Source organism: Glutamicibacter sp. NPDC087344, from assembly GCF_044744225.1.
Taxonomy (GTDB): domain Bacteria; phylum Actinomycetota; class Actinomycetes; order Actinomycetales; family Micrococcaceae; genus Glutamicibacter.
This window is the reverse complement of record NZ_JBIUXY010000006.1, coordinates 114,361-315,117: the sequence shown is the minus strand read 5'-3', so window position 1 is coordinate 315,117 and position 200,757 is coordinate 114,361. Positions and strand designations below refer to the sequence as shown.

The 200,757-nt window shown below is 60.8% G+C and carries 179 protein-coding genes and 1 pseudogene (1 of these 180 only partly in view); 59 read left to right on the top strand and 121 right to left on the bottom strand.

Annotated elements, in window-relative coordinates:
* Positions 1-216: 216 nt before the first annotated feature.
* The 6 genes from ACIOWL_RS13315 to zapE all read right to left on the bottom strand — a co-directional run bounded on the left by ACIOWL_RS13315 (position 217) and on the right by zapE (position 4,857).
* Positions 217-564 (bottom strand): RNA polymerase-binding protein RbpA, encoded by a 348-nt coding sequence (locus ACIOWL_RS13315; protein WP_400385834.1) that lies wholly within the window; start codon positions 562-564, stop codon positions 217-219.
* A gap of 189 nt (positions 565-753) precedes the next feature.
* Positions 754-1,680, bottom strand: coding sequence for an SPFH domain-containing protein (locus ACIOWL_RS13310; RefSeq protein WP_400385832.1), 927 nt, complete (start codon positions 1,678-1,680; stop codon positions 754-756).
* Positions 1,681-1,743: 63 nt separating this feature from the next.
* Positions 1,744-2,217, bottom strand: coding sequence for an NfeD family protein (locus ACIOWL_RS13305; protein ID WP_400385831.1), 474 nt, complete (start codon positions 2,215-2,217; stop codon positions 1,744-1,746).
* Between the two features lie 104 nt (positions 2,218-2,321).
* A complete protein-coding gene (locus tag ACIOWL_RS13300; protein ID WP_400385829.1) occupies positions 2,322-3,170 on the bottom strand; it encodes a putative RNA methyltransferase in 849 nt (282 codons plus the stop codon).
* On the bottom strand, positions 3,170-3,808 hold the full coding sequence (locus ACIOWL_RS13295) for a peptide deformylase (protein WP_400385826.1): 639 nt from the start codon (positions 3,806-3,808) through the stop codon (positions 3,170-3,172). Before ACIOWL_RS13295 ends, ACIOWL_RS13300 begins: the two co-directional genes overlap by 1 nt.
* A 2-nt stretch (positions 3,809-3,810) precedes the next feature.
* Positions 3,811-4,857, bottom strand: coding sequence for a cell division protein ZapE (gene zapE / locus ACIOWL_RS13290; RefSeq protein WP_400385823.1), 1,047 nt, complete (start codon positions 4,855-4,857; stop codon positions 3,811-3,813).
* A gap of 267 nt (positions 4,858-5,124) precedes the next feature.
* Between zapE and ACIOWL_RS13285 the strand changes: the two genes are divergently transcribed.
* Complete coding sequence (locus tag ACIOWL_RS13285) at positions 5,125-5,481, top strand: ArsR/SmtB family transcription factor (RefSeq protein WP_400385820.1); 357 nt, start codon at positions 5,125-5,127, stop codon at positions 5,479-5,481.
* Between the two features lie 587 nt (positions 5,482-6,068).
* Here ACIOWL_RS13285 and ACIOWL_RS13280 read toward each other — a convergent pair.
* On the bottom strand, positions 6,069-7,085 hold the full coding sequence (locus ACIOWL_RS13280) for an arsenic resistance protein (protein ID WP_400385817.1): 1,017 nt from the start codon (positions 7,083-7,085) through the stop codon (positions 6,069-6,071).
* 108 nt (positions 7,086-7,193) lie between these two features.
* On the opposite strand from ACIOWL_RS13280, the gene ACIOWL_RS13275 reads away from it, so the two are divergent.
* Positions 7,194-7,571 carry a DUF3054 domain-containing protein gene (locus ACIOWL_RS13275; RefSeq protein WP_400385814.1) on the top strand — a complete coding sequence of 126 codons (378 nt, stop codon included), beginning with the start codon at positions 7,194-7,196 and terminating at the stop codon, positions 7,569-7,571.
* Here ACIOWL_RS13275 and ACIOWL_RS13270 read toward each other — a convergent pair.
* The gene (locus ACIOWL_RS13270) at positions 7,557-8,099 is read right to left on the bottom strand and encodes a hypothetical protein (protein WP_400385811.1); all 543 of its coding nucleotides are present in this window, start codon (positions 8,097-8,099) and stop codon (positions 7,557-7,559) included. The genes ACIOWL_RS13275 and ACIOWL_RS13270 overlap by 15 nt on opposite strands.
* Before the next feature lie 5 nt (positions 8,100-8,104).
* On the bottom strand, positions 8,105-8,698 hold the full coding sequence (locus tag ACIOWL_RS13265) for a sigma factor-like helix-turn-helix DNA-binding protein (protein ID WP_400385809.1): 594 nt from the start codon (positions 8,696-8,698) through the stop codon (positions 8,105-8,107).
* Positions 8,699-8,859: 161 nt separating this feature from the next.
* Between ACIOWL_RS13265 and ACIOWL_RS13260 the strand changes: the two genes are divergently transcribed.
* On the top strand, positions 8,860-9,141 hold the full coding sequence (locus ACIOWL_RS13260; protein ID WP_400385806.1) for an Lrp/AsnC family transcriptional regulator: 282 nt from the start codon (positions 8,860-8,862) through the stop codon (positions 9,139-9,141).
* 81 nt (positions 9,142-9,222) lie between these two features.
* On the opposite strand, the gene trpD is transcribed toward ACIOWL_RS13260, so the two are convergent.
* A complete protein-coding gene (gene trpD, locus ACIOWL_RS13255; RefSeq protein WP_400385804.1) occupies positions 9,223-10,290 on the bottom strand; it encodes an anthranilate phosphoribosyltransferase in 1,068 nt (355 codons plus the stop codon).
* 287 nt (positions 10,291-10,577) lie between these two features.
* Between trpD and ACIOWL_RS13250 the strand changes: the two genes are divergently transcribed.
* The 4 genes from ACIOWL_RS13250 (at position 10,578) to ACIOWL_RS13235 (ending at position 14,883) form a co-directional block, all read left to right on the top strand.
* Entirely contained in the window at positions 10,578-11,216 is a 639-nt protein-coding gene (locus ACIOWL_RS13250; RefSeq protein WP_400385801.1) for a heme-copper oxidase subunit III, read from the top strand.
* A 75-nt stretch (positions 11,217-11,291) separates the two neighbouring features.
* On the top strand, positions 11,292-12,086 hold the full coding sequence (locus ACIOWL_RS13245) for a c-type cytochrome (protein WP_400385799.1): 795 nt from the start codon (positions 11,292-11,294) through the stop codon (positions 12,084-12,086).
* Positions 12,087-12,157: 71 nt separating this feature from the next.
* Positions 12,158-13,216: a Rieske 2Fe-2S domain-containing protein gene (locus ACIOWL_RS13240; RefSeq protein ID WP_400385796.1), complete on the top strand. Its 1,059-nt coding sequence runs from the start codon at positions 12,158-12,160 to the stop codon at positions 13,214-13,216.
* Entirely contained in the window at positions 13,213-14,883 is a 1,671-nt protein-coding gene (locus ACIOWL_RS13235; RefSeq protein ID WP_400385794.1) for a cytochrome bc complex cytochrome b subunit, read from the top strand. The genes ACIOWL_RS13240 and ACIOWL_RS13235 overlap by 4 nt, the downstream gene beginning before the upstream one ends.
* Before the next feature lie 1,042 nt (positions 14,884-15,925).
* Here the strand turns inward: ACIOWL_RS13235 and ACIOWL_RS13230 are convergent.
* From ACIOWL_RS13230 to ACIOWL_RS13205, 6 genes are all read right to left on the bottom strand, one after another.
* Positions 15,926-16,708 (bottom strand): GntR family transcriptional regulator, encoded by a 783-nt coding sequence (locus ACIOWL_RS13230; RefSeq protein WP_400385791.1) that lies wholly within the window; start codon positions 16,706-16,708, stop codon positions 15,926-15,928.
* A gap of 109 nt (positions 16,709-16,817) precedes the next feature.
* On the bottom strand, positions 16,818-17,219 hold the full coding sequence (locus ACIOWL_RS13225; RefSeq protein WP_400385788.1) for a cytochrome c oxidase subunit 4: 402 nt from the start codon (positions 17,217-17,219) through the stop codon (positions 16,818-16,820).
* Between the two features lie 2 nt (positions 17,220-17,221).
* The gene (gene ctaD / locus ACIOWL_RS13220; protein WP_400385785.1) at positions 17,222-18,940 is read right to left on the bottom strand and encodes a cytochrome c oxidase subunit I; all 1,719 of its coding nucleotides are present in this window, start codon (positions 18,938-18,940) and stop codon (positions 17,222-17,224) included.
* Positions 18,941-18,945: 5 nt separating this feature from the next.
* Positions 18,946-19,875, bottom strand: coding sequence for a cytochrome c oxidase subunit II (gene coxB / locus ACIOWL_RS13215; RefSeq protein WP_400385782.1), 930 nt, complete (start codon positions 19,873-19,875; stop codon positions 18,946-18,948).
* Positions 19,876-20,046: 171 nt separating this feature from the next.
* Positions 20,047-20,421, bottom strand: coding sequence for a HesB/IscA family protein (locus ACIOWL_RS13210; RefSeq protein WP_400385847.1), 375 nt, complete (start codon positions 20,419-20,421; stop codon positions 20,047-20,049).
* Between the two features lie 134 nt (positions 20,422-20,555).
* Entirely contained in the window at positions 20,556-21,965 is a 1,410-nt protein-coding gene (locus ACIOWL_RS13205; RefSeq protein WP_400385779.1) for a dipeptidase, read from the bottom strand.
* Between the two features lie 69 nt (positions 21,966-22,034).
* On the opposite strand from ACIOWL_RS13205, the gene ACIOWL_RS13200 reads away from it, so the two are divergent.
* Positions 22,035-22,628 (top strand): DUF3043 domain-containing protein, encoded by a 594-nt coding sequence (locus ACIOWL_RS13200; protein ID WP_400385776.1) that lies wholly within the window; start codon positions 22,035-22,037, stop codon positions 22,626-22,628.
* A gap of 479 nt (positions 22,629-23,107) precedes the next feature.
* Here ACIOWL_RS13200 and ACIOWL_RS13195 read toward each other — a convergent pair whose 3' ends face one another.
* A complete protein-coding gene (locus tag ACIOWL_RS13195; protein WP_400385773.1) occupies positions 23,108-24,172 on the bottom strand; it encodes a quinone-dependent dihydroorotate dehydrogenase in 1,065 nt (354 codons plus the stop codon).
* A 60-nt stretch (positions 24,173-24,232) separates the two neighbouring features.
* Between ACIOWL_RS13195 and ACIOWL_RS13190 the strand changes: the two genes are divergently transcribed.
* Entirely contained in the window at positions 24,233-25,264 is a 1,032-nt protein-coding gene (locus ACIOWL_RS13190) for an alpha/beta hydrolase (RefSeq protein WP_400385770.1), read from the top strand.
* Here ACIOWL_RS13190 and ACIOWL_RS13185 read toward each other — a convergent pair.
* From ACIOWL_RS13185 to ACIOWL_RS13155, 7 genes are all read right to left on the bottom strand, one after another.
* The gene (locus tag ACIOWL_RS13185) at positions 25,261-26,067 is read right to left on the bottom strand and encodes an isoprenyl transferase (RefSeq protein ID WP_400385767.1); all 807 of its coding nucleotides are present in this window, start codon (positions 26,065-26,067) and stop codon (positions 25,261-25,263) included. The two genes, ACIOWL_RS13190 and ACIOWL_RS13185, sit on opposite strands and share 4 nt — an antisense overlap.
* Positions 26,064-26,813 carry a DNA repair protein RecO gene (gene recO / locus ACIOWL_RS13180; RefSeq protein WP_400385764.1) on the bottom strand — a complete coding sequence of 250 codons (750 nt, stop codon included), beginning with the start codon at positions 26,811-26,813 and terminating at the stop codon, positions 26,064-26,066. The genes ACIOWL_RS13185 and recO overlap by 4 nt, the downstream gene beginning before the upstream one ends.
* 97 nt (positions 26,814-26,910) lie before the next feature.
* On the bottom strand, positions 26,911-28,653 hold the full coding sequence (gene leuA / locus ACIOWL_RS13175; protein ID WP_400385762.1) for a 2-isopropylmalate synthase: 1,743 nt from the start codon (positions 28,651-28,653) through the stop codon (positions 26,911-26,913).
* A 310-nt stretch (positions 28,654-28,963) separates the two neighbouring features.
* Complete coding sequence (gene era, locus ACIOWL_RS13170; protein ID WP_400385759.1) at positions 28,964-29,926, bottom strand: GTPase Era; 963 nt, start codon at positions 29,924-29,926, stop codon at positions 28,964-28,966.
* Positions 29,919-31,205 (bottom strand): hemolysin family protein, encoded by a 1,287-nt coding sequence (locus ACIOWL_RS13165; protein ID WP_400385756.1) that lies wholly within the window; start codon positions 31,203-31,205, stop codon positions 29,919-29,921. Before ACIOWL_RS13165 ends, era begins: the two co-directional genes overlap by 8 nt.
* A 5-nt stretch (positions 31,206-31,210) precedes the next feature.
* Entirely contained in the window at positions 31,211-31,684 is a 474-nt protein-coding gene (gene ybeY, locus ACIOWL_RS13160) for an rRNA maturation RNase YbeY (RefSeq protein ID WP_400385753.1), read from the bottom strand.
* 9 nt (positions 31,685-31,693) lie between these two features.
* On the bottom strand, positions 31,694-32,722 hold the full coding sequence (locus ACIOWL_RS13155) for a PhoH family protein (protein WP_400385750.1): 1,029 nt from the start codon (positions 32,720-32,722) through the stop codon (positions 31,694-31,696).
* 230 nt (positions 32,723-32,952) lie between these two features.
* On the opposite strand from ACIOWL_RS13155, the gene ACIOWL_RS13150 reads away from it, so the two are divergent.
* A complete protein-coding gene (locus tag ACIOWL_RS13150; protein WP_400385747.1) occupies positions 32,953-33,951 on the top strand; it encodes a GerMN domain-containing protein in 999 nt (332 codons plus the stop codon).
* 76 nt (positions 33,952-34,027) lie between these two features.
* Here the strand turns inward: ACIOWL_RS13150 and ACIOWL_RS13145 are convergent, their stop codons facing one another.
* The 3 genes from ACIOWL_RS13145 to hrcA form a co-directional block, all read right to left on the bottom strand.
* Positions 34,028-34,801, bottom strand: coding sequence for a 16S rRNA (uracil(1498)-N(3))-methyltransferase (locus ACIOWL_RS13145; protein WP_400385744.1), 774 nt, complete (start codon positions 34,799-34,801; stop codon positions 34,028-34,030).
* Positions 34,802-34,804: 3 nt separating this feature from the next.
* Positions 34,805-35,926 (bottom strand): molecular chaperone DnaJ, encoded by a 1,122-nt coding sequence (gene dnaJ, locus ACIOWL_RS13140; RefSeq protein ID WP_400385738.1) that lies wholly within the window; start codon positions 35,924-35,926, stop codon positions 34,805-34,807.
* A 66-nt stretch (positions 35,927-35,992) separates the two neighbouring features.
* A complete protein-coding gene (gene hrcA / locus ACIOWL_RS13135) occupies positions 35,993-37,006 on the bottom strand; it encodes a heat-inducible transcriptional repressor HrcA (RefSeq protein WP_400385735.1) in 1,014 nt (337 codons plus the stop codon).
* A gap of 127 nt (positions 37,007-37,133) precedes the next feature.
* Between hrcA and ACIOWL_RS13130 the strand changes: the two genes are divergently transcribed.
* Entirely contained in the window at positions 37,134-38,006 is an 873-nt protein-coding gene (locus ACIOWL_RS13130; protein WP_400385734.1) for a DUF3097 domain-containing protein, read from the top strand.
* Between the two features lie 141 nt (positions 38,007-38,147).
* A complete protein-coding gene (locus ACIOWL_RS13125) occupies positions 38,148-38,495 on the top strand; it encodes a DUF4870 domain-containing protein (RefSeq protein ID WP_400385732.1) in 348 nt (115 codons plus the stop codon).
* Positions 38,496-38,523: 28 nt separating this feature from the next.
* On the opposite strand, the gene hemW is transcribed toward ACIOWL_RS13125, so the two are convergent.
* Both hemW and lepA read right to left on the bottom strand, forming a co-directional pair.
* Positions 38,524-39,753: a radical SAM family heme chaperone HemW gene (hemW, locus tag ACIOWL_RS13120; RefSeq protein ID WP_400385729.1), complete on the bottom strand. Its 1,230-nt coding sequence runs from the start codon at positions 39,751-39,753 to the stop codon at positions 38,524-38,526.
* A gap of 6 nt (positions 39,754-39,759) precedes the next feature.
* Positions 39,760-41,604: a translation elongation factor 4 gene (gene lepA / locus ACIOWL_RS13115; RefSeq protein ID WP_400385726.1), complete on the bottom strand. Its 1,845-nt coding sequence runs from the start codon at positions 41,602-41,604 to the stop codon at positions 39,760-39,762.
* Between the two features lie 109 nt (positions 41,605-41,713).
* Between lepA and ACIOWL_RS13110 the strand changes: the two genes are divergently transcribed.
* Positions 41,714-42,247, top strand: coding sequence for a type II toxin-antitoxin system PemK/MazF family toxin (locus ACIOWL_RS13110; RefSeq protein ID WP_400385723.1), 534 nt, complete (start codon positions 41,714-41,716; stop codon positions 42,245-42,247).
* A 170-nt stretch (positions 42,248-42,417) separates the two neighbouring features.
* Complete coding sequence (gene rpsT, locus ACIOWL_RS13105; protein WP_400385721.1) at positions 42,418-42,678, top strand: 30S ribosomal protein S20; 261 nt, start codon at positions 42,418-42,420, stop codon at positions 42,676-42,678.
* A gap of 159 nt (positions 42,679-42,837) precedes the next feature.
* On the opposite strand, the gene holA is transcribed toward rpsT, so the two are convergent.
* The 5 genes from holA to leuS are packed head-to-tail and all read right to left on the bottom strand — an operon-like array spanning position 42,838 to position 50,303.
* Positions 42,838-43,830: a DNA polymerase III subunit delta gene (gene holA, locus ACIOWL_RS13100; protein WP_400385719.1), complete on the bottom strand. Its 993-nt coding sequence runs from the start codon at positions 43,828-43,830 to the stop codon at positions 42,838-42,840.
* Between the two features lie 34 nt (positions 43,831-43,864).
* Positions 43,865-46,132 carry a ComEC/Rec2 family competence protein gene (locus ACIOWL_RS13095; RefSeq protein WP_400385716.1) on the bottom strand — a complete coding sequence of 756 codons (2,268 nt, stop codon included), beginning with the start codon at positions 46,130-46,132 and terminating at the stop codon, positions 43,865-43,867.
* A gap of 10 nt (positions 46,133-46,142) precedes the next feature.
* Entirely contained in the window at positions 46,143-46,829 is a 687-nt protein-coding gene (locus tag ACIOWL_RS13090; protein WP_400385713.1) for a helix-hairpin-helix domain-containing protein, read from the bottom strand.
* A gap of 15 nt (positions 46,830-46,844) precedes the next feature.
* The gene (locus ACIOWL_RS13085; protein ID WP_400385710.1) at positions 46,845-47,783 is read right to left on the bottom strand and encodes a DegV family protein; all 939 of its coding nucleotides are present in this window, start codon (positions 47,781-47,783) and stop codon (positions 46,845-46,847) included.
* Positions 47,784-47,813: 30 nt separating this feature from the next.
* Complete coding sequence (leuS, locus tag ACIOWL_RS13080; protein ID WP_400385707.1) at positions 47,814-50,303, bottom strand: leucine--tRNA ligase; 2,490 nt, start codon at positions 50,301-50,303, stop codon at positions 47,814-47,816.
* Positions 50,304-50,574: 271 nt separating this feature from the next.
* Between leuS and ACIOWL_RS13075 the strand changes: the two genes are divergently transcribed.
* Positions 50,575-52,311 carry a hypothetical protein gene (locus ACIOWL_RS13075; RefSeq protein WP_400385704.1) on the top strand — a complete coding sequence of 579 codons (1,737 nt, stop codon included), beginning with the start codon at positions 50,575-50,577 and terminating at the stop codon, positions 52,309-52,311.
* Between the two features lie 90 nt (positions 52,312-52,401).
* On the opposite strand, the gene glpK is transcribed toward ACIOWL_RS13075, so the two are convergent.
* The 3 genes from glpK to ACIOWL_RS13060 are packed head-to-tail and all read right to left on the bottom strand — an operon-like array spanning position 52,402 to position 56,427.
* Positions 52,402-53,922 (bottom strand): glycerol kinase GlpK, encoded by a 1,521-nt coding sequence (gene glpK / locus ACIOWL_RS13070; protein WP_400385701.1) that lies wholly within the window; start codon positions 53,920-53,922, stop codon positions 52,402-52,404.
* 34 nt (positions 53,923-53,956) lie between these two features.
* The gene (locus tag ACIOWL_RS13065; RefSeq protein WP_400385698.1) at positions 53,957-54,688 is read right to left on the bottom strand and encodes an MIP/aquaporin family protein; all 732 of its coding nucleotides are present in this window, start codon (positions 54,686-54,688) and stop codon (positions 53,957-53,959) included.
* Positions 54,689-54,747: 59 nt separating this feature from the next.
* Positions 54,748-56,427 carry an FAD-dependent oxidoreductase gene (locus tag ACIOWL_RS13060; protein ID WP_400385696.1) on the bottom strand — a complete coding sequence of 560 codons (1,680 nt, stop codon included), beginning with the start codon at positions 56,425-56,427 and terminating at the stop codon, positions 54,748-54,750.
* A 161-nt stretch (positions 56,428-56,588) separates the two neighbouring features.
* Between ACIOWL_RS13060 and ACIOWL_RS13055 the strand changes: the two genes are divergently transcribed.
* Positions 56,589-57,542 (top strand): sugar-binding transcriptional regulator, encoded by a 954-nt coding sequence (locus ACIOWL_RS13055; protein ID WP_400385693.1) that lies wholly within the window; start codon positions 56,589-56,591, stop codon positions 57,540-57,542.
* 10 nt (positions 57,543-57,552) lie between these two features.
* Positions 57,553-58,416: an alpha/beta fold hydrolase gene (locus ACIOWL_RS13050; protein ID WP_400385690.1), complete on the top strand. Its 864-nt coding sequence runs from the start codon at positions 57,553-57,555 to the stop codon at positions 58,414-58,416.
* A 14-nt stretch (positions 58,417-58,430) separates the two neighbouring features.
* Here the strand turns inward: ACIOWL_RS13050 and ACIOWL_RS13045 are convergent, their stop codons facing one another.
* The 13 genes from ACIOWL_RS13045 to pyrR all read right to left on the bottom strand — a co-directional run bounded on the left by ACIOWL_RS13045 (position 58,431) and on the right by pyrR (position 73,029).
* Positions 58,431-60,440 (bottom strand): primosomal protein PriA, encoded by a 2,010-nt coding sequence (locus tag ACIOWL_RS13045; protein WP_400385688.1) that lies wholly within the window; start codon positions 60,438-60,440, stop codon positions 58,431-58,433.
* A 5-nt stretch (positions 60,441-60,445) separates the two neighbouring features.
* Complete coding sequence (gene metK / locus ACIOWL_RS13040; protein ID WP_400385685.1) at positions 60,446-61,651, bottom strand: methionine adenosyltransferase; 1,206 nt, start codon at positions 61,649-61,651, stop codon at positions 60,446-60,448.
* An 82-nt stretch (positions 61,652-61,733) separates the two neighbouring features.
* Positions 61,734-62,954 (bottom strand): bifunctional phosphopantothenoylcysteine decarboxylase/phosphopantothenate--cysteine ligase CoaBC, encoded by a 1,221-nt coding sequence (gene coaBC / locus ACIOWL_RS13035; RefSeq protein WP_400385682.1) that lies wholly within the window; start codon positions 62,952-62,954, stop codon positions 61,734-61,736.
* Positions 62,955-63,084: 130 nt separating this feature from the next.
* Positions 63,085-63,363, bottom strand: a complete 279-nt coding sequence (rpoZ, locus tag ACIOWL_RS13030) for a DNA-directed RNA polymerase subunit omega (RefSeq protein WP_400385679.1) — start codon at positions 63,361-63,363, stop codon at positions 63,085-63,087.
* Positions 63,356-63,919 (bottom strand): guanylate kinase, encoded by a 564-nt coding sequence (gmk, locus tag ACIOWL_RS13025; RefSeq protein ID WP_400385678.1) that lies wholly within the window; start codon positions 63,917-63,919, stop codon positions 63,356-63,358. Before gmk ends, rpoZ begins: the two co-directional genes overlap by 8 nt.
* Positions 63,920-63,922: 3 nt before the next feature.
* On the bottom strand, positions 63,923-64,258 hold the full coding sequence (gene mihF, locus ACIOWL_RS13020; protein WP_047119171.1) for an integration host factor, actinobacterial type: 336 nt from the start codon (positions 64,256-64,258) through the stop codon (positions 63,923-63,925).
* 143 nt (positions 64,259-64,401) lie between these two features.
* Entirely contained in the window at positions 64,402-65,244 is an 843-nt protein-coding gene (gene pyrF, locus ACIOWL_RS13015; RefSeq protein WP_400385676.1) for an orotidine-5'-phosphate decarboxylase, read from the bottom strand.
* Entirely contained in the window at positions 65,237-68,515 is a 3,279-nt protein-coding gene (carB, locus tag ACIOWL_RS13010; RefSeq protein WP_400385674.1) for a carbamoyl-phosphate synthase large subunit, read from the bottom strand. The genes pyrF and carB overlap by 8 nt, the downstream gene beginning before the upstream one ends.
* Positions 68,515-69,684, bottom strand: coding sequence for a glutamine-hydrolyzing carbamoyl-phosphate synthase small subunit (carA, locus tag ACIOWL_RS13005; RefSeq protein WP_400385672.1), 1,170 nt, complete (start codon positions 69,682-69,684; stop codon positions 68,515-68,517). The genes carB and carA overlap by 1 nt, the downstream gene beginning before the upstream one ends.
* The gene (locus tag ACIOWL_RS13000) at positions 69,681-70,193 is read right to left on the bottom strand and encodes a hypothetical protein (protein WP_400385670.1); all 513 of its coding nucleotides are present in this window, start codon (positions 70,191-70,193) and stop codon (positions 69,681-69,683) included. The genes carA and ACIOWL_RS13000 overlap by 4 nt, the downstream gene beginning before the upstream one ends.
* Positions 70,186-71,490 (bottom strand): dihydroorotase, encoded by a 1,305-nt coding sequence (locus tag ACIOWL_RS12995; protein ID WP_400385667.1) that lies wholly within the window; start codon positions 71,488-71,490, stop codon positions 70,186-70,188. Before ACIOWL_RS12995 ends, ACIOWL_RS13000 begins: the two co-directional genes overlap by 8 nt.
* Before the next feature lie 10 nt (positions 71,491-71,500).
* Positions 71,501-72,463 carry an aspartate carbamoyltransferase catalytic subunit gene (locus ACIOWL_RS12990; protein WP_400385664.1) on the bottom strand — a complete coding sequence of 321 codons (963 nt, stop codon included), beginning with the start codon at positions 72,461-72,463 and terminating at the stop codon, positions 71,501-71,503.
* Positions 72,460-73,029 (bottom strand): bifunctional pyr operon transcriptional regulator/uracil phosphoribosyltransferase PyrR, encoded by a 570-nt coding sequence (gene pyrR, locus ACIOWL_RS12985; RefSeq protein ID WP_400385661.1) that lies wholly within the window; start codon positions 73,027-73,029, stop codon positions 72,460-72,462. Before pyrR ends, ACIOWL_RS12990 begins: the two co-directional genes overlap by 4 nt.
* A gap of 342 nt (positions 73,030-73,371) precedes the next feature.
* Between pyrR and ACIOWL_RS12980 the strand changes: the two genes are divergently transcribed.
* Positions 73,372-74,199, top strand: a complete 828-nt coding sequence (locus ACIOWL_RS12980) for an endo alpha-1,4 polygalactosaminidase (protein WP_400385659.1) — start codon at positions 73,372-73,374, stop codon at positions 74,197-74,199.
* 91 nt (positions 74,200-74,290) lie between these two features.
* Here ACIOWL_RS12980 and nusB read toward each other — a convergent pair whose 3' ends face one another.
* The 14 genes from nusB to ACIOWL_RS12910 all read right to left on the bottom strand — a co-directional run bounded on the left by nusB (position 74,291) and on the right by ACIOWL_RS12910 (position 87,371).
* Complete coding sequence (nusB, locus tag ACIOWL_RS12975) at positions 74,291-74,701, bottom strand: transcription antitermination factor NusB (protein WP_400385656.1); 411 nt, start codon at positions 74,699-74,701, stop codon at positions 74,291-74,293.
* Entirely contained in the window at positions 74,701-75,261 is a 561-nt protein-coding gene (efp, locus tag ACIOWL_RS12970) for an elongation factor P (RefSeq protein WP_400385654.1), read from the bottom strand. The genes nusB and efp overlap by 1 nt, the downstream gene beginning before the upstream one ends.
* Positions 75,262-75,411: 150 nt before the next feature.
* A complete protein-coding gene (locus ACIOWL_RS12965) occupies positions 75,412-75,942 on the bottom strand; it encodes a tol-pal system YbgF family protein (protein WP_400385651.1) in 531 nt (176 codons plus the stop codon).
* Positions 75,943-75,944: 2 nt separating this feature from the next.
* Entirely contained in the window at positions 75,945-77,036 is a 1,092-nt protein-coding gene (gene aroB / locus ACIOWL_RS12960; RefSeq protein ID WP_400385648.1) for a 3-dehydroquinate synthase, read from the bottom strand.
* Positions 77,037-77,115: 79 nt separating this feature from the next.
* On the bottom strand, positions 77,116-77,604 hold the full coding sequence (locus tag ACIOWL_RS12955) for a shikimate kinase (protein ID WP_400385645.1): 489 nt from the start codon (positions 77,602-77,604) through the stop codon (positions 77,116-77,118).
* A gap of 25 nt (positions 77,605-77,629) precedes the next feature.
* A complete protein-coding gene (gene aroC, locus ACIOWL_RS12950) occupies positions 77,630-78,829 on the bottom strand; it encodes a chorismate synthase (RefSeq protein WP_400385642.1) in 1,200 nt (399 codons plus the stop codon).
* A gap of 29 nt (positions 78,830-78,858) precedes the next feature.
* The gene (locus ACIOWL_RS12945; RefSeq protein WP_400385640.1) at positions 78,859-79,707 is read right to left on the bottom strand and encodes a shikimate dehydrogenase family protein; all 849 of its coding nucleotides are present in this window, start codon (positions 79,705-79,707) and stop codon (positions 78,859-78,861) included.
* A gap of 63 nt (positions 79,708-79,770) precedes the next feature.
* Complete coding sequence (gene mltG / locus ACIOWL_RS12940; RefSeq protein ID WP_400385637.1) at positions 79,771-81,210, bottom strand: endolytic transglycosylase MltG; 1,440 nt, start codon at positions 81,208-81,210, stop codon at positions 79,771-79,773.
* A gap of 47 nt (positions 81,211-81,257) precedes the next feature.
* Positions 81,258-81,731: a Holliday junction resolvase RuvX gene (gene ruvX / locus ACIOWL_RS12935; protein WP_400385636.1), complete on the bottom strand. Its 474-nt coding sequence runs from the start codon at positions 81,729-81,731 to the stop codon at positions 81,258-81,260.
* Positions 81,724-84,414, bottom strand: a complete 2,691-nt coding sequence (alaS, locus tag ACIOWL_RS12930; protein WP_400385844.1) for an alanine--tRNA ligase — start codon at positions 84,412-84,414, stop codon at positions 81,724-81,726. Before alaS ends, ruvX begins: the two co-directional genes overlap by 8 nt.
* A gap of 19 nt (positions 84,415-84,433) precedes the next feature.
* The gene (locus ACIOWL_RS12925) at positions 84,434-84,643 is read right to left on the bottom strand and encodes a hypothetical protein (RefSeq protein WP_400385633.1); all 210 of its coding nucleotides are present in this window, start codon (positions 84,641-84,643) and stop codon (positions 84,434-84,436) included.
* A 39-nt stretch (positions 84,644-84,682) separates the two neighbouring features.
* The gene (locus ACIOWL_RS12920) at positions 84,683-85,054 is read right to left on the bottom strand and encodes a DUF948 domain-containing protein (protein WP_400385630.1); all 372 of its coding nucleotides are present in this window, start codon (positions 85,052-85,054) and stop codon (positions 84,683-84,685) included.
* A gap of 123 nt (positions 85,055-85,177) precedes the next feature.
* Positions 85,178-85,801: a 30S ribosomal protein S4 gene (gene rpsD / locus ACIOWL_RS12915; RefSeq protein WP_400385629.1), complete on the bottom strand. Its 624-nt coding sequence runs from the start codon at positions 85,799-85,801 to the stop codon at positions 85,178-85,180.
* 172 nt (positions 85,802-85,973) lie between these two features.
* Positions 85,974-87,371, bottom strand: coding sequence for a replication-associated recombination protein A (locus tag ACIOWL_RS12910; RefSeq protein WP_400385626.1), 1,398 nt, complete (start codon positions 87,369-87,371; stop codon positions 85,974-85,976).
* 78 nt (positions 87,372-87,449) lie between these two features.
* Between ACIOWL_RS12910 and dtd the strand changes: the two genes are divergently transcribed.
* Positions 87,450-87,887, top strand: coding sequence for a D-aminoacyl-tRNA deacylase (gene dtd / locus ACIOWL_RS12905; protein ID WP_400385623.1), 438 nt, complete (start codon positions 87,450-87,452; stop codon positions 87,885-87,887).
* A 95-nt stretch (positions 87,888-87,982) separates the two neighbouring features.
* Here the strand turns inward: dtd and aspS are convergent, their stop codons facing one another.
* Both aspS and hisS read right to left on the bottom strand, forming a co-directional pair.
* A complete protein-coding gene (gene aspS / locus ACIOWL_RS12900; RefSeq protein WP_400385620.1) occupies positions 87,983-89,785 on the bottom strand; it encodes an aspartate--tRNA ligase in 1,803 nt (600 codons plus the stop codon).
* Between the two features lie 89 nt (positions 89,786-89,874).
* A complete protein-coding gene (gene hisS, locus ACIOWL_RS12895) occupies positions 89,875-91,197 on the bottom strand; it encodes a histidine--tRNA ligase (protein ID WP_400385618.1) in 1,323 nt (440 codons plus the stop codon).
* A 183-nt stretch (positions 91,198-91,380) separates the two neighbouring features.
* Between hisS and ACIOWL_RS12890 the strand changes: the two genes are divergently transcribed.
* On the top strand, positions 91,381-92,739 hold the full coding sequence (locus ACIOWL_RS12890) for a DUF349 domain-containing protein (RefSeq protein ID WP_400385615.1): 1,359 nt from the start codon (positions 91,381-91,383) through the stop codon (positions 92,737-92,739).
* A 56-nt stretch (positions 92,740-92,795) separates the two neighbouring features.
* On the top strand, positions 92,796-93,440 hold the full coding sequence (locus ACIOWL_RS12885) for a hypothetical protein (RefSeq protein WP_400385613.1): 645 nt from the start codon (positions 92,796-92,798) through the stop codon (positions 93,438-93,440).
* Here the strand turns inward: ACIOWL_RS12885 and ACIOWL_RS12880 are convergent.
* The 9 genes from ACIOWL_RS12880 to pdxT all read right to left on the bottom strand — a co-directional run bounded on the left by ACIOWL_RS12880 (position 93,437) and on the right by pdxT (position 103,093).
* On the bottom strand, positions 93,437-95,704 hold the full coding sequence (locus ACIOWL_RS12880) for a RelA/SpoT family protein (RefSeq protein ID WP_400385610.1): 2,268 nt from the start codon (positions 95,702-95,704) through the stop codon (positions 93,437-93,439). The genes ACIOWL_RS12885 and ACIOWL_RS12880 overlap by 4 nt on opposite strands.
* 276 nt (positions 95,705-95,980) lie before the next feature.
* Positions 95,981-96,952, bottom strand: coding sequence for a protein translocase subunit SecF (gene secF / locus ACIOWL_RS12875; protein WP_400385608.1), 972 nt, complete (start codon positions 96,950-96,952; stop codon positions 95,981-95,983).
* Positions 96,945-98,684, bottom strand: a complete 1,740-nt coding sequence (gene secD / locus ACIOWL_RS12870) for a protein translocase subunit SecD (RefSeq protein ID WP_400385605.1) — start codon at positions 98,682-98,684, stop codon at positions 96,945-96,947. Before secD ends, secF begins: the two co-directional genes overlap by 8 nt.
* A 57-nt stretch (positions 98,685-98,741) precedes the next feature.
* Complete coding sequence (gene yajC / locus ACIOWL_RS12865) at positions 98,742-99,167, bottom strand: preprotein translocase subunit YajC (protein WP_400385602.1); 426 nt, start codon at positions 99,165-99,167, stop codon at positions 98,742-98,744.
* Positions 99,168-99,351: 184 nt separating this feature from the next.
* Positions 99,352-100,401: a Holliday junction branch migration DNA helicase RuvB gene (gene ruvB, locus ACIOWL_RS12860; RefSeq protein ID WP_400385600.1), complete on the bottom strand. Its 1,050-nt coding sequence runs from the start codon at positions 100,399-100,401 to the stop codon at positions 99,352-99,354.
* 9 nt (positions 100,402-100,410) lie between these two features.
* Positions 100,411-101,031, bottom strand: coding sequence for a Holliday junction branch migration protein RuvA (ruvA, locus tag ACIOWL_RS12855; RefSeq protein WP_400385598.1), 621 nt, complete (start codon positions 101,029-101,031; stop codon positions 100,411-100,413).
* A gap of 85 nt (positions 101,032-101,116) precedes the next feature.
* Positions 101,117-101,716 carry a crossover junction endodeoxyribonuclease RuvC gene (ruvC, locus tag ACIOWL_RS12850; protein ID WP_400385596.1) on the bottom strand — a complete coding sequence of 200 codons (600 nt, stop codon included), beginning with the start codon at positions 101,714-101,716 and terminating at the stop codon, positions 101,117-101,119.
* Positions 101,717-101,719: 3 nt separating this feature from the next.
* Positions 101,720-102,478 (bottom strand): YebC/PmpR family DNA-binding transcriptional regulator, encoded by a 759-nt coding sequence (locus ACIOWL_RS12845; RefSeq protein WP_400385593.1) that lies wholly within the window; start codon positions 102,476-102,478, stop codon positions 101,720-101,722.
* 3 nt (positions 102,479-102,481) lie between these two features.
* Positions 102,482-103,093, bottom strand: coding sequence for a pyridoxal 5'-phosphate synthase glutaminase subunit PdxT (pdxT, locus tag ACIOWL_RS12840; RefSeq protein WP_400385591.1), 612 nt, complete (start codon positions 103,091-103,093; stop codon positions 102,482-102,484).
* Between the two features lie 408 nt (positions 103,094-103,501).
* On the opposite strand from pdxT, the gene ACIOWL_RS12835 reads away from it, so the two are divergent.
* Together ACIOWL_RS12835 and ACIOWL_RS12830 are read left to right on the top strand one after the other, a co-directional pair.
* Positions 103,502-104,149: a DUF6318 family protein gene (locus ACIOWL_RS12835; protein WP_400385589.1), complete on the top strand. Its 648-nt coding sequence runs from the start codon at positions 103,502-103,504 to the stop codon at positions 104,147-104,149.
* Positions 104,146-105,054, top strand: a complete 909-nt coding sequence (locus ACIOWL_RS12830) for a hypothetical protein (RefSeq protein ID WP_400385586.1) — start codon at positions 104,146-104,148, stop codon at positions 105,052-105,054. Before ACIOWL_RS12835 ends, ACIOWL_RS12830 begins: the two co-directional genes overlap by 4 nt.
* Before the next feature lie 15 nt (positions 105,055-105,069).
* Here the strand turns inward: ACIOWL_RS12830 and ACIOWL_RS12825 are convergent, their stop codons facing one another.
* Positions 105,070-106,269: a CapA family protein gene (locus tag ACIOWL_RS12825; protein ID WP_400385584.1), complete on the bottom strand. Its 1,200-nt coding sequence runs from the start codon at positions 106,267-106,269 to the stop codon at positions 105,070-105,072.
* A gap of 93 nt (positions 106,270-106,362) precedes the next feature.
* On the opposite strand from ACIOWL_RS12825, the gene ACIOWL_RS12820 reads away from it, so the two are divergent.
* A complete protein-coding gene (locus tag ACIOWL_RS12820; RefSeq protein WP_400385581.1) occupies positions 106,363-108,369 on the top strand; it encodes a M3 family metallopeptidase in 2,007 nt (668 codons plus the stop codon).
* Positions 108,369-109,133 carry a GNAT family N-acetyltransferase gene (locus ACIOWL_RS12815; RefSeq protein WP_400385578.1) on the top strand — a complete coding sequence of 255 codons (765 nt, stop codon included), beginning with the start codon at positions 108,369-108,371 and terminating at the stop codon, positions 109,131-109,133. The genes ACIOWL_RS12820 and ACIOWL_RS12815 overlap by 1 nt, the downstream gene beginning before the upstream one ends.
* An 84-nt stretch (positions 109,134-109,217) precedes the next feature.
* Here the strand turns inward: ACIOWL_RS12815 and ACIOWL_RS12810 are convergent, their stop codons facing one another.
* The 4 genes from ACIOWL_RS12810 to ACIOWL_RS12795 form a co-directional block, all read right to left on the bottom strand.
* The gene (locus ACIOWL_RS12810; RefSeq protein ID WP_400385576.1) at positions 109,218-109,778 is read right to left on the bottom strand and encodes a dihydrofolate reductase family protein; all 561 of its coding nucleotides are present in this window, start codon (positions 109,776-109,778) and stop codon (positions 109,218-109,220) included.
* 818 nt (positions 109,779-110,596) lie between these two features.
* Positions 110,597-111,634, bottom strand: coding sequence for a flavin monoamine oxidase family protein (locus ACIOWL_RS12805; protein WP_400385575.1), 1,038 nt, complete (start codon positions 111,632-111,634; stop codon positions 110,597-110,599).
* The gene (locus tag ACIOWL_RS12800; RefSeq protein ID WP_400385573.1) at positions 111,631-112,893 is read right to left on the bottom strand and encodes an MFS transporter; all 1,263 of its coding nucleotides are present in this window, start codon (positions 112,891-112,893) and stop codon (positions 111,631-111,633) included. Before ACIOWL_RS12800 ends, ACIOWL_RS12805 begins: the two co-directional genes overlap by 4 nt.
* The gene (locus tag ACIOWL_RS12795) at positions 112,890-113,834 is read right to left on the bottom strand and encodes a zinc-binding dehydrogenase (RefSeq protein ID WP_400385570.1); all 945 of its coding nucleotides are present in this window, start codon (positions 113,832-113,834) and stop codon (positions 112,890-112,892) included. The genes ACIOWL_RS12800 and ACIOWL_RS12795 overlap by 4 nt, the downstream gene beginning before the upstream one ends.
* A 194-nt stretch (positions 113,835-114,028) precedes the next feature.
* On the opposite strand from ACIOWL_RS12795, the gene ACIOWL_RS12790 reads away from it, so the two are divergent.
* From ACIOWL_RS12790 to ACIOWL_RS12775, 4 genes are all read left to right on the top strand, one after another.
* Positions 114,029-114,922: a LysR family transcriptional regulator gene (locus ACIOWL_RS12790; RefSeq protein WP_400385567.1), complete on the top strand. Its 894-nt coding sequence runs from the start codon at positions 114,029-114,031 to the stop codon at positions 114,920-114,922.
* A gap of 245 nt (positions 114,923-115,167) precedes the next feature.
* Positions 115,168-115,659 carry an SDR family NAD(P)-dependent oxidoreductase gene (locus ACIOWL_RS12785; protein WP_400385564.1) on the top strand — a complete coding sequence of 164 codons (492 nt, stop codon included), beginning with the start codon at positions 115,168-115,170 and terminating at the stop codon, positions 115,657-115,659.
* Positions 115,660-115,963: 304 nt separating this feature from the next.
* Positions 115,964-116,548 carry a TetR/AcrR family transcriptional regulator gene (locus ACIOWL_RS12780; protein WP_400385561.1) on the top strand — a complete coding sequence of 195 codons (585 nt, stop codon included), beginning with the start codon at positions 115,964-115,966 and terminating at the stop codon, positions 116,546-116,548.
* A complete protein-coding gene (locus ACIOWL_RS12775; protein ID WP_400385558.1) occupies positions 116,545-116,904 on the top strand; it encodes a DoxX family protein in 360 nt (119 codons plus the stop codon). The genes ACIOWL_RS12780 and ACIOWL_RS12775 overlap by 4 nt, the downstream gene beginning before the upstream one ends.
* 39 nt (positions 116,905-116,943) lie before the next feature.
* On the opposite strand, the gene ACIOWL_RS12770 is transcribed toward ACIOWL_RS12775, so the two are convergent.
* Complete coding sequence (locus ACIOWL_RS12770) at positions 116,944-117,123, bottom strand: zinc finger domain-containing protein (RefSeq protein WP_400385555.1); 180 nt, start codon at positions 117,121-117,123, stop codon at positions 116,944-116,946.
* 417 nt (positions 117,124-117,540) lie between these two features.
* On the opposite strand from ACIOWL_RS12770, the gene ACIOWL_RS12765 reads away from it, so the two are divergent.
* The 3 genes from ACIOWL_RS12765 (at position 117,541) to ACIOWL_RS12755 (ending at position 119,198) form a co-directional block, all read left to right on the top strand.
* On the top strand, positions 117,541-118,002 hold the full coding sequence (locus tag ACIOWL_RS12765) for a prevent-host-death protein (RefSeq protein WP_400385553.1): 462 nt from the start codon (positions 117,541-117,543) through the stop codon (positions 118,000-118,002).
* Between the two features lie 119 nt (positions 118,003-118,121).
* Positions 118,122-118,346, top strand: a complete 225-nt coding sequence (locus ACIOWL_RS12760; RefSeq protein ID WP_400385551.1) for a hypothetical protein — start codon at positions 118,122-118,124, stop codon at positions 118,344-118,346.
* Between the two features lie 6 nt (positions 118,347-118,352).
* Positions 118,353-119,198, top strand: coding sequence for an abortive infection family protein (locus ACIOWL_RS12755; protein ID WP_400385549.1), 846 nt, complete (start codon positions 118,353-118,355; stop codon positions 119,196-119,198).
* A 160-nt stretch (positions 119,199-119,358) separates the two neighbouring features.
* Here ACIOWL_RS12755 and mutM read toward each other — a convergent pair.
* From mutM to ACIOWL_RS12710, 9 genes and pseudogenes are all read right to left on the bottom strand, one after another.
* Positions 119,359-120,211, bottom strand: a pseudogene (gene mutM / locus ACIOWL_RS12750) (bifunctional DNA-formamidopyrimidine glycosylase/DNA-(apurinic or apyrimidinic site) lyase).
* Positions 120,212-120,925: 714 nt separating this feature from the next.
* Positions 120,926-121,828 carry a pyridoxal 5'-phosphate synthase lyase subunit PdxS gene (gene pdxS / locus ACIOWL_RS12745; protein WP_400385547.1) on the bottom strand — a complete coding sequence of 301 codons (903 nt, stop codon included), beginning with the start codon at positions 121,826-121,828 and terminating at the stop codon, positions 120,926-120,928.
* Between the two features lie 352 nt (positions 121,829-122,180).
* Entirely contained in the window at positions 122,181-123,845 is a 1,665-nt protein-coding gene (locus ACIOWL_RS12740; RefSeq protein ID WP_400385544.1) for an ABC transporter permease, read from the bottom strand.
* Entirely contained in the window at positions 123,842-124,774 is a 933-nt protein-coding gene (locus ACIOWL_RS12735; protein WP_400385541.1) for an ATP-binding cassette domain-containing protein, read from the bottom strand. Before ACIOWL_RS12735 ends, ACIOWL_RS12740 begins: the two co-directional genes overlap by 4 nt.
* A 10-nt stretch (positions 124,775-124,784) precedes the next feature.
* Positions 124,785-125,456 (bottom strand): TetR family transcriptional regulator, encoded by a 672-nt coding sequence (locus ACIOWL_RS12730; RefSeq protein ID WP_400385538.1) that lies wholly within the window; start codon positions 125,454-125,456, stop codon positions 124,785-124,787.
* A gap of 90 nt (positions 125,457-125,546) precedes the next feature.
* The gene (gene bioB, locus ACIOWL_RS12725; RefSeq protein WP_400385536.1) at positions 125,547-126,734 is read right to left on the bottom strand and encodes a biotin synthase BioB; all 1,188 of its coding nucleotides are present in this window, start codon (positions 126,732-126,734) and stop codon (positions 125,547-125,549) included.
* A gap of 263 nt (positions 126,735-126,997) precedes the next feature.
* Entirely contained in the window at positions 126,998-127,558 is a 561-nt protein-coding gene (locus ACIOWL_RS12720) for an HIT family protein (protein ID WP_400385533.1), read from the bottom strand.
* A 27-nt stretch (positions 127,559-127,585) separates the two neighbouring features.
* Positions 127,586-129,601: a threonine--tRNA ligase gene (gene thrS, locus ACIOWL_RS12715; protein ID WP_400385530.1), complete on the bottom strand. Its 2,016-nt coding sequence runs from the start codon at positions 129,599-129,601 to the stop codon at positions 127,586-127,588.
* Between the two features lie 107 nt (positions 129,602-129,708).
* A complete protein-coding gene (locus tag ACIOWL_RS12710; RefSeq protein ID WP_400385528.1) occupies positions 129,709-130,356 on the bottom strand; it encodes a helix-turn-helix domain-containing protein in 648 nt (215 codons plus the stop codon).
* Between the two features lie 79 nt (positions 130,357-130,435).
* Here ACIOWL_RS12710 and ACIOWL_RS12705 point away from each other — a divergent pair, with 79 nt between their 5' ends.
* Positions 130,436-132,010 carry an MFS transporter gene (locus ACIOWL_RS12705; protein ID WP_400385525.1) on the top strand — a complete coding sequence of 525 codons (1,575 nt, stop codon included), beginning with the start codon at positions 130,436-130,438 and terminating at the stop codon, positions 132,008-132,010.
* Here the strand turns inward: ACIOWL_RS12705 and ACIOWL_RS12700 are convergent.
* Positions 132,001-132,516 (bottom strand): DUF1648 domain-containing protein, encoded by a 516-nt coding sequence (locus tag ACIOWL_RS12700; RefSeq protein WP_400385523.1) that lies wholly within the window; start codon positions 132,514-132,516, stop codon positions 132,001-132,003. The genes ACIOWL_RS12705 and ACIOWL_RS12700 overlap by 10 nt on opposite strands.
* Positions 132,517-132,762: 246 nt before the next feature.
* Here ACIOWL_RS12700 and ACIOWL_RS12695 point away from each other — a divergent pair, with 246 nt between their 5' ends.
* A complete protein-coding gene (locus ACIOWL_RS12695; protein ID WP_400385521.1) occupies positions 132,763-133,338 on the top strand; it encodes a GNAT family N-acetyltransferase in 576 nt (191 codons plus the stop codon).
* A 127-nt stretch (positions 133,339-133,465) separates the two neighbouring features.
* Here ACIOWL_RS12695 and ACIOWL_RS12690 read toward each other — a convergent pair whose 3' ends face one another.
* Complete coding sequence (locus ACIOWL_RS12690; RefSeq protein ID WP_400385520.1) at positions 133,466-133,915, bottom strand: AAA family ATPase; 450 nt, start codon at positions 133,913-133,915, stop codon at positions 133,466-133,468.
* A 474-nt stretch (positions 133,916-134,389) separates the two neighbouring features.
* Between ACIOWL_RS12690 and ACIOWL_RS12685 the strand changes: the two genes are divergently transcribed.
* The gene (locus ACIOWL_RS12685) at positions 134,390-134,872 is read left to right on the top strand and encodes a glutathione peroxidase (RefSeq protein WP_400385518.1); all 483 of its coding nucleotides are present in this window, start codon (positions 134,390-134,392) and stop codon (positions 134,870-134,872) included.
* A gap of 202 nt (positions 134,873-135,074) precedes the next feature.
* Positions 135,075-135,515, top strand: a complete 441-nt coding sequence (locus ACIOWL_RS12680) for a VOC family protein (protein ID WP_400385516.1) — start codon at positions 135,075-135,077, stop codon at positions 135,513-135,515.
* Here the strand turns inward: ACIOWL_RS12680 and ACIOWL_RS12675 are convergent, their stop codons facing one another.
* On the bottom strand, positions 135,516-138,971 hold the full coding sequence (locus ACIOWL_RS12675) for a DNA polymerase III subunit alpha (protein WP_400385513.1): 3,456 nt from the start codon (positions 138,969-138,971) through the stop codon (positions 135,516-135,518).
* A 71-nt stretch (positions 138,972-139,042) separates the two neighbouring features.
* Positions 139,043-139,351 carry a hypothetical protein gene (locus tag ACIOWL_RS12670; protein WP_400385510.1) on the bottom strand — a complete coding sequence of 103 codons (309 nt, stop codon included), beginning with the start codon at positions 139,349-139,351 and terminating at the stop codon, positions 139,043-139,045.
* A 1,352-nt stretch (positions 139,352-140,703) separates the two neighbouring features.
* On the opposite strand from ACIOWL_RS12670, the gene ACIOWL_RS12665 reads away from it, so the two are divergent.
* The 4 genes from ACIOWL_RS12665 (at position 140,704) to ACIOWL_RS12650 (ending at position 151,673) form a co-directional block, all read left to right on the top strand.
* Positions 140,704-141,330 carry a recombinase family protein gene (locus tag ACIOWL_RS12665; RefSeq protein WP_400385508.1) on the top strand — a complete coding sequence of 209 codons (627 nt, stop codon included), beginning with the start codon at positions 140,704-140,706 and terminating at the stop codon, positions 141,328-141,330.
* Positions 141,327-145,769 carry an AAA family ATPase gene (locus ACIOWL_RS12660; protein WP_400385507.1) on the top strand — a complete coding sequence of 1,481 codons (4,443 nt, stop codon included), beginning with the start codon at positions 141,327-141,329 and terminating at the stop codon, positions 145,767-145,769. The genes ACIOWL_RS12665 and ACIOWL_RS12660 overlap by 4 nt, the downstream gene beginning before the upstream one ends.
* 326 nt (positions 145,770-146,095) lie before the next feature.
* Complete coding sequence (locus ACIOWL_RS12655) at positions 146,096-150,049, top strand: helix-turn-helix domain-containing protein (protein WP_400385504.1); 3,954 nt, start codon at positions 146,096-146,098, stop codon at positions 150,047-150,049.
* 199 nt (positions 150,050-150,248) lie between these two features.
* Entirely contained in the window at positions 150,249-151,673 is a 1,425-nt protein-coding gene (locus ACIOWL_RS12650; RefSeq protein WP_400385503.1) for a hypothetical protein, read from the top strand.
* A 250-nt stretch (positions 151,674-151,923) separates the two neighbouring features.
* On the opposite strand, the gene ACIOWL_RS12645 is transcribed toward ACIOWL_RS12650, so the two are convergent.
* The gene (locus ACIOWL_RS12645; RefSeq protein WP_400385500.1) at positions 151,924-152,085 is read right to left on the bottom strand and encodes an LLM class flavin-dependent oxidoreductase; all 162 of its coding nucleotides are present in this window, start codon (positions 152,083-152,085) and stop codon (positions 151,924-151,926) included.
* 509 nt (positions 152,086-152,594) lie between these two features.
* Positions 152,595-152,741, bottom strand: coding sequence for a hypothetical protein (locus ACIOWL_RS12640; RefSeq protein ID WP_400385499.1), 147 nt, complete (start codon positions 152,739-152,741; stop codon positions 152,595-152,597).
* Positions 152,742-152,952: 211 nt separating this feature from the next.
* On the opposite strand from ACIOWL_RS12640, the gene ACIOWL_RS12635 reads away from it, so the two are divergent.
* From ACIOWL_RS12635 to ACIOWL_RS12620, 4 genes are all read left to right on the top strand, one after another.
* The gene (locus ACIOWL_RS12635; RefSeq protein ID WP_400385497.1) at positions 152,953-153,105 is read left to right on the top strand and encodes a hypothetical protein; all 153 of its coding nucleotides are present in this window, start codon (positions 152,953-152,955) and stop codon (positions 153,103-153,105) included.
* 599 nt (positions 153,106-153,704) lie between these two features.
* On the top strand, positions 153,705-155,438 hold the full coding sequence (locus tag ACIOWL_RS12630; protein WP_400385495.1) for an SIR2 family protein: 1,734 nt from the start codon (positions 153,705-153,707) through the stop codon (positions 155,436-155,438).
* Entirely contained in the window at positions 155,438-156,010 is a 573-nt protein-coding gene (locus tag ACIOWL_RS12625) for a hypothetical protein (protein WP_400385492.1), read from the top strand. The genes ACIOWL_RS12630 and ACIOWL_RS12625 overlap by 1 nt, the downstream gene beginning before the upstream one ends.
* Entirely contained in the window at positions 156,003-158,417 is a 2,415-nt protein-coding gene (locus tag ACIOWL_RS12620) for an AAA family ATPase (RefSeq protein ID WP_400385489.1), read from the top strand. The genes ACIOWL_RS12625 and ACIOWL_RS12620 overlap by 8 nt, the downstream gene beginning before the upstream one ends.
* A 363-nt stretch (positions 158,418-158,780) precedes the next feature.
* On the opposite strand, the gene ACIOWL_RS12615 is transcribed toward ACIOWL_RS12620, so the two are convergent.
* Positions 158,781-159,227: a transposase family protein gene (locus ACIOWL_RS12615; protein ID WP_400385841.1), complete on the bottom strand. Its 447-nt coding sequence runs from the start codon at positions 159,225-159,227 to the stop codon at positions 158,781-158,783.
* A gap of 76 nt (positions 159,228-159,303) precedes the next feature.
* A protein-coding gene (locus tag ACIOWL_RS12610) for an IS3 family transposase (RefSeq protein WP_400385486.1) occupies positions 159,304-160,526 on the bottom strand; the annotation gives its coding sequence in 2 pieces (ribosomal slippage) (positions 159,304-160,259 and positions 160,259-160,526; 1,224 coding nt in all).
* Positions 160,527-160,693: 167 nt separating this feature from the next.
* Here ACIOWL_RS12610 and ACIOWL_RS12605 point away from each other — a divergent pair.
* Positions 160,694-161,095: a hypothetical protein gene (locus ACIOWL_RS12605; RefSeq protein ID WP_400385484.1), complete on the top strand. Its 402-nt coding sequence runs from the start codon at positions 160,694-160,696 to the stop codon at positions 161,093-161,095.
* A gap of 963 nt (positions 161,096-162,058) precedes the next feature.
* Here ACIOWL_RS12605 and ACIOWL_RS12600 read toward each other — a convergent pair.
* Together ACIOWL_RS12600 and ACIOWL_RS12595 are read right to left on the bottom strand one after the other, a co-directional pair.
* On the bottom strand, positions 162,059-163,414 hold the full coding sequence (locus ACIOWL_RS12600) for an MFS transporter (protein ID WP_400385482.1): 1,356 nt from the start codon (positions 163,412-163,414) through the stop codon (positions 162,059-162,061).
* A gap of 287 nt (positions 163,415-163,701) precedes the next feature.
* Positions 163,702-164,529, bottom strand: coding sequence for an aldo/keto reductase (locus tag ACIOWL_RS12595; RefSeq protein WP_400385479.1), 828 nt, complete (start codon positions 164,527-164,529; stop codon positions 163,702-163,704).
* Positions 164,530-164,772: 243 nt separating this feature from the next.
* Here ACIOWL_RS12595 and ACIOWL_RS12590 point away from each other — a divergent pair, with 243 nt between their 5' ends.
* The 3 genes from ACIOWL_RS12590 to ACIOWL_RS12580 all read left to right on the top strand — a co-directional run bounded on the left by ACIOWL_RS12590 (position 164,773) and on the right by ACIOWL_RS12580 (position 167,109).
* Positions 164,773-165,858, top strand: a complete 1,086-nt coding sequence (locus ACIOWL_RS12590) for an S-(hydroxymethyl)mycothiol dehydrogenase (protein ID WP_400385476.1) — start codon at positions 164,773-164,775, stop codon at positions 165,856-165,858.
* Positions 165,858-166,487, top strand: a complete 630-nt coding sequence (locus tag ACIOWL_RS12585; protein ID WP_400385474.1) for an MBL fold metallo-hydrolase — start codon at positions 165,858-165,860, stop codon at positions 166,485-166,487. Before ACIOWL_RS12590 ends, ACIOWL_RS12585 begins: the two co-directional genes overlap by 1 nt.
* Positions 166,488-166,572: 85 nt before the next feature.
* Complete coding sequence (locus ACIOWL_RS12580; protein WP_400385850.1) at positions 166,573-167,109, top strand: hypothetical protein; 537 nt, start codon at positions 166,573-166,575, stop codon at positions 167,107-167,109.
* 191 nt (positions 167,110-167,300) lie between these two features.
* On the opposite strand, the gene ACIOWL_RS12575 is transcribed toward ACIOWL_RS12580, so the two are convergent.
* Together ACIOWL_RS12575 and ACIOWL_RS12570 are read right to left on the bottom strand one after the other, a co-directional pair.
* The gene (locus ACIOWL_RS12575) at positions 167,301-168,026 is read right to left on the bottom strand and encodes an SOS response-associated peptidase (protein WP_400385472.1); all 726 of its coding nucleotides are present in this window, start codon (positions 168,024-168,026) and stop codon (positions 167,301-167,303) included.
* Between the two features lie 89 nt (positions 168,027-168,115).
* Positions 168,116-169,417: a trypsin-like peptidase domain-containing protein gene (locus ACIOWL_RS12570; RefSeq protein WP_400385469.1), complete on the bottom strand. Its 1,302-nt coding sequence runs from the start codon at positions 169,415-169,417 to the stop codon at positions 168,116-168,118.
* 176 nt (positions 169,418-169,593) lie between these two features.
* On the opposite strand from ACIOWL_RS12570, the gene ACIOWL_RS12565 reads away from it, so the two are divergent.
* On the top strand, positions 169,594-169,872 hold the full coding sequence (locus ACIOWL_RS12565) for a mycoredoxin (RefSeq protein ID WP_400385467.1): 279 nt from the start codon (positions 169,594-169,596) through the stop codon (positions 169,870-169,872).
* Positions 169,873-169,943: 71 nt separating this feature from the next.
* Here ACIOWL_RS12565 and ACIOWL_RS12560 read toward each other — a convergent pair whose 3' ends face one another.
* Complete coding sequence (locus ACIOWL_RS12560; protein WP_400385465.1) at positions 169,944-170,678, bottom strand: biotin/lipoate A/B protein ligase family protein; 735 nt, start codon at positions 170,676-170,678, stop codon at positions 169,944-169,946.
* 119 nt (positions 170,679-170,797) lie between these two features.
* Here ACIOWL_RS12560 and ACIOWL_RS12555 point away from each other — a divergent pair, with 119 nt between their 5' ends.
* Positions 170,798-171,406: a uridine kinase gene (locus tag ACIOWL_RS12555; RefSeq protein ID WP_400385463.1), complete on the top strand. Its 609-nt coding sequence runs from the start codon at positions 170,798-170,800 to the stop codon at positions 171,404-171,406.
* On the opposite strand, the gene ACIOWL_RS12550 is transcribed toward ACIOWL_RS12555, so the two are convergent.
* Complete coding sequence (locus ACIOWL_RS12550) at positions 171,403-172,221, bottom strand: thioesterase family protein (protein ID WP_400385460.1); 819 nt, start codon at positions 172,219-172,221, stop codon at positions 171,403-171,405. The two genes, ACIOWL_RS12555 and ACIOWL_RS12550, sit on opposite strands and share 4 nt — an antisense overlap.
* A 90-nt stretch (positions 172,222-172,311) precedes the next feature.
* Positions 172,312-172,887, bottom strand: coding sequence for a helix-turn-helix domain-containing protein (locus tag ACIOWL_RS12545; RefSeq protein ID WP_400385458.1), 576 nt, complete (start codon positions 172,885-172,887; stop codon positions 172,312-172,314).
* A gap of 72 nt (positions 172,888-172,959) precedes the next feature.
* On the opposite strand from ACIOWL_RS12545, the gene ACIOWL_RS12540 reads away from it, so the two are divergent.
* Both ACIOWL_RS12540 and ACIOWL_RS12535 read left to right on the top strand, forming a co-directional pair.
* Positions 172,960-173,895, top strand: coding sequence for an NAD(P)/FAD-dependent oxidoreductase (locus ACIOWL_RS12540; protein ID WP_400385455.1), 936 nt, complete (start codon positions 172,960-172,962; stop codon positions 173,893-173,895).
* An 841-nt stretch (positions 173,896-174,736) separates the two neighbouring features.
* Entirely contained in the window at positions 174,737-174,940 is a 204-nt protein-coding gene (locus ACIOWL_RS12535) for a cold-shock protein (RefSeq protein WP_013349123.1), read from the top strand.
* Between the two features lie 113 nt (positions 174,941-175,053).
* Here ACIOWL_RS12535 and ACIOWL_RS12530 read toward each other — a convergent pair whose 3' ends face one another.
* The 3 genes from ACIOWL_RS12530 to ACIOWL_RS12520 all read right to left on the bottom strand — a co-directional run bounded on the left by ACIOWL_RS12530 (position 175,054) and on the right by ACIOWL_RS12520 (position 177,110).
* A complete protein-coding gene (locus ACIOWL_RS12530) occupies positions 175,054-176,223 on the bottom strand; it encodes an MFS transporter (RefSeq protein WP_400385452.1) in 1,170 nt (389 codons plus the stop codon).
* 217 nt (positions 176,224-176,440) lie between these two features.
* A complete protein-coding gene (locus tag ACIOWL_RS12525; RefSeq protein ID WP_400385450.1) occupies positions 176,441-176,650 on the bottom strand; it encodes a hypothetical protein in 210 nt (69 codons plus the stop codon).
* 106 nt (positions 176,651-176,756) lie between these two features.
* Positions 176,757-177,110 carry a DUF2127 domain-containing protein gene (locus tag ACIOWL_RS12520; protein WP_400385448.1) on the bottom strand — a complete coding sequence of 118 codons (354 nt, stop codon included), beginning with the start codon at positions 177,108-177,110 and terminating at the stop codon, positions 176,757-176,759.
* A gap of 649 nt (positions 177,111-177,759) precedes the next feature.
* On the opposite strand from ACIOWL_RS12520, the gene ACIOWL_RS12515 reads away from it, so the two are divergent.
* Positions 177,760-178,296 carry a VOC family protein gene (locus tag ACIOWL_RS12515; RefSeq protein WP_400385445.1) on the top strand — a complete coding sequence of 179 codons (537 nt, stop codon included), beginning with the start codon at positions 177,760-177,762 and terminating at the stop codon, positions 178,294-178,296.
* Positions 178,297-178,617: 321 nt separating this feature from the next.
* On the opposite strand, the gene ACIOWL_RS12510 is transcribed toward ACIOWL_RS12515, so the two are convergent.
* From ACIOWL_RS12510 to ACIOWL_RS12475, 8 genes are all read right to left on the bottom strand, one after another.
* Positions 178,618-179,601 carry a helix-turn-helix transcriptional regulator gene (locus ACIOWL_RS12510; RefSeq protein WP_400385442.1) on the bottom strand — a complete coding sequence of 328 codons (984 nt, stop codon included), beginning with the start codon at positions 179,599-179,601 and terminating at the stop codon, positions 178,618-178,620.
* 592 nt (positions 179,602-180,193) lie between these two features.
* Positions 180,194-181,168, bottom strand: a complete 975-nt coding sequence (gene nrdF, locus ACIOWL_RS12505) for a class 1b ribonucleoside-diphosphate reductase subunit beta (protein ID WP_400385439.1) — start codon at positions 181,166-181,168, stop codon at positions 180,194-180,196.
* A gap of 211 nt (positions 181,169-181,379) precedes the next feature.
* Complete coding sequence (gene nrdE, locus ACIOWL_RS12500; RefSeq protein ID WP_400385436.1) at positions 181,380-183,518, bottom strand: class 1b ribonucleoside-diphosphate reductase subunit alpha; 2,139 nt, start codon at positions 183,516-183,518, stop codon at positions 181,380-181,382.
* The gene (gene nrdI / locus ACIOWL_RS12495) at positions 183,515-184,000 is read right to left on the bottom strand and encodes a class Ib ribonucleoside-diphosphate reductase assembly flavoprotein NrdI (RefSeq protein WP_400385434.1); all 486 of its coding nucleotides are present in this window, start codon (positions 183,998-184,000) and stop codon (positions 183,515-183,517) included. The genes nrdE and nrdI overlap by 4 nt, the downstream gene beginning before the upstream one ends.
* Positions 184,001-184,059: 59 nt before the next feature.
* Positions 184,060-184,290 (bottom strand): glutaredoxin-like protein NrdH, encoded by a 231-nt coding sequence (gene nrdH, locus ACIOWL_RS12490; protein WP_047119244.1) that lies wholly within the window; start codon positions 184,288-184,290, stop codon positions 184,060-184,062.
* Between the two features lie 488 nt (positions 184,291-184,778).
* On the bottom strand, positions 184,779-185,525 hold the full coding sequence (locus ACIOWL_RS12485) for a YggS family pyridoxal phosphate-dependent enzyme (RefSeq protein ID WP_400385431.1): 747 nt from the start codon (positions 185,523-185,525) through the stop codon (positions 184,779-184,781).
* 85 nt (positions 185,526-185,610) lie between these two features.
* Complete coding sequence (poxB, locus tag ACIOWL_RS12480; RefSeq protein WP_400385428.1) at positions 185,611-187,335, bottom strand: ubiquinone-dependent pyruvate dehydrogenase; 1,725 nt, start codon at positions 187,333-187,335, stop codon at positions 185,611-185,613.
* Between the two features lie 120 nt (positions 187,336-187,455).
* Positions 187,456-188,217, bottom strand: coding sequence for a YggS family pyridoxal phosphate-dependent enzyme (locus tag ACIOWL_RS12475; protein WP_400385425.1), 762 nt, complete (start codon positions 188,215-188,217; stop codon positions 187,456-187,458).
* A gap of 35 nt (positions 188,218-188,252) precedes the next feature.
* Here ACIOWL_RS12475 and ACIOWL_RS12470 point away from each other — a divergent pair, with 35 nt between their 5' ends.
* Positions 188,253-188,702 carry a cupin domain-containing protein gene (locus ACIOWL_RS12470; protein WP_400385423.1) on the top strand — a complete coding sequence of 150 codons (450 nt, stop codon included), beginning with the start codon at positions 188,253-188,255 and terminating at the stop codon, positions 188,700-188,702.
* Here the strand turns inward: ACIOWL_RS12470 and ACIOWL_RS12465 are convergent.
* On the bottom strand, positions 188,699-189,769 hold the full coding sequence (locus ACIOWL_RS12465; protein WP_400385420.1) for a PLP-dependent cysteine synthase family protein: 1,071 nt from the start codon (positions 189,767-189,769) through the stop codon (positions 188,699-188,701). The genes ACIOWL_RS12470 and ACIOWL_RS12465 overlap by 4 nt on opposite strands.
* Before the next feature lie 129 nt (positions 189,770-189,898).
* Here ACIOWL_RS12465 and ACIOWL_RS12460 point away from each other — a divergent pair, with 129 nt between their 5' ends.
* From ACIOWL_RS12460 to ACIOWL_RS12450, 3 genes are all read left to right on the top strand, one after another.
* Complete coding sequence (locus tag ACIOWL_RS12460) at positions 189,899-190,687, top strand: hypothetical protein (RefSeq protein WP_400385418.1); 789 nt, start codon at positions 189,899-189,901, stop codon at positions 190,685-190,687.
* Positions 190,688-190,835: 148 nt separating this feature from the next.
* A complete protein-coding gene (locus ACIOWL_RS12455; protein ID WP_400385415.1) occupies positions 190,836-191,177 on the top strand; it encodes a hypothetical protein in 342 nt (113 codons plus the stop codon).
* A 226-nt stretch (positions 191,178-191,403) separates the two neighbouring features.
* Complete coding sequence (locus ACIOWL_RS12450; RefSeq protein WP_400385412.1) at positions 191,404-192,255, top strand: 3-hydroxyacyl-CoA dehydrogenase; 852 nt, start codon at positions 191,404-191,406, stop codon at positions 192,253-192,255.
* Between the two features lie 32 nt (positions 192,256-192,287).
* Here ACIOWL_RS12450 and ACIOWL_RS12445 read toward each other — a convergent pair whose 3' ends face one another.
* Complete coding sequence (locus ACIOWL_RS12445) at positions 192,288-192,659, bottom strand: DUF6578 domain-containing protein (protein ID WP_400385409.1); 372 nt, start codon at positions 192,657-192,659, stop codon at positions 192,288-192,290.
* Between the two features lie 128 nt (positions 192,660-192,787).
* Positions 192,788-195,379, bottom strand: coding sequence for an esterase-like activity of phytase family protein (locus ACIOWL_RS12440; protein WP_400385406.1), 2,592 nt, complete (start codon positions 195,377-195,379; stop codon positions 192,788-192,790).
* Between the two features lie 399 nt (positions 195,380-195,778).
* Between ACIOWL_RS12440 and ACIOWL_RS12435 the strand changes: the two genes are divergently transcribed.
* The gene (locus ACIOWL_RS12435) at positions 195,779-197,461 is read left to right on the top strand and encodes an ABC-F family ATP-binding cassette domain-containing protein (RefSeq protein ID WP_400385403.1); all 1,683 of its coding nucleotides are present in this window, start codon (positions 195,779-195,781) and stop codon (positions 197,459-197,461) included.
* Positions 197,462-197,494: 33 nt separating this feature from the next.
* Here the strand turns inward: ACIOWL_RS12435 and ACIOWL_RS12430 are convergent, their stop codons facing one another.
* Entirely contained in the window at positions 197,495-198,127 is a 633-nt protein-coding gene (locus tag ACIOWL_RS12430; RefSeq protein WP_400385401.1) for an AmiS/UreI family transporter, read from the bottom strand.
* Positions 198,128-198,243: 116 nt separating this feature from the next.
* A complete protein-coding gene (locus ACIOWL_RS12425; protein ID WP_400385398.1) occupies positions 198,244-199,971 on the bottom strand; it encodes an L-aspartate oxidase in 1,728 nt (575 codons plus the stop codon).
* Between the two features lie 78 nt (positions 199,972-200,049).
* On the opposite strand from ACIOWL_RS12425, the gene ACIOWL_RS12420 reads away from it, so the two are divergent.
* Positions 200,050-200,757 carry the 5' portion of a LysR family transcriptional regulator gene (locus tag ACIOWL_RS12420; RefSeq protein ID WP_400385395.1) on the top strand. 246 nt of this gene lie beyond the right edge of the window, so the window shows 708 of its 954 coding nt (coding positions 1-708); its start codon is at positions 200,050-200,052; its stop codon lies beyond the right edge, outside the window.

The following is a 200,757-nucleotide window of genomic DNA, read 5'->3' as shown; positions in this document are numbered from 1 at the left end:
CCCGCCGGGCCGGGTCTGTGGGGCGGGGGCCGTGGGCCGGGGGGGGGGGGGGGCCCCCTGGTTATTTCGTTCCCCGCGCTGCTGTTTTTTTCTGGTCTTGGGCCCGCGGGGGGGCCCCCACCGCTCGGGGTGGGCGCCCGCCGCGTTTAACAGACGAAAGGGGCCGTGTCCCACCTGGATCCAGGTGGAACACGGCCCCTCTTGCGCCGATGAAGCTTAGACCGCTTCGCCGCGCGAGGTGCGCAGCTGCGTCAGGCGATCGGAGAGGATCTTCTCAAGCTCTTCTTCGGTGCGGCGTTCCAGGAGCATGTCCCAGTGGGTACGCACCGGCTTCTCGGTGCTGACTTCCTCGGCCTTGGCTTCGCCGTGGACCAGCTTGGCTTCCTTGCCGGTCTTGGTGGTCCAAGTGGCTGGAATCTCTGCCTCGGCGGCAAAAACGATGAAGACGGTTTCACCCTCTTCGGTACGGTATTCGACGCGCTGACGGGCAGCCGGCTCCACACCTGCCTCAGATTCCATGCTCTGTGCACCCAGGCGCATGCCTCGTAGGCTGCGATCGCTCATGTTTTTTCCTCCGCGATGTCTAAAAAATTCGCTACACGTACCAACGGTTGGCGCGCTGAAATAATTCCGCCAGCGGACGGCTGGAACTAAATTTTTGCACCAAAACATCCATTATACGCGCCTGCGGCGAGGTGCATGGTTCGCACCTCGCCGCAGCGTGATTATTGACCTAATCGGGTTTCCCCGGAATCAGATTCCGTCGTTGGCACCCGGTGTGGTTGGGTTCTTGGGGGTTCCCGATCCACCCAGTGCGCCGCCGATGCCCTTCAGCGCCTCGGTCAGCTCGCTGGGGATCACCCAGAGCGTGTTCGAGGTGCCTTCGGCCAGTTTCGGCAGGGTCTGCAGGTACTGGTAAGCCAGCAGTTCCTGGTCCGGACGACCCGAGTGGATCGCATCGAACACCTTCTGGATTGCCTGTGCTTCACCATCAGCTCGCAGGATCGATGCCTGGGCATCACCTTCGGCCTTGAGGATGGAGGCCTGACGCTCGCCTTCGGCGGTGAGGATGTCGGACTGCTTGGTACCCTCAGCGGTCAGGATCGCGGCACGACGGTCACGTTCGGCACGCATCTGCTTCTCCATCGAGTCCTGGATGGACAGGGGAGGATCGATGGCCTTCAGCTCGACACGCGAGACACGAATGCCCCACTTGCCGGTAGCTTCATCCAACACGCCTCGCAGCTGGCCGTTGATCTGGTCGCGGCTGGTCAGAGCCTCTTCCAGGTTCAAACCACCGACGACGTTACGCAGCGTGGTCGTGGTCAGCTGTTCCACGGCCTGAATGTAGTTGGCAATCTCGTAGGTTGCCGCACGTGGTTCGGTGATCTGGAAGTACACCACGGTGTCGATGGAGACCACGAGGTTGTCTTCGGTGATCACCGGCTGTGGCGGGAAGGACACAACCTGTTCACGCAGATCCAGCAGCGGAAGCAGTCGGTCCACAAATGGAATCAGAATGGTCAGACCCGGATTCAGGGTGCGGTTGTACTTGCCGAGGCGTTCCACAATGCCCGCACGTGCCTGGGGCACGATACGCACACTGCGTAATAGCACGACGATCACGAAGATCGCCAGAACGACAAGGACGATGGTCAAGCCAAAGCCATTACCTGACATGGTTTGTACTCTCTTTCCTTGTGCTTGAGTGATAAATTAATGGGTCGGAACAAGCCAGGCGGCCTAGATTTCCGAGGTTTGGGGTGCCGGCTCAAGATAGGCGGTGGCACCTTCCACCCGGCGAACTTTAGCGTAGCTGCCGGGCATCATGGTGGGCATATTTGGCTCAGCCCGCGCGGTCCAGATTTCTCCCTGGATCTTCGCCGAACCGGACAGGCGCGAGGTGGGTTCCAGGATCAATGCGTCTTCGCCGATCAGGCGTTCGATGTTGGTTCTAAACCCCTCGGGAGATTTTTTCAGATGCCTGACCGCGATCGGTCTGACCAGCAAGATCATCAGCAGGGAAACAATGCAGAAAACGACTACCTGCAACCAGACCGGCCCGTCCAATAGGGCAACTGTCACGCCTCCGAGGGCGCCGACGCCGAGCATGATGAAGTACAAATCGAGCGAGAGCATTTCGACGATTGCCAGCAGCAGAAACACCGCGAGCCAAATGACCCACGCGTTGCTGACGATCCATTCCGCCGTTGTCATGGCTTCCACCTTTGCTCAAATCGTTCAAGGGCCCTTAGCGAGTGGCCTTTCCTACATTCTGCCGTAACCGATGAACAAAAGGTGTAGTCATTTTGGGGTATTTTCTAGGCCTGCGGGATGAACAAATGTACGTCAAAGGATGCGTTGACTGTGCGCCGGCCGAGGTTTTCGGCCTTGGAACGGAGGGTATCGCCGGAGAGATGGTGCCCCGCCGGCCCCATGAACACCAGATTATAGAGGTCTGCCGGTTCCAGGTTCATGCTGTAACGCAGGTTCTGCGATTGCACGTGCCGAAGGCCTTCGGCAGCGAACTTCTCGATCAAGACCTGCTGCTTGCCCCCGGCGACGGAGAGCATATCCAAGGGTTCGCGGACTTCCTCCAGATGATCCTCGGCGCCGGTGACCACCAGACACAGCCCATCAGGGCGTAGTACCCGGCGAAATTCGGCGGGATTATGCGGGGCGAAGCAGTTCAGCACCACATCTCGCGACTGATCCGCGCTGGGAATAGTTCGCCAGACATCCCACACGATCGCTAGGGTGTCCGGCAGCTTGGCCGCGCGACGCATGGCGAAGCGGGAGATGTCCATTGCCACCGCGTCCTGGTTCGCAGCCGGGTGCTGCTTCAGAATTTCACCAAGATAGTAGCCGGTTCCGGCTCCGGCGTCGAGGATCTCCAAGCTGTCGGCGCGATGACGCTCGGCGACCAGCGTAGCCAGTTCGGAAGCCAAGGCGGCGTAATGTCCACGGCCCTGGAATTCTTCCCTGGCCAGAACCATCGGGGAAGTGTCTTCGAGAAAGTTTGTCCCCTTGCCCGTGAGGAAATTGAAGTATCCTTGTTTGGCCGCGTCAAACCGGTGGCCGGCTGCGCAGCCCAGGGAACGCCGCGGCTCGGTGGTGAGCTTCAGTGCTGCCGCGCAAATAGGGCACAAAACCGAGGTGGGTTCGTTCACTAGAATCCCAACACTTTTTTGGCCGTGCTGACCGAGAGGCCCTGATGGCGCCACAGCTCGGTTTCATTGATTAGTGAGCGGGTGACGGCCTTGTCGATATAAACGGTTCCGGACAGATGATCGGTTTCGTGTTGCACGATGCGGGCCTGCCAACCGGAGAAGTCTCGGATGATCGTGGCTCCGGACCGGTCCTCGTAGCTTGCCCTGATATCGGCGGGGCGTGAGACTACCGCCTGGAATCCGTCGAATGAGAGGCATCCCTCGTAAAATTCGGCCAACCGGTCTCCGCGAGCTTCGTAGCGGGGGTTGAAGGTCTCAAAGTATTCCAGGGGCTCGCGCTCGCGTTCAGCGGCCATCTCCTCTGGCAGGTTATAAAGATCCTCAAGGACAGCGATCTGCAGGGGGATCCCGATCTGCGGGGCCGCCAACCCTACACCGGGGGCGTCGTACATGCTCTGGCGCATGACATTGAGCAGCTCGTCCAAAAGCTCGGCTGGTAACTGTCCGGTGTATGGGACGGCGGGTTGGCGAAGCACCGGATGGCCCAATTGCACGATGGGCACCACCTGATTTTCGGCCTTGCTGAGAACCTCAGCGACCAACTCTTCGAGTTCTGCGGGGGAGTACGTCGGGTGCATGGTCAATTGCCTGTCCGTTCAAGTTCAATGAGTTTAAGCTGGGCCAAACGTGAGGCCAATCGCTCGCGTTCAGTATCGTGCAACATGGAGCCCAAATGCTCTAGGTGATCCGTGGTGTAAAGATGCAGCTCAATGTCGCGGTCGTAAAAGATGTCCAAGACATTGGCCAGCCGGCGTTCCTCGTCCATGGGCAAACTTTGGCTTGAAGGAATGTCGGTGAGATGCCAGCGTGTGTAACGCTGCGCTAGTTGCAGGTAATCGGCGGTGTTCCGCCGGGTGCCGCACAGCTGCGAAAAACTGACCCAGATGGTTTTCCCATCGATAGTTGCCGGGCCGATGGTGTCGTAACCGATGGGAATCATTGTTTGTGCTGCTGAGGCAGGTGCCGCGTCGATTCCCACGCTGAGCGATCCGGCCCGGTACCCAGTGGCGAATGTCTGCTCCAGGACGGCGACGGTGCGATAGTCCAGGTTGCCGTTGAGTTCAAAAACCGTAAATTGTTCGCGTATGCAGTGGATAGTTGATTGGACCAGGTGATGGAATGCGTCGTCATCCAGCAGACGTTCCGGCTCGTAGTTGGAGGTGGCCACCAAGAAGATCGAGTTCTCCGAGCAGTACTTCACCAGCTTGACCATCAGCATCGCGTCGCCCGGCTCGGTACAGTGAAACTCATCAAATACCAAGATTTTTAATCCCTTGAGCTCCCGTTCGAGACCTTGGCTGAATATCGCGCCAATCCGCTGCTCAGGGACACGATTTTTGGGGGAGTTCAGGAGCTGGAAGAATTCGTGAAAGTGGAATCGGGCAGTACTTTTGGTTGGCAGTGCCGCGACCAGGGCGTTGATCATCATTGTTTTGCCTCGCCCTGGAGGGCCAAAGATGTATAGACCACGGGATTTGGCAGCATATCTCGCCGTGGTGGCAGAACTCAGGAGTTCGATAAGTTGAAGCTGCTGAGCATCGGGGACAACCTGTTGCTCAGCGATATTTTGGAGGATCTGAGCTTCAAGTTCTCTGGCCGACGAGGTTTTCGGAGGCAAAGAGGGCATAGATAAATCTTCGCATCTGCTGGCATCTGGGCCAATTTAGGTGATGTAGGGTGCCGAACGAGTCCATTCAGGCGTCATCGCCAGCTCAATAATCGTGAAACCACAGGTCAACTAGGCGAATGTTATATATCTAATTTGATGATTTATTCAGGGGAGTGGGTTATCGCTGACGGAGGATCAATAATTCCTGAGATCTCGGCCGGCAACCTATCGCTTTATTGGCTCGCGTGACCATAATGGATTCACTTACGGACAGGAGCGTGTGTCATGAACGGTGAATATCTGGCCGAGCCGATGAGCGGCCAAATTATCGACAGTGACCTGCTGGACATGTCCGTCTTGGTGCTCAAGACATTGTCCGATCCGGCGCGGCTGCAGTTGCTGTGGGCTTTGTGCCAAGATGATCGAACGTTGTCCGAGTTGGCGCAGCAGGTTGGCGTCACGCCGACAACCGCGAGCCAGTTATTGACTAGGCTTCGAGGTGCCGGCGTTCTGCAGACTCGCAAGTCTGATGGGCACACGATTTATGCGATTCCTGACGAGCGCACGCGAGAATTCATTCGACAGACGCTGGAGTTCGCTCAGTATCGTTTGGCTCGGCAGGCTGACGGAGAAGCTTCGTGATGCGGGAATGAGTTGCACGGGAACCTCGGTAAGCACCTAAATCTTGCAACTTCTGGGACTTCGCCAAAAAGCCGATAATCTACATTATGTAAAGTAGAGGAAATCTGACAGTCCCCGACCGCTTGATTTACAGTGTTCTTTCGAGCCAAAGATCAACCGATTGCGCTGCGAGAATGGTGGCACAACCTGAGCCGTAGACTACGAATCTCGCTTCACGGTGATGACTTGCAACGAAGATCTTCAGCGGGCTGCCAACTATGCATCAGACCGATTCGCTAACACCCAGATGCAGAAGATCAGTTGCAAGACCGATTACCTGGGGTCCACGCAGTGGCATTTGAGATCTACCCACTGTCATTTTGCGATCCGTACCGCTGGGTGGAAAACGACACTGAGTTATGGATTATGCTCGTGTAGCGCAGGAGCTCAACCACTTTGGAGATGAGTCAGGATTCAGCTCGTTGTGATACGCCGCCACTCATGAACTTGCCCAAAGGGCTTAGGTGCCTCGAGATCACTGACCGTTGATCAGGTCATTTAGGCCCTTGCATCCTTCTAACAGCAGGCTGTTCGCAAGGAAACTGGGGTTACTCCCCCGCCGTTTGCGGCGATTTTGTTGGAGCATTCGACTCTTGATTCGCGATGAATCGTGGAACCAGTTTTACGTAGGCGAGCATACCGATCAGCTCGATAATGGTTTGCGCCACAACGACTGCAGGGACTAAAGCCAGGGTGCTCGGCATGGCCAGCGCCAGGGGAAGAACGACCAGGGAATTTCTCGTGGCACCCGAGACCACCAGCGCTCGTGTGGAAGATCCTTCGAGTTTGAAAATTCGCGCTGTTGTCCGGCCCACTGGAAACATGATGATCAAGAAAAACAGGTAGAGCGGAACAACACTCATAATTCGATTCAGATCCGCGCTTACTGCACTGACCTGTGAGGCAATGACCAGAAACAGCACGATCATCATTAATGGCACCATGAGGAAGTCCATCAGTGTCTGTGCAGCTGAGATGACCGGCCAACGCCGTGCGCAAACTTGAATCGCCAGAGCGGCCGCAAATGGAATGAGAATCAGCCAGATGAATGCTCGAACGAACGGTTCCGGGTCAAGAATTTCGTTCAGCGCCCCGTCGGCGAACCAGGTCAGATAGACCGGCAGGAGCAGCATTTGAAGCAGCATGAGCACTGGTGTTGCCGCAAGCAACTGGTGGTGCGCTCCCCCGGCGACGCGTGTAAAAACAATGACGTAGTCAACACATGGCGCAAGCAGGACCAGCAGCAACCCAACCTGTAGTTCTTGATCCTGGGCTACTGCTTGGGCCAGTACCCATACAACTGCCGGAACAATGGCGAAATTCAGGACCATGACGGCGAGGAGGAAACGCGTACTTCGCAGGGCCTCGACGAGTTTGGTTAGTGGAATTGCCAAAAAGGTGGCGAAAAGGAGCAATCCCAAAGCTGGATCAATTCCAGAGTCCAGGGACTGGGAGAACTGGGGCTGTAGCAGCCCAAGCAACCCGGCAAGAACCACAACACCCAAGTACAACGAGACTTGCCGCTTCTGCAGTGATTCGTTGATTTGTTGGATCGCGTTCAGCATTGCTTCTCCCCTCCCTTCTGTTTCAGGAATCACTGTGGCCGAGACTAATTGGTGGTGAGCGAAATCAAGTGATTCGTGGTCACCTGCTCAAGAACCTAGGATTGATGCATGGTTCAAAAAATCCGACAGTGGCCCGCGTGGGTTGCTATTGATCTGGTTCTAATCGTAATTTTCGCACTGCTTGGCCGCCGCGAACATGAACACGGGCTGTCGATCGGAGGCATCCTATGGACAGCGCTGCCGTTCATCATCGGATACCTCATCCTGACCTTGGTGACGCGTCCTTGGAAGACCATCAATAATGTGTGGCCCATCGGCCTGTTGGTCTGGCTTGGGACTGTGGTGTTGGGCATTGCTGTACGCCTGGCACTGGGCTCAACAGCGGCGATCGCATTCATTATCGTTGCGGCCATTGTTCTTGGGCTGTTTTTGCTGGGACGCCGGCTTATCACTGGGCTTGTCGCCAAGCGTCTAGCTAAACAGTAAGCCGAGACCGTAGGCTCCTGCCGCGACCAGACCGCTAGCGAAGGTTCCAAGGATGAACTGTTCTGCGGCCTGATGGTTTTTTAGTTCGGAGAATCTGCCAAGGCCCTTCACGGCGAGAACCACTGCTGTTCCTTCAGGCCATCCTGCCCAGAGGGTTCCAACGATGGCTGCCCGTTCCAAAAGTCCGATCCACAATCCGCCTCGAAGCGGCGATGGGTCGGACTTTTCTTTCGCCGGCAATTTCGGATCGCGTGAGGCCAAGCCGAACACCAACTCGGTGAATGGCCCGCCAAATGCGAGTGCGAAAACAACGCTCAGAGAGATTGACAGGACCGCCGGAACGAGGTGCGGGTCCTGTATCGAGCGAGCTATGAGCCCGAAGACGAGACTTACGAGTGTGAGCGAGCCAGCAGCCAGGGTGAGCCACGTTCGTACCCTCGCGCGGCGTCCCTTCGCATAGCTGAGGAAACTGGCCGCACCTGATAGGCCTGTCGCGGCGAAGAGGACAAGCCAGGCAGTCCAGAACACGGGTGCTACTCCCCTATCAACTTCAGTTGGCGAGCCAGTGACTTCGCGGCTTCGTCCATCATTCGGTTCGCTTCGAACCACAGTGCTGCCGAGAGCCGCGAAGATACCGCTTGCTGGGTGATGCCCAAGCGAGCGGCGATTTGTTGCTGGGTCATGCCTTCATCTGCCAACGTTCCGGCCTCCCAGGCTGTGGCGCGGCGTTTTGAAACAACGGACGCGGTGAGCTGCAGTTCAGCTTCAAGCCGGGTGGCTTCGGTGGTTGGCCCGTGCACAGCCAGGTGCGCATTGGTGTTTTTGGCTCGCTCTACGGCAACCCGGGCAAACTCAAAGGCCGGGCCTCGGCCAGCTCTCGTTTCTGCAGGCAACGGGGTTTCCACCTGGCCAAAACCGATACCCACACTCCAGTCCCCCGAGGCCGCCATCATGACCGCTAAGCGAATCGCTTCGGAAGCATCATCTAGCACTGCCTGGATTTCGTCGCCGGCCGTGCGCTGGAAGGGACGCACCACTGGTACGGTGGCGTTCGCCTGCATGACTAACGCTTCAACCTTGTCATCAGAGGAACGAGAACGCCTCTGATCAATCGTCAACACAATCATGTGACAATGTTAAAACATTGTCTTTTATTTCACAAATTTTAAAACTTGTTGATCCCGCGCCACGAAGGTTCTCAAACATTCGAGTCTGGTCTATCGTCGACTAAGGTTAAGCCAAGAGAACGGCCCTATATTAAGCGGGCCACGAGCGTTGAGAGGCATCAATGGTTACCGCATTTGTCATGATTCAGACTGCTACTGACAGCATCCCGGAGTGTGCACAGCAGATTTCTGAAATTGAAGGCATTCGTGAAGTCTACTCCGTGGCCGGGGACTGGGATCTGATCGCGATTGCCCATGTCCACAAGCATGAAGATCTTGCTGAGGTTATCGCCAACAAGCTTTCAAAGATTCCAGGAATTCGCGGAACTCAGACCCATATTGCCTTCCGCGCATACTCCACTCACGATTTGGATGCCGCATTCTCCTTGGATTTGGGTGAGTAGCAGGATCTTGTACACCTAAGGCCTTGGTTCAGTGCTTGTAGAGCACCGAACCAAGGCCTTGGTTTGTGGGTGAACGTAAAACTATTGACCGACGATAGCAGTGGTCGTTTCAGACCAGGTTGCTAGAACCGCGGCAGCTGAGCCCGAATCAATCGATTTTTTCGCCAGCTCCAAGGCGGCGGCCATCCGGTCCTTGAAACTGCCTTCGGCCTGCGGATTGAAAGCCACAATTCCGGCAGCCGCGTTGACAAGGACTGCATCGCGTACCGGGCCCGTGGCGCCGTTGACGATATCGCGGACAACTTGCGCGTTGTGCTGCGCATCCCCACCACGTAAATCTTCGAGTGTCGCCCTGGGGACTCCGATCTCTTGGACATCGAAGGTGAACTCCTCAACCGCTCCGTCGCGTACTTCCCAGACGCGGTTCAGCGCCGTTGTGGTGAGCTCGTCGAGGCCGTCTTCGCCGCGGAATACCAGGCCTCGCACGCCGCGGCTGGCGAGAACTCCGGCCATGATCGGCGCCATCAAAAGATCGGAACACCCAATGGCCGAAGCGCTGGGCAGGGCTGGATTGGTCAGTGGCCCCATGAAGTTGAAGGCTGTCGGAATCCGAAGCTGACGCCGGGCGTTTGCCACATGGCGCATCGAGGGGTGGAAGATGTTGGCGAAGCAGAACGCAATTCCAACCTTGTCATACACCTCTACAAGGCGCTCGATTGGTACATCGAGACGCACGTCCAATGCCTCAAGCACGTCGGCTGAACCGGAGGAAGACGATGATGCGCGGTTGCCGTGCTTAACGATGCTCACGCCGGCACCTGCGCAGACCAAGGTCGCCATCGTTGAAATGTTGACGGTGTTCTGCCGGTCTCCGCCGGTTCCCACAATGTCCAGGGTTGGTGCTTTGACGCTCAAGGGGCGCGCGTTGGCCACCATCGAGTCGACCAAACCGGTCAACTCTGCGACGGTTTCGCCCTTGGCGCGCAGCGCGACTAAAAAGCCAGCGATTTGTACATCGCTCGCTTCACCATTCATGATTTCGTTCATCGCCCAACCGGCTTCATCGCGGCTGAGGTCTCCTCCGGAAATCAGCGTTGCCAGCAGATTTGGCCACGTGGGGAACTTTTCGTTTACAGGGCTCGTTGACACGTATGTAAGCCTATCGAGAAGCTTCGAAATCGTTCCAGTTCATGTCTTAAGAAGTTGTGTCGCAGACCTCCAAAAACCGTGCTTTTTCGGGCGAAATTACGCAACATCCGTGTTGCATAAATGATTGTTTCGCGTGACGCGCCGAATCAAGCTCTACGAATTGTAGAAAGAGTTTGATTCGAACTTCCGCGTGTTTCCGCGGTTGTTGCGCTGATGTGGCGGAAGAAACCTCTGTCAGCCCCCATTTGCATTGGTATCTGAGGGCCGTTTAGAGACATAATGACAGTGTGACAACTGCGACTCATGCCCCAAATACGACGGCGCCTCATGCGCCGAACCGCCCAAACATGGTGTCGGTGGGAACGATGGTGTGGCTCTCCAGCGAGCTCATGTTCTTCGCCGCCCTCTTCGCCATGTACTTCAGCCTCCGTGCTGCCGCGCCCGAACTCTGGGCGAACGAAACTGCCAAGCTGAACGTTCCGTTCGCGCTGGTAAACACCTTGATTCTGGTGTCCAGCTCGTTCACCTGCCAGCTTGGTGTTTTCAAGGCCGAGGCATTTAAGCCTCGCCGTACTGGCGGAGTGTTCAACCTCAAGGAATGGGGAATGATCGAATGGTTCATTCTTACCTTTGTCCTTGGGGCTATCTTCGTTTCGGTCCAGGCCTACGAATACGTCGTCCTCGTTCATGAGGGCGTTGCCCTGAACTCGAACGGCTATGCTTCGGCGTTCTACATGACTACCGGCTTCCACGGCATTCACGTCGCCGGTGGCCTGATTGCATTCCTGCTGATCATTGGTCGTGCGATGCTCGCGAAGAAGTTTGGCCACTTCGAAGCAACCGGCGCCATCGTCGTGTCCTACTACTGGCACTTCGTTGACGTTGTCTGGATTGCTTTGTTCGCGATCATCTACTTCCTGAAGTAGGCAACTAAAATTCACAAGTTGCCTCCACAGAAGTACGGCAACACCACACCAAGAAATTAAGTGAGGAATCAGCAAGTGAAGGCTCTTTCGAAAAAGCGCCGCCACCCGCTCGCCGCTGTGGCCCTGCTGTTATTCGGATTGCTGATTACCGGCAGTCTCTACACTGCAGCGGGAACCATCAGCGAAGCGAAGGCTGCGGAGACCACCACTGCCTCGCAGTCGGATGTCGATGAAGGCGGAAAGCTTTTCGTCGCCAACTGTGCGACCTGCCACGGCTTGAAGGCTGAAGGATCCGACTCGGGCCCATCGCTGATCGGCGTTGGCGCCGCAGCGGTTGACTTCCAGGTTGGAACCGGCCGTATGCCAATGCAGCTGCAGGGCCCGCAGGCTCAGGCTAAACCAGTGCAGTTTACCGATGAGCAGATCTCCCAGCTGGCAGCATACGTCGCCAGCCTCGGCGCAGGACCGGCAATCCCGGATGAGGAAAACCTGGATACCACCAAGGGCGACGCCGCTCATGGTGGAACCGTGTTCCGCGTCAACTGCGCGATGTGCCACAACGCCGCCGCTGCCGGTGGTGCGTTGACCCGCGGTAAGTTTGCTCCGACCCTGGCCGGTGTCAGCGAGAAGCACATTTACGAAGCAATGATGACCGGCCCGCAGAACATGCCTGTGTTCAACGATTCGAACATCACCCCGGATGAGAAGCGTGACGTTGTCACCTTCCTGAAGACCATTGAAGCCAATGGCACCGCCGGCGGTCTTGCTCTCGGTTCGCTGGGTCCAGTGGCTGAAGGCCTGTTCATCTGGACCGCTGGTCTGGGTATCATCATCGCCTTCACGATTTGGTTGACCTCGCGTCCTTCCTAAGGCACTCGCGGCCTCTTGGCCGCAAACATCACTACGTACAAAAATTCCTAACAGAAGGATGAGAGAGAAACATGGGCGACCATAGTCACGGCAGTCCCGAAGACTCGGGCACCGTTGCTAAGGCTGACGATGTGGCTCAGGACCGTTTCCCGGATCCAGGACTACCTCCGCACCGTCCGCGTCTCGCAGATCGCGATCCGCGCGCAGCCAAGCGACACGAGCGCCAAGTAGCGCTCCTATTTACCATCTCCATCATCGGCACGCTGTTCTTCTTCGTGGCCTACTTCGTCCTGGGCCACCTGGGCGACATGACTTTCGCTGAACTTCGTGTTCAGAACGCAGCTCTGGGCCTCGGCACCACATTCGCGATGCTGGGCATCGGCGTCGGCATCGTTCACTGGGCCAAGACCCTGATGCCGGACCATGAATTGGTCGAGAGCCGCCACGAGATTCGCACCGAAGCAGATCGCCAGGATGCAGTCGAAATCGTTGACACCATCATCGAAGAGTCTGGCATCAAGCGCCGTCCGCTGATCCGCAACACCCTGATTGGTGCCATCGCCTTGGCACCGGTTCCCGCGATCTTCATGTTCCGCGACCTTGAGCGCTCTGGAAAGACCGCTGGCGAAATGGTTGAACAGCTACGTCACACCTTGTGGGACACCGGCGTTCGCCTGACCCGCGACCCTTCGGGCACCCCGATCAAGGCTTCGGATGTTCAGATCGGCTCGGTTTTCCACGTCATTCCCGAGGGTCTGAACGAAGCCGAAAACATGCTGAACGAAAAGGCCAAGGCCGTTGTTCTGTTGATGCGTATGGATCCGCAGGAGATGAACATCTCCGAGGGTCGCGAAGACTGGAACGTAGACGGCATCGTCGCCTACTCCAAGATTTGCACCCACGTGGGTTGCCCGATTGCTCTGTACGAGCAGCACACCCACCACCTGCTGTGCCCTTGCCACCAGTCGACCTTCGACCTTGCCAATGAGTGCAAGGTTGTCTTCGGCCCGGCGGGTCACGCACTTCCGCAGTTGCCAATCACCGTGGATGCCGACGGCTATCTGGTAGCCCAGAGCGACTTCCACGAACCTGTTGGCCCGGCCTACTGGGAGCGTGGTCAGAACTCATGACGACTACTAACGAGTACACCGCCTCGACCAAGACCGGCCGTTTGGCCGACTTCGTCGACACCCGCGTTGGCGCGTCGAGCATTGTCAAGGAATTCGGTCGCAAGATCTTCCCTGACCACTGGTCCTTCATGTTCGGTGAAGTGGCAATGTACTGCTTCGTACTGTTGCTGCTTTCCGGAACCTTCCTGACCTTCTTCTTCGATCCTTCCATGGCACACGTTGTCTATGAGGGTTCGTATGTGCCTCTGAAGGGTATCGGCATGTCGACGGCTATGGCCTCGACCCTCGATATCTCCTTCGATGTGCGTGGCGGTCTGTTCATGCGCCAGGTGCACCACTGGTCGGCGCTGCTGTTTGTTGCTTCGCTCTCCGTGCACATGCTGCGCGTGTTCTTCACCGGTGCGTTCCGTCGCCCGCGTGAACTGAACTGGGTTGTCGGCGGCGTGCTGCTGATCATGGGTCTGGCTGCCGGCTTCACCGGCTACTCGCTGCCAGATGATCTGCTTTCCGGCAACGGTCTGCGAATCATTGACGGTGTGATGAAGGCCCTGCCAGTTGTAGGTACCTACCTGTCGATGTTCTTCTTCGGCGGAGAGTTCCCGGGCGAGGATGTTATTCCGCGCCTGTACTCGCTGCACATCATGATTGTTCCTGCAGTGATCATCCTGCTGCTGGTCATTCACCTGTTCATGGTTGTCACCCACAAGCACACCCAGTACCCCGGCCCGGGTCGCACCAACGACAATGTTGTTGGCTTCCCAGTGGGTCCGGTTTACGCGGCAAAGGCTGGCGGCTTCTTCTTCATCGTCTTCGGCGTGATTGCATTGATCTCCGGTCTGGTGCAGATCAACCCGGTGTGGAACTATGGTCCATACGACCCGTCCCCGGTTTCGGCTGGTACCCAGCCTGACTGGTACATCGGGTTCGTTGACGGCGCGTTGCGTCTGATGCCAGGTGTCTTGGGCAACTTCAGCTTTGTATGGAACATCCCGTTCCCATGGGGCGATAACAGCTTGGTCCTTTCGGTTCTCTTGCCGGCACTGGTACCAGCGGGCGCACTGTTCACCGTCATGTTCGCATGGCCGTGGATTGAACGCTGGGTCACCAAGGACAAGCGCGAGCACCACTTGCTCGACCGTCCGCGTAACGCCCCGTTCCGTACCGCAATGGGCGCCGCTGGTGTTGTCTTCTACTGCGTGATGTGGGCAGCTGCATCTTCGGACTTGATCGCAACCCACTTCCACGTGGCATTGAATGACGTGACGTACTGGCTGCGTACACTGTTCTTCATCGGCCCACTGATTGCCTTCTGGCTGACTCGCCGCATCTGCCTGTCGCTGCAGCGCAAGGATCGCGAGATCGTGTTGCACGGCCGCGAGGCCGGCATCATCCAGATGTCCCCAGAGGGTGGCTTCAGCGAGAAGCACGAGGAAGTAGACGTCTACAAGCGCTACCTGCTGACCAGCTTCAACGACAACCAGTACATCCCGGCTCAGCCGGATGCTGCCGGTCACGTCTCCCGCAAGGAGAAGCGTCGTGCGAAGATCTCGAAGTTCTTCTTCGAAGATCGTGTCGCCCCAGTTACCCCGTCGGAGCTAGCAGCTGCCAAGGCAGCTCACGGCCACCACGAGGTTGAAGGCGAAGCGCACGACTCGATCGAGAAGTAAACTCAACTCGCGTTAGTCACAAAACGAGGGACATACCGAAAGGTATGTCCCTCGTTTAGTTAACCCGTGTGGCTGATACGGCGTAGAAGTGACATTGAGGGGCTTCGCGTCGCACAAATGGCCTCCTGCGTGCCCGGGGCAGTGCAAAGCGTTTAGGGGGCTTTCTACGGACTTCGGGTGTTTCCGGTTCCACACCTCGGTGGAACTTTGTTGCGACAAGTGCGCCGGTGTTCAGGCACAAGCTGACGAACTCCCCCGCAAACTCGTATCAGATGGGTTGAAGCGCCAGTGCCGTCTTCCAGCTGTCACGGCCGCTTCGCGTGCACGCTGGGCGATCCGCAGTGCTTGGCCAGCGTTGGATGAGTGCACAGCGTCGCCCGCTCATGGGCGTGGAACACTGCCGTTGGTGGTCGGTGGGTACAACGATGTGTCCGTCGTATCAGGCTCAAACGCTGTGCACGAATTTTGTTTGTTGGAGCGGTAATTGCCGCTCACGCTGGGAAGTGCCTCGACGATGAGGGTCAGTATCCGGGCAAACTGGCCTTCGGAGGTTCGTGAGTCCCCCACTATTCTCGATAATCCCCACACCTTCAGCTTCGCTGCCTCGGCGCTGAGGTTCCTGGTTGATGCCGCCTTAGCTTGTGTGGTGTCTTGGCCAGCCATCCACAGATCGTACGGTGCCTGAGCAGGCAGGATCCCGCCCGGGCCAACGAAATCAGTTGCCTAGTGCCTACCGGCTCCTGCTGGACTGCCCCGGGAGTAAAAACTTTTGAATCACGGCACCTGATGTCCCAACCGCCGTCCTAATGGACTTGAAGTCTTCCGCGCTGGCTGGAGACGCCCAGCCGTGTCCCCCTCGGCCAGCAAAGACACAGCGGCTGTCACAGTCGCACTGTTGCCCGCGTATCCATTTCCTCTGCTGGTTTTTGGACGGTGGGATCGGTGGCTTGCCGGAGCGGCTCTCGAAGAATCGAATTTTCAAAACAAACAAGGAAATTCGTCGCAGTAAAGCCCCGGGGAACTTCCCTAGCGCCACCCAGGACTACATGGTGTCCGTATAACGGGGAGTTCCAGTTCCCAAGCGTTGAAGGGGTACAAACAATTTGTATCGGTCCGAACGGTACAAGGAGATCGAATAGTCGGCCAGCCTCTCGCCAATGTAGGCGTAACGCGTGATTTGCAGCAACGGGAAACCTGGCTCCACACCCAGCAAATGCGCCTGTCGTTTGCTGGCGGCGGTGCTTTCCACCTGATCCTCACCCCACTCCAGCAAGATGCCGTAGCGCTCGTGGAGCGCCTGATAGAGCTTAGACGGTGGTTCGCCATCAACAAATCCCGGTACGAGGTCTGCGGGCATGTAGTTCTCGTCCAGGCTCATCGGTGTTCCATCGGCCAGCAACAGGCGTTTGAACTGCACTACCCCGGTACCCTCATCAACCATCAGCTGAGAGGCTAGATTGGGGTTGGCCTTGATCTCGGAGAATTCCAGTACATGGGCATCGGGAACCATGCCGCGCCGCATCATGTCCTCGGAGTAAGAATGCAGGCGTACACGCAGATCCAGTTTTTCTGGAACGACGAATGTTCCAATGCCGACCACACGTTTGAGCACTTGCTCATCAACCAGGGCGTCGATGGCCTGGCGGATGGTTTTGCGGGCTACCCCAAAGTGTTCGGCTAAAACACGTTCGGGAGGGAGGCGATATCCGGGTTTGCAGTCTTCTCGAGCGTGGGTTTTGAGAATCTCCCGGATCTGCCGGTATTTGCTGATTTTGCTGTCCGGATCAAGCAGGGCCTGCACGATCGGCTGTGGCGCATGGCGCACGGGAACTCTCCTTCGTCCAGACACCTGGGGCAGGCGGCTAAGAATAATGTCATTAAAAGACTAACGGGGTGACAAGCAAATTTGCTTGTCACCCCGTCAGGGTTAGTGCTTAGTGCGCGTGGTCACCGCGGCTGTATTCATAAACCCAGCCAACCAGTGCGATCACTGCCAGGCCAGCGCCGATGAAGAACACCCACCAGCCGATTGCAATACCCAGGAAGGAGATTGCGGCAGCGCCTGCAAGCACCAGCGGCCACCAGCTCCATGGGGAGAAGTGTCCGATGTCGCCTGCGTTCTCGTGGATTTCACCATCGAGACGGTCCTCCGGACGAGGGCCAACACGGCGGGCGGTGAAGTACAGGTACCAGCCGACCATGCCACACAGGCCACCGGTCAACAGCAGCGCAGGGAACCCGACAAGTTCCTGCCAGTTGGTCATGTAACCGTAAACGAAAGCCACTGGGATGAAGAAGAAAATTCCTCCCAGGAACATCCATGCTTCAACTTTCATCTTTACAGGTCCTTCTGATCAGCGGGGCCAAAGATCTTCGCTACGGGAGACTCTGGAGTAACACGGCCGCTCAATTCCGGGTGATGCAGATCCAGCGCCGGGCGCTCGGAACGAATACGTGGAATCGAGTGGAAGTTGTGACGCGGTGGAGGGCAAGAGGTTGCCCATTCCAGCGAAGCGCCGAAGCCCCAAGGATCGTCAACTTCAACCTTCTTGGCGGTGCGGTGAGTGACCCATACGTTCCAGAAGAACGGGATCATCGATGCACCCAAGATGAATGCGAAGACGGTAGAGACCTGGTTCATCGCGGTGAACCCGTCCTCCGGCATGTAGTCCGCGTAACGACGCGGCATACCCATGACACCCAACCAGTGCTGGATGAGGAAAGTTCCGTGGAAGCCGATGAACAGCAACCAGAAGTGGATCTTACCCAAACGCTCGTTGAGCATGTGCCCGGTCCACTTTGGCCACCAGAAGTAGAATCCAGCGAACATTGCGAACACGACGGTACCGAAGACCACGTAGTGGAAGTGAGCCACAACGAAGTAGGTATCGGACACGTGGAAGTCCAAGGCTGGAGCCGAAAGGATGATACCGGTCAGACCACCGAAGAGGAAGGTGATCATGAAGCCGATGCTCCACAGCATAGGAGTTTCGAACGTGATCGAACCGCGCCACAGCGTGCCGATCCAGTTGAAGAACTTCACACCAGTTGGAACGGCGATCAGCATGGTCATGAAGCCGAAGAACGGCAGTGCAACCGAGCCGGTGACGTACATGTGGTGTGCCCACACGGAAATCGACAACGCGGCAATCGAAATGGTCGCGAAGACCAGGCCCTTGTAGCCGAAGATCGGCTTGCGAGAGAAGACCGGGAAGATTTCCGAAACGATACCGAAGAACGGCAGCGCGATGATGTAAACCTCTGGGTGGCCGAAGAACCAGAACAGGTGCTGCCAGAGAACTGCGCCACCGGTGTCCGGATCAAAGATATGTGCACCGAAGCGGCGGTCTGCACCAAGTGCAAACAGCGCTGCTGCCAGCGGTGGGAACGCCATCAGCACCAACAGCGAGGTGATCAGGGTGTTCCACGAGAAGATCGACATACGCCACATGGTCATGCCAGGTGCACGCAGGCAGATGATGGTGGTGATGAAGTTCACCGCACCAAGGATGGTACCGAAGCCCGACAGGCCCAGGCCGAAGACCCAGAGGTCCCCGCCGATACCTGGTGAGAACGTGGTGTTCGACAGCGGAGCGTAAGCGAACCAACCGAAGCTAGCTGCACCCTGCGGGGTCAGGTAGCCGGCCAGTGCAATGCTCGAACCGAAGGCGAAGAACCAGAAGGCCAGTGCGTTCAGACGTGGGAAGGCCACATCCGGCGAGCCAATCTGCAGCGGCATCATGACGTTGGCGAAACCAGCGAACAGCGGAGTTGCAAACATCAGGAGCATGACAGTGCCATGCATTGTGAACAGCTGGTTGTACTGTTCCTTGGTCTGCAGGATCTGCATACCTGGTTCGAACAGCTCTGCACGAATCAGCAGCGCCATGACGCCACCCACGCAGAAGAAGACGAACGAGACGATCAGGTACATGTACCCGATCTTCTTGTGGTCGGTCGAAGTAATGAAGTCGACGAAGAGGCGACCCTTGGACTTCGGCACAACGGCTGGGGCAATCGACTTTACGTCGTCAGTTGCGTATTCAAACGTAGTCATAACGATTACTCTCCTTCCCCTTCGTGCTCAACGATGACGCTGTTCACGGTGTCCGGACTGCGATCGTATTCTTCGCCAATGTGTCCATCTTCCAGCTTCGCCATCTGAGCCTTGAACTCGGCCTCGCTGACAACCTTCAAGTTGAAGAGCATCTCCGAGTGGTACTCGCCGCAAAGTTCGGCGCACTTACCATCGTAGGTACCTTCAACCTGAGGGGTGAGGTAGATGTGATTGGTTTTGCCTGGGATCATGTCTAGCTTCTGAAGGAAGGCAGGTACCCAGAACGAGTGGATTACATCTCGGCTGTTGAGCTGGAACTCTACCGACTTGCCAACTGGCAGGTACAGGGTCGGCAGGGTTTCCTGAACGCCTTCTGATCCATCGGTGTTCAGGTGGGCCTGTACACCGGCGTAGTACTTCTCCTGGCCACCATCAAAGGTGTAGTTGAAGTCCCAAGCCCACTGCTTGGCACGCACATCGACGACGATCTCAGATTCAACAGGCTTGTTGATGCTGTTGACCAAGTTGTTATTGAAGCTAAAGAAGACCAAAACAAGGACCAAAGGAATGGCCGTGTAGAAGATCTCCAATGGCAGGTTGTAGCTCAGCTGACGTGGGTAGCCAGTATCGGTTTTGCGGCGACGGTAGGCAATGATGCACCACAGCATCAGACCCCAGGTCAAAACACCGATGACAACCACGGCAATCCACGAGTTAACCCAGAAATCCTGGATAGCTGCAGTGTGGTTGGTGGTGTCGCGGTCCACGTTCGGAAGCCAACCACGTTGAACTTCCGCTGAACATCCCGTCAACAGCAATGCGCTGGTGCCGACTAAAGCCAACACTTTGGCCTTAGTCTTACCGCGACTGCCGGTTCGGTCTTGCGAACTCACAGACGGCCCTTCCTCTTTGTTGGTGCAGAATGTGGTCTCCATAAGTCACCTCGCGAATTATGACTTGCACAGTGAGGTGGCTTACGAAGCGAAACATAGTTTTACTACTTAACGTAGAGCTTACCCTCTCAGGGCCCAGAATGCCGAAAAACGCCGCTGTTCAAACGAGAAATTTCTTCAACGTTTGAACAGCGGCGTTAGTTCCCGACGGGCTTAGTGGAAGGAATCTCCACAGGCGCACGAGCCGGATGCCGTTGGGTTGTCGATCGTGAAACCCTGCTTGGAGATGGTGTCTTCAAAGTCGATGGAAGCACCAGCGAGGTACGGGACGCTCATCTTGTCGACGATGACCTCAACACCCTCGAAATCACGAACGGCGTCGCCGTCCAGCATACGTTCGTCGAAGTAGAGCTGGTAGATGAGGCCTGAGCAGCCGCCAGGCTGAACGGCGATGCGCAGGCGCAGGTCATCACGGCCTTCCTGCTCCAAAAGCGAGCGAACCTTGGCTGCTGCGACATCCGAAATATTGACGTCATGGCTTGGGATCTCGGTTGGATCACCCTTGGTCTGATCTACGGCTGCAGTCATCATTTCCTCCCGAACTGCTTGGTTAGGCACCAAGTTTTATCCTTGTGAAGGGCACTTGGTGCCTTTGTTCTTAGTTCTATCCTACGACGGGGACCTGAATAAATCTTCCCCCTGAACATCGTCTATGACGCGGTTCATAGCCCTTCGGCGTTGATGCGAGCCAGAAGCAACGCCTCGGCCTCGATCGCATGCTGGAAGTCCTCGAGGTGCAAAGACTCATTTGCCGAGTGCGCCCGCGAGTCGGGATCCTCAACTCCGGTGACAAGAATCTGCGCCTGCGGGAAAACTTCCGAAAGATCAGCGATGAAAGGAATGGAACCGCCAAGCCCCATATTCACCGGTACAACACCCCAGGCTTGTTCCAGTGCCCAAGATGCGGTGTCATTCGCGCTGGCCGCCAGATCTGCCAGGTAGGCATTGCCGGCTTCCACCGCCTTGAACTCCACTTCCGCTCCCCTAAGGTCAACGTTCTTAACATGCTCCTCAAAGGCCTTGAGGGCCTTTGCTGGTTCTTGCCCCGGCGCTAGCCGCATCGAAACCTTGAACCGCGCCTGCGGGATCAGGGTATTCGACGAGTGATCAACACTAGGGATATCCATTCCAATCACGCTGAGCGCTGGTTTATTCCATAAACGATCGGTGATTTTTCCGGTACCTGCCAAAACGTAGTCATCAAGTGCGCCGGAGTCGCGACGGAACTCTGCTTCATCGAAGTCAACGTCCGCAACATCGTTGGAGACGAGTCCGGGGATGGCCACCGAACCCTCGTCGTCGTGGAAGGTGGAGATGAGTTTTGCGGCCAGAATCGGGGCGTCCAGAATCGGACCGCCGAACATCCCGGAGTGCACCGCGTGGCGCAGCGAGCGCACCGTGATTTCGGCGGCGCACATACCACGCAGGGAGCTTGTCAGGGCTGGTGTGCCTACGGCCCAGTTGCTTGAGTCTGCGACGATGATGACATCGGCGGCCAGCTTGTCCTGATGCGCTTCGAGGAAGTTGCGGAAGGACGGCGAGCCGGCTTCTTCTTCGCCTTCGAAGAAGTAGGTGACACCAACACCGAAGTCGGCCACGGATTCCAAAACAGCGCGCAATGCGGCGATATGCACCATGATGCCTGCCTTGTCGTCGGCCGCGCCTCGACCGTACAGCCGATCCCCTACCCGGGTGGCTTCGAAGACCGGGGTGTTCCAGTCGGCTTCATCGCCAGGCGGCTGCACATCGTGGTGGGCATACAGCAATACCGTGGGTTTTCCCGGAGCTGCTGGGCGTCGGGCAACCACCGCAGGGGCGCCCATGGCCCCCGAATCTGTCGCTTCGCGAAGTATTTCTACACTCGGCATACCGGCGTCCTTGGCCAGTGCGGCAACGGCTTCGGCCGACTTTTCCAGGTTCGCTGGATCAAAGGATTCCCAGGCAATACTTGGGATGGCGACCAGTGAGGTCAACTCTTCGAGGATCTGCTCGAAGTTCGACTGAATATGGTTTTTGAGGCGATTGACATCCACACCGTGTGCGGAAGTCTCAAACGTTGAATTTGATGACATGCTTTCAGCGTAGCAATTCTTATGGTTGTGAATGTCACCTGACGATTCAATCCCCGCTAGGATAGAGGGGTGTTTGGACGTAAGAAGGATGAATCTCAATCCCAAGTAAATGTGGAGCCTGTTGACGAGGCTTCTGAATCGACCGACGGTCGGAAGTCTGGCCCGACGCCCAAGCGCAGCGCGCAGCAGGCGAACCGGCAGCGTCCGTTGGTCCCGACTGACCGTAAGGCCGCCAAGGAAGCTGAGCGCCAACAGCGTATTGAAGCCCAGAACCGCTTGCGTATCGCCAATGAAACTGGTGATGAACGTTATCTGATGGCCCGTGACAAGGGTCCTCAGAAGCGCTACGCGCGCGACTTTATTGACTCACGCTGGATGGTGGGTGAGTTCATGATGTTCTTCATCCTTGCATTCCTTGTTGTCTCGCTGACGTTCAGCGGCAACCTGGCGATTCAGATGTATGTGCAGACGGCTTTGTGGGCCTTGATTGCAATCATCATCGTCGAGGCAATTATTACGACGATGATCCTCAAGCGGCGACTTGTTGCTAAATATGGCTCGTTGGATCGCGGTGTTCGTATGTACGCCACCATGCGTGGAATGCAGTTCCGCAAGCTTCGCTTACCTAAGCCGCAGGTCAAGCGTGGGGCTTCGATCGACTGATCGATCTTTTCATAATTCGAAGGCGGGTTCCGGATGGGATCCGCCTTTACTTTTAACCTTGCTAATGTGCCAGTTTCATTTGCGGTGGCCTCACGTGTCCACAGGCTGGTCTCTCACCAAAACTAAAGCTTGTCCAATCACCGCTTGATGATTCGCTTCGTTGTGAGTCACAAGGTTCTAACCTTGAGTTAAGTCCAGAAATAGTGGTTTCGAAATCAAACCCTGCGCCCGAAACCCTCGGCTCATCTCAGACCGCGGCGAAGCTTGCTCGCGAAAGTTGCCAACCGTTTTTCCTTGTAGGCGGTTTTACAAGTTCGACCCGAGCGTTCAAGAGTCTGCGGTGAAGACAAAATGCGAGTTTTGTTCACAGGGTCTTGGCCGCAGACTACTGAAAAAGATCATGACGGTGGACCTTCGGGTTTAAGCAACTGAAGCCCCAAACCCATAGCGGGATGGAGCTTCAATGTTGCAAACGTCTACTAGATCATTTGTGCCAAGTGTTTATTGATTGAACGAGCCCAAAACGGTCCTTCGTAGAGGAACGCGGTATAACCTTGGACCAGATCTGCACCGGCATCCAAGCGTTCCTTGACGTCCTGTGCGTCGGTCACACCACCCACGGCAATAATGGCCATTTCGGCAGGAACCAAGGCACGCAACTGCCGTAATACCTGCAGTGACCGTTCCTTCAACGGCGCGCCGGATAGTCCGCCGGCACCGATCTCTTCAACCTTTGCCGTTGGGCTGAGCAATCCCTCGCGACCGATCGTCGTGTTGGTCGCGATGATTCCATCCAGTTTCAGCTCGGTCGCGAGTTTCGCGACATCTGCGAGGTCCTCGTCGCTCAAATCCGGAGCGATCTTCACCAAGAGGGGAACGTGGCGACCGGCCACATGATCTGCGAGCTCGCCCACCTCGGTGAGCAGCGGACGCAACGATTCCACACTCTGAAGCAGGCGAAGCCCAGGTGTATTCGGGCTGGAAACGTTGACCACCAGGTAATCAGCGTGGATTGCCAGCTGTCGCGTGGAGGTCAGGTAGTCCCCCACGGCGTCCTCAAGCTCCACAACCTTGGTTTTGCCGATGTTGACACCAACCACCGGACGATCGGTGGTGTAGTCGGTCTTCAGCTGCTGACGAGCCTGTGCCACCCGGGCGGCCACAACTTCTGCGCCTTCGTTGTTGAACCCCATGCGGTTGATGACCGCGCGGTCTTCAACGAGGCGAAACAAACGCGGCTGCGGGTTCCCAGGTTGGGCGGCACCCGTGACCGTACCGATCTCAACGTGTCCGAAACCGATATCGCTCAGCGCCAGGATTCCGGTGGCTCCCTTGTCGAAGCCCGCGGCTAAGCCGAAGGGCGAGGGGAAATCAATACCCATCACGGTGCGCTTGAGTTTAGGAGCCGGGGCGAAGAACTTGCGGGTGGCCTTGGTCAATCCAATACGCTGCGCGATCTTGATCGCGTCAAAGGCGAAATGATGGGCCTTTTCAGGATCCATCTTGGTGAAAACGTGCTTAAAGACCAAAGGATATATGCGCATGGTTTCAATCTTCCCGTGAAATATGCGTTCTAGACAACTTGAGGTCGCTAAGCTGATTTTATGAAGGTCCCAGAAATGCTTCCATCGGCGCAGTGGCCGGAGTTTATGCCGTCGACGCCACCGGGTGTTTGGCTTCCCGACCCGCTGGGACCGGGCTATGACTACCAGACCCTTGACTTTGGGCACGACGACGATGGGCCGTTGGTTGCCACCCTGGTCCGTTATGCACCGCCGAGACGGCTCACAAATTTCGGTCGCAGGGCTAAGGGTGTCATCCTGTCGGTTCACGGCTGGAGCGACTATTTTTACAACCGTGAACTGGCGGAGTTCTGGCATCGGAGCGGTTACCATTTTTATGCGCTTGACCTACGTCACCACGGACGCAGCCTGAGAGTTGAGCATGAGCTGCCGGGATTCATCTCAAACTTAGAAGACCTGGATCTTGAACTGAATGCCAGCCTGCAGATTATCCAGCGCGAGCATCCCCGCTTGCCCGTCGTTGCCCAGGGGCATTCCATGGGCGGATTGATCTTGAGCCTGTGGATCGCACGCACGAATGCCAAGGTCAAGGCCCTTGTGCTCAATGCACCCTGGCTTGAATTTCAAGGAACAGCCTTCTTGCGAGTGCCTATCAACGGACTGATGGAAGCGATGTCGCGCAGCAACCCCCGGCGCAAGATCCTGCCCAATCAGTTCGACCACTACTGGCAGTCCCTGAGCGATCAAGCCAATGGGCAGTGGGACATCCACCACCGCTGGCGTCCGACGTTCGCTTTTCCGAGCACCGCCGGTTGGCTCCATACCATCCTCGAAGGACACGCGCAGGTCGCCCGCGGGCTGGATCTGAATCTTCCAATCCTGGTGATGACCTCAAAACATTCGCACTTCAGCACCGCCTACTCGCAACAGATGCAGCAAACGGATTCGGTGATCGACGTCGTTCAAACGCGCCTGAGGGCGCTGAAACTTGGCAGCTTTGTGACGCTGTCGGAGATCGAGGGGGCCATGCACGATGTGTTCACCTCGCAGGAATCCGCCCGCGCCACCGCATTCAGGGATCTGAACTTGTGGCTGAGAATGTTGAACCGCTAGGCACCTGGTTTGTCGACGGCCCCACCGTAGCGGCGGTCGCGTTTGGCGTATTCTTCTACCGCGGTGAAAAGGGTGCGGCGGTCCACGTCCGGCCACAGCTGATCCAAGAACACCATTTCGGCGTAGGCCGATTGCCACAGCAGGAAGTTGCTGGTGCGCTGCTCTCCACTGGTGCGCAGGAACAGGTCGACATCAGGGAGTTCTGGAGCATGAAGATATTTGCCGATGGTTTTCTCCCCCACCGACGAAGCCCGCAATGTGCCCGCGGCAACATCCCTGGCGATCGCCGCCACAGCGTCGCCAAGCTCTGCGCGGCCTCCGTAATTAACGCACATGGTCAATTGGCAGCCAAGATTTTCACGAGTCAGTTCCTCGGCCTCGCGCAGTTCATTGACCACCGATTTCCACAGTTTGGGTTCACGTCCGGACCAGCGGATACGCACCCCCCAGGAATTCAGGGTGTCTCGTTGCCGGCGGAGAACATCGCGGGAAAAACCCATCAGGAAACGTACTTCCTCGGGGCTGCGTTTCCAGTTTTCCGTAGAGAACGCATAAACCGAAACGTACTTGATTCCCATTTCCACGGCACCGGCCATGACGTCGAGCAATGCGGCTTCACCGGCACGGTGGCCCTCCGTACGGGGAAGCCCTCGTTGGTTGGCCCAGCGTCCGTTGCCATCCATCACGATCGCGACGTGTTCCGGAATCAGTTCCTTGGGGATCGTGGGCATCACCGGATTGGCGGGGTGCGCGAAGGGTGCCACCGGGCCTGGGCGACCGGTGATCTTGTTCAGCTTCTTCATGATCTCTCCACATGGCGTAGGGACTTGACTGCACGCTCTAGGTGCCATTGCAAATAATTGGTGACGATCTCAGCGGCCTGCTGGTGGGCCCGTGGACCGGTTTGGGCTACCGCGTCCCAATCGCCTTCCAGCAGTGCTTGCAGGTAGTGAACCGTCATTGGGTGCGGTGACAGCGAGCCGGCGGGGCGGCAGTCGGCACAGACCATGCCGCCAAGCTGCACCGACAGGGCCTCGTGCGGGCCGGGTTTTCCGCAACGGACGCAGTTGGTGAAGGAAGGGGCCCACCCGGCGATGGCCAACGCCCGCAAAATATACGAATCGAGCACGGCGCCCGGTGGCACCACCTGCTTGGAGAGCAGGGCTATCGCCCCGTGCAGCAACCGGTATTGTTTCAGGGTCGAGTCGGATTCGGTTTCCAGCAGCTTTTCGGCGATCTCCACCATGGCATTGGCCACGGTGTAGCTTGGGTAGTCGGCGACCAGCAGCTGCCCGTAGGCGTGGCGCAACTGCGCCTGGGAAACAATGTCCAGGTTGCGCCCCATCACCAGCTGGGCCTCGACCTCCATAAAAGGTTCAAGGGTTGCCCCCAGCCGCGAGGAGGTGCGGCGCACCCCCTTGGCCACGGCCCGCACAATGCCGTTCGGGGTGAGCAGGGTGATGATGCGGTCGGCCTCCCCCAGCTTGTGGGTACGCAGAACAATCCCGCGGGTGCGGTAGCTCTTGGACGCGAAACCTGATCTTGACACGAGGTTAATTCTCCCACCCTGCCGCCGGCAGAAAGCACAACGCCACGGCCTGCGCGGGTGGGCAGGCCGTGGCGTTGGCGACGTGTGGAGCTTGTGGCTACTTGGCGTCGCGGATGGCGCGGTTGACCGCGGAGACCACGGCCTTCAGCGCCGCAATGTTGGTGTTGGTGTCCAGCCCGACACCCCACAGGATGCGGTCGCCCACGGCGCACTCGACAAACGCGGCGGCTCGGGCGTTTCCGCCTTCGCTCATCGCATGCTCGGAGTAGTCCAGGACCCGCAGGTCCACGCCGTCCTCGTTGAGCAGGTGCACCAGTGCGGAGACCGGGCCGTTGCCGCCGGCCGAACGCTCATGCGGGGTGCCGTCGATGATCAGCTTGGTGTCCAGCTGGAAGCTGCCGTCCTCGGCCGAGGTCGCGGTGGCCGACGCAATCCGGTAGTGGCCCCAAATTTCCTGCTCGGAGCCTTCTTCTGCCGGCAGGTACTCGTCCTGGAAAACGTTCCAGATGGTCGAGGAGGAAACTTCTCCGCCCTCGGCGTCGGTCTTCTTCTGGATGACCCCGGAGAACTCGATCTGCGCGCGACGCGGCAGATCCAGGTTGTAGTCGTTTTTCAGCAGGTAGGCGACCCCGCCCTTGCCGGACTGCGAGTTCACCCGGATCACCGCTTCGTAGGAGCGGCCGATGTCCTTCGGGTCGATCGGCAGGTATGGCACGGCCCAGACCAGTTCGTTCAGGTCCTTGCCCTGCGCTTGGGCCTTGGCCTCCATGGCTTCCAGGCCCTTTTTGATGGCATCCTGGTGCGAACCGGAGAACGCGGTGAAAACCAGGTCGCCGCCGTACGGGCTGCGCTCGGGAACCGGCAGCTGGTTGCAGTATTCCACGGTGCGGCGGATGTGGTCCATGTCGGAGAAGTCGATCTGCGGATCCACTCCCTGGCCGAACAGGTTCATTCCCAGGGTCACCAAATCGACGTTGCCGGTACGCTCGCCGTTGCCGAACAGGCAGCCTTCAATACGGTCGGCGCCGGCCAGGTAACCGAGCTCGGCGGCCGCCACCCCGGTGCCGCGGTCGTTGTGCGGGTGCAGCGAGAGGATGATCGAATCACGGTTGGCCAGGTTGCGGTGCATCCACTCGATCGAGTCGGCATACACATTCGGGGTGGCCATTTCCACGGTCGCCGGCAGGTTCAGGATCATCTTGTTCTCCGGGCTGGCTTCCAGCACGTCGGCGACCGCTTCACTGATGCGTTTGGCGAAGGCCAGCTCGGTGCCGGTGTAGGACTCCGGGGAGTACTCGTAGGTGATCTTGGTGCCGGACAGCTGCTCTTCGTACTTTTTGCACATCCGCGCACCGGACACCGCGATATCAACAATCCCGTCCTCGTCCTGGCGGAAAACGACTTCGCGCTGCAGGATCGAGGTGGAGTTGTACAGGTGCACGATCGCCTGCTTGGCGCCTTCCAGCGCCTGGTAGGTGCGTTCGATCAGGTGTTCGCGGGACTGCGTGAGCACCTGGATGGTCACGTCCTCGGGAATGCGGTTGCCCTCGATGAGCTGACGTACGAAATCAAAGTCGGTTTGCGAGGCGGACGGGAAACCCACCTCGATCTCCTTGAAGCCCATCTGCACCAGCAGGTCGAACATCTTGTGTTTGCGCTCGGGGCTCATCGGGTCGATCAGCGCCTGGTTGCCATCGCGCAGGTCGACCGCGCACCAGCGTGGGGCTTGGGTGATGTATTTATCGGGCCAGGTGCGATCGGGAAGGTTGACTTCGATCTGGTCCTGGAACGGAACATACTTGTGGATTGGCATGTTCGAGGTTTTTTGCATGTTCTGCATTTCGGTTGTCCCCTAGGCAAAAAATTGGTGCGTCATTGTGTGGGGCCAGACAAGAGCTACTCCGCGACGAGGGGTCGGCCGAGGGACCACTAGCGGTCCGTTGGATCCTCGCAGCGGCTAAGTAGTAGTAGAAGCTCGAAATGCACGTTTTGAGCATAACACCAGCACCCGCCGCGTGCTGAAACTGTTGCGTGGTTGTGTCACATTGTGGACATATGGCGCACTAACCACGGGCCCTTAACCCAAACGACCCGCCCGCCACGGCAAAAATCTGGGGCGAACGGATCGGATGATTCCGGGCTGAACGGGCCTAGAAGCCCAGGCGTCCAAGCTGCTTCGGGTCGCGCTGCCAATCCTTGGCGACCTTCACGTGCAGGTCGAGGTAGACCTTGGTGCCAAGCAGCTTCTCGATCCCCTGCCTGGCGTTGGTTCCGACCTCGCGCAGGCGCGAGCCTCCGCGGCCGATCACGATGGCCTTTTGGCTCGAGCGTTCAACGTAGAGCGAGACGTGGATATCCACCAGCGGGTTGTTTTCGCTGCGTCCCTCGCGGGGCACCATTTCCTCGACTACCACCGCCAGCGAGTGCGGCAGCTCGTCGCGCACCCCTTCCAGGGCGGCTTCGCGGACCAGCTCGGCAACCATCTTGGCTTCGGGCTCATCGGTCAGTTCGCCGTCCGGGTACAGCGGCGGGCCGGCGGGCATCTGCTCCACCAGCACGTTGGCGACCTCTTGGACCTGGAATTCTTTCACCGCGGAGACCGGGACGATGGCCGCAAAACCATTCGGTCCGAAGTTCTGGTTGCCCAGTTCGGTCACCGCGATCAGCTGGGCTGCCAGTGCCTCGCGGTCCACCAGGTCGGCCTTGGTCACGATCGCGACAATTGGTTTGCGCTGCAGCTGGGCCAGCTGTGTGGCGATGAAACGGTCGCCGGGGCCGATTTTCTCATTGGCCGGAAGGCAGAAGCCGATGGCGTCGACCTCGGAGAGGGTTTCGGCCACCAGGTCGTTCAGCCGCTGGCCCAGCAGGGTGCGCGGCCGGTGCAACCCCGGGGTGTCCACCAGGACCAGCTGGGCGTCGTCGCGGTGCACAATGCCGCGGATTGTGTGGCGGGTGGTTTGCGGTTTGGCGGAGGTGATCGCCACCTTCTGCCCCACCAGGGCGTTGGTCAGGGTGGATTTTCCGGCGTTCGGGCGGCCCACGAAGGAGGTGAAGCCGGAGCGGAAGCCCTCGGGCCATTCGCCCAGGGTGTGCGGGGTGTGGTTTTCACTCATCAGAGGAATCCTCGTCGTTCTCTATCTGGTCTAAAGCGCTCTTGGCAAGGCGCTCTACATGGATTTTGCCGATGCGGTTGCGTCGCCCAGCCAGGGCGATGACGGTCAGGCGCAGACCGAACACATCAGCGGTGGAGCCGAGCACCGGCACGGACTCCAACGCCTTGGATAACAGGCCCCCCACGGTGTCCACATCCTCCTCGTCGATCTGCAGGTCGAAATGATCTGCGATGTCGTCGATGGAGGCGCTGGCCAGCGCGATGAGCGAACCGTCCGGGGCATGGACCAATTCGGTGCGGCTGCGATCGTATTCGTCGTCGATTTCCCCCACGATTTCTTCGATGAGGTCCTCCAGGGTCAACAGCCCGGCGGTTCCGCCGTACTCGTCGACCACGATCGCAAAATGGATCGATTCCTGCTGCAGCTCTTGCAAGAGCTCCGCGGCGGACTTGGATTCGGGCACAAAACGCACCGGGCGGGCAAGCTCGGCCAGGTCCTTGGCCTGCTGCAGGCCGTGGATTTCCCCGATCAGGTCCTTGAGGTAGATGATGCCGCGGATGTCATCCGAATCCTCGCCGATCAGCGGGATCCGTGAATAGCCCGAGGCCATGAACAAATCCAGCGCGCTGTGGAAGGTGTGGGTGGAATCCAGCACCACCATGTCGGTGCGCGGCACCATGACCGCGCGCACGTTGGTTTCTTCCAGGTCGATCACCCCGGAGATCAGCTCGGCGGATTCCTCATCCAGGGCTTCGCCCTCGCTGGCCCGATCCACCAGGTCGCGCAGGCGTTCCTTGCCCAGGTAGCCGTCCTCATCGCTGCCCCCGGGGCTCAATGCCTTGGCGATGCTCGCCAGCCAATTGGCCAGCGGGCCCAGCGCCCGGCGCAGCAAACGCACCAGCGGGGCGGTGGATTGCACTACCCGCTGGGCGTTGGAGCGTCCGTAGCGCCGCGGGGAGACGCTGACCAGCACAAAACCAAGCCCGGCCATGACAATGGTGGCGATCAATCCGGCCACCCAAATATTCTCTACCCGGCTGGAAATCAGCAGGGCCACGGCGACCGCGGAGGCGGTTTCAAACCAGATGCGCCAGAACTTGATGGCCTGGGCATGGGATTCGGTGTCGTCTAGGATGGCGCTGAGCGCGCGCGAATCCGACTCCGCGCGCAGCCGCTCGGCGGCGTGGCGGGATAATGCGTAGAAGGCTGAGTCTGCGGCCGTGAGCACCGCCGCGCAGGCGATGAAAACGATGGCGAGAATCAGCAAAAGTATACCCACGGCGGTTATTCCACCGTTTCCTTGGGTGCCGGGCGCCCGGTGTAGGACTCCAAGAGGCGACGCTGCAGTGAGAACATCTCTTCCTTCTCCGCCGGCTCCATATGGTCGAATCCCATCAGGTGCAGCAGCCCATGGGTGGTCAGCAACAGGATTTCATCGTGGGTGCTGTGTCCGCCGGCCTCGGCTTGCGCCTGGGCGACGGTCGGGCAGATCACGATGTCTCCCAGGATGCCTGCCTCGGCAGGGCTGTGCTCCTTGCCCGGGCGCAACTCGTCCATCGGGAAACTCATCACGTCGGTGGGGCCTTCGAGCTCCATCCACTCAACGTGCAGTGCGCTCATCGCGTCCTCGTCGAGGAACACGATCGACACCTCGGTTTCGGGGTGCAGGTACATGGCCCGCATCACCGAGTTCGCCAAGGCATTCACGTCGGCGAGGTCGACCTCGAATTCGGTCTCGTTGTTAACTTCAATGCTCATTGTTTCGCTTTACTTTGTATGTCGTGGCCGTCGATGATCGGTGCGGCGGGCATCGTCCCAGCGGTCGTAGGCGGAGACGATGTCCGCGATCAACCGGTGGCGGACCACGTCGCTGGCGTCCAGCCGGCGGACCGAGATATCGTCAATTCCCTCAAGCACCTCGCTGGCCATCCGCAGACCGGAGACCGCGTTGCCCGGCAGGTCGACCTGGGTGATATCCCCGGTGATCACCATCTTGGAACCGAAACCCAAACGGGTCAGGAACATCTTCATCTGTTCGCTGGTGGTGTTCTGCGCCTCGTCGAGGATCACAAACGCGTCATTCAAGGTGCGCCCGCGCATATAGGCAAGCGGTGCAACCTCGATGGTTCCGGCTTCCAGCAGGCGCGGGATCGAATCCGGGTCCACCATGTCATGCAGCGCGTCGTAGAGGGGGCGCAGGTAGGGATCGATTTTCTCGCTCAGGGTTCCGGGCAGGAATCCGAGCTTCTCCCCCGCTTCAACCGCCGGACGGGTCAGGATGATGCGGTTCACCTGTTTGTCCTGCAAGGCCGCCACGGCCATGGCCATGGCCAAAAAGGTTTTGCCGGTGCCGGCCGGGCCGATCCCGAAGGTCACGGTTGAGTCTTCGATGGCGTCCACGTAGGACTTCTGATTCACGGTTTTAGGCCGGATGGAGCGCCCGCGGCCGGAGAGGATCTTCAGCCCCAGCACGTCGGTTGGCGCGTCAGGGTTCCCGGCGCTGAGCATCTTGATGATCTGCTCGATGGTTTCCGCGCTCATCCGCGATCCGCGTTGCGCCAACGCACGCGCTTCCTCGGTCACCCGCTGGGCCTTGCGCACCTGCACGGGTTCCCCCACCAAGCTCAGGGAAGCACCGTTGGGGCGGAACTGCACATTCGGGTAGGCGCCGGTGAGGATGCGCAACAGCTCATCGTTCGGTCCCAGGGTCGCGATCATCAGCTCGGGCGACTCGAAAGAAATGGTCAGCGTCGCTTCCCCGGTCTGTGATGGCTTCTGGTTTTGTTCAACCTGCATGCAGTGTTTCGTGCCCCTTTTGAGCTCGGAAAAATAAGAACTTGTGTCTTTCCAGTCTAACGAGTCCCGGCGCTCCGGCGCGATACTTCCAGCTCCGCCGAGCGCTGAAAAATCTGAAATCAGTATGAAATGAATCTAATCCGGGCAGGTGGTAAAGGTATAGATTTGGTTACGGATTGGTAGGTTTGGCCATTTTTGCGCTCCGCACACATGTTGATGTGTCACGCTATATGAGCGCCCGGAACGATGTTCTCGTTTCAGGCACCGAAAAGATTCCCGCAAAACAGATTGATTGGTCCAACGTGCAGCAGTGGTACAAGCGCCGAATCCCGCGACGTGTCGCGGCAACCGGTGCCGTCGCGGTCCTCGCCTTCGCGGCGGGCTGCGGATTCGCCGCACGTGATGACAGTTTTGAGATGCCCGCCAATTCGACGGTTGCATCCCAGGGGATGCCGGTTGCCACCGATTCGCTGGAGCAGGCGTTCCCCGGGCAGAAGATGCCGGTGTACTGGTTGGAAAACACCGGCGCCGGGGTCTACCTCTATCGCGAATACGCCACGGATAGCCGCCATCAAGAACCTATCGGCGATGCGGTGGCCTACCTGCTTTCCGGTAAGCCCGCGGACCCGGACTGGTATACGCATTTGAAGTCTACGGACGACGTGGGAGTGTCCATCGACAATCAGAACCTGATCACCCTTGACCTGCCGGCCAAGGTCTTCAGCGCCAGCTTGGACCAGGGGCTCTCCGAACGCTCGATCCAGCAACTGGTGTTCACCGCCACCGCCGCGGCTTCCAACGCGGGCATCCTGGTGGGACAGACCCCCGCCACGGTGCGGATCCTGGTTGACGGGACCGCAAATGCCACGGTGTTCGGCAGTTACCAGCTGCACGATGTGTATGAGCGCGATGCCGAGTTCATGGCACCGATCTGGATCATCGATCCGCAATTCGGCAGCACCACCAAGGCCGGAGCAGTCAAGATCAACGGCCGGACCTCGGGCTTCGATGAAGGAACCTTCTACTCGCTGGAGTCAACAACCTCCGACGGGGAACACACACCCATCACCAGTGCGAGCCGGATCAGCGCCCAGAGCGTGGAATCCGACGGCTCCTTCACCCTCACCACCAGGCTTCCGGCCGGCTCCTACACGCTGAGCGTGTGGGGCCAGGAAAACGGCAGCGATGCCAGGGTCGCAGAAGTCAGCTCCGAATTCACCGTCGGCTGAGCGGTCCGCAGCACGATTAAACCACGGGTGCCGTGAACCTTCTTAGGTTCACGGCACCCGTGGTTTAAGCAGCGTTTTAGAGCTCGCCCAGCAGGTGGCGCACCAGCACCAGGGCCGCCGGGCCCGCGGTCGAGGCGCGCAAGACGTGCTCCCCGAGCAGCGCCGCGTGGGCGCCGGCCTGGAGGAACAGCTCAAGTTCCGCATCGCTGATGCCGCCCTCCGGGCCGACGATCAGCACCACCTTGGTGTTTTCCGCCGCGGCGGGAAGCCATTGGGTGAGGGCCTGGGCCACCGAACCGGTTGCCTGTTCGTGCAGCACCAGCACCAGATCCCCGGCGGCGCTGTGCTCGCGGATCGCCGCGGCCAGCGATTTGCTGGTTGCCAGCGGCAAGACCTCGGGTTCGAAGGCGCGCCGGGACTGCTTTTGCGCCGAACGCACCTGGGCCTGCCACTTGGCCAGCGCTTTGGGCGCCTTCGCGGCATTCCAGCGGACGATCGAGCGCTCGGCCTGCCACGGCCGCACCCCGAAGATCCCCAGCTCCACCGCGGATTCCACGGCCTGCAGATCACGATCGCCCTTGGACAGCGCCTGGACTAAGGTGACCGGGTGCTGCGGGGCCTGTTCCTGCACCCGCTGGCGGACGGTCAGGGTCAGCAGCCGGTCGGCCACGGCGGCGACCTCAACCACCAGGCGTAAACCGGTGCCGTCCAGCAGGTCCAGCACCTCGCCGACCTGGGTGCGCTTGACCGTGATCGCATGGTGCGCCTCGGCCCCGGTCAGTTCGAGGACCTCACCCACCTGGGCCGCGGCCGCCTGGGCCGGATCGATCACAAAACTGTGATTGCTCATGGCTTAACGCGGATTCAGCTTGTCTCGCAGGCGTGAGAACATCCCACCCGAATGCTCGACCCGACCGGCATCCAGTTCTTCGCCGCGCAGCTTGGCCAGCTGCTCGAGCAGCTCACGCTGGGCCGCATCCAGCTTGGTGGGGGTTTCCACCTGCAGGTGGACCACGATGTCGCCGCGTTTGCCGCCGCGCAGGCGCGGGACACCCAGCCCGGGAAGGGTGATGGTGTCCCCATCTTGGGCGCCGGACTCGACGTTCAGGCTCTGCTCGCCGTCGAAGGTCTCCAGCCGCAACTCGCAGCCCAGGGCGGCGGCGGTCATCGGGATGGTCATCTTGGCGTGCAGGTCATTGCCCGAGCGCTCAAAAACCTTGTGGCGGCGAACGTCCACCTCGACAAAGAGGTTGCCGTTAGGGCCGCCTCCCGGGCCGGCCTCGCCCTGGCCGCGCAACTGGATGCGCGTGCCCGAATCCACGCCGGCAGGCACGTTCAAGGACTTGGAGACATGTTCGCGCACCCGGCCCTCGCCGTTGCACTCCAGGCAGGGATCCGGGATGGTGGTGCCGAAACCGCGGCAGGCGGCACAGGTTTCCACGGTCATCATCTGGCCCAGGAAGGAGCGAACCGGACGCTGGACCTGGCCCGCGCCGTGGCAGATGGTGCAGGTGACCGGGCTGGTGCCCTCACGGGTGCCGTCGCCGTGGCAGGTTTTGCACGTTACCGCGGTTTCCATCTCCAACGGGTAGACGGTGCCCTTGACCGCGTCTTCGAGGTCGATGGTGATGGTGATCAGCGCATCGCGGCCCGGCTGGGTACGAGAGGCAGGCCCCTGGGCCGCACCGCCGCCGAAGAACTGCTCGAAGATGTCGCCGAATCCGCCGAACCCGGCCCCGCCGCCGAAGCCTGGCTGGCCGTTGCCGTTCTCATCGCCGGTCGCGTCGTAGTTAGCGCGCTTCTTCTCGTCGGAAAGAACCTCGTAGGCGCGGGTGACCAGCTTAAACTGCTCGGCGGCATCGTCACTGGGGTTGACGTCCGGGTGGAGTTTGCGGGCCAATTTGCGATAGGCGCTTTTAATTTCCTGCGGGGTCGCGTCCTTGGCGACACCCAGTGTCTCGTAGTGAGAGCTCACGATCTTCGCCGTGTCCTTTCCTTTAAAATTTCATTTCACAACATGTTCCGCAGCGTGCCGCGGAGGCTAATTCGCCAAAATCTTCGACAGGTACCGGGCTACCGCGCGGACCGAGGCCATGGACGAGGAGTAATTCATCCGGGTCGGGCCGAGCACCCCCAGCTTGCTGCGCTGATCGGTGCTGTAGGTGGTGGCAATGACCGCGGCATCGGTCAGTTGCCCGTAGTGGTTTTCGGTGCCGATGGCCACCGCGAGACCCCGCGAATCCGCCTCGAGCTCGGAAAACAGCTTCAGCAGCACCACCTGCTCCTCCAGCGCTTCGAGCACCGGGGTGATGCTCAGGGGGAAATCCCCCTCCACCCGGGCCAGATTCGCGGTGCCGGCCATCACGATGCGCTGCACATTCGCGGCCTGCGCCATTTCCTCCAACGAGCGCAAGACGCTGTCCAGCAAAGGGGATTCGTGTTGCGCCGGGACCAAACCCTCGGCGCGCAGCGGTCCGACAAGTTGATCCAGTCGGTGGCCGCCGAAGGAGTTCAGCAACCACGTTTTGAGGTTGTTCAACTCCTGGTCGGAGTACAACCGGGTCACCGCGATCATGCGCTGGTCCACGGTTCCATTGGAGGCGATCATGACCATCAAAACCTGCTGCGGTCCAAGACCTACCAGGTCGAGGTTGCGCAGCTCCGCGGTGTCATAGTGCGGCACCTGGATCATCGCGACCTGATTGGTCAGCCGCGCCAGCAACCGCACGGTGCTATGCAGCATCTCATCAAGGTCCTGCGAGGCGTCCAGGATCTTGTTGATCGCTTCCCGCTCGGCGCGCGAGAGCGGTTTGAGTTCGCCGATCTCGTCCACAAAACGGCGGTAGCCCTTTTCGGTGGGGATTCGCCCCGAGGAAGTGTGCGGCGCGGCAATCAGGCCCTCCTCTTCGAGGAGAGCCATGTCATTGCGGATGGTGGCGGCACTGACGCCGAGGTTGTGGCGCTCGCGCAGTGCCTTGGAGCCGACCGGCTCACGCGATTGGACATAGTCCTCCACGATGGCGCGCAATACGTCCAGACGTCGCACTTCGCTCACTGACACACCTCCCGGGCAACCATGCCAACACACTTGGCACTCTAACCTGTCAAGTGCCAAGTCTAATACGTTCAGCAGTTGCTAGCATTGGATTTCGAGCGTATTCGATCACAGCGAAAGGCAGTACGTGTCCGATTTCTCCTGGGGACCGCAAGATCTGAGTGCTCCGGCACCTAAAAAACTCCGTCAGGTACCGGTTCAACGCGGCATGATCCTTGAAGATGCCGTCTCCGGTTGGGTAGGGGAAGTGATACGAACCGAGAAGTCCGGTGGGATGCGGGTGATCGTGTTGGAAGACCGCCACCGCAAAACACGATCTTTTCAATCCGGGTTCGGATTCCTGCTCGAGGGCGAGCCGGTTGAGATCGTTGATCCCGTCAAAAAGACCAAGGAAACCACATCGCTGGTTTCCGCCTCCGGTTCGCGGGCGGTGAAGGACCTCAAGGCCCGGACCGCGCGCGCCAGCCGCATCTGGGTCGAGGGTAAGCACGATGCCGAACTGGTTGAAAAGGTCTGGGGCCACGACCTTCGGGTTGAAGGTATTGTGGTCGAGCCGCTGCACGGGGTCGACGACCTTTCCGCAGCGATCCGCGAGTTCGCCCCCTCCCCGACCCGCCGCCTCGGAATCCTGGTTGACCACTTGATCTCGGGCACCAAGGAGTCACGGATCGTCGCCGAAGCCATGAAAACACCGGGTGCCGCCGGCAACGTGCTGATCCTCGGGCACCCCTACGTGGATGTGTGGCAGGCGATCAAACCCGAAACGCTGGGGATCGCCGCGTGGCCGGTAATCCCACGCGGGACCGACTGGAAAACCGGGGTGTTGCGCGCCTTCGGTTGGCCGCATGCAAGCGCCGAGGACCTGGGGATCGGCTGGCAGCGGATCCTCTCCACGGTGACCCATTACGGCCAGCTGGAGCCGACGTTGCTGGGAAAAGTTGAGGAACTAATCGATTTCCTCACCACGGAAGATTACGGTTTCCTAACGATTGACCAATAATTGGAGTTTCCGGGTGCCGTTGGTCAAAGCGCTGGCAGAAGCTCGATATTATGGTCTTAATCCACACCGCAAGACAAGGACAGCCACGTGACATCTCGCCAGGTACCACCATCTGAGAACTCGCGCTTCGAGGGATCGAACGTGTCCGCATTGCCGCTGTCCCCCTCGGAAGACCGGCAGTGGGCGATGCTCGCGCACTTTGGCGCGATCCTGGGTTGCATTCCGTCGGCGATCATCTTCGCGGTCTACCGGGATCGCGGCCCATTCACCGCCCAGGAGTCCAAGGAAGCGTTTAATTTCACGTTCCCGCTGACCATTGTGGCCATCGCGCTGAACCTGTTGAACCTGCTGCCGGGCATCGGCTGGATATTTGCCGTGGTCGCCGTCTGCCTGTGGGTATTCATGACCCTCGCCGGCGCCTACGCCGCCATTCAAGCCAACAAGGGACGCCCCTACCGCTACCCGCTGAACTTGCGGTTGATGAAGTAGCTGCAGGGGCGTCGTTTCAGGCAGCGGCCTAGAAATCCAGCAGTTCGCGAACCACGAGGTCGGCCAGGAGCCGGCCTCTTTGCGTTAACACGATCCGCCCGGCGAACGCTGCACGCGGGTCGATCAGCTCGTCGGCGATCAACCCGGCCACCTTGGTGCGCCCGGCGGAATCGAGCTCGCTGATCGGCATGCCGCTGCTCAACCGGGTCAGCAGCATGGTCTGCTCCAGCTGGACCGCCTGGGCATCGGGGAACTCGCGTCCGTGGCCCGGGGAAATCCCGCCGTCGATCCGTTGCTGGTAGGCCGCTGGATGCTTGACGTTCCACCAACGCAGCCCGCCGATGTGGGAGTGCGCACCGGGCCCGGCGCCCCACCAATCCCCGCCCTGCCAATAGGCAACGTTGTGGCGGCAGGCATGCTCGGCGCTGCGCGCCCAGTTGCTGACCTCGTACCAGGAAAGCCCGGCCGCGGCGAACAGCTCATCGGCCAACTGGTATTTTTCGGCGTGATCATCGTCGTCGATCGGCGCCACCTCGCCGCGGCGGATCTGTGCGGCGAGTTTGGTGCCGTCCTCGATGATCAGCGCGTAAGCGGAGATATGGTCGGGCTGGTAGCTCAACGCGGCTTCGATGCTGGTGCGCCAATCCTGAAGCGACTCCCCCGGGGTGCCGTAGATCAGGTCAACACTGACATCCAAACCGGCCTCCCGGGCCCAGGCGACCGCCTGCGGCACCCGTGCCGGGTTGTGGGTGCGTTCAAGCACCTTCAACACGTGCGGGACCGCCGACTGCATGCCGAAGGAAACCCGGGTGAATCCGCCATCGGCCAGCTCGCGCAGGCTTTCACGGGTCACCGAGTCCGGGTTGGCTTCGGTGGTGACCTCGGCGCCGGGCTTCAGCCCGAATTCGGAACTGATCCGATGCAACACGCTGACCAGGTCGGCGGCCGGCAACAGGGTCGGTGTTCCCCCGCCAAAAAAGACCGTTTCAATCTCTCGGTGCGGCACACCGGAGCGTTGAAGCACGGTTTTGGCGAAGCTGATCTCTTGGCTCACGGTGGCGGCGTAGGTCGCTTGGCTGGATCCGCTGCCGAGCTCCGTGGCGGTGTAGGTGTTGAAGTCGCAATACCCGCAACGCACCGTGCAGAACGGAATATGGACATAAAAGGACATGGTCCGCTCCGTCGCACCGTGCGCACACGCTGCGGGGAGCAGACCATCGGCCGGAGCCGGATCGCCGTCAGGCAATACTGAGGGCATGCAGCTCTACTTCTTTTTCGGTTCGTCGGTGGACAGCGCGGCGATAAATGCTTCCTGTGGAACCTCCACACGGCCAACCATCTTCATCCGCTTCTTGCCTTCCTTCTGCTTTTCAAGCAGCTTGCGCTTGCGGCTGATGTCGCCGCCGTAGCACTTGGCAAGCACATCCTTGCGGATGGCGCGAATGTTTTCGCGGGCGATGATCCGCGAGCCGATGGCGGCCTGGATGGGAACCTCGAATTGCTGGCGTGGAATCAACTCGCGCAGCTTGGAGGTCATCATGGTGCCGTAGCTGTATGCCTTGTCGCGGTGGGTGATGGCGGAGAATGCGTCCACCTGGTCGCCCTGCAGCAAGATGTCGACCTTGACCAGGTCCGCGACCTGCTCTCCGTCGGCCTTCCAGTCCAGCGAGGCATACCCGCGGGTGCGCGACTTGAGCTGGTCGAAGAAATCGAAAACGATTTCGGCCAGCGGCAGGTGGTAACGCATCTCCACCCGGTCCTCGGAGAGGTAGTCCATGCCGCGCATGGTTCCGCGCCGGGTCTGGCACAGTTCCATGACCGCGCCGATGAACTCGCTCGGGGCCAAGATGGTGGCCGCGACCATCGGTTCGTGAACCTCCAGGATCTTCCCGTCGGGGAATTCCGAGGGGTTGGTGACCGTGATCATCCGCTTGTCCTCGCCCATCACCTCGTACACCACGTTTGGCGCGGTGGAGATCAGATCCAGGTTGAATTCGGTTTCCAGACGCTGGCGGGTGATTTCCAGGTGCAGCAGGCCCAAGAAGCCTACGCGGAAACCGAAGCCCAGGGCCACGGAAGTTTCCGGCTCGTAGATCAGCGCCGCGTCGTTGAGCTGCAGCTTATCCAGCGCGTCGCGCAGGGCCGGGTAGTCGGTGCCATCCAGCGGGTACAGGCCGGAGAAGACCATGGGTTTGGGCTCTTCGTAACCGCCCAGGTTTTCCGTGGCCGGGCGCAGGAAATTGGTGACGGTGTCGCCGACCTTCGACTGGCGCACATCTTTCACACCGGTGATCAGGTAACCGACTTCGCCCACGCTGAGCCCCTTGGTGGGGATCGGATTGGGGGAAGACACACCGATTTCCAGCAGTTCGTGGGTGGTGCCGGTGGACATCATCTGGATTTTTTCACGGGGCTCGAGCTTGCCGTCGACCACTCGCACATAGGTCACCACACCGCGGTAGGTGTCGTAGACCGAGTCGAAAATCATCGCCCGGGCCGGAGCATCGGCAACACCCACAGGTGCTGGAAGCTGCTTGATAACCTCGTCCAGCAGCGCTTCAACACCTTCGCCGGTTTTGCCCGAAACCTTCAGCACGTCATCCGGGTCGCAGCCGATCAGGTTCGCCAACTCCGCGGCGTACTTCTCCGGCTGGGCGTTGGGCAGGTCGATCTTGTTCAGGACCGGGATGATGGTCAGGTCGCCCTCGATCGCCAGATACAGGTTGGCCAGCGTCTGGGCTTCGATTCCCTGCGCCGCGTCAACCAGCAAAATCGCCCCTTCGCAGGCGGCCAGCGAACGAGATACCTCGTAGGTGAAGTCCACGTGCCCGGGGGTGTCGATCATGTTCAGCGCGTAGGAAGTGCCCTCCACTTCCCAGGGCATCCTCACGGCCTGCGACTTGATGGTGATGCCGCGTTCGCGTTCGATATCCATGCGGTCCAGGTACTGGGCCTTCATGTCGCGGGCCGCGACCACGCCGGTGAGTTGCAGCATGCGGTCGGCCAGCGTGGACTTGCCATGGTCGATGTGCGCGATGATGCAGAAGTTACGGATAAGCGACGGATCGGTCGCGGCAGGCACCGGAGCGGTGCGGGCCAAGGGAGACACCTAAACAGACCTCACTAGCAATGAGCAGACATGATTGAATTACGCCTATTCTGTCATGTTTTGCGGGTGAGAACACATTTCGGGCTCGGGCGCTGATAGTTTGTGGTGCATGGCTTTGAATGCACAGAAGATCTTCGAGTTCATCCGCCGCACGTTGAAGGACCTGGCTGCGCCGAGCGCCAAGGACTCGCGCGGCACAGGTTCGGCTACCGGTGGCGGCGCGGCGACTCGCACGCCTCCCACCGCCTCGGCCGGCTACCCCGGGGATTATCGAGGTGCGATCCATTATGAGTACAGCCCCAAGCTCGACGGGGACGCGGATCCGGGGGAAATCGTGTGGGGCTGGGTCCCCTACGAGGAGGATTACTCCCAGGGCAAGGACCGCCCGGTGCTCATCATCGGGCGAGACGGCAACTGGTTGCTGGGTTTGATGCTGACCAGCAAGGACAAAAACAACTCTCAGCACCACAACCCCGACTACCTGGATATCGGCACCGGATCCTGGGATCGGGAACGGCGCCCCAGCGAAGTGAAACTCAACCGCATCATTCGGCTCTCGCAACGCTCGGTGCGTCGCGAGGGCGCCATTCTGGACGAAGGCCGGTTCCGCAATGTGGTGAAGGTCCTAAACGGGCGGCGCTGAACGGTCGCTGCGGCCGGGGCATTCTGCTAGAGTTAACTCTTGTGTGTCGCGCAGGTTGGGCGGCACGCCCCCTTCGGGTCGCCATAGGTGCCCCACACCGCTCAGTCGATGGCCTGAAGGATGAACCCTCTACCGACCGTATAAAACGATAAACGAGAGAGTTTATTAAAGTGGCAAACATCAAGTCCCAGAAGAAGCGCATCCTCACCAACGAGAAGGCACGCCTGCGTAACGTAGCTGTCCGCTCCGAGGTAAAGACCGTCATCCGCAACGTCAACGACGCTGTAGTTGCCGGCGACAAGGACAAGGCAACTGACGCACTGCGCTTGGCTGGCAAGAAGCTGGACAAGGCTGTTAGCAAGGGTGTTCTGCACAAGAACAACGCTGCTAACCGCAAGTCGGCCCTCGCCAAGAAGGTTAACGCCCTCTAAGCAACGCTAGACTTCGATAACTCCCCTGGAACTTCGGTTCCGGGGGTTTTATTTTTCCCGTCTCATTTTCCCGCGAGCCGCGAAAATGCAGCGGGAAGACAGCGCAGGCGCCAGGCGGATAATCGGCGGCGCCTGCGCTGTTTGGAGCTTGGCGCCCGGCTAGTGCCGCGGGGCCTTGCCGGCGATAAAGAGGATTGCGTGCTCAAGCGCGTACCCCGGGGACCGGCCGCCGCCCTTGACCATGCGGTCGGTGAGCGCGATGGTTTCAACACACGCGGCAAGATCCGCGCGTTTCCACCCGCGCGCCTGCTGCTGGGCCTGCTGGACCTGCCAGGGAGCCATGCCCAACTGCGAGGCGAGTGCGGCGGCCGGCTCGTTGACACCGAGCACCTTGGCCAGCTGGCGCACCTTCATGGCCAGCGTCGCCACGATGGGGATCGGATCGGTTCCAGTGCTCAGCGCATGACGCAGCGTGCGCAGGGCAACCTGGGCATTGCCGGCAATGGCGGCGTCGGCGACTTTAAAGGCCGTGGCCTCGACGCGCCCGCCGTAATACTTGTCCACCACGTCCTGGTCGATGGTGCCGGTGGTGTCTTGGACCAGCTGAGCGCAGCTGGAGCCAAGCTCGGCCAACGAGTTGCCGACGGCCGCAACCAGCGCCTTGATGGCGTCGTTGGTGATACGGCGTTTGGCCGCCTTGAACTCGGCGGTGACGAACTCGATCTTCTCCGCGTCCTTTTTGACCGGCTGGCAGTTCACGATCACCGCGCCGGCGGCCTTGAGCGCGTCAAGCAATTTTTTCCCGCGGACGCCCCCGGAGTGATGCAGGATTACCACGTTCTCCGGCGCGGGAGATTTCAGGTAGGCCAGGGCATCCTTGAGGAAGTACTCGTTCATGCTGGCCAGATCGTGAACTTCAACAAGGTTGGCGGTGGTGAACAGCGAGGCGCTGGTGGCCAGCAGCAGTTCGCCGGGCTCATAGGTTTGCGCGTTCAACCTGGTGGTGGCGATATCCTCGCGGGTGGCGGCCTGGGCGCGCAGCAGTTCGAAGGCCCGGGACGCGAGGTACTGTTCCGACCCGGAGAGCAAGAGCAGCGGTTGCGGGGTGATCTCTCGCCAAGAGATCCCGGGATTGGCCTGGGCGCGTGCCATCAAACTCCTTAGTGCGTCGTGCAATATATCGATCCTACCGAACCGGGGAGCCCAGCGATGCCGCCTGCACCCCCTCAGGGGTGAATGTGAGCAGAATAGTTCCCTGCTCATCGGTGCGCAGCACCTGCGCGCCAACACCCTTCGCGGTGTCCACGATCGCCTGGTTGGGGTGCCCGTAGGTGTTCTTCGCACCCACCGAAATCAAAAACACCTGCGGTTTCACCGCCTTGATCAGCTCTTCTCCCCCGTTGCGGGCGCCGTGGTGCGAGGCCTTGAGGATGGTTGCGGGGCCCTGCGGGTGCGCGGCCAGCAGCCGGCGCATTGCCTGCTCCTCCATGTCCCCGGCGGTTACAAAATCAACGTGCCCGGATCCCACGGCGAACGTGAAACGCAGCACCAGGGAGATGTCATTGGGCTCGGCCCCGCGAACCTGGGACGGATCGGGGCCGATCACGGTGAAGGCGACCGCCTCTCCGTGCCCGGTGTCACCGGGGTTGAGCACCTCGTGCGGCTGCCAGAGCTGCTCGGGAAAACCTGCCGAGACCAGTTTTTGCCCCAGCGTGATCCCCGAGGCTTCCAGCTCCGAAAGCCCGCCAAAGTGGTCGTTGTCCTGATGGGTCATGAACACCTTGGACAGCGAGGTGATCCCCAGCTGGTGCAGGCAGTCCACCACACCGCCCTGCGGCGGCCCGGTATCGATCAGCCAGCCGTTGGCGGGGCCGTCGCGGATCACCAGCGCGTCCCCCTGGCCGACATCGCACATCGCCAGCGACCACGTCCGCTCGATCGGCGCTTTCCAGAACAAGGTGGCCGGGAGCACCAGGGCGGCGACAAAAAGCGCCAGGGCGCCGAGCAGGCCCCAGCAGATCCGCTGCACCCGCTGGTGCTCGCTCTGGCTCGCAGAAATCAGCAGCACGCAAAAAACCACCGCAATCCCGGCGGCGATCACCACCCCCGGCAGACCCTGCGGCCAGGGCCGGCTGGCCCCGGGAAGTTCGACTACCAGCCGCGCGATCTGGCCGATGGCTTCGGCCGGCCAGGCAATCAGCCAGAGCAGCGTGTGCGCCAGGGAGGGAAGCACGGTGCACACCAGCAGTGCGAGCACCCCGAGGATGGTGATCACCGGCAGCAACGGAGCCACCAGCAGGTTCGCTGGCAGGGAGTAGAGGCTGAAGTTCTCATTCAGCGCGATCACCACCGGCAGGCAGGTGAACTGCGCGGCGCAGCAGATCGCGGTCAGTTCCGCCAGCCCCGCCGGAAGGATGCGTCCGGCCAGCTCGCCCAGGCTCGGGGCGAGCATGATGATTCCGGCGGTGGCCAGCACCGATAACGCGAACGCCGGTTCGCTGCCCAGCGAACGGTCGATCAGCAGCAGCACCGTGGCGCTGACCCCCAGGATGCCCAGGGAGCCCTGGCCGCGCCCGGATAACAGGGAAAAGACCGCGATCGCCCCCATGAGCCCGGCGCGCAACACGCTGGGATCGGGCCCGACGAACATCACAAACAGACCCAGGCACCCGGCCATCAGCACCCCGGCCAGCAGCCGCGGCACCGCGAACAACCGCAGCAGAAGCATCACCATCGATCCCAGCAACGCGATGTTCGACCCGCTGACCGCGGTCAGGTGGCTCAACCCGCTGGCCTTCATGGCCTCGTCCAGCTGCTCATCCTGCCCGGAACGGTCCCCGTACAGCATGCCCGGCAGCAGCGCCCGGGCGTGAGGCGGCAGGTTTTCAAGCTGCGCGGCAAATCGTTCCTTGAGGTTGCTTGCCGGGGTGGGCAACGACCAGCTTCTGACCTTGGGCTCGCTGTCCGCGCGGGCCCACCAGCTGAAACTACCCGAGCCCTCGGCCGGTTGCAGGGTTGCGATGACGCTGAACTCGCGGGTGTTGCCCGGCAACGGGCCGGGCAGGCTCAGGTAGATCGGGATGCGGCAGGAGACCCAGTTTCCCTGGCTCTGGTAGGCGGTCAGCTCGGCGGCCCCGGCGATGCGGCCCTCGCGGCTGGGCGGGGGCTGTTCAAAGTGCACGGCGATGCGGCGTTGTTGCTCCCCTGGTTCGGGCAGGGTGCAGTCGCGGGTGTGAAGCGCGGCCCCGAAAACCGCCAGCGCGCCAAGCAGCAACAGCAGCGGGCCGGTGAACCACGGGGCGGCCGACGGGGTGTTGTGCCGCGGGCGCAGCAGCAGGGCGATCCCGCCGGCCAGCGCACCTAGCAGCAGCAAGATCACCCACCCCGGAGGGTGCAGCAGCGCCGCGAGCCACGCCCCGCCCAACAGCCAGAGCCCGCGGAAATCGGTGCGCATTACCGGCGCCTCACGGTTCGACCAGGTCGCGCAGGTTGCCCAGGACAGCCGGCCCGATGCCGGAGACCGCATCCAGCTCGTCCACCGAGGTGAACGGCCCGTTGGCCTCGCGGAAATCGATGATCCTCCCGGCCAGTGCCGGGCCGATGCCCGGAAGCTCTTGCAGGGTCTGCGCATCGGCGGTGTTCAGCGAAACTTTTGGGTTCTCCGCTTCCGCCGGTGCTGATGCCGAGCCGGCCGTGGCCTCGGCCCCGGGCAGCACTACCTGCTGGCCGTCGCTGAGCGGCGCGGCCAGGTTCAGCAGTTCGGGACGCGCGTTTTTGCCCATGCCACCGGCGGCTTCCAGCGCGTCGACGATCCGCGAGCCGGCGGCCAGGGAATAAACCCCCGGCTTTTTCACTGCGCCTACCACATGCACCGTCACCCCGCCGGCCGCCGGTGTCTGACCCGTTGCGGATTGGGGTGCGGACTGCGAGCCGGAAGGACCCGCATCCCCGGGCACCGGCAGGGGCGAGGGTGAGGAGACCAGCGGCACGGTCTGCAGCTGGGTGGTGGTTGGCGGCGGGGCCAGCAGGATGGACAGGCCGATCCAGGCGAGCACCACCAGCACAAGGACCAGCACCGCCGCACGGCTCACGGCAAAACGCAGCCGCGAGGCCTGCGGTGTGTACCGGCTGAAAAAGTCATGGCGCCCCATGCGCCCCAGTGTGGGCTAGGGCTGGCCTGAGGCGGCCGCATCGGGTCCGGACTGTGGATACAGCGGGGCGACGGCCACCCCGAGGACCCCCATTCCGGTGTGGGCGGCCAACACCGCCGGCAGCGAGCAGACAAGCACCTCCGGAGCGCTATAGGGTTTCAGCTCGGTGGCGATCTCGCTGGCCAGCTCGGCCGCCCCGAAATGCATCACACCCAAACGCACCGGCCCGGTGGCCGCGGCGGAATCCCGCTGGGCCAGGGCGACCAGCCGGGCCTGGGCCCGGGCGAAGGAGCGCGGTTTTTCCAGCGGGGTGATCGCCCCGTCCACGATGCCCAGGATCGGTTTGACGTTCAACAGGTTGCCGAACACCGAGGAGACGGTGCTGATGCGCCCGCCGCGGCGCAGCTGCTCCAGGCTGGGCACCGCGAAATACACCGAGTTGGTTTTCGCCGCGGAGGCCAGCTGCTCGAGCATTGCCAACCCGGCACCGGCCTGCCGGGCGGCGAGCACGTCGGCCACCGCATAGCCCTGGGCCAGGGCCACGGTCCCCGAATCGATCACGCTGACCGGGATGGCGGCCTGGGAGGCCGCCAATCGGGCCGCCTCCAGGGTTCCGGAGAGCGCCGCGGAGAGGTGGATGGAGATGACCACCTGGCAGCCGGCATCGGCCAGCTGCTGGTAGGCGCGCGCAAACTCCCCGGGGGCCGGGCGCGAGGTTTTCACCGACTGGCCCATGGCCAAACCCATCATCAGCGCGTTGATGTCCTCGCCGTGCACGTGGTTGTCCACGATGATCGGGATGCCCAGGATGATCAAGTCCTCGCTGTGCCGCAGCTGCGGCGGCAGGCAGCAGGCCGAATCGGTCACCACCCCGATGCGGGGACCAGTTGGCCCACGCGGGGCCAGCAGCTTATGCAGCCAGCCCGTGCGTGGGCTCTTGGATCGCTCAGTCATATCTTGAGCTTACGGTACGAGCGGCCGCAGCTACGGCGCCGGAACCACGTTCACCAGCTTGGGGGCGCGCACAATCACCTTCAGCGGCGCCTTGCCGTCGAGCATCCGCACCACGGCCTCGTGGGCCAGCGCCTGCTCGCGCAGCTCGTCCTCGGTGATGTCCACCGAGACCTCAAGGCGCGCGCGCACCTTGCCCTTGATCTGCACCACGGCGGTGATGGTCTCATCCACCAGCAGGGACTGGTCAACCTCTGGCCAGGCGCTGTTCACGACGCTCGGCGCGTAGCCCAGCGCCTGCCACATGTCCTCGGCGGTGTACGGGGCGAACAGGCTCAGCAGCTGGGCGACGACGGTGGCCGCCTCGCGCACCGCTGGATCCGCCGCGCCGGCACCGGAGTCGATGGTTTTGCGGGTGGCGTTGACCAGCTCCATGGTTTTTGCGATCACCACGTTGAACTTGCCCGATTCAAGCAGCTGGGCCGACTCGTGCACGGTGCGGTGGGTGACCTGGCGCAGCGCCTGTTCGCCTTGGGTGTAGTCCGCACCCGGCTCGCTGGCAGTGTCCTGGGCCAGGCGCCAGGCGCGGGCCAGGAACTTCTGCGAACCGCCCGGGGACACATCGGCCCAGTCGACGTCGTCCTCCGGCGGGGAGGCGAAGACCATGGTCAGGCGGATCGCGTCCACGCCGAACTTGTCCAGCTGCTGTCCCAGGTCCACGCCGTTGCCCAGCGACTTGCTCATGGCCTTGCCGCCGTTGAGCACCTGGCCCTGGTTCAGCAGGGCGGCAAACGGCTCGGTGGCCTCGATCAGGCCCAGGTCGTAGATGACCTTGGTGAAGAATCGCGAGTACAGCAGGTGCAGGATCGCGTGCTCCACGCCGCCCACGTACTGCCCGACCGGCATCCAGTCGCGCACGGCCTTCGGGTCGAACGGGCCTTGGGTGTAGTCCGGGGAGACGAAGCGCAGGAAGTACCAGGACGAGTCGACAAAGGTGTCCATGGTGTCGGTGTCGCGTTTGGCCGCGGCGCCGCAACTCGGGCAGGGCACGTTGACCCAGTCCTCGGCGGCGGCCAGCGGGGAGGTGCCCTTGGGGGCCAGCTGCTCGCCGCGCAGGTTATCCGGCAGGCGCACCGGCAGCTGGTCCTCGGGAACCGGGATCTCTCCGCAGGCTTCGCAGTGGATGATCGGGATCGGGGTGCCCCAGAAACGCTGGCGGGACAGCAGCCAGTCGCGCAGGCGGAAGTTCACGGTGTGCTCGCCGGTGCCGGCGGCTTCCACGATCTTGATCGCCTTGGCGATCGCGTCGGCCTTGGCCAGCCCGTCCAGCTGCCCGGAATTGACCAGCTGGCCTTCTCCGGTGGTGGCGATGCCGGTGTCGTTCGGGTCCTCCAGCCCGGTGTCCACAACCACCCGCACCGGCAGGTCGAATCTCCGGGCGAAGTCCAAATCGCGCTGATCGTGCGCCGGCACGGCCATGATGGCCCCGGTGCCGTAGTCGGCCAGCACGTAGTCGGCGGCCCAGATGGGCAGCTTCTCCCCCGAGAGCGGGTTGATTCCGTAGCGGCCGGTGAACACACCGGTTTTCTCACGCTCGGTGGACTGGCGCTCGATCTCGCTCAAGGCCTTCACCTGCTCCTGGTAGGCTTCCAGGGCTTCGCGGTGCTCGTCGGTGACCAGTTGCCCGGCCAGCTCGGCATCCGCGGCAACTACCATGAAGGTCGCGCCGTACAGGGTGTCCGGGCGGGTGGTGAAGACCGGGATCTTCACCGCGGGCTTGTCCTCGACGGCCTCGATTTCGAAGGTCACCTCGGCGCCCTCGGAGCGGCCGATCCAGTTCTTCTGCATCAGCAGCACACGCTCGGGCCAGTGGCCTGAGAGCTGCTCCATGTCTTCGAGCAGGCGATCGGCGTAATCGGTGATCTTGAAGTACCACTGGTTCAGCGACTTTTTGGTCACCTGGGTGCCGCAGCGTTCGCAGGCGCCGTTGACAACCTGCTCGTTGGCCAGCACGGTCTGGTCCTTCGGGCACCAGTTCACCGGGTGGTCCTTGCGGTAGGCCAGCCCCTTTTCGTAGAACTTGGTGAACAGCCACTGGGTCCAGCGGTAGTATTCCGGATCCGAGGTATGCAGCCGGCGATCCCAGTCCGCAGAGATCGCGTAGCGCTTGAAACTGGCTGCCTGGGTCTCGATGTTGGTGTAGGTCCAGTCGGCAGGATGCGCGTTGTTCTTAATTGCGGCATTTTCTGCGGGCAGGCCGAATGAATCCCAGCCGATCGGGTGCATCACATCAAAACCGCGCAAGCGCCAGTACCGAGCCACGACGTCGCCCATGGCAAACGCCTCGGCATGCCCCATGTGCAGGTCACCCGAGGGGTAAGGGAACATGTCCAGCACGTAGCGGCGTTCACGCGTGCCGTCGTCGGCCGGCTTGAACACCTCTAGCTCGTCCCAAACCGGTAGCCACTTGGACTCAATGTCCTTGAAGTCGTAGGTTCTGGTCTCGTTCGTCGATGATGTCACTGAACTCTTCTCACAGATTCGCTAAAAAAATTTCCTGCCGGAAAAACTGGTTTCTGCTTCCAGACACAACAAAAGCCCCCAAATTTCCACTCGGGGGTACGGCCACAAGGCCGTTCTTAGGCTAGGTTGCGCTGGGAATACATAGGCCGATTCTACCGCACCCGGGGCTCAGTTCTGCGCATCGATGAAACACCGGGTTTCCGGCGTCGGAGTTATCCACACATCGCTCCCCGCTGCCGCATGGCGTGCCGTGGTGCGCGAAACTCACGGTATGAACATCGAAGCCTTGCTCACCGCGCTGCACACCCTGTGCGCATCCCCACACCCAGGGGGAACCCGGCTTGCCGCCGGCATGCTGGTGCGATTGGGTGCGCTGTGCCTGAGCCTGTTCACCGCCATCGGCCGGCTAGTTCATGAATCCAACGATCCGCGCCTGGTGCTGGCCCATGCCCAGCTGGTGGAAAACATGGCCCAGCAGGTTCATTACCAGCAGTTGGGCAGCGCGCTGGATGCCGAGCTGACTGGCGCGGCCAACCTCAGCTTGGAAACCTTCGACGCCGTGCGGGCCCAAGGCTGCGATTTCGACACCGAGGCAGAATTCACCACGTCCCGCCCCTGTTATCCCAGCGCCGCCGATCTGCTGGCCGCCTGGCTGTCGATCACCTATTTCGAGGCGCAGCGGCGGATCGAGGACGCCCACCTGCTCATCGGCCGCCGCAACGTCCAGGGCACTATCTGCGCCCCGAGGTTCGAGCACCTGGCTCAGCTTTACGCCCAGGGCAACGCCGATCGCCGACTGATCGCCAGTACCGCGCGGAGTTTAGCGAAACTGGAGAAGCCGGATACCACCTTCGAGGGGATGCCAAGCGAGCTGGCGGCCCGTGCACCGGACGGCAAAACGTTGGAGGAGCACGCCGCGCAAGCGCTGGAGCAGCTGGGCCCGGTAGAAGCGCGCAAACGGATCTCGACCCAGATCAAGTTGTACAAGCAGCTGCATCAGGATGCGCCCGCCCCGCCGCTGGGACTTTTTGTCGGTCCGGTGATCCGCGGGGTGCACACCTTCGCGCTGCACACCCTGGCCACCCATGCGGAGTTTCTCCGCTCGCTAGCCGCCCAGGCCGGGAGCAAACGCGGACGGGGCGGTGCCAAGGCCCGCCAGGAGGATGCGGCGCCGGCGGAACAAGCCGGGCAAGCTGCGCCGCCGGATCCTGCCCAGGATGCGGCCGATCCCCCGACGCCACCGTGGCTTCGCCCCGAGTCGCCGATGCCCGACTGGGCCTCGGAGCCTGAATCCGGGCAGGGCGGCGCCGAGGACGAGCACGACGAGCAGGACGAGCCGGCGGACACCGAGCCGGATGAGGACACCACGGATGCGGACCCCGAGCAGGATGAGCCTGATCCGGGTCAAGAACCAAGTGCCCCATTGCGCCGGCTCAACGCGTTGATGGACATCCTGTGCACCGCAACCAGCGGCGGCAAAAAGAAAACGATCGTCCCGAAGATCCTGGTTTACCTGTGGCTCAAGGACCTGAAAAATCTGGCCACGGCCCACGGCATCACCGCCCATGGGGTGGACATTCCGCCGGGCGAGCTGAGGCAGCTGCTGGCGGCCGCCCGGGTGATCCCCTTGGTGCTCGGCGGCAACAGCCAACCAATCGACGTCGGCCGCTCCCGACGATTCCACCGGGGAACCATCAAAATGGCGGTGATGGCCCGCGATCGGGGCTGCATCGTGCCCGAATGCACCACCCCGCCGGATTTGGTGGAGATCGACCACTATAAAAAACCCTGGTCCGAGGGCGGGACAACAAGTGTGGATTCCGGGGCCGCGATGTGCTCCAACGAGCATCACGGGCGCCACGCCGGCCACCTGAAGGTGGTTGACGTGGACGGGCTGCCCCATGTGGTGCTGCCCCCGCACGTGGACCCGGAGCAGAAACCCCGGCGCAACACCTACTGGGGAGCCCTGCAGTTAGATGATGAACCGGAGCAGCCTGGGGAACCGTAGCGGCCCGCCGTTGGCCGGCAGCGAAACGGGTCCCGGTCAACCAGAAGCTGGTTGGCCGGGACCCGTTTCACGCACGTTGCACCCTAGGGGCTAGGCCTTGGTGTCTTCGTCGACCCAGTCGAAGGTGCGGGTGACGGCCTTCTTCCACAGACGCAGGCTGCGTTCGCGTGCCTGTTCATCCATGGCTGGCTCCCAGCGTTTGTCCTCGGCCCAGTTCGCTTCCAGTTCGCCCAGGTCCTTCCAGTAGCCGACGGCCAGCCCGGCCGCGTAGGCGGCACCCAGCGCGGTGGTCTCGGTGACCTTGGGGCGGACCACGGGAACTCCCAGGATATCGGCCTGGAACTGCATCAACGCTTCGTTGGCGACCATTCCGCCGTCGACCTTCAGTTCGGTCAACGGCACCTCGGCGTCGGCGTTCACCGCATCGAGCACCTCGCGGGTCTGGAAAGCCGTGGACTCAAGCGCCGCGCGGGCAATGTGGTGCTTGTTCGCGTAGCGCGTCAACCCCACGATCGCGCCGCGGGCATCCGAACGCCAGTACGGGGCAAACAGCCCGGAGAACGCCGGGACGATGTACACCCCGCCGTTGTCCTGAACCTGGGCGGCGAGCTCTTCGATTTCTGCGGCCGAGGCGATCATGCCGATGTTATCGCGCAACCACTGCACCAGCGAACCGGCTACGGCAATCGAACCTTCCAGCGCGTACACCGGATCGGCATCACCCAGCTTGTACGCCATCGTGGTGATCAGTCCGTTGGAGGAGTTCACGATCTCGGTGCCGGTGTTGAAAATCAAGAAGCAACCGGTGCCGTAGGTGTTTTTTGCGGTACCCGCGGTGAAAGCGGCCTGCCCGAACGTCGCCGACTGCTGGTCGCCCAGGATGCCGGCGACCGGCACCTCGCGCAGCAGCTGGTTGGAGGCCACCGTGCCGTACACCTCGGAGGAGGATTTGATCTCGGGCAGCATCGAGGCAGGAACCCCGAAATCGGCCAGGATCTGCTCATCCCACTGCAGGGTCGACAGGTTCATAAACAAGGTGCGCGATGCGTTGGTCACGTCGGTGACGTGCACCCCGCCGTCCACGCCGCCGGTCAGGTTCCACAGCACCCAGCTGTCGGTGGTGCCGAACAGCAGGTCGCCGGCCTCGGCGCGTTCGCGCGCCCCGGGAACATTATCCAGAATCCACTTGATTTTGGTTCCGGCGAAGTAGGTTGCCAGCGGCAAGCCCACCGTTTGTTTGTAGCGTTCGATCCCATGGTCCGAGGCGAGTTGATCGACGATGTCCTGGGTGCGGGTATCTTGCCAGACGATCGCGTTGTAGACCGCCTCGCCGGTGTTTTTGTCCCACACCACGGTGGTTTCACGCTGGTTGGTGATTCCCACAACCTCGATGTCGTGCCTGGTCAGGTTCGCCTTGGACAGGGCCGTGCCGATGACTTCGCGCACGTTGTCCCAGATCTCGGCGGGGTTGTGCTCAACCCACCCGGCGGCCGGGAAAATCTGCTCGTGTTCGAGCTGGCCTACCGAAACGACCTCGCCGGCGTGGTCGAAAACGATCGCACGGGAACTGGTGGTTCCCTGGTCAATTGCAATGACGTATTTGTTACTCACGGTCAATCAACTTTCTGTTCGTGAATCAGCGGTACTAGAGCAGGAAGGCGACACCCAGGCCGCCCAGGGCGCCACCGAGCAGCGGACCAACCACCGGAACCCAGGCGTAGGACCAGTCGGATGACCCCTTGCCCGGGATCGGCAAGATCGCATGGGCCAGGCGCGGCATCAGGTCGCGCGCCGGGTTGATGGCGTAGCCGGTCGATCCGCCCAGGGACAGGCCGATGGCCACTACCAGGAAGCCTACAGCCAGCGGGCCCAATCCATTGGGAGTTCCGCCGAAACCGCCGATCACGAACACCAGGATGAAGGTTCCGATGATTTCGGAGACCAGGTTCCACCCGTAGGAGCGGATGACCGGGCCGGTCGCGAAGACACCCAGGACATTTCCCTGGTTCTCCTTTTGGTCAAAATGTTTTTTGTAGGCAAGCCACGCAAGAACGGCGCCCAAAAACGCGCCGATGAGCTGGGCGAGGACGTACAGCGAGGCATTGCCCCAGGTTTTGGCGACACCGTCAGCTAGCTCGGTTGCCTCCGGGTTGATCATGGTACCGAAGGTGACGGCCGGGTTGAGGTGGCCGCCGGAGGGGGCCGAAACCCACACCCCGCAAAAAACGGCTAAGCCCCAACCGAAGCTGATGGCTACCCAGCCGGCAGCGCTTCCCAAGGTGCCCTTCAGGGACACGTTGGCGCAAACGCCCGCGCCCATCAGGATCAGTACCAGGGTTCCGATGAGTTCGGAAAGAAACACGTGAGTGGACAACATTGACCCCTATGCGCAATTTCGCTCGCCGGCGACACCCTGCCGCCGGCGCAACGGCAGAATCAGACCAGGACGACGCCGTGGCTTTCTGCCAGGACCGAGAGCGAATGGTCGATCTCGGCCTGGGTCTGGGAGGAGTCCCAGCCCATCTGGTCTGCGAGGCAGTGTGCCACCTCGGTGACCAATTCCTTGGTAACCAGGCCGCGGAAGGCCAGGTTGGTGCGACGGATGAAGACGTCGATGAGCCGGCCGACCTGCTCGTTGGCCGCCATGTAGGAGATTTCTTGGCAGGAGAGCTCCCTGGTGTGCTCCAGCAGCTTTTCGTTTTCTCCCAGGTGCTCCAGCACCGCGTCGGCGCCGGTGCCGTAACGTTCAAGCAAGATCCGCAGACGTTCGCGGGTGGCAACGGATTCGCGGGCCGCAAACCAGGCGGCCAATTCGCCTTCGTTGGCCGGGAAGTCGGCGCCACCGCCGATGGAGACTCCCACGGTGCTGCGCATCTCGCGCTCCCCCAGGAATTCGAGGGCCTTGCCGCCCAGGGTCTCGCTCAGCGCGCGGAAGGTGGTCCACTTGCCGCCGATCAGCGAGAGCATCGTGGTCTCATCGGTCAGCCGGGTTTCCTTGACCTGGTAGTCGCGGGAGACGAAGCCCGGTGCGGTGTCATCGTGGTTGGGCAGCGGGCGGACCCCGGAGAACTTGTAGACGATCTGCTCCTGCGTGACCTTGATCCGCGGGAACACGTGGTGGACCAGGTCGAAGAAGTACTCGATCTCCTCATCGGTGCACACCGCTGGCTCGTTCATATCGTGCTCGATGTCGGTGGTTCCCACCAGCACACGCCCGAGCATCGGGTAGATCAGCACAATGCGGCCGTCTTCGTGCTCGAAGAAGATTTCGCGGCCCCCGGTGGCGGCGAGCAGCTCGGGGTGATCCAGCACGATGTGCGAGCCCTTGGTGCCGCCGGTCCACGCGGTCTGCCGCCCCAGCTCCTTGTTGGTCATATCAACCCAGGCGCCGGTGGCGTTGATGATCACCTGCGCGTCGAAGTCGAAGCTGTCACCGGTGAGCACATCGCGCAGCTGCGCGGTGCCCCCTTCGACGCCGGCCAGTTCAACGTAGTTGCTCGCGCGTGCCTGGGGATTGGCGCGCAGACCGTCGCGCAGCACGTCCAGGGTGAGGCGTTCGGGGTTGTGCACCGAGGCGTCGAAGTAGGTGGCGGTGTATTTCACATCGTCGCGCAGCTGCGGCAGGTCCTGGCGGGCGGCCTTGCCGGCTTTGAAGTTGTGCCACGGGGTGTTTCGCCCGCCGATCCCGGCGAACACGTCGTACATCACCAGCCCGGCCTTGATCAGCGCCGCACCGCGCTCGGTCGGCTTGCCCGACTTGTGGGTCAAGAAGCGCATCGGGGCGGAGAGGATGCCGGAGAAGGTGGAGAAAATCGGGATGGTGGTCTGCAGCGGCTTCACGTAATGCGGGGCGATCTCAAGCAGCGAGTTGCGCTCCTGGACCGATTCGTGCACCAGGCGGAATTCGCCGTTTTCCAGGTAGCGGATGCCACCGTGGATCATGTGCGAGCTCGCCCCGGATGCGCCCTGGCAGTAATCCCCGCGCTCAACCAGCGCGACATCGATGCCCTGCATGGCGAGGTAGCGGAAGGTGGCGACGCCGTTGATGCCGCCGCCGACGATCAGAACCTGTGCCTTTGGCCGTTCGCGAAGTTTGGCCAGCTGTTCCCGAATCACGACGTGATGCCCCTTAGTAACTATTGAGTAGGTCTACGGGTTAGTGTTGTCGGTAGCGCACAAAGCGGTCAAACGATTTGCACAAACGTGCAGAAATGGTCAGATTGATGCAAAAACCACCCCCGACAGGGCCCTATCGACGCCCCCCGGCTGACACATCCGTGCAGTACGGCTCACGCGAGCGGGACGCGTTGCGCGCGGCCCAGCTGTACTACCTGCAGGATGTGAAGATGGAGGTCATCGCCCGCGAGCTGGGCACCTCGCGCTCAACGGTCTCGCGCCTGCTCTCCCACGCCAAACGCACCGGCATGGTCGCCATCAGCATCTCCCCCAGTGCCGGAATGTCCGCCCAGCTCTCCACCCAGCTCTGTGAGCGGTTCGGCATCAACGTGCAGGTGGTGCCGACCGACGGGTCGATGGACGACGCGCAGCTGCTGAGCCGGGTGGCCTCGTATGCGGCCCACCAGCTGGGCGCCATGGTTTCCTCCTCGATGACCGTCGGCGTGGCCTGGGGGTCCACCATGCAGGCGGTCTCCACCGCGCTGAGCTCGCACCCAACCCACGACACCGTGATCGTGCAGCTGAACGGTGCGGCGAATCCGGTGACCAGCGGGGTGCGCTACGCCAGCGAAATCCTCACCCGCTTCGGCCAGGCGTTCACCGCGCGGGTTGAGCAGTTTCCGGTGCCGGCGTTTTTCGACCGCGCCTCCACCCGGCGGGCGATGTGGCAGGAAACGTCGGTTAAACGGGTGTTGAAGGTGCAGGCTGAGATGAACCTCGCGGTGTTTTCACTCGGTGCGGCCGGCTCGGCCGTCGCATCCCAGGTGTACCGCGGCGGGTACCTGAGCCAACAGGAATCAGCGCAGCTGGCGAAGATCGGCGTGGTGGGCGATGTGGCGACGGTATTTTTTGATCGGCACGGGCACGGATCGGGTATTGAAATCAACGCCCGCTCCACCGGGCCGGCGCTGGATGACCTGCTGCGTGTGCCGCGGCGTTTCTGCGTGGTGGCCGGGCGGGGAAAGGTCCAGGCCGTACGAGGAGCGCTCAATGGCGGGTTGATCACCGATTTGGTGATCGACGAGGGGGCGGCCCTGGCGCTGGCGAACGGGTAGGATCAACACCATGAGCCTACGATCACTGCATGTCAGCACGCACCACCACTTCGGCTCAACCCTGAAGGTCTTCACCTACCGGGCACAGGGGCTGGCAAGCCGCGGGGTGCTTTTCGCGGTGCACGGTTTCCGCGGGGACCACCATGGGCTTGCGCGGATCATCGCCGCGCTGCCGCAGTACACCGTGGTGGTCCCGGATCTGCCGGGTTTTGGTGCCTCCACCTCCATGACGCAGCAGCCCCACGACGTCAGCGGGTACACGCTCCTGCTCACCGCCCTGGCCGACGAGCTGGGCCTGGGGCCGGCAACGCACCTGGTGGGACACTCGTTCGGCTCCATCGTCGCGGCCAAGCTGGCCAGCGAACGCCAGTTTGCCTCGCTGACCCTGCTTAATCCGATTTCCGAACCCGCCTTGGAGTCCTCCCAGGCGCTGCTGGCCAAACTCACCAGCATCTACTACGAGCTGTGCGCCAAACTACCGGTGCGCGTGGGCGAGGCGCTGCTGCGTTCCACCGCGTTCAGCGACGCGATGAGCTTGGTCATGACCAAAAGCCGCGACCCGAAGATGCGGCGGTATGTGCGCGAGCAGCACCGGGCCTACTTTGGCGGTTTCCATTCGCGCACGACGCTGGCCGAGGCCTACCAGGCGTCCATCGGCGACACCGTGGGCAGCTACTCCCCCGCCATCGGCACCCGCACGCTGATGATCGGCGGGATGCAAGACGAGCTGGGGTCCCCGGCGACCCAGGAAACGCTGCGGGCGAGTTTCGCCCAGGCGCGGCTGCTGATGCTTCAGGACGTCGGGCACCTGATCCACTATGAGAAAGCGCCGGAGGTAGCCGCGGCGATGGACTCGTTCCTGCGCGCGGAATAGCTGGCGTCGTCCGGCTAGAGCACCTGGTCCGGATCCACGGCGATCACCGCAACCGGTTCCTTGGCCGCGGCCATCCGCGCGCGCAACGCCCGCAAGCAGTGGGTGACCGCCGGGCCGTTGGCATAACTGAAAAAGAGCACGTAGCGGTGCTCGATCGGCGGCCCGTCGAGGATGGTCGGCCCGTGCACCACCACCAGCTGGCGGGTTGTTTCATCCAGCGCCGCGATCAGCCGTTGCGCCCCGGGCCCGGTGACCAGCGCGCTGCGAACCGCCGGGGGCAGGCCGATCTCGCGGCGTTCGGACAATTCGCGTTGGGCAAAACCGGTCGCATCCCAGCGCACGAGCGCGGCCCCGGCCGGGCTCGGCTCACCGGTGAGCACCACCGTCGCGTCGCTTCGGGCCAGGCTCGCCGCGGTGAACCAGCGCGCCAGGACCGTCTCGGTGTTGCGCAGCGAATCGTGGGCAAGCATCTTATCCGCATCCAGCAGGAGCACCGCGGCGTACCCGGACTGCGCGACGGGTTCAACCCCGGGGGTCGCGACAACCAGCGCCGGTTTATCCGGGACCTTGGCCAGCGGTTTGGCGCCCGTGGAGGACAGCACGCTGACCGAGGGGAACGCCAGGCCCAATTCCTCGGCCGTGCGCTCCGCGCCGATGCTGGTGGCCCGGATGCGTGGTGAGCCGCACTGCGCGCAGTGGTAGTTGTGGTATTGCTCCCCGCACCAGCGGCAGCCAACGTGCGCGAGCTGGCCGGTGAGCTGCAACGGCCCCTGGCAGCGCTGGCAGCGAGCCGGTCTCCGGCAGTCCTGGCAGGAGAGCGCCGGCATAAAACCGGTGCGCGCCACCTGGATGAGCACCGGGCCGGTTTCCAGCGCCTTGGTTGCTTCGCGCCAGGCCAGCGGCGGGATGCGCACACGCGAAAGCACCGGATCGCGGTCCAGTTCAAAATCATTGGTGGTCGCCACCACCCGCGGGGTGTGCGCCCGCAGCAGCTCGCGGGGCATTTTCAGCTCGGTGGCCCACCCGGTCTCGACCAGCCGCTGGGACTCCACGGAGCGTGAGGCGGCCGCCAGCAGCACCGAGATCTCCGCCTGCTGGCTGCGCAGCAGCGCCACCTCGCGGCTGTGCTGGTAGGGTGCGCGCAATTCACGGTGCGACTGGTCCGCATCCTGCCAGATAATCATCAGTTCCAGCCTCGGCACGTGGCACAGGGCTGCCGAGCGGGTCCCGACGACCAGCTGCACATGACCGCCGATGGCGCGCAGGAAGTTGCGGTAGCGCGGGGTCGGCCCGTTCTCGGCCTGCAACCGCGCATAGGCCAAGGAACCGAGCCGCTCATCGAGGAACTCGCACAGCTCATCGAGGTCGCGCGCGTCGGGAACGACGATCAACACCCGGGCGCCACGTGCAAGCACCGGGCGGGCCGCCTCAAGCAGGAAGCCTGGCCAGGAGCCGGCGAAGTTTGGCACCCAGCTGGCCACGGCCCGCCGGGTGCGCCCCGCGGCCCAGTCCGCAAGCACCGCAGCGCCCTGCTCGTAGTGCTCCAGTTGGTTCGGCTGCTCCCCAGACCCCAGTTCGCCTGGCTCCAGTTCCCCCGGCGCCAGTTCCTCGGGCTCCAGCGGCGGGGCCGTGACAAGCTCTTCCTTTTCCACCTTGGCGGCCCGGGTGGGCACGGCCAGGCGCACCACATCCCACAGGGTGCCGGCATAACGTTCGGCCACCAACGTGGCGGCGGCAACAACGTCGGGGTGCAATACCACCTGATCGGAGACCAGCTTGGACAGCGGACGCAGCGCGATCTGGGGTTGATGATCCGCCAGCAGCTCGACGATGAACCCGGCCAGCTGCTGCGCCCCGAATGGCACCTTCACCCGCACTCCCACCCGGGCGGAGTCCTGCATGGAGGCCGGCACCTCGTAGTCGAAGAGCCGGTCCAGGTGCGGGAGCGAAGAATCAATCAGCACCCGGGCAACCCGCTTGAGGCGGGGTTGGCCGGGTGCTGCGATGAGGCTGTCTTGCTGCACCGAGATTAGGCGTTGAACCAGGTGCGCAGGGCGTCGACGCGGTCCAGCTTCTCCCAGGTGAAGTCGGACTCGTCGCGGCCAAAGTGGCCGTGGGCCGCGGTTTTGCGGTAGATCGGGCGCTTGAGGTCCAGCTCCTCGATGATTCCCAGCGGGCGCAGGTCGAATACCTCATTGATGGCGGCGGTGATTTTGGCCGGATCCACGGTTTCGGTCCCGAAGGTCTCCACGTAGAGGCCGACCGGGCGGGCGACACCAATTGCGTAGGCCACCTGGACTTCGGCGCGGCTGGCAAGCCCTGCGGCGACGATGTTTTTCGCAACCCAGCGCATCGCGTAGGCGGCCGAACGGTCGACCTTGGACGGATCCTTGCCGGAGAAGGCGCCGCCGCCGTGGCGGGCGAATCCGCCGTAGGTATCGACGATGATCTTGCGGCCGGTCAACCCGGCATCACCCACCGGGCCGCCGATGATGAACGGTCCCGAAGGGTTCAAAATCACCTTGGTTTTGGAAACATCCAGCTCGGAGCGCTCGAGGATCGGGGTGACGACCTCTTCGAGCAGGTCCGCCTTCAGCGTGGCCAGTTCGTATTCGGCCGCATGCTGGCTGGAAACCACCACGGTGTCCACCGAAACCGGCTTGTCCCCGTCGTAGCCGATGGTGACCTGGGTTTTCCCATCCGGGCGCAGCAACGGCATACGCCCGTTCTTGCGCATCTGGGTCAGTCGTTCGGAGAGGCGGTGGGCCAAAAAGATCGGGGTCGGCATCAGCGAGGCGGTCTCATTGGACGCATAACCGAACATCAGGCCCTGATCGCCGGCACCTTGGAGGTCGCGCTGATCCTTGGCGGTGCCCTCGCGGGACTCGAGCGAGTTGAACACGCCGTCGTGGATCTCCTGGGACTGCTGCCCGATCGAGACCGACACGCCGCAGCGCGCCCCGTCGAATCCGTTGGCCGAGGAATCGTAGCCGATATCCAAGATGGTGCGGCGCACGATCTCCGGGATCTCGACGTAACCGTTGGTGGTTACCTCGCCCGCCACATGCACCAGGCCGGTGGTGGTCAGGGTTTCCACGGCGACCTTTGAATCAGGGTCCTGCGCCAGCATGGCGTCGAGGATCGCGTCGGAGATCTGGTCGCAGATTTTGTCCGGGTGGCCCTCGGTTACGGATTCCGAGGTGAAAAGACGAAGTTCAGGGGTTGTTGAAGTCACCTTTGTACTCTATCTGGTCGAATCGACCGGTTGGCAGAAGTTGCTGCGTTCGTGACCAAGCGCTATATGGCGCGGCTCACTTTTAGCTGGTTGTGTGACCGTTTATTTCGCCGGCCACCTGTTGGATGACGACGCGGGCCACGTCGAGTTTGCCGCCGGCGGCGGACACCGCGGGTTTGCCGTCGGCGAAGAGCACCTGCACGGTGTTGCTGTCGGTGCCGAAGGTCAGGTTCTCGCCCACCTCGTTGACCACCAGCAGCTCGCAGCCCTTGCGCGAAAGTTTTGCCCGGCCGTAGTCCAGCACGCTGCCTTGCTCGTCGCCGGTTTCCGCGGCGAAACCGACGATCACCGCTGGCAAGCGCGGGTTGCTCTCGCGTGCGGCGACCAGCTCTGCCAGGATGTCCGGATTGCGTACCAGTTCGATGACCGGGGCCGAATGCTCATCGCGCTTCTTGATTTTCGCGTTGTGGACCGCCGCGGGCCGGAAGTCCGCCACCGCCGCATTCATGATCAACACGTCCTGGCCTTCGGCGTGGGCGAACACCGCTTCACGCAGCTGCAGTGCGCTCGAAGCGTGCACCAGCGCCACCCCGTGGGGCGGCGGGACCTCCAGATGGGTGGCGATCAAGGTCACCTGGGCGCCGGCATCGCGGGCGGCCGCGGCCAGTGCGACCCCTTGGCGTCCGGAGGAGCGGTTACCCAAAAAACGCACCGGGTCCAGCGGCTCGCGAGTTCCGCCGGCGGTGATCAGCACCTTGCGCCCGGCCAGGAGCGGCTCGGAGAGCAGATCCTGGATGGATTCGAAAATTTCCTGCGGTTCGGGCAGCCTGCCCGGGCCGCTGTCTTTTCCGGTCAGCCGGCCGGCGGCCGGTTCGATGACCCGCACGCCGCGCTGACGCAACACGGCGGTGTTGGCGACGGTTGCCGGGTGCTGCCACATTTCGGTGTGCATCGCCGGAGCCATCACCACCGGCGCGTCGGTGGCCAGCAGGGTTCCGGTGAGCAGGTCGTTGGCCAACCCGGCGGCGGCGCGCGCCATGAGGTCCGCGGTGGCCGGGACCACCAGGACCAGATCGGCCTGCTGACCCAAACGCACGTGGTTGACGGTGTCGACTGCATCGAACACGTTAGCGGTAACCGGGTTCCCGGAGAGCGCCTCCCAGGTGGCATTGCCGACAAAGTGCTCCACGTTGCCGGTCGGGATGACATCCACGTGGTGCCCGGCCTCGCGCAGCAAGCGCAACAGGAGCACGGACTTGTAGGCGGCGATCCCGGCAGAGACACCTAAAACGATTCGCTTCACGCAGCATTTCCTTGGAAGGTCGGGCGGTCGCGGTGATGCTCACCGCACCGCGGAACATCGCCCCAGTGCGGGCGTGTGGGGGTACTTAAAGAAAAAGAAGGCGCCCACCAATGGGGCGCCACCTTTTCGACTAGTCCTCGGTGACCTCGACTGGGGTGACCTTCAGCAGGTTCTCATCCAGTTCGCGCAGGGCGATGGTCAGAGGCTTTTCGTTCAGCTTGGTTTCCACCAGCGGACCGACATACTCGAACAGCCCTTCATTCAGCTGTGCGTAGTAGGCGTTGATCTGGCGGGCACGTTTGGCTGAGTTCAGCACAATTGCGTACTTCGAGTCGTTCGTCTCAAGCAACGAGTCGATCGATGGGTTGATGATTCCCTCTAGGTTGGACACAAGACTCCCTTTAGTCATTCTTCAGCCCCATGAGGGCCACAAGCTCTTCGGCGGCACGGGCGACATCGTCGTTGACGATGCGCACGTCGAATTCTGATTCCGCCGCAAGTTCCAGTTTAGCGGTTTCTAGCCGTCGTTGCTGCTCTTGCGGTGTTTCGGTGCCGCGGCCGATGAGGCGGCGGACCAATTCATCCCACGACGGAGGGGCCAAGAAGACGAATTTTGCCTCGGGCATCGACTCCTTGACCTGCCGGGCACCCTGAAGGTCAATCTCCAGCAGCACCTTTTTTCCCTCTGCTACCGCGTCCTCCACCGTCTGGCGGATGGTGCCGTAGCTATTCTGGCCGTGCACCACAGCCCACTCCAGCATCTGGCCTTCGTCGACGAGCTGGTGGAACTTTTCCGGGCCCACAAAATAATAGTGGACTCCATCACTTTCACCCGGTCGAGGATCCCGTGTTGTTGCCGACACGGAAAGCCAAACATCTGGATAGTTATCGCGGATGTAGGTGGAGACGGTTCCCTTGCCTACAGCCGTGGGGCCGGCTAGAACAGTTACCGACGCAGCGGTCATTGACTACACTTTCGTTTTTGGCGGGCTTTGCTTGAAGTGTTCGGTGATTGCGGTGCGTTGCTTGCGCCCCAGTCCGCGCAGGCGGCGGGATGGGGAAATGCCAAGTCGCTCCAGCAAATTCGCCGCGCGTACTTCACCAACGCCCGGTACCGATTCCAAAAGGTCCATGACACGCATGCGTCCCACGGCCTCATCTTCGTATACCAAGTCTAGTACCTCGGTGATGGAAATTTTGCCGGCACTGAACTGGGCCTTGATTTCAGCACGACGGGTGCGGGCGGCTAAAGCTTTAGCGCGTGCCCGGATGCGGTCTTCGTCAGAGAGTTCTCGCAGAACCATCGTTCAGCCATCCTTAATGTGTAGTGGACTAAGGCTATGAACCGAACATAGCTTTCCAGCTCGCATTTGGCAAGACTAAACGCGTTGTGGCCACTGAAAACTCTTATGGCCACAACGCGTTCGGGTCTGCGCCTGGTTCGGTGCTAGGAGGCGGCGAGCAGTTCGTCGCGGACCTGGCGGGCCTTATCCTGCAACGCCGTGAGTTCAGGCCCGGCCTTGAGGATGTCGCGGCTGCTGGTGCCCAAGACCTGGCGGTAGCTTGAAGCGAAAGCATTGGCGATATCCTGCGCCGTGGCGCCCTGGGCGCCGAGGCCCGGGGTGAGCAGCGGCGCCTTGGAGGCAGCGAGGTCGATCCCCAGTTTTGCCGGCGCGTCGCCGATCGTGGCGCCGACCACCAGGCCTACATGACCTAAATCTTCGGCAGCTGCATTTTCCGCAGTGACCTGCTCAATGATTGATCTTGCAACCGACTTATCGCCGCCGACGTGCTGCACGGAGGGACCTTCGGGGTTGGAGGTCAACCCCAGCACGAACACTCCCCTGCCAGTGGCTGCCGCGAGGTCAATGGCCGGGCGCAACGACTCGTAACCCAGGTACGGGCTCAGTGTCACCGCGTCCGATGCCAGCGGCGAGGAATCGTCCAACCATGCGGTTGCGTAGGCCGCCATGGTCGAGCCGATGTCTCCGCGTTTGGCGTCGGCCAGGGTCAACAACCCAGCTTGCTTGGCGGTGAGCAATGTCTCTTCCAACGCGGCGAAACCGGCCGAGCCGAAACGCTCGTACAACGCGACCTGCGGCTTCACAATCGCCGCCACGCCGCTCATGGCTTCGATGACCCGCAGCGAGAAGGTGCGCACCCCCGCGGCGCTGTCTTCCAGGCCCCAGGCCGCCAACAGGCCCGGGTGCGGGTCGATCCCCACACACAGCGGCCCGTTGGCGTCCATCGCCTGGCGCAGCCGGGTTCCGAATGGCACCGGATCAGCCATGTCGTGCGGCCTTCAGCGCGGTTTCGTGCTCCTGCAGGCTGGTGACGTCCCACGCGTACTCGCGCAGGGCGTCGATGGCCTGGACGGAAGCGCCGAATTCGGCCACGGTGGTGATCACCGGGGTGCCGACGCTGGTGGCGGCGGCGCGAATCTCGTAGCCATCCCCGCGGGCATCGGAACCCGATGGGGTGTTCAGGATCAGCCCGATCTCCCCTGCCTGGATCAAATCGACGATCGACTCGCCGCCTTCGTGCAGCTTGCCCACGATCTGGGTCGGGATGCCGTTGCGGCGCAGCACCTCGGCGGTGCCGCCGGTGGAGATGATCTCGAAACCGCGGTCGGCCAGGTGCTTGACCGGCATCACGATCGAGCGCTTGTCGCGGTTGGTGACCGAGACGAAGACCTTGCCGCTGGTGGGCAGCGGGTTGTTCGCGGCGGCCTGGCTCTTGGCGAAGGCGGTGTCGAAGTACTTGTCGATCCCCATCACCTCGCCGGTCGAACGCATCTCAGGGCCGAGCAGCGAGTCGACGACCTTGCCATCCGGGGTGCGGAAGCGCGCGAACGGCATGACCGCTTCCTTGACCGCGATCGGGGCCGAGTCCGGCAGGTTTGCGCCGTCGCCCTCGGCCGGCAGGTAGCTGCCGCGCAGTTCGGCCAGGGTCGCGCCCACGCCGATCAGCGCCGCCACCTTGGCCAGCTGCACTCCGGTGGCCTTGGAGGTGAACGGCACGGTGCGGCTGGCGCGCGGGTTCGCCTCGATCACGTAGAGGATGTCGCTGGCCAGCGCGAACTGGATGTTGATCAGGCCGCGCACCCCCACACCCTCGGCGATCGCGCGGGTGGCTTCCTTCACGCGGTTGCGCACATCCGGGCCCAGGGTGATCGGAGGCAGCGTGCAGGCCGAGTCGCCGGAGTGGATGCCGGCCTCCTCGATGTGCTCCATGATGCCGCCGACGTACAGGTCGGTGCCGTCGAACAGGGCGTCGACGTCGATCTCGATGGCGTCTTCCAGGAAGCGGTCAACCAGCACCGGGTGGTCCACGGTGATTTCCGTGGCGTTGAGGATATAGCGCTCCAGGGAGGCCTCGTCGTACACGATCTCCATGCCGCGCCCGCCCAGCACATAGCTCGGACGCACCAGCACCGGGTAGCCGATCGAGTCGGCGATCTGCTTGGCTTCCGGGAAGGAAACGGCGGTGCCGTTCTTCGGGGCGATCAGCCCGGCATGATCCAGCACACGCTGGAACGCGCCGCGGTGCTCGGCCAGGTCGATGGCCTCCGGGGAGGTGCCCAGGATGTTGACCCCGGCGGCCTTCAGCTGCGCGGCGAGCTTCAGCGGGGTCTGCCCGCCAAGCTGCACGAACACACCCAGCACGCCGCCGGTCTGCTCCTCGGCGTGGATGATTTCAAGCACGTCCTCCAGGGTCAGCGGCTCGAAGTACAGGCGGTCGGAGATGTCGTAGTCGGTGGAGACGGTTTCCGGGTTGCAGTTGACCATCACGGTCTCGTAGCCCTCGGCGCGCAGCGCCATCACCGCGTGCACGCAGGAGTAGTCGAACTCGATGCCCTGGCCGATGCGGTTCGGGCCCGAGCCCAGGATGATCACGGACTTCTTCTCGTGGGCAACCAGCTCGGTTTCCTCATCGTAGGAGGAGTACATGTAGGGGGTGAAGGCCTCGAACTCGGCCGCGCAGGTGTCCACCGTTTTGTAGACCGGGCGGATGTCCAGCGCATGGCGCACCCCGCGCACCACCGCCTCGGACTTGCCGGTGAGCTTGGCGATTTGCGCGTCGGAGAACCCGTGGCGCTTGGCCTCGCGCAGAACCTCCTCATTCAGGTCCTTGTTCGCCGCGATCAGCGCCGCGGTTTCGTTGATCAGCGCCAGCTGATCCAGGTACCACGGGTCGATGCCGGTGGCGTCGAACAGCTCCTCGATGCTCTTGCCCGACAGCAGCGCCCGCTGCACCAGGGACATGCGCTCGGTGGAGCCCTTCTGGATGTGCGTCATCACAGAATCCAGCTCATCTGCGGGGATTGGCTCGAAGGACAGCTCGCTGCCCTTCTGCTCCAGGGAGCGCAGCGCCTTTTGCAGCGCCTCGGTGAAGTTGCGGCCCAGCGCCATGGCCTCGCCCACGGACTTCATGGTGGTGGTCAGGGTCGCGTCGGCGGCCGGGAACTTCTCGAACGCGAAACGCGGAACCTTCACCACAACGTAGTCCAGGGCCGGCTCGAAGGAGGCCGGGGTCTTCTGGGTGATGTCGTTCGGGATCTCGTCCAGGGTGTAGCCCACGGCCAGCTTGGTGGCGATCTTGGCGATCGCGAAGCCGGTGGCCTTGGACGCCAGCGCGGAGGAGCGCGAAACACGCGGGTTCATCTCGATGACCACCACGCGACCGGTGTCCGGCTCGATGGCGAACTGGATGTTGCAGCCGCCGGTGTCCACCCCGACCTCGCGGATGACCGCGATGGAGATGTCGCGCAGGTTCTGGTATTCGCGGTCGGTCAGCGTCATGGCCGGGGCCACGGTGATCGAGTCGCCCGTGTGCACACCGACCGGATCGAAGTTCTCGATGGAGCAGACGACCACGACGTTGTCGTTCTTGTCGCGCATCATCTCCAACTCGTACTCCTTCCAGCCCAGGATCGACTCCTCCAGGAGCACCTCGGTGGTCGGCGAGTACTGCAGGCCGGCGCCCGCGATGCGGGTCAGGTCCTCGGCGTTGTACGCCATGCCCGAACCCAGGCCGCCCATGGTGAAGGACGGGCGCACCACAACCGGGTAGTTCAGCTGCTCGACGGCGGCGAATGCCTCGTCCAAGGTGTGCACGATGACCGAGCGGGCCGATTCGGCGCCGCAGCGCTCGACCACGCCCTTGAACTTCTCGCGGTCCTCGCCCAGCTCGATGGCTTCGATGTTCGCGCCGATCAGCTCGACGTTGTACTTTTCCAGGGCGCCGGACTTGTCCAGCGCGATCGCGGTGTTCAGCGCGGTCTGCCCGCCCAGGGTCGGCAGGATCGCGTCCGGGCGCTCCTTGGCGATGATCTTCTCAACCACCTCGGGGGTGATCGGCTCCACGTAGGTCGCGTCGGCGAATTCGGGGTCGGTCATGATGGTGGCCGGGTTGGAGTTGACCAGGATGACCCGCAGGCCTTCCTCCTTGAGCACCCGCAGTGCCTGGGTTCCGGAGTAGTCGAACTCGGCGGCCTGGCCAATCACGATTGGACCCGAACCGATGACGAGAACTGAGTTGAGATCGGTGCGCTTGGGCATTACTTGCTGTCCTTTACTGCGGCGGAATCCAGGGAGGATACAAAACGGTCAAAGAGGTACGCGGCGTCGTGCGGGCCGGCGGCCGCTTCTGGGTGGTACTGCACGGAGAACGCGGGGATGTCCAGGCACGACAGGCCCTCGACCACCTGGTCGTTCAGGGAGAAGTGGGAGACCTCGACCTTCCCGAAGCGTTCGATCGGGGCGGTGAAGCTGCCTTCGATCGGGGCGTCGACGGCGAAGCCGTGGTTCTGGCTGGTGATTTCCACCCGTCCGGTGAGCTTGTCCATCACCGGCTGGTTGATGCCGCGGTGGCCGAAGGGCAGCTTGTAGGTTTCCAGGCCCAGCGCGCGGCCGAGCATCTGGTTGCCGAAGCAGATCCCGAAGTAGGAGATGCCCTCATCGAGCACCGAGCGCACCAGTTCAACCTGGGCCGCGGCGGCGGCCGGGTCTCCCGGTCCGTTGGAGAAGAACACGCCGCGGGCGCCGGTGGCCTTGATGTCTTCCAGCGTCGCGTTGTAGGGCAGCACGTGCACCCGCAGGCCGCGTTCGGCCAGCCGGTGCGGGGTCATCGACTTCATGCCCAGGTCGATCGCGGCGATGGTGTGCTTCGGTTCGCCCGTGTACCCGTGGTCGCGTGGCTCAACGATGTAGGCCGAGTCCACGGAGACCTCCGCGGAGATGTTCCGCCCGGCCATCGAGGGCTGGTCGATGACCTGGCTGATCAGCTGCTCATCGCTCGCGGCGGCGGCGTCGCCGGAGAAGATGCCTGCCTTCATGGCGCCGGCGGAGCGCAGGTGGCGGGTCAGCGCACGGGTATCGACCCCGCGGATGCCGACAATCTGGTTGCTCACCAGGTCGTCTTCCAGGCTGCGGGTGGCCCGCCAGTTGCTCGGGCGGCGGCTTGCCTCGCGCACCACGTAGCCGGCGGCCCACATCCGGGTGGACTCAGGGTCCTCGTCGTTCACCCCGGTGTTTCCCACGTGCGGGAAGGTCTGGGTGATGATCTGGTGGGCGTAGGACGGGTCGGTCAGCGTTTCCTGGTAGCCGGTCATGCCGGTGGTGAACACCGCTTCGCCCAGCGCGGTGCCGATCGTGCCGTAGCTGCGGCCGCGGAAGATGCGGCCATCTTCGAGGACCAGCACTGCGGGTAGGTTGCTCAGGGAATTCACGTGTTTGTCTCCTGCTCGGCTGCGCCGCGGTGATGCGACGCCAGCAACTGATAAATCTTGGGGGTATCCTCGGCGAAGCGAGGGCGGAAGCCGGTGTCGAAGGCGAAGCCGTCCTTCTCCCAGCTGATGACGATCAGCCCGTTCTTCTCCACGAACTTGCCGATCATGCCATTGGAGCGGCTGACCTTGTCAAAGGCGCTCCACGGGATGTGCAGATCCCGGGTGCCCGGGCGCACCAGGTGCAGCCCCGCGGTACCCAGCTGGAGCTCCGCGGTGCTGCGGACCCCCAGATCGTGCACCGCAATGCGGTCAAGCCAGTCCTCGAACTTGGTGGTCGCCACGTACATCCCGGGGAACTGCTCGGCGATCTGGTCTGCAAACGGCGCAAAGGGCTCGGGCACATGCGACTGCCTGGCCTTCAGGTTCCGCCAGCCGATCAAGATCAGCGCGCAGGCGCCGGCGATCACCAGGATGGTGATGAGTACCGCGAGGAACTCGTCCCTAGACATGTGTTGGCCTCGGGGTGGCCAGCTGGCCGTCGAGCACCGTGGGGTGGCCGTGGAAGAAGGTCGCGCGCACCGAACCGGGAAGCTCCAAGCCGGCGAACGGCGAGTTGCGCCCCTTGGTGGCCATGGTGTGGGGGTCGACAATCCAGCGCGCGGCCGGGTCGATGAGCACCAGGTTGGCCGGCTCCCCCACCGCGATCGGGCGGCCCTGATCGGCCACGCGGCCGATGAGCGCCGGGGTGGTGGAGGTGATGCGGGCGATGTCTGCCCAGGACAGCAAGCCGGTCTCGACGAGGGTGTGCTGCAGCACGGACAGCGCGGTCTCCAGACCGGTCATGCCCATGGCCGCGGCCCCCCACTCGCATTCCTTGGATTCTGCCGGGTGCGGTGCGTGGTCGGTGCCGATCACGTCGATGGTGCCATCGGCAAGCCCGGCACGCAAGGCCAGCACGTCTTCTGCGCGGCGCAGCGGCGGGTTGACCTTGAACACCGGGTCGAAGGTGCGCACCTTTTCATCGGTGAGCAGCAGGTGGTGCGGGGTGACCTCGGCGGTGACCTGGATGCCGCGGGCCTTGGCCCAGCGGATGATCTCCACCGACCCGGCGGTAGAGACGTGGCAGATGTGCAGGCGGGCGCCGACGTGTTCGGCCAGCAGCACATCGCGGGCGATGATCGACTCTTCGGCGACGGCCGGCCAGCCGGGCAGGCCGAGCACCGAGGAGACCTCGCCCTCGTTCATCTGCGCGCCTTCGGTCAACCGCGGCTCCTGGGCGTGCTGGGCGATGACCCCGTCGAATGCCTTCACGTATTCCAGCGCGCGGCGCATCAGCAGCGGGTCGGAAACGCAGATTCCGTCGTCGGAGAACATCTTCACCGCCGCGCGGGAATCGGCCATCGCGCCGATTTCGGACAGCTGCTTGCCTTCCAGCCCGACGGTGACCGCGCCCACCGGGCGCACGTCAACCCAGCCGGCCTTGCGGCCCAGCTCGTACACCTGCTCGACCACACCGGCGGTATCCGCCACGGGGGTCGAGTTGGCCATCGCGTGCACGGCGGTGTAGCCGCCGCGGGCGGCGGCCTGGGAGCCGGTTTCAACGGTTTCGGCGTCTTCGCGCCCCGGTTCGCGCAGGTGGGTGTGCGGGTCGACCATACCCGGCAGCAGCACCAGGCCGCGCCCGTCGATCACCTGGATCTTCTCGCTGGCCTCGATGGAGCCGAGCTGGGCGATCCGCCCGTCGACGATCAGCACGTCTTGCGCTTCGCCGCCCAGGATGGCGGCCTGTTCAATGAGGTAGTTCATGGGTTTTTCCTTAGATCAGGTCGCCGGAGAGGAGCATGTACAGGCTTGCCATGCGCACGGCCACCCCGTTGGTGACCTGGTCGAGCACGGTGGAGCGGGGGGAATCGGCGGCCGCGGAGGAGATCTCCAGCCCGCGGTTCATCGGCCCGGGATGCATGATCAACGTGTGGGCTCCGGCCGCGTCGAGCGTGCCCAGCCGGGCGTCGTCCAATCCCCAGTAGCGCGAGTATTCGCGCGGGTTCGGGAAATAGGCCGCGTTCATCCGCTCGCCCTGCACCCGCAGCATCATCAGCGCATCCACGCCGTCGGCGATCACCTCGTCCAGGTTGTAGCTGATGGTGCACGGCCAGGCTTCGGCGCCGACCGGGAGCAGCGTGGGCGGGGCGACCATAGTCACCGAGGCGCCCAGCGTGTTCAGCAGCCAGAGGTTCGAGCGGGCGACGCGGCTGTGCAGGATGTCTCCCACGATCGCGACCTTCAGCCCGTCAAGGCCCTTCCCGGTGGGGTTGGCCCCGTCGCGCAAGCCCAGCTGGCGGCGCAGCGTGAACGCGTCGAGCAGCGCCTGGGTGGGGTGCTCATGGGTGCCGTCGCCGGCGTTGATGATCGGCAGGTCGATCCAGTCGGTGGCCGCCAGCCGGGCCGGAGCCCCGGAATCCGGGTGGCGGATCACTACCGCGTCGGCGCCGATGGCCAGCAGGGTCTGCGCGGTGTCCTTCAGCGACTCGCCCTTGGACACCGAGGAGCCCTTGGCGGAGAAGTTGATGACGTCGGCGCTCAGGCGTTTAGCGGCGGCTTCGAAGGAGATCCGGGTGCGGGTTGAATCTTCGAAAAACAGGTTCACCACGGTGCGTCCGCGCAGGGCCGGGAGTTTTTTCACCACTCGGGTGCCGGCTTCACGCATCTCCCCGGCGATGTCCAGGATCTTGATTGCTTCCTCGCGGGTGAGGTCAGCGGTGGATAACAGGTGTTTCATTCGGCTGCCTCGATCATCACTTCATTGGTCCCGTCGATTTCTGCCAGGTGCACCCGGACCTTCTCGCTTTTGGCGGTGGGCAGATTCTTGCCCACATGGTCAGCGCGGATGGGCAGTTCGCGGTGTCCGCGGTCAACCAGCACCGCCAGTCGCACGATGCGCGGACGGCCCCAGTCGGACAGCGCATCCAGGGCGGCGCGAATGGTCCGCCCGGAGTACAGCACGTCGTCCACCAGCACCACAACCTTGTCATCGATGCCGCCAGCAGGCAGTTTGGTGGGCTCGGGGGTGCGCGTGGTTGTATGCCGCAGGTCGTCGCGGTACATGGTGATATCGAGTTGGCCAACCAATGTGGCTGGATCGATGGGAGTGTCGGCGGAGTTCGCGATGCGGGCCGCCAAGCGCTGGGCTAGGGGAAAGCCGCGGCGCGGGATGCCAAGGAGCACAAGGTCTTCGATGCCCTTGTTGGCTTCGATGATTTCAAAAGCCACCCGAGTTAGTACACGTTCGATGTCGTCGCCGGTGAGCACCGTGCGCGAAGCATCTGGCACTGAATTTTCATTCATGCTGTGCACCTCTCCCTTCTCCGCCTCACGGGACGGGATTTAAAGGAATATTGCTTACTCAAATTATCACGCGATGGGCCCCAAACCCTAGCGGAAACCTATGCATAGTAGTGAATACCCTGTGAGATGGCCCACCTGCGGGATCTGCAACCCCCGGCGCGGCGCGAAAAACCGGCCGCGCGGCACCGCCGTCCCGCCGGCGGGACGCCACCGTGTTGATTTGGCCACATTCACAAAGCGGCGCCGCGGTGTTACGCGGGGCGTGCCGCCGGTGCACTGCGCCTGCCGGGCTAGGCTGGGGTGAGGGCCATGAGCCGACTGGCCGCGAGGAGCGCAGAATTCATGAGAACTTGCAATAGGTGGCTGGCATCGCTGATGTTGGCCGCACTGCCGCTGGCGGCCTGCGCACCGCAGCCGGCGGAGGAAGCTGTCCCCCGGGACCCAGCGGTGCTTCTCCCGCCGGCTTCGGGTCAACCGGATTACCAGCTCGGCCAGGGGTACGAGCCGGCACCTCTGGTGCAGATCGTGGTTCGGGACAAAACCAGCGCACCGGATCCGCAGCGGTACTCCGTGTGCTACCTCAATGCCTTCCAGAGCCAACCAGGCGAGTTGGAATTATGGCCGGAGCACACCCTGCTGCGCGGCGATGGCGGGCTGCTTTTCGATCCCGACTGGCCCGATGAGGTGCTGCTGGATACCAGCAGCGAGCAGCGCCGAGCCGCGATTCTCGCCGTGGTGCGACCCTGGATCCAGGACTGCGCCGACGCCGGGTTCAACGCGGTCGAGTTCGACAATTTGGATACCTACACCCGTTCTGGCGGGGCGCTGAGCCGGGCGGATAACCTGGCTCTGGCCACGGCGCTGGTGGACCTAGCCCACGGGCATTCGCTGGCCGCCGGGCAGAAAAACGCGGCCGAAGATGCCGCGGCACTCAAAAGCCAGGCCGGATTCGATTTCGCGGTCGCAGAGGAGTGCGCGGCCTACCAGGAGTGCGACGCCTACACCGAGGTGTACGGCGAGCACGTGATCGATATCGAATACACCGATCAGCTGCCGGTGAGTTTTGCGCAGATGTGTGAAGATCCGCGCTCGCCACACTCGATGGTGCTTCGCGATCGGGAGCTGAGCGCCCCGGGAGACGCGGCGTATGTGAATCAGTTGTGCCCGTGAGCCGTCGTTGGGCCGGCAGCGGTTCACGCAGGTAGCACAAAGGCCGAAACCCGCGGCGGGGTTTCGGCCTTTGCCGGTGAGGACCTGAAGACTAGTCGATCAGGGTGTCCTTGACGTTTTGGATGCGTCCCAGCACGCCGTTGACGAAGTCCGGGGACTCGTCGGTGGACAGCTCGCGCACGTTCAACACGGCCTCGGACACGGCGACCGCGTCGGGGATCTCGTCGTTGTAGAGCAGTTCCCAGACGCCGATGCGCAGCGCCGCGCGGTCGACCGCCGGCATGCGCTCGATGGTCCAGTCCTTGACGTAGCTTTCAAGCACCTCGTCGATACGATCCAGGTGGGCCATGACCCCTTCAAGCAGGGTCAGCGAGTACTCGTTGAGTACGATGTCCGAGTTTTCACGGCGGGCGATCGCGACCTTGATGGGGTCAACATCGCGCGCCTCGGCCTCAAAGAGGAATTCAAGGGCGCGGCGTCGGGCTTTGGCTCGGGCTCGCACTAGTTGACACGACCCAGGTAGTCGCCGGTGCGGGTGTCGACCTTGACCTTGGTGTTCTGCTCGACAAACAGCGGCACCTGGATTTCCTTGCCGGTTTCCAAGGTGGCAGGCTTGGTGCCGGCCGAGGAGCGGTCGCCCTGCAGGCCCGGCTCGGTGTAGGTGATTTCAAGCACGACGGAGGCAGGCAGTTCCAGGTACAGCGGGCTGCCATCGTGCATTGCGATGGTCAGTTCCTGGTTTTCCAGCATGAAGCCGGCGGCGTCGCCCACGGTTTCACCGGACACGGTGATCTGGTCGTAGTCGTCCAGGTTCATGAAAACGTAGTCGGCGCCGTCCTGATAGAGGTACTGGTAATCGCGGCGGTCAACGGTTGCGGTCTCGATCTTGGTTCCGGCGTTGTAGGTCTTGTCGACCACCTTGCCGGTCATCACGTTGCGCATCTTGGTGCGCACAAACGCGCCGCCCTTGCCGGGCTTCACATGCTGGAACTCGATGATGGTCCACAGCTGGCCCTCGATCTTCAGGACTACACCATTTTTGATGTCGGTTGTATCCGCCACGTTTCCTCAATCCTCTATTTTCGCCCGCGCCAAGGCCGGCATTATCAAAAATCCATCTACCAGTTTACCCCATCCGGGCAGCCGCCGGGGGTGCGGGGCAGGTGGCGCGCATTACGTGCGCCCGGCCCTGCCCAGTGGTGCGCTCGGTGTTCAGGCCGCGGAACGCTCTTCGGCGATCTGCAGGCACATGCTGGAGGCGTTGACCAGGTAGTCCTCGTCGCCCATCGCCACACGCTGGTCCAGCGCCTTGCGGAAACGGGTTGCCGCCGCCTTGTAGTCGCCCTTGGCGAAAAAGCTGAGCCCCAGGTGCTGGTGCATCAGCGGCTCGTAGTAGGTGCCGGCGAACTCTTCGGCCAATTTGCGCAGGCGGTTGATGGCGCGGTCGAAGTTGCCCTGCATGCGGGTCAACTCGGTATCCAGCACCCGCAGGTGGGCGTTGGTCGGGTCCATCAGGCGCGATTCGGCGATCAGCTCCCCGGCCGCGGCCAGCTCGCCGCGGGCCAGCAGGATCACGACCTGGTCGGTCGGCGACCCGATCTGCATCTGGCGATCGGCGGCCTGCGCGTCGGCGATGTAGGGCTTGAGGGTTTCCGGGTCGATCAGCACCCCGTCGATCGAGGTGCCCACACCCTCGCGGTTAACCGATGCGACGTCGATGGCGTATGCGGTGTACTCGCCCATGCTTATTCCCCGATCTCCTGGTAGGCCGCGAAAAGCAGCGAGTTATCCGGCACATCGTAGATGCGCGGGCGGCCGATGTCCTCCAGCACCACAAATCGCAGCTGGCTCCCGCGGGCTTTCTTGTCCCGCTTCATGCCGTCCAGCAGCGCCGCCCAGCGGTCATTGCGGTAGCTGGTGGGCAGCCCCAGCGAGGCGAGGATGCTCAAGTGGCGGTCGGCCACGGCGTCGGATGTGTAACCCACCGAGCGGCCGAGCTCCGCGGCGAAACACAGGCCGATGGAGACCGCGGCGCCGTGGCGCATCTGGTAGCGTTCGGCCAGTTCGATGGCGTGGGCCAGCGTGTGCCCGTAGTTCAGGAATTCGCGTTCGCCCGATTCCTTCAGGTCCCGCGAGACCACGTCGGCCTTGACCGCGATGGTGCGCTCGATCAATTCGCGCAGCCGGTCGCTGGTCGGGTTGATGGCATCCTGCGGGTCCTCTTCGATGAGTTCCAGGATCCGCTCATCGGCGATGAAACCGGTTTTGACCACCTCGGCCATGCCGGTGACCAGTTCGTTTTTAGGCAGCGTCGCCAGCGCGTCCAAATCCGCCAGGACGGCTGCCGGCGGGTGGAAGGCGCCGACCAGGTTTTTGCCTTCTGCGGTGTTGATTCCGGTTTTGCCGCCCACGGCCGCGTCGACCATGGCCAGCAGCGAGGTGGGAATGTGGATGACCTTCACCCCGCGCAGCCAGGTGGCGGCCACAAATCCCGCCACGTCGGTGACGGCGCCGCCGCCGACCGAGACGATGGCATCGGAGCGGGTGAAGTCGTTTTTGCCCAGCACCTCCCAGCAGAAGGAGGCTACCTGGATGTGCTTGCCCTCTTCGGCGTCGGGGATCTCCGCGGTCAACGCTTCGAGGCCGGCATTGGCCAGGTCGTCGCGGACCACATCTCCGGTGGCCCGAAGCGCGCGGGGGTGGATCACCAGGACCTTTTTGACTGCGGGTCCGAGCAGCTGGGGAAGCTGGCTCAGCAATCCGGTGCCGACCATAACGGGGTAGGATTCCGCCGGGGTGGCCCCGGTGACCTGCAGTGTGGTTGGTGCTAATGGCATCAGTTTAAAACCTCCTGATGGTGCTGATTTTTCTAGCCTAGCCCCGCCTCCGGGCAGAAATGCCATCTCGTGGCACTAATCACATCATCCCTAGTCGGAGCCGGATCTCTTCGACAATTTGTAGAACTGACTTGTCGTCGACCAAAATGCGCACGTCAGCAATTGATTCGTAGATGTCCTTGCGGGCGGCCAGCAGCTTTTTCCAGGCGGTGAGTGCTTCCTCACCGGCAAGCAGCGGGCGGGTTGAATCACCCTGGATGCGGGCGGCGGCACCGGCGGCGGAGAGTTCGAGGTACACCACCGTGCCGCCGGCCAGCACCTGGCGGTTGGCCTCGCGCAGCACCGCGCCTCCCCCGGTGGCGATGACCCCTTCGGGGAGGCGCGTCAGGGTTTCTTGCTCCAGGTCGCGGAAGCGCTGCTCGCCGTGGGCGGCGAAGATGGAGGCGATGGTGCCATGGGCGGCGACGATGAGCTCGTCGGTGTCGATATATGGAAGTGAGAGCGCCGCGGCCAGTGACTTGCCCACGGTGGACTTGCCACTGGCCATCGGACCAATGAGGTAGATCATTAGATAGGTATCCCCTGCGGCGTGGTTAAACGCCGGTGGATTCGAGGCTGCCCGGGATGTTGGCCAGGTAGGTCTCGATATTGCGTTTGGTTTCCGCCACCGAGTCGCCGCCGAACTTCTCAAGCAGCGACTGGGCCAGCACCAGGGCCACCATGGCCTCGGCGACCACCCCGGCCGCCGGCACCGCGCAGACATCCGAACGCTGGTGGTGGGCGGTGGTGTCCTCGCCGGTGGAGGTATCCACGGTGCGCAGGGCGCGCGGGACGGTGGCGATCGGCTTCATGCCGGCACGCACCCGCAGCACCTCCCCGATGCTCATGCCGCCCTCGATGCCGCCGGCGCGGTTCGAGGAGCGCGCGATCTTGCCGTCGGCGGTGTGCACGATCTCATCATGGGCCGCGGAGCCGCGCCGGGCGGCGGTGGCGAAACCGTCGCCGACCTCAACACCCTTGATGGCCTGGATGCCCATCAGGGCTCCGGCCAGGCGGGCGTCCAGGCGGCGGTCCCAATGCACGTAGGAGCCGATGCCGGGGGGAAGGTTGTAGGCCAGCACCTCGACCACGCCGCCCAGGGTTTCCCCGGCCTTGTGCGCGTCGTCGACCTCCGCGACCATCGCGGCGGAGGTTTCCGCGTCGAAACAGCGCAGCGGATCGGCATCCAGGGCCGCCACATCTGCCGCGGTGGGCAGGGCGGCGTTATCCGGCGATGAGACCGCGCCGACGGCCAGGGTGTGGGAAACCAGCTCGATCCCCAAATCCGCCAGGAACCGCGAGGCCACCGCGCCCAACGCGACGCGGGCCGCGGTTTCGCGGGCGCTGGCGCGCTCGAGCACCGGGCGGGCATCGTCGAATCCGTACTTCTGCATGCCGGTGAAATCGGCGTGGCCCGGGCGCGGGCGGGTCAACGGCGCATTGCGGGCCATGGAGGCCAGCTCGTCCAGGTCGACCGGATCGGCGCTCATCACCTTCTGCCACTTGGGCCATTCGGTGTTGCCGATCTCAATGGCGATCGGCCCGCCCTGGGTTTTCCCATGGCGCACCCCGCCAAGGAAGCTCACCTGGTCCTTTTCAAATTTCATCCGGGCGCCGCGGCCGTAGCCCAGGCGCCGGCGCGCGAGGGCATCGCGCACTGCTTCACTGTCCACCGAAACACCGGCGGGCAAACCTTCAAGAATTCCAACGAGGGCGGGGCCATGCGACTCGCCCGCGGTCAACCAACGCAACATGTCCCCCATTTTGCCATGACCTGCACACATTAACCGTGTCGATGAAGCCCCAACGAGGTATACATCGCATTTGTGACGTTTTCACGCAACAGGTCATCGAAGTGGATGCGGCTGAAGGCTTGGGCCTGTTCGACCGCCTGATGCACCAGCATGTGCAGCCCGGAGATGGTTTTTCCCTGCCAGCTGGAGGCCAGGGCCGAGGGCCACGGATCGTAGGCTACATCCAGCAGGATCCCGCTGCCCGTGCCGAGGTAAGGGATCCAGTCATCGGCCGCGCGCGGCGGCAGGGTGCTGAAAACCAGTTGCGCCTCGGTGAGCGCGTCGCCGCGCAAGCTGGCGACCTCGATCACGCTCGGGGTGATTCCCAGGCTGCGGGCCAGCGTCGCCGCCCGCGCCGCGCGGCTTGCATCACGCACGATCAGCCGCAGCTCACGCGCCCCGAGTTCCGCGCACGCCTCGATGGCCGCCAGCGCGGTGTTGCCCGAGCCGAGGATGGAGGGTTGCTCGCAGCTGGTGAGCCCGAAATCCGCCAGTGCCAGCACCAGGCCGTCCACGTCGGTGTTCTGCCCGTAGAGGCTGCCGTCCTCGCGGACCACGATGGTGTTCAGCGCCCCCAGGCGCGCCACCCGCTCGGAGAGCTCGTCCATGTACGGCACAAACACGTCCTTCAGCGGCATGGTCACCGAGCAGCCGGCCCAGCCTCCGGCGCGGAGGCGGGAAATGTGCGCCGGCGCCTGCGCCGGATCCAGCTCGATCGCCCGGTAGCTCACCGGGGCGCCGAGCAGCTCATAGGCCGCCGCGTGCAGCACCGGTGATTTCGAGTGGCCGATGGGTTTGCCCAGGACCGCGGCCTGCAACGGCGGGTGTGTCGGTGGCATGAGGGTGACCGGAACTTTCTGCCCCGGCGTGCTGGTGCGCCGCTGCGGGGCCGCTTGGAATGGCTACTGGCAGATCTCGGAGTTCTGCTCGCACCAGGAACGGAATTGGGCCTGGTTCACCTGGTGCTCGGCATAGGTGGAGGCGAACTTGGTTTCACCGGTTTGCGTATTGACCGTGACCCAGTAGTAGAAGTTGTTCGCGCTCGGGTTCACCGCGGCCTTGATCGCCTCGTCATTGGGCGAGCCGATGGGTGTTGGCGGCAACCCGGTGTGCACGTAGGTGTTGTACGGGTTGGAGGCATCGGCGCGTTCGGCGGCGCTGAACTGCAGGGTGTAGCGATCCAGCCCGTAGATCACCGTGGAGTCGACCTGCAGCAGCCCGCGGGTTTCGGTATTGTTCGGGTGCAACCGGTTTTCGATCGCGCCGGCGACGGTCGCGTAATCGGCCGGTGTGGCCTCGCCCTGCAGGATGGAGGCCACCTTCAGCGCCCGGTATCCGGCGGATAGATCGCTCTGGCCCGCATTTTTCAGCGATTCGACGGTGGCGTCCACCAGTTCTTGCAGCACCTGCTTGGCGCTGGTGTCCAGGGCGAAGCGGTATTCGCCGGGGTGCAGCCAGCCTTCGAGGTTCTTTACCTCGTCGGGCAGGCCGAATTCCTGCGGCTGGGTGGCGAGTTTGTTCAGCTCGGCCAGTTTCAGGCCGGAGCCGTTGGCGATCTCCTCAAGGGCCGCCGGCATCCTCAGGTTTGCCTTCAGCGCGACGTAAAACACCTTGTCGGGTTTGTTGTCGATGAGCTCCCCGGCCGCGTCGGCGGCGCGCATCTGTTTTTTCAGCAGGTAGTTGCCCGGATGGATGACCTTGTTCGCGGCGGGTGAACTCGCAACGGCCTGGGCGAAGAGCTTGTCGTCGGAAACCACGTCCAGCTCCTCGAGCTTGCGCGAAATCACCTGCACCCCCCAGCCGTCCTGCACGGTGAACTCCACCGCTTCCCCGCCGGGGCCCGGGTAGTCATCCGGGTTGAACTGCTTAAGCACCGATTTCACGGTGAACACCGAACCGGCCACCACCAGCGCGAAAATCAGGACCGCGGCGAGCATCACTAGATTGCGGCGGCGTTTGGTGCGTTTGCGGCGCTGGGTGCTGGCGGCAGTTTGCCGCCCTGGCGCAGCCTCGGTTCCTTGCGGGAACTGCGCTGTTTCTTGCGCTGGCGTTGAGAGATCATCCGCTAGCTCAGGGTGTTCAGCGGGGTGTTCAGCGGGTTGCTCAGGCTCGGGATTCGCGGCATTTTGCGCGGCGAGCGGTAGGTACGCCGTGGCCGGTTCGGTGTCATCGTGGGCCGCAACCGGGTCGACCGGCTGCAACTGATAGTACCCCAGGCCGGTGAGTTCCGGGGCCTCCGGGGTTCGAAGCGAGCCCTGGTGCGAGTGAGAACCCGCGGCGAACCGCTCGTACAGCGCCCGGAGTTCGGCGCGGTGGCGTTCGGCGCGGGTTGTCTCTGGCATCAACTCTCATTTCTTGGGTGGTTTTCTGGCGGGGCCTGCCGCAGGTGCTACCTGAGCACTACGCGGCTTGCCTGCACACGCACGTTATTCCGGCGCATGTCCAGCACCTGCTGCAGGATTTCGATGGCGGCCGCCTGATCGATCACTTCGCGATGCGAGGCCATCTTCTTGCCCGAGGCATGCAGCGCACGGTGGGCGCTGACGCTGCTCAACCGTTCGTCGACCAGGAAAACCTCAACCTCGATGCTAGCCGCATTTGCCTCTTCAACCAAAGCAATGGCGTAGTCACGGGCCATTTTGGTGGATTCGGTTGAATTGCCGGACAGGGCCTTGGGTTCGCCGATGTAGACCTCGCCAACTCCCCGATCCACAATCATCCGCAGCAGCATGCGCCGGTCGGAGTTCTTTTTCACATCGCGGCGCAGCGTCATCACCGGAGTGGCCAGCATGCCCGAGGGATCGGACACGGCGACGCCGACGCGGGCCAGGCCCACGTCGACGCCAAACGCGATACTAGCCATTGGCCAACGCCGCACGGATCGCGGCCAGGGCATCGTCGATGCGGCTGGCATCCTGTCCGCCGCCCTGGGCCATGTCGTCCTTGCCGCCGCCGCCGCCGCCGAGCACCCCGGTCGCGGTGCGCACCAGCGCACCGGCCTTGAAGCCGTTGGCGCGCGCCTGATCGTTGGTCACCGCGAGCACCAGCGGACGGCCGTTCGAGACACCGATCAGCACGATCACCGCGGCCTGGCTACCCAGCTTGCCGCGCAGATCCAGCGCCAGGGTGCGCAAGGCATCGGCCGAATCGATCTGGCCGGCGTTGTGGGCCAGCAGGCGGGTGTCACCGATGGTGACCACGTTCTGCAGCAGCTGCGCGGACTGCGCGAGCATTGCGGCGCTCTTGAGCTCCGCGATCTGCTTCTCCGCGGCCTTGAGCTTGGCCACGGTCTCGTTCACACGCTCGGAGACCTGGCTGCTGGGCACCCGGAACAAGCCGGAGAGCTCGGATACCAGGGCGCGCTCGGCGGCCCCGTGGCGGAATGCCTCCATGCCCACCAGGGCCTCCACACGACGGTTGCCCGAGCCCACGGAGGCCTCGGAGAGCAGGGTCAGCTGGCCGATGCGGCCGGTGGCGTCCACGTGGGTGCCGCCGCACAGCTCGCGCGACCAGTCCCCGTTCATCTCCACCACGCGCACGTCCTTGGAGTACTTCTCCCCGAACAGGCTCATCGCGCCGAGCTTCTTCGCCTCGGCCAGGGCCATCTCATTGGTGATGACCTGGTGGTTGGCGGCGATCGCCAGGTTGACGACCTCTTCGACCTCGCTGCGCGCGGCCGCGGAGAGTGCCTCTGCCCAGGAGAAGTCGAAGCGCAGGTAGCCGGCCTTGTTGAACGAACCGGCCTGGGTGGCGGTATCCCCCAGCAGCTCGCGCAACGCGGCGTGCACCAGGTGGGTGGCCGAGTGCGCCTGCTCGCCGGAGTGGCGGCGGATCGCGTCGACCTGGGTGCGCACCAGTGCCTCGGCGGGCAGTTCGCCCTCGCGCACGATGACCTTGTGCACGTTCAGGCCCTTGACCGGTGCCTGCACATCGGTGACCTCCAGCACAAAACCGTCGCCGGTGATCAAGCCGACGTCGCCGGCCTGGCCGCCGGACTCGGCGTAGAACGGGGTTTCCTCCAGCACCAGGTCGATTTCCTGGCCCTGCTCCGCGAACGGCACCACGGCGCCGTCGCGGATGATGCCGCGGATCTTCGACTCCCCGGCCAGCGTGTCGTAGCCGGTGAAGTGCACGTTCCCGGCCTCGGCCAGCGCGGTGTACACGCTCAGGTCAGCGTGGCCGGACTTCTTGGCCTTGGCGTCCTTCTGCGCGCGGGTGCGCTGTTCGTTCATCAGCTCGCGGAACCGCGACTCGTCCACGGCCAGCCCGGCCTCGGAGGCGATCTCCAGGGTCAGATCGATCGGGAAGCCGTAGGTGTCGTGCAGCGCGAAGGCGTCGTCGCCAGACAGGTTCTGCCCCTGCGACTTGGCGATGGTCAGCGCCTCGTCCAGGCGGGTGGTGCCCGAGGCGATGGTGCGGCGGAAGGCGCGCTCCTCCGCGTAGGCGATGCGGGCGATGCGCTCGAAGTCCTCTTCGACGATCGGGTAGACGCCCTTCATGGCGTCGCGGGAGACCGGGAGCAGCTCGGGGAGCACCTCGGTATCCACCCCCATCAGGCGCATGGCGCGCACGGCGCGGCGGATCAGGCGGCGCAGCACGTAGCCGCGGCCTTCGTTGCCCGGGGTCACGCCGTCGGAGATCAGCATCAGCGAGGAGCGGATGTGATCGGCGATCATGCGCAGGCGCACGTCGTTGGCGTGGTTCGGATCCGCCGGGTCCTCGGTGGAGGTGTAGGTGATCGCGGCGAGTTCCGCGGCCTTGTCCAGCACTGGGCGCACCTGGTCGGTCTCGTACATGTTCTCGACACCCTGCAGGATCATCGCCAGGCGCTCCAGGCCCAGCCCGGTGTCGATGTTGCGTTTGGGAAGCTCGCCGGCGACATCGAAGTCGGTTTTCGAGCGCACCGCGGAGAGCTGGTACTGCATGAACACCAGGTTCCAGATCTCGATGTAGCGGGTCTCGTCGACGGCCGGGCCGCCCTCCATGCCGTACTGCTCGCCGCGATCGTAGTAGATCTCCGAGCAGGGCCCGCCCGGGCCGGGCTGGCCGGTGTTCCAGTAGTTGTCTTCCTTGCCGGTGCCGACCACACGCTCGCGCGGCAGGCCGATCTCTTCCTCCCAGATGGCGCGGGCCTCGAGGTCCTTCTCCTCGCCGTCCTCGTAGACGGTCACCCACAGCCGGTCCTTCTCCAAGCCGTAGCCGCCGTCTTCAAGGCTGCTGGTGAGCAGTTCCCAAGCGAAGTGGATGGCGTCCTTCTTGAAGTAATCGCCAAAGGAGAAGTTGCCGCACATCTGGAAGAAGGTGCCGTGGCGTACGGTCTTGCCGACCTCTTCGATGTCCCCGGTGCGGATGCACTTCTGCACCGAGGTGGCGCGGGTGTAGGGCGGCTCTTCGCGCGCGGTCAGGTAAGGGATGAACGGGACCATGCCGGCCACCGTGAACAGCAAGGACGGATCGGCCGAAACCAGCGAGGCGCTGGGCACTGCGGTGTGGCCCTTGGAGACGAAAAAGTCGACCCATCGACGGGCAATTTCCTGCGTTTTCATCGTGTGACGGATGATCCCTTCATTTAGCTGAGTCCACGCCCAGGGCGGAACGTAATTCTTCTTCGCGCTCACGCATTGCGGTGCTGAACGCATGAACGATCTCCGAGGCACGGTCGGCGTACTTGCCGACCTGGCGGTTCAGGGCCGCCCCGGAGGAAACTTCGGTGTATTTTTTGGACGCCAGCACACCAATGCCGACGCCGATCGAAACCCACAAGAGCTTTTTCATTCTAGTCTCCTTGCCTGAGCGGCAGTTGATCCGTGGCGATTAGCGGCTGCGGCGTGCCTTGCCGGAGGGTTTGGAGTTCATCGCGGCCTTGACCCCTTCGGTGAAGGCGGCGACCTTGATCAGCGGTTTGCCGATGGTGGCGGCGACCAGGGAGGACAGCGCCGAGACGTTGGCGGTGGCATCGGAGACGTTGGAGGTGATCGAATCGACCTTTTTGAGCTGGTCGTTGGTGGTCGCCACGGTGTTGGTCACCTCGCCGATCAGCGGTGTGGTCCCATCGGACAGCTCCTTGATCGAGTTGCGCAGCTCGTCGAACACCTTGCCCAACTTGATGATCGGCACCGCGAGGATTGCCACCAAAATGACAAACGCCGCCGCTGCGATGAGCCCTGCGATATCCGAACCCGACATGTGCTTCCTCTTCTGCTTGGGTTTTTACTGCCAGTCCACCTTATCGAAGTGTGAGCCCTAACAGGTAGTTAAGCGAAAAGCCCGCAACCGAAACTCGGTTGCGGGCCCGCCTAGCACACGGATTTAGCGTGCGTAGTACTCAACCACGAGGTTTTCTTCGCAGGTTACCGGGATCTCGGCACGCTCAGGAGCGCGCAGGTAGGTAGCCTGGAGGGCCTCCAGCTTCACGTCCAGGTAGGCTGGAACGGCTGGGAGCACCTGTGCGTGCTCGCCGGCTGCTGCCATCTGGAAAGGAACCATCTTCTCGCTCTTCTCGTGAACGTGGATCAGCTGACCCGGCTTCACCTTGAAGGACGGACGGTCCACGCGCTGGCCGTTGACCAGGATGTGGCGGTGCACAACCAGCTGGCGAGCCTGCTGGATGGTGCGGGCGAAGCCGGCACGCAGAACCAGGGCGTCCAGGCGGGACTCGAGCAGGGCCAACAGGTTGTCACCGGTCTGGCCGCCGAGGCGCTTGGCTTCCTTGAAGGCGTTGAGCATCTGGGCTTCGCGGATGCCGTACTGGGCGCGCAGGCGCTGCTTTTCGCGCAGACGAACTGCGTAGTCGCTGTCCTGCTTCTTGCGGGCGCGGCCATGCTGACCTGGACCGTACGGACGACGCTCCATGTACTTTTCAGCTTTAGGGGTCAGGGCAAGGCCGAGGGCGCGCGAGAGGCGCACGGTACGGCGGGCACGGGCGTTAGCCATTAATGTGTCCTTTTCGTTGTGAGCGACGGAGTCTACTGGCCTCCCGGACGGAGAGTGTGCGGGCGTCGCGTCCCGCTAATCACTGCAACCGCGGTCGCCCGCGGCTTGCCAGCCAAGGTTCTAGTTTACACCAGCGCGGCGCTGGCCTCGGTGAGGTGTATCCCACAGGCGTTTACCGTTTGCGGCGCGGATCCTTGGCCCGGACGATCTCACGCAGCCGCGCCAGGCGGGTGGCGATGGTTTTTTCCGCCCCGTTGGCGGTGGGCGTGTAATAATCGGTGCCCACCAGGTCATCGGGCAGGTATTGCTGGGAGGCGATCGAGTGCGGGGCGTCGTGGGCGTAGATATAGCCCACCCCGTGCCCAAGCTGCTTGGCTCCGGGATAGTGCGCGTCGCGCAGGTGATCGGGAACCAGCGAGCCGCGGCCTTCGGCGACGTCCGCCAGGGCGGCGTTGATCGCGTTGTACGAGGCGTTGGATTTGGGGGCGGTGGCCAGGTGCACCGTGGCCTGGCCGAGCATGATGCGCGCCTCGGGCATCCCGGTCAGTGCGACCGACTGCGCGGCGGCCACGGCCAGCGGCAGGGCGGTGGGATCGGCCATACCCACATCTTCGCTGGCGCTGATCATCAGGCGGCGGGCGATGAACCGCGGGTCCTCCCCCGCGGAAAGCATCCGCGCCAGGTAGTGCAGGGCCGCGTCCACGTCCGAGCCGCGGATGGATTTGATGAACGCCGAAATGATGTCGTAGTGCTGGTCGCCGTCCTTGTCGTAGCGCTGAACAGCCTGGTCCATGGCCAGCTGCACATGCTGCGCGGTGATCTCCATGGGCGGTTCGGTGTTTTCCCCGGCCGCGTTCCACGCCACTGCGCCGGCGGCTTCCAGCACCGTCAGCGCGCGGCGGGCATCCCCCTGGGCCAGGCGCACAATCGCATCGCGCTGCTGGGCATCGAGCAGCACCTGGTTATCGAACCCGCGTTCATCACCCACCGCCCGGTCAAGCAAATCCGCCAGGTCCTTGTCCGTCAGCGGGCGCAGGGTCAGCAGCAAGGAGCGTGAGAGCAGCGGGGAGATGACCGAGAAGGAGGGGTTTTCGGTGGTTGCCGCCACGAGCACCACCACCCGGTTTTCCACCCCGGGCAGCAACGCGTCCTGCTGGGCTTTATTAAAGCGGTGGATTTCGTCCAGGAACAGCACGGTGGTCACCCCGCGCAGGTCGCGGTCGTCCTTGGCCTGGTCGATGACCCGGCGCACGTCCTTCACCCCGGCGGTGATCGCAGAAAGCTCCACGAACTTGCGGTCGGTGGCGCGGGCGATCACGTGCGCGATGGTGGTCTTGCCGATGCCCGGCGGACCGTAGAGGATCACGCTGGCCGGGCCGGCGGGCCCGGTTTCGGGATGCTCCGCCAGCTGGCGCAGCGGCGAGCCGGGGCCCAGCAGGTGCTGCTGGCCGACCAGCTCATCCAAGGTGCGCGGGCGCATCCGCACGGCCAGCGGCGGACGCGGCCGGTGAACCGCCTGGCCGCGCGCGGCATAGTCATCCTCATCCAGGGCATCGAACAAATCGCTCACCTACCCAGCCTACCGATACTCTGGAAGCGGCGTGTGTTCCACGCGCTGTATTCGTTGCTGGCTTAGTTGAAGGATCCCATGCGCGCAGTAGTTCAGGTTGCGTCCACCGCCCATGTCGAGGTTGAAGAGCAGATTGTGGGAGAGCTTCCCTTCCCCGGGCTGGTGATCCTGCTGGGGGTGACCCACGACGACGATGAGGCCACGGCCCGCAAGGTCGCCGAGAAGATTTGGCAGCTGCGGATTCTGGACGGCGAGCTCAGCGCGGAAGCCACCGCCTCCCCGTTGCTGGTGATCAGCCAGTTCACCCTCTACGGCTCGGTGCGCAAGGGGCGGCGGCCCTCCTGGTCGGATGCGGCGCCCGGCGCGCACAGCGAACCGCTGTACGAGTACTTCGTGTCCTACCTGCGGCAGCTGGGGGCGCACGTGGAAACCGGGCGTTTTGGGGAGATGATGGAGCTGCACCTGATCAATTCCGGACCGATGACGGTGATCGTCGACTCGGCGGACCTGGGGTAAAGCGAGCGCTGGCGCCGTCGGCACGGCAAATCAAACACCGCAGGGCCGCGATCATGATGATCGCGGCCCTGCGGTGTGTGCGCGGCGGTTAGCGTTTACTTGGCGTCGGCCGGGGCCTGTGCCTCGGCGTCGGCCTTCTTCTTCTCGGGTTTGAAGTCGATGCCGGCTTCCTTGCGCTGCGCCGCGGTGATCGGGGCAGGGGCGGAGGTCAGCGGGTCGAATCCGCCACCGGTCTTCGGGAAGGCGATGACGTCGCGGATGGAATCCGAGCCGGTCAGCAGCTGCAGCACGCGGTCCCAGCCCAGGGCGATGCCGCCGTGCGGCGGGGCGCCGTACTTGAAGCCCTCAAGCAGGAAGCCGAACTGGGTCTGCGCCTGCTCCTCGCTGACACCCATCAGCTTGAAGACGCGCTCCTGCACGTCGCGCTGGTGGATACGGATCGAGCCGCCGCCGATTTCATTGCCGTTGCAGACGATGTCATAGGCGTAGGACAGGGCCGACCCCGGATCGGTGTCGAAGGTGTCCAGGAACTCGGGCTTCGGGCTGGTGAATGCGTGGTGCACCGCGGTCCAGGCGCCGGCGCCAACCGCCACGTCGCCCGAGGCGACGGCGGCGGAGGCTGGTTCGAACATCGGTGCGTCGACGATCCAGACGAAGGCCCAGTCCCCGTCCTTGATCAACCCGGTGCGGTGGCCGATTTCCACACGCACCGCGCCAAGCAGGGCGCGGGATTCGCTGCGATCGCCCGCGGAGAAGAAGATGCAGTCCCCCGGCTTGGCGCCGGTGGCCGCAGCCAGGCCGGCCTTCTCCTCATCGGAGAGGTTTTTGGCTACCGGGCCGGCCAGCTCGCCGTCTTCCTTGAGCAGGACGTAGGCCAGGCCCTTGGCACCGCGCTGCTTGGCGAATTCCTGCCAGGCATCCAGGGTGCGGCGCGGCTGCGCGGCTCCTCCGGGCATCACCACGGCGCCCACGTAGGCCGACTGGAACACCTTGAAGGAGGTGTTCGCGAAGTACTGCGTCATCTCGGTCAGTTCCAGGCCGAAACGCAAATCCGGCTTGTCGCTGCCGTACTTCTCCATGGCCTCGGCGTAGGTCATGCGGCGGATCGGGGTGGGGACCTGCACGTCGATCAACGCCCAGATGTCCTTCACCAGCTTCTCGCCCAGCGCGATGATGTCGTCTTCCTCGACAAATGAGGCTTCGATGTCCAGCTGGGTGAACTCCGGCTGGCGGTCCGCGCGGAAGTCCTCGTCGCGGTAGCAGCGGGCGATCTGGTAGTACTTCTCAAAACCGCCGACCTGCAGCAGCTGCTTGAACAGCTGCGGGGACTGCGGCAGGGCGTACCAGCTGCCCGGGGACAGGCGGGCCGGGACCACGAAGTCGCGGGCGCCTTCCGGGGTGGAGCGGGTCAGCGTCGGGGTTTCGATCTCGACGAAACCCTCATCGTGCAGCAGGTTGCGGGCCACCCGGTTGACCTCCGAGCGCAGGCGCAGGTTGCGGGTCGGGGTGGGACGGCGCAAATCCAGGTAGCGGTGGCGCAGGCGCGCCTCCTCGCCGACCTCGACGTGCTCATCAACCTGGAATGGCAGCGGGGCGGCGGTGTTCAGCACGATCACCTCATCGGCGATCACCTCGATGGCGCCGGTGGGAAGGTTCGGGTTCTCATTGCCTTCCGGGCGGCGCTCGACGGTGCCCTTGATCTGCAGCACAAACTCATTGCGCAGCGGGTGGAAGTCCTCCTCGTCGCGTACCACAACCTGGGCGACACCGGAGGCGTCGCGCAGGTCCAAGAACGCCACTCCACCGTGGTCACGGCGGCGGGCGACCCAACCGGTGAGGGTGACCTGCTGTCCAATGTGCTCGGCGTTTAGCACGCCCAGCTGATGAGTGCGTAGCACTACGATCCTTTCGGTCGATTCACTTAGATGTGCGAAGTTGTTCTTCGCCAAAGTTTAGTGCACCCGGGTGGGCGCGTGGGTGCGGGCGGCTAGCCCACGGTGTTGTGCAGGTCCGCTGCCGGCGGGGTCCAGCTGGCCGGATCCGCGGCGACCTGCTCGCCCGAACGGATGTCCTTCACCTCGTGGGTGCCATCCGCATGGGTGAACCAGACAAACGGAATGCCGCGGCGATCTGCGTACTTGATCTGTTTGCCGAACTTCTCCGCGCTGGAGGCCACCTCGCAGGCGATCCCCCGAGCGCGCAAGCTTGCGGCGACATCCTGCGCCTCGTGCCAGGAGTCCTCGGCGGCCAGCGTGACATATACCACCGAGGGCACGCTGCGGGCCGCGGTCACGGTTTCCTCCGCCAGGATGCGCGAGATCAAGCGGGTGACGCCGATGGACAGGCCGACCCCGGGGTAGGTCTTCTTGCCCTTGGAGGCCAGCGACTCGTAGCGGCCGCCCGAGCAGATGGAGCCCAGGGATTCGTGGCCCACCAGCACGGTCTCGTAGACGGTGCCGGTGTAGTAGTCCAGCCCGCGGGCGATCGACAGGTCGGCCATGACCTTGCCCGGGGCGCGTTTGGAGGCCGCGGCGATGACCTGGGAAAGTTCGTCCAGGCCGGTGTCCAGCAGTTCGTGTTCGACCCCCAGGGCGCGGACCTGCTGAACGAAGGAGGTGTCCATGGTACGGATCTTGGCCAGCGCCAGCGCGGCGGCGGCCTGCTGCTCGGTGGCGCCGACCTCTTCAACCAGGATCTTGGCCACGGCCTCGTCGCCGATCTTCTCCAGCTTGTCGATGGCGCGCAGCACCGCATCGGGGTCTTCCAGGCCCAGGCCGCGGTAGAAACCCTCGGCCAATTTGCGGTTGTTCACCCGCAGGCGGAAGTCGCCGATCGGCAGCGCGGAGAGGGCATCGGCGATGGTCAGCGCGAGTTCCACGTCGTAGCTGAAGGGCAGGGTGCCTTCACCCACCACGTCGATATCCGCCTGGGTGAATTCGCGGAAACGGCCGTCCTGCGGGCGTTCGCCGCGCCAGACCTTCTGCATCTGGTAGCGGCGGAACGGGAAGGCCAGGTGTCCGGCGTTCTCCACCACGTAGCGGGCGAAGGGGACGGTCAGATCGAAGTGCAGGGCCAGCGCGTTGGGATCGTTTTTCTCATCCTCGGCGGCGAGCCGGCTCAGTCCGTAGACTTCCTTGTCGATCTCGCCCTTGCGCAGCAGCTGGGCGCGGGTTTCCACCGCGCGTGTCTCGATATTGGCGAAACCATGAAGTTCAAAGGTGCGGCGCAAGGTGTCAAGCACATGCTGTTCGACCACGCGCTCGGCCGGAAGCCATTCGGGGAAACCTGATAGGGAGGCCTTGCGTGCCATGAAACTCCTTGGTGCATCGTGCTGTAGGCAAAAACTGTGCGCAAACCGTGGTGCGAACGCGCTACCGATCCATCTTATCGCGCGAACACAAAGAAACCTGCGCACGTCGGCTTACTAAGAAGTGGAGGTCACAGGTAGAGTTGGCTCTAGCAAGTACAGCGCAAAAGTGAAAGAGTTTCAGCGGTGACCACCAGTCAGCAATCCGACGACAGCCAGAAGACCCCGGTGCCGCAGGCCGTAAAGCCTGCCGCCAAGCCGGTCGTAGCCCAGCCAGTCGTGCATACCACCCCCCTTGACGAGGCGGCGAAGTTCGCTCGCGTTGCCGAGGACGGCCACGTTTTTGTCATCATCGACGGGAATGAACATCCGGTCGGCCAGTACCCGGATGCCAGCGAGCAAGAGGCGCTTGCCTACTTTGTGCGCAAGTATGACGATGTGTTCTCGCAGCTGTTGCTGCTTGAGCAGCGTGTGGCCGCCAAGGCCCCGGCCGGCGAAATGGGCAAGACCATCGATGCCTTGGCTGCGTTGCTGACCGAACGGCACATGGTTGGCGATCTTGTTTTGCTTGAATCGCGTCTTCAAGCCGCTCGGGTTGCCGTGCAGGAACTCTCCGCCGCCCAGCGCCAGGCCAACGAGTCGGCCCGCGCCGAGCAGCTGGCCCTGCGCGAGGGAATCGTCGACCAGGCCGAAGCCATGGCCGCCAAACGCCCCGAGCAGATCCAGTGGAAAACCGCCTCGGCGGCCATGAACGAACTGTTCGACCAGTGGAAGGCCACCCAGCGTTCTTCGGTGCGCCTGCCGAGGGCCACCGAAGATGCGCTGTGGAAGCGTTTCCGCGCCGCGCGCACCACCTTCGACCGCCACCGCCGGGCCTACTTCTCCCAGCTGGATTCCACCAACGCCGCCGCGAAATCGGTGAAGGAGGAGCTGATCGCCCGCGCCGAGGCGCTGCAAAGCTCCACCGACTGGGCGGCCACGGCTGCCGAGTACCGCAAGCTCATGGACGAGTGGAAGAAGTCGCGCCGTGCCTCGCGCAAGGACGACGACCAGCTCTGGGGCCGCTTCCGGGCCGCCCAGGACGTGTTTTTCCAGGCGCGCACCGAGGCCAATGCCGCGGTGGATGCAGAGTATTCGGCCAATCTGGTTGTGAAGGAAGCCCTGCTGGCCGAGGCCCGCGCCCTGCTTCCGATTAACGATTTGGCGACCGCCAAGGGCAAGCTGGATTCGATCCGCACCCGCTGGGAAGATGCCGGCAAGGTGCCCCGCGGGGACCTGCAGCGGATCGAGTCGGCGCTGCGCCAGGTTGAGGACGCGGTCAAGAACGCCGAAGAGGAGGCTTGGCGCCGGTCCAACCCGGAGACCAAGGCCCGCTCGAACTCGATGCTCAGCCAGCTGCAGGAAACCATTTCCGCACTGGAAGCAGATTTGGCCGCCGCCCAGGCCAAGGGCAACGCCAAGCAGATTGCTTCCGCCCAGGAAGCCCTGGATGCCCGCCGCATGTGGTTGAGCACCCTGGAGAAGTCGGCTGCCGACTTCGAGTAATCCACAGTTCGTCTGAACACCGCCAACGCGGCGGCGCTAACTGGTTTAGTAGCCTTATGGAGAATCTACATCCCACGGCTTCTGCACGGTGCGCCGCCGCGTTGCGCATTCCAGAGGACCTTTTGATTGCCGGTGAGGTGTTCAGCCGCAATGAGCTGAACGCCATGGCGTCGCGCGGCTTGCTTCGGGAGGCACTGGGCAACTGTTTTGTGCCGGTGTTTTTCAGCTACGACGCCGGGGTGCGGGCGCGTATTGCATGTTTCGCCTCCGGGAGGGCATTGCAACGCAACGATGTGATCTGCCGGGAAACCGCGGCCTGGGTGCACGGGCTGCTGCCCTACACCTTTGTGTTGCGGATTTCCTCGAGCGGCTACCGCCGGCCCTACCGCCCGGGCAACGGCCTGCAGGTCAGCTTCTCGCAGCTGCCGCTGAGCGAAGAGGACATCGTGTTCCGCCAGCGGGTCAAGGTCACCAGCTTGCTGCGCACCGTGTGCGACTGCGCGGCCTATGACCCGCTGCCCACCGCTACCCGGGTGCTTGCCGAGGTGCTGCGGCTCGATGACCCCTACCTGCATCTGGACGCGGTGGCCGCGCGGCTGGCGCAGTATCCCAAGCAGGCGGGGGTCAATCGGGCCTTGCGGCTGGTCGACTCGTTTGCCTCATCGGCGGAGCATGAGGCAGGCCGGCCCGCGGCGGCCTAGCGCCGAGAGCCTGCCGTGGTGCGGTACACGTCGTACACCCCGTCGATGCGCCGAACCTGATTAAGCACATGGTTCAGGAACTTCGGATCTCCCATTTCGAAGGAGAAGCGTGAGATCGCCACGCGTTCGCGGCTGGTCTGCACCGAGGCGGAGAGGATGTTCAGGTGGTTTTCCGACAGGATGCGGGTCACGTCGGAGAGCAGCGACTTGCGGTCCAGGGCCTCGACCTGGATTTCAACCAGGAAGACCCCATTGTGTTTCGAGGCCCAGGACACGTTTACAATGCGGTCCGGTTCCCCAGCCAGCTGCGCCAGGTTCAGGCAGTCGGTGCGGTGCACCGAGACCCCCGCGCCGCGGGTGACGAATCCCTGGATCTCATCCGGCGGGACCGGGGTGCAGCAGCGCGCGAGCTTGACCAGCACATCGCCCACACCCTCCACGATGATTCCGGCGTCGTTCCCGGTCCGTTTGCTGGGGGTGTTGACCTTGACGGTGGCTTCCTCGTCGACCTGCTCGGCCTCGGGAGGTCCGATCAGGGCGGTGAGGTGTTCGATCACGTTCTGCGCACTGGTGTGCCCGTCGCCCACCGACTGGTAGAGCGCGGAGATATCCGAATGGTGCAGCTCGCTGGCCACCGCGGAGAGCAGGTCGTGGGTCATCAGCTTCTGCAACGGAAGCTGGTTGCGCCGCAACTCCTTGGTGAGCAGTTCCTTGCCCTTTTCGATGGCCTCCTCGCGGCGCTCCTTGGAGAAGTACCCGCGGATCTTCGCCTTGGCGCGCGGGGAGCGCACAAAGTTCTGCCAGTCCTGGGAGGGTCCAGCGCCCTCGGCCTTGGAGGTGAAGACCTCCACCACGTCGCCCTGTTTCAGCTCGGTGTGCAGCGGGACAAGTTTGCCATTGACCCGCGAACCGATGGTGCGGTGCCCCACGTCGGTATGGATGGCGTACGCGAAATCCACCGGGGTGGCCCCCACCGGCAGCGACATGATGTCGCCCTTCGGGGTGAACACGTAGACCTCGGCCGAGTTGATCGAATAGCGCAGGCCGTCCAGGAACTCCTCGGAGTCCTCGGTGTCCGCCTGCCATTCCATCAGCGAACGCAGCCAGTCCATGTTCTGCTCCGGGGAGAGCATGGAGTTGGCGTTCTGCCCGTGCTTGTACTGGAAATGCGCGGCCACACCGTATTCGGCGCGCACGTGCATGTCATGGGTGCGGATCTGGATCTCCACCGGCTTGCCCTCCGGGCCCATCACCGTGGTGTGCAGCGACTGGTAGAGGTTCAGCTTCGGGATGGCGATGTAGTCCTTGAAGCGGTTGGGCAGCGGGTTCCACTGCGCATGGACCACACCCAGCGCGCCGTAGCAGTCCTTGACGTTGTCCACCAGGATGCGGACACCCATCAGGTCGTGGATGTCGTCGAAGTCCTTGCCGCGCACGATCATCTTCTGGTAGATCGAGTAGTAGTGCTTGGGCCTGCCGGAGACCGCCGCGTGGATGGAGACCTCGGTCAGGTCCTTGTCCAGGGTCTGGCGGATGGCGGCCAGGTACTTCTCGCGTTCCGGGGTCCGGTCCCCCACCATGCGCACGATCTCCTGGTAGACCAGCGGGTGCAGCGCGGCGAAGGACAGGTCCTCCAGTTCCCACTTGACCGTGTTCATGCCCAAGCGGTGGGCCAGCGGGGCGAAGATCTCCAGGGTTTCCTTGGCCTTGCGCGAGCTGGACTCGGGTGAGACGTAACGCCAGGTGCGCGCGTTGTGCAGGCGGTCGGCGAGTTTGATCAGCAGCACCCGGATATCCCGGGACATCGCCACCACCATCTTGCGCACGGTTTCCGCCGGGGCGGCATCGCCGTAGGTGACCTTGTCCAGCTTGGTGACGCCGTCCACCAGCATCGCGATCTCTTCGGAGAATTCCTTTTTGACCGATTCCAGGGAGTACTCGGTGTCCTCCACGGTGTCGTGCAACAGGGCGGCGGCCAGGATGGAGCCGGTCATGCCCATCTCCGCCAGGATGGTGGCTACGGCCACCGGGTGGGTGATGTAGGGGTCCCCGCTTTTGCGTTTTTGGCCTTCGTGGTACTTTTCGGCCACCTCATAGGCGTGGACCAGCAGGTCCAGGTCCGCCTTGGGGTGTTTGGACTTCACGGTGCGCAGCAACGGTTCAAGGGTCGGCGAGGTGCTCGGTGTGCTGCCGCGGCCGGCGAAGCGCACCAAACGTGAGATCGAGCGTCGTTTTGCGTTGTTCATGTTAGGCGTGTTGGCCATGCCCCGCTCCTTTCACGTTCCACCGGTCAAACAGCGACGGCGTCGGGCACGGCGGGGTTATCACCAGGTGCCGACGCCACTGCCTGCGTTCGGTCGAGATCTGTGCCGCCGCGAGGGGTGCCGCGGCTACCAGTAAAAACACGTTCTCCAGTTTATTCGTTATAGCACGTGAAGCCGGTGTCTACTAATTCAGCGGCGTCATGGTTAACGATCAGCGGCACCCGCCACGGGTGTGACGGATGCCGATGATCTTGCTGCGCGGTGCCTGCGGCGGCTTTAGGCCGCGGCCTGCAGCTTCTTGGTGTGCGCTACCACCTCGGTGTCGTTGCGGCGCAGCCAGTAGTACAGCGGCGCCTGGACGAAGAGGGTGGACAACGCCGAGACGATGATGCCGACGAACAACGCCAGCGACAGGTCCTTCAGGGTGCCGGCGCCGAGCATGTAGGAGCCGATGAACAGGATCGAGGCGACCGGCAGGACCGCCACCACGGAGGTGTTGATCGAACGCACCAGGGTCTGGTTCACGGCGAGGTTCACCTGCTGCTCGAAGGTGCGCTCCGAGCCCTGGGCGAAGTCCTTGGTGTTCTCGCGGACCTTGTCGAACACCACCACGGTGTCGTACAGCGAGTAGCTCAGGATCGTCAGGAAGCCGATGATCGCGCTGGGAGTGATCTCGAAGCCGGAGAGCGAGTAGACGCCCGCCGTCACGATGATCACCGTAATTAAGCCGATGATCGCCGCGAGCGACATCTTCCAGGTGCGGAAGTACGCTGCCATGAGCAACCCCACCAGCACGATGAACACCAGCAGGCCGACCAGGGCCTGTCGGGAGACGTCCTGTCCCCACGTCGGGCCGATGAAGTTGCTGGTGACCTCATCGGTGCTCACACCGTATCCGGCGGCCAGGTCCTTGGCGATGGCCAGGGTCTGGTCATCGGTGAGCAACTCCGTCTGGATGCGCATGGTGCCGGGGGCGATGTTGGTGACAGTCGCCTCGGCTTCCGGGGCGACCGCCTTCACTGCGTCCTGACCGATGTTCTGCTCGGTGTGGGTGGTGTTGGACACCATGAATTCGGAGCCGCCGCGGAAGTCGATGCCGAGGTTGAATCCGCCCTTGACAACCGGAACCAGGATCGAGAGAACCACCAGCACCGCGGCGATGGAGAACCACAGCCGGCGCTTGGAGGTGAACGGGTAGGAGCGTTTGCCCGTGTAGAGCTCGTTGCCCCACGTGACCAGCTTATTCATTCTTCTCCTCCTGGGACGAGCGATTCGCGTCGCTCGCCTTGGCGCCTGAGGCGGCGTGCGCCTCGGCACGTCGGCGTTCGGCGATGGTCATCCGCTTGGCGGCTTCCGCGCCGGCCCGCTGGTGCTTCTTGCCGCGGTTTTCTTCCGCATTGGCGGTGAAGCTGCGGATCTTGCCAGCGCCCTGGTACAGCGGTTCAACACCGAGCAACGACGGATCCAGGCCGGAGAGGCGGTGTCCGTTGGCGAAGAACTTGGTGCGCGCCAGCAGCACCAACGTCGGGTGGGTCATTCCGTACACCACCACGAGGTCGATGATCGCGGTCAGGCCCAGGGTGAAGGCGAAGCCTCGCACGTTGCCGACGGCGACGATATACAGCACCACAGCGGCCAGCACGTTCACTGCCTTGGAGGCCAAGATGGTGCGTTCGGCACGCTTCCAGCCCACGGCCACGGCGCTTGCCAGCGGACGGCCGTTGCGCAGCTCGTCCCTGACGCGTTCGAAGTAGACGATGAACGAGTCGGCGATCAGGCCGATGGCAACGATCAAGCCGGCCACACCGGCCAGCGAGAGGCGGTAGTTCATGCCCCAGCCAAGCAGCACCAGCGCCAGGTAGGTGAGCACACCGGAAACCAGCAGCGAGGCGATGGTCACCAGGCCCAGGGCGCGGTACTGGAAGAGCGAGTAGATGAACACCGCGACCAGGCCGATAATGCCGGCGATCAGACCGGCCTTGAGCTGGTCGGCACCGAGGGTGGCAGAAACCTGCTGCTCGGACTGGATGTCGAAGCTGATCGGCAGGGCGCCGTACTTGAGCTGCTCGGCCAGCGCCTGGCTGGTCTCCTGGGTGAAGCCGCCGGAAATCTGCGGGCGGCCGTCGGAGATCACGGCGTTGGTGGTTGGAGCGGAGATGGTGTTGCCATCAAGCACGATCGCGAACTGGTTTTGCGAACCGGTCAGCGAGATCAGGCGCTGGGTGGTGGCTGCGAAGGTCTTGGTTCCCTGCGCATCGAATTCGATGACCACAACCCATTCGCCGGTGACCGAACCGTTCACCCCGCGCGCCAGCTGGGCGTAGGCGTCGGAAATCTGGTCGCCGGGGATTTCCTGCGGTCCCAGGATGTACTTCACACCCATACGCACATCACACGAGATCATCGGCTGGGCCGGATCATGGGTGGTGGTGCTGGCCTCGAGAAGCTCGGTGGGGCAATCGTAGGCCTCGAACTGCTTGTAGAGATCGGTGGAGATCCAGTTGGTGTCCGAAGGGTTCTCCGGCTCGCCGGATGGTTTGGGAATGTCCGCGTCCGGGGTGCGGTCGGCTTCGGGTGTCGCGGCAAACGCGCCGGTGATCAGCACCGGGCGGAATTCCATGTTCGCCGAGGCCTGGATCAGGTCGCGGGTCTCCTGGGTTGGGACACCGGGCATCGAGACCACAACGTTGCGTCCGGACTGGGTGGTGATTTCGGATTCGGTCACACCGGCACCGTCCACACGCTGGCGGATAATTTCCACCGCTTGGTCAAGTTGTTCCTGGCTGATCGACTCGTCGCCCTGGACACGCGGCGCCAGGATCATCTGGGTGCCGCCTTCCAGGTCGAGGGCAAGCTTTGGCGCGAAGGCCGTTTTGCCGCCGAGCACGCCGCCCACCAGCACGCCGGAGGCGATGAGGAAGACCACCAGCAGCCACAGCAAGGCCTTGCGTGCCTGCTTCTCAGGTCTAATTGATGACATCTAATGTGCTTTCTGGTCTAGGCGAACCCGAGGCGGGCCGCCACGATTCTGCCTGGTTTAGGCGTTGCGCTCGTCCTTGCCTTCGTCGTTCAGGCGACGAAGGGTTTCCTCGGGGGTCTCTACCGAGCTGGTTGGAGCAGCAGTGGTTTCGGCCTCAACTTCGGCAGGAGCAGTTGCCGCGGTGGCGTCCTTGTCCACGAAGGTGGAGATGGCCTGGCGGTGCAGGGTCAGCACCACGCCGTTGGCGACCTCAACCAGCACGCGGTCTTCTTCATCGATGCCCACCACGGTGCCGAAGATGCCCGAGTTGGTCATCACCTTGGCGCCTGGCACGGTGTTGTCCTTCAACTTTTCCTGCTGGGCTGCCTGCTTCTTGCGTCCACGGAACATCATGAAGATCAACACTGCGAACAGTGCGACCATCAAGATCATCGAGGGGTTGAAGCCGCCGCCACCGGCCTGGGCGATCACCAGAGAGTTCACGTAAATTACCTGCTAACGATTCGTTGCGAATGCTAAAGTTCGGGATGCTGCCAGCGTCATCGACGCGCAAAACAGCATAGACGCCCCACCCAGACCCGAAAAAGGGTATAGGTCAGGCGTCTATAGTCTAATGGGTGCGCGACTACTGGCGTACCATTTACGCGACGGGTGAAGCGATGCTGGCCTAATCCTCATCGGATTCATAGCTTTGTGCGCTGGCAAAAATTGCATCCTTGGGCATTGCCAGGCCAAGGTGCTGCCAGGCGGCAGGCATGGCAATACGCCCACGCGGGGTGCGTCCCATCAGGCCTTCGCGGACCAAGTACGGTTCGGCAACGGTTTCCACGGTTTCGGTTTCCTCCCCCACCGCAATGGCCAGGGTGGACAGGCCCACCGGTCCCCCGCCGAATTTGAGGCAGAGTGCTTCGAGCACCGAGCGATCCAGCCGGTCCAGCCCCCTGGCATCCACCTCGTACATGTCCAGGGCCGCGGCGGCGGACTGGGCGTCGATCTCTTCAAGTTTGTGCACCAGCGCCCAGTCGCGCACACGGCGCAGCAGCCGGTTGGCGATACGCGGGGTGCCACGCGAGCGTCCGGCGATTTCGGTGAACGCCGCGGAGGTGACCCGCAGGTCCAGCATCATGGCCGAGCGGCGCAGCACCAATTCAAGTTCTTCAACGGTGTAGAACTCCAGGTGGCCGGTGAATCCGAAACGGTCGCGCAGCGGGCCGGGAAGCAAACCGGCTCGGGTGGTGGCTCCGACCAGGGTGAACGGCGGCAGTTCCAACGGGATCGCGGTGGCGCCGGCACCCTTGCCCACGATGATGTCCACCCGGAAATCCTCCATGGCCATGTAGAGCATTTCTTCGGCCGGGCGGGACATCCGGTGGATTTCATCCAGGAACAGGACCTCCCCTTCGGTCAACGAAGACAGGATGGCCGCCAGGTCGCCAGCGTGCTGGATGGCCGGACCGGATGAGATACGCAACGGAGCGTTCATTTCCGCGGCAATGATCATCGACAGGGTGGTTTTTCCCAGCCCCGGCGGACCGGAGAGCAGCATATGATCGGCGCTGCGTTCACGGATCTTCGCCGCTTCCAGCACCAGCGAGAGCTGCTGGCGAACCCGGGCCTGGCCGACAAAATCATCCAGGTTGCGGGGGCGCAGCGCGGCTTCGAGCACACGCTCTTCGGGTTCGCTTCCGGCGTTGGTCAGCGGTTGGGAATTAGACACGGGTTCATCCTATCGGGCACGGTTGGCGCTGGACATGCTGCGCAGCGCCGCACGGAGAATGTCGGCGACATTGCCGGTGGAAACCACCTCGGGATCCGCCTTGGACAAGGCCTTGAGGGTTGCCGTGGCATCCTTCTCGGTCCACCCGAGCCCGGTGAGCGCCTCGATGACCTGCGGCTCCCAGGTAGCGCTGGCACCGGCCGCCGCGGCGGATGTAACCGGCGCGCCGGTGGGAACCAGCTTGCCGTTGAGCTCCAGCACGATGCGGCTGGCGCCTTTCGGGCCGATACCCGAGACCTTGGTGAAGGCGGCGGTGTCTTTGGTGTTGGCGGCGATGCGCACCTCTTCCGGGGTGTGCACGGCGAGGATCGCCAGTCCGGTGCGCGGGCCGATGCCGGACACCCCGATGAGTACCTCGAAAACGTCGCGTTCATCGGTAGAGGCGAAACCGAAAAGGGTCATCGAATCTTCGCGGACCACCATGGAAGTGTGCACGGTGGCCTCGCGCCCCTGATGCAGGGTGGACAGTGTGCCGGGGGTGGCGTTGACCAACATGCCAAAGCCGTTTACGTTGAGCACGGCGGTGTTCAGGGTCACCGCTTGGACGGTGCCGGTCAATGAGCTGATCATGCCACTCCTTGGGATATATGTTCGATCCCACCCAGTTTATCGAAGATACCTACGAAGCGCGATGCTCGCGCACCATCGGTGAGTCTTAGCGGCGCGCCGCGCGGTGTTTGGCGGAGGCCTCGGCGGCAATCCAGGCCCGTTGCGCAGCGGTGAGCTGCTGGGAACCGGCGGCACTGGCGGCGGAGGCCGACGCATTTGACCCTGCCGCCGCACCGCGCCACGCATGAGCAATCGCCAAGGCGACGGCATCGGCCGCATCGGCGGGTTTGGGTGGTTCATCCAGCCGGCAGATCTTGGCGACCATCTTGCCGATGGCCGCCTTGGAGGCCTGCCCGGAGCCGGTGACCGCCGCTTTCACTTCTGTGGGGGTGTGCAGTGCGACGGGGATTCCACGGCGCGCCGCCGCGGTGATAACCACCCCGGTGACCTGCGCGGTACCAATGACGGTGGAAACGTTCACCTGAGCGAAAACGCGCTCAAGGGCCAAAACATCCGGTTTGTGGGTGTCCAGCCAGGAATCGATCGCGTTAGCGATACTCAGCAACCTGGCATCCAAGGGGGTGCCCGGAGCAGTTCCGGCGACCGTGACGTCAACCAGTGAAACTTGGCGATTTGCAGAAACGTCGACCACGGCCAGCCCGCAACGGGTCAGGCCGGGGTCGACGCCCACGACTCTAAGGGGCAAGCCTTAGTTCTCCTCGTCCAGCGCGGCGCGAACCTCGTCGGACAGATCGGCATTGGTGTAGACGTTCTGCACGTCATCCAGTTCTTCGAGTGCTTCAAAGAGCTTGAGGAACTTGCGGGCGCCGTCGACGTCCAGGTCCACCTTCATGGAAGGCAGGAATTCCATTTCGTCGGACTCGTAGGCGATGTCCGCCTCGTCCAGCGCCGAAGCTACTGCACGCAGGTCGCTTGGCTCGCAGACAATGGCGAAGTTCTCATCTTCATCCAGAATCTCGTCGGCGCCGGCGTCCAGAACCACCATCAACAGGTCGTCTTCGGTCAGTTCGCCCTTGGGCAGGCGGACAACACCCTTGCGGGCGAAGAGGTAGCTGACCGAACCGGGATCGGCAATCGATCCGCCATTGCGGGTGATGCCAACACGTACCTCGGATGCGGCACGGTTCTTGTTGTCGGTAAGGCACTCAATCAACAGCGCGGAACCCTGCGGGCCGCGTGCTTCGTAGATGATCTCGGTGTAGTCGATGACTTCACCGGTCAGACCAGCGCCGCGCTTGACGGCTCGGTCGATGTTATTGATCGGCACAGAGTTTTTCTTGGCCTTGCTCACCGCAAGTTCAAGAGCAGGGTTACCCGACAGATCGGCGCCGCCGGCGCGGGCTGCTACTTCGATGCCCTTAATGAATTTCGCGAAGGCCTTGGCGCGCTTGGCGTCGATGGCTGCCTTCTTGTGCTTGGTTGTTGCCCATTTGGAGTGGCCTGACATGCTTTAAGCGTCTCCTCGCGTGATTTTGATAAAGAATTCATGAATGGCAGCGCTTCCGGATACTTCCGGATGAAAGCTGGTTGCCAATAGATTTCCCTGACGTACTGCAACGATTCTACCTTGTGACGCGGCATCCGCCCCGGGTACCGTGCTGATCACTTCAACACCGTCGCCAACTTGCACGGCTTCGGGTGCCCGAATAAACACCGCTTCAAGGTTGATGCCGTTGAAATCAAGGTGGTTCTCAAACGAGTCGACCTGACGCCCGAAGGCGTTGCGGCGCACCGTCATGTCGATGCCGCCAAAGGTTTGTTGCACCGCGCCGTTGCTGGCGACCGCAGGGTTCTCCAGGCGGTCGGCTAGCATGATCATGCCGGCGCAGGAGCCGTAGGCCGGCATGCCGTCTGCGATTCGCTGTCGGATTGGCTGAGCGAGTCCATAGTTCCGCGACAGGCGATCGATCACAGAAGATTCGCCGCCCGGGATGATTAAGGCGTCTATGCGCTCAAGATCCGCTACCGTGCGTACAGGAACGGCTACTTCACCTAGCTCGGTTAACGACGCTAGATGCTCGCGGAAATCACCTTGCAGGGCGAGGACGCCAAATAGAGGCATAGTTCTACCTTCACAATTGAATCGATCCCCCGCGGACTCGACGTGCTCGCCACGGAATCCTTTGGGGTGGGATGCTTGCGATTCAGCAAGCGCCGGATCAACGTTATTCCTCGCGAGCATCAGGCCTTGGGTTTGTTACAGGGTGTGTCGTGGACTTGTCTGCCATGTAGCTGGCCTAAATGGCGTGCGCTGGATTTTTAGGCGGCTTTCGGTGAAGCGGGGTTACTCGCATCCGTAACTGCCTTGTCATCCCTGCAGTTGCGACCCGGTTTCTTCTTTTCTCGCGCCATCATGGCGTTTCCGCTCGTCGCAACTTATCCACAGATTTGAAAATAACTCTCCCAATATTTGGAACTCGGGCATAGGATGGCGCTCACTACGGCATCCAAGTGATTACGGAGAGTTCTTATGAGCACTCGGAAAATTGCATGTGTAGCGCTGATCGCGGCCAGCTCCATCGCCCTCGTGGCATGCGAGTCGAGCCCTGCCGATCCGCCCTCTGCGACGCCAACTGAAAGCCAAGGAACTTCCTCAGGAAGCCCGACTCCGACTGCAACACAAAGCCCGACACCAAGCGAGACGGAAAAATACGAACCGGCAACGGCGGATGGTCCTGCCAAAAATGTTCCGGTTCCAGAGATGCCAGCGTTGGCCAAAGAAAATTCAGAATCTGGGTCTATAGCATTTTTGAAACACTATCTAAATATAATGAATTTCTCATTTGAAAGTTACAACGCCGATCCGCTAAAAAACTTGACATCAAATAATTGCCAGCTATGCTTCGAGAATATAATTCAAGGAATAGAGTTTAACGGCGCGCAGGGAGGCTGGCAGGTCGGAGGGCAATATGAATATAGAGTCTACTCATCCAAGGTAGATGGAAAAACTGCGTTATTAGGATTCTCGATGCGCCGGCAGCCAATTGAACTATATACGGAATCTGGAGTGCTAGCAGATGAGAGTCCGAGCGACGAGATTGAAACGCACGCAGTTGCGCTACTGAAATTCACTGACTCGTGGGTAGTTGATTCTATCTCAATTAATGAGCAGCAATGACTACTATTTCAGTCCTTCCTCTTCGCGCTTGCCTAGTTGCCTTGATGGTAGTACTGCCCGGAATATCAATGCCAGATTCCGTGCCCTCGGGATTAAAAGAAATATGTCCTGAATCCGTGTATGACGTTAACTTCACCAAGAATTTCGGAGAGTCTCTTCGAAAAGATTGCCTTAGCAAGTTGCAGCAGATTACTGATTCTCCTGAGTTTGATCGCATCGTAGATCGTGAGACAAGGCCTAAGTTTAGGATTGAGTATGATAATTCCTGCCCCATCGGGTTAGAGAACGCGAATGGTTGTGACAGCAATCCGGATGCTCGTCGGTGCGATGACGGAACAATACCTTACCTCATGATTATAAGATATTCTGAAGGAGAGAATGAAGGACAAATATTTAGTTCACGTCTGGTTTGTCCAGAGGATGACGTTGATGTCCCAGACGACGTTGTTAGAGAAGTAATTGTTACGCCAGAACATTTTAGAAGATTTCCTATATTAGGTTCAGAGTTACATAGCGATCCATACCAGTTTTCGCTTCGAAATGGGCATAGTCATATGTGGGCTGATGCAAATGATCAGACGTTCAGTGACAACATCGATGGCTCTCCAGTAACCATTAAAGCTATTCCTGTAGAGTGGCGTTGGAATTACGGTGACGGAGTTACCGCCAATCTAGATTTTCCTGGTGATCCAGTTGTGGGACACACCTTGCATGATGAGACATCAACAAGCCATTCCTATACCGAGACTGGGACTTTCACAGTTACAGTGACGACAATATACCGAGGTGAGTTCCGAGTCGGAAATGGTCCATGGCAAACGATTGGTGGCCAAGCTGCAGTTCCGAGTGACCCAATAACGATGGACGTCTGGCGAACGAAGAAGGAGCTGATTGCCAACGACTAGATGAATCAGTACGGGCTACGGCAAGGTCCACTCGTTTAGTCCATCTTCGATTGCGCCGTAGGCGTCGACCGTTTTCAGGGTTCGTTTTAGCGAGGCCTTGGCATCATCCTCGGGAACGCAGGTTTTGGTCGTTTCGACCTGACACCAAGCTACCGGCGCTGAACTTAGCTGGTGCGGAACCCATTGAAGGTCTGAGACTTCCCATTCGTTGTCGTCCATGGTGAATGTAGCCTTCACACTAATCCCCTCTCGATTCAAGATGGTGGGGGTCGCATGTTTCGCCACGGAGTTCCCGAGGCCATACACAATCCACGTGCCTTTGTATTTTTCGATTGGCAGGACGGAGTGCGTGTGGTGCATGTAGATGAAATCGAATTCACCTGATTCGGCTAGTGATTGCCCTAGCGTACGTTGGGACTGCGTTGGTGCGCTGGTGTATTCGGCCCCGTCGTGGATCGCTGCAACAACTACGTCGGCACCGTCGGCTCTCGCAGACTTGGCGCGTTTTATGAGGTTCTTGGCGTTCACTCCGGTGTCCACGCGCCAGTCAGTGTCGGCACTCATGCCATTCAACGAGTAGGTCGAGGCTATGACGCCAAGTTTCACCCCTTCAGCTTCCACGATCGGTGCGCTCTCAGAATCAGCTTTGGTCCGGTAGCTGCCGGTTGAAAACATGTCGTTTGCTTCGAGCGTGTCTAGGGTACGGATCACACCTTTGGTGCCTGCATCCACCGTGTGGTTTGTGGCGGTTGTACAGCCGTCATAACCAACATCCGCGAGGTCGGAAACGATTTGCGCGGGAACGGTGAACAGCGGATACCCGGAATATGGTGGAACCCCAATCGGTGTCTCCAGATTGCACAGGGCGATATCCGCATCCTCTACATATGGTTTGAGCCCGGCGAGAAGTGGCTGAAAGTCGAAATCCTTGCCGTTTCCATCGGACCGGTTGGCTGCAGTTTCTGCTTCGCTGAGTAACTGCGGATGCAGTAAAACATCGCCCGTCACCATGAGCGAAAACTCTTGTGATTCGTCGTCGACCGTTGCTTCGGGTGTGCCTTGTGACGATTCCACCTGAGACGTTGAAAGTGGTTCCGGCGATGCCGAGAGGTCCGACTGGTCATTCGGAGCGGCACTGCATCCCGAAACGAGTAGACCGGAAATCAGAATTGATGCGGTCAGCTGTGCGCGTCGGGCCGTCGAGAGTGCGTTCATATGCCACAGCTTACCGGTGAACGGCAGTTCGCCTGTGGCGAGCGGATGACGTCAATGCAATATGCGTCCACATGGCTGTGGGAACCTTGATCTATGCCTAATCCGCTCCTTTCTCCCAGTGAAAATCCGTATCAATGGCCTGACTTCCAGACGCTTGTTGCCGAGCACTACGTAGACGCGGCCCGCCGCGGTGCGGCCCTGCAGCTAGAAGAGATCGAATCGATCGCAACCAATACTGCGCCGGCTACTTTCGAAAATACGGTGCTCGCGCTCGAAGCTTCAGGTCAAGTGCTACGCCGAACCATGATGACGTTTTTCACCGTGCTTTCGGCTCACGGTACGGAGGACTTGCGAACGATTCAGAGTGAGATGTCGGGCATTATGACCCGGCAAGAAGACGCTATCTACCTAAATGAAACCTTGTATTCCCGTTTACAAGGTTTAGATGTTTCATCGCTTGAGGGTGAGGATGCCCGCCTAGCGGAACACACCCTGAAAGAGTTCGAACTGGCCGGTGCCGCTCTGGACGCCGAAGCCAAGGGCAAGCTTTCAGAACTGAATGAGCGGATCTCAGAGCTCTCAAGCCAGTTTTCAAATCTGGCGCTGGAAAACCAAAATGCACACGCGGTGTACTTCGCTGATGCCGGCGAGCTTGAGGGGCTGAGTGAGGCGGCGATTGCCTCGGCAGCCAAGGCGGCTTTGGATGCGGGGCATTCGGAAGGATTCCTGCTGCCGCTGGTCTCCCCCTCGCAGCAGCCTGTGCTGGCCCAACTAACTCGTTCGGATTCCCGTCGGCTGGTACACGAAGCTTCGTTGTCGCGTGGACTGGATTCAACCTTGGGGTTGGCTGCCGAAATGGCCAGTCTGCGTGCGGAGCGGGCATCCGTGCTCGGTTTCGCCAATCACGCTGAAACTGTTTTGGCCAAGGCAACTGCGCCGGACACGGCTGCCGTGGGCCAGCGATTGGCGGAACTCAGCGCCCCTGCCATACGCAACGCAAATGCCGAGGCTGAAACGCTTTCGGCAATCGCTGGCGGGCCGATCAATGCGTGGGACTGGCGCTTCTATTCCGAGAAGGTGCTGCGGGAGAAGTATTCGGTCGATACAAATGCCGTGCGCGACTATTTTGAACTTGAGCGAGTTCTGGTCGACGGTGTGTTCGCTACCGCGACGCGGTTATATGGAATCACCTTCACGGAGCGTTTCGACCTGCCGACCTACCACCCCGATGTCCGGGTCTGGGAGGTTATTGATGCTGATGGCAGTGGGCTGGCGCTGTACTCGGGTGACTTCCTGGCGCGAGCTACCAAGAAGGGCGGGGCCTGGATGACCACCTTGCGCGACGGTGCCTCGTTCCTGAACGAGCGACCGATCGTCACCAACACGTTAAATGTCGCTCCTCCTGTCGCCGGCCAACCGATCCTGCTGACGTTGGATGAGACCAATACGCTTTTCCACGAGTTCGGCCACGCGCTGCATGGAATGTTCGCCAGCGGGAAGTACGCATCGTTGGCAGGAACTTCCGTGCCTCGGGACTTTGTCGAGTTCCCCTCGCAGGTCAATGAGATGTGGGCGCTGCACCAGGACGTCGTATCAGGGTACGCCAAGCATTTTGTGACCAACGAACCACTGGAACCGGCGGTACTTGAAAACTTGCGGGCAGCTGAGCTGTGGGGGCAGGGATTCGCAACCACCGAATATCTGGCGGCCAGCGTTCTGGACTGGGCGTGGCACACCATTGATGCCGGAACAGTCATCGAGAATCCAGAAGAATTTGAGCAGCAAGTTTTGCTCTCCGCGGGATTCGATCCGCAGTTGATCGCACCACGTTACCGTACCGGTTACTTCCAGCACATTTTTGCCAATGGTTATTCGGCTGGCTACTACTCCTACATCTGGAGTGAGGTGCTTGATGCCGACACTGTGCAGTGGTTCGCGGAAAACGGCGGCTTAATGCGCGAAAATGGTAATCGGTTCCGTGAGGAGCTGCTGTCGCGCGGCAATACGCGCGATCCCTTGGAATCCTACAGATTGTTCCGCGGACGTAATGCAGAGGTTGACCCGCTGCTGCGCCGTCGAGGATTGGTGAACGCAGAATAATGACGACGATTGCCTCCGCACAGGAAGCGTTGAGCCACTGGCATCAGGCGCTGGCCGTTGCCACTGGCGGCAAGATTTTTACCACCCACGGTTGTTCGTGGGCCTGGCAGCCGGTACGCCGACGCCTGGTGTTGCTTTTCCCGGAAAGCCCGGAACCAGCGGGGCTTCGCCCTGCACTGGCCGAAGGCATGCGGCTGGGCGCGCGTCGTGTGGAAGCTTGGGTGAATTCGGGTGCGGACGCCTCGCAGCTTAAAGCGGCCGGGTTTAGCGACAATGCACAGGTTTCCTGGCATGCAGGCCCGCTGTCCATCCCAATGGACCGCTGGGACGGAAAAATCCGTCTGGGGAACAATGTTCCTGAGGCTACCGGCGCAGATGGGGCCGAACTGGCGGTCACGAACCTGTGGCGCGACGCCGCGCCCCAGCTTTCCAGTGGTCATCCGGCGCTGCGCCGGGTGGAGCACGCGGTGGCCCGCACCGAGGAAGGAAACATCGTCGGTCGCGGTTTTGCACAGCAGGGCCTTGGCGGCCAGCTGATGATCCATGCCCTTGCGGTCGGTAGCGACTTCCGGCGTCAAGGTGTTGGCACCGCACTGCTGCACGGACTCTCCCGTTCAATGCTCAACCCGCTGACCCCGGCGGAGGAAGAGGAACCGACAGAACTTCTGGCGGCGGCCACACCTTCAAGCGCTGACTTCTTCACCGCTAACGGATTGAAATTGCTCGGCCGCGGGCGGCATATGGTCTTGCGCTCCTGGGCTTGAGCCTGGACTGCCATTGGCATTCGCTTAGATGGCGGGATCGAAACACAGATTCCGCCATCTATGCTTTTAAGCCCAATGCATGTCTCAGTTTTGTTTGAGGACCTCGTATCTCAGCCTTGCGAACGGTCCGCTGTGTCGGGCTTCGACAAGTTTGAGTCGATCACTGCCGATGGCGCGCGGCAGAATTGGTGCCCCGCTGGCAACAGTTGCCGGGGCGATGGTCAACGCCAATTCGTCGAGTGCATCGATATCGAGAAATTGTCCGAGCAGCTCGCCACCGCCCAGCACCCAAATGTTCCCACCGGCCGCGGCCTCGCGGATTTCCGTCAGGTGCTGTTCTACGGTCCCTTGGACCAGCCGGACATCGGCGCCGTCGGGGATCGGCAGGTCACGATGAGTGAAGACGTACGTTATTTGATCCCCGTAGTAGGTTTGCCATTTGCTTGGGTCCTCCATGAAGTTTTCGTGTTCGAGGACCCAGAGGTACGTATTGGCTCCCTCGACGTTCACCTTCACCTCGCTGGGGAGTAAATCCGGGTCTGGGTCGTCACCACCGTCGATCTCAAACAGCCATTGCAGGCTGTGATTTTCATCTGCCAGGAAACCGTTGAGCGTGACTGCCGCATCAAAAACTATTTTGCCCATGGGGCTAGTGTAATGATCCTGTCCTCCATTTATCGTTGGTGATTTGGGATTGAGATTTGCAGTGTTTTGGTTCGCGGGTTGGTGCCGGAGAGATCGGATTCACCGAATGCACGGGTGAGGAACCGCCGCATCTTCAACAGTTTCGCGAAGATACCCTGATGGAGGGTAAACGCTGCAGCAAATATGATCCGCCGCGGGTGAGTCTGTCGTTTTGAGAAGCATGGTCATTGACGTTTAAGTGTTCCCTGAGCTCCTGAATGGCGCACCCTTTAAACGGCCTTGACCACCTACCTGTTCGGAAGCTCCTTGGCAGTCAGTACCTGTGCAGGCCATACCTCGCAAACCTGGCAAGCCCGCTCTAAGTCGGTGCACCGCGGAAGATACGGGACCTTCGAGCGGCTTGCGCTGAACCCTTCGTGCGAGATCAGACCGGGATATGGCACGTTGACCCTTGGCTGATATCAGGAATGGCCAACCAGAACCTTTGCGTGAAGGGCGAGGCGGCCTACCGACTCCAATACCCCAACGCCCCACTCACAACGAACGCTGGGCACGTAGCACCGTGGTCACGCGCCACAGCCGCTCCAGCATCGATCGACACCGCGTCGATTGATCTCTTGTAAAACCGGGTTTACCGTGCAGGCGCTGGCCGTCGTCTTGTTAACCCTCAGATTCGGTGTTCCTTCCAGTCGCAGTCGATGCGTTCGAAATTGTGTTCCGAGCCTTTCCAGATCACGTGGTGCAACGATAGCTGGCCGGTGGCAGTTAGCGGACCTCGAAGCAAGCCATCGCTCGGTCGCGCTCTTCGAACAGGTCGGTCAGGGTTTGGCCGGGACTGGGGCTCTGATGGCCTCAGCGGCACGGAGCCCTGCCAGCAGCGCGCCCTCGAGGTGGCCGGCGAAGGCAGGAGCCGTCTCCGTGGATGCCCAATGGATCCGGCCATGGACAGGCTGGGAGTAGGCGGCGTGGCCGAAGCTGCTCGTATCGGCTGGGGCAATTCCCGTGGGCTGGGTGAATCGCTCGGAGCTCCAGTCAACGGCATGGATTCCTTGCGGGTGGGCGGCATCAGGGCCGAAGAGCCTCGTGAGCTGTTCGCGGAAGGCGGTGGCGATGCCCTGGCGGTCTCGCTGCGGAAGTCCGGCCGCCGGCGTGAAGGCGAAGATCGCCGCCGGGCTCCCCTCGGGGCCGCTGTGATCGTGGAACTCGCGGAAGGGGCCAACGCGGCTGATGGCGGAACCGGAGAGTCCGGCCGCCCGCCAGAACGGCCGGTCGTAGACGGCGACGGCCTTCACGACGCCGCCCATCCACACTGCGGTGCTTTCCGCGATCCGCTGCGCGGCCAGCGCCGGAGGCACCGCCAAGACCACCTGCTCGCACCGGTAGCCGCCCAGGGCGGTGCTCACGGAAGCACCGTCCGCGTCGACGGTGATCGACGTGGCGGGCTCGCCCAAATGGATCATTCCCTGTGGCAGGCGGCGGGCCAGCCCTTCCAGCATTCCCTGCGCACCGGCGGCGAATCGCGACGCCGGGGCATCGACGGGGTTGCCGTCCAGACGATTGACCTGCGTGCCCTCGTACATCGCGTCGCCATCCAGATGCTGCCAGAACGTGCGCTGGTTCAGCTGCTCGGCCAGCGCTTGGACGCGGGGCTCGTTGGCCCAGAACCACGTGGCCCCAAGGTCGATCACTCCCCCGTCAACCTGCAGTGATCGGGCTCGCCCTCCTACACGATCCCGCGCTTCGAGCACGATGACGTCCAGCCCTGCCTGGGCCAGCGAACCGGCGGCGGCAAGACCGGAAGCTCCTGCTCCAACGACAACCACGTCGACACGGCGGGGCTCCTGTCCGGCATTCATGCTTTGGCTCCCAGCTGCGGGGAGCGCATCACGACCAGGACCGCGAGCGGGACCAGGGCGAAAATCGCGAGGATGGACAGGAACGGGAAGTTCGTCGCGGCGAGCAAGGGGCCGGCGGCGAAGGCGGCGGTCGCGCCGCAGAGGTTGGACAGGGCGTCCACGCCGCCTTGCGAGGCAGCGCGGGCCTCGGCGGAGACGACGGAGCTGAACAGCGCCGATCCGGCGACGTTGATGAACGACCAGCCCAGGCCCAGCAGGATCAGCGAGGCGATGATCCACCCGGTGCCGTCCGGGCGGGCCGCTCCGAGGAGAAGGGAGACAAGCAGGATCAGCAAGCCGATGAGGATGGCGGCGCGGTGGCCCAGCCGGTCGGTGAGCTGGCCGACCACGGGCGCGAAGGCGTACATGCCCAGGATGTGCAGGCTGATGGTCAATCCGACGATCTCGACCGAGCCTCCCTGATGGGTGATGTGAACCGGAGTCATGGTCATGATCGCAACCATCACGATCTGCGCGGACACGATGGCGAAGACCGCGTACCTGGCCGCCGCGTTGACGCGCAGCTCGGCCGTCATCTTCGCGAAGGCACCCGGTTGGCGGTGCCCGGTGGCCGGCGCCGCCGCATCCCGCTGGGATTCCAGGAGCGGATCCGGGCGCAGCAGTGCGAATGAGATCAGCCCTGCGGCCGCCATGCAGACCGCGGCGATGAGGAAAGCGCTGGCGTAAAGGCTCAGTCCGGTGGCGGCGGTGATGAGCCGTCCGGGCACGGCGAGGTTGGGGCCGAGGACCGAGCCGATGGTGCCGACCCACACGATCAGTGCCAGGGATCGGCCATGGCGGCGCGGATCAGCGAGGTCGGTGGCGGCGAAACGGGCCTGGAGGCTGACGGCAAGGCCGGTTCCCATGAGGAATAAGCCGATGAACAGGGGCAGCACGAGGCCGCGCTGGGCCGCCAGGACGAGCAGAGCGCTGCCCGCGGCGGCGATCCACCACCCGCTTGTAAGCGCGAATCTGCGTCCTCGGCGGGCGGCAAGAGCACCGAGGGGCACCCCCGTGAGTGCCGCGCCGAGCGTGCTGGCGGTGCGGGCGAGCCCTGCCCAGGCCTCATTCTGGGTGATTTCGCCGGCGAGGAGGATGCCCATCGAGGGTGCAACGCCGACGCCGACCGTGCCGATGATCTGCATGATGACCAGGACGGACAAGGTGCGTTTCTGGAGCCGGCCACGCTGCTGGCTGCGCAGGCTGTTGAGGGAGGTCATGGTCGTTCTCCCGTCGCGCCCAGGCCGGTCTCCAGCACGAGGCGGAATCTCGCTCTTCCGTCGCGCAGCTCCTGCAGTGCACTCTGCGCTTGTGCGAGCGGGAAGGTCTGGGTGGTCGGTTGGATGCCGTGTCTCACCGCGAATTCCATGGCCTGCTCAGTGTCAGCCGGGCCGCCTGTGAGATGGCCGGTTACGGACAGCGCGTGCATGATCATGGGAGCAACCGGCAGGTCGAGCGTGCCGGCATCGACTCCGACCAAGACGAGCCTTCCATGCGGCCGCAGTCCCGTGATCAGCTCCGCGACGGGCGCGGTCGACGAGGCCGTGCTGATGATGGCGTCCACGCCGCCCAGGGCGCGCAGAGCCTTCCCCGGTGGCATGGCCTCGCTGTCGATATACGCGGAAGCGCCCAGGGTGATCGAATCTTCCTCCCGTTCGGGACCGCGCGCCACGGCGGTCACCTCGTGGCCCATGGCCGCTGCGAACTGGATCGCCAGGTGCCCCAGCCCTCCGATGCCGAAGACTGCTATCCTGCCGCCAGCAGGTGCATCCGCGCCGCGGACTGCGTTGAACGCGGTAACGCCAGCGCAGCCCATCGGGGCGGCGTCGACGAAGTCCAGGGCGTCTGGAATGCGCGCCAGTGCGCTGGCCGGAGCGAGGAACCGGCTGGCCCAGCCGCCCGGGTAGCTGACGCCGGGGACCCGCCGCTCGGGGCAGTGCACGACGTCTTCGGCAAGGCAAGCAGGGCACTGACCGCAGCTGCCTCCAAACCACCCCACCACCACGCGGTCGCCCGCCCGCCAGCGCTTGACGCCGGGTCCAGTCCCACTGACCACGCCAGCGACTTCATGCCCGGGAGTTACCGGTCCCGGGGCATGCTCCGCGGCGGCGGTGCCGAGGTCGGCGTGGCACAGGCCGCTGGCGATAACGTCGATCGCCACCCATCCTGCGGGTGGCGAACCAAGCTCTACTCGGTCGGCGGCCAACGGGCCGCCAGGCGCATGAACGCGCATCATCGTCGCCGTGCTTTGCACTGTGATCTCCCTCTGTACAGAACTGCTTTGCTAGAGCAGGTTACTGGTCTTTGCCGGTCGGCAGTAGATGACAACCGTGAATCCAGCGATAACATGTGTGTATGGCAGATAGATTGAGCACCGAAGGAATGCGCTATGTTCGGGCGGTCGCCCAGACCGGATCGTTCAGCGCTGCGGCGAAGGCCTACGGAGTCACCCAGCCGGCGCTGTCCAATGGCATCGCCAAGCTCGAAGCGGCACTGGGCCAGAAACTGTTCGACCGTTCGCCTCGCGGGGTGAGGACCACCGCCTTCGGGCAGGCCATGCTGCCACGCATTGAGCACACGCTGGACGCGCTTGACGATGTGCACGCCGAGGCCGGCCGCTGGAACGCACCTGCGCCGGAAATGATTCGGGTCGGCGTCTCTCCGCTCATCAACCCGAAGCTCGTGGCCAGCGCCTACCGGGCGGTCTGCGACCAGCCGGAGCAGGACATCCGCCGCCAACTGGTGCTGCGCGAGGCGAATATGGGCGAGCTTCGCGAATCCCTTATCGCCGGAGACCTCGACCTGATCGTCGTCCCATCTGTCGAGCCCATGCCGCGCTACGCCCACCGGGTGATCGACTCCGAACCGCTGGTGTTGATCGAGCCCAGCCCCGGCGAGGGCCCCGCCCGTCTGGACGAGCTGGCCGGCCGGCAGCTGATCCTGCTGCCTGATACCTGCGGGCTGACGACTTTCACCCGCAGCCTCATCGCCGAGAACCAGCTGGCCGTCTCCGCCTACCCCGGGGAGGCCGGCAGCTACCGGGTCCTCGAAGAGTGGTCCCACCTCGGCCTCGGCTCGGCCATGCTGCCCAAATCCAAGCTCGCCTCCCCCAATACCCCGCACCGCGAGGTCCTCGACGCCGACGGCGGAGTCCTGGAGATCTTCTACGAGGCAGTTTGGAACCCGGGCTCGCCGATCGCCGGCGAACTCGAAGACCTCACCGACCGCCTGTCCCAACCCTCGGTTTGAACTCCCGCAGTCACCTCTTGCCATACACGTTCCCTATAGCTAGATTCATGCTTCCCCTCTACCGCTGAACCCGGCAGCGCTCGTAGCGTGGAAACGATACGGCATCGACAAGCCGCGGTCCACCAGCACGAAACGGAGCAATGCCTTGGCCTGCCTGCAGATCCCCCTGGTCATCGATGCGGGCGACAGCGCCGCGGACGTCCGGGCATACCTCGTTCCCGACCTGTTCACCACGGACGTCGTCGGTGCCCAAGCCGATCCTCGACTACCAGGCATCCGACCACGACTCCTACCTGGACCTGAACAAGGCAACCTTCTTCATCACCCAGACCGTGGCGGCGAACATGGTCGCTGGCGGCAAGGGCGGCTCAATTCTCAATCTCGGCTCGATGTGGGCGCACCAGGCGATCGCCGCGACGCCGTCCTCGGCGTACTCGATGGCCAAGGCCGGATTGCACTCCCTGACCCAGCATCTGGGCATGGAACTGGCTGAGCACAAGATCCGCGTCAACGCGATCGCCCCTGCTGTCGTGCGCACACCGATCTACGAGGGATTCATTCCCAAGGACGAGGTCGACGAGGCCATCAGCGGCTTCGATTCCTTCCACCCCATCGGCCGCGTCGGCACCTCGGAGGAAATCGCGGAGGTCGCCGCGTTCGTGGTCTCCAACGCCACCGGCTGGGTCACCGGAGCTATCTGGAACGCCGACGGCGGCGTCATGGCCGGCCGAAACTAGATCCCGCGCTCGCTGGGTCCGCGCCCCGCCGGCACAGATCCGGGGATCGCCACCCGCGGGTTGATCGCCCAGGCGTAGGAGGTTCAGCAGGTCTTCGACCGGGCGGCGCGCATCCAGCAACGCGAAGCACTGAAGCGTGGCCTGCTGACCTAACCCGGGGAGAATACCCGTATCAGCGGACAACATCCCTGGACTCGGTAAGACATGATGCGGAGTCGTGCCCCGCCAAGTGATCCTCGCGGGTATGACTCCGAATTGGTATAGACTGAACATGTTCACTGAACGAATTCATTAGGAGTTGGGTGTGGGATCAGTCCGTGAAGCGCAGAAACGTGAGACCGAAGCACGAGTACTAACAGTGGCGGACGAGTTGTTCCGCACGAGGGGCTTCACGGTGACCACTATTCGTGACATTGCCACCGCCGCTGGGGTGAGTACAGGAACAGTGATGTCCGCAGGAGACAAGAACGCACTTCTGGTCGCCAGTTTCGATCAACGCATCGAAGAGATTCACCAGGGACGCGCAGAATGCAGAGCAGAATCGGCAAGCGGTGCAATCGAGCAGATCGCCGAACTGGTCGAGCCGTTCGCAGAACTCTTTACCGCTGATCCCCAGCTTGCCCGCGTCTACGGTTCCATACTAGTGGCGGGCGAAACCGCATCCAGTACGTTCACTGAGCTTGCGGACACTCTCATCAATGAAGTCGAGGCCGTTCTCGTTCGCGCTCAGGTGCAGGTCGCACGACCTCTTGCAGAGAGCATCTACTTCGCCTACATCGGTCGGCTGTTCACTTGGACACCACAAGACGATCACAACACGGAACAGCTAAAGCGCAGCCTCAAAGGCATCATCGCGGCGATCTGCCAAACAAGGAAATCCCAAGCATGACTCTTCTCCCCGATCCCTGGTGGCTCACCGCCCTGTTGGCCGCTACTCTCTTATTCGACGCAGTTGCTTCGATCAAGCCACCTAAGTTCATCCGTGATTGTCTTGAGGGGGTAGGCTTCCCGGGCGAATGGTGGTGGACGCTCATTGTCATCAAAACACTCGCTGTCGCCGGGCTAATCGTTGGCTTCTGGGTTCCGGGTATCGGACTCGCCGCCAGCGTCGGAGTCGTCGTGTATTCCCTATGCGCAACCAGCGCTCACATCAAAGCTCGTTTCACTGGCATGTCATTCTGGGTGAACTGCCTGGGAATGCTCTCGCTCTCCCTCGCCACGTTAGTATTCTCCTTTCTAGCCTAATGAATGTGTGCGTGCAAGTGGCACTCGAATCCCAGAAATCTACCTACGAGGCTGGCAACTCAGGTGGAGATGCAACGAGCGGTCGCCAAACCGGATACGCCTAGACTTTGTGCCACACCTATCGCAAGGCTCCCATGTTCGACTATGGGAATGTAGATACCTGCTGAAATATCCCCACTTCCCTCGATAGATACATTGAAAAAGTGAAAGGCTCAGCACGAAGCGTTTCCTCTGGTCATAGCGCACTTCTCGTCGAGACAACGGTGTAGCGACGCACGCTGCCCACTATCCGGACTACGGCCTCACGACTTCAACCTGGCAACGGCGCGGTCGAAGGAAGAGTCGGGCAACTGCGATCCCTGCATATTTGAGGTCCCCGCCATCGAAGATGGGAACTGCATCCCTGTGACGCAGTTCCTGCCTCCCCACCGCTACTTCTATTGAGCTCCTTTTCGAGCAGGTGGTCTGCGAAGACCTCGGCCATGAACCCCGTCTGCGCTCGCGTCAGCGGCGGCGCGGCCTCGCGGATCTTCCGGACGTGCTCGGCGTGCGCAGTCAGGGCGAACGCGCTGTCCAAGTCTGATGCTCGACCAAACCGCAATGGACTTCCGAACACATTCGGAATACACTTAGGGCATGTCTCTCCTTGCGAACCACCCCACGGCCACCCGGCGCTCCTCGGACCTGAGCAAGCACTCGGCCGAGGTCTTCGCCGAGGCCGAGGACCATCCAGTCACTGTGACCCGCCGCGACGGCGAGTCCCTAGTCCTCATGTCCCAGCGCGAGGCCGACGCCCGCGCCGAGCTACTGAGCATAGCGGGTACGCTCATCACGGTGACTCTCGAGGAAGGCCCCCTCACCGAGCGCATGGCCAGCCACTACCCCTGGATGTACGCGCTGAGCGCCCAGGACCGCGAGCAGTGCGCCCGAGACCTCATTGACGCCGCACGCGCATCTTTCTCCACACATCAGCCGCACCTGGCGATCGCCAAGCTCACCAGCTGGCACGAGACCGCCACAGCGATCGCTGCCGGCCTGGGCTCGCAGCCGGTCGAATGGCTCGACGAAGACGACGACGCGATCGTCGAGCGCCCCTGAGCATGCCCAAGGAGACCGTCGTCCCACGACCGGCGAAGAAGTCGGAGTACGTGATCAAGCACTCCACGAGACAGGCCGAGAAGGGCTGGCGCGATCTCGTGGCAACAATCAGGAACCCCATGAGCGAGACCTGGGACTTCCTGACCCGCACGCCCCAGCAGACGACCGTGACCAACTATCCACTTGAGGGCTCCTTGGCAGTCATCACCCGGGGAGGCCGCAGCTTTCAGCGCTGGCAGCACAAGCCCACGCTCAAGGGCAGCGCCCGGGTCTGGTTCTACGTCGACGGCAGCACCGTCTACCTCGAACAAGTCCACACCGCACACCCGAACGAGACGAAGTAGCCGCGCATGGGTACCTTCACGCCGCGGGTGATGCGGCTGCTCTCCGACCAGTTGACCGGCACGCCTCTGCGCGAGATCAACGCGCTCTTCGACGACCGGGGCGTCGTCCTTGGCCCGGAACAGCATCGCGAGAACGACGAGAGCGTCCGGCGCGAGCGGATGCGCCGGTACCTCGCGACCCTCGACCTAGGCAACGCCACCGATGCTCAGCGGCTTGCGGCGGTGCTCGGCGACGTGCTTCAGAAGATCATCCAGGACACCGCGACCGGTTGGGGAGGCGGCGACGGACTGCGGGACAAGTGGTTCCAGATCCTGCGTGAAGATGGCTTCGATGTCGACGAAGCCAACGGCATCGTGCGCATGGGCAGAGCCGTGGCTGGGTTGACCGAACATGCGCTCAGCGCACTTCCCGATCCGCAGTCCATTCATGACCATCTGCGAAGGCTGGGCGACAGCGTCGACTCCGACCCGCGGCTCGCCGTGAGCACTGCCAAGGCGCTGATCGAGTCGACTGCCAAGTGCGTGCTCACCGCCCGGGAGCAGAGCTACTCCCCCGGCGCGAAGGTCCCCGCCCTGGTCCACGCGGCCCAGGAATCGCTCGGCCTCGCCCCCAAGTCGGTCAGCGACGAGAACCGGGCGCTCCGCCAGGCCCTGCAGTCGCTGATCACCCTCACCCAGAGCGTGACCGAGATCAGGAACAGTGTCGGCATCGACCACGGAGCCGAGGAAGTCCCGACGTGGGTGCGCCCGCGGCACGCCCGCCTCGTCGTCGGGGCGGCCCAGGTCTGGTGCCAGCTCATGCTCGAGACGCTCGCTGATTCCGACGCGCCATGGCGTCGTTCAGAGTCCTAGATTCGATCGGGGTGGAAGCTCTGGACCTGATCACTGCGGAACTCGGGCATCGAGTTCTCGCCCCGTCCAGAACCCAAGGCGACAGCGGCCGGTATACGTTGACGTAGTGCGAGTCGAGACGGCTCCATGATCGAAACCGGCGTGCAGACGAGTCTTCGAACTAGCGTTTCCGCTGACACACTGGACACGAATAACTCGATCGGTTCATGAACTTCTCCCGTACGATCGGCTTCCCGCAGCGCGTGCAGGGCTGGCCGTCAATCCCGTAGGCATTCAGGCTGCGGGCAAAATATCCGCTACTGCCTGCCACATCGACATACCGAGAATCGAACGACGTCCCTCCCTGGGCGAGTGCGGCGGCCATAACCTCCCGAGCAGCATCGATTAGCGCATTGATCCTGAACTTGCTCAATGACGACGCAGGTGTCTCGCCGTGCGCCTTGGCGGCCCACAACTCCTCTTCGGCGTAGATGTTCCCGATGCCGGACACCACATGTCTGGTCCAGCAGCACCCACTTGATCTCCGTCTTGATTCCCGTGCGCTTGGCCTTGATCCACGCAACAGCTGATGCCTGGTCGAACAGCGGATCGAACGGATCTCGTGCGATATGGGCGATCGATGAGGGAAGCACCGCTCCGCCTTCGTCGTACATCAGGTGCCCGAATGTGCGCTGGTCATCGAACCTAAGATCGTGGCCGCCGTCGGTGAAGGTGAACCGAGTCCGCTTGTGTGCAGCGACTGCAGCCGCAGGGGACGTGATGAGCATATGCCCGCTCATCCCCAGATGCGCCAGCTACGCGTCCTCGCCGTCCAGGACCAGCCACAGGTACTTGCTGCGTCGGGCAGTCCCAGTGATCGTCGCACCAACCATCCACGCTGCAAGATCTTTTGGACCGCCAACATGACGACAAGCTGCCAGAGGATGCCGGAGAACAGCCGATGCGATCGTCCTGCCACGGACATGGTCGTTGAGTCCCCGCCGCACAACTTCGACTTCAGGCAGTTCAGGCACGGGCTACACCTCTCAGTGTCCGGGACCTAGCACTACGGCGGTGCGTTGCTGAACAGGTGGGGCCGTATTGCGGCTTACCCAAAGCCTCTCGCGTTAGGTCAGACCGGCATATGACTCGTTGACGCCGGGTCGCTGTCCGGTAGAGTCAATCGCGACATTGGAGTGAACGGCCTCCTTCGACCCGCTTTGATGCAACGTTGAAGAAGCCCGATTTTACGTTCACGTTGACTTACAGGGTTTCGAAACTCGTCCCACTTCTGTGTATATACCGCCCATGGTGAAGAATGATGTCGAGAAGTATGTCTCGGCCTGCAAGTCGCAGGCTTGCCCTAGCGGAATCGGAGAAAATAGCGGCCCTTGTTCGACTGGCAACTGTCGAGAACCGAAGCGACTTCTCAGTCTGATGTGACGCATCTGATCAGCGTTGCGTGAGACTGACGTTATACAGACATGTATTGGAACGGTGAAAATGCTCAAAAGGTCGATCCACGTCAACGTCTCGCAGGAGGCCGCAGTTGGCCTTGCTCACAGGTAGCACACGAGTATCGCCAACCGACCCATAAATTTCTTTACTGTCATAAAATCACCAAACTGCAGCATTCACGGATACCCATCTTGGACCACGGAATCAGCCTTAAATTGGCCACTAAAGACAGAAGCCCACGTCACCAAGATATCGGTGACGTGGGTCCAAATTGCCTGATAGTTTAGCACTTACCAGCCGCGCTCTGCCAGGCGGTGCGGGACGGGAACGTCGGTCACGTTGATGCCGACCATCGCTTCGCCCAAGCCGCGGGAGATCTTGGCCAACTCGTCCGGGTTATCGAAGAAGGTGGTGGCCTTCACGATGGCCTCGGCACGCTGAACCGGGTTGCCGGACTTGAAGATGCCCGAGCCAACGAACACGCCGTCGGCACCCAGCTGCATCATCATGGCGGCATCGGCCGGGGTGGCGATACCACCGGCGGTGAACAGCACTACCGGAAGCTTGCCGGTGCTCGCGATTTCCTTCACCAGTTCGTACGGAGCCTGGAGTTCCTTGGCTGCGACATACAGTTCGTCTTCTGGAAGGGCTGCCAGCTTGGCGATTTCTGCGCGAATCTTGCGCATGTGGCCGGTGGCGTTGGAAACGTCGCCGGTGCCGGCTTCGCCCTTGGAACGGATCATCGCTGCGCCTTCGTTGATGCGGCGCAGGGCCTCACCGAGGTTGGTCGCACCGCAGACGAAAGGCACCGTGAACGGCTGCTTGTCGATGTGGTTCTCGTAGTCGGCCGGCGAAAGGACCTCTGACTCGTCGATGTAGTCAACGCCGAGCGACTGCAGGATCTGCGCCTCGACAAAGTGTCCGATACGGGCCTTGGCCATCACCGGGATGGAGACCTCGTTGATGATGCCGTCGATCATATCCGGATCACTCATCCGTGAGACGCCGCCCTGGGCGCGGATGTCGGCGGGAACCCGCTCCAAGGCCATGACGGCGACGGCGCCGGCATCTTCAGCGATGCGTGCCTGCTCTGGGGTGACTACGTCCATAATGACGCCGCCCTTGAGCATTTCAGCCATGCCGCGCTTGACGCGGTCCGAACCGATGACTGGGTTCTGGGAGTTCGAAGACATGGGGGAACTGGTTCCTTTCGATACTGCATAAGAGCGCCGCTGCGCACCCGGTGTTGGGTTCAGAAATTCAGGCAGCGGCGAGGTAGCACACACTCATCGTAGGGTTCATAAAGTTCTTTACCGCCTGTGTTGCGTAACAATATGACGATAGTCGATAAATCCCTTGGTTGACGCTTTTGGCGTCACATTCAAGATTTTTTATTACACCTTGTCAAGGTGGCTTTACCGGCAATTGTTACGCGAGGTCTGCAGGCTAGATGACTTGTCATTCGGGCCTTGGGGCGCGGGTGGTGAACTGCCTTCAAAATTGGTTTGGCGTTCGGCCGCCGGCCTCAAACAGACGGGCCAAGCCTCAGCTGGTCGACACGTCGCGACGGTTGAAGCGTCTCAAACCTGCCCCGGCGAGCAACAGTGAAATCAGCAGCAGGAGTATCAGCGGTGTCCAAGCGAATTCTTCGGCGGGTAGTCTCGGGACGGCTCCGAATGCAGTTGCCTTGACCAGGTTGGCAGGTAGCGAGAACAGTCCGCCGAACATGGAGGCCATGACCGAGAACCCATAGAGAACCCAGGTGATGGTGGTGCTCAGGTGCGGCGCATATCCGAAAGCCAGCAGTTGTACTCCCAGCAGTGAAAGTACCGCCGGCCAAAAAGCCAGGCATTCCGTGGCCACGGTCCAGGGCGCCGCCGCCCCGTCGGAGGCCAAGCCAATGAGGTAACCGCCAAGCAGCAGCATCAACCCGGAACCGATTCCGGCAAGCAGCAGGTGGGATCCGAGCCAAGCGCCTCGGGAAAGGGAACCGGCCAGCTGTTGTTCAAGCCGCCCACTGGCCTCCTCGCTTTGGGCCGCGCCCAGGGATTGGATGGCAAATGCCCCGGCAAGCAGCGCGGTGAACAGAACGAAGATCGCCAGCACTCCCTCAAGCATGTTATCCCCGGCGCCCAAGAAGTTGCGGGCGAAGGGATTACCCGGATCGAGCAGCGAACTCATGGCTTGCGCTACCGAACCGAAAAAGAGGCCGGAAATGGCTGCGCCGAGAAACCAGCTGATCATCGAGGAGCGTTGCAGTCGCAGGGCTAGACCCCAGGGCGTGGTCATCAGCCTGCGTGCCTCGGTTGGGCCATGATGTTCGGGCAACAGCCCTGCGCCGAGATCACGGGTGTTTTCAATCCCTGCCGCGAGCAGGCAGCCCAGCAGACCCAAGCCTGTGAGGGCAAGCAGTGGCCACCAGTTGTTATCCCCGAAGGCGCGCATGTTCTGCGCCCAACCGATCGGTGAGAGCCAACTCAGCGCGTGGGGTGTGGTGCCCTCGGCCTGCAGGTCGGCCCCGGCCCGAACAAAATAAAAGAGTCCAACCAGTGCCAGGACCAGCGAGTTCGCCCCGCGGCTGGTTGAGCTGAGCTGACCGCAGATCGCGGATAGGCCGATAAAGGCCAGTCCGGTGCCGGCAATGGAAGCACCCATGATCCAACTGCCCATGGCCGGCAGGGACACCCACAGGCACAGCAGGCTGATCAGTGCACCGGTAGCCAGGCACAGTGCGACTGCGATCAGGTAGTTGGCGGTTGAATAGGCATGGCGGCCCAGCGCCGTGGAACGAAGCAGTTCGGTTCGCCCGGACTCCTCCTCAGCCCGGCCGTTGCGGGTGATCAGGAAACAGACGGCCAGTGCGAGGGTCACGGCCAAGGTCATCCAGATCTTGATCACCAGAATGCCGCCCAGGGATCCTGCGGCATAGGGCAAGCCGGTCATGGCGGCCACCGCCGGGGTGTTGGCCACCTGCGCATAGGCATCGCGCGCCGCCTGGGTGGGGAAGGCGCTTTGCTGCGAGTCGTAAACAACCGGGATCATCGAAGACAGGATCAGCACCCACAAAGACAGGCGCAACCAGTTCCTGCGCAGGATGAAACCGAAGACGATCCCGGTCCCGCTCAATGTGCTTGTACCGCGCGGCGCCGTGGTTGAACGCGGAGGCCGTTCGGCCAGCATGTGGCGCCCGTGGGTGGTTCCGGTGCTCATCGGTACTCGCCTGCCTGGGTCGCAACCGGCTGGCGCAGGGCATCGGAATAGTGGCGAAGAAACAGGTCCTCCAGCGAGGGCGGGGAGCTGACCAAATTTCGTGGTGAGTAACCCGCCAAGGCACGCAGGATGCCCGCGAGCTGGGCCGGATCCGCGCTGAAGCGCGCCGTTGCCCCGCTGATTTTCAGGTCTTCGACACCCTGCACCATGGCCAGCGCGGCGGGATCAGCGGAAACCTGGACGGTGATTTGCGTGCGTTGCAGGTGGCGCAGCTCGGCGAGGGGCCCTGCCTGAACGGTGTGCCCGTCGCGGATGATGGTGATGGTGTCGCACAGTTTTTCAACCTCGGCGAAGATGTGGCTGGAGAGCAGGACACTGCGCCCCTCGGCCGCGACCTCCCGGATGCACGTGGTGAAAACCTGTTCCATCAATGGATCCAGCCCCGAGGTCGGCTCATCGAGCAACAGGAGTTCCGCCCGCGAGCTCAGGGCGGCGACGAGTGCGACCTTTTGGCGGTTTCCCTTGGAGTAGCTGCGGGCTTTTTTGCCGGGGTCCAGCTCGAAGCGTTCAAGCAGCTCGTTGCGGCGGCGAGTATCCACCGGGCCGTGCAACGTGCCCAAAATTCCCAGGGCCTGGCCGCCGGTGAGATTTGGCCAGAGATTCACCTCGCCCGGAACGTAGGCCAGGCGGCGGTGCAGCGAGACAGCGTCCCGCCACGGGTCGCCTCCGAGAATCCGGGCTTCTCCCCCATCGGCCTTGAGTAGACCGAGCAGGATGCGGATGGTGGTGGATTTCCCGGAACCATTTGGCCCGAGGAATCCTGCGATCTGCCCGGTCTCAAGATGCAGGTCCAGATCCTTCAGGGCGGTGGTGCGCCCGAATTTTTTGTGCAGTCCGCTCACTTCAATGGCCGGCGTGATGGTGGCCATGGTGTGCTCCTTACCGAGATTCGGTTATTCCCGCGTCTGTCGCGGGTGGGACATCGGCTGCGGTAGCGAGAAGGTACTCATTGAGGTAGGCCGAGTCGGTGAACAGCCCCTCGGAGTAGATTTCCAGGGTGGGCAGGGCCACGCGTGAGTAGTAGTCCTGCATGACCGCGGCGAAGTCTTCCGGATCCTGCGGCGGGTTCAGCGCAAAGTGCAGGACCAGCGCCCCCAAAGATTGCAGGATCAATAAACGTGCCCGTGCCGGCTCGTCGCGGCTGGGGACAATCAGCCCGCGCGAGACGGACTGGTTCAAGAGGATCAGCGCTTCATCGATCAGCTGTTCGGTGAATTTTCGACCGGCGGCCGAGCCCTCGCGGGCCGAGCGCAGGATATAGAGCAAAAGTACGCCGCCCTGCGCCGAGGCGGGCAGGTGGGTGAACAGCTGGTGAGGGTCGGCCTGCAGAGATTCTTCCTTGAGCTGGCGGTACCGCTCAAGGACGGTGGCATCGCACTCGGCCCGCAAGGCATCTTTGGAGCCGAAGTGATGCCGCACCAGCCCGGCGGTGACCTGGGCCCGGGCCGCGATTGACCGCAGGGATTCCTCGAATCCCTGCGCGGCGAAGGCCTCGATTGCCGCATCGCGCAATCGAGCTCGACCGGTCAAATCCTGCCAAGCTGTACTCACGTATAGGAGGCTACTCCGGTGTATAGCCGCTGGCAAGGGGTGCCGGGTGAGCATTTTCCCTCCGGTTATTTCCCCGCAAGGACGGTGATTCTAGGCGTTGGGATCCTGCTCGGTTCCGGCTCCGCGACGGCGCAACACCGGCTCACGGTGGCTTGCTCCCCCGCAGCCCGACGCGGTTGTTCCGCAGGTGCTGGCGCACGCACTGGCGCAGGAATGGCCGGTGGGCGCAGCAACTGGCGCGGCCGCCGACCGGTGAGGAGAAACCGCCGAAGCGCCGGATGCCTCCTGCCCCAGGACCACGAAGCCGGCGTCGGCGATCATCTCAAGATCCTTCGCGGCACCCTGCCCCTCGCTGGTGAGATAGTCGCCCAGGAAGATCGAGTTGGCGACTTCCAAGGCGGTGGACTGCAGCGAGCGCAGGTGCATTTCGCGGCCGCCGGCGATGCGCAGTTCCTTGTCGGGGCACACCAGGCGCACCAAGGCCAAGATCCGCAGGCAGGCCAGGGGTGTCAGCAGCCAGGTTCCTTCCAAGGGTGTGCCATCGAAGGGCATCAAGAAGTTGACCGGTATGGATTCCGATCCCAGATCCCGCAGGGCGAAGATCGCCTCAACCAGTTGCTCCGGGCTTTCGCCGAGTCCGACAATCAGCCCCGAGCAGGAGGATAGCCCGGCGGACTGGGCCTGCTGCACGGTGTCCACACGTTCCTGATAGGTGTGCGAGCTGCAGATCTGCGGGTACAGCGATTCGGCGGTGTTCAGGTTGTGGTTGTAGGCATCCGCCCCGGAACTCTTAAGCTTCTGGGCGTGGCCGTCTTTGAGAATTCCTAAACAGGCGCAAACTTCCACCCGCGGATGCTCAACTTTGAGCTGCTCGACCATGGTGGCCACCCGGTCCACATCTCGATTGCTTGGACCCTTGCCGGAGGCCACCAGGCAGACACGGGAGGCGCCCGCGGCGATCCCGTGCCCGGCCTGGGTGACGGCCTGCTCGGGTGTGAGCCAGGAGTATTTCAGGATTTCTGCCGTCGAACCCAACCGCTGGGAGCAATAGGTGCAGTCCTCGGGGCAGAGCCCAGATTTCAGGTTGACCAGGTAGTTGACCTTCACCGTGTTGCCAAAATATTTGCGGCGCAAGGTGCCGGCCGCACCAACCAGCGGCAACGTCGCGAAGTCGTCGGTGGCCAGCACCGCCAGCGCGTCGGTTTGGGTCAGCCGGTACCCGGAAGAAATCCGGGCCACGAGCTGGGGAACATCGAGCAATACATCGTGCGGAGCCATGGGGCACCTTTCGCGACAGGACACCGCGCCAAGGAGTGGTGGGGCGAATGTGGTACTCGATGCAACATCCTTGAACGGTGTTCAATTGGTGGTGAATCTTCACCCTACCCACAAATGCGGATATATTGAACAGTGTTCAAGTGCGTGTCGTCATAATCCAAATTTTTCGGCACTTAAACACCCTGCGCCCCGCTCCAAGGAAAATCCTTGAAGCGGGGCGCAGGGTGCTGCACGGGGCGAGCATCCTCCAGGAGGAGCTGGCCCTATTGAACCTCTAGCCAGGTGGCGGCGATGGTTTCCCGCACCTCGCCGAGAGTCTGCGGAATCGCTTTGGTTCCGGCAATGATCGGGAAAAAGTTTCCATCCCCGTTCCACCGCGGCACCACATGCTGATGCAGGTGCGCGGCGATGCCGGCTCCCCCGGCTTCACCCTGGTTCATCCCCAGGTTGAAACCCGCCGGGTTGGAAGCCTGGCGCAGCACCCGCATGGACTTCTGCGTCAGGGCCGCCATTTCAGCGGTTTCCTCCAGCGTAATGTCGGTGTAATTCGGCACGTGGCGGTAGGGGCAAACCAGCAGGTGCCCCGGGTTGTACGGGAACAAGTTCAGGATCACGAAGCAGGTTTCCCCGCGGTGGACAATCAGCGCCTCCTGATCGGTGCGGTTCGGACCGGCGCAGAAGGGGCAGCTTGCCTCGTCCTTGACCTGGTCCTGGCCGCCCTTGATGTAAGCCATCCGGTAGGGAGTCCATAAACGTTGGAACGAGTCCGGCACACCGGCGAGTTCAAAATCGTCGGTGACCTGTGCGTCCTGCGGATACTGCATGATGATGGACTCCCCTTGCCGGTGTGCTTAGTTGTTGTTGTCGCGGCTCTTGATGGCTTGAACGATGCGGGCAACCGCCTCGTCCACCGGCACCTGGTTGTCCTGGCTGCCGTCGCGGAAGCGGAAGGACACCGCGTTGGCGTCGGCATCCTCACCACCGGCGATCAGCACAAACGGGATCTTTTCCTTGGAGGCGTTGCGAATCTTCTTCGGGAAACGATCCGAGGAGTCATCCAGCTCCACACGCACGCCGGCGGCCTTGAGCTTGGCGACGACCTCGGCGAGGTAGTCGTTGAAGGCTTCGGCCACCGGAATCGCGCGCACCTGGACCGGGGCAAGCCAGGCCGGGAAGGCGCCGGCGTAGTGCTCGGTGAGCACACCGAGGAAGCGCTCGATCGAACCGAACTTGGCGGCGTGGATCATCACCGGTTCCTGGCGGGTTCCATCCGCGGCCTGGTATTCCAGTCCGAAACGCGCAGGCTGGTTGAAGTCGTACTGCACGGTGCCCATCTGCCAGGTGCGGCCGATGGCGTCCTTGGCCTGGACCGAAATCTTCGGGCCGTAGAATGCGGCGCCGCCCGGATCGGCAACAAGCTCAACACCGGATTCGGTAGCCACGCGCTCAAGGACGGCAGTTGCCTCTTCCCACTGCTCATCCGAGCCGATGAACTTGTCCGACTGGGGATCGCGGGTTGAAAGCTCCAGGTAGAAGTCGTCCATGCCGAAGTCCTTGAGCAGGGAGAGCATGAAGTTCAGCAGGTGCTCAACCTCGGAAGGGGCCTGTTCCTTGGTGACGTAGGAGTGCGAATCGTCCTGGGCGAAACCGCGCACGCGGGTCAACCCGTGGACCACACCGGACTTCTCGTAGCGGTAGACGTGGCCGAACTCGAACAGGCGCAGCGGCAGTTCGCGGTAGCTGCGTCCGCGGCCGCGGAAAATCAGGTTGTGCATCGGGCAGTTCATGGCCTTCAGCCGGTATTCCTGGCCCTGCTTGGTGATGTTTCCGTCTTCGTCGCGCTCTTCATCGATGTGCAGCGCCGGGAACATGGTGTCCGCGTAGTACGGCAGGTGGCCCGAGGTGTGGAACAGCCCGTCCTTGGAGATGTGCGGGGTGCCCACGTACTGGAAGCCCTCTTCCACGTGGCGGTCGCGCACGTAGTCTTCCATCTCGCGCTTGATGATGCCGCCCTTGGGGTGGAACACCGGCAGGCCCGAGCCCAGCTCGTCGGGGAAGGAGAACAGGTCAAGCTCGGCGCCCAGCTTGCGGTGGTCGCGGCGCTCGGCCTCGGCCAGGCGCTCCTGGTAGGCCTTGAGGTCTTCCTTGGTTGGCCAGGCGGTGCCGTAGATGCGCTGCAGCTGCTTGTTTTTTTCGCTGCCCAACCAGTAGGCGGCGGCCGAACGGGTCAGCGAGAACGCGTTTTTGATCAGCTTGGTGTTCGGCAGGTGCGGGCCGCGGCACAGGTCCTTCCAGACGGTTTCCCCGCTCTTGCGGTCGACGTTGTCATAGATGGTGGTTTCGCCGGCGGCCACCTCAACGGTGACACCCTCGCCGGAGGTATCGGCCGAGTCGGCCTTGGCCAGCAGCTCGCACTTGTACGGCTCGTTGGCCATTTCCGCCTTGGCTTCCGCAGGGGTTACCTCGCGGCGCGCGAAAAGCTGGTTCTGGTTGACGATCTTAAGCATCATCTTTTCCAGCTGCTTCAGGTCTTCGGGGGTGAATGGCTCATCCACGTCGAAGTCGAAGTAGAAACCGTCGGTGATGTAGGGGCCGATGCCGAGCTTGGAATCCGGGCGCAGCTGCTGCACCGCCTGGGCCATCACGTGGGCGGTCGAGTGGCGTAACACCTCCAGACCTTCGGGATCGGCGATGGTTACCTGGGTGACGGTGCTTCCGGCTTCGAGTTCGCGGGACAGGTCTCGCAGTACGCCGTCGACGTGCATCACTACCACGTCTTTGTCCTTGGCGAAGAACTGCAAACCGGTTGTCCCCGCGTCCACCTGTACCTGCTCGCCGTCGATGGTGAGAGTCAGCTGCTCGCTCATGAGATCGGGTTCTACCTTTCAATCTGTGATGGCTTCATAGCTTGTGGCATACCTTGGCCACAGCCAGCCAGAATCCAGTTTAGTTCAGCATTCCCTTTGCCACCGGCTCACTTCGGCTTTTGTGTCGAGTCTGCGGCCGACTGTGACCCGTTTAACAGCTCATCGGCCGAGAGGAGGCTCGAATAGTGCCAGAGCTTGCGCTCCGCGGGCGGCTGCGAGCTGGCGATCTTTCCGTTTTTTTGATCTTCACGGAACCCGGGGATCACCTCATCGAGCCGGCGCTGGAGTTCCTGGCGCTCATCTTCGGTCAGCATGAGGTTGCTGGTACTCAACTGGGCCAGGTCCACCATGGGTTCCTCGGTGCCGTACCAGCGCTGGGCGTGCCGCAAGGCGGCCTCAAGGCGCCGGGATTCATCATGGATGACCTGATCGAGGTAGGCGTTCATGGCGGTGGCCGACCCGTCTTTGCCGCGGCCGCCGGGCAGGCCGGTGGTGTAGCCGGGGGCGGCCGGTCGCCACACGCGGTCGCGTTTGTCGCGGGCGAGTTCCGGGGCTTCCTCGATCATCTCCGCCTTGGCAAGCTCGCGCAGGTGGAAACTGACCTTGTTGGGCGCGATCCCCAGCAGCTCCCCGATATCCGAGGCCCGCCCGGTTCTCATGGCGGCCAGCGCATCAAAAATCTGTCGGCGCAGCGGATTTGCCATCGCCTTGAGCATGGGGGTGGTGAATGTGACATTCGACTGTGGTTGAGCCATGAACCCAGCATAACAATTGTTCAATTTAAGTTGCGCAATTTCTATTGCGCAACTTTATTTGCGGGTTTATGGTTGGTGCATGTCCTCGAACCAGACTCCCCTGCTTCAGCCGCCCGCAGACACCACCGGCGCCCAGCGGCTGCCGGCCTTGCGGCGCCAGCGCAGCTACCGGATCTGGTGGGTCGCAGATACCACGGCCCTGCTGGCCGGCGGCATCTATTCCTTCGTTCTCCCCCTGATCTTGCTGGCGCTGACCGGTTCGCCGGTACAGGCAGGAACACTGGCGGCCGTGGGACTGGCCGCACGGGCCAGCCTGACGCTGCTCGGCGGCTCCGTGGCCGACCGTTCCGACCGGGCGCGCATGATGCTGTCCGGAGGGATTTGCGGCGCGACGCTCACCTCGGCACTGGCAGTGGCAAGCATCAGCGGGTCGCTGAACGTCGCGGTTTTGTGCGTTGCCCACGTGCTCATGGAATTGCGTGGAGGCTACTTCGGCACGGTCACCAATGCGGCGCTGAAGGACGTGGTCCATCCCAAGCAACTGGGACGAGCCATGGCGGCAAACCAGGGGCGCGATTCGGTGCTGATGCTGGGCGCTGCCCCGCTGGGCGGGCTCCTGCTCGGACTGGGCGCAGCATTTGCCTTGATTGCCGTCAGCTTCCTGCAGCTGCTCGCTGCCGCTTCGGGCTTCGCGCTGCGCGGGCCGTTGCGCGCGGCTGAGGCCGGCTCCAATCCCATGGAAAACTCCCCTGCCGGCAGCGCGCCGGTCTCCCCCGGGATCACTGCGGGCATGCGGTGGTGTTTTGCCAGGCCGCAACTGCGCAGCCTGCTGATCTTGATCACCGTCATCAACATCGGGACCAACGGGCTGAACACGACGTTGATCTACGGCCTGCAACAACGCGGCGAGAGTCCTTGGGTGATCGGCTTGGTCTCCACGTTCATGGGACTGGGGATGTTTGCCGGGTCCTTGTTCGCGGGAAGGCTGATCGAGCGGTTCCGTACCGGCGTGCTCGCCTGCAGCTGCCTGAGCGTTCTGGGTGGCGCCATGCTGCTGATGGGATTCAACACCAACCTCATGTGGCTTGGCGCCATGTTATTGATCGCCTACCTGAGCGTCCCCGCGCTCAATGCGTCGGTCGGAGGCTATTTCATGGCGGTGATCCCGCGGGAAATGGCAGGTCGGGCCAATTCGTTGATCATGTTCATGGCTTTGGCCGCTCTGCCGCTGGCCCCGTTTCTCACCGGGCTTGGCCTGCAATGGCTGGGCATGGGTCCAACCCTGCTGTTCTTCAGTTCCCTGGTGATCCTTTCAACCATCGCCGCATGGTGCTCAAAGCATGTGCGCGGCATCCCGCATCCGGATCACTTGATCAGTGAACCGGCGAGCGCAGGTGAGCAGTCGCCTGCAACTTTCAAAGCAACAGCGGATCTGGGGTCCGTGGACGTTGCGCCGAGGAATATTCAAGGAGAAGTGAGCATGAAAAAGCATCCGGAGTCACCCTCGAGAGTACTTTCTCGAGTCGGTTTATCGCGTGTTCCAAGTAGCGAGCAGCGCCATCATCACGCGCCGCGAGATATTGATCAAGAGTTCCGGGCTCAGCGGGGGCGCAATTTGTCGGTGCCGCGTAACGAGCAGTGGATCTACTTGTAGTCCGGTGAGGTGGTTTCTGTGGTGCGGTTTGAGGCGCGGAACAGTCGGATGACTCCCGTGAGCGTTATGAGTATGAGTCCTGAGCCGGCTACGGCGACGATGCGTCCGCCGATAGGTGAGAAGTGCACTGTGGTTGTGCCCGCAAAAAGCACACTGACGCAGAGCCCGACCCAGACCAAGAGGCGTTCGCCTTCCCTGTAGAGTGCTTGCGCGTTGTTCTCGGTCAGGGGTGCTGGATAGTTCATGATCCTTGGTTTGGTGGAGACCCAGGACAGGAGTGTTTGCACCAGTACTTGCAGGAGAGCTAGCCACAGCACACTGGTTTTTGGTCCGAAGGAGTCCGCTTCGCCGCGAAAGTTGAAGTGTGTCGGAACGGTCGCTGGCATGTTCGAGTAATTGACCAACAACGTAATGACAGCACCAGCGGTCACAACGATCCCGGTAATCCGTAAGGCAGCAGTTACTGCGCCGGTTTTGTAAGTGCGGGGCGGGCGTTTATCCAACATGAGTTTTGTGCTCCGGATGTTTGACCAAGTGGATGCCACTTTCCAGTCTACCGGCAGTTCTGCGCGATTTGTTTTGGCGGCTCGTTGCTATCTTGCGCCCTGGCATTGCCTCGGCGGTTCGTTCGCGTTCGGCAGTGTTCCCACCATTTTGGACATTTGCAGTGATGAAGATTAGTGGGCACCCTTAGCCATAGAAGAATCAGTGATATGTCGACGATGTGTAGTCTGTTCTGGTTGACTTGGCTAATGCCACAGCTGATTCAGCCCGTATTTTTGCCAGGACACCTTGCTCGCAACGCTCAACCGGTTTTATTGAATGGTGATTTACAGCTACGTCCATGGTTGGCCGCAAATGCAACGGTTATTGAGGAAGCCTTCGTTGATCCTGCTATCGTCCAATGGCACGGACGAACCATGAATGCAACGGAAGCTCACGCTTGGGTACTGCATTGGGAAGACCGCTGGAAAAACGAGTCCGGAGCCGGTTGGGCGATCACCCTTCATGGTGAAATTGTAGGACAGGTGAGTTTACGCCGCATCGATTTGTCAGCAGGTTCTGCCGAGATTTCCTATTGGATACTGCCGAGTGCACGTGGGCGTGGTCTCGCCGCGAAGGCATTGCTTACTCTTACTGCATGGGCATTTGAGACAATCGGTATTCATCGTCTCGAACTTTCGCACTCCGTAGATAATCCGGCGTCATGCAAAGTCGCGCAAAAATGTGGTTATCTCCATGAAGGCACCAAGCGCAAACAAGCTCTTCACGTGGATGGTTGGCACGATATGCATCTGCATGCGCGACTTTCCTCGGACAGTATGTAGGTAAAAGAAATATGTGGGGCATGAGATCGTTTCAAACTGGCAAGCGATAAGAATTCGATCTCCTTGTGCAGTGAAACAGTGTGAGGTTCAGTGCCCTATTTCTTCGGTGTGAGTTTTCGTCTCTTCCCTAGTGGAGGCGTGCTAGCAGAACTTCAATGGAGTTTGCGATTTCTGCGACTGGTTGGCATGCGTCAAGTTCGGCTGTTGCGCCCCGTCGGAGGATTGGTTCGATGCTTTGCTTATCTGCGGCGATTTGTGATTGCTGCTCTCTGGTTTTGCCGTAGTTGTTGTTGGTTCGGGTTTTGACTCTTTGCATGAGTATCGCCAGCGGCGCGCTGAGCAGGATCACATGGTCGAAGTGGTCATAGAAGTTTCCTTGGTTTTCTACAGTTCCGCTGATGATCAGCTCGTGGTTGTGTGCCAGGAGTTCTTTCATGCGGTGTTCGTCCCAGGTTCCGTCGGGTAGCGTCCATGGTCCGTAGTCGGTGTCTACGGTGTTGTATCCGCGTGCCTGCAACTCGGCGAGTACTGTGCTCTTGCCTGTTCCGGACATTCCGGTAAGTAGAACTATGGCCATGTAGCCAAGGTAGCAATGTTGACCTTGGGGTGTTCAGGAAGTTTCTTCGTCGGGCCTGGGGTGATGGGACTCGCTGCATCTCGGTGAAGACTTGCTCCCAGTGGGGCGAATGGTTGGCTTGGGGTACTGCGGTCCTGTGTAAATTGCGGTGCCAGCGCAGCTACCGCATCTGGTGAGTTGCCGGCGGCACCGAGGCGCGGCATCATCATTCGTCACTCCTCTGGCAAGAAGAGCTTCGTTTACGACGAGAATGCGAGCTGTCCACGGTGTGTAACGAGCAGTGGATCTACTTTTAGGTGGCTTCTTGGCAAGTGGCCTTCGAGCGCGGGACAGTATGTTCAACCGCTGGGAAAATGATCGCCGGGCTCTCATTCTTTGCGATGGCGAGGTCGCTACTACCGGCCTACCGGTAATCCGAGCCGACCTCTGGGGTAGGCCGGGAATGAAATGTGGCGGCTGATTGCTGGATTAGTTATGAACATCGACACCATCCCCATCGTGAAGATGGACGGAACCACGACCAGTCTGTCCGACTACTCGGGGAAGGTCATCCTCGTGGTAAATGTTGCTTCCCGCTGTGGCCTCGCTCCCCAATATGCCACCCTTGAAGCACTTCAACGCACCTACAAGGACCGTGGCTTTACCGTTCTGGGTTTCCCTAGCAACCAATTTCTTCAGGAATTGGGCAGTAACGAGGCGGTTGCGGAATTCTGCTCCACCACCTACGGGGTGAGTTTTCCCGTATTCGACCGTATACGCGTCAACGGTAGGAATGAGCACCCACTGTATACGGAGCTGAAAAAGACACCAGATGCCGCAGGGAAAGCGGGCCGCGTGAGCTGGAACTTTGAGAAGTTCTTGATCCTGCCGTCCGGCGAAACTATGCGTTTCCGCCCGCGGACCGTACCGGATGATCCGTCCATCATCGCGGCCATAGAAGCCAACCTGCCCGTCTAAGGAAGATCGCCACTTGAGCATTGCCCATGCCTTGTGTCAGGCATGGGCAAATTCATGCGCACGGGATCCCTGGCCCCAGAGCGCGGAGGCCGCCCAATCATGTGGCGCCCTGATATGCGAGACCAGCCATTGGAATGCACACTTTCTATACCGAATTTTTTGCCCTCTTCCCGGGCGCATCGGCACGACCTAGGCTGGGTGCATGACTAATCCAGCCCCACCCACCATCAATGCCATCACCCTTGGCGTGCGCGACGTGAGCTCTTCGCTGAAGTTCTACACCGAGGGGCTGGGCTTCGCCCTGGTCCAACCGGCCCACCCGGAGATCGCATTTGTGCGCGCTGGGCACGGGCTGATGCTCGCGCTATGGGACGTGTCTCAAATGCCCAGCGAGTACGGCAACGTGGGACACGGCGATAAGGCTCCTCCCCTCTCCCTCGGACACAACGTCCACAGTGACGAAGACGTTGAGCACCATTACCGGCGAGCACTGGAGGCCGGTGCGAGCTCGGTGTCGGCGCCGACGGTGCAGCCGTGGGGCGGGATGAGTGCGTGCGTGGCCGATCCTGACGGGTTCCGTTGGGATTTTGTGCATAATCCGTCGTTTGTGATTGATGTGGACGGGCATGTTTCGTCGGTGTAGCTAGGCGCCGCGTTGGTCCAGGCCTTCGGCGTTCATGCGTTGGGCGAGTTCGCTGACGCTTTCTCCCCCGGGGACTGCGTTGCCCAGTTTCGGCCGGTAGCTGGCTCGCGGGCGGGCGGCGTTTTCCAGGTAGCCGGTTTCCGGCAGGGTTTCGGGCTGGTGCAGGTCCCAGGCGTTGAGCGCCTGCAGTGAGATGCCGCGGGGTCCGGTGCGTCGGGTGACACCGTGGATGAGCAGCATGCGGGTGGAGAAGAGCAGCGGTCCGGTGCGTTGCTGGGTGTCGTCGAAGAAGGTGGCGTCGATGCAGCCGGTGCCGTCGTCTACGGAGATGAAGACAACGCGTTTGCCTCCGCGCATGGGCGGGGTTTGGGTGGCGACGCGTACCCCTGCGACGAGTACCTCGGTTCCGTTGCGCAGGTGCAGCAGTTCGATTGCCTGGGTGATTGGCAGGTGGGCTAGGCGTTGCCGGTAGGAGGTCATGAGGTGTTCGCTGGCGTCCAGGTGCATCAGGTCGAGTTCGGTGCGGATGATGTCTGCGGGTTCTAGCTCCGTTCCGGTGGTGGCGATGTGTTCGATTTGCCCTAGGTCGAAGGTGAGTTGTCCGGGGCCTGGGCGGTATTTGGCGGGAAGGCTGGTGCGGGCCATGGACTGGGTGTGGGCGATGGTGTCCGCCCGGTTGGTTCCGGAGAGCAGCGAGTCGAATACGCCCAGCGCGGCGAGGTTTTGGTAGGTGCGGCGGGACAGCCCGGCGCGGTCTCGCACGTCGGCGAGGTGTTCGTAGGGTTGTCCGGCGACGAGGCGTTCAACTTCTCGTTCGCTCATCTGGTGGATGTCGCGGAAGGCCAGGCGGACCCCGTAGCGTCCGGGGCGCAGGGTTCCCGGGGCGCGGGGCACGGCGGGGGTGGCAGCCGGAGCTGATTCGAAAGTTTGTTCTACTCGGTAGTGTCCGGTGGAGCGGTTGATGTCCAGCGGGAGGATGGGGATGCCCATTCGTCGTGCCTCGGAGACCAAAAGCCGTTTGGGGTACATGCCCGGGTCGTGCTCCCAGATGCCGGCCAGGAAGGCTTCGGGGTGGTGGGCCTTGAGCCAGGCCGAGTGGTAGGTGGGCACGGCAAAGGCCGCCCCGTGGGCTTTGCAGAAGCCGAAGGAGCCGAAACCGGCCAGCACCTTCCAGACCTCGTCGATGGTCTGCTGGCTGTAGCCCTTGGCGGTGGCGTTGGTGCGGAAGTAGTGCTCGACCGCTGGTTCCTGGGCGGGGTTGCCCAGGTGGCGGCGGTAGACGTCGGCCATGCCCAGGGTGCAGCCGGTCATCACGTGCAGGATGCGCAGCACCTGTTCGTGGAAGACGGTGACTCCGTGGGTTTCGGCGAGTGCTGGTTTCAGGTCTGGGTGCAGGAACTGTTCGGGGGCGAAGCCGTGGCGGTGTTCCAGGTAGGGCTTAACCATGTTCGATTGCATGGGGCCGGGGCGGAACAGGGAGATGTCGATGATCAGGTCGTTGAATTCGGTGGGGGCGAGTTTGCCGATCAGTTCGCGTTGGCCCGGGGATTCGATTTGGAAGCAGCCCAGGGTGTGGGTGGAGCGGATCAGCTCGAAGGTGGGTGCGTCATCCAGCGGGACGCGGGCCAGGTCGATGTGTCCGGTAGGTTCGATGTAGCTGGTGGTGGTGTGTCCCCCGGCGCGGGCTACCGTGGCGGCATCGGGGTGCAGGCGTTTGATCTCCTCCAGGGTGTAGGCGATAGCTGACTGCATGCGCACCCCCAGTACGTCGAGTTTGATCAGCCCCATGAGGTCCATGTCGTGTTTGTCGAATTGGCTCATGGGCAGGGCGATGCCAGAGGGCTGGACCGGGGTGCGGTCCAGCAGTGTGGCGTCGGAGAGGATGACGCCACAGGGGTGCATGGAGATGTGCCGAGGCAGCCGGTCCAGGCGTTCGGTGGCGTCGATGAGGATATCCAGCTGGGAGTCGTCGGTAATCCGTTCGGCCAGCGCGTTCAGCTCCGGCTTCTCGGCGAGCGCCTCCCGGAAGGAGGAGGCGGAGAAACGCCAGAGCTGCTTGGCGATCTCATCCACCTGTTCCTGCTCGATGCCCAGCGCGGCTCCGGCGTCGCGGACCGCTCCCCGGGCGCGGTAGGCGTTCTGCATGCTCATCAGGCTGACCCGTTCTTCCCCGAAGCTGGTGAAGATCTTGCGGTAGATCTCGTGGCGGCGCGCGGATTCCACGTCGATGTCGATGTCCGGCAGCGTGGTGCGGGTGTCGGAGAGGAACCGTTCGAAGACCAAGTCGTGTTGCAGCGGGTTCACCTGGCTGATGCCCAACAGGTAGTTGACCAGCGAGGAGGCTCCGGAGCCGCGGGCGGCGACGCGTACCCCCATGCCGGTGATGAGGTTGACGGTTTCGGCGACGGTGAGGAAGTAGCCGGCGAAGTCCAGTCGGCCAATGACTCCCAGCTCCAGGGCGAGCTGCTTTTCGACGGTGGTTCGGTCTTGGGTGGGAAGCAGTGTGTTGACCGCGCTGTAGACACGTTCGGTGAGTTCCTGCATGGCGGGGCGGTGTAAACCCAGCACCGAGGCTTCGGGGATCACCGGCTGCTTCCACCCCATATCGGTGTGTGCATCCAGCGCCGCCCAGTCAGCCAGATCTTCGGTATAACGCAGGAGCTTGCGCGCCCACGATCGTTCAGTGACCCGGGCGAGATCCTGGGCCAGTTGGTGCATCTGTGCCGGCGTTTTCAGCCAGCCCTGTCCGGTGGGTTGCAGTTCATCCAGCGCCTTCAGGCTGTGCAGCACCCGGGCTGAGTCCAAGATATCTGCGGTGACCGCGCCGTCGGGGTCTGCATAGCGCACGGCATTGCTCAATACGGGGGTGATGCCCAGCTCGCCGGCAAAGCGAAGCAGTTTGCTGGCGAATCCCAGGCTGTAACGCTTGCCCGGCGCGGAGAGGTGGGTGGTGATTTCCGCGCGCAGCCACGGGCCAGCAAGTTTTTTCCACTGCGCCAGCAGCGTGCGGGCCTGCTGGAATTTGCCGGCTTCAATAGCTTTCGAAACGTCGGACTCCGCTCCGACAAGCACCACGAGGCCACCCTGCGCCAGTCGCGTGGCAAGTTCGGCCCGATTCAACCCAATCACTCCGCGCGGGTTTTGGTGGGCCGCGGAGACCGCGCGGCACAGCGCCGCATGCCCGCGCCCTTGCACATGTCCCTTGGCGAGCAGGATGATCCGCCCATCCGGCTTCCCCGCATCGTCGAGCACCGCCACATTGACACCGAGAATTGGCCGCAACCCCTCGGCCAGGCAGGCGGCAACGTGTTTGACCGCGCCAAACAGCCCGTCCCTATCGGCGAGCGCTAAGGCGTCGGCGCCCTGCGCACGGGCGGTTGCCGCCAGCTGCGCCGGGCTGGAGACGCCGTAGTGCGGGCTATAGGAGGACGTGACATTCAGGTGGGTAAAGCTCATGATCCGGGTCCTTCGAAACTGCTGGGAATACCATTAGAACAAAGTTTCGAAGATTAAGCATTTAGTTCCACTCAGGCACTGATGGGCATGTCCCGATTCACTCGAACAAGCCGCCATTGCGTGGATTGCGGGTCAAAACTCACGTCAATGCTCTGCGTAGATCCACGGCCTGCCGCTGGGGTGATCTCCAGCCGCCACATCTCGTAATCCACCATGCCTGCACCAACCCCATGAGGTACACGCAGGTTTTCGTCCCACCACTTGCGGCGCTCGAACCAGCGCTGCGGCTCGGCAACCAGCCGATAGTCGCAGCCCTGCCAGGAAACCCGCAACGGCACCCCATTGGGTGCGCAGGAAACCTGGATAGATTCGGTAAACATGCCCACGAGTAGCTCCTTCAACCCTGCTGGATCAATTCTATTCGAACACGTATTCGAACAACAGCTACGCTAGTCAGTGCGACGGACAGTTTAGGTTGGGCACCCAGGAGCCTGGAGACGTGGCACGGGCAGACGCCTCCATGCAAAGCTCATGGACAGCCCTAGAATAACTACGGGGAAAGCAGCTTCGCACTTAAAAACAAACCCGCTTGCGCAGGTAGCACGCCTGCATAACTCCAAAAATTGGCTCATCCCCGAAAGTTCAGGGCTAATCAATGCCAGCAAAGTCCAAACGATCCGGCCATTAGGAAATGACTAGTCCTCGCTGTGGCGCGGCTGAGCGCACCAAAAGTGAACATACCGACCTCGAACGGAGTGATGTCTCCCATATGTCGGTTACCACATCGGCACCGATCCGGGCCGAAATGAATTCGCGGACGTCGTCGAGCTCGGCGGCGTCGATTTTGTAGCACTCACCATTGCCATTCACAAACCAACGTCAACCATCAATAGTGAAAGTGCAAGGCGTTACCATACCCGAGAGTCGGACATTCCATTCGATTCCTTCAAGCAACATCGGCCAGCCGAGGTTGGAGCTTCCACGCATGCGGTATCAACCCCCAAGTTTCGGAACATCCATGTCTTGGAATGAAGCCTCGTCGCATTGGTCTCATAATTGATGTGGACTTCGGCACCGAAACAACGAACCAACTCATCAATAGCGTGGCGCCCATATGAGTAGTGATGATGACTCACGTTGCAGTTCCATAAGCTTCTGGGGCCCGAAAGTATCTCTTTGGTGTTCCCAATGAGGTCGAAAATCTTGTTGATCAACCGGATTTTCGACTTTGGAGTGATCATGTCCAGCCGTATTTAAATCGCATGTCTGAGAAAGCCAGCTAGCTAGCTCGCCTAAAGCATTCTCGTCCTTGACCGGTTCAACCGGCTGCTTATAGTGGGTCAACTACTGCAGTCGGCCAGCCAGATGGTCGGTAATCAGACGCTCGAAGATTCCTTCGCCCAAGTCGACATGGCTTTTTTGTTTCAGCAAAGTCCATGTTGCCGTGGCTACTGGAAACTGGCATTCGTTCGGGGTTCCCGCAACTATTGATGGACAGTCCAGAATTCCACAATTTTTGAGAAATTAGTTGCTTTGTACAGGTGCTCACCTTCGAATCAAGTTTTTGCGCCATCGGAACCTAGTCTGGATCCTTCGTAACGGATGACTCACCGCAACCCTGACATCGAAATTTTGACGGTTAAATACGTTGAAAACTCAGGGAACCCCGATTCCCAGTCGCCCCGCCCGCAAAACCGACCTTGTCGGGCGACGCAGACGCTACGCTTAGGTCATGTCACCGCACCGGGTCGGGTACGCCCGCATCTCCACCAACCAACAGGACCTCTCCACTCAGCAGGCTCGCCTCAAGCCACTCGGGGTCCCGGGCAGCCTGGTCTACGTCGCCCGTGGCCTCACCGGCAGGAAGTGCGAACGCCCTAGACTCCAACAGCCCCTCGCCGCCTGCCATGCCGGAGACTCCCTAGTGGACATCCAGTTGAACCGACTTACCCGATCCCAGCCCGACGCCTACGACATCGTCGAGAGCCTCACCAAGCGCAACATCAAGCTCAGCCTCGACGGAACCAACCACGACCCCTTCGGCAAGCTGCTCTTCAACGCCCTATCCATGGCCGCTGAATTCGAATCGGACCTCATCCAGACCCGCACCAGCGAAGGCGTGCAAATCGCCAGGGCCAAAGGTAAGTTCCGCGGCAAGCAATCCAAGCTCTCCCCCACCCCGGAAAAACACCTCGTCGCATTCCATCATGGCGAACAACATACCAGCGCAGAAATCGCCGACCTCTCCGGAATCGCACTGAGCACGGTATACCGCATTGTCCAACGCACACCAGACGAACCGGGCAAGGCTGGTCCACAGGTTCAGGGGCCAATCCAAAACAACGAGTTGCCAGCGTGAGCGCACTGCCTGGCGGTGCCGCGGATAAGCTCGGAAATCAATTCGAAACCTGGTGGACCATCAACAGGATTTCGTCTCTCCTGCGGGGTGAAGCTTCGAGCATGCGCCTAGAGCCACCAGGGGATGAAGGCGAAGGGATCGAGTTTTGGATCGACGAGGGCGGAGTTCGATGGTGTGAACAGGTCAAGCATGTTCCCTCCACCAGAAACTGGACAATCGGCGTACTGAAGGAACGCAAAGTTCTTTCACGCATACAGAATCATCTAGCGAACGGCCACAAGGTCCGCTTGGTGCTCTCGACGCCGGGAGCAGATATAGAAGACCTGACTTCACGTGCACGCGACTCGGAAGACCTCGAGGAGTTCCACAAGATCGCGACAGGTCCCTCCCAAGAGCATTTTCAGGCTCTCGCCGCTCATTGGGAAGTATCCCCTGGCACAGCTTGGACGTACCTACGAAATCTCCACATCGAACACCACACCGAACACACCCTAGAACCGCTGGTGCGTTCAAGGATTGAACAACTGCTCAGCGGCAACCCCGCCGTCGCAATGAACGAACTCGCCGGTTGGCTGACCTCCCAACTGCATCAAACCATCACCGGACCATCTGTCTGGGACCAGCTAAAGGCACAGGGATTCGAACGGCGCCTCCTCGTCGATGACCCAAACGCTTTGAAATCCCTGCTGTCCACCGTTGAACGGCACCGCCGGAAAGTTTCACAGCTGAAACCAAGCTCCATTCTGACCGATCAGAATCGGATAGATTCCGTTATTGACTGGCTCATGTCCGCTGAATCGGAGGGACAGCAGATCCTCCTGCTACATGGGACAGCCGGCAGTGGTAAATCGACCCTTGTTGACGCTGTACTGAGGAACCTTAACACGATGGGCTGGTACTCTGCCGTATTGAGCATGGACAAGACGCTCCCAGACGTTCATACCTCCAATGCTTTGGGTAGGTCTGCAGAACTCGTTGCTTCGCCCGCTGTCCTCCTTGCTGGGGTTTCGAATGGCACTCCCGCGGTTCTGTTTATTGACCAGCTAGACGCGGTTGCCACATACAGCGGCCGAATGCAGGACAACTATGACTCGATAGACGAAGTACTCTCTGAGGCGACTGCGAATCCTAACCTGCGGATCGTCCTCGTCATTCGAACCGTCGACCTACTCAAGGACCCAAGATTGGGCCGGCTTCGATCCGACAAACACCGGGTCGCAGAACTGAAGATAGGACCCTTCACTCCTGCTCAAGTTGCAGATGCGCTGGGACGGTCCGGAGTGGCCCCCAACACCGTGGACGCCGACACAATGAAGCTGTTGGAAGTCCCCCTCCATTACGCGGTCTTCAGCCAGCTCGATATGGTCAACAAATCGACGTCCTTCTCGACGCTTCCCGACCTTTATGAGAGGTTCACCGAACAATTTCTGAGGGACACTCGAGCCCGTGTCGGGTCCATGAACTGGCATTCGATCAGCGGCCCCTTGGTCTCATACATGAGTGAGAACGAGGCGCTCCGGGCTCCTGCGTCCGTGCTGCACTCAGCCGACCCTTTCGAGGTTGACGGACTCATTTCATACGGAATCCTGTTCAAAGAGCGCTCGTCCATCTCGTTCTTTCACGAGACCTACTTCGACTACCTCTTTGCCGAGGGATTCATTGCCAGCAGTGGGAACCTGGAGGCTTTCCTTTTGGAATCCGGTCAGGCGTTGTTCAGGAGGGGCCAAACGCGCCAGGTTCTTGAATACCTAGCCAAGACAGACCGTCCGAAATTCCTGCACACCGTAATCCGCCTCCTGACCAACAACTCGATCCGTTCCCACCTGCTGGACATACCTCTCGTCCTGTTACGACAGTTCGATGCACGAGCCGACGATTGGCGCGCACTCAGAAGCCTGGCTTTCGGAACCACTCGACGATCTCACCAATTGCTGGCCCTTCTCTCGGAACCTGCGTGGTTCGATGCAGCGGACGCAGTTGGTGACTGGGAGATTATGTTGGCCGACCAGGACAAGCTCGCACTCGTGGCGGACCATCTCTCGTGTGCCGCACGTGTCCGGCCTAAACGCGTCGCCGACCTAGTTCGGCCATATCTGGGTATAAAGGGCCACTGGAAATCCATCTTTTCCGCACTTCTGTCGCGATCGCTCTCCCCTGCTTTGGTTCCTTTGGCTGTCGAACTGCTCGAGGGAGGTCACGTCGACGGCGTGCGAGGCTCGATGTCGGTCAACAGTGACTTCTTGACGATCCTTTACACCCTGTCCGAAGATGCGCCATCCGAGGCGGCCCGAGTCATGGGCGCATACCTGCGCCGCGCAACTTACATGTCAGCGCTCGAGGGTGTCGCGGACCCTTTCGATGCTGACCACCTGCCAAACACCTTGTCTTCAGGGGGCGAAGAAGTCATTTCAAGGATCGCTTCCGGATCACCGGAGCAATATCTGCATGAAGTACTACCGTTTGTCACGAATATTCTGCAAAAAACCGCCAAGTCTGGTGTGGAATTTGACCTCCGGCGCGGAACTCGGTGGAATTACCGATACCCCGGGCGGCCGTTGGGCATCGACAAGGCGCTCTTCTCCGGCTTAGATACAGCACTCCATTCCCTGCAAGAAGGACGTTTGCCCGAGCTGCTTGACTACATCAGACCTCTCATGGAAAGCGACATCGAGGAACTTCGGTTCCTGTCCTGTCGCGCCCTCAACACGAGTAATCTGGCCGACATAGCCGCCCAATGGCTGATCTCAGATCCAAGAAACCTGGAGCTGGGATATGCATCCAGTAGCCGCTGGTCGTCCCGCGAACTTGTCGAAACCGCGACAAAGAACTGCACTCCGAAGCTCTTAGAACAACTGACCGAAATCCTTATCAACTACTACCCGTGGTATGAGCGAAGCGCTCACGAACGGTCGTATTTTGGCCGTGCCCAGTTTGAGCTGCTGACAGCCATCGATCCGGCTAAACGAAACAGAGATGCAATCCGCCGGATTCAGGAACTTGAGCGGAAATTCAAGCACTTGCCTTCGCCCCCGCAGCCGATCATTGCAAACTTTGCGGGTGCCCCGATCCCTCAAGCCGCGGCAGAATTTCTAACGGACCCTCAGTGGATCGGCGCAATTAGTACCCACGAATCCGATTCCGTCCAGTGGTCCCACAGCGATGGACCTAGGGGAGGCATTCGTCAGCTGTCTAGCCTTCTAGGTGAACGGGCTGTGAAGGAACCCGAGCGTTTTGCAAGATTAGCGATGGAACTGGACAATCCTATCCATGCTGGCCACATAGGCGCCATATTGCGTTCTGTAGCCGGCAAAATCCCTATTGATCTCCTCATCCAGTTGTGTGAACACGGACGCCAGGTCGCGGGTGAAAAAATAGGCCGGGACATCTGCTGGGCTGTCGAGACAGTTGCTTCAGAAGCCCCTGGTGCACTAGTCGAACTCGTGATCAATTGTTGTTCGGATGAGGACCCTGAATGCGATTCGGCGAGGACCAAGAACGCAACCGGGGACTACCTGTATGGCGGAGATCTTTCTTCTGCAGGTCTGAACTCTACACGGGGCGCCGCCGCAGTGTGTCTTGCTCGCATCCTTTTTGCTCAGCCGCACCTTTGCGAACAGCTTCTGAGCCCCGTCCGCGAACTGGCATCCGATCCGATAATGGCGGTCCGTGTTCGGAGCGCCGAGGCAATCCTCGCTCTGCTCAATACGCTGCCCGATCAGGCTCTGGAGATTGCGCAGGATATGTTCACAATGTCCCCTACGGATATTTTCAGCACATATGAATGCGCCGAACTGCTGAAACATGCGGTTCTCCGCCGTTCCTGTGACTTTGCGCCACACCTACTTCGCGCGCTCACTGCCGATGACGCCACAGCCAAACGAGCAGCATACCCCTGGATCGTTGCCTACATAAACGGTTCCATTGAGGATCCCGCACCCCATGAACTAAATAACCTAAGCGCCCCTGCCAGATACGGGGTTGCTGAGGCGCTCATCGGATCGCTGGAGGCTGCCCCAGAAATCGTGGCTCAACTGATGCATGACAGCGACGCTGATGTTCGCGAAGCTGCCGCCCGCGCTCTCTGGCGGATTCATGAAATCGACCAGCAGACCGCTGAGATGCTTGTGAAAGAGTTCATGGAGAGCTTGGCTTTTTCACAGCATGGAGGAAATCTGTTTGCCTCGCTCGAGGAAAGTACGACAGTGTTGCCTCCTTCAACCATTGACGCCTGCGAACGGTTCGTCAAATCCGAAGTGCCGGAGCCCGGCGGCACTAGGGTGAGACCGGCAATGGGCGGCTCGCACCTCGTGGCGGTGGTCCTTCGCCTGTACAAACAAGGAAGCGAAGACATCCGACGCCGCTGCCTCAATGTCATCGACCGGCTGTCCGATATGGACGCATTCGGCTTGGAGGGAGCCTTGGACCAAGAGAGGCTCTGAGCACATCTCAATCCGCCGGCAACAGTGCATCTGTCGCGTGTCTGGTTCGTTTTCAACGAATGACAGTGTCGCGGGTATATCCTCTCTTCATTATTCCGGGGTGAGGACTGGATGATATCCAATCACGTGTGATTCAGGGCAACAAGTTGATTAAGGCAGCGATATCTGACAACTGTGTAAACGGCAGCTCAATATGACGCGGAAGTTCCGAGACCGAAAAAATACTCGTGAAGTCACTGCTAAGACCGCCGCTGGCAACAAGAAAATACCTTTGTTACGCGCCACGAACAATGTGCACAAAGTCCACAATCTGCTATGCTGAATATATGGATAGTGGGAACTATAAGTCGTACATGAACGTCCGTGAGACCGCCCGGCTTCTGGGAGTTCACGAAAATACGATCCGCAACTGGGTAAAAGTCGGTGTGCTGATCTCCGCCCGAGTACCCGGTGCAACGTCCCACCGTTTTGCGCGAGAGGAAGTCCTGCGGGTGCAACGACAACGCGGAGAAACAACGTCGTCGGTAGCTCCAGCCCTACGCGTAGATAATCCCGAGCTTGTCACGGCCAACGCATTAAACTCATGGGCTGGAAGCGAGGACGCTAAAGGTGCCTTCCCTGAACTGATGCGCCGGCTTCTCTCAGTTACGCCTGGCATCAGCGGCCTTGAAGTACGCGCTCACGAAGGTATAGCCGCGCCTGGATGGGATGGAACAGCATCATCAACAGGTAGTCCTTACCTTCCAGCAGGTGAGTTGTTCTTTGAATTCGGGACCAGTCAGAGCCCAAAGTGGAAAGCGCAGAGCGACTATGACAAGCGTGAAGCGACACAGTCGAAAGACAGCAATGCAATTTTCGTCTTCGCTACGCCACGAAATTGGGCAGGCGCGAGCGTTTGGGCATCCGAAAGAGCAGTTGACAGCACCTTCGTGGATGTCAAAGCGATCGACGCGCACGTACTTGAAGGGTGGCTTCAGGCAACACCCTCTGTTCACATCTGGATCTCGGAACGTCTCGGCTACCGGCCACGTGCCGCGCGAACGATCGAACGTTGGTGGCTGGAATTTCAGGCCCAGACAGATCCGCCTTTGCCATCGACCTTCCATCTCGCAGGTCGCTTGAACCAGGCCGAGGAGCTACATACTCAACTAACTGGCATTGCTGATTACGGTACGATCACTATCCAAGCTCCTTGGCGAGACGAAGCGCTTGCCTTCGTCTATGCAGCGCTTGAAATGTTCGACGACCTGATTAATCGTACAATCCTGGTTAATGACTCAGTCGCTTGGGATCGCCTCAAAGATTCAAACGTTCCGCTGGTATTGATACCACTCTTTAGGGATGGATTGAATCTTGGAGCCGCCTTGGAACGGGGCCACCGAGTCGTCCTTGTCGCTGATCCGAACGATTTAGTTCGTAGCTCCAAGAAAATCTCTCTGAACAAGATTGATTACTCCCCCGCCTGCGAGGCCTTGAAGATCAAAGGTGCAGATTCAAACAAGGTAGGAGCGATGGTTTCGCTGGCTCGGCGAAGCATGCCAGCCCTCTTCAGGTCCATTGCGCGAGAACCTCGTTTGGCTGCCCCTGATTGGGTTGCTCGACCCGAGTGGGCGTCGATTTTTGGCCCCCTCGTTTTGATCGGCTCTTGGTCGAACCAAGATGGTGATCTGAACATTCTTGAAAAATTGACAGGGCACAATCGAGAGGACATAGAGCGACTCCTCAAGAGCTTGGCCAGCCGCGCGGATGCACCATTCGTCTACTCCGGGGGTGTTTGGCGCCTCACCTCTCCCGTCGAGGCGGCGCTACTTCTTCTTCCTCGAATCACCACCAGCGATCTAGCGCGATGGGCTGAAGCGGTCCCTGAAGTCCTGCTTGATGCTGATCCGTTCAATGGCATGGACTCACCTGCTAGATTGACCGCGAATATTCAGGGGATCCATCCAAAGTATTCGAAAATTCTACAGAAGGGACTTGCTGCGGGTCTAGCGCTCGCTGCCGCCAGCGATGCGGAGCTCCCTTCGGAAATCGCCATGCAGAACCGTGTCGACAGTATTGTTCATGGTCTCCTCGAAACCGCAAACTCGGACATCAGCGGTCAGATCTGGCAGGGTTTAGCGCATGTGCTTCCAAACCTTGCTGAGGCAGCCCCCGAGGTCTTTCAAGATGCCGTCGGTCTAGATCTCGAGCGAGAGAATCCTGTCCTTCGCAACATGTTCCAAGACCGTGAGTCGAATGCGTTCGGCTCTTCGTCGCCACACCCGAACCTTCTCTGGGCAATCGAGGCTTTGTGCTGGTCGCCCGCCTATTTCGGACGTGCCGCAGACTTGCTGGCTCGGCTAGCGTCGATTGATCCAGGAGGCCAGCTCAGCAACCGGCCCATTGAAAGCCTGCAAAATTTGACGTTGGGCTGGTGCGTGCAAAGCGGTGCCAGTGTAGATGACAAGCTCACCATTATCGAGCGCTTCCTTGCACGTGAGACAGATATTGGCTGGAAGCTCATCATGGGCGTCTGGCCCAGTCAGCATTCGGTTGCCTTCCCTCCGCATGCTCCCGCCTATCGCGACTGGGCACCTGCCAGGCAAGCAGTTTCATACGCGGATTGGGGACGCTATATCCAGGAGATCACCAAGTTGGCGGTGGCCACAGCAGATAACAATCCAGAACGCTGGCGTGACCTCATCCCGAAAATTGATGAGTTGCCCCTCCAAGAGCGCAAGAACGTCATTGCGGTACTCGGCAAAGCCGTTCATGACGCCGTCTGGACAACCGACGAACGTTTCGCCGTATGGGAGGTTCTCAACGCCGAAGCAGACCGCCATGAAGAATATTCCGATTCGGAGTGGGCTATGCCTACAGATGACGTTGCATTGTTCCGTTCGATTGCTCGCAAGCTTAAACCGACCCAAGATGCTCGGCGTTTCTCGGCACTCTTCGATTGGAACGCTCGGGTACCCGGCTACAAATTCGGAGACGACGGATTCGAGGCTGCGCTCAATCATATGCAGCAGGAAGCGCTCGAGGAAGTCCTATCGCGCGGTCTAAAGGAGCTGGAGTCGCTCATCGTCGATGTAAAGATGCCGCATGCGGTCGGGCATCAACTAGCGGCCAAAGACGACGCACCTGAGCCAGAGATTCTCGGTTGGATGGACTCGGACGAATCAAATTTGCGACAGGCCGCTATTTCTTTTGCCAGCGACAAGATACGCGTCGGCGGCATCGCTTGGTTGAATGATGCACTTGGTTGCCCGGCTTTGGCATCTGCGGTTGCACAGGAACGGTTAATGGCCGCGGTGCCACTTTCGCGAACATATTGGACCAAGATCGCTTCCTTCGAAAAAAACCTCGAAGCGGCATATTGGCGCCATGCACAGCACTTCCGAGTCTCGAGAGACGAACGACCGGAAGCTATTCACCAATTCCTGGAACATGGGCGCCCGTGGGAAGCCACCGCACTCTTGAGCGCGATGCTGAAAGACAACAATAACCCCGAGATCAACCTTATCAAGGAGGTCTTCAGTGCTTTACGTGTTGTAGTGGAGCCGATTCAAGACGTCACGATGAGTGGCTACTACGTAGGGCGGCTACTGGAATACATGGAGCAGCACGTTCCTGATGACTCCGAACTTCCCGGCTACGAGTTCTTCTTCTTTGAACTGCTGAATGAGCACCGACCTTCCGAAGCCCTCTACCGAGCTCTCTGCAACGACCCGACAGACTTCGTCAACATGCTCAAGTTGCTTTTCCGCGGCGAGGGCGAATCGCACCGAACACTGACATCCCAAGAACAGGCGATCGCCCAAAGATCGTTCAGTGTGCTACACGAGTGGCGTAGACTACCAGGCCTGCGCGACGATGGAACCATCAATGCAGGAAAACTGACCAAGTGGGTTCGATCGGCACGACTTGCTCTTTCGGATTGTGGCCGGGGATCAATTGGTGACGAACAGATTGGCCAGATCCTCGCTTCAAGCCCGGTCGGCACAGATGGCGTATGGCCCGCTGAACCTGTGCGCGAGATCATCGAAAACGTCGGCAACGCTCGTATCGACACGGGCTTGCACATCGGGAAGACCAACCAACGCGGAATTACGACACGAGGGATGTTCGACGGGGGCGATCAGGAACGTGCTCTCGAGAAGGAATACAGCGACATGGCAGCCAAAATTTCGACTCAATGGCCCCGAACCGCGCGAATGCTTCGAGGCATCGCCAACAGTTACCAGCTGGAGGCTCGCCGGCACGATGCCGAAGCTGAACGTATGGGCGATGACGGATAGTCAGCAGGTGCGGGGATCAAAATACATTCACTGTGCAAGCGGGTAAACCGTGTCGTCATTAATCATTTCCGTAGAAGCACCTCTTCATGGTTGCTGTTTGAGCACTGCTCAATTCCAAAACTCACTCAGAACCACATCGGCGCCCCTTCATCTGTAGCCTACATCAACTTAAATACCTCATACGGAAAGGAGGAATTCAATGGTTAAGCAGGAACAGTCTCGTAATCAAAAAGTATATGCCCGTTCGATTAGCTCCCATCGCAAGTTGCCTTCTCCGCCCAATGCTCCAGCAGGCGAAGTATGGGATCTCATCGATAGATTGTTTGCCGAGAATCCCACACCCGAGCAGTCACCAACGACAGTAGCGGACTCAAAGCGCCCTCGCCGCGGCGACTCTCGGCGACGGAAAAGGCGAACAGACTGGCGGCGAGTACTTGACGTAAGTGCTTCGGTTGTATGGTCATTCATCGTCGTAAAATTGTTTATAGGCGACCTCGACAGGGTCATGCTTGCGGTCATCGCCCCTCAGGCAGTATGGATACTCGACTTCCGATGGCTTTTGGTTCTCGTCTTAACAGCGCTACTTCTACTACTTTTTAACTCCCGGAAGCTCGGCCTAAGTCTGGCTTATATCATCGGATTTCCCCTTGTATTATTGTGTTGGAAGCTCCCGAAATTTCTGATCAAAAAACGCAGTTCATTGCTCGTAGTCGGTCTCGCTGGAATCGTCACCAGCATCGGGTCTAGGGTGCGCCTGTTCACCATTGCCCTCGCCATCGCGAGCCTCTCGGGTTTCATGATCTCGTCGACAGAGATTCCATGGGTAATCGCTGGCGTCATCGGGATGGCTATAACGTTGATCTGGTGGTTGACCATAACTGCGATCGATCTCGTCCGCTCGACGGCCTTCATACGTACCCAGAAGAAGTTCATCGACTGGGTGCTGCAGAGCAGAATAATCGACAAGGTTCCGACGCCGACGTTGCCGAACCGCATCACGATCCAGTCATGGACAGTCGAAGATGCGACGAAATTTCGGGATAGTGCTGGATACCACGTACTCATTACGCGTGTGCTTCAATTCTGGGCTGGATGCCTCGATCAATACCGCAGGGGGCCCTCCGTTGTGGTTCTGAACATCATGGCAGCCGTTGGACTATCGTTCCAGGTCATACTCGCCTTTACGTTCATCAACCTTGGCGTGTACACGTTCGCGCCTGATCAGTTTTTCTGCGCTGCAACACCGAATTTGTGGACATTCGTCTACTACTCAGCAGCAGGAACTTATTTTGGAGAGATCGGAGCCCTTGTGCCAGTTGGTGTTTTCGCCATCGTTTCGAAGCTGGCAAATGGCATTCTTGGCGTGGTCGTGGCCGGTACCGTCATCATCTCGATCACTTTGAACTATCGAAGTGTGCGGGCTGAAGCCGACGCCGAAGGTGTCGTCCGTACCCTGTATGGAACAGCGGCAGAATTCGAGCAAGCCTCGGTCGAACAGCATCAAATGTCCTTTCGAGATCTCGAAAACCGCCTTTTCGCTACAGGGTGGGGAATTTTCGGGGTTGCGCGCTGGCTCGCAACTCAGGCAGAAGAGCAACCTCGAAACAGTACAACCAGCAATTAAGCGCTGGTCGACCATTCGAGTGGTCGTGCGGCGGCTACGGAATTTATGACAGTAGTTCAGCCTGGAAACAATCCAGAGTCAAGGGGATTTGGACGCATAAGTTCTGACTCGTTCTAGGACCTGATCTGTGATGCTACAGTTCCCCGAATTGGGTTCAGGGTTCCACCCGTTGCGCTCGAACTACTGACAGCACTGAGCATGAACCGTCCCGGGAATCTTGCCGCTGTATCACGTGAGATCGGTTACGGGGTTACCCCACGCCAAAGACGTCTAGTCCGGCCTCGTCGGCTACCCGAGCCCATTCAAGGATGTCCCGCATGCGTGTTGCCGCGTTGATCGGATGGCCATCGGCATCTTGGGTGAACTCGCCAAAGGTGAAGATGCAGATCTCGAACGGGTTGGCGGCACTCATACTCCGCTTACAGCCGCGGCCCCGATCTGGGCCGTGATGAAGTTGCGGACATCGTCGAGTTTGGCAGCGTTGATGCCGTGGCCTGGGCTAGGTTAGACCTTCTCGACGAGCGAAGAAGGGCCGGTAGGAATTCGACGGTGCGGGAGATCGCCACCAGGGGCAATGACCTGGTCCACGGAGCCTCGGCGCCTCGGCCCCAGAACACTGCGGGAAGGTTTGCGTGCAGCGACACGTCGCCCAGCTGAGTTGCGCCGAGCACGAATACGCCCAGGAATACCGGAGCAATGACCCGTTCGAGGACGGGTCCGCATCATGCGGCTTGCCATCAGGCAGCCCTAGGAGAATCTGACGGGAATGATCCTGGTTGTCGGATCGACGTTTCCTTCAATTCATGACCAGATCGCCTCGGTCGCCGCTTCAACCGGTGCGGCATCAGGGACACCCGGAGTAGTGATCTCGAACCACACAGCCCTGCCGTTGCCGAGCACAAGCGGAGCGCGCAGTGAAGCCTACGGAAGATCCGAGCCGAGCGCCGGGGCCAGTGAGCTGAGGCCATGCACATTTGAACCGAAGCCATGCAGGAAGAGCACTACCGCGTCAGGAACTTCAGTAGTGGTCCAGCCGGTCGAGCGAAAGTCACGCAGTGTGGTGGTCATTCCCGGTCAGCTATTAGGGCAGGCGTGGGAGGGGCTGTTGGCGTTGCAGTCAACGATACACGATTTAGTTTAGGCTTCAAACATTATCAATGTGAGCTTTTGCCCCATTGTCGGACCTTCACCACCCGGACCCGGGCAGTCAAAAGTAAACGACCCAAGATGGCACAAATCGGATGGACAACGGGATCTTAGCCTAGCGCCACCACGTGTAGTGCAGCACTACCTTGTCTCCGGCGAACTGAATCAGTTGCACAATCAAGATCAGCAGCATCATCGTGACCACCATGACGTCGATTTGGAAGCGCTGGCGGCCAAACCTGACGGTCAGGTCTCTCAGCCCGCCATGCCGGCCATCGCGGTGTAGTCGATCAGCAGCGCAGTGACGGTGGCCGTGTCAATCAACACGGGTCGAGCCTCAGCCCGAGGCACCATCGGCCTCCGACGCCTGCGGTATTGTCGAGGATCTCACCGAGCGCAGCATCAGACTCAGCCTCGGCGAGTCCGTGCAGAATCTGACCAACCTCTGTCGACAAACTCATCTTCAACGTCCTAGGTAGGCATGGTCGCCGAGTCCGAATCTGGCCTCAACCCTCGCTCGCACCCGCTAGCGTATGCCAAGGGCACGCTCCGCGGTAAGCAACCTAAGATTTCCCAGGTTCACAAAAACACCTCATCGTCCCCCGCCGCAGCAGGCCAGCACACATCCGCAGAAATCGCACTATACGGCCAACCTCTTTTGCTCTGTTATTGCGCGTACGACAACTACAGCTTAGGTTTCCGCAAAATTTCGGCAGTTCAAGATGTTCCCAAGTCAACTGTTTATCCAACCTAAATAGACACCGTGTTTGCTGGTTTCCTCATCCGTGGCAGAATGACTTGGGAATGCTAGCGAGTGAGTCGCTTGCGGGATGTCGGATAACGTAAATGGGGCGAGGAATGACTAGTGGGCCTGTGAACACAGTAATGGCTGTTCTTGAGCGGTTTGGCTCGACTTTTTCAGATTTCTCCTCTGCTTTCAATGAAGGTCAATACGCTTTATGGCTTGGCTCAGGAATATCACGTGAGAGGGTACCGAATGTCTACACATTCATCGAGCGTATCGTGGAACATCTTCGTTCAAACATTGTCGATGAAGATACAGATTGCGCTTACCGCACTGCTCTCAACGACGTATTGAGTCTCGCTGGCTTAAATCGAGAAGAACTAGAGAGTCTCGATTTCTCCATAGAGGTCGAAAAATGGCCGCTGCGGAATCGGATAGCCGCAACCTTGGTCACGAACTACGCTCGAGTTCTTGATGTGCACGTGGGCGACGAGAATCCAGCAGACTATTTGGTCTGGACAGGACTTGATGTCCCTAACACGTACGGGGCAGCGGAACTTGAACCCGATGTTGAGCACTACTGTATAGCGATCCTCATGTTGGAGGGGCTCGTTGCATCTGCAGTTACTGCGAACTGGGATGGGCTTATCGAGAAGGCATTGGACAAACTGACGCCTGTGTTCAGTTCGCTGGTGCGGGTTGCTGTGAAGCCAGAAGATTTCCGTAACACGGGACCGCGTATGGAAGTTATCAAGTTCCATGGCTGTGCCGTGCGTGCACGAGAAGATGAGTCCGAATACCGGGATTTACTCATCGCACGTGAATCACAGATTTCAGGATGGAGTGAGCAGCCAGCAAATAAGTCGATGCGCAAACACCTCGAGGTGCTTTTTGCGGACCGGTTGACGTTGGTAATTGGCCTGTCGGCGCAAGACGCCGACCTTCATACCGTATTTGCAGGTGCAATCCAGGATTTGGAACGGCCGTGGCCAGCCTCTGCGCCGGCAGTCGTTCTGAGCGAGGAACATCTGGAGTCATACCACCGTAACCTTCTCGCACTCACGTATGGTTCGAATCATCAAGAAAATAGAAGCGCTATCGCGCAGTCCGCGCTTCTGGGCGCGTATGGAAAACCTACCTTGATGGCACTGGTGCTGTTATCGCTCACAGAAAAGTTAAGCTTCCTGATTGAATATGGAGTTGGGGATGCATGGGATCAGACAGCTGTGCGGCAGTTGCAGACCGACCTCCTCAGCCTTCGCGATTCGGTAGCTCGCCGCGCTAATCCAAACAACCAAGATAAGTTTGAGCATTCGATGCTTGTAAAGTTTCAGCGTGAGTTCTTTGCTCGGCTCATCGATGCAGTGAACCTGACGCTGTCTATTTTTCGTACCGGGCGTCCACCCACTGCAGGTGTAGATCAATATAGACCACTGTCGGACAGCCCTGTCGGACAGGCGGTTCACAACGTTGATTTCCCTTCGAAACAGTTCGGGCTGCTCGGTGTCGCGCTGGCGTTGATTGGGCGCGGACTCACCACTGGCTATTGGTCGGTGATGCCTGGCGATAAAAATGTGCCAAGAAACGGTGTGGTTCGTCTAGTCAGGGAAAATCGAGATACCTGTGTATTTTTCGTAAAGGACGCCGCGACATTGATAGCTCTTGAATTGGCCAGTGGACTCGACGACAACGAGGGGAATGTATTGATCGTGGTCACTGATGAAGAGCCCGCTGTGGTGACCCGGTCACCGAAATCCAAATTCGGACGTGACGGCAAGACTTACGCCGGGCGCTTCAATATCGCATCGAGTATCACCGATACGGGCTCGGCCGATGACCTATACGAAGCCTTCAAACTGGCAGGAGGCTTCTGATGACGAGTGTTCAAGAAGTCATCACTGTCTTAGAGCACGCCGGTTTTGAACGTCTTCCGAAGCCACTGACAATTGCTGGCACAGAGTTTGGTTTCGAGGCCGCAGTCCGAGGGACACATACTTCGCATGACTTAGTTCTAGTTGCGACTGACCAAGTGCCCAGAAGACGTCTGCAACGACTTGTTGCAGGCCTAGCCCGATCGCTCGATTTGGTCGCGTCACGCCGGCCCGTCAGTCTTGTGCTTCTTGGCGGCGTCGCGGCCTCTGACCGAATCGAGTTGGAGCGTTATGCCCGCATCCTTCCTATCGCTTCAACCAGACCTGATACAGCCGAAATCAAGGACGCTATTGCTGTCCTGCTGCCGCTCCAACTGCCAAACGTCGACTTAGTCCACGGAAGCGACCCTGTAAACGAAGTGATGACCGCGCTTGGTCTGCGAAAAACGACACCTGAGCACATCAGGCTCATCCGGTCTGCTGCTGATGGGACTGACGCCGTGCGAGAAACCCTACGCAGATATGCGAACGAAGGGGCAGATTGGAACGATGACGTGGAGGAAGATAATGAGTGAAATCCCAATCCGCCGGCTGGCGGTCGCCGACTTCCGCCGTCTTGAAGGCAAACGTGAACTACCATTTGATGCACCCGTTGTCCTGATCCATGGACCGAATGGCACCGGTAAGACAAGTGTTCTGTCTGCGCTCGAGCTGGCTCTGACTGGCGGTATTCGAAGCATGGCACGCCATTCCGAACACTACCGAGCACACCTCCCATTCTTCGGGCAGTCATACGCAACTGTTCGAGCCGACGTCGCAGAGAATCTGCAGGTGGGAACACCTGGTGTTCCTTTAACCGTCAGCCGCACGAATCTGGAGGGCACGCCAGCATTTAGCGACGAAGCTGCGAAATTCTATGCCGAACGGTGCTACCTTGACCAAGCATCACTCGGTCGTCTCCTTGACTTGTATCAAGCACGAGAAGGAAACGAGCAGTCTGCTCTCGAAAAGTTTGTAAGCGAACTCCTCGGCCTTGAGAAAATCGACGCCCTTCGTGGCGGGCTCAACGAAGCAAACGATCTCAGGCTCCTTAAGAAGCTTGCAGTAGGTGTCTACGAAGCTGACCGCGAAGCGAAGGCAGCAGCTGCCCAATTCAAAGAACAGAGTGCTCTGCATGCCGAGATCCTGACGGAGGCCGCCAATGCCCGGTCCGCAACCCGAGAAGCTATGGCTGGACTCCATCCCGGAACAAGCGATGACATGTCTGATACGGATATTCTTGAGCTCATCAAGTCAGTCCTGAATGACGACACCATTCATGATGAGTCTGAGGCTGCCTTGACGCTCCACCAAAAACTCATCGCATTAGGTGGTCGCATCTCAGCATTAATTGACCGCTCAACTACACAACAGATCCAAGAGACTCGCACAGCGCTCGCGGTAGCGACCGCCGACGAAGCTTCATGGGAGACCACGGACGGGGAGAAAGTCCTGGCGTGGGAGGCCACTGCGTATTCTGCGGGAGTGAATCTGCGTAGCGACCCTCGCCTTGATATCCAGCACGCAACGAGGCAGGCCCTCCAGTTTTTGCAGAGCGCCGCTGAAGTTCAAGCGCAGACTGAATCTCACAACGCTCAATTAGAGGTTGACCGAGCTGATTTAGAAATTTTGCAGTCTCGAATTTCAGACGCTCACGAGCATTCAAGTGTGCTTGTGGAAAGCTTAGCTGCACTCCGCAGCGTTATCGAAGCCAGCAACAACTGCCCAGTATGTGACCGTGATTTTACGGAAACCGGTCACCACAGCCTCCTAACACACATCGACACAAAACTAGCTGAACTCACCATTCATGGCCAACAACTCGTCGATCTTCGATACGAACGCGACCAACTAGCAGCAAAAGTCACACTGGCAGACGCTGAATACACCCGACTCAAGTCCGGGATTCTCTCTGCCGAGGAGTATCAGGCTGCGGAACTGCGCTACGCCACTCTCGTAGATCTCACCGACCAGGTCGGTGAGATTGAAGCGATTAAGTCCAAAGGTGAAATCCTCACCCGAAAGGTACGTAACCTCCAGCAATTGCTCGGCAGCCTTGAGTCAGCATCTTCAGAAGAGCGCTATGTCAGAAACGAACTTGCTAGATATGCTGACCTTTTACAGGTCAACACCTCTTTTGTAGTCGATTCATTAGACACAGCATTGACCGAACTTCTCGAACGATCAGAAGCCCGGCTCTCCCGTCTCACTGATAAGATCAACCAACACCGAAAAGCAGGTATCGAAGCAGAGCGCATGGCAGGTGCCATTGAACGCGAATCCGCCTCCGCGAAAAATCTCGATGACATTGAGGAATGTAAGACAAAATGGGACGCTCGTCTCACTGAAGCGAAGCGTCGTCAAGGAGTTGCCAAAGAAGTTCACGAAGCCGCAACGCAAGCACGCACTGCTATCGTCCACCGAGTCTTCACTGAATCACTCAACGAGATCTGGAAGACCGTATTTACTCGGCTCGCACCGAACGAAGGCTTCGTTCCGAGTTTCGGTATCCCCAGCAGCACAAAGAAAAACCTCGACATCAAGTTGGAGACTACGCATCTCAGTGGCGAAGCTAGTGGCCCGCCCCAAATGATGTTGTCTGCAGGAAATCTAAACACCGCAGCTTTGTCCCTGTTCCTCGCACTCCACCTCGCTGTTGAACCAATCGTCCCTTGCCTTGTCTTGGATGACCCTGTACAAGCCATGGACGAAGTACACATTTCACAATTTGCTGCTCTCATCCGCCTCATTTCGAAACAAAACAATCGGCAAGTCATTCTCGCCGTTCACGAACGCGAACTGTTCGATTACTTAGCTCTTGAACTTAGCCCGGCGTTCGATGGCGATGAGCTCATCACCATCGAACTCGGCGAACGCGCTACCGAGGAAGACGAAGGCATCACCCGACATGTATGGAAGCCAGATGCCGCCATAGCCAGCTAACCTAGACACTCAATTCTCGTGGTTAATTGTGTACTCCAAGGGGGTTTGAAGCACCTAAGGAATTAACTGAATATCACTGAAAACGGCGACGAGTTGAGTGACTTGGCAGGTAAGCACGCCGTCGTGTGGAGACAAACACGATTGCCTGTGCTTCGAAGGCAATGTCACCGGAATAGCATGCCTGCAGTTTCTTCAATCCAAATTTACCCGTGACGCGTTGTGCTGATAACGGTATAAGGCGTCAAGAGTAATTGTTCGCCCGGTTAGGTCATAGTGCTCTGCTAGGGTTTCCAGTAGCTCGGGCAGGTGGGTGATCTCATTGCTTTTGGTCGACACGTCAACCTGCCCCAACACCAGACCAGCTCATGGGTGCAGGCCGCGAGCAGATAGACCTTGGGGGTTGGCCTCGTGTATGGCGCTACGGAGCTGTTTCTCGCCAATGCTGATCTCTTCAGCAAACCAACCACTGCTGGTGGTAGTTCGTTGAGTGACCCACCGAGACAGGGCTTGTTGCAGCTTTATGGGGTCTGTGACTTTGAGTAGGCGGTGGAACCTGGAGGGCTCTGGGATCCGGCCATTGCCATGGTTGTGGAGTCGGGCGGCGAGGCGGCTCATTTGTCGGTAGCTGGTTTGCTTGCACATGATCGTGCAGAGCGTGATCGCTAGTAGCCAGGCGTTGTTGTATCTTTGGCCTTGTTTCCGGCGGGGATCGGGCACGGTGTTCAGTGCGTGAATGAGTCCGGATCGTAGGGCGGTGAGGGCACCGTATCCCAGTTCTGGCAGGTCGTGTTGGCGTTCGAGGAGGGACATCATGGCATGCGGGATTTTGCTTGGTTAACTTGGTGTTTAATGGGGTTCCCCGCAACTAGTGGACACGTGTTCCATCTCACGCAACTAACGCGAGCCCTGCACCCTGCCCATGCCGACCATGAAGCTGCTGCTCAAACTCCACCGGAGGAACCATCCCCAAGGAAGAATGAAGCCGACGCCGGTTATAAAACTCGTCAATCCACCGGGCAACCTTCTGCTTCGCTTCAGCCCGAGTCGCCCACCGGCACCGATCATAAAACTCAGTCTTCAACGTCGACCAGAACGACTCGCTCATGGCATTATCCCAGCACACACCAGTACGCCCCACCGACTGCAGCAGACCCAACTCCCGGGCCACCTCATGCAACTGCGTCGAGGTGAATTGACTACCCCTGTCCGCGTGAAAAACAACCTTGCTCGGAATCTCCCCACGTAGCGTCCTAGCCATCCGCAAGGCTCGCTCCACCAGATCAGTATTCTGGACACTGTCCATCGCATAGCCCAACACCCTGCGAGAGCAACCATCTCGCACGGCGCACAAGTACAGCCAGCCCTCATCGGTCCGCAGATAGGTGATGTCTGAAATCCAGACGGCATCCAACCGTCCTTGATCCCATTTGCGGTGCACCCTATCGGGCAGATGATACGTGGGCACTCCAGGAATCGTCGTCACCGGGGTGAACCGGCGAGGACTGACCCCTTCAATGCCTTGCCTGCGCATGGAATCAGCGACCGTTTTAGGATCAGCTCTGATTCCTTCTCGCTCCAGCTGAGCGGTGATTCTCGGGGCACCATAGATGCACTGCGAATCTTCGTGCACTTTGGCGACCCTCCGATCTCGCTCACGCTGCGCGGCAGCGCGAGGCGAGGGCCCCTCCACCTGCCGCTGGCACCATTTGTAATAGCCGGACGTGGAAATGTGAAGCAGTCGTGCCATCCGTTTGATAGCAAAGTCTTCCTTCAACGCGCGCATCAGTTCGAACCGTTCGAATGTTGTTGCTTCGACGCGAAGAAGGAGGCCGCTTTTCCCAAGAAGCGGTTGTCTTCCCGCAGATCGTAGACTTCTTTGCGTAAGCGTTTGAGTTCTTCGCGTTCGGACTCATCCAACGCACCGGTTGGCTCACCGTCAAGGCCTCGGCGGGAGCGTTCTTTCTTCACCCAGGTGCCCAGTGTTTGCTCGCCGAGATTCAGCTCTTTGGCAACCGCGCTGATGCTGCGTCCGGTGTCAATGACCCGGCCGGCTGCTTCCCGTCGGTAGTCCTCGGTGAAGGACCTGCGTTGCTTTTTCATATTGCTCATTAGTGACATCCTCTCAAAACTGGGATCGTTTGATCCCGCTTATTCGGGTGTCCACTTATTCAGGGTAACCTCACCAATGGGTCTGAGAGCTCATGAGTGAATTAACTGAAAATTCCTGCTTTGTGGTTCATCAGATACGCATCAAATAATCAATTGGAGGATTACTCGTGGAGAAGAAGGAAAACCTGTACTTTATTGTACCGCTTGGGGACGAAATAGCCGAACATGAACTTCGCAATGATTTTTCTGAGTTAGGGCTGACGTATAGTGAGCCTGATCTGGGCGGCATCGGGGAATTTGCCGACGTTGTTACCGTTGCGCTTGTTTCCCTTACGACGGTCGCTGCTAAAGACGTGGCAGTCGCGCTCCTTGCCGACGGTGTCAAAGGTGTAATCGAAAAGGCCGCAAAGTGGGTTCAACGTCGTCGAAAGGCATATTCCGAGGTCGAGCATCGGCTCGATATTTATCTCTATCACCCGTCAGACGGTTTCATTCAGCGAATTGAAGTCGTCCTCCCAACAAATGAAGATCCTCCCCGGGTCATCATCGAAATCGGAGAACGACCATAAGAACCAACGAAAAATTGGTGAGACCCGGATCATCCGAAATGTGGGTTTAGGGCTGGGCAAGCAGATGCCTAAAGCAAGTGCCCGTACTGTGAGAAAAACCAGCCCTACCGGGCCGGTCCAATCGAAGGCCAAGCATCGCACAAAAGTCTCGTCCAGGCCCTCAGTGGATCCGCTGACTGCCATGCTCTGACCAGCCGGAAAGTGTTAGCCCCTGCGTCCATTGGCTAGTTTCACCGAAATGACCTGTTTTGGTCTCCCTCGCTCGCAATCTCTGACGTGGAAGAACCTAAGTCAATACAAAGAGTTTCGTAATGCCATGGAGGCATCCCATATCCCCACGCCAAGTAACGTCTGAAGCGGGCCGCTCGTGCCCCGGTAAATACTATCGGTGAGCACATACCTCGAAGTGACAACTATGAGGATCAGCTCAGTACGTGTAAGCGGACATGAAAAACTGTGAACTGATCAGTGGGCAGGATTCATGGCCGCCGGTGGGCACTTTTCGTGGCCATCAGCGGGTATTTTTAGTGGCCGTCTATGGGCAGAAAGAAATGGCCCCTTGACACAGTACGTCCCTCGTGGCCTGCAGTGCGTAAAATCAGCACTGTTCCACCGTGAAAAAAGACGTCGGGATCGCCGCAACCTGGACCATCGGATCGTTCAGGTCTTCTTCACGCACCCCAGTAAAACCTTGTTTATGTCCCCAGTCACCCACTTTACCTGACCGATAAACCCGTATCTTTCCACCAATGAGCAACCTCAGTGCAAAGTAGGCGAGCGCGCAATGTTGAGCGCAGCCGCCCGATCCGCATCGAGTCCGACAACTCACCCGGCAAGAACATCACCGTAGGCAACAGCGAACGATCTGAAAATCCATTCGGAGCCTCGAGTGACCAAATGGCTCTAAAAAGTCGGGTGGTCCGGGGTGCTACTCCCCGGACTACCCGACCTCTTCACTGTTTTTTAGTTTACGGAATTACCCAGTTCATGCAGTGGCGTCTTGAAGGTTTCCCGGGCCCAGATGGCCCCAATGGCCGCCACGATGGATGAGCCGGCAACAATCCATGCGGCCGGGCCGTAGTTCGCCGGGTCGCCGCCAACCAACACGGTGGCGAGCATCGGGGTGAACCCGGCGCAGAGGATACCTACCTGCAGGCCGATGGCAACACCCGAGTAGCGGACCTTGACGTGGAACAGTTCGGAGAACCAGGCCGGGTAGATGGCGTTGGAAACCGCGTAGCTTCCGGCGGTGATCGCGATGCTCAGCATAAAGATCAGCGCGATGTTAGAGGTGGAGATTGCCCAGAAGTACACCCAAATCAGTACGCCGGATGAGAGGATGCCGGTGATGAAGATCGGCCGGCGACCAAACTTGTCCGAAAGGTACGCGCTCAGCGGCTGGGTGAAAATCGCCAGGACGTTGCCTACGATGCTGACCACCAACATGGTCGCTGCGGGAATTCCGACACTGACCGCGTAGGCCAAACCGAAGGCCTGCATCAGTGTGTTGGTGACGCACTGGAAAGACATCAAAGAGACCTGGAAAAACTGCGCCGGGTGAGTTTTGAGCATCAGCAGGAAGGGAAGTTTTTCCTTCGTATCATCGGCTTGCGCTTTAACTTCGTCTTCGAAGACCTCTGGCTCCTCGAGCGAACGGCGTACCAGCATGGCGACGATCATCACAACCACGGAGAGCAGGAACGGGATACGCCAGCCCCACGACATTCTTGCCGCCTCGTCCATGGCCGCCACCGGAATGAAAGCCAACGACGCCAGAACGATGCCTGCAGAAATCCCGCTCATTGCGAAGGATGGGAAGAACCCCCGTCGGCCCACCGGGGACTCCTCCATGGTCAGCGTGGAGGAACCAGCGGTTTCGGCACCGGCCGACAGGCCCTGAATCAGCCGGAGCAATACCAGCAGCGCCGGTGCCAGGTAACCCGCCTGTTCGAAGTTCGGCAGCAGGCCGATGGCGAAGGTTGCACCACCCATCAGCATCAGGGTCAGCACCAGTGTGTTTTTCCGGCCCAGACGGTCCCCCAGGTGGCCGAAAACGATAGCGCCGAACGGGCGGGCTACATAGGCCACGCCGAACGTGGCAAAGGATGCCATCAGGGTGATCGTTGGATCGCCCGCCGGGAAAAAGATGTGCGAGAAGATCAACGAAGCCGCGGTCGCGTAGATGAAGAAGTCGTAGTATTCCAGCATTCCGCCAAGAAAGGCGGCTAGGGCCGCTTTCTTGGCTCGCTTGATCCGCACTGACTGATCGGTGCGCGAAGAATCTGCGCCGACAACTGCACTACTCTGGTCAATCGCCATGGGGAACCTCCAAGTAACAAGAACTAGGTTGTACGCTATCCGAACACTAGTACGTTTTGCGCACACTTGAATGTAACCCCGTGTGATCCACAACACCTATGGGAAATTCAAAAAAATTTCTTGCCACTCGCCGCATACGACTCGAGACGCTGTGCAAGCGTCACGTCAGGGTCCAGTTATCGAAAAACTTCCGGGGATAAAAAATTTTGCTCCCAAGCCTCAGCCGTGGTCTTAACGACAGCATGGGCCGCCCTGGCAAAACAGGGCGACCCATGATCTGAGAGGTTTTAGTGACCGAAGGAATCCGAATCCAAGCGCGGTCCAGCCCCGGTATCCAAGGCATCAATTGCCGCACGCTGCTGCTCGGTGAGCGAGAAATCAAAAACGTCCAGGTTCTCCCGCTGCCGGATATCGCTGGCTGATTTCGGAACGGCGACTCGGCCGGAATCCAGGTGCCAGCGCAGGACAATCTGCGCCGGGGTCTTGCCGTACTCCTGCGCGGCACTGGTAATAGCTGGATGGGAAAGGAAGTCCCCTGCGCGCCCCAGCGGGCTGTAGGCGACGGTGGTTAGCTGATGCCGCGCGTGAAACTCCAACTGTTCGCGTTGCAGGTGTTCGGGATCCACCTGCACCTGGTTGAGTGCCGGCCGCAACCCTGCATCAAAAACCTCTTGCAGGTGCGCTGGTTTGAAGTTGGAAACACCCCACGCGCGAAGGGAGCCTGTTTGAACTAGATCTTCCAGCCCTTGGCAGGCTTCAACAAAAGTCCCCTGCTCCGGATTGGGCCAATGCACCAGGTAGAGATCCAGGTAATCCAGTCCCATCAGCTCACAAGTTCGTTCATAGGCGGCCGCTACCCGCTCACGGGAGTGGTCCTCCTTGTTGAACTTGCTGGTCACCCACACTTCCTCGCGTCGCACCCCGGCCCGCGCAATCCCTGCGCCCACCGCTTGCTCGTTGCCGTAGTTCGCTGCGGTGTCCACATGGCGGTAGCCATTGCCAAGTGCCCGGGCAACCGCATCGGAGGCATCCTCGCCGGTCAGCGGCCACGTGCCAAGGCCCATCACCGGAATCTCTAAACCCGGTGCCAGCTCGATCGTGTGCTGTTTGTGCATTACTGCTCCTTCGGTACTTGACATGCGTAAGTTCGCCATGACGGTCGATTAAATTATTCAGCGGCGAGCCGCCCAAAGTCTAAGACCAAACCGGTCAACCACTATGTGCAAATACAAAAGAATGGCAAACACGGCACCGAAAAACGCCACACTTGGTCTTTCGGGGTGGTGCTCCTAGCTTCCCGCCAGCTGCACCGATAGCATCGAGTCAGCACCAAAATTCACCACAAGGAGCTTATTTTTATGTCACATAAGGTCAAAGCGGTCATTTCCCGCGCCAAAGATGCCCCGGTCGAGGTTGTCGATATCATCGTTCCGGATCCAGGGCCGGGAGAAGTTGTTGTTGACGTGCTGACCACAGGTGTCTGCCACACCGACCTGCACTACAAGCTTGGCGGCATCGGCAACGACTACCCCTACCTGCTGGGCCATGAGTCCACCGCCGTGGTCAGCCAGATTGGTGAGAACGTCACCAACGTCAAGGTCGGCGACCGTGTCATCCTGAACTGGCGTGCAGTGTGCGGTCAGTGCCGCGCTTGCGCCAAGGGTGAGCCGAAGTACTGTTTCAACACCCACAACGCCACCCAGAAGATGACGTTGGAAGACGGCACCGAGCTGTCCCCTGCCCTGGGTATCGGGTCCTTCGCAGAGAAGACCCTGGTTCACTCCGGCCAGTGCACCATCGTGGATGAGGACGCCGATCCGGCTGCCGTAGGCCTGCTGGGCTGCGGCATCATGGCGGGTATCGGTGCGGCGATCAATACCGGTGAGATCAAGCGCGGCGAGTCCGTGGCGGTCATCGGTTGCGGCGGTGTTGGCGCAGCGGCTATCGCCGGCGCGCAGCTTGCCGGTGCCACCATCATCATCGCGGTAGACGTCAACCCGGACAAGCTGGAAACCGCCAAGCGTTTTGGCGCCACCCACACCGTGGATTCCTCCAAGAGCGACGCTGTCACCGCAATCCAGGAACTCACCGGAGGGTTCGGCGCCGACGTCGTCATCGACGCGGTGGGCCGCCCGGAAACCTACAAGCAGGCATTCTACGCACGCGACCTGGCCGGCCGAGTGGTGCTGGTTGGTGTCCCAACCCCGGAAATGACGCTCGAGCTGCCGTTGCTGGACGTTTTCGGCCGCGGCGGGTCGCTGAAGAGCTCCTGGTACGGCGATTGCCTGCCAAGCCACGACTTCCCGATGCTGGTCGAGCAGTACAAGCTGGGCCGCCTGGATCTGGATGCCTTCGTGACCGAGCGCATCAAGATCGATGAGATCGAAGAAGCGTTCAACAAGATGCACCAGGGCACCGTGCTGCGATCGGTGGTTGAAATCTAATGACCGCACGCATTGAAAACGTTGTCACCTCCGGCACCTTCAGCCTGGATGGTGGCACCTGGGAGGTGGATAACAACGTCTGGATTGTCGGGGATGAGAACGAGGTGATTGTGATCGACCCGGCCCACAACTCGCAGGCGATCCTCGAGGTCATCGGCAAACGCGAGGTGATGGCCGTGCTGCTCACCCATGGGCATGATGATCATATCCGCGCCGCCGCGCAGTTCTCCGACGAGGTCGACGCGCCGCTGTTCTTGAACCCCGAGGACCAGATGCTTTGGGATGCGGTGTATCCGGAGCGAGACATCGACGCCGAGATCCACGAGGGTGACAGCTTCACCGTGGGCGGCAGCACGTTGACCGCGCTGCACACCCCGGGGCATTCACCCGGTTCAACCTGCTTCTACGCGCAGGACCGGGGTGTACTGTTCAGCGGCGATACCCTGTTCCAGGGTGGCCCTGGCGCCACCGGGCGCAGCTACTCGAGCTTCGAGACGATCATCGATTCGATTCGCACCAAGTTGCTGACGTTGCCTGCTGAAACGGTGGTCAACACCGGTCACGGGGCCGCCACCACCATTGGCGATGAAGCACCGAATCTGGATGAATGGATCGCTCGCGGCCACTAGCCTGTATGCGGTACAACAAAAACCCAAGCCGGGATGGAACCAAAATCCGCCCCGGCTTGGGTTTTTTGTATGAAATGATGACTACATGTCTGACTTTTCTACGCGTGGCCGCTGGGCAAAAATCGCCGGCTGGATCGGTGCACTGTTCATCCTGTCCGGCAGCGTGCTGCTCTGGAGAGACAGCCAGGCTGAATTCGAGTTCTACTCCGGTAGTTACGAACCACTAACAACCGATACCTTTTCCATCGGCCCTTCGCTCATGCAGGTCGCAGGAGAGCTGCTGCTGGCCTTCGGTTTTGGCACCTTGTGCCTGAGTGTGGGCCTGATCCTGGGACGCCGCCTGCCCAAAAGCAGAAAACACACCCTGATCACACGGATCATCTGGCTCATCGGAATGCTGCTGTTGGCCGCTGGAACCGGGCTGCTGATCTGGGATGCACTACAGGTTAAAAGCTTCGGATGGTTTGCCTACGCGCCACTGACCGACACCACCTTCTCCCCCGACCCGTGGGTGACCGGGACGCAGATTTTCGGCAAAGCTCTCAGCGCGGTTGGTCTGGGAACCTTCGGCCTTGGAATCGGTCTCAGCGCAGGAGCAACCGGTGAAATCGTGAAGGACTAGCAGGTGCCGGCCTGTAGACATCCAAACCCATGAAGGTATTCTGGATCATGTCGGGACCTCCCAATCTCAAATGTGGTGCTCTTGCTGAACGCCCTGCCAGCCATTGGCTGGAAGGAACTGTTTTCGCTGGGGTGACCCACGACTAGATTGAGTAGCGGAGGCCCCGATGCTTCTCTTCACTGCCGTATTGCCTAAAACAACGAACGGTGAGCCTCAATGAGCTCTGGCCCGTTGTTGCGCACGTTGCCCACCGCAGGATCCACCTCGTACATGCTCCACGTTGAAGCTACATCAAAGGCTTCGGCGCGTACCTGGTCGATCAGTCCTTCTCCATCTTCTTGCTCCGGGTCCAGCCAGCGGGCCATCATCTGATGATCCATTGGAATCGGCAACCGATCATGAAGGCCTGCAAGCTCGCCGAGCACACCCGGTTCCTCGCTCGATGGTGAATCCATGGTCATGATCGAGGTGGATAGAATCCAGCTGCCGTCCGCATCCTTCCACCATTCATAAAGCCCGGCGAAAAAGATCAGCTTTCCGTCGTCCCGATGAACAAAAAACGGACGTTTGGTGTTGCCTTCCTTTTTCCACTCGTAGTAACCTTCCACGGGAACCGCGGCACGGCGTTTTTTCACCGCTGAACGAAAGGTCGGTTTGCTCGACGCGGTTTCACTGCGGGCGTTGAAAGCTCGCACTCCCACCGAAAGCTCCTTGGCCCATCCTGGGACCAAGCCCCAGCGAGCCACGTGAACCTGGCGGTGGAGCTGCCCGTCAATGATCCGCTCGAGCACGACCGGCACGTCGGTGGTCGGTGCGACATTCCACGATTGGCGAAGCTCCAAATTGGCGTCTGCTTCCGCTTCTGCTTCGGCAACCAAGTCACCAATGGCCTTGGCCATAACGTACCGTCCGCACATTTTGCTCTCCCGACGAGGGTTAGTGGTTCAAGGCCCTACGCTACTGCACCCAGGCATTGGTTTCTACAACCCACAAGCCCTTCCCTGAATCAGCCAAATTCGTTCGGAAATTGCTCCCCGAGGTTCTCGTCAACCACATCGCTGTCGCATTCAAGAGGCTGCTCGGTCAGCAGGTCAGCAGAATCGATTTTCCAGCCCTCATCTTCCAATACCAACCCGTACTGCATGTCCCAAATCGAGCACGTTTGTGTTGTTCCTTCCGGGGCGAACTCTGCGTCCTGCTTGGTCCAGAACTCAACATTCGCCAAGAGCGCGTCATCGTCATCTTGGACCTGGTATACGTCAGCGTAAGCCCAGTACGAGCTCGCCAACCCCTCGGACCATTCCTCAGCACTGACCATATTCGACTTCATCTTCGCGCTGAACAGGTCGTACGACGCATCATAATTTGACGAGTTAATTCCCTGAGCGAACAATCCAAAAAGTTCCGCAACGTCGAGCGCAAGCGGGTGCTTCGCAGTAACTTCAGGCGAGAACACAAAACCTTCCGGGGCATCTGCCTCAGCGCAGGTCTGTAACTGGAGGAAGCTTGTAGCGTTATCCCACTCGTCGATTGCCTGTTGAATACGTTGGGCAGTGACCGCGAAACCGGTGCCTTCAACACTTGGCGCAAATTCTCCGTCGGACCGTTGGACGGCAATTGCCATGGCGACAACATCACCGTCCACATCAACGACCGGACCACCCGAATTCCCGGCGTTGAGCGTGGCATTCGTTTTCAATATGGACTCTCGTTCGGAAGCGGCCCAATCTGCACCCTGATTCACGCTACTAATGAGTCCCTGCGTGAGGCTTAAACCGCTATCGGATTCTTCTGCATCTTCAACTTCACCGTTCAGCGGAAATCCGAGAGCTCCTACACTCGTGCCAATTGCAGGTTCCTCTTCGGAAAGATCAAAAACATATCCGTCGGATGAATTCGCAATTTTTAGCAGAGCGATGTCGATGACCTCATCGATCCCCAGTGGCATTGCACCAAAGAGTGCATCACCCACACGCACCTGCACCGAGCTGGCCCCGGCAACCACATGTGCCGCGGTAACCACAAGGTCATCACTGACTAAGAAGCCGGTCCCGGATCCAGTGCCTTCTTCGCAATATGCACTACCAATATGGGCGACCCCGGACCGCGTCGTCGCAGCCAGTTCCTCCCAATTCATGCTGGTTTCGGGAGGCTCACTAGTACTTGGCGGTGGGGTCGTTGTCTGAGCCGGAGTGGGTGTTGATTCATCGGAGGAAAGTAAACCCGAGCACCCCGACAGACCTAAAACAGCTGCCGTAACCACAACAACAAATCCAGCTCTTTTGGCAAAATCTAAAACGAACCGCATGAAATCCCCACCTTCAGTCAGGCAAAATTCCCCAAGTACAGCCTTTGTTCAGAATTAGAAAAGCTTAACCGTGCGGCGTTTTTATGGCAATAGCAAAAATGGACGCAGAGGCATTCACCTCCGAAGCGTCGACACGAATGGGAACAAACGCGGAACCTACATGGTTAGATAACAGTATGAGCAACGAATTGAACCTTGAGAAGTACGTTCCTGCCGCCGGCGGAGTCACCATGTTCACCACCAGCTGGTGCGGCTACTGCCGCAACCTGAAGCGACTGATGGACCAGAAAGGTGTGGCCTACACCGAGGTGAACATCGAAGAGGTTGAGGGAACCGCCGAGATCGTTGAGTCCTTCAACAACGGCAACCAGACCGTTCCAACCCTGATCTTCCCCGATGGAACCGCTGCGACCAACCCGCGCATCGATGAAGTTGTCGAACGCGTCGGCGCTTAACTTCCTGCATAATCACAAAGTTCCCGGAATCCTGCCAAGGGCTTCCGGGAACTTTGTGGTTAACAATCAATTTATTCGCTCACACTTACATGATCTCGGTATTCAGCCACCAATGCCTCGCTAAACACTTCCGTGCTGAGTCCGGGAACCAGATCATCGCCAGCGCCCACGGTTGCAGGGTCCATGGGGACCTCCATTGCCCGGTATACCGCATCCAACACGGTGCGCAGCGGCTTTGAATTCTCCACCACAAAAACACTGGAGAATAGCCACGCCCCGGAGACGACACGCTGCGCGGTACCCACAAGCTTCACCGCATGGTTGATCGCAGAACCCGGTCCGGGCAAACCGCGGACCGAATAGTCGCCGACACAGTACTCACCGTCAACCGGCCCCACCTCGGCCTGAACACCAACCCTGCGGAACGCATCCGCGTACAGCCGGGCAAAAATTTCAAAACGCTGTTGCTGATGCATGATCGCCTCTGACTGCGGCTCAATGTGATCAACAATCAAGGTGCCCCGATGGTAAGCGGCCGCTCGACCACCAGCTTTCCGAACCAGCGGGGTAAAACCATGGTGTTCGGCAGCTTCACGAGCTTGCTCGAAGCCCGCGAGGCGAACATCGCGCTGCCCGAAGGCCAACGTCGCGTCCGGGCGGTACAAACGCAGCAACGGGCCGCGCTCGCCGGCCTGCACCTCACGGAGCAACTGCACCCCACGCTCCAGATCAGCACCGGGATCACCGCTGGGATCTTCCTGAAGCAAAGTCAACGGGTCATCGGCCTGACGATTCCACATAGTCATGATCATGAGTCTAAATCAGCAACTCATCTGGTTCCGAACCCATGACGCGCAGGTGAGATCAGCAATATTTGAGGGCCGCCAGTACAGGTCTTTGTATACCGTGGGACATAATTGATCGTGTGCCTTCTTCATCTACACCAGTAATTCTGATCGGCGGACCCTCCGGATCGGGCAAGTCATACCTTGCAGCTCGATTCGGCAACCCTCATCTCCCCCTCGATGAGTTCTACCGTCAGCTTTCCGAAGACGGGCACCCCGAAGCATTTCCACGCACCCCCTACGGCGAAGTCGACTGGGACCATCCGGGAACCTGGAACATGGATGCAGCGCTGAAAGCAGCCAACGAACTGCTAGCGACCGGCAACACCATGGTGCCCAACTACTCGATCTCCACCTCGAGCTACGACGGACATCGGAAAATTTCTGGCACCGGCGGCCCAATCATTGCCGAAGGAATTTTTCTTTCCGAAATCCTTGAACCGCTACGCGCCCAAGGAATCGACGTTCAGGCGTACTACGTCGACGAACCAGCACTACTTACGACCATTCGCAGATTCGTCAGGGACGTATCCCAGCGTCGCAAACCAGTACTGTTCCTCATCAAACGAGGGTACGCACTATTCCGGGCGCACGGTGGCGACAGAGAAAACTACCGGGCCAAGGGATTCACCATCATGCCCAAACCCAAACTCAAGAAACTGTTGGCAAGCCTAGGGAACACCCGCTAACGCGAACGGACCGTCAGGATCTGTTCGGCGCGCCCAAACGGCCCACTTTCGTCGTGTAAAACTGTCGAGGTCAATCCGATCCCATCAGACCCATAACTCTGCTGCGTTTCCAACCCAAGCCAGCTTCCGCCGGGCGAACGGTACATATGAATCTGCAGATCGAGATTCGGGAACATCCACTGTCCCGCACCGGGTTGAACCCGAGGCGCCACGCCATTGGCGGTGTCAACAAGCCCCATAAGTCGAGCCATTGGCGAGGCATCATGCGTATCAACCAGATCATATGCGGTGCGAAGCCATGCAATCCCCTTGCCAGGGCGACGATCCGCGGCGGCGCGCATCTCAATCGACCGAATGTAGCCGCCGGGCCAAAGATTTGAAATCTCAACCGCTTCACACTCTTGTGGTCCGATCACCGAGTCATCTTCGACGCCTGCCACACTCGAAGAATCTCCCGTGATCACCCGCCAAGCCTGAGCGACAATGCTGGTGCGCCCCTTGGCGGTCATGACCGCTTCAATGAGTTCAATCGTCCGGCCTGGACGAACCAACCGTGTGGAGATTTCAAATTCTCCAGCGTGGATCAACCCATGAATCTCAAAACTCAACCGGGCAATACGCATGTCGTCGCGCGGCATGAAACGTTCAAGTTCATAAGCCAAGATCCCAGAAGCCGGAGCCATATGCTGCTCATGTGCGTTCCACGCACCTTGGGTATGCCACGAAGAACGATAACGGCCCTCGCCGAGTGACTCGAAATAATAGTCACCCGAGGCAAATACCTTGTCCAGGTCCTCGGTGAGCTGATGCGTCATTGCTGCCCTCCAGGCAAAATCACTCGGATACGTCTTTGCCAAGAATATCCAACATGTGAATCAAAACACGAAAACCTCACGCCTTTTTGGTTAGCTGGGTCGATCATCCCCATGCGCTCGCCGGCCTTCATGATCCATGATGCTGAGCACTTCGGCGACCCCGCTTACAGCCCAAACTACGTGCGGTGTGAGCGTATCGAACTGCGCCGCTTGCCCAGCCATGATGTGATAGGTTCTGTCGCCAAGTTTTAGTTGCATTTCGCCGGACAACACGGTGAACCATTCTTTCCCCGGGTGAATACGAGCTTCACTGGGGGCCGGTGCAGTTGATGAATCGTAACGGATTTTCGACACCGTGACACCGTTGACCGCGTCATCGTTCGACAACTTCCAAATGGTCATTCCAGGAAAATCAACCGGCTCAGGGCGGATCACAACATCCTGATCCCCCGTGGCTACCAGCTCATCAAGGGTTGTCCCCAGTGCTCGCGCCAGTGGGATCAGCTGATCCAAGGCAATGCGCCGCGACCCGGTTTCAATACGGCTCAGCGTCGACACGCTGAGATCCGCCTTGGACGCCAACGATTCCAATGACCATCCACGGCTTTGCCTCAGCGCCCTGATCCGTTGACGAATCGTGCGATCCACATCAAGTTCTTGCGTCATGCGCAAAATAATACCCATAAACAGCAAATCTTGCCTAGTGTGGAAACCACAACCCGCGGAAAGGACAACACAATGGAAAATTTCGACGCAATCATCATCGGCGGCGGAAGCGCCGGATTGGCCGCATCAATCGCCCTGGGACGCTCGCGTCGCTCGACGCTGGTAATCGACGCCAACGAACCACGCAACGCCCGCGCCGCACACGCTCATAACGTCTTAGGGCAAGAAGGAATTAGCCCCCTGCAACTCTTGGACCAGGGAAGAAACGAGGCGGTGCACTACGGAGCTCAAATCATCACTGACCACGCGGTACGCATAGAAGGTTCTTCGTTGAACGGTTTTACCGTCCACACCGAAACCGCTGCATACAAAGCCTCACGGATCGTTCTGGCCACTGGGCTCACGGATCAGCTTGAAGAAATCCCCGGATTGCGCGAGGCATGGGGCATCTCGGCCATCCATTGCACCTACTGCCACGGCTGGGAGGTGCGCGATCAGTCGGTTGCTGTTCTGGGTCTTGGCCCCATGAGCTCCCATCAGGCACTATTGTTCGCTCAGCTCAGCGATCGAGTGACATTCGTGAACCACCACCCCGAACACCTATCAGCCGAAAACCGCGAGATACTGAACAAGTCAGGTGTGGTGATCGTGGAGGGGCGGGTGCAACAGCTCCGCGTGGATGAGCATGGGCAACTCGACGGGATCGTCCTGGCCAACGGAGACCTCTTGGAATCCCAAGCCGCGGTTGTATCCAGTCGAATGATTGCGAACTCAGAGCTCTACCTGCAGCTCGGCGGAACGCTTAAGGATCACCCGATGGGAACGTTCATTCCGGTGAACGAAATGGGGGCAACCGATGTCCCGGGCCTCTACGCAACGGGGAATGCGGCAAATCTGGGAGCCATGGTCATGGCCGCGGCAGCTTCAGGAACTGTTGCAGGCGCTGCGCTCAACGGTGACCTGGCACTTGAAAGACTCGACTCTCATTCAAGCGCAACGACCGCCTAACTGTGTGGGAAACCTTCTAGCGGATCACTGGCGTACGTAATAAAACGCGATGCGCAGCGGCCGGGGCCAACGGGACATAAGTCGCGGTGCCCCGGCTTCTGTACGGTTCACAGGACGGTGGTGTTGATTATTAGCCAGCCAGCCGATCATTACCTCCATACAGGCCTGAATTCTGGCCTCCCGCAAGAATCTTCAGGGCGCGGAGTAAGGGCTTATCGGCGATCGAACTCAAGAGTTAATGGCAGATGTTTGGTTTCCGCCCTCCAGCTTCAACTAGGCAAAGACCAAGGAAAAGTTGCCCTATCTAGGGAATTCTTGGGGACCACAAGTAACAGTAGTAGGTGTCACGCAGACATTTTCGTTTCAAGATGGTAGAGTTATTGCGTTACCTCGGCGCTTGATGATGTGATTCACCCGTCACCAAGCGTTAGCAGTATGGATTTGTAGCACAGCCAACAAATCGTCTGTGCAGCACATATCAGCTGATCAGGTCCTGGATCGGATCAGCTCCTAACCGAAACGAATTCTTCATCTTCTCTTCTTCACTGCAAACTGGTTATCCAGACGCTTCGATGCGTCCGTTGACAACCGATTCCGAGTTCTACTCCGATGGGACTGGTTCATTACCGCCTGTCTACCGGAATTTCGCGGATAACTAATCCAGTGCAGCGACATCCGTTTTGGCCGATACCGGCAAAATCAGTAATCGATCGCCCGTATCGACGGCAGGCGAATCGTCTCGGACGGCACTGCCCGAGGTAACTCCCTAAATTTCCGATTCGAATCACCGGATCGGCACCCAGGCCACGAAGTGGCCAACCAATAATAAGGAAATAACACTATGGCCACTGGCACCGTGAAATGGTTCAACGCTGAAAAGGGCTTCGGCTTCATCGCTCCTTCGGATGGATCGGCTGATGTCTTCGCACACTACAGCGCTATCCAGAGCTTCGGATTCCGCAGCCTTGAAGAAGGCCAGACCGTTGAGTACACCCTGGAAGCAGGTCCGAAGGGCCCACAGGCTACCAACATTCAGGCCCGCTAAGAGTCTTTGAATAATGGCGTGGACTTCATCGTTTGATGAAGTCCACGCCATTATTGTTTTCTGAAGTTTGTTCCAGGTGCCATGGACACCGTGCCACCTAGAACACCTTTGTGTTAGCCCAGCTTCAGGGCGCTGCGGTTAACAAAAATGACGATCAGACCCAGCGCCAATAGCAGCATCGCCAGTCCTTGAAAACCAAACAGCGCCAGCAATGGCCCGGCGCTTAGTCCACCAAGCGCCCCGGCCAGATTCATCAGCAGATCGCTCGTTCCTTGAAGACTCGTTCGTTCGTGAATCGGCGCGGCGGCTGAAACCATGGTGGAGCCCGCCACTGTCGCCGCCGACCACCCCAGCCCAAGCAGTAATAGCGCCACCGTTACGACCGCGTGGTCATCCGAGCTGAACCACACCAGAAGGCTGGCGCCGATCAGCAATACTTGCCCCACCAGCGCCACAGGTGGTCCTCCGATGCGGTCGGTCAACCATCCGAAAACCGGCGAGAGCGCATACATCCCCAACACGTGCAATGAGATGGTCAACCCGATCAGGGTCAACGTTGCCCCGTGATGCTGCATATGAACTGGAGTCATTGACATCAACGCCACCATGTAGGCGTGGCTCAATGCAACGGTGATCACCGCGCGGCGTGCCGCCGGCAGCTCCCGCAGCAGGCGGAACCCTCCCCCGCGACGCGCAGTTTTCGAAGCGCTATTTCCATTTTGTTGCAGGGCAACTTTCATGGGGTCCGGATTCAATCCCACGAGGTAAATGCACATGCCTGCCAACTGCGCGGCCATCGCAATGAGGAAGCCTCCGGTGTAGGGCGGCAAGCCTAACGCGTTGGAGACCACTTCCCCGGGCGCGAAAAGGTTCGGCCCAATGACTGCGCCGATCGTGGTTGTCCACACCACCAAGGACAAGTCTCGACCGCGAGTTTTTTCATCAGAGAGGTCCGTTGCCGCGAACCGTGATTGCAGATTCATCGCCGAGGCTGTGCCCAAAACAAGCATGCCAAGAAACAGCAGCGGGATAAGATCCAGGACCGCAGAACTCACGATCATCAGCGAACCGCACGCGGCAATCAGTGCGCCGGTGGACAACGAAATACGCCGCCCGAAGCGACGAGCCAGCACGGCCAGTGGTATGGCCATGGCAGCCGCACCGAGGGTGTTCATGGTCGCGGCCATTCCGGCCAGTGAGTCCAGGCCAGAAACATCGACGATCAGCAGCGAACCCAGCGTGATTGTTGCGCCACCGCCAAGCCCACCCAGAATCTGTCCCAAGGCAAGGACCGAGATTGAACGTCGGCGGATCGAATTGATTTGAGGCTGGGTATACCGTTCGGGCGCAGGACCTGACTTCGTGATGATTACTCCTTAGAAACATTGCCTCGTGGCTTACCGCATTCTATAGCGTCGGTTGACTAGTCAGCGTTGTACGGAGCATGATTCGGATCTTTAGCTTCCAGCGTCTTCCATGCCAGACGATGATCTTCATCGTCTAGGACAATTCCATGTTGGCTTCGTTCGTCAGTGAGCCACTGCTCTGGTGCATCACCTGAACGATGCCGACTTCTTTCAACTCTCGAAGAACCTGCTCAACCGGAACGCGGCGTAGGGCCGCGATGGCCTGAGCACTACGGAGGACCTCGGAGTAGACGGTGATGACCTTGGATAGGGACACCCGTACCGCCGATGAAACCGTGCCCAAGGCCGTGGGTTACGGTGCTGCGTTACCCGCGCGGCTTCACACATCTTGTCACAGCGAAAGACTTCCAGAGGTTGCCGATCGACACGGAGTGGCGACGAGGTACCTGCTACTGAAAAGATCGGTCGAAAATCTTTTGGCTGCCGTAGCGTGCAAACAACAAGAGAAGCAATGCGGCGCCGGAAAGCAGGCCGTCGGCAATGCCAGCAGGAAGCATGAAAATCATGAGGGTGAGCGTAATAACGCAGTTGATCACGCTGAGCGCATAGCCCCACATGCGCTCCTTCAAAAGACCTACGGCCCCCACAATACGGAGCGTGGCGAATAGACCGCTCATGACAATCATGAGGTAGAGATTCTCATTAAAGAACGGAACGATAAACGAGAAGCCGTGGGCCAGTACGGCGGAATCAACGTCGAGCAGCAGCAAGACCGGCAGAGCCAAGAATGGCAGCCCCTCCATGAGGACTCCCTGCGCGAGCTGGAGAACGGCAGCCCATCGGAGCTGCTTTCGCGATAGCCGTAGCGAGGCATCTGTCGTCATGATCCTTGATCTTACCGCTGATCAGCTACGGTCCCGACGAATTGAGACATCGGACCCGCAAGCAATACGTGCGCTATCCGCATCCCCGGGAGTTCACCGTGGACATCGCTATGGCCGATCTGTTCAAGCCCCGTCTGCCGGGACAGCAGGGCTTTGAACCGCACTAGACGCGGCAGATCGTGCGGATCGGTGCGTGCATGGATCTTTCGGACGCTTCGGTAAGTGCCGGTGATCCGAATCCTGAGAGCGAGAGCGAGAGGATTTCTCCCGGGTTTATCCGAGCAGTTCGGCGTCTTCACGACGATGACCCCCGGTGCGAGTAGCACAGGCATAGGTACACGCACCAGTCGAAGCGTTAGCCCTACGATGATCCGCTCCGATCGACTCGCCCAGCGACGAATCCAAGATTCCTGCCGGAGAACTTGCCCTGGCGATCCGGATGCATGACTAATGGGCGGACCGCAGCCGTCAATCAAACTTATGGCCATATAATGTCCACAAGCTGAGGAAGAATGAAAGACGTAGTCACCACCGGAACCCTGGACTGGCTCCTTCGAAAGGAATTCTCATGAGCACCCCTCCCGCCCGCCCTGCCGGCTCGAACACCGTCAACCCGTTCATCGTGACGGACGATGCGAGTGCGCTGATCAGTTTCGCCACCGACGTCTTCGGCGCCGTCGACGTACCTGAGGCGCGTACCGTCGACACCGACGGGCTGATCCTCCACTCCGAGCTGCGCATTGATGATTCGATGATCGCTGTCACGGACCGCAAACCCGGTTGGCCCTTTACGCCCGCGTTGATCCAGGTCTACGTCGAGGACGTCCAGGCAACCGTCGAACGCGCCGAGACGCTCGGAGCTCAGGTAATCACCCAGCCGACGGACTTCTTCGGAGACGTTCTTGCGCGGATCCAAGACCCGCAGGCGAACCTCTGGTGGATTTACCGCCACAATCCCGCACCCGACGAGCAGAGCTGGGATAACGCCGAGACCGATGACACAAGCTGGGAATCGTACACCAGCCCCGAACTGGAGTACATCCACTCGACGCTGATCAACGCGATGGCGAACCTTGCAGACCCGCGCGCCGCAAGCAAGCCGTAGGCGCTTAGACGAAGCACCACAGGAAAGAAAACATCCATGCGCTTACTCTCCGCCACCGCGGGTCGGGACCTTGCGTTCGTGCGACTAACCGAGGACGAAAAACGAGCCAGATTGCGAAGCTACGGTTGCGATGAGCGCTACGTAAAGTTCGGCATCCAGCACGCGAGCAATCCGCCCGCCGAGCCCGGCGTGTGCTCACCACGGTCGAGAAAGCTCACCGGGCGTCCGGCGCGCACGTTTGCCCGGTGGGCCCAGGAGAACGCCAGTGCATTCCAGCCTGAAGAATCAGATACTGGCACAGGCTAACTCCGGAAGTTGGCGCTACGTTTCTTTTTCAAGTGTGCGTGTCGGTGCTCGGGTTGCATCGGTGAGCCGTTCGCCCCATCCGCGGAGGTAATCAATCACCTCGGGCGGCCCATGAACCACGAACGGGGCACCGATCGAGGCAAGGCAAAACGCGGCCCAGTCGAGGGACTCCGCGGGAATGTACACCTCACAGGTGGTTGCATCGATTTGTTCGACGCTTCCGTGGTGCCCGACCTCCTGCTTTACAACGTGGGCGCTGGCCTGCACGGTTGCCCTGATCGGGTACTTGGCTGGCAGGGAGTTGATCTGGCTCTGGATGTACTGGACGGGATCGTCCCCCGGGAGGCCGCGCGGGGCGAACTGCTTCCCTTTGCGCACGGGATCCTCGATTCGATCAATGCGAAAAGTACGCCAGTCCGACCGGTCAAGATCCCAGCCGATCAAATAGAGGCGGTAGTCCACGCTGACCGTGCGATGGGGCTGGACCATGCGCTCTGTGACTTGACCGCGTGGCGTGCGGTAGGTGAACTTCAATGTCTCGTGATCGCGGCATGCCAAGGCCACCGTGGTCAGCGCGGCAATATCGGTGATGACCGCGGACTGAATGGTGACGGGGGCCGAGGCTAAACTGCGCAGGCTGTCGATACGGCGCCGTATGCGTGCGGGAAGCACCTGTACGATTTTCGCCATCGCGCTCACAGCCGCATCTGCCGACGTGGGGTGGATGCCTGAGGCCACCTCTTTGAGTCCCAGAACGATCGCCGCCGCCTCTTCCTCACTCAGCACAAGCGGCGGCAAGGATCCTCCCGCGCTGAGCTGATACCCGCCCCCGGTCCCCCTGGTCGTGCTGATCGGGTAGCCGAGGTCTTGGAGGTTATTGACATCCCGGCGAAGTGTCCGTGGACTGACTTTGAGCCGACGTGCGAGTTCGCTGCCGGGCCAGTGCCGGCGGCTTTGCAGCAGGCCGAGCAGCTCAAGGGCGCGCGTACTTGTTGACATGCTTCGACCCTACTCCGACTTCTGGTCATATAGCGTCCGCAAGTAGGCCGATTAGGGCAGTGGTCTTTACGGCCCACCAGGTGGAAGGGGGCGATCCTGATTCAGCCGATCAACTCACATCTCTGCTGAGCTCGTTGGGCTTTTTCCGCGAAGCGGCCAACCTCGAATAGACCGTCGCGGTCGTGAAGAATCTTGGCACACAGCGCTTCTCGCCGTAGGCGATCTTTTCTTCGAACTCACGAGTCGTGATCCTCGCCATCGGCATGCCAGTGTCATATTACGTTCCGAGCATCTTGGTGACTGTTGATGGAACAAACGGGCGAATCGAGCTATACCGTCTGCAGCTGGCTTACCCCGACATACATGCCTTGCACATGCTTCAAATCCTCAGGGCGCAGTTGCGTCCGGGCTTCGCGCCAGCCCCATCTCATGAAGACGCAGGTGCCTTTGAATAGTATCTAAACCACTCCTCCACGAGACTTTCACTCTCAAAAGCACCGTGCCTGATATGCCAAAGAGGCTGGGGCCCGCAGAAAACTGCAGGTCCCAGCCTCGATCAAGCCATAGCGGACTTCACCTAGAATCTGGGGCTTTAGAAGTCCCAGTCTTCGTCTTCGGTGTTTACGGCCTTGCCGATGACGTACGACGAGCCGGAGCCGGAGAAGAAATCGTGGTTCTCATCAGCGTTCGGGCTCAGCGCAGCAAGGATTGCTGGCGAAACGTCGGTCACGGTGGACGGGAACATGGCCTCGTAACCCAGGTTCATCAGCGCCTTGTTGGCATTGTAGTGCAAGAACTTCTTGACGTCCTCAGCCAGGCCTACCGGATCGTAGAGATCATGGGTGTACTGGACTTCGTTCTCGTACAGTTCAAACATCAGCTCGAAGGTGTAGTCCTTCAATTCCTGTTTGCGTTCTTCGCTCAGGCCTTCGAGGCCCTTCTGGAACTTGTAGCCGATGTAGTAGCCGTGGACGGCTTCATCGCGGATGATCAGACGGATCAGGTCTGCGGTATTGGTCAGCTTGGCGTGCGAAGACCAGTGCATCGGCAAGTAGAAGCCGGAGTAGAACAGGAAGGACTCAAGCAGGGTCGAAGCGATCTTGCGCTTGAGCGGATCCTCACCGTAGTAGTAGCTCTCGATGATCTGAGCCTTCTTCTGAAGGTTCACGTTCTCGGTCGACCAGCGGAAAGCTTCATCGATTTCCTTGGTTGAAGCCAGGGTGGAGAAGATCGAAGAGTAGCTCTTGGCGTGCACCGACTCCATAAAGGCAATGTTGGTGTACACGGCCTCTTCGTGCGGGGTAACGGCATCCGGGATCAAAGACACAGCGCCGACGGTTCCCTGCAGAGTATCAAGCAAGGTCAGACCGGTGAAGACGCGCATGGTCAGCAGCTTCTCGTCTTCGGTCAAGGTCCCCCACGACTGGATGTCGTTAGACAGCGGCACCTTTTCCGGGAGCCAGAAGTTATTAACGAGTCGGTTCCAGACCTCGACATCCTTCTCGTCTTGAATGCGGTTCCAGTTAATAGCTTCGACCTTGTGGGTGAGCTTCAGCTTTTCGGTCATTGATCCCTCGTTGAACAGCGATACGTACTACGTCCAGCTACCACCTTACCGTGCAGAACTTGCTTTGAAGATCTGTTCGGCAGACTGATAACCGATGCGAGAATCGCGTGGAATTTTTTGATGTTAAAAAAGCCTTAGCTGCCGCCGGGGTATCCCCAACGGCAGCTTCAGCATGTATTCAGTTTATGAAAAAGAGCTTTTGACTAGTGCATTAGAGCATGCACGAGACGCAACCCTCAACCTCTGTGCCTTCAAGGGCCAGCTGACGCAGGCGGATGTAGTACAAGGTCTTGATGCCCTTGCGCCATGCGTAGATCTGAGCCTTGTTGATGTCGCGAGTGGTCACGGTGTCCTTGAAGAACAAGGTCAACGACAAGCCCTGGTCAACGTGCTGGGTGGCAGCCGCGTAGGTGTCGATGATCTTCTCGTAGCCGATCTCGTAAGCATCCTCGTAGAACTCGATGTTCTCGTTGGTCATGTAAGGAGCCGGGTAGTAAACGCGGCCGATCTTGCCTTCCTTACGAATTTCAACCTTTGCCGCCACCGGGTGGATCGACGAGGTCGAGTTGTTGATGTAGGAGATCGAACCGGTTGGCGGAACAGCCTGCAGGTTCTGGTTGTAGATACCGTGCTCCATCACCGACTTCTTCAGCGCAATCCAGTCTTCCTGGGTAGGAATGTGGATGCCGTCGAAGAGTTCGCGTACACGCTCGGTGGCAGGAGCCCATTCCTCGTTGACGTACTTGTCGAAGAACTCGCCCGATGCGTACTTGGAATTCTCGAAGTTATCAAACACCTCGCCGCGTTCAATCGCGATCTTGTTCGACGCGGTCAACGCGTGGAACAGAATCGAATAGAAGTAGATGTTGGTGAAGTCGATACCTTCTTCGGAGCCGTAGTAGATGCGCTCACGAGCCAGGAATCCGTGCAGGTTCATCTGCCCCAGGCCGATGGCGTGAGACTTCTTGTTACCGTCGGCAACCGAAGGAACGGAATTGATGAAAGACATATCCGAGACTGCGGACAATGCGCGGATGGCAATGTCTACGGACTTGGCCAGATCTTTGCCGTCCATGGCCTTGGCGATGTTCATCGACCCCAGGTTGCAGGAGATGTCCTTGCCGATGGTCTTGTAGCTCAAATCGTCATTGAACTCCGAAGGCGAGGAAACCTGGAGGATCTCAGAGCAGAGGTTCGACATGGATACGCGGCCAGCGATCGGGTTGGCCTTGTTCACCGTGTCTTCAAACATGATGTACGGGTAACCGGACTCGAACTGGATCTCCGCAAGCGTCTGGAAGAACTCACGCGCATTGATCTTGGATTTCTTGATCCGCGAATCGTCAACCATCTCGGAGTACTTTTCGGTGACCGAGATTTCACTGAATGGCTTGCCGTAGACGCGCTCGACGTCGTACGGGCTGAACAGGTACATGTCTTCGTTCTTGCGGGCAAGCTCGAAGGTGACGTCCGGAATGACAACACCCAGCGACAGGGTCTTGATGCGGATCTTCTCGTCAGCGTTTTCACGCTTGGTGTCGAGGAAGCGGTAAATATCTGGGTGGTGGGCGTTCAGGTAGACCGCGCCGGCCCCCTGGCGTGCGCCAAGCTGGTTGGCGTAGGAGAAGGAGTCTTCCAGAAGTTTCATGACCGGGATAACACCCGAGGACTGGTTCTCGATCTGCTTGATCGGTGCACCGTGCTCACGCAGGTTGGTCAAAGCCAGGGCTACACCGCCGCCGCGCTTGGAGAGCTGCAGCGAGGAATTGACCGAACGGGCGATCGATTCCATGTTGTCTTCGATGCGAAGCAGGAAGCAGGAAACCAATTCGCCGCGCTGAGCCTTGCCGGCGTTGAGGAAGGTCGGGGTAGCCGGCTGGAAGCGGCCTTCAATGATTTCGTTGACGAGCTGGGTCGCCAGCTCTTCGTCGCCACGGGCAAGGTGCAGGGCAACCATGCAGACGCGGTCTTCGTAGCGCTCCAGGTAACGCTTGCCGTCAAAGGTCTTCAGCGTGTAGGAGGTGTAGAACTTGAAGGCGCCAAGGAAGGTCTCGAAACGGAACTTCTTGGAGAATGCGTGCTTGAAGAGGTCGCGGATGAAGTTCATCGAGTACTGATCGAGGGTTTCCCGCTCGTAGTATTCGTGCTTCACCAGATATTCGAGCTTCTCATCCAGATCATGGAAGAACACGGTGTTGTTGTTCACGTGATCCAGGAAGTACTGGCGAGCCGCATAGCGATCCACCTCAAACTGGATCTTGCCGTCTGGACCGTAGAGGTTCAGCATGGCGTTGAGGTCGTTGTAGCTCAAGCCCTGGAACTGAGCGGGGAGCTCCTTAGAGTCCTTCATCGTTCCTGCTGCTTCTGCGACGCTGGTTTCCAAAAGGTTTCAAGCCCTTCTTTGACTTTGAGAACATCTTCCTGCGTTCCCATGAGTTCGAATGTATAAAGTACGGGCACTTCGCATTTGGCCGCGATGCGTTTGGCAGCAATGCAGTAGTACTCGCCGAAGTTTGTATTACCCGCTCCGATGACACCGCGTAAGTTCTTGCGGTTTTCTTCATACCCAAGAAATTTCATGACCTGCGGGAGGATTGAACGTTTGCCGCCATCTCCCCCATAGGTGGGAAGCAACAAAACGTACGGAGCTGTGGTGATGAGTTTCGGTTCGTAACCGTAGAGCGGTATTCGGGCCGAGTCCATCTGAAGTTTTTCAACAAACCGTAGGGTGTACTCCGATATCGAAGAGAAAAAAATCAACTTCGAATCGGTGTACACCACCGGTTCGTGTGCCTCAGCGTGTTGCCTGTCGGCAAGAGCTGTCGGTGGCATGGTATTTCGCCTCCACTACAAAAAGAGCGGATTGAGTACCGAAAGATCTCGGTATCTGATTAGTTTGCCGGAGCCAGCAAAGCGATCTTGTCTGGGCGGAAGCCCGACCAATGATCGTTGTCGGTTACGACTACCGGTGCCTGCATGTATCCAAGGCCACGCACGTGCTCCAAGGCGTTAGCATCCTGAGAGATATCGACCTTGTTGTACTCGACACCCTTCTTGTCCAACGCGCGGTAGGTAGCGTTGCACTGTACGCAGGAAGGCTTCGTGTAAACCGTGATGGACATAGTCCCTGATCCCCTTTAAAAAAGTCCTTGTTTTGGTCCGTCTTCTCACCGTTTTCACGATGGTGCGAACCAACCTCTCGGATGCCCCAAAGTTACCTTTGGGGTGTTTTCGGCTCGTATCTCGCCGTCGGATTCAATACTACATCTTGTGTCTGGTCGGTCAAGCGGCCACAAGATGATGTATTACAGCTATGTCATTCCCCCCACAGCGCAGTCCACAGGAATTGTGGATAGCGGCCTCTGATTTAACCCTGAATTCTCGCGGTAGAGCTAATTTTGTCCACAGCTTGGGATATCGAGAGTGCGGCTTAAAATTACTTAGTGTGAGAAGTTCCTCGGCGTGTTTCGCCTCCCTCAACTTGTGCCCTGGCCGAAGCGTCTGTACTAGATGTAGTATCCATCGGCCTACCGACAATTTGGGCAGCGCAAAGCCCAGGTGTGCAAACACCTAGGCAATGGATACAAGGGTGAAGGTGAGGACCTCGCGACTACGGCTGGGCTGGGTACTGGCGGGCACCGAAGATGCCCTGGCCCACGCGGACCACCGTGGCGCCTTCCTGAATGGCGATCTCGAAGTCGCCGCTCATGCCCATGGACAGCTCGGTGAATCCTTCCGGCGCACCTCCGGCACGCAAGGCACCCAAGGTTTCGCGCAAGAGCGTGAAGCTTGCGCGAATCGACGCTTCATCGGTGGTGTTGGCGGCCATGGTCATCAGGCCAATGGGTTTCAGCCGATCCAGTGGTTTCAGTTGCGCCAGCAGCTCCGCCGCGTCGGCTGCCTGGATCCCGGACTTTGATTCTTCCCCGGAGGTGTTCACCTGGATCAGAACCTCTAGGGAACGGTCTTCGGCCTCCAGCCGGCGCTGCAGAGTCTCGGCAAGCCGCAGCGAGTCGAGGGCGTGGAACTCGTTAGCGAACTGGGCCACGAACTTTGCCTTGTTGTTCTGCAACGGCCCGATCACCGCATAGCGCAGGTGCGGGTAGTCGAGCTTGAACTCTTCGTGCTTGGCTTGCGCCTCTTGGACCTTGTTCTCACCCAAGGTGTCCACCCCGGCGGCAATCGCCAGGCGCAAACGTTCGGCCGGGATTGTTTTGGTGACCGGCAACAAACGCACCGATTCAGGTTCACGGCCCACCGAGCGGGCCGCGCGCGCGATTCGCTCGCGTACCGCGGCCAGGTTATGGGAGAAGTCCTCGGTGGTTGCCGCGTGGAGTGCGGCAGGTTGCGAAGTCACAGCGCCTACGCCTCTTTCTGAAGATCACAATCAAAATGCTGGTGCCGGATTCCCGGCACCAGCATTAAGCATAGGCAATTAAGTGTCAGAACAGCTGCCGCCAATTGGTTTTGGCCAGATCCAGGAGCTCGTCACCGCGTCCGGACATCACGGTTCTAATGGCATACAGCGCAAAACCCTTGGCCTGTTCACGTTTGATGGACGGTGGCATGGACATCTCCTGGCGGTCGGTCACCACGTCAAGCACGGCCGGGCCGTCATGGGCCAGGAATTCTTTGACCGTGCTTTCCAGCTGGGCCGAATCCTCAACACGGAAGCCTTTCAGTCCGGCGGCGGTGGCCACGGCGCCAAAATCCGGGTTCTTCAGATCGGTGGCGAAGGTGACGAAACCGGCGGCCTTCATTTCAAGTTCCACAAAATTGAGCGACGAGTTGTTAAACACCACGACCTTCACGGGAAGATTATTCTGCGTGGCCGTCAGCAGCTCGCCGAGCATCATGCTCAGTCCTCCGTCCCCGGCAAATGCAATGACCTGTCGAGTTCGGTCGATGGCCTGGGCACCCAGGGCGTGGCACAGGGCGTTGGCCATGGACCCGTGGTTGAACGAGCCAATCAGCCGTCGTTGCTCACTCATGCTCACATAGCGTGCCGCCCAAATCACCGGCGAGCCGACATCAGCGGTGAAGATGGCATCCTCATCCGCGGCTTGGTCGATCAGCCTGGCCAGGTACTGGGGGTGGATCTCGGAGCCCGGTTTGGAGGCGGTGGCCAGCTCGTCGAGTTTGGTGCGGGTTTTTCGGTAGTGTTCCAGCGCGGTCTCAAGGTGTTTGCGGTGGGTCTGTGCCGGAAGCAACGCGCACAAGGCCGCGGCAGTGTCTTTGACGGTTCCCACCAGCGGGACGTCCACCCGGGTGCGTCGGCCAATCTGTTCACCGCGGATATCCACCTGGATGATGGATGCGTCTTCCGGGTAGAACTGCTGATAGGGAAAGTCCGTGCCAAGCATCAGCAGCACCTCGCATTCCGCGATGGCTTTGGCTCCCGAGGCGAAACCCAGCAGACCGGTCATGCCCACGTCGAAGGGGTTCTGGTACTCAATGTGTTCCTTGCCGCGCAGGGTGTGCACAATCGGCGCGCCTAAGCGATCGGCCAGGGCTATCACCTCTTGGTGGGCGCCGGAGGTCCCGGCTCCGGCCAAAATCGTGACCTTGCGGGAAGATGCCAAGATTTCCGCGGCCCGCTCGAGTTCCTGTTCATTGGGAAGCACCCGCGGGCTGGTTTTCACGATTGGTTGTGTCTGGCTGCGTTCCATGCTCGCCAGGGCCACGTCGCCTGAGATCACCAAGACGGCTACGCCGCGCCGTTCAATGGCTTCACGCATGGCGATGCGCAGCATCCGCGGCATCTGTTTGGGATCCGAAACCTGCTCTGCATAGACCGAGCAGCCGCGGAAGATTTCCACCGGGTGGGTTTCTTGGAAGTAGTTGGAACCTACTTCCTCGGTGGGGATGTGCGCGGCGATGGCCAGGACCGGAACCCGTGACCGTGCGGCGTCGTATAACCCGTTGATCAGGTGAAGGTTTCCCGGCCCGCAGGAGCCGACGCAGACGGCGAGTTCGCCGGTGATTTCCGCCTCGGCGGCCGCGGCAAATGCGGCGGCTTCCTCATGGCGGTGATGCACCCATTCAATCTGGGTTTTCACCCGCAGCGCATCGGTTAAACCGTTCAGTGAGTCCCCGGGGATTCCGTAAATTCTCCGAATTCCTTGGGCGTCAAGCTGGTCAATAATGTGTTCGGCAACGGTTGGCACAAAAGCTCCTTTGGAACAGCGGCTGAGTGCTTCTCACCCTACGTCCCCACACAGCCATTAATCCGTTCTTGGTGAAAACATTGCGCAGTTTCTCAGCTCACGGGCCGTGGCGCCGCCGTTTCAGTGAGCGAATCCGGGCCAATAATGTGAATCCGGAAGGGCGCGGGCACCAAAAATTCCCTGTCCCACACGCACCACCGTTGCCCCCTCGGCAATGGCCAGCTCAAAATCTCCGCTCATTCCCATGGAGAGTTCTTTGATGTCGGGGTTGATCTCACGCACGGAGTCGCGGAGGGCTGACAGTTTTTGGAAACACCGGCGCACCGCAATCTGATCGGTGGAGAATATCGCCAGGGTCATCAATCCCTTCACCTGCAACCGGTCGAAGGCCGGTAGCTGCTTCACAAACGCGACGGTGTCGTCCGGGTCGAGACCGAACTTGGATTCCTCCCCGGAGGTATTAACCTGGACAAAAACATCCAGGGTGCGCTCTTCGGCTTCGAGCCGGCGTTGCAGGGCCTGGGCCTGGCGCAGATTATCCAGTGCCTGGAATTCGTGAGCGAACCGAGCCACGTACTTGGCCTTGTTGGTCTGCAGGTGGCCGATGACCGAATATTTCAGGTGCGGCAGGTCCGCCAATTCTTCGGACTTCTGCAAGGCTTCTTGGACTTTGTTCTCCCCCAGCCACTCAACTCCCGCCGCGATCGCCAGGCGCAAACGATCCGATGGCACGGTTTTGGTGACCGGGAGCAGGCGCACACTTCCGGGTGTGCGCCCGGCTTCCAGTTCCGCGCGGGCGATACGTTCACGGACCGAGGCGAGGTTCGCGGCGAAATCCGCCTGCGTCTTCGCGTGGGCGGCGGCCGAAGGCTGTTCAGTCATGACTCAATCCTACGGCTGATCTGCAGCGCCAAGCTATGCTGGAATCACCGCTGATCAGGACGCACTCAGCCACCCTGGAACACGCCGAAGAGGAGTTTTTGATGACCCACCGGGTGCCACAACCCCAACGGATGACCAACACCGAAGAGCTCACGGCCAGCGGGCAGACAGGCAATGGGGCCGTTTGGAAGCTCGAGCCGCCGCAGCGTGATCTCGACGCCAACGTGATTACCCTGCAACCCGGTGCTGAAATCGGCGAGCATGAAGGTCCTGAACTGGACGTTCTGTTGTATGTCTACGCGGGCTCGGGCCTGCTGCACGGCGCGGAAGGCACCGTGCAGCTTTCGGTCGGAGACATCATCTACCTGCCGGCGAAGGCGCGGCGGGCTTTTGTGGCCGGGGACCAGGGGCTGTCCTACTTTTCGGTCCACCAACGCAAAAAAACTACCGGGCTGATGCCCATCCGCCGCAGCTCCGGTGCTTAGCTAGACCAGCGCCCCTCGGCGAGGAATCGTTCAAGCACCTCGGTGTGCGGGGCCAGATCCAGGCCCTGGATATCAAGCCAGTCGTCGTTGTAGTAGGTGTTGGCGTAGCGCTCACCGGAATCGCAGATCAGGGTCACCAAGCTGCCGCGTTCCCCGCGGTCCAGCATCCCGGCGATGATCTGGAATGCCGCGTACAGGTTGGTGCCGGTGGAACCCCCGGCATAGTAGCGGGTTTTGGCTCGCAGCAATCGCATGGCGGCCAGGGAGCCGGCATCCGGTACCTGGATCATCTCGTCAATGACCCCGGGTACGAAGGATGGTTCGACGCTTGGCCGTCCGATTCCTTCGATCCGCGACCCCACACCGGTGGAGTATTCCAGGTTTCCGGTGCGCCAGCCTTCGTAGAAGGAGGAGCCTTCGGGATCCGCCACGGCGACCTTGGTGTTGTGGCGCTTGTAGCGCACAAAACGGCCAAAGGTCGCACTGGTGCCCCCGGTCCCGGCACCCACCACGATCCAGCTGGGAATCGGATGGCGCTCGGCGCTCATCTGCGCGAACACCGACTCGGCGATGTTGTTGTTCCCGCGCCAGTCGGTAGCGCGTTCGGCAAAGGTGAACTGGTCCAGGTAGTACCCGCCGGTGTCGCCGGCCAGTTCCCGGGCGGCCGCGTCGACCTGGCCGGCCTGATCCACCAGATGGCAGCGCCCGCCATAAAATTCGATCAGTTCAATCTTCTCGGTACTGGTGGATTTGGGGACCACGGCAATAAAATCCAGTCCAAGCATGCGCGCAAAGTAGGCCTCGGAGACCGCTGTGGAGCCGCTGGAAGCTTCCACCAGGGTGGTGCCTTCGTGGATCTTGCCGTTGACCAATCCATAGAGGATCAACGAGCGGGCCAACCGGTGCTTGAGCGAGCCGGTGGGATGCACCGACTCATCTTTGAGATACAACTCGATCCCCCACTGCTTGGGAAGTTCAAAACGGTGCAGGTGCGTATCGGCGCTGCGATTCGCATCGGCGTCAAGCAGGGAAATGGCCTCGCGGACCCAGCTGGAAGATTGCGTCATCCAACCAGCTTATCGCTCACCAGCCGTGCCATCAGGCATTCTCCCCACGACCGTGGTAGTTTCGGAATCGTAGGCAAAAGTCGGATAAGGGAAACAATGATCAAGGCCCGCGAAAATGCGACACCACTAGTGTCTATTTGCTACGCGCTGGCCATCTTCGCCGCCCTGATCTGGGCCGTATTCGGTACCGGAGCCATCCGCGGGGCGCACCTTGGACAGATTGCCGGCGGTTGGCTGGAACCCGATGCCACAGTGATGGCGGTCCCCCTGATCGGACAGGTGCCCTGGTTCGGCTTAATGGCAGGTCTGGGGATCTACGCGGTGTGGCAGTGCATGCCCACGGCTCGTCATTCCGAGCTGCACGGCAGGCTCCGGGGGTGGGTGCTCGCCTTGGTCCTGTTTAATGCCCTGTGGTTGCAGCTGCTGCAACGTGATCGCATGGGATTCAGCCTCATTTTTGCGTTGCTGATGCTCGCGGTACTCGTGCGGATCGTGGTCATGATTGACCGCGCAGAACTGTGCAACAACATGGACCGCTGGATCACCCGGGCAAGCTTTGGATTGTTCACCGGATGGCTTGGCATCATTGTGCTGGGCGAAGCCGGGGCATGGCTTGCCGCGCTGGGTGTGGATTCCACCCGGCTCATGTTCAAAGGCATTGCCGCGCTTGTTCTCCTGCTGGTCAGCCTGCTGTTGTGCGCGCTGACGTTCATCCGACCTATCGGTCTTTATATCAATGCCGGGGCGCTGTGGGTTGTCTTCTGGATTACCATCGATCGCTTCTTCTGGCAGGTTTCCTCGCCGCTGTTTGCCGCGGTGTCAAGCATCGCCACCTTATTGCTTTGTTTGTGTCTAATCAGCTCTTTGCGCACCCGGATTCACCGGTTACGCCACCGCGATGAGAACTTCGGAAAATAGCCCGCCCCATAAGTCCTAGCCGTCAGCTCACTGAGAGTTTGCACTGAGCGCAGCCACCGTTGCTTGAGCCGATACCGGGTGCTGGCTAGGCTGGAGGGGTGACCCCACAGCGTCCCACCCACGGACGCGGGCAACCCGAGAGGAAGTTATGTCAAAAACCGCTAAGAATTTTAAAGACGTAGAGAAGTCGCTGGCCAAGCTTGCCAAGTCCGCAAAGGAAGAACTGCCCGACGAGTTGCGGGAAACGTGGAATAACGCGATTTCCGGGGTCAACGTCGAGGCCATCAGCAACGCCGGGGCAAGCCTGGTTGACAGCGTCACGGGTAAGTCAAAGGCCGCCAAACGCACACGCGCCTCGGTGGAAAACGCTGTGAAGAGCGCCCAGAAGTCGCTGGCGCCAAAACAGAGCCACAAGGGACGCAACTTCCTGATTGTTTCGCTGCTGGTCGCAGCCATTGCGGCCGTTGTATTGAAAAAGAAAACCGCCTAAATTTTGATCCGACACGGGGCATTCGGGAGATTCCCGGATGCCCCGTGGCGTGCCTGGCGCTGTGGTGTGCGACTCCAGATGCCGTTCTTCGTCTCACAATCCCTACCGAAATAACTGCCCGCGGAGCACAATGAAGTTACCAACTGGTAACTTACCGGTTGGCGGCACGGCAGTTGTCGCGCCGATCCTCAAGGCCGACTGATGCCGGCGGAATAGGGGCGTTCACATGATCCTCACCAACACCACAGTTTTAGGTACCGGCGTACTGGGCTCGCAGATTATTTTCCAGACGGCGTATCACGGGTTGCCGGTGGTCGGCTATGACATCTCCGCCGAGGCACTGGACGCGGCAAATCACCGGCTGGATGCGCTGGTTCAAAACTATGCCGACTACTTCGACTCCGGTGACCGCGCCAAGGCTCAAGCCGCGCGTGACTCGATTAAACTCACCACGGATCTCGCCCAGGCGGTTCAAGACGCAGACCTGGTGATCGAGGCAGTACCCGAGTCGCTGGCCATCAAACAGGCCACCTATCAGGCACTGGCCGCGGTAGCCCCGCAGCACACCGTGTTCGCCACCAACTCCTCAACGCTGCTGCCCTCCGACATTGCACCGTTTACCGGACGCCCCGACAAGTTCCTGGCCCTGCACTACGCCAACCACGTGTGGCAGAACAACACCGGCGAGGTCATGGGCACCTCATTGACCGATGCCGACGACTATGAGGCGGTTGTCGATTTCGCCACGCGCACCGGCCTGGAAGCCATCCGGGTGCTCAAGGAGCAACCCGGATACCTGCTCAATTCCCTGCTGGTTCCTTTCCTGGAAGCCGCGAGCCACCTGCTGGTTAACGGCGTGGCCGACGCCGCGACCATCGACAAGACCTGGAAGCTGGGCACCGGTGCACCCAAGGGCCCCTTTGAGATCTATGACATCGTGGGCCTGAACACCGCCTACAACATCTCCAGCCAGGGAGATGACACCAGCAAGAAGTTCGCCGAGCTGCTCAAAAGCCAGTACATCGACCAGGGCAAACTCGGCGCCGCGACCGGCGAAGGGTTCTACAAGTACAACTAGGGACTACTCCAGGCACTCGGAAGGGTGCGGCCTCACCGCCGGTGCGGCCAGCTGAACAGTTCGGGTAGCTGCGTCGAGTCATCAACCAGCATCACGACTTCCAGGCCATCGCTGTCATAGTCAGTGCCCTGCGGCACGCTGGGTATCGACCGCCAGACACGACGCACCGGGGTCCCATCGGCCCTCGAGGCGTGGATTCTCAGCTCGCGAATCCCCACGATTCGCCCGGCCACGGGGCGCACAGTGGCGCCCTGGTGGCTGAACAGCTCGTGCTGATCACGCATGTAATAGGGTTCGGCGCCGCGGGTCGCGTAGGCCAGCTGCCACACCACCTGCTGGCCGAGGGTCAGCGCTTCGCCGCAGCATGCCTGCTCGGCCGGGTCCAGGATCACGGTCAGTTCCATGTTTTCAGTCTAGGTGCCGGCCGCGAAGATACCGACGTCAGACACCATTAAAAGGGTCTCGGGACGAGCTATGGCAGCCGTCCCGAGACCAGTATTTATTCAGTGCTGTTTATTCAGCGCTGTTTTATTCAGTGCTGGCGTACTGAACTGCGTGCCTTCAGCGCGGCGGCCACCCCGAGGCCGGCCACAATCAGGCCCAGCGGCAGGAACCACAGGGCGCTGAACCCGGTCTGCGCCAGGTCATCCGGATCGGCTCCGGCTTCCGGGGACTGGCTCTGAGGCGGATCGGCGGGCTCGCTTTCGGCGGGTGCCTGCGTGGGCGCGTCGCTTTCGCTGGGGTCCGCAGATGCGGTGGCCGACGGCGTGGCACTCGGCTCCGCCGAGGCCTCGTCGCTTGGCGACGCGCTGGGCTCCAGCGACGGGGTGGGGGTCGCGCTGGCGGCAGGCGCCAACTCGAACACCTCTGCCTCGGCACCGAGGTTGGCGAACACCGTCTCGCCGCTGGCGTCCTTGACCGCATCGTTATCGGTCACCACGTAGACCTGGCCGTTGCCGGCCACCGTCAGACCTTCAAGTTTTTCCTGGGTCCGGCCGTTGGTCTGCTCAAGCACGGGTAAAACATCCACGGCGAGTTTTTTCTCCACCATGGTCACCGGGCCGTCCGCCGAGCCGGTGCCCGAGGTTTCGGGCAGCTCGAACTGGTAGATCGCCTTGAGCTGCGCATCCTCTCCGATACGTTTGTCCCGTTCGATCACCGCGTAGGACCCGTCGGAAAGCCGGGTGATTTCAGACAGGCCGTTCCAGCTTCCGTCGTCTCCCGCGTCTTGAAGGGTGTATCCGAACCAGGCGAACTCTTCGGTGGCCGTGGTGTAGCGGCCGATACGCACAAAGTCCTCCCCCGGAACCTCGCGCTGCAAGGTGAACACCACCTGCTCGGCATCCCCCGAGCCGTACGCGGTCACACCTTCCAGGCCCTGGCCCTTCAGCTGCCCGATGACCTCCTGCGGTAGCTGGACCCGTTGCGCCACGGCGCCGTCGGCATCAATGCGCACCAGGGCATTGCCTGCCGCGTCGGCGCCTTCATTGGCGGCCCAGAAGCCGCCGTCCTCACGGGCCGAGAGGCCTTCCAGGTCCAGGTCCGCCGGGGCGCCGTCTTCGGTGACCGGCAGGGAGTCCTCGACCAGGCCCTGTTCGGCATCGATGGTGTAGATCAGCGGTTCGTAGGCGTTGTCGCTCACCGCAAAAATCCGTCCCGGGTTCTCCAGATCGGCGCTCAGCCCGCTGAGCGCGCCGAAGGGCACCGGGTTGGACGGGTCGGAAGACAGCTGCGGGAACTGGGCCTGAGCCGCGCCGAAGCTGAAGAGCGTCAGCGCCGAGCGCACCCCGTTTTCCGCCTCATCGGTTTCCGAGGAGACCGCCAGCAGGTCGCGGCCCGGGATCGGCAAGATCCCCTCGGGGCCGTTGGTGGTGGGCAGGGTCTGCACGTACTTGGGCGCCAGCGGGTCGCTCAGGTCGTACACGGCCACAAAGTTTCCGCGCTCGGAGGCCACGAAGGCGTACTCGACCCCGTGGTATTCATGAACCGCCAGGCCTTCAGGCTCGGTTCCCTTTTTGCCGGCACGGGCTTCGGGGAACAGCCCCTGGGACAGTGCGAGGTTTTCAAAACTGTTCCCGGCATCCCAGACCGGTTTGCCGGTCTGCGAATCGAAGATGGTGAAGCCGCGGCTGCCGCCCTTCCAGTCCCCCTCATTGGCGGTGGCGAGGTACCGATCCTGGATCCAGCCGATCGCGTCCGGTTCGCGCGGAACATCCTGCAGCGAGCCGGTGGGATCAAGTTTTCCATCATCTTCGGTATCGATGCCGTCCAGGTCCACGCTTCCGGCGCTGAAGGCCGAGGTGATCTCACCGGTTGGCAGGTCGATGAGCACGATCCCGTTGTTTTCCTGGAGGGTTACCGCCACTTGGTTTTGGCTGTTGATGGTGACATATTCGGGTTCCGGATCTTGCGGGGTATCAAGTCCGGCCTGGACAAGCTGGTCGAGGGCTACCGGCTCATCCTTGGTGCCGCCGGTCAGCGGCACCTCACGCAGATTCCACTGATCAGGGCTTTCGCCCAGCAGATCAAGGATTGCCACGGATCCGGCCGGGGCCTGGGGCAAACCGCCATCGCCGGCATCTTCGTCGCGTTCGTTTTCGATGGCGATCGCCGCGTAGGCGCCATCTGCGGACAGCGCGATGGAATCTGGCTGCCCTGTCAGGTCAATGCTGTGCACCAGGGTGCGGTCGGCGATCCGCACCAGATCTACCCGGCCGGAGGGGGCGGTGTAGCTCTGCGAGGTGTTCACCACCACCAGCACGTACTCCCCGTAGGCGGCCACGCTGGTTGGCTCGTCTTCCGCGCTGCCCAATTGGTGCAGCGGAAGGGTTCCCAAGCCGGTGGGTTTCGAGGCATCGGAAATGTCGACAAAACCGATCCGGCGAGAGAGAGCGTCGGTGTAAATCAGAGTTTTCCCGTCCTCGGAGACGGTTGAGATCTCCGCGGCGGTTTGCGCCGCGGCTCCCTCGGGATGGTTTAGATACACCGGGTATGTTGCGGTGCGTTCAAAATAGCTTCCGGTGTCCGCACTAGCGGCCGCGGCCAGTGTTAGTGGCGCGAGGCCGCCAGCCCCCAGTGCCAGCGCGGCAATGATGCCCGCCGACTTTTTTGCGGTTCGTTTCACGTAGGTAGTCCCCTGCGATAGCTTAGTGTTTGCTTAAGATGACCTCCTAAGAGTTGCAAGCCTTTCCGACCGGCAGACGAACACCAGGCGACGGGCAGGTGTCGAATCATCGTCGATTTCGCCGCCCCACCTGCAGGTGCCGGCAGTCTGCAGGAGCAACCCAGCCAGTCCCGCACCCAGCTGAGGTCCCTGTCCCAGACCTTCGTCCACCCTGGCGGGTGTATCCAGCGGGCACGGGTCATCGATCCGGATTTCAAGCCGGCACTCGCACAGCGTGGATTGCACCGGCCGCACCCGCGGTAAGCCTCGGGCAAGTCTCAGACTCGAACAGCGCCGGAATCCCGCCATCCGCCGGCCTCCAGAAAAACACTATCCGGCGAAGCCAGATAGGATTATCACGTGGCTCATATCGACGTGACTGACATCCAGTATTTTCTTTCCGACGGCACCCAGTTGCTTGGCGGGGTGACCTTCAAGGTCGCCGCCGGTTCCAAGACGGCGCTGATCGGCCCCAACGGCACCGGCAAAACGACCTTGTTCAAGATCATTGCCGCAGATCTGAAGGCCGATGAGGGTTCCATCAACCGCACCGGAACCATGGGTATCATGCGCCAGTTTGTGGGGCAGGTACGCGATGAGTCCACGGTGAAGGACCTGCTGCTATCCACCGCCGCACCGACCCTGGCCCAGGCCGCGGCCAAGGTCGCCGAGTATGAAACCAAGATGCTCACCAGCGATGACGAAAAAGTGCATATGCGCTACGCCGAGGCGATCATCGAATGGGGCGACGCCGGCGGTTACGAGCTGGAAACCACCTGGGACAAGGTCTGCATGGCGGCCCTGGGTATCGGTTTCGACAAGGCCGGGGAACGGCTGGCCCGGACCCTGTCCGGCGGGGAGCAAAAACGCCTGGTGCTTGAAGCGCTCTTTGAGGGCAACGACGAACTGCTGCTGCTCGACGAGCCGGATAACTACCTGGACGTGCCGGGCAAACGCTGGCTCGAGGACACCATGACACGGTCCAACAAGACCGTGCTTTTCATCAGCCACGACCGCGAGTTGCTGAACAACGCGGCCACCCGCATCGTCACCCTTGAACCGGGCCACGGCGGCGCCACCGCCTGGGTTCATGGCGGGGCCTTTGGGTCTTATGTCCAGGCGCGCCAGGAACGCAACGAGCGTTTCGAGGAGCTGCGCAAACGCTGGGATGAAGAACATGCAAAGCTCAAAGAGCTGGTGAACATGTACAAAACCAAGGCCGCGTTCCGTTCCGACATGGCCAACCGTTACCAGGCGGCCACCACCCGCCTGGAGAAGTTCCTGGAGGCAGGTCCCCCGCAGGCCATCCCGCTGGAGCAGAACGTGAACATGCGGCTGAAGGGCGGACGCACCGCCAAACGTGCGGTGGTCGCCGAAAAGCTGGAACTGACCAACCTGATGAAACCGTTTAATACCGAGATCTGGTTTGGCGACCGGGTGGGAGTCCTGGGCTCCAACGGTTCAGGCAAGTCGCACTTCCTGCGCCTGCTGGCCTCCGGTGGCACCGACCCCGAACGCGAGCACCTGCCGGTCTCCGACGTGGTTATTGAACCGGTTGAACACGCCGGGTCCGTGAAGCTCGGGGCGCGCATTCGCCCCGGCTACTTCGCGCAGACGCATTCCCGCCCGGATTTGTTCGACCGGACGTTGCTGGAGATCCTGCACCGCGGCGACGAGCACCGCTCGGGCCTGCCGCGAGAAGCCGCCGCCGGAGCCCTGGATGGCTACGGGCTGGCCGGCCAATCTGAACAAAAATTTGATTCGCTTTCCGGCGGCCAGCAAGCGCGCTTCCAGATTCTGCTCCTGCAGCTCTCCGGGGCAACGCTGCTACTGCTTGACGAGCCCACCGACAACCTCGACCTGCATTCTGGTGAGGCTCTGGAGCGTGCAATCGATGCATTCGAGGGAACGGTGCTGGCCGTGACCCACGACCGCTGGTTCGCCCGCGGCTTCGACCGCTTTTTGGTGTTCGGTTCGGACGGGAAAGTTTATGAATCCGACACCCCGGTCTGGGACGAAACCCGGGTGCAGCGCGAACGCTAAGCACTGTGTGCCTAGGGTCTTCCTCTGGTGTGCCTAGGCGGCGGGGCTCGTAATGGACTTCGCCGCCTCGGGTGCCCGCAGTGCCTGCCAGGCGCTGAAACCCAATGCCGCCCCCAGGGCCGCCAGCGCCACTGCCGCGGTGCCGGCGCTGGTGCTCCACAGGCCGTTTTGCGCGAACAGCGCAGGCACGGTGCTGGAGGGAATTCCGGCGCTGACCAAAAGCCAGCCGCCAAAACGTTGCAGGTCCATCCGGCCTACCCGGCTGCGACCCAAGGCATGCTGTGCAAAGAGGCACAACCACATGATGGCCCACGCCAGCCAGATCACCGAGAAAACCGGATCATAATTCAGTGACATCACTGCCTCATACACGGCGATGGCCGCGACAAAGAGGCTGAACCAGCCAAAACCGGTGGACTGGAAACCGAACAGGGTATTCAGGCCCACCAACAGGTAGGTCATCCCGAACAGGTAGCTGGGCCAGGTGTTGTTGATCAACGCGGTGTTCTCCCCGGCCTGCACCATGATCAGGGTGGGAAGCAGGATTTGCACCCCGCCCACCATCAGGTTGAGCAGCGCCGCCGATCGTTCCGGGATGCGGCCCAGGGATACCAAGCCGTTGATGAATAAGATCAGTCCTACAAAGACCAGCCCGACATGGGCCATGGGTTCCTCCACTCGCGCGGCGCACCCGGATACGGACCCGGGCACCGGGACCCGTGTCCTGCCGCTAACGACAGTTTCGGATACCGGTGCCCGGGTGGCAAATCCATGCCGATTCGTTACTCGACGAGTTTGCCTTCCTGCGAAACTTCGGTGATCAATTCCGCAATCTGCTCCGGGATCTGCGGGATCGACTCACGGGTGATTCCCGAGGTCGGGGACCACACCAGGTTCACCTGCAGGGACGGATCCATGGCCGGGTAGTCGCTGCGGTTGTGGCAGCCGCGGGTTTCGCGGCGTTCAAGCGCCGCCTCAAGGGTTGCGCGGGCCGCCAACGCCGAGGACTGCAGGTCAAAGGCGTGGGCCAGGTCCTGGTACCCGGCGATGTCCGGGTGGATCCCGACGTTTTGCATACGCGCCTCGATGGCGTCCAACTTGGCCAGACCTTCCAGCAGGCCGGCCTCGTCGCGCACCACTCCGGCGTGGTCGGTCATCAGGTTGCGAATTGCGCGCTGCAAGCTGCGCACGTTTTCCTGGCCCTGGGCACCGAGCAGTTCGGCGATATGCCCGCGGGCGGCGGCGATTGCCTTGGCCGAGCGTGGCTGGGAGGTGAGCGAGGCGGAGTACTCGGCGGCGTGCTGGCCGACAATCCGGCCGAAGACCAGCAGCTCGATCAGCGAGTTGCCGCCCAAGCGGTTGGCGCCGTGCAGCCCGGAGGAGGCCTCGCCGATGGCGTAGAGCCCGGGCACCTCGGTGGCATGGGTCAGCGGGTCAACCCAGACCCCGCCCATGGAGTAGTGGGCGGTGGGGGCGATTTCGATCTTCTGCTGGGTGATGTCAAGCATCTGCAGTTCCATCATGGTCTGGTAGACCCGTGGCAGGCGCTTCATGATCACCTCGCGGTCAAGGTGGGACACATCCAGCCAGACGCCGCCGTTTTCGGTTCCGCGGCCCTCGCGGATTTCGGTGTAGGCGGCCAGGGCCACCCGGTCGCGGGTCGACAGTTCCATGCGCTTGGCGTCGTAGCGTGCCATGAAACGCTCACCCAGGGCGTTGGTCAGGATGCCGCCTTCGCCGCGGGCCGCCTCGGAGATCAGGGTTCCGGCGTCGCTCTCCGGCTCGATGATGCCCGAGGGGTGGAACTGCACCAATTCCGGGTCGCGCAGCCGGGCGCCGGCCTGGACTGCCAAACGGAATGAATCTCCGGTGTTCTCATCGCGGCGTGAGCTGCTGCGTCGCCAGATGCGGTTGTGTCCGCCGGCGGCCAGGATCACCGCGTCGGCGTGGATGAGGTAGCCGGTACCGTTGTTCACGTCGAAGCCGTAGGCTCCGAAGATCTTGCCTTCGGCGGTGAGCAGCTCGGTGATGTACACGGTGTCCAGGATCGGCACCTGAAGCTGTTCGGCGCGGTTGATCAGGGTGCGCTGGATCTCCAGGCCGGTGTAGTCCCCGGCGAAGGCGGTGCGGCGGAAGGTGTGGGCACCGAAGAAGCGCTGGGAGATGCGGCCGTCTTGTTCGCGGGCGAAGTTCATGCCGTAGCGCTCGAGGTCTTCAATACCCCGCGCCGCTCCCTGGGCCACCACCTGGACGGTGCGCGGGTCTGCCAGGAAGTAGCTTTCCTTGATGGTGTCGGCCGCGTGCTGTTCCCAGGTGTCTTCCTCATCCATGGTTCCCAGGGCCGCGTTGATGCCGCCGGCCGCCAGTGAGGTGTGCGCGTCGTGGCGTGGGCGCTTGCCCACGGCCAGCACGTCAACACCTTGCTCTGCCAGTTCAATGGCGGCGCGCAGGCCGGAGCCGCCGGTGCCGATGACGAGGACTGAAGTGGAAATCTGCTGTTCTGGTTTCATGTTTTCCAGCTTCAACCCACCGTCAAAATACGTCCAATGAATTATTATCATCATTTCCATAGCGGTAGGCTATAAACCATGAATCTAGAGCAACTTCGAGGGTTCGTCACCATTGCCCGCGTGGGCCACTTCACACACGCGGCCGAGGTCCTGCACCTGAGCCAACCATCCCTGAGCCGTCAGATATCCACCTTGGAACATGACCTGGGAGCCACGCTGCTGAACCGCACCAGAGGCAATCTCACCCTGACCGCCGCGGGACACGCACTGCTGCCGCTGGCCACACGCATGCTGGCCGATGAGGAGTCGATTCGGGTGGAAATGGCGGAGTTGGCAGGCTTGCGCCGCGGCCGGGTTCGGCTAGGCGCCCCGCCGACACTCTGCGCCTCGCTGGTGGCCGAAGTGCTGGAAACCTACCATGTCCAGTTCCCCGGCATCGAACTGCAGATCTCGGAGGCAGGCTCCAGATTGTTGCTTGAACAGCTCACCGGCGGCCAGCTGGATTTGGCGTTGATTGTCACCAGTGAACACGCGGTGACCGAACCGAGTTTGGCGCACACCGAATTGCTGGTGGAGCAGCTGGTGGTCGCCGATTCGGTACAGCATCCGCAGTTAGCCGACGGGCCGGTGGATCTACGGGATCTGGCCCGGGTTCCGCAGATCACCTTCTCCCCCAGCTACGACCTGCGCGCCGCGACGCACAAGGCCTATCAAGCGCTCGAGCTGACCCCAAACGTGGTGATAGATGGCGGAGAAATGGATGCGGTGCTGCGTTTTGTCCAGGTG

What these genes read in the sequence shown, in the direction of transcription:
- ACIOWL_RS12990 (WP_400385664.1), bottom strand. Translation starts at nt 72,463, where the DNA reads ATGAAACACCTGTTATCCACCGCTGACCTCACCCGCGAGGAAGCAATC.
- ACIOWL_RS12475 (WP_400385425.1), bottom strand. Translation starts at nt 188,217, where the DNA reads ATGACTGAACAGCCTTCGGCCGCCGCCCACGCGAAGACGCAGGCGGAT.
- ACIOWL_RS13075 (WP_400385704.1), top strand. Translation starts at nt 50,575, where the DNA reads ATGAACATCGAAGCCTTGCTCACCGCGCTGCACACCCTGTGCGCATCC.
- ACIOWL_RS12520 (WP_400385448.1), bottom strand. Translation starts at nt 177,110, where the DNA reads ATGGAGGGGCTGCCATTCTTGGCTCTGCCGGTCTTGCTGCTGCTCGAC.
- ACIOWL_RS12830 (WP_400385586.1), top strand. Translation starts at nt 104,146, where the DNA reads ATGACTACTATTTCAGTCCTTCCTCTTCGCGCTTGCCTAGTTGCCTTG.
- ACIOWL_RS12695 (WP_400385521.1), top strand. Translation starts at nt 132,763, where the DNA reads ATGCCACAGCTGATTCAGCCCGTATTTTTGCCAGGACACCTTGCTCGC.
- ACIOWL_RS12545 (WP_400385458.1), bottom strand. Translation starts at nt 172,887, where the DNA reads ATGACGCAAGAACTTGATGTGGATCGCACGATTCGTCAACGGATCAGG.
- ACIOWL_RS12735 (WP_400385541.1), bottom strand. Translation starts at nt 124,774, where the DNA reads ATGGCCACCATCACGCCGGCCATTGAAGTGAGCGGACTGCACAAAAAA.
- ACIOWL_RS12450 (WP_400385412.1), top strand. Translation starts at nt 191,404, where the DNA reads ATGATCCTCACCAACACCACAGTTTTAGGTACCGGCGTACTGGGCTCG.
- nrdE (WP_400385436.1), bottom strand. Translation starts at nt 183,518, where the DNA reads ATGAAGGACTCTAAGGAGCTCCCCGCTCAGTTCCAGGGCTTGAGCTAC.
- gmk (WP_400385678.1), bottom strand. Translation starts at nt 63,919, where the DNA reads ATGACCGCTGCGTCGGTAACTGTTCTAGCCGGCCCCACGGCTGTAGGC.
- nrdF (WP_400385439.1), bottom strand. Translation starts at nt 181,168, where the DNA reads ATGACCGAAAAGCTGAAGCTCACCCACAAGGTCGAAGCTATTAACTGG.
- rpsD (WP_400385629.1), bottom strand. Translation starts at nt 85,801, where the DNA reads ATGGCTAACGCCCGTGCCCGCCGTACCGTGCGCCTCTCGCGCGCCCTC.
- ACIOWL_RS12755 (WP_400385549.1), top strand. Translation starts at nt 118,353, where the DNA reads ATGGGTACCTTCACGCCGCGGGTGATGCGGCTGCTCTCCGACCAGTTG.
- aroC (WP_400385642.1), bottom strand. Translation starts at nt 78,829, where the DNA reads ATGTTGCGTTGGTTGACCGCGGGCGAGTCGCATGGCCCCGCCCTCGTT.
- mltG (WP_400385637.1), bottom strand. Translation starts at nt 81,210, where the DNA reads ATGCCAGAGACAACCCGCGCCGAACGCCACCGCGCCGAACTCCGGGCG.
- ACIOWL_RS12650 (WP_400385503.1), top strand. Translation starts at nt 150,249, where the DNA reads ATGGTTAAGCAGGAACAGTCTCGTAATCAAAAAGTATATGCCCGTTCG.
- ACIOWL_RS13260 (WP_400385806.1), top strand. Translation starts at nt 8,860, where the DNA reads ATGGTTACCGCATTTGTCATGATTCAGACTGCTACTGACAGCATCCCG.
- ACIOWL_RS12980 (WP_400385659.1), top strand. Translation starts at nt 73,372, where the DNA reads ATGAGAACTTGCAATAGGTGGCTGGCATCGCTGATGTTGGCCGCACTG.
- ACIOWL_RS12820 (WP_400385581.1), top strand. Translation starts at nt 106,363, where the DNA reads ATGCCTAATCCGCTCCTTTCTCCCAGTGAAAATCCGTATCAATGGCCT.
- ACIOWL_RS12760 (WP_400385551.1), top strand. Translation starts at nt 118,122, where the DNA reads ATGAGCGAGACCTGGGACTTCCTGACCCGCACGCCCCAGCAGACGACC.
- ACIOWL_RS12585 (WP_400385474.1), top strand. Translation starts at nt 165,858, where the DNA reads ATGACCGCACGCATTGAAAACGTTGTCACCTCCGGCACCTTCAGCCTG.
- ACIOWL_RS12670 (WP_400385510.1), bottom strand. Translation starts at nt 139,351, where the DNA reads ATGTTTACCGAATCTATCCAGGTTTCCTGCGCACCCAATGGGGTGCCG.
- ACIOWL_RS12945 (WP_400385640.1), bottom strand. Translation starts at nt 79,707, where the DNA reads ATGCCACCGACACACCCGCCGTTGCAGGCCGCGGTCCTGGGCAAACCC.
- zapE (WP_400385823.1), bottom strand. Translation starts at nt 4,857, where the DNA reads ATGCCCTCTTTGCCTCCGAAAACCTCGTCGGCCAGAGAACTTGAAGCT.
- ACIOWL_RS12710 (WP_400385528.1), bottom strand. Translation starts at nt 130,356, where the DNA reads ATGGCTCAACCACAGTCGAATGTCACATTCACCACCCCCATGCTCAAG.
- ACIOWL_RS13280 (WP_400385817.1), bottom strand. Translation starts at nt 7,085, where the DNA reads ATGCTGAACGCGATCCAACAAATCAACGAATCACTGCAGAAGCGGCAA.
- thrS (WP_400385530.1), bottom strand. Translation starts at nt 129,601, where the DNA reads ATGAGCGAGCAGCTGACTCTCACCATCGACGGCGAGCAGGTACAGGTG.
- carB (WP_400385674.1), bottom strand. Translation starts at nt 68,515, where the DNA reads ATGCCCAAGCGCACCGATCTCAACTCAGTTCTCGTCATCGGTTCGGGT.
- mihF (WP_047119171.1), bottom strand. Translation starts at nt 64,258, where the DNA reads ATGGTTCTGCGAGAACTCTCTGACGAAGACCGCATCCGGGCACGCGCT.
- bioB (WP_400385536.1), bottom strand. Translation starts at nt 126,734, where the DNA reads ATGGCTCCGCACGATGTATTGCTCGATGTTCCCCAGCTCGTGGCCCGG.
- ACIOWL_RS12620 (WP_400385489.1), top strand. Translation starts at nt 156,003, where the DNA reads ATGAGTGAAATCCCAATCCGCCGGCTGGCGGTCGCCGACTTCCGCCGT.
- ACIOWL_RS13240 (WP_400385796.1), top strand. Translation starts at nt 12,158, where the DNA reads ATGGGCGACCATAGTCACGGCAGTCCCGAAGACTCGGGCACCGTTGCT.
- ACIOWL_RS12570 (WP_400385469.1), bottom strand. Translation starts at nt 169,417, where the DNA reads ATGCGGTTCGTTTTAGATTTTGCCAAAAGAGCTGGATTTGTTGTTGTG.
- leuA (WP_400385762.1), bottom strand. Translation starts at nt 28,653, where the DNA reads ATGCAGAACATGCAAAAAACCTCGAACATGCCAATCCACAAGTATGTT.
- pdxT (WP_400385591.1), bottom strand. Translation starts at nt 103,093, where the DNA reads ATGCCTCTATTTGGCGTCCTCGCCCTGCAAGGTGATTTCCGCGAGCAT.
- ACIOWL_RS12700 (WP_400385523.1), bottom strand. Translation starts at nt 132,516, where the DNA reads ATGTTGGATAAACGCCCGCCCCGCACTTACAAAACCGGCGCAGTAACT.
- ACIOWL_RS12800 (WP_400385573.1), bottom strand. Translation starts at nt 112,893, where the DNA reads ATGACCTCCCTCAACAGCCTGCGCAGCCAGCAGCGTGGCCGGCTCCAG.
- ACIOWL_RS12680 (WP_400385516.1), top strand. Translation starts at nt 135,075, where the DNA reads ATGACTAATCCAGCCCCACCCACCATCAATGCCATCACCCTTGGCGTG.
- ACIOWL_RS13315 (WP_400385834.1), bottom strand. Translation starts at nt 564, where the DNA reads ATGAGCGATCGCAGCCTACGAGGCATGCGCCTGGGTGCACAGAGCATG.
- aroB (WP_400385648.1), bottom strand. Translation starts at nt 77,036, where the DNA reads ATGCCATTAGCACCAACCACACTGCAGGTCACCGGGGCCACCCCGGCG.
- ACIOWL_RS13190 (WP_400385770.1), top strand. Translation starts at nt 24,233, where the DNA reads ATGAAGGTCCCAGAAATGCTTCCATCGGCGCAGTGGCCGGAGTTTATG.
- ACIOWL_RS12810 (WP_400385576.1), bottom strand. Translation starts at nt 109,778, where the DNA reads ATGGGCAAAATAGTTTTTGATGCGGCAGTCACGCTCAACGGTTTCCTG.
- ACIOWL_RS12615 (WP_400385841.1), bottom strand. Translation starts at nt 159,227, where the DNA reads ATGTCCCTCCTCGAACGCCAACACGACCTGCCAGAACTGGGATACGGT.
- ACIOWL_RS12885 (WP_400385613.1), top strand. Translation starts at nt 92,796, where the DNA reads ATGGAGAATCTACATCCCACGGCTTCTGCACGGTGCGCCGCCGCGTTG.
- ACIOWL_RS12955 (WP_400385645.1), bottom strand. Translation starts at nt 77,604, where the DNA reads ATGATCTACCTCATTGGTCCGATGGCCAGTGGCAAGTCCACCGTGGGC.
- ACIOWL_RS12625 (WP_400385492.1), top strand. Translation starts at nt 155,438, where the DNA reads ATGACGAGTGTTCAAGAAGTCATCACTGTCTTAGAGCACGCCGGTTTT.
- ACIOWL_RS13235 (WP_400385794.1), top strand. Translation starts at nt 13,213, where the DNA reads ATGACGACTACTAACGAGTACACCGCCTCGACCAAGACCGGCCGTTTG.
- ACIOWL_RS13265 (WP_400385809.1), bottom strand. Translation starts at nt 8,698, where the DNA reads ATGATTGTGTTGACGATTGATCAGAGGCGTTCTCGTTCCTCTGATGAC.
- ACIOWL_RS12510 (WP_400385442.1), bottom strand. Translation starts at nt 179,601, where the DNA reads ATGTCAACAAGTACGCGCGCCCTTGAGCTGCTCGGCCTGCTGCAAAGC.
- ACIOWL_RS12765 (WP_400385553.1), top strand. Translation starts at nt 117,541, where the DNA reads ATGTCTCTCCTTGCGAACCACCCCACGGCCACCCGGCGCTCCTCGGAC.
- ruvA (WP_400385598.1), bottom strand. Translation starts at nt 101,031, where the DNA reads ATGATCAGCTCATTGACCGGCACCGTCCAAGCGGTGACCCTGAACACC.
- alaS (WP_400385844.1), bottom strand. Translation starts at nt 84,414, where the DNA reads ATGAAAACGCAGGAAATTGCCCGTCGATGGGTCGACTTTTTCGTCTCC.
- ACIOWL_RS13305 (WP_400385831.1), bottom strand. Translation starts at nt 2,217, where the DNA reads ATGACAACGGCGGAATGGATCGTCAGCAACGCGTGGGTCATTTGGCTC.
- ACIOWL_RS12645 (WP_400385500.1), bottom strand. Translation starts at nt 152,085, where the DNA reads ATGAGTGCCGCCAACCCGTTCGAGATCTGCATCTTCACCTTTGGCGAG.
- nrdI (WP_400385434.1), bottom strand. Translation starts at nt 184,000, where the DNA reads ATGCCACCGACAGCTCTTGCCGACAGGCAACACGCTGAGGCACACGAA.
- ACIOWL_RS12720 (WP_400385533.1), bottom strand. Translation starts at nt 127,558, where the DNA reads ATGCAGTATCCGCAGGACGCACAGGTCACCGACGATTTTGAACTCGCC.
- ACIOWL_RS12470 (WP_400385423.1), top strand. Translation starts at nt 188,253, where the DNA reads ATGCTGGAATCACCGCTGATCAGGACGCACTCAGCCACCCTGGAACAC.
- ACIOWL_RS12880 (WP_400385610.1), bottom strand. Translation starts at nt 95,704, where the DNA reads ATGGCCAACACGCCTAACATGAACAACGCAAAACGACGCTCGATCTCA.
- ACIOWL_RS12690 (WP_400385520.1), bottom strand. Translation starts at nt 133,915, where the DNA reads ATGGCCATAGTTCTACTTACCGGAATGTCCGGAACAGGCAAGAGCACA.
- ACIOWL_RS12995 (WP_400385667.1), bottom strand. Translation starts at nt 71,490, where the DNA reads ATGAACTACCTCATTGAACAGGCCGCCATCCTGGGCGGCGAAGCGCAA.
- pyrF (WP_400385676.1), bottom strand. Translation starts at nt 65,244, where the DNA reads ATGGCTGATCCGGTGCCATTCGGAACCCGGCTGCGCCAGGCGATGGAC.
- ruvX (WP_400385636.1), bottom strand. Translation starts at nt 81,731, where the DNA reads ATGGCTAGTATCGCGTTTGGCGTCGACGTGGGCCTGGCCCGCGTCGGC.
- ACIOWL_RS12445 (WP_400385409.1), bottom strand. Translation starts at nt 192,659, where the DNA reads ATGGAACTGACCGTGATCCTGGACCCGGCCGAGCAGGCATGCTGCGGC.
- ACIOWL_RS12565 (WP_400385467.1), top strand. Translation starts at nt 169,594, where the DNA reads ATGAGCAACGAATTGAACCTTGAGAAGTACGTTCCTGCCGCCGGCGGA.
- ACIOWL_RS12655 (WP_400385504.1), top strand. Translation starts at nt 146,096, where the DNA reads ATGGATAGTGGGAACTATAAGTCGTACATGAACGTCCGTGAGACCGCC.
- coxB (WP_400385782.1), bottom strand. Translation starts at nt 19,875, where the DNA reads ATGGAGACCACATTCTGCACCAACAAAGAGGAAGGGCCGTCTGTGAGT.
- ACIOWL_RS12665 (WP_400385508.1), top strand. Translation starts at nt 140,704, where the DNA reads ATGTCACCGCACCGGGTCGGGTACGCCCGCATCTCCACCAACCAACAG.
- hisS (WP_400385618.1), bottom strand. Translation starts at nt 91,197, where the DNA reads ATGGCACGCAAGGCCTCCCTATCAGGTTTCCCCGAATGGCTTCCGGCC.
- dtd (WP_400385623.1), top strand. Translation starts at nt 87,450, where the DNA reads ATGCGCGCAGTAGTTCAGGTTGCGTCCACCGCCCATGTCGAGGTTGAA.
- ACIOWL_RS13295 (WP_400385826.1), bottom strand. Translation starts at nt 3,808, where the DNA reads ATGCACCCGACGTACTCCCCCGCAGAACTCGAAGAGTTGGTCGCTGAG.
- ACIOWL_RS13150 (WP_400385747.1), top strand. Translation starts at nt 32,953, where the DNA reads ATGAGCGCCCGGAACGATGTTCTCGTTTCAGGCACCGAAAAGATTCCC.
- ACIOWL_RS12640 (WP_400385499.1), bottom strand. Translation starts at nt 152,741, where the DNA reads ATGACCACCACACTGCGTGACTTTCGCTCGACCGGCTGGACCACTACT.
- secF (WP_400385608.1), bottom strand. Translation starts at nt 96,952, where the DNA reads ATGAATAAGCTGGTCACGTGGGGCAACGAGCTCTACACGGGCAAACGC.
- ACIOWL_RS12845 (WP_400385593.1), bottom strand. Translation starts at nt 102,478, where the DNA reads ATGTCAGGCCACTCCAAATGGGCAACAACCAAGCACAAGAAGGCAGCC.
- ACIOWL_RS13310 (WP_400385832.1), bottom strand. Translation starts at nt 1,680, where the DNA reads ATGTCAGGTAATGGCTTTGGCTTGACCATCGTCCTTGTCGTTCTGGCG.
- ctaD (WP_400385785.1), bottom strand. Translation starts at nt 18,940, where the DNA reads ATGACTACGTTTGAATACGCAACTGACGACGTAAAGTCGATTGCCCCA.
- ACIOWL_RS13275 (WP_400385814.1), top strand. Translation starts at nt 7,194, where the DNA reads ATGGTTCAAAAAATCCGACAGTGGCCCGCGTGGGTTGCTATTGATCTG.
- ACIOWL_RS12465 (WP_400385420.1), bottom strand. Translation starts at nt 189,769, where the DNA reads ATGACGCAATCTTCCAGCTGGGTCCGCGAGGCCATTTCCCTGCTTGAC.
- ACIOWL_RS12815 (WP_400385578.1), top strand. Translation starts at nt 108,369, where the DNA reads ATGACGACGATTGCCTCCGCACAGGAAGCGTTGAGCCACTGGCATCAG.
- ACIOWL_RS12805 (WP_400385575.1), bottom strand. Translation starts at nt 111,634, where the DNA reads ATGAATGCCGGACAGGAGCCCCGCCGTGTCGACGTGGTTGTCGTTGGA.
- ACIOWL_RS13185 (WP_400385767.1), bottom strand. Translation starts at nt 26,067, where the DNA reads ATGAAGAAGCTGAACAAGATCACCGGTCGCCCAGGCCCGGTGGCACCC.
- ACIOWL_RS12600 (WP_400385482.1), bottom strand. Translation starts at nt 163,414, where the DNA reads ATGGCGATTGACCAGAGTAGTGCAGTTGTCGGCGCAGATTCTTCGCGC.
- ACIOWL_RS13095 (WP_400385716.1), bottom strand. Translation starts at nt 46,132, where the DNA reads ATGCGCACCGATTTCCGCGGGCTCTGGCTGTTGGGCGGGGCGTGGCTC.
- ACIOWL_RS12560 (WP_400385465.1), bottom strand. Translation starts at nt 170,678, where the DNA reads ATGACTATGTGGAATCGTCAGGCCGATGACCCGTTGACTTTGCTTCAG.
- ACIOWL_RS12825 (WP_400385584.1), bottom strand. Translation starts at nt 106,269, where the DNA reads ATGAACGCACTCTCGACGGCCCGACGCGCACAGCTGACCGCATCAATT.
- ACIOWL_RS12675 (WP_400385513.1), bottom strand. Translation starts at nt 138,971, where the DNA reads ATGAGCTTTACCCACCTGAATGTCACGTCCTCCTATAGCCCGCACTAC.
- rpoZ (WP_400385679.1), bottom strand. Translation starts at nt 63,363, where the DNA reads ATGACTAAAGGGAGTCTTGTGTCCAACCTAGAGGGAATCATCAACCCA.
- ACIOWL_RS13195 (WP_400385773.1), bottom strand. Translation starts at nt 24,172, where the DNA reads ATGCGCATATATCCTTTGGTCTTTAAGCACGTTTTCACCAAGATGGAT.
- ACIOWL_RS12455 (WP_400385415.1), top strand. Translation starts at nt 190,836, where the DNA reads ATGTCAAAAACCGCTAAGAATTTTAAAGACGTAGAGAAGTCGCTGGCC.
- ACIOWL_RS12535 (WP_013349123.1), top strand. Translation starts at nt 174,737, where the DNA reads ATGGCCACTGGCACCGTGAAATGGTTCAACGCTGAAAAGGGCTTCGGC.
- ACIOWL_RS13065 (WP_400385698.1), bottom strand. Translation starts at nt 54,688, where the DNA reads ATGTTGTCCACTCACGTGTTTCTTTCCGAACTCATCGGAACCCTGGTA.
- ACIOWL_RS12590 (WP_400385476.1), top strand. Translation starts at nt 164,773, where the DNA reads ATGTCACATAAGGTCAAAGCGGTCATTTCCCGCGCCAAAGATGCCCCG.
- ACIOWL_RS12515 (WP_400385445.1), top strand. Translation starts at nt 177,760, where the DNA reads ATGAGCACCCCTCCCGCCCGCCCTGCCGGCTCGAACACCGTCAACCCG.
- holA (WP_400385719.1), bottom strand. Translation starts at nt 43,830, where the DNA reads ATGGCACGCGCCCAGGCCAATCCCGGGATCTCTTGGCGAGAGATCACC.
- ACIOWL_RS12790 (WP_400385567.1), top strand. Translation starts at nt 114,029, where the DNA reads ATGGCAGATAGATTGAGCACCGAAGGAATGCGCTATGTTCGGGCGGTC.
- ACIOWL_RS13110 (WP_400385723.1), top strand. Translation starts at nt 41,714, where the DNA reads ATGGCTTTGAATGCACAGAAGATCTTCGAGTTCATCCGCCGCACGTTG.
- ACIOWL_RS13210 (WP_400385847.1), bottom strand. Translation starts at nt 20,421, where the DNA reads ATGACTGCAGCCGTAGATCAGACCAAGGGTGATCCAACCGAGATCCCA.
- ACIOWL_RS12965 (WP_400385651.1), bottom strand. Translation starts at nt 75,942, where the DNA reads ATGGGCGAGTACACCGCATACGCCATCGACGTCGCATCGGTTAACCGC.
- ACIOWL_RS12920 (WP_400385630.1), bottom strand. Translation starts at nt 85,054, where the DNA reads ATGTCGGGTTCGGATATCGCAGGGCTCATCGCAGCGGCGGCGTTTGTC.
- ACIOWL_RS13205 (WP_400385779.1), bottom strand. Translation starts at nt 21,965, where the DNA reads ATGTCATCAAATTCAACGTTTGAGACTTCCGCACACGGTGTGGATGTC.
- ACIOWL_RS12740 (WP_400385544.1), bottom strand. Translation starts at nt 123,845, where the DNA reads ATGAGCACCGGAACCACCCACGGGCGCCACATGCTGGCCGAACGGCCT.
- ACIOWL_RS12595 (WP_400385479.1), bottom strand. Translation starts at nt 164,529, where the DNA reads ATGCACAAACAGCACACGATCGAGCTGGCACCGGGTTTAGAGATTCCG.
- secD (WP_400385605.1), bottom strand. Translation starts at nt 98,684, where the DNA reads ATGTCATCAATTAGACCTGAGAAGCAGGCACGCAAGGCCTTGCTGTGG.
- ACIOWL_RS13145 (WP_400385744.1), bottom strand. Translation starts at nt 34,801, where the DNA reads ATGAGCAATCACAGTTTTGTGATCGATCCGGCCCAGGCGGCCGCGGCC.
- ACIOWL_RS12630 (WP_400385495.1), top strand. Translation starts at nt 153,705, where the DNA reads ATGGCTGTTCTTGAGCGGTTTGGCTCGACTTTTTCAGATTTCTCCTCT.
- ACIOWL_RS13000 (WP_400385670.1), bottom strand. Translation starts at nt 70,193, where the DNA reads ATGTCTAGGGACGAGTTCCTCGCGGTACTCATCACCATCCTGGTGATC.
- ACIOWL_RS12425 (WP_400385398.1), bottom strand. Translation starts at nt 199,971, where the DNA reads ATGAAACCAGAACAGCAGATTTCCACTTCAGTCCTCGTCATCGGCACC.
- ACIOWL_RS12705 (WP_400385525.1), top strand. Translation starts at nt 130,436, where the DNA reads ATGTCCTCGAACCAGACTCCCCTGCTTCAGCCGCCCGCAGACACCACC.
- ACIOWL_RS12540 (WP_400385455.1), top strand. Translation starts at nt 172,960, where the DNA reads ATGGAAAATTTCGACGCAATCATCATCGGCGGCGGAAGCGCCGGATTG.
- ACIOWL_RS13085 (WP_400385710.1), bottom strand. Translation starts at nt 47,783, where the DNA reads ATGACTGAGCGATCCAAGAGCCCACGCACGGGCTGGCTGCATAAGCTG.
- ACIOWL_RS12775 (WP_400385558.1), top strand. Translation starts at nt 116,545, where the DNA reads ATGACTCTTCTCCCCGATCCCTGGTGGCTCACCGCCCTGTTGGCCGCT.
- pyrR (WP_400385661.1), bottom strand. Translation starts at nt 73,029, where the DNA reads ATGAATGAAAATTCAGTGCCAGATGCTTCGCGCACGGTGCTCACCGGC.
- ACIOWL_RS12685 (WP_400385518.1), top strand. Translation starts at nt 134,390, where the DNA reads ATGAACATCGACACCATCCCCATCGTGAAGATGGACGGAACCACGACC.
- ACIOWL_RS12550 (WP_400385460.1), bottom strand. Translation starts at nt 172,221, where the DNA reads ATGACGCATCAGCTCACCGAGGACCTGGACAAGGTATTTGCCTCGGGT.
- ACIOWL_RS12430 (WP_400385401.1), bottom strand. Translation starts at nt 198,127, where the DNA reads ATGGCCCATGTCGGGCTGGTCTTTGTAGGACTGATCTTATTCATCAAC.
- ACIOWL_RS12925 (WP_400385633.1), bottom strand. Translation starts at nt 84,643, where the DNA reads ATGAAAAAGCTCTTGTGGGTTTCGATCGGCGTCGGCATTGGTGTGCTG.
- era (WP_400385759.1), bottom strand. Translation starts at nt 29,926, where the DNA reads ATGAGTGAAAACCACACCCCGCACACCCTGGGCGAATGGCCCGAGGGC.
- ybeY (WP_400385753.1), bottom strand. Translation starts at nt 31,684, where the DNA reads ATGAGCATTGAAGTTAACAACGAGACCGAATTCGAGGTCGACCTCGCC.
- ACIOWL_RS12580 (WP_400385850.1), top strand. Translation starts at nt 166,573, where the DNA reads ATGTCTGACTTTTCTACGCGTGGCCGCTGGGCAAAAATCGCCGGCTGG.
- ACIOWL_RS13090 (WP_400385713.1), bottom strand. Translation starts at nt 46,829, where the DNA reads ATGGGGCGCCATGACTTTTTCAGCCGGTACACACCGCAGGCCTCGCGG.
- ACIOWL_RS12835 (WP_400385589.1), top strand. Translation starts at nt 103,502, where the DNA reads ATGAGCACTCGGAAAATTGCATGTGTAGCGCTGATCGCGGCCAGCTCC.
- hemW (WP_400385729.1), bottom strand. Translation starts at nt 39,753, where the DNA reads ATGCCCTCAGTATTGCCTGACGGCGATCCGGCTCCGGCCGATGGTCTG.
- ACIOWL_RS12575 (WP_400385472.1), bottom strand. Translation starts at nt 168,026, where the DNA reads ATGTGCGGACGGTACGTTATGGCCAAGGCCATTGGTGACTTGGTTGCC.
- ACIOWL_RS13285 (WP_400385820.1), top strand. Translation starts at nt 5,125, where the DNA reads ATGAACGGTGAATATCTGGCCGAGCCGATGAGCGGCCAAATTATCGAC.
- ACIOWL_RS13225 (WP_400385788.1), bottom strand. Translation starts at nt 17,219, where the DNA reads ATGAAAGTTGAAGCATGGATGTTCCTGGGAGGAATTTTCTTCTTCATC.
- ACIOWL_RS13155 (WP_400385750.1), bottom strand. Translation starts at nt 32,722, where the DNA reads ATGCAGGTTGAACAAAACCAGAAGCCATCACAGACCGGGGAAGCGACG.
- ACIOWL_RS13050 (WP_400385690.1), top strand. Translation starts at nt 57,553, where the DNA reads ATGAGCCTACGATCACTGCATGTCAGCACGCACCACCACTTCGGCTCA.
- pdxS (WP_400385547.1), bottom strand. Translation starts at nt 121,828, where the DNA reads ATGTCTTCGAACTCCCAGAACCCAGTCATCGGTTCGGACCGCGTCAAG.
- nrdH (WP_047119244.1), bottom strand. Translation starts at nt 184,290, where the DNA reads ATGTCCATCACGGTTTACACGAAGCCTTCCTGCGTACAGTGCAACGCT.